This is a genomic window from Marininema halotolerans (genome assembly GCF_900116235.1).
GTDB classification, from domain to species: Bacteria; Bacillota; Bacilli; order Thermoactinomycetales; family DSM-45169; genus Marininema; species Marininema halotolerans.
This window is the reverse complement of sequence record NZ_FPAA01000003.1, coordinates 57672-288357: the sequence shown is the minus strand read 5'-3', so window position 1 is coordinate 288357 and position 230686 is coordinate 57672. Positions and strand designations below refer to the sequence as shown.

Genomic DNA, 230686 nt, shown 5'->3' with positions numbered 1-230686 from the left:
GGTTCTCCTCTGTTTTTTCATGATGGGAACTTTCGGTTGGGGATTGCTCTATCCTGGAGCGTTACTCCTCTTAGGCTGGATAGCCGTTCGTATGAAGAAAAACCGAATGACGAGGGAAGAAAAAGAGGTACCTGAATCACCTTCAACAACATTGTAGTTTGAATAAGTTGTTTGACCGCAAAAACGAAGGAGGAGGGTAGGGGATATCCCCTACCCTCCTCCTTCGTTTGTTTAATAAGGGGTATCAGACCCTACAGCCTCTCCATTCTTATCCCCACCATAAGTGACCGTCCTTCGATGGTACGCTCATTTTGTGATTTCTTGTTTGATGATCTTTTCTATTTCTCCGACATCTTTCCCAGAAATCGTGTTTGTATAGTCCGTTGGAAATCCCTCCATTGAAACGTTAAACCTTTTTCCGTCGCGTTCGAATTGATGCTTTTGGATTCCCCTTTTAGGAAGGATCAATTTCACTCGACTGTCGGAATTTACTTCGATTCGACTCGGCGTAAAGGCGGATGTATAGTAGTGTGTGTATTGATCCGGTGGATTTAAAAACAGAATATAGTTCTTGCCCATTTTTGGTTTAACCCACAGCGGATCTTGGATTCGAACCTTTTTTGCGGAGGTTAAGTGTTCCAGCTCCATTGAATATTCATAACCAACCTCGATGGCTTCTTTAGCAACGTCCCCCTTGAGCTCATCGTCTACTTGGAACTGATAAATTTTCACTTCATTATAAATGTCTGATGCAGGTTTGGATGGGTTCTTCGGGTTACGCGCCCCGTTTTCACTCGAATCAAGTTTCACAAATGATCCCTCAACTATAATCGGTGCTTTTTTTGACATCTCTGAAAGGTTGTTTGCAAGAACAACATCTCCACTAACTTCCATATTTATCGGCTGATTACTTTGCTCATAAACTAAATAAACAATTCCGAAAACGACACACACAATGCCGATACTCCACCATTTCATCGATATCACCCATCCCCTTAATATAAATGATTTACCCCTTACCCCAATGATATCATCCGTCTTCGGTGTCAGGCGTGTTAACTATCCAAAAGTTGGAACGAAAAGGACGTAGGGAATATTTCACTTGGAATAAATCACCTTTACCCCATCCCTTATTTTCAGGATAGCACTTGGTTCCAGCGGACAATGTATGAGGGAAGGTTACGAACAAGTTGAGGTGATAGCAATTGCAATTATTCAAGTGGGTAATGTCTCCGCTTTGTACCATTCTCCTTTTGGGGAGTTGCCTTGGATGTAATACAACGGCGAATTCCAATGATACCCCCCAATCCAATAGCAAAGCGACACCAGCAGTTAACCAAAGCGACCTGATGATGGCAACCCTTTGGCAACAAAAAGCCGGCGAGGCCCTCGCATTACAATACCAAGCCTATAACCTTGCCAAAGAACGCTTAACTACCCTGAAAAAAACTACCAAAAAACCCGCCGTTATCCTCGATATTGATGAAACCGTGTTGGACAACAGCCCTTACCAAGCCTACGCCATCAAGAAAAAAGCATCCTATCCCACCGGTTGGGATGAGTGGGTCAATCAAGCCAAAGCGAAAACCATCGCAGGGGCTAAAGAGTTTTTAGACTACGCCAATCAACAAAAGGTCGATATCTACTATCTAACCAACCGAAGTGAACAGTCACGAAACGCGACATTAAGCAATTTAAAGAAAGAGCACCTACCCCAAGCAGAATCATCCCACCTGTTATTACAAGGGGATACCTCAGATAAACAGCCTCGTCGCGACACCGTCGCTAAAAATCATTCCATCGCACTATTAATTGGTGATAACCTTGGCGATTTCTCGGATATTTACTATAAGGCGCCACTGGCAAAACGGAATGAACAAGTAGCAAAAGACAAAGCGAAGTATGGTAAAGAATTTATCATTCTACCCAACCCCATGTATGGTGATTGGGAAGGAGCGATCTATCAATACAACTATGACTTATCCACCAAGGAAAAGGAAAAAACAAAAATCGACGCACTCGAATCCTTTAAGTAAGACTAACAATTATCGGTTAACATTCACTGTGTCCGTGATGGCTGAGTTGAAATTAAGCCTTATTAATCAAAAAAAGTACCTCTGTAATCGGAGGTACTTTTTTTATACTTTACTTTATTTTTTCGGCTTTGGAACAATCGCCATGGTGCAACGCGAAACACAAATTAACTGTTCCTGCTCATCGCGAATTTTGATATCCCATACCATCGTTTTCTTCCCTTTATGTAAAGGGGTTGCTTCAGCGGTAACGATGCCTTCACGCTTGGAGCGAAGGTGATTGGCGTTAATCTCCAATCCGACTGTTAACTCGTTTTCTTGATCACAATTGATCCATGCTCCAATACTTGCGGCAGTCTCAGCCAACGCGACCGATGCACCTCCGTGCAATAAGCCAAAGGGCTGATGTGTCCGATGATCAACAGGCATGCTCATTACTACACGGTCTTTTTCGACTTCAATTGCTTCAATTCCTAAGGTTTCCATTAGCGTATTTACCATCGGAAGTCCATCACTCATTGCTTTTCACTCCTCTTTGATGTGTGGGAAGAACTCCCGCACTGCTTCTACAAAATAATCAGGTTCCTCCATAAACGGCCAATGGCCTGAACGCTCAAAAATTACTTGATCCTGAGTGGGTAGGTAAGGAAACAACGTCTCGGTTAAATCATCAGGAGTAATCAGATCCATCCTTCCCTGGATGATCCGTAAAGGAATTCCCTTTAATCGCTGTAATTGCTCCCGAAGATCATAATGGGCGAGAATATCTGCACACATTCTCTCATTTACGTTCATATTAATCGTTGTCTCAGTAACGTGAGTAAGGTTGTCCGGATTAAATACATAATAGGGAAAAATAATTGACTTCATCTGTTCATCAAAGGCATTTAACCCCATTGATTCTTTCTCGGATTCAAGACGGGTGACACTTTGTTGCTCCTCATTGCTCATACGATCCATAAGATTCTCTGCAAAACGTTGGAGATCTTTTCCCTGAACCCCCACTGCTGAGACCAGCAATAGCCTCTTTACTCGATCAGGATAGTGACAGGCATAAAGTAAGCCTAACATCGTTCCCCAGGATTGGCCGAGTAAATTCATCTTATCCCAGCCTTTTTCCCTCCGCAAGGCTTCTAAGGTTTCTACCTCTCGTATCATCGTATAGTGAGATGGATCGGTTGCTTTTTCGGATTGCCCACACCCGCGCTGATCGTAAAAGAAAAGTTCATGGGTTTCTGCCAACGGAAGGACATGGGGAAGAAAATAGCGATGCTCGTCCCCAGGACCTCCATGCAGAAACACAATCCGCTCTCCCGCCCCATAGGATTCCGTATGGATGGATAAATCAAGTAACTGAATGTTTTCCGTCGTATGCTTTAACATGTGATTCATCAAAGACTCCTTTTTCATTCAGTGAATTTTCACCTCAAGCCCACCCAGAGAATAGGTTAAATATAATCTGGATGGGAGGAGGATCACGATGCAAATCGTAACCGTAAATAAAGGGGATACCATCTGGGAAATTGCCAATCGCTTCGGAGCTCGGTCATCCGATGTCATTAAACTAAACGGTCTTTCTGAGAAAGCCGAGCTTGTCATTGGCCAGTCCTTGGTGATGCCCACACCAAGCGGTGTCCATGTCGTACAATCAGGAGACAGTCTCTGGTCCATAGCGCAACAGTATCATGTATCCCTTGAAGCATTGCAAAAGTTAAACCAACCCATCAACCCTGAAAAACTGTATCCCGGTACCCGCATCTATATTCCTCAGCGATTAAAACGAACGATTGAGGCAAATGGTTACCTTCAACCCGATACCGCTGAGCGTGATCAACAAATTGTACGGGAGACGGCAAACGACCTCACCTATTTCACATTATTCAGCTACCAAGTTCAGCCCAATGGTCATCTAAAACCGTTAAAGGATTCTTCTGCACTAAAAGCCATTCATCCAACCAAATCCCTACCGATGGTCTCGATTACCAACTTCACAGAAGGAAACTTCTCCCCAGAAGTCGCCCACAATATCTTTACCAAACGGCAGGTACGCGAGCGATTGATTGCCAATGTGATTAACTTAATGCGGATTAAATCATATAAGGCGCTTAATATTGACTTTGAAAACCTGCGTGAGGATGACCGAGATGCTTATACTGAATTCCTACAACTTATTACCCGTCGAGTCAAACGAGCCCGAAGAACCTATCTTGTCTCAACTGCACTGGCACCTAAGACAAGCGCTGAACAAAAAGGAGCCTGGTATACTGCCCACGATTATGGTGCCCATGGTAAAATCGTCGATTTTGTCATCCTCATGACCTATGAGTGGGGCTGGTCTGGCGGTCCTCCTATGGCTGTTTCACCCATTCCTAAAATGAGGGACGTACTCGATTATGCGACGGATGTCATCCCACCCAATAAAATATTGATGGGAGCATCCATTTACGGATATGATTGGACCCTTCCCTATCAAGAAGGGGGACCCTTCGCCAAGACACTGAGCCCTTTAGGATCGGTCAATCTCGCACGGGCAAAAGGAGCGAACATTCGCTACGACAAAACCGCACAAGCCCCTTATTTCCATTATTACGATGAGAACAAGAAAGAGCATGTGGTTTGGTTTGAAGATCCACGAAGTATCCAGGCAAAATTTGACCTGGTTCGAGAATATCGCCTTCGAGGAATTAGCTATTGGCTCCTAGGTAGAGAATTCCCCCAAAATTGGGCACTTCTCCGCGATAACTTTAACATCCGAAAACTGCGCTAAAAAACGATCCCCCCACCGGAAAATGCCGCTCCGGAAATGGGAGGATCTTTGATCTTAACGGACAACCCCGTTTTCTTTCCAAGACACGACTTGTGATTCGGAGGCATCTAACCATTCAGAAAGTACCGACACGGAGTCCTGACCCAGCCCTTCAGGTGCATCGACTTCCTCATGGTGTTGAGGAATACCCGGGTGCATCTTCCACTCTCCGACTTCCAGTACAGGGGTAAGGCAACAATCCGTCTCTAACCCAAATTGTGTCCATTCCTCCCGAGTGCGCAGGCAAAACATCTCCTTCAACTCGCGATAAATCGCATTGTCTACAACAGGAGGTGTATACTGCGCCCCCATCCAGTGAGGTTTCCCCAGTGCTTCACAAAAATTGTGCCAAAACTTTGGCTCTAAGGCAGCTAACGCCATCCATTTTTGATCGCTGGTTTCAAAGAGACCATACGAGAGAATGCCTCCACCGAGGAGTTCAATCCCCTGTTGCCCTCCTGTTTCACGCCAGATCGTGTCATGGGTATGCATCAACTCGGTTACCGCACCGGTTAACGTCAACGGAAGGTGCGTCCCTACCCCTTTGTTACTTCGCTGAAAGAGGGCGGCTAAAATCGATTCAGATGCAGATAACCCACCGATGAGATCCCCAAGCAGAATCGTGGGATGAGTCGGCTTTCCCTGTGCTTTGAACTGAGAGAGCATCCCGCTGAGGGCTAGGTAGTTTAAATCATGACTCCCCAGGCGACTCACCTCTCCGGCTATCCCATAACCCGTTAATGATGCGTAGACCACCCTCGGGTTCCTCCGAGCGACGGCCTGATAACCTAGCCCCAATCGCTCCATCACACCCGGGCGAAACCCCTCAAGGATCACGTCTGCCTGTGCCGCAAGGCTTTGGGCAATTTCCCTCCCAGTATCCCGTTTCAAATCCAGACACAGACTTCTTTTCCGACGATTATTGGCAAGAAATACGAGCCCTGTTTCCCCTCTCTTCTCACCTGCAAAGCGAGCTGGATCACCACTGGGAGGTTCCACTTTGACTACCTCAGCACCTCGTTGGGCGAGTCGCATACTCGCAAAGGGACCCGGAAGGTTTTGCGTAAAATCAAGGACACGAACGCCCTCCAGCATCACCACTCCCCCTTATAGCCGTTCAATAATCGCAGCGGTTGACATCCCATGGCCAATGCAGATCGTTAAAAGACCATATCGCCCTTCGATCCGTTCCAATTCATGAAGCAGGGTCGTCATTAGTTTGGCACCTGTAGCGCCTAATGGATGCCCCAAGGCGATTGCCCCCCCATTGACATTGACGCGAGAAAGATCTGCACCGAGTTCTTTTTGCCAGGCAAGAACCACAGGGGCAAAGGCTTCATTAATTTCTACCCGATCCATCTGATCCAGGGTCAATCCTGCCTTTTGCAGAACTTTTCGTGTCGCGGGAATGACCCCATCCAGCATCATTGTTGGATCAGAGCCTACGACTACCTGTTGCAAAATCCGCGCTCTAGGACGAATCCCCATGGATTCTGCACGACCCCGCTCCATCATCAAGACCGCTGCAGCACCATCGCTTACTTGACTCGCATTCCCCGCAGTAATCAACCCATCTTCTTTAAAGACTGGCTTGAGAGATGCCAGTTTTTCCATGGAGGTATCTGCACGAGGACCTTCATCCTTTGCGATCGTAGTAGGCTTACCCTCTGCATCCTCACCCATCACAGGCATGACTTCTCGTTCAAAACGACCCTCTTTAATCGCCGCCAATGCCCGTTGATGACTTTCATAGGAATAGGCATCCACCTCTTCCCGCGTCATCCCATATTTTTCAGCGATTCGTTCTGCGGATACCCCTTGATGAATGAATTCATACTGCTCTGCTAACGTAGCAGGGATCGTATGCTCATTCCCATCACTACCAATGGGCACCATCGTCATATTCTCAACGCCCGCTCCAATCGTGATATCCATGTCCCCTGAGCGAATTTCCTGGGCGGCAAAATGGATCGCCTGTTGCCCTGAACCGCACATCCGGTTGATTTGAACCGCAGGGACTTCCACGGGAAACCCGGCACGGAGGGTGGCTAATCGGCCAATATTGTAGCCTTGTTCATTCAAGGGCGAGACGCACCCCATAACAATATCTTCGACATCTCCTTTTTCCACACCCGCCCGCTTTGTCACTTCGGCTAACGCTTGTGCTCCCAATTCAACGGGGTGCACATTACGAAAGCCCCCTTTTCTTCTTCCTACTGCCGTTCGCACTGCGCCCACGATGACGACTTCTCTCATGATGTGATACCCCTTTCTCAGTGATAACTCGGTTTATTTTTTAACGGATACAGTCTCCCGCTCCTTCGTGTAATCATAAAATCCCTTGCCGCTCTTTCTGCCCAGATGCCCTGCTTCTACTAATTTCCGTAGTGTTTGTGGAACACGAAAACGATCTCCGTACGCTTCAACCATCCCTTCACTGGCAAATAACATCGTATCCAAGCCCACATAATCTGCTAATTCAAAGGGACCCATTGGGTAATTTAAGCCCAGCCGGATCGCTTTATCGATATCCTCTGCTGAAGCCACACCCTCTTCTAAAATTTTCATACACTCCATCATATGAGCTGAGATGGCACGGGAGGTAACAAACCCTTGCACATCTTTTACCACAACGGTCTCTTTCCCCGCTCGTTCGGAAACTTTTTTAATTACCTCAATGGCTTCCTCTGATGTATCAACTCCGCGAACGATTTCTACCAGTCGCATCACTGGAGGTGGATTGAACCAGTGCATCCCCACCACGCTCCTTGGGCGTTTGGTAGCGGAAGCAATCGCGGTAACCGACAGTTCAGAGGTATTGGTGGCAAGGATCACTTCCGGCTTTGTAAAGCGGTCCAAATCGTAAAAAATCCGTTTTTTCAATTCCATATTTTCAGGTACTGCTTCGACGACGAGGTCCACATCACTGACGGCCTTTTCTAACTCCGTAAACCCAGTAATCCGGCTTCGTGCATCCTCGGCATCCTGTTCAGACAAATGCTTCGCTTTAATAAAACGAGCCAGGCTTTTTTCAATGCCTGCAAATCCCTTATTTAATGCCTCCTCTGACACATCACATAGATGAACCTGATAACCTGGAGTGGCTAGAGCCTGGGCAATACCGCTCCCCATAAGTCCTGCACCAATGACCGCAATCCGTTGAATACGCATCTGCCTCGCTCCTTTTATGAGTGAATACTCATTCAAAAGTTAACGTGCCTTTATGAATACCCTTCGCGATAATTCCCTTCATTACTTCCGTGGTACCTGCGTAGATGGTGGTCACAGCAATATCCCGATAACGGCGAGCAATCGGATACTCTTCCATATATCCATAGCCACCATGAAGTTGCATGCATTTTGAAGCGATTTCCTTTGCTTTTTCACTCACCCACCACTTTGCCATCGACACTTTTTGTTCCATGGACTTCCCTTCCATATGCTCCCTAATCAAGGAGTCTACAAAGGTACGTCCCAACTGAATGTCCGTCGCCATTTCCGCAAGGAGAAATTGGGTGTGCTGAAAATCTCCAACCGGACGACCAAATACCTTGCGACTGCTCACATAATTCGCGGTCATGCGAAACATCTCTTCCGACGCGACTTGGGCAGAAATGGCTACGATGAGTCGCTCTTGTTGCAATTGTTGCATTAAATAGCGAAAACCCTTCCCCTCTTGCCCCAATAAATTCCTAACGGGTACACGGCAATCCTCGAAAATTAATTCAGCAGTATCTTGACTATGAAGCCCTACCTTATCTAGTTTCCTCCCCCGCGAAAAGCCCGGAGTATCTTTTTCTACGACGAGTAGACTGACACCTTGGTAGGCAGGCACTGCGTTGGGATCAGTTTTACAGGCCACAATCACAAGATCTGCATGAATTCCATTGGAGATAAATGTCTTTTGACCATTGAGAACATAGTGGTCTCCCTGTCGTTCAGCAGTCGTTGAAATGGCTGCCAGATCGGAGCCTGTTCCAGGCTCCGTCATGGCAACTGCTGTGATTGTCTCGCCAGTCAAGCAACCAGGAAGCCATCGTTCCTTTTGTTCTTCTGCTGCAAACCGTTGCAGATAGGGAACAACGATATCACTATGAAGTCCCACCCCCAACAGACCCGAGGCTACCTTTTCCATCTCCTCGTGAATCACTACTGAAAAGGCAAAATCAGCATTCATCCCACCAAATTTTTCTTCAACAGAGGGACAAAGGTACCCTTCAGCGCCTAGCTTTAACCAAAATTCCCTTGGAATGAAGCGGTTTGCCTCCCACTCATCGATGTAGGGAACCGCTTCTCGTTCTAAAAAACGGCGGAATGATTGCCGGAGAATTTGATGCTCTTGGGTGAATATCCCCCGCTCCATGATAAACCTCCTTTTTCGTTACGGGTCACATGGCCTGTTCATCCGAAAGCGTTTTCAACTCATGGTTAGTGAACGCGTCGTGTGTGACCTTCCCAGTGCTTTTCACGTAAATTTCTTTTTAACACTTTACCTGCTCCCGACTTTGGCAAATCCGTCGTAAACTCTACCGATTTAGGAACCTTAAATCCAGCTAAGAATTGGCGACAAAATTGAATTAACTCTTCTTGATCGAGGGAAGAATCTTCCCGTTTGACGATGATCGCTAAGACCTGCTCCCCCCATGAATCATCGGGGATCCCGACCACCGCAGCTTCAAGAACATCCGGATGGGAATAGAGTACATTTTCTACTTCAACACAATAGATATTTTCTCCACCTGATATAATGATATCTTTTTTTCGATCGACAATATAGTAATAATTTTCATCGTCTCGTTTTGCCATATCGCCCGTATAGTACCAACCCTCTTGTAAGACACGATCCGTCTCTTCGGGCATGTTCCAATATCCCTTCATGATATTGGGACCACGGGCAGCAATCTCTCCTACCTCACCCACAGGAACTTCCTTTCGATTCTCATCAACGATCTTTAGCTCAACACCCATAATGGCTTTTCCACATGAAGCAAGTAACCTTTCCCGTTCGGTACCCAGCACTTGGTGATCCTCCGAACTTAATGTAGAGAGGACTGGGGATGCTTCGGACATGCCATAGGCTTGACTGAATTCGACTTCTGGAAAAGCCTGAAATGCTTTCTTTAACACTTCGACCGGCATGGGTGAAGCACCATAAAGAATGCGTTTTAATGATGAGTAGTCAAATTGGGATCGATCAGGGTAGTGTATAAGGGCGTGAATCATCGTCGGAACCAATAGCACACTATTAGGGCGGTCTCGTTCAACGGTTTGCAAAAATTCTAAGGGACGAAAGGCTCTTAGGTGGGAATGAGTTCCTCCAAGCATCGTCACGGCAAAAGTAGAGGCGCCATCTGCTAGATGGAACATGGGTCCAGCGTGTAGATAATGGATCGTACTATCATAATTGGAGGCAAGCAAAATATGCCATGCATTGGAAACTAAGTTCCGGTGAGAGAGCATGACACCCTTGGGACGACCCGTTGTCCCACCGGTGTAAAAAAGCCCCGCAGTATCTCTTTCTTCCACACCCTCATAGGTAAGGGGTTCCCTCCGGTGAGATTGAATCAAATCTTCGTATGGAACAACATTTCCTGTCTCATCCTCCCGTGTTTCTGCGAGCACTACACGGCGAATAGAGGGGATTTTACTTTGTAATATCGGTGCCACGGGTAAAAATTCTTTCGTAATAAAAATCATTTTAGGTTCCGCATCCTGTAGGATCATCGTCCATTCGGGTACAGAAAGACGCACATTCAATGGAACAACCATCGCCCCGAGGGCGGTTACTGCATAGAAGATTTCTAAATAGCGAAAATCATTCAACATCAAGAGGGCCACACGATCTCCTTTACCAATATCATAGTCTCGTAGCGCCCCTTTTAACTGACTCACCCGATCATGTAGCTCTTGGTAGCTGAGAGTAAACTCTCCATCAATAATGGCTGTCTGTTTGGATCGGTTCTGCGCGGAAGTAAGCAAACCTTTAGTGAGGATCAATGATTTCCACCCGCCTTCTCCAATCAATGATTAAACATCCACTGCTACTGACCTTTCACGGTACATATTCCGCCTTCATTCATAATTTCCTGCCTTTAGTGTGGTTTTTCCATTGATTAGACTTCAATGAACCATACAATTGTATATAATGAAGAAACGATCCTGATTAGACAAGGTAGTGAGTTTCTTCTATGGAGATCCAATTTAGCCCATTCTTTGCCCTACCCATTCTTATTCTCTATCTCATAATTGCCTTGTTGACCCCTTGGGGAAAACGCCATTCCATCGAGCGGCATTTCTTACACATGGCCTTTATTCTCTATCTCATGGCTGTGATCGCCCTTACCTTCTTCCCCATTCCCCTTGATCGATCCGGTTCTTCTTACAATATCAGTCGCAATTCCTGGATCCCTTTTCAAAGCACGTGGATTCTTCTTCGCTATGCAAAGCCGATGGTTGCTTTTACTCAGATTATCGGGAATTTGTCGCTCTTTTTGCCTTTTGGGTTGATGCTTCCCCTTCTCCATCCAAAGTGGAATCGATTGCTTCGGATCTTTCTTTTATCCTTTGGCGTCGCCTTCAGCATTGAGCTGCTTCAATTCGCTGTCACTCTTTTCGCACAAACGAATTATCGAAGCTTTGATGTCGATGATATTGGGATGAATGTCATCGGTGCACTAATTGGGGCCCTACTCTATCGCGGTATCCGAAAACGTGTTATATAAGCAAGATTATTAAAGCGTGAGCCATGAGAAATACCCCCTTAAGTAGACACACCAACCACGTGTGTCAATCATGCGAAGGGGGTTCTCTTGATTAGCGAATGAATTTCGTTATAACGATGCAATTTGCCTTACACTTATCATTTACAACCAAAAGAACAACATGAATGAAAAACCTCCATCTGTGTATAAGCGGAGGTTTTTCATAATGAACTAGTGCATTCAGCTACTATGGGTCACAGGAATGATGGACATGGGAGATTTCGACAGGGTTAGTGGGTTAATTCGCGCAGGGTTACATCTAAATCCGTATATTTAAACCGAAATCCCTCATCTAAAAACCGCTTTGGAATACAATTCCGTCCCGTCAAGGCAAGCCCTGGATCCGCTCGCATAAATAAGACGGCACCCAAACGGACAAAGGGAGAGGGGGCTGGGGGAGACCATCCTTTACCAAGAGCATCTCGTAAGGTCTTCATAAAGGTGCGATTGGTTACAGGGGAAGGACCTGTCGCATTATAGACTCCTTCTTTGTCGTTTGCTAAGCATTCAAGAATCATGGCGTTTAAGTCTTCAATATGTAGCCAGCTAATATATTGTTCTCCTGACCCTATCGTTCCTCCCAGTCCATATTTCGCTAATTTTTGCAGGGGCTCAAGAGCTCCACCATCTTTGCCCAATACAAATCCAATTCGCAAAGCAATTTGGCGAGTTTGGGGAAGATCTTCCGCAAAAAAGGCTTCCTCCCACCGTTCACAAACCTCAACCGAAAAATTATCGCCATGGGGGGCATTCTCATCACATACCTCACGGGTATCCCCGAAAATCGCCAAGGAACTTGCTTGGATAAACACCTCAGGGGGCTGATGACATTGGTTGATTGCTTGATGAAGAACCTGAACAGAGTCGATTCGTGAAGAAAGAATTTCTTTGCGATTGGCTTTGGTATACAGACAGTTCACACTTCGACCGGTAAAATTGATCACCCCGTCTGCCCCCTCGATCACATCTGCCCAGTCCCCCAATGTCTCCCCATCCCAAGAAAGATAAGAGATACCTCCTTCTGTCCGATTGCTTCCTCGTGTCAATACAATCACTTCATCGCCTCTTGCTAACAACTCCTTTGCTAATTCTTGCCCCAAGAAACCGGTGCCACCCGGCAAAATATATTTTCGCCCCATGGGATCACCCCGTTCATTTATTTTTTCATAGGTATATGTTTCCACATTACCCTATTGCACAAACGATTTACTCACCTTATAGAAATTCAATGACTTGCCATCACAAGTAAGCACACACAACCCTGCCCATAAAAAAAGCCCCTCGTAAGGGCTTTTCATGAATGGTGGGTAACATAGCATCTCTATCCAACCCATCCTTTTGCGTTATAAACGATTACTTTTCTAATTGCTCAAACATCGCACTAAATTCTTCAGGAATCGGGGCAGCTTTTCGTTTGATGGCATCAATAAATACACAGGTAATCTCCGCTTCACAGACAAGATTCCCTGCCCCGTCATACATGCGTTGGGTGAGTACGGAACTTTTACCACCTAAACGCGTGGGCTCTGAAAAAATTCGCACTGTCTCATCCATTTTTACTTCTTTACGATAATGAATGCTCACATGGACAACCACAGCCATTAATTTGCGTCGTTGCATCTCTTCAATTGTAAAGCCAATTTGCTTCATCCAATCAAATCGTGCCCACTCAAAGTACTCTAAGTATTTCGCATGGTTCACGTGTCCAATCATATCCACATCGGTTGAACGAACCGTTACTTCAAATTGATGTTTCAAAGCCCTTCCCCCCTCTTTTATGCCAGTATAGCATAAAATGAATGAATAACCATTCATTTTTAATATCTTATCCCTTGCATAAATTCACTTTTAGGATGCCACTATTTAAATAAGGAATACACCACAAAGGCGGAATGACAATGACTTGGGTCCTTCTTATCCTGTTATGCCTTTTTATCCTATGGGGAATTGCTCGTATACGACCAAGACAACATGAAACCGATCTCAGTCGACTGGATGCTGTCACGGACCAACGCCCTATTATTTGGCTGATGGTTGACTCCATCATGACGCCATCGATTGAGAAGGGACTTGATCGTAATACATTACCTGCACTTTCTTTTCTCATTGAACATGGGCAATTTCATCGTGAACTCGTCAGCCCCTTCCCTACCATGTCAGTCACAATTGATAGCACCCTGGTAACCGGTACCTACCCCCATCACCATCATATCCCAGGTCTTATCTGGTATCATCCTACTGAAAAAAGAATTGTTAACTACGGAACAGCCTTTGGTGAAGCTGTGCAAAATGGGCCCAATCAAGCCCTTGAGGACGCAGTGATTCATCTTAACAACGACCATTTAAACCCTCGTTTAGAAACCCTATTTGATACCCTACATCAAGAAGGATTTCAAGCAGGAGCGATAAATGCCATGCTCTATCGTGGTCCATTTCCCCATACCCTTACCTTTCCTCCCTTGTTATCCGGCCCAACCTCACTGCCTGAGCGCCTTCACGTATCAGGGCCTGATTTTTTTACGTTTGGCATGTTCTCCAACCCTCTTTCCGATCAGATTCAACTTCCTGATGGAATTACGGAGGATCTTGGTTTCAGCGATGCTTATCCCGTCGCTGTCATACGATGGTTGATTCAAGAAAATCGCCTGCCTGATTTTTTGCTTGCTTACCTCTCCGATCTTGATAGCTCCTTGCATAAAAAGGGACCTTCAGAAATGGAGGGCCTTGAACAATTTGACAAGGAGCTAGGTGCGATGATGGATGCCTTTGGTTCATGGGAGGAAGCAATTAGCCGAGCCATTTGGATCGTGTGTGGAGATAGCGGCCACACTGGCGTTCATTCGAAGGAGCAGCATCCTATTGTGCCATTACACCACATCCTCAAAGATTACCAGATGCTTTCTCCAGGAAACCACGCAACTTCTGAGACCGAAATCGTTCTGTGCGTCAATGAACGATCCGCCTTCGTCTATCTCCTACAAGATCATCTTTCTATGGACTCGATTGCAAACCAACTTCGACAAGATACTCGGATTGATCTATTGGCCTGGTTAGACGATGAGGAGTGGATCCATGTCATTCATACCGATTGGAAAACCGAATGTTGGTTTCGCATCGGCGAGGAATGGACGGACACCTACCAGCAACAATGGCAGTTTAAAGGAGACTTTGCGGCGTTAGATATTACAGCCGATCCACAGGAGAAAACCCTGCAATTTGGTGCCTATCCAGATGCCCTTGCGCGTCTTCATGCTTCTCTCTACTCCCATGAGGCCCGCATAATGATTGTCAATGCGAAACCCGGCTATGAATTATCCGCCGAACACTCTCCCCATCATACAGGAGGCGGGGCACACGGATCCCTTCATCACGTAGATTCGCATTTCCCCCTCATCATCACCGGTACTCAGGCATCCCCTAGACACCTCCGTATGGTTGACTTAAACGGGTTCATTCTCGACTTATTAAAACAAGAACGGAAGAAACAATCCACATCCTCTTCATCGCGATGACCGAGCTTTAAATGGTCATCTTTTTCATGTTTGTCGGCTTGACAATCCCTTCTTATTGCTGTTCAATATGAATATAAAAATAAATTATTCATATGTTCATAAAGGAGGTTGTCCTCGTGCGTGGATTTTCCACAACCGAAAAGGATGCGATCCGTCAAAAGCTGTTCAGGGAAGGTAGGGAACGATTTAGCCAATGGGGCCTCAAGAAGACCAGTATCGGTGAACTGACGCGTGCGGTTGGGATCTCCCAAGGCGCCTTTTATCTCTTCTTCTCCTCCAAAGAAGAGCTTTACTTTGATCTTCTCGAGCAAGAGCAGGCCTTCATTCAACAAGAGTTACTACGTCAGGTTGAAGAGACCGAAAAAATATCCCCTCGGTCTGCATTAAAACAGTTTCTTGTGCGCGGATTAACGTTATCAGCGGCCAGTCCCCTTCTTCATCGCCTGCGACAGGGAGAGGATCTTCCCCAATTGCTACGTAAACTTCCATCTGATCGCCTGGCTAGCCATCAGGCTCAGGATGACACCTTACTGTCGCCGCTATTGCAACAATGGGGGCTTACTAATGAAATTGACCCTGATGTTGCCTGTGGGCTCATCCGAGGTTTTTTTACGATGATGCTTCATCGCCAAGAGATCGGTGAAGAAGTGTACGAACAAACCGTGGAATTGATGGCAGAATCGATTGCCTGTCGCCTCATTCCCACGAAGGAAGAGTCATGATGATCCATCTACGCGATCTCACCTATGCTTATCCAGGCAGTCAAGTCAATACCCTCCATGGACTGAATCTCACCATACCTACCGGAGAAATTTTCGGCTTCTTAGGTCCATCTGGTGCTGGTAAGAGTACCACGGTCAATATTTTGATCGGAATATTAAAGCATTATCAAGGAGCCGTCCAAGTACTTGGTAGGGACCTTACAAAAATCACTCCCGAATTTTTTAACCGCTTGGGTGTAGCCTTTGAAACCCCACGTTTTTATCAACGGTTCACCGCCCGGGAAAACCTCTCTTTTTTTGGTTCCTTGTACAGCCAAGAGAAGGAACCAATCGATCAGTCTCTTGCTGCCTTCGATTTAATCCATGCCGCAGATGAACGGGTTTCCTCTTTTTCGAAGGGAATGAAAACCCGTTTAAACGTCTGCCGTGCCTTTCTTCATCAACCCGAGTTAGTATTTCTTGATGAACCGAGTTCAGGTCTCGACCCTGTCAACCGCGAACGGTTAATCGAGCTGCTTCGTCAAAAACGGGAGCAAGGAGCCACTTTATTCCTCACCACCCACGACATGCAATTGGCAGGGGACCTTTGCGATCGGGTCGCGTTTGTTGTTGAAGGAAAAATTCATCTCATCGATTCTCCACGCCATTTACAGCTACAATACGGACGAAAGCAGGTGGTTGTAGAGAGAGTATCCGCCGGTCCTGATCTTTTAAAAGAGGCGTTCAACTTAGAAGGCATCGGACAAAACCCTGCTTTTCTTCGTGCATTAACGGATCCCTCTATTGAAACCATCCATACCCAAGAAGCCCGCTTGGAGGACATTTTCATCCAAGTGACAGGGAGAAAACCATGATGAATCGATGGGCACTTTTACGGATGGATATTCAATTTCAATATCGCCATGGCTTTTATTGGGTTTATTTATTGGTTTCCATTCTTTATGCATGGCTCCTTCACACCTTACCTGAAGCCTATCAAGCGAAGGGAAGTGTGTTCATCCTCTTTACCGACCCTGCTTTTCTTGGCGCTTTTTTTATTGGTGCGATCCTATTACTTGAACGTGAACAGGATATCCTACGCAACCTAAGCGTAACGCCACTTACCCTTTCGCAGTACCTAACATCCAAGGTTCTTTCGTTAGCCCTGTTAGCCTTAGCATCCAGCTTCGCGATTCTTCTCCCTATTTATCACCTGCAATTCAACGTTCTTCCTTTACTTGCTGGCGTGGGGCTCACCTCCATTCTCTCGACATTACTGGGGTTAATTCTGGCAGTGCGCTCTCGTCACTTGGTCAGCTATCTTTTTAGCTCACCGATTTTTGCCATTCCCATGTACCTCCCTGTCATCTTTTTCTTCTGGAAATCCCCTTCGGCTTGGTGGATCAATTTATTACCTGGGACAGCTTCTCTCACACTCATTCAAGGGGGATTTCAATCCCTACATCCTACCCAACTATTTTTCTCCATCTTGATTCTTATCGGTTGGATCCTCCCTTTTTGGTATTGGGCAGCCCATGCTTTTCGCGCGCACATCCTCCTTCGATTTGGAGGGAAATTACCATGACCCCGTATTTATGGCAAATACTACAGGATGGAAAAAACAGTTGGCGAGACCCGACAACTGGAATTGCTTTGCTGGGGCCACCTTTATTAACCCTCGCTTTTCGATGGGGTATTCCTTGGGTCGATACTTGGCTACGCTCCTCCTATTCCTTCGATCTGACTCCCTATCACCTCTGGATACTCGGACTCTATTTATTACTGATCCCAATGATGATCGGGATGGTAGCAGGATTCTTACTGTTAGATGAACGGGATGAAGGGATCCTCCTTTACTATCGGGTGACTCCTCTCTCAGAAACTGGGCACTTACTGCGTCGCCTCGGCTTCCCAATGATTCTCTCTTTTTTGTTTACCATTGGGGGAGCCACCTTTATCCACTTCACCTCCGTCTCTTTTATCAAGTTACTCTTGTGTACATTTCTTGCATCACTTACCGCACCTTTTCTTGCGCTCCTGCTCGCTGCCTTTGCGGATAACAAAGTGGAAGGCATCGCTCTTTCTAAAATTGCTTCATCCATTTTCATCCTCCCTATCGCTGTCACGTTTCTTGCCCCGCAGTGGCGCTGGCTCTCTGCGATTCTCCCCCCCTATTGGGCTGTAGAAACCTTGATGATTCACCATGCGTTCCCCTTTGCCATTTTCTTTCTCATGGGATTGATGGATCATCTCCTCGTCATCTACTGGCTAACAAGACGATTAGAGAAACGAGTTTCTTAACCCCATCAAAAAGCACCCTTCATGGAGGGTGCTCTTTGATGGACAGAACTTTAAAACCATGATGCTATAATCACTTTACGAAATTAGAAAACTTATATTGATACAATTACTATGCTAAAATGACAAAAACAACATTAACCAATGAATAGGAGTCTACTTATTTGAATTCTCAACCCGCAACACTATGGAATAAAAATTTTATCTTATTATGGTTAGGAAGTGCACAAACAAGGATGGGTACGGCGCTTTATATCGTCGCACTCTCCTATCTCGTCCTCGAGTTAACAGGAAGTCCTAAATATACAGCCTATGCCATCGCTGTGACAGCGATCCCCTATCTATTTAGCCCCCTCGCAGGTGCCCTCGTGGATCGGGTGGATACAAAAAAGTATTTAGTGATGGGTGACCTCCTTCGCGGTCTAGGTATGGTGTCACTTAGCCTTTTAGGGTGGAGTCATCTTCTCTCCATATCCGCTATCCTATGGATTTCCTTTTTCCTCGGCCTCATCGGTGTGATCTATATGCCGGCATTTGGTTCGCTTCTCCCACGGCTTGTCCCATCATCCGAGGTGGGTCGAGCCAATGCCCTTAATAATATGAACGCTGAAATTGCAACGCTGCTTGGCTTTACAATCGGTGGCATCTTGGTGAACGGGTTAGGGACATTAACGAGTATCCTCATCAATGGAATCACTTTTTTTATCATGGCGATCTGTATGGGGAGCATCCGCTTCCCACATCGCCCCCGCAATCGACAAAAAAGCACAAGCATCTGGGAGGATATCCGGCAAGGACTGATCTATTTATTCTCTTCTAAAATGTTATTGATGGTGCCCATCATTTTTGGATTATCGATGATCGCCTATAGCCCATTAGAAGCCTTAATGCCTATCAAAATGAAATCCCTTCACGCAGGTTCCAAAGAATTTGGTATCTACTTCGCTTGTATCACGTTAGGCTCCCTCGTAATCAGTAGCTATATCTCGAAATTTGGAAAAAGCCTTGATCCAAGGCGATATACATCGATTGGACTTTTTATCATGGGCATCTCTATCGTGGCTACCACGATGGCACCCCATCTTAGCATGGTATATATCAGTGCAATGAGCTTTGGCATGGGCTCATCCCTCGTAGGGATTAGCAATATGTCCTACGTTCAAACCAAGGTCAACGACGAATACCGAGGGAGAGTTTTTGGAGCCTTCGGGTTGATTGAACGGCTAGGAATGCCGCTGTCCCTCGCATTGATTGGCTTTCTTATCGATCATGTTAGCATGTCAGAAATTTTCTATGGGCTTGCGATGGTATTATTCATCACACTCATCCTATGGAGAATCGTCAGCCATCCGACTCGTCATGATCCAGCCGATGAGCTACCCAATCGCTTGTAGATCACTATGAACCTGACCGATCACAAAGCCCCTCTGTCAATTAAGAGGGGCTTTAGTGATGATGGATCATCCATCTGTTTTATGAGGGTGGTGATGATGCTTCGCTGATTTCTTCTTCTTATATTTCATCCGTCGCATAGTAATGTCTTCATGAATATTTTTAGTGCCACTATAGAGTCCTGTTGCGGATAATCCCATCGCCAGTCCAACCACAACACCCTGTACCCAATGATCTGGCGCTACAATAAATACCCCTGCCACCAATCCCATCACAACAGCCAATAGTGCGGCCCATTTAACCGGCAATCCCCACAGTTTAGCCATCTCTACCAAACCCATAATTAGAGGCACTAGTGCAACTCCGAACACCTGCTCATTCACCGGAGCACACCTCCTTATGTTTGTGAATAACTTACCGACAGGGAGAGCCTTTCTTCCTTATAATTAGAATATTACAATAATTACAAGTTGGTGTCTATACCATCGCCTTTTTGTGCCTCTTGACCGTACAGGAAATCCACCAACAAAAACATGTCATTTCGTTGTGGGGTGAATAACGATCAATCGCTCATTATGCAATCAATTTGCCAACATTTTTGGTGGTCAAAGCATGATCGTTAACGACACATGCCAAGTGGTCATGTACCGTCAAATCCCTTTGAAAATTCAAGGTCGGATAGCGGATTTTATTTTATCCTTTGAAGCCGTATTCAGTTTTGGTAAACTCGACCAGCATGGGCGAGCCCTGAATATTGGGGCAGTAGGTTTATTACCCAAGGAGGTAGATCCTTTTTTATCCTCGCTAAAAAGAAACCAAATTACGGTCTCCGTTCTTTCGGAGCAATGGCTTTTTTCTCGCCCTTCTGTCCATACTACTTATTTTCAATCCGTTGAAAACCCCTTCGTGTTTGCTCGGAAAGTAAAAGAAGCCCTTCAAACATTGACAGTAAAGCGTCTTCGCGTTCCTAAAGTAGACGGGAACTCACCGTTATGCAATTCCTTTGGAAAGATTATTGGCGGTCCATCCACGATCATTAATCAAACGTGCTCTGTAAGACTATACCGGAACCTTCCAGCAAGAATCCAAGGAAGAAAGGCACAATTTCCATTCATGTTCCCCGCAGTTTTTTTTAGCAAAGAAGATCCAAAGGAAGGATTCATCAACATCGGACTTATAGGCGTCCTTCAATCCGAAGTCAACCCGTTTGTTTCATCGCTACGACACAATGGGATCCTCGTGGGTGTCCTCACTAATCATTGGTTATTTAACCGACCCAAAATCCACTATATCCGTATTCAATCGACTCAACCCCCATTGCTATTCGCTCAGGGGGTAAGGAAAGCACTTCATACATTGAAATTTCAACAGTTCATTAGCTTCTAAAATCCCATCACCATGGGGGTATTTTAAATCGAATGGACATCAGACATCCACCACCATCACTTTTTCTTACGAGGAAAAACCAGATAAGAGAGCGAAATGACGGTATCGATCACCAAAATAACCGTCCAAACATCCAATATCCCTGAGATCACTTGATTCGCCTGTGAAGGAATTGCCTGTAAGTACGTCAGGAAAAGGAAAATGATTTGTGCAATTAAAAATAGAATGACATGTTTAAGCCATGTCTTGACCTCCCTTTTTGCATAATCCATATCAGGTTTTCCAATTTCTTCAGGCGGCGTTATCGAGGTGAGCGCTTCGGTCTTCTCACCCCGCCATTGCTTTATTTTCCGCTCAATAAAAGCATCTAACTTTCTAAAATCCTTTTTCCCGGAGGTAAGTGCATAGATAAGGAGAATTAAAATGATTACTTGATAGTTTGTCACCTTCCCTGTATTGATATAATCAAGAACCCCTAATGTAAAGATTGCAACTTCATTCCCAATAAAAATAGCAAAACTAACCCTGCTTATTTTTTTTAATTGAAACCAATAACGCGTAATAAAAAAACCCATTAATGAAAGCCAAAATGTCACTTCCATGCCGATAAGCAAAAACCATCGATATTCATTGATAACATCCACTTGGACTATCACTCCCCTTTTGCTCCAACATTCCATTTAGTTAATAATTACGCCCCCTAATAGTATGGAAAAATATTCAACACGTTGCAATATCAATTTTCACCTAATCTTTCCACAGGAGATCCCCCCTCCTTCTGTCGAATCCTTTTCCTATCATTCTATGGATAGAAGGGGAACCTTTCTAGATGGCGACACTATTAATTGCTGACCGAGACAACAACGAACGAATTGGCCTAGAATGGCTAGCGCGTTCCCACCCCCTTCCCTTTGAGACCATCCTAACAGTAGAAAATCTACCACAGTTACTGCTGACCCTGGAGCAACAGACTCCCGATGTCCTTTGTCTGGAACTTGATTCGATTTCACCTGAACACTGGGATGGGGTAAGACAAGCAGTCAAAGGATTTGCCAAAGCCATTGTCGCTATGACAGCGGAGGCAACCTTCGAACGAGCAGAGCAAGCGATTATGCTTGGAGCGGCGGATTTATGGATTAAGCCCCTGGATCCTGCTCGCATCCCGCGTGTATTAAGTCGGCTCTGTCGTGAACTTTCGGAACAAACACCCACGACCCCCACGGCTTCCACGTCAGGGAAAAGCGGGTATCCTGCTTTATTTTTAGACTCTGAAACCCTCGATGAAGAGCATCTCCTATACCTTATTCAACCAGAGACGATCGAACGGCTTCCCGCGCTGGTCCCACTATTAGAACAGCACCCTTTCTATCAGACACCACATATCTTACCATTAGATGATGCCATTGCTTGCTTAATTCCTACTCGAGCCAATTCCACGGAATCACTGCTCCGTCAGCAAGGATACCGTTTATTGGATTCCTGGGCAGCGTCCACAGGGGATGGTCTGACCGTCGTCATTCACCTCCCTGCCCCTACCGTAACCCTTCGCCAACAATATCTAACAGCCCGCCAAGCACTGCAGTGGCGGTTTTATCGGGGGACACGGCAGGTCATCTCCGTAACGGCTCCTGTTCGTTGGCAACCCCTCGACCCTTTTCTCACCCCGAAAGAACAGCAGGGTTGGATTGAAATGCTTGAGCAAAGGGATCGCGTTGCACTGGGACAATGGATGCACCAGGAGTTTCTTCGGCTTGACCCCCCATTCCCCGATCCTGGGTTGCTTCGTACACGCTTGACCAGCCTTCTTGCTCAAGTTCGGCGGTACATGCAGGCAGGTAACTTAGATAAGCACCCCGTCTTTGAGGAGCGTTATCATCACATTTTCGACTCCATCTTACACGGTCCTGTGCTTTACCGCATCGTACAAGATCTGATTCTTTTTGTTGAAGCACTTTTTGACGCAGTCGCAGAGGAACAACAAACGACGATGGACCCTGCTAAACAAGCTCTCCAATATATGCTTGCTCATTATCAAGATCCCTGGTTAAGTCTCGAGAAGGTTGCTACCCATGTGCAACGCAATGCATCCTATCTTAGTCACCTCCTTTCTCGTACACAAGGGAAACCCTTTCGTGAGCTTCTTGCTGATATTCGCCTCACGCAAGCGAAACGGTTATTAGAAACCACCCCCTTGTCTATTTCTGAGATCGCAAACCAAACAGGATTTAGCAATGCCAATTACTTTAGTCGCTTATTTAAAAAACAAACCGGCTGCTCCCCTCGTACCTATCGCGACCAAAAATAAAGGAAGAAAAACAAAATAAAGACACTTTCAATATAAGAAAGTGTCCTATTTTTATGGACATTTCCAAAGACCGTGCAAATCCCTCATCAGTGTCTTCTAGGATAGTGGAGGCTACTTTCCTATACTTAAAGGGAGAATTTATGTTGAGGAGGATGAACGTGACGGATAAACCGGCAACCAAGCGAATCATTCGCGCTAATCGTGGTACAGATCGACAAGCCAAGGGCTGGGTACAGGAAGCGGCTCTAAGAATGTTAATGAATAACTTAGACCCTGAGGTAGCAGAACGTCCCGAAGACCTTGTCGTCTATGGAGGGATCGGCAAGGCCGCTCGTAACTGGGAGTCCTTTGATGCCATTGTTGATACCCTTACGCATCTTGAAGATGATGAAACCATGCTCGTTCAATCAGGAAAACCTGTCGCGGTTTTTAAAACCCATCATGATGCACCCCGAGTCTTACTTGCCAACTCCAACCTGGTTCCTGCCTGGGCCAATTGGGATCACTTTCATGAGTTAGACCAAAAGGGCTTGATGATGTATGGCCAAATGACTGCTGGAAGCTGGATCTATATTGGGAGCCAAGGAATTGTCCAAGGTACCTATGAAACCTTCGCAGAATGTGCCCGTCAACATTTTGATGGTAGCTTAAAGGGTACCCTTACCGTTACCGCTGGGCTTGGCGGAATGGGTGGTGCTCAACCTCTTGCTGTTACGTTGAATGGTGGAGTTGTCATCGCTGTGGATGTGGATCCTGTCAGCATACAACGCCGCCTTGATACCCGTTACCTTGACCGAAAAGTGGATAGTCTTGAGGAAGCCATCACTCTCGCTGAAGAAGCGAAGCAAAAAGGAAAAGCGCTCTCCATCGGTCTCCTTGGTAATGCGGCGGAGATCCTTCCGCAAATGGTCGCCCAAGGATTTATCCCGGATATTGTCACCGATCAAACCTCAGCCCACGATCCCCTCAACGGATACTTGCCAGTGGGAATGACCCTTGCTGAAGCCGCATCCCTCCGCCAAAGTGATGCAGCGACACTGGTTGCTAAAGCAAAACAATCCATGGCGATCCATGTGCAGGCAATTCTGGATATGAAAGAAAAGGGTGCCATCGCCTTCGACTATGGCAACAACATCCGTCAAGTGGCTAAGGATGAAGGTATTGAAAATGCCTTTGACTTCCCTGGTTTTGTCCCTGCCTATATTCGTCCACAATTTTGTGAAGGAAAAGGCCCCTTCCGCTGGGTAGCTCTTTCTGGCGATCCAGAAGATATTTATAAGACGGATGAAGTCATTCTGCGAGAATTTGCAGACAACAAAGCGCTCTGCCACTGGATTCGCATGGCACGGGAGAAAATCGCTTTCCAGGGCCTTCCTTCCCGAATTTGTTGGCTTGGTTATGGGGAACGGGCACGCTTTGGTCAAATCATCAATGACATGGTCGCAAAGGGTGAGCTAAAAGCACCCATTGTGATTGGACGGGATCATCTTGACTCTGGCTCCGTCGCTTCCCCAAACCGGGAAACGGAAGGAATGAAGGATGGTAGTGACGCGGTAGCAGACTGGCCCATCCTAAATGCTCTCGTCAATGCTGTCGGTGGAGCAAGTTGGGTCTCCGTTCATCATGGCGGTGGGGTCGGAATGGGATATTCCCTTCACGCAGGGATGGTCATTGTCGCTGATGGCACAGAAGCTGCTGCCAAACGCCTTGAGCGCGTTCTTACGAGTGATCCAGGGATGGGCGTCGCCCGTCACGTCGACGCAGGGTATGAAAAAGCAGTCGAAACTGCTGAGGAACGCGGGGTTCACATCCCCATGTTGAAAAATAAAGCGACCGAGTAAAAAAAGAATTCCAGGCACTTATTTAGAACATCCATTTGGAGGAGATCCCATGAACATCCCTACAACACACACCCCTCTTTTTCTCCGCCACGCATCACAGCTTGTCACATTAAAAGGAAGTTCGAATGCTCCTTTGACGGGAGCGGAGATGGAGCAATTGCACATCATTGAGGATGGAAGCGTTTGGATCGAGGGTGGTCGAATTCAGCATGTTGGCACCGATGAAGAACTGGCTGCCCTCTATAAGGAACGCATGGCAGAGGCAGAGGTGATCGATGCATCTGGCTCCCTGGTAACACCAGGTCTTGTCGACCCCCATACTCACCTCGTCCATGCAGGTAGCCGCGAGAATGAATTTGAAAAACGTCTACAAGGTGCCACGTACATGGAAATCATGGCAGCCGGGGGAGGGATCCATTCCACCACCCGCGCCACTCGAGAGGCAAGCCACGACCAACTCCTCAAGGAAAGTCGCCGCCGTCTTGATGCTTTTCTGCTTCAGGGTGTAACCACAGTGGAAGCCAAAAGTGGTTATGGACTCGAGTGGGAACATGAAAAGAAGCAGTTAGAAGTCGCTCAGGAATTACATCGCACCCATATGATCGACATCGTCTCCACCTTTATGGGGGCTCATGCCGTCCCCGCGGACTACAAGGAACGCCCGGATGAATTTGTCGATCTCGTTATGAATGAGATGATCCCAGAAGTCGCCCGCCTTGGATTGGCGGAGTTTAACGATGTTTTTTGTGAGCGAGGCGTCTTTACCCCCGAGCAGTCCCGTCGCATCTTAGAAGCAGGGAAGAAGCATGGGCTTGCACCCAAAATTCACGCCGATGAAATTGAGCCCTATGCCGGAGCCGAATTGGCTGCAGAGGTGGGTGCGGTCTCGGCAGATCACTTGCTCCGCGCCTCGGAAGAAGGGATCAAAGCGATGGCGAATGCAGGAACCGTCGCCGTCCTTCTCCCTGGTACCGCCTTCTTCTTGATGGCTGATTCCGCTGACGCCCGGGCAATGATCGATGCGGGTGTACCCGTTGCCCTCTCTACTGACTGTAACCCAGGCTCTTCCCCCACAGTCTCTCTGCCTTTGATCATGAACTTAGGCTGTCTGAAAATGGGGATGACGCCTGCGGAAGCACTAACGGCCACGACGATCAACGCAGCTCACGCCATTCGGCGGGGCCATGAGGTGGGTAGCTTAGAAAAAGGCAAGAAAGCCGACTTGGTCCTATATGATGTCTCGGACTATCGGAGCCTACAATATGCCTATGGCGTCAATCACGCACGCACCGTGATTAAAGCAGGACACGTCATTGTACGCGATGGTGTACGCGTCGGATAACGTCCTATGTGCCTTTGACTCTCCCTATCAAAAAACCATTGAGGAGATGGAAACCCGAAACGCGTTTCCATCTCCTCTGATGTACCATCTCCATCGATCGAGGAGGTTTCTATGAAAATATTCCCCTACCCTATGCTTACACCACCGCCCTTCCGCTGGCACCGTGATGAAGCAATAGCTGAACCCAAGGTCCATGAATGGATTCGTCCCCTTCACTTAGATGGGTCCTCCCCCTTTGAAAATAAGGGGATTGACATCGCCATTCTTGGAGCCCCCTTGTCACGCTCTTCCATCAGTGCCTCGGCAGCAAGTGAGACTCCTGATGCTTTTAGACGTGCATGGCGCTCCTTTACCCCCTATAACTTGGAAGAAGACGTTGATCTGACTCCCCTTCGAGTCGCTGATTTAGGCGATGTCCGTCAACATGTTACAGACATCGCCCAGTGCCATACCCATATACGTAACGCAATGACCGCCCTCCGACATCACCTTCCCCAAACACTACCAATCACTATCGGGGGCGATCATTCCATTACCGCCATGCTGATCAAGGGGTGGAAGGAAGCACACCCGACCGAACAAGTCGGTCTCCTACAACTGGATACCCACTATGATCTGCGCCCCTTAGAGGAATTTGGGGCTGCCAACGGTACCCCTGTTCGTAATCTGATCGAAAGTGGCACGTTGAAAGGATCCAACGTATGGAACATTGGGCTTCACGGATACTTTAATTCTCGCTCACTCAAGCACTATGCGGATCAAGTCGGGGTGAACGGGATCACCTTGAAAGAAACACGCAAAAAAGGAATCGCCGCAACCATCCGTCACGCCCTTTCCCATTTAGATAAGGAAGTCGACACCATCTATCTCACCCTCGATATGGATGTCCTCGACCTATCCAATGGCCCAGGTACTCCAGCCGGTATGCCTGGCGGATTGCGAACCGATGAACTCTTAGAAGCGATGTTGATTGCAGGCGCTCATCCAAAGGTAAAAGCAATGGATATCGTTTGCCTGGATCCACGAAAGGATATTGGATCGATTACCGTGTTTACTGCGGTAAATGCGATGTTGAACTTTATGGTTGGCGTAATCAAACGAGGAGAAGCTTAAGCTTCTCCTCGTTTTTACAACGATTATACTGGACTAATCTTAGCAGCGATCCGGTCCAAGGCTTCTTGTACCGTTGTCGGATCAGGATCTGTCCAATCTGCCGGATCATCCGGTGTATACGCGACTCCAAAAGCATCATTGACTCGAACCAAGGATGTACGGCTCCCTACAATACTCACGCGAGAGCGAATCGGAATAGAATCATCGGTTATTCGAACCCTAGTAAAAATATCATCCACACCATTCACATTTAAAGCTCCTGAGTTAGGAAAAGGATTAAAGATATTCTCCGTGATAGCAAAGCTCGTGATATTTAAAGGATCAATCGGAATATGACCGGATTGAACATTGATATTGATATTTCCATTGATGCCGCCACCGACTAAATTTACTTGAGCATCCGTATCGCTCTGTGAATTAATGGTGATATTCCCGCTAGAAACAAAGGATGAAAACATGACCATATTAATTCCATTTTGTGTGTAGCCGCTGAATAACATGGAGTCACGAATATTGACCTGATTGACTGAAGTAGTTAATGCTGTAAACACCATCGTTGGCGAGACGTTCACACTAACAAAGAAAAGTTTCCCGCTAAAACTACTAATCGTTCGAAAATTAAAATCAAGGGGTGCAGTTAACAATGACAGATCTGCAAATCCGGATCGATTATCATTTTGAAATCCCGTTTCAGTCCAGGATGGATCATCTATATCGAAGGAAATCGACAACCGAGTTAATAAGGTACTGGCTCCAATCAATTGAACGTTTGCTTTTAGATGAATCGTATCGGTTTCCGTATAATTACCAGGGCCAATGAAAATAGCATAACGTTTCGTGGGTGTCGCATCTGTGATCGATGCCATTGCAGCCGAGACTGTCAAGAATGGATTACATTCCGAGCCATCTCCAGTCGTATCATTACCTGCTTTATTTACATTCACAATTTGGGTCGCTACTGGTAAAGGTTCTGTGCAAAATGGTGTTGCAGTATTGATCTCACCAGGTAGAGCTCTTTGGAAGTCGACAACATTCCCTTGCGGATCGATGGTGAAAACGGTGGCCGTTATATTGTTTCCTCCTCCTGGATCCGGAGAGGTTGTCAATCGAACGCCAAACACCTTAACCTGAAGTGGGAGTCTTACGGGTAGCTCAAAAACCGGACCACTATCGGATGTCGTCGATGAACCAAAGGCTAGAAGCCCTACTTCATTTTGCGCATAGATGATCTGCTGTGCGTATCCTTTTGCATTGGGTTGTGTAACTTGATACACCTCAATGCGTACATTCGCCGGCTCTTCATCCCCGATATTTTCTACCCGAACAAACAATCGCTTACCAATGCGGCCGCCTGCATCCGTATTGACGACTGGACCCGTATCATAGACTGCCAATATTCTCCCCCCACAACTCTTGGCTTAGAATTCATGAATAACATTTACAACCGTTATTCTTCGATCACTTATTATTCAGTAAACGTTTCCAATCATTCGATTTATATGTCGCACCCATTTACAGAAGAAGTATGACCGATATACATTATTTCGTTGTTTGACATACTCGCTCTTTTATACAGATTATGTCGGTACTACTTTATTCAATTCACCAGGTAGAACTCGTTGAAAAGAGATAACATTTCCTTGTGGATCGACGGTGAAGGCGGTGGCCGTTATATTGTTTCCTCCTCCTGGATCCGGAGAGGTTGTTAATCGAACACCAAACACCTTAACCTGAAGTGGGAGCCTTACGGGTAGCTCAAAAACCGGGCCACTATCGGATGTCGTCGATGAACCAAAAGCGAGAAGCCCCACTTCATTTTGAGCATAGATGATCTGCTGTGCGTATCCTTTCGCATTGGGTTGTGTAACTTGATACACCTCAATGCACACATTGGCTGGCTCTTCATCTCCGATATTTTCTACCCGAACAAACAATCGTTTACCAATGCGACCACCTGCATCACGATTGACGATTGGACCCGTATCATAAACCGCCAACATTCTCCCTCCCACACCTTTTGGTTTAGCATTCATGAATAATATGTATTCACATTTTTCCCACCATGTTCTGATATCGTAGATAAACCAAGGATCGCGATGTTGAACGTTATGGTTGAATGATTGAGCGGCTCAACTATCTCATTGGCATTCGATTCATAACTTGAGAGAGCTTCGCTCTATATTTCGGTATGTATTTATTCCTATTCACGAAATATAAAGTTCTAGCGTGTTTGATCATCTTCTATCGATCTTGCTACATTTAAAAGGTCTTCCATTTTTGCACATCGGATGATTATTCAAAGAATCAGGGAAAATTCGCGGTAAGGTGCTTCTCCTCTTTGACAACGTACTCACATAGAAAATCGGCGACCTGACTCAACATCACAAAAGAGGGGGGTTCTATGCACAATCCAGGAGCATTCAATTTTAATCGCGTTCGGTGGACGATTTTCACCTTGTTAACGCTATCCTTTATTCTAGGATTCTTTCACCGTTTTGCACCCGCTGCCTTTGCCGAAGCGGTACGGGGAGAGTTTCATATCTCTGCCGCTGCGTTGGGCACCCTGGCTTCCATGCACTTTTATACCTATACTGCTATGCAAATTCCTTCTGGCATCCTCATCGACCGCTTTGGGGCTCGGTTGAATGTCAGTATTGGAGCGATCATTGCCGGCTTAGGTTCCATCCTATTTGGACTCGCTCCTTCCTTTGCCATCGCGAGTTTAGGACCCTTTATTGTTGGACTAGGGGTATCCACGATTTTTGTTGGCATTATGAAAAGCAACAGTTTATGGTTCCGTGAAAATCAATACGGATGGATTAGCGGAATAACCATGTTACTGGGCAATCTAGGATCTGTCCTAGCTGCTCAGCCCTTAGCAATGCTTCTTGAGTGGTTTTCCTGGCGGAGTATCTTTGTCACTGCGGGGGCTTTATCTGTTGTTCTCTCCCTCCTTACCTATTTGTTTGTACGGAATTCACCACAAGAAGCAGGGTTCCAGCCAGGGAGTCAATATATCCAATCACAGCGGGATCTGCCAAAGAAGCCCTGGATCCACGATTTACAAAGGGTGATTCACAACAAAAACATCTGGTTTACCTTAGGTGCAGGTATTGGGACCAACTCGACCTTTTATGCCTTTGCCGGATTATGGGGGATTCCATTGTTGCGGGATGGGTTCCATCTTTCCAACAATCACGCATCCTTCTATACAACGTTAGCCCTTGCTACCTATGGACTGGCGTCCCTTGGTATCGGATGGTTTTCTGATAAACTGGGCGTTCGAAAGCCTATGATTATTCTAGGGAATTTACTCTCATTTGTCGGCTGGATTGGACTTGCACTTCTACCTTGGACACCGGGTTGGAGTGGACTCTTCCTTTATCTACTCGTCGGTGCCTCTGCTTCACAAATTGTCATTACCTTTGCTGTCGTTAAAGAAGTCGTTTCACCCTCGATTAGCGGGATGTCCCTGGCCTTTCTAAATGCCGGAATATTTTTGGGGGTGGCTTTACTGCAATCGGTTTTTGGTTGGATCATGGACATCAGTAATGCGGGGAATGTCATTCATGGGGCGACACAATACGTCCTCCATGACTATATCGGTGGACTCTTATTGTTTGCCGCAATTAGCTTCGTGGGCATCCTTTCCAGCCTAACCGTTACCGAAACCCACTGCCAAAGCCTAACCGAGGAAAAAGTTTTGTAAATCGGTGCTAATTCCCCCCTTTCACACCAAGGACGCCCTTTTCTGTACTTCCCATAGAAAAGGGCGTCCGCTTACGCTTGCCTACGTTCTTTTCATTAACCCGCTTTTTGAGGCATCACATGGGTGCTCGGTTCCCTTCGTAGCCAACCACTTAATCCCAGAACGGCGATTGCAGCGAATGTCATCAGAACCGCCAACATCATATAGGCGTAACTGGCTCCCCTAACGACCACTACTTGGGTAAAACTACCCAATATCAGCATACGAAGAAGATAGCCTATCCCATTTAAAAAGCTATGGACTCTCCCAATCATCGCATTGGGTACCCACTCCATGATCAGTGTATTTCGAGCAATACGGGTACCTGCATTCCCCAAACCTTGAAAGAGCTCCATCGCAAGAAATACGAAGGTGATTGGGAACCATGCGATCCCCCATGTAGCAATCGCAAATATGACAACCATCCAGCGAATGATCCGCCTGGTCGTCATGCGCCGGATGAAAAATGGTAGAGAAAAACCAGCCAATACTGCTCCTACAGCATAAACCATCTCTCCTCCCGCTAGGGTTGATGCACCATCACCTAATGTATGTTGAACAAAGATGGGATTCAGATAGTTGCCCGCCATCACACCGAGGAATGGAAATAAAGCGAAGAGGAGAAAAAAGGTCAGTTTCGGTTGATGACGTAGCCATTGAAAGCCCTCTTTCATATCCTTAAGCCAGGTAATCCGCTTCCCTTCCCCGCTATTCGCCTCTTTAAAGCTGATGAGTAAAATCATTAAAAAGCTAATCCCAAAGGTCATCGCATCAACGAATAAAATGGTAGAGAGTTCCCAAATTTCAATGAGCCATACACTTAATCCTCCACTGATCATGGCACCTGCTTGCCCTTGCACTTCCAACACACTATTGACCGATGTATATTGCTTAGGACTGACAAGCAATTGGACAAAAGCAAATTGCGTGGGATAGTGAATCGTATAGTAAAGAAAACTTCCCGCACTGATTATTATGAAATGCCAGGCCCCGTATTCTCCCCCCAGCATTCCCCATATCGCAAAGGGAAGAGTTAATCCTATCCCAAGTAACTGATTGACCATTAAAATATTCCGCCTCCGGAAGCGATCGACTATCACGCCTACCCACGGAGCAAGTAGAAATGAAACCCCCGTCATCCCCAACATAAACCAACCATAAATCTCCTTGCCACCCTCTTGCGCAATCAACATCCATGGTACAGCTACCCCTGTAATCCCTGATCCAATTGCAGAAGTCATATTTGCAACAATTAACTTCCACAGGTTAGGGGGATAGTGAAGCCCTCTCATAAAAACGTTCTCCTCTCTCTATCCCATAAACTATCTAAAGCTTATCATCCACGATTGCAAACCGCATCAGATCATTGAAGGAATGCCCTTCTCCTCCGATCGACCCTTCCTTTCTCAGTCAAATGTCCGATGGAGATTCTCAAGGGTCCCCTTGCAAACAGATAAAAATGCGCATCGGTTCAATAGCACATTTGTTAAAGAAAGATAGATGAACCGCCGTGCCTGCAAATCTCTTCCTTCATACTATTGAATATAGAATGACACTGAAAGCGAGGAAGAAGACTTGGCGAGTAAAAACCACCCCATACAACTTTCTGGGGGAAACGCATCGGGCTTTTTTGTACGTACCCAATTTAACTTCTCCGCCACACCAAGGACGTATGCTTGCTTTTTAAGCGGCCTAGCTGATCGAAACGTAAGTATTACTGGGATTCTTGAGACAGTCATTGGTAGACGTCGACGTGTTCGCGTTGTTGTCTCTCAACCAAATGTTGAAAGAAGGAGAGACTTGGTTAAAACTCGGAACGTCTTAAAGAACCTGGGCATTCCTTTTCGTGAAACGAAAGTGATTCAAGCCAGAGTGATTAACATTCCCACGGGAGTCCCTGGGGTCATTCGTTCTTTTAATAATGCGCTTTATTGTAAAATGCGAATCAGCAACACCTATATTGGTGAAAACAGCTATATTTATATTGACGTAGCCAATCGAAATATTCCGCAAGCCCTCCGTATTCTACGTATGATGAGCCCTCCTCAATGCCCCACGAATTGCCCATAATTGACATGCCCATTGATAATCCAACTCCTTAGAGAGGGGGGTGAACATGATTCATAGAAAGCGCCCCATTCAGATCTCCGGAGGGAGTGGTCCACGGTTTTTTATACGTACCCAATTTAACTTCTCCGCCACACCAAGGACGTATGCTTGCTTTTTAAGTGGCCTAGCTGACCGAAACGTAAGTATTACTGGAATTCTTGAGACAGCCATTGGTAGACGTCGACGTGTTCGCGTTGTTGTCTCTCAACCCAATGTTGAAAGAAGGAGAGACTTGGTTAAAACTCGGAACGTCTTAAAGAACCTGGGCATTCCTTTTCGTGAAAAGAAAGTGATTCAAGCGAGGGGTGACTTCTCTGGTATCCCTGGCGTCATTCGCACGTTTAATAATGCGCTTTATTGTAAAATGCGAATTAGCAATGAATATATCGGTGAAAATACCTATATTTATTTTGATGTCGCCAATCGAAATATTTCGAGAGCTTTGCGTATCCTGCGCATGACGCCTATTCCCCAGTGCCCCACCCGTTGCCCTTGATTTTTGGAAATTGGTCTACCTCCTGTCAAATCATCAGCGACGAAAAAGCCCACTTTGTTAGTGGACTTTTTCGCTGTGCTTCTCTATATCCTCTATCTTTACAAAGCGGTATCCTTTCTTACGCAGTAAGGGTACCGCATCACGTATCCCCTCTGCGGTTTCTCCCTCAGGGTGATTCATATGACCGATCACAATCGATCCTGGACGTGCATGAAATAGTGCTTCTTTCACCTGTAACCGATTATAGGTCGCCCCTGCATCCCCTAGGATATTGAAATTAACCACCTCAATCCCTAACTCCTTGGCGGCAGCCACTGTGACATCATCATAATAGGCCGTCCCAGATCGAAAGTATCGCGGCATTTTCCCTGTGATGGAAGCAATTTTACGCTGGTTGGTTACGATTTCATCAAGGGCATCCTTTAAACTTTTCGTTCCTTTTATGCCATAGATGGATCGTCCATTGACTGATAAAGGACGATGTTCGGTACCATGATTGGCTATTTCAAATAGTGGATTCTTAGCCAACTGACGAAATCGTTTCGGATTCGCATCGATCCACCGGCTATTAATAAATAGGGTAGCAGGGATTTTTTCACTCGCCAAGTATCGAAGAAGACCTTCATCCACTTGACTTCCCTTTGCACCTCCGCACGCGTCAAAGGTAAGGGCCATTACCCGTTCCTTAGTAGGTAAACGTAGCCTGACACCCGGCACTTTTTCTCCCCAATAAGTCGGCGTACGATCCTCATACTTTTTGAGTACGTGATTTACTCTCTCTTGTGAAAGATGCATAGAAGGAGAAGAAGGCATCTCTTTGTCTTTGACTTTGTTTTGCTTTTGTTGAGAAGTCATTCGGCTGGATTTTGGTTGTGGATCAGGTATGGGAGAATACGGAATCAACCCATATACGATGCCTCCGATCATTAGCAATGTCACGATCACCAACATCCCTATCCATTTTACACGCTTACGCAACGGTTCACCTTCTTCGCTTCATTCCATCGATCGATTAATGTTTACAAAAAGTCGCCCTCCCCTACGGAACGAGCGATTTTTGATCCTACTGAAACTCTATTTATTATGGCATGATTGACGACGGTAGTTGCGTGCAGTCATCGAATCGTTTACCTGTTTCTTCCGTAACGTGTTGATAGCAAATACCATGGGCTCACTTCTTGTTACTTTCGATGCAAAATCCTTGCCATTTCTGTGACTTCTTTCTCTAAAGCAATGACTTTTCCTTCGAGGAGACTTGGATCCTGTTGCTCTGTCAAAGCACCAAGAAGTCCACGAAACCAACGTGTTCCTTCAAGTTGTGCTTGTTCTTTCATGTTTACCAGGGCATTCCGCCACGCTTCTTGATAATGAAGGTACATCTTCTCATTCGCCCACTCCGCATACCCTTGCACAGCCGACTCCAATATTTCCTTCATCTCTTCGCGAATTCGTGCCTTATCATCCTTGGCAAAAAAGGATTTACTCCCTTTAAAGGAGTTTGTGATCTTCTTAAAGGAGTCGAGTGACAATGTTGGAAATGGCGTCTCCCACTCAAGAATGGCCACCGACAAGGTAGGTTCCTCGGAAAGGAGCAACTCGGAATTAATTTGTTGACTCGCTAAAGCGAATTGATGGGCTTGCTCAGTCAGACGATGACGCTCCCACCCTTCTATGCGAAGGGAGGTTGCCCGAAGTTCTTGTGTCAAATCATGGCGTAGAAAATCGATCAATTCCAAGATGCATGAACGAAAAATCTCCTTTATATCACCACGATCCTCCCGCAACACCCCCGGACTAAAGATTTCTCCAAAGACATCTTTATAGCGCAGAAACATTCGCTGACGAACATAGTAAAGAAGTTCCTCAATTTCACGGCGGAGTGCATATTCCTCCGCTCCGCCATCCACCTTTTCCACCAGGTTCTGAAAAGCGTTGAGTTGGGATTGAAGTTGCTCTCGTTGCCGCTCTTTTTCATCATTTCCTTGCCGAGCTGCTTCGTGCAAACTTCGCATCATCCCCAGGGCTCTTTTCACACCCTCTTGAAGACTATGCAGGGAAACCGTTTGTAAATCGCTACTTAAGAAGCGGTAAAAAGCGTCTTCAAAGGAAGCCATTCCTGAAGGTTGTTCAAGGTGCTGACCGTTCTTTTCCTGTAAGGCGAGTAAACTTGAAACCGGATAGAGACGTGGATTCCGTATCCCGTAGGAAAGAAGCTGGTCTTGGATATATCGGAGGACCCCTTGCTTCTCTTCCTCAGAAGCCGCTAAATCCGCAGCGTTCATCAGGAAAAACATCTTATCCATCGAGAAGGCATCCTTCACCCGACCAAGTTGAATGAGGAATTCTCGGTCGGCCCGAGAAAAGGCATGATTGTAGTAGGTAACAAAGAGGATAGCGTCCGCTTCTTTAATATAACGAAAAGCAACATCCGTATGCCGTGCATGGATCGAATCCGCCCCTGGAGTATCCACGAGCGTAACTCCTTGCTGGGTTAGCGGACAATCATAGTAGAGATCCGCAACCTCCACAAAACACGCTTTATCTTCCTGTGCCACCCAAGATGACCACTCATCAAGAGGAAGAGTCACCGTATGGCCGAGTCGTTCGGCGAAACGTTCATATCCTTCACCAACAGCTTGCAAGAAGGGAAGGGCGGTTTTTTGACGAGGGTGAGTAATTGGCTTGTTGAGCAATGCGGAAATGCCTTGCAAACCTTCCGCTAATGTTTCAATTTGCAGATGGAACAACCGATAAATTTGCTTTAAATCCTCCAATAGTGTTTCAGCGGTTTTAAAGGTGATCACGGCTTCCCCGTGGGGGTGATCCTCTGTGGGGGGCCCGATTCGGTTAATTGCTGCGGTTGTCGGATTGGGCGAGACCGGTAAAATGGCTTCCCCCATCAAGGCGTTAGCAAAGGAAGATTTGCCTGCGCTAAAGGCGCCAAAAAGGGCCACCGTAAATTTCCGTTCTGTCGCTCGCTTTCGTTTATTTGCCAATTCTTTGCGATAAACGGATAAACTCTCAATCGTTACGCCTTTTAAAATCGCTTCGACCCTTTGCACACTCGCAAGGACAAGTTGTTCAGGTTCATCCGTTACTAACGGCTCCTTCTCTTCTTGGTCTCTTGGCACTTCTTTCATCGAGGAGACTGGTTCACTTTCTGCAACAGAGGGGATTTCTGATGAAATCAAATCGGCAAGGGAAGCCGTTATCGTATCCCCCGACTCGTTCTCAACGTCATCAAAACCCAATGCATTTCGCTCTTCTTCTGTCAGCTTTTTTTCGCTAGGCACATCCGAGAAGAGCACTTCCATTAATTGCGTATGATAGGAAGTAAGCTCTTCTTGTTGCTGGGCAATCTTACGTTGAGCCACTAGACGTTCTTCCATTTCGTATAGGCGCCCATTTACTTCATCAAATCGGCTCCTTAACTGCCCCTCAATTTCCTCAAGGAAATGTTCTAACCAAACCCTTGCTTCTCGTTGGCTTGCCCCTTGAATCGCTGCAGCTAAATCCGAAGTATATTTCAGTACATAATCACCAGTTAAGCTAGCACCTGCCTTTACCATTCTCTCCAGCATCTCTGGTTGAAAGGAGCGATCCGCCCCATAAATTGCTTGACCTCTCTCATCTTGATACGCACCGTTCTCCTTCAAAAAACGAACAGTCGCCTCGCGCACATGTCGATCCAGTTGATTATCTACTGCTTCACATAACGCTTCATAAAAGACCCTCCGTCGACGCTCTCGCTCCTGCTCAGTTTTCCCCTTTGCAAATAGAATACCGACTTTAAAGTCGGTTAACTTCGTCTCTAAATACGCCTTAGCCCTCTCCCGCATTTCAAAGGGGAACAGATACGCATTGTTCACAATCTCGTCGATGGTACGGAGAAAACTTGATTTTTTTTGATTTAATTCTTGCTGTATTCCTTCGCTTTCTTGCTTTAATATATCAACAGTTCGTTCCAGGTTAGACAGAGCTTGGGTAGATTGGTCTGTCCCAGCATCCCTTACAAGTCGATGCTCCTGATCCGAAATATGCTCTTCTATCAGATACGTTGCTTCTTGGCGGATGCTCCGTGCTACCCACTCACCGGGTTCTTTCATCATATGGGAAAATGTCGCCTTTAGCCGTTCCCATTCATTATGGGGATGGTCTTTCTCTCGTAAAGACGTATAAAAATACCCATCCACATGAATATCCCAATCGGAAAAAGACTTTTCCACGCTTCGCTGATAGTCAGCAAAAGAAAGCTCTTCGTCACGGTGTTTATCAATCTGATTAATCACCAAATACACTCGTTTTCCCCGTTGCTTTAATTCTTTAACAAACTGTAGGTTCACTTCGGACTGGACATGGTTGTAATCCATTGCGTAGAAGAGGACATCCGCAAGATGAAGAGCCGACTCAGTTGCCACTCGGTGCGCATCATCGGTTGAGTCGATACCTGGCGTATCAAGAAGCACCGTTTTATCTGGCAAATTCCCTGTGGATCGCCAAACATCAACCGCAACGACCTCATCCCCGTTCTTTGCCAGTGCCTTTAACTCACCTTCAGTATAGGCACCTTTGTACAACAACCGCTCTCCAGTCCGTAGTGTCAGGACAACCCGGTCCTTCCCTTTTCGGACGGCAACCACATTGGCACTGGTCGGGATTGGACTGGTCGGGAGTAACTCTTCACCGTATAACGCGTTTAACATGGTTGATTTCCCAGCCGAAAAATGCCCACATAAGGCCAACACAAACTCCTGGGAACGGGCTTTTTTCGCAAGATCTAACATCTTCTCCCCACGCTGTGAATCTCCGTGCGCTTTCAATTTCTGCGTGAGATATAAATAACGATGAATTTCCTGTAAATCAGTGGTATCCAGCATGGGTAGATCCCCTTCTTCTAAAATAATCAGATGCATCCACTCAAAGTCATCCGCTTCCTTCGTGTGGTGAAGCGATCCATTGAAATCATCAAGATAATTAATCATTCAAGACACGTTTCCAGTTAGGACGAGGCGAAACCCGTTCCCATACACCAATATCCCTATGTTAATACAGGAGCCATTCAGAGTAAACGTTATTCCTAGCTTTCCTGATAAGATGAAAATCACTACAACACAAAATCAATCTCCCAATAAAATACTGCTTCATTTTCAATCGATCATCTGATACAACGAGTTCCTTTTTTTGTAGAACCCGATCAACACCCCATGAGATAGAAACCTTACAATGTCTTCTTACACTTGAAAAGTAAAAGTACTCTTTTGGAGAAAATGATAGAAAAAGACAGCGATTAAAAGGCTGCCTTTTTCGATGGATATCCCTATTGATTTGATTTTTGAAGAGCGATTTTACATCCCTTCCACCTGAGTCGATTTTGCCAAGAAGGAATCCCCTCTATTATTTTCATTTTTATCAACTTCCGAATGGAGAGAATCAACCCGCTTGTTTGCCTTCACTATTTTTAAGGTGGCCACGATTAGAAAGCTGACAATGACTAACAAGAGCCATGAACTTACCTTTCCTAGATGAACAAGACTCCATCCCTCTCTTTGATTAGGGTATTGCCAAGCGCCAAAGAAGGTCGCAATATTTTCGGCGATCCAAATAAAAAATCCGATCAGCACAAAGGATAGTGCTAGAGGCATTTGGTAACGAACACCATTGAGTAAATACGTAACGCGTGAGTGCCAAAAGACAATGATGATCAGTCCAGATAACCACCAGCGCATATCCACCCAATAGTGGTGGGTAAAAAAATTTAAATAGATGGCCACTGCAAGCGATGTAGCCATCCAAAATGGTGGCCACTTTACTAACTGAACCTCTAACCTTCTCCAGGCCTGGCATAGATAACTTGCAACACTCGCATACATAAATCCACTATACAAAGGTACCCCAAAAAATTTAGAATAACCTTCCTCTGGATATGCCCAAGAACCCATGTGCACTTTGTAAAGCTCAAGTCCTAACCCAAATAAATGGAACAATGTGATTACTTTTAATTCATCCAGCGTTTCCATACCCGAGCGTACCATCCACCATTGCATCAAGAGAAAGATGAGAAGCAGCCAATCATACCGGGGTAGAAAGGGCAGGGGTATGATTTGTGTAACGGCCAGGGAGACAAAAATAACAACAGGAAACAAACAAGATAGCGCTTGTTCCCAACCGAAGCGCGCAAGCTGATTTAACATTCTCACTGGAGTACCTCCAACCGTCTTCTACGAAGTTCAATCATCTTCCTCATCTTGGTATTCTAAAATATCTCCCGGCTGGCATTCCAATGCATTACAAATGGCCTCTAAGGTTGAAAATCGCACAGCCTTTGCCTTGCCCGTTTTCAATTTAGACAGATTGGCCATGGTGATTCCCACTTTCTCCGATAGCGTTGTCACGCTCATTTTCCTTTTAGCCAACATCACATCAATATTAATAATAATTGCCATGATATTCACCTCAAACTGTTAAATCATTTTCTAATTTTATATCGATGGCACTTTGTAAGATCTTTTGAAGCACAGCGGTAAATACGGCAATGACTAGGGAGGCAAAAATAAAGATCAATCCCATTAGGATCACACCAGGAGCATCCTCTTTTACCCCAATAAAATATAAAAATGGCATGAGGATGGTATAGATGAGACTAATTGTGATTGCGCAAAATTTTATCTTCCTTAACGATTTCACTGAACATACTGAGAAAGCTTGATTCTTGTCAATGAAGTTTAACAGCCGGAATACCTGAAACAAGGCCATATAAAAGGGAACTGCTGCAGCATACATCCCGATTAGAGCTGGATAAAACCACAAAGCCTCCTCCATATGCTCTCGTGATATATTCAGCGCTATCTTCGGCAACCCAAGTACACACAATAAAAGTATCGCAAATCCAATCAGAAAAACCGTAACCCGTAACATAATGGTGGAGCCTCGATGCATGGAGAAACACCTCACCTGGTTTAATTAACATTGATTATAAATCAATATTTATCGTTTTTCAATAAAAAATTATCTTTATATTTTAGTCAGGTCAAAATGAAAAACCTCCTTGCACAAGCAATCGCTCCATCAAACATATCCGCACAAAGGAAGTCGCATTTTTCGACTGGAAAACGAACATGGACCTCCGCAAAAAGTACTAAAAAGCCGCTCCCCATGGTCCAGGGGGAAACGACTTTTCTTCGCATTTGACAGAGTGAACCATTTAACAACAGCAATACTGAGACAAAATCCTTAAGGCTAAACCAGACTACAAAGAGCGGGTAATTAATCGTTTAGCAATGCGAAGAGGAACAACCGCCCATTCTGGGGTTAACGGATTATTTAACGCACGAACAATGTCCGTTCTCGCTTCTAGAATAGGTGGAAGCGCCCATAAAGGAATCGAAGATGCCGTTTTAATATTTGCAAGTGACCGACCAATAGCCACTTGATCCGCGATAATTGAAGCAGAACTTCGAAGTTCTTGAATGAGTAGTTGGTTGGCTTTTGATATTCCACTATATATTGTTCCTGGGAGGGCTCGATTACTTTCAGGCTGTGCTTTTAATTGTTGATTCTGTTGAAGTACTTCAGCCGTATTACTTTTAGCTTGTATAATTGCTTCGGCGAGTGCGGGAGAAAAGGGCAAGCGGACACGCCCCACACCTTGAGTTTTCAAAATAAACCCCTCCTTATCGATCGATTAAATTGGTTAACACTGTATACGCTCGGTTTAAGTGAAACAACGCCCATTTGGGTGTTAACGGATCTTGTATTGCGGCCCCAGTAGCTTGTCTAGCTTCTCTAATCGGAAGCGAGGCCCACCTTGGCAGCGTAGAAGCTTTACGAATCTGATTTCTATTTTTCCCCAAGGCAAATTGCCGAGCAAGGATAGTACTTGAAGTAAACAGCTGTTGTACGATTAAATTATAGGCAACGGAAAGTTGACTTCCTCCACGTAAAGTGAGGGACATTTGTGGCTTTGGAATTGACCGTTGGGATTGGGACACAAATAAAACTGCCGCAATTTCTCCCTTCGCCCCCGCCAGTTGCCGTTGTAGGCTTTGAGAAAAGGGGACTCTTCTTGGTATAAATGGCATAATAATTTCCTCCTCAATTATTTTTAGAACAATCACATTATTCCATCCGAGTCAATCCCACGGGTAATAACGAATTTACTTAAATTGACCCTTTTATTTTTCAAAATATCAGTTCTTGGACTAGATTATGCTGAAGGATCGACGGGGTGCGGGCGTTAAACCTATGTAAACACCCCATGTCTAAGGTAGAAGGAATCCAGCATGGTGTATTGACAATAAGGACGCTACCCAAATGTCAATCGATATATGATTTACTGAGTATGGACGCCACACATACACCAGCCTCTTAGAATCGCCAAAAAGAACAAAAGTCTGTAACCCGCCCATGAGGGTTACAGACTTTATCTAACTAAAAACCGGTGATTCCCTTATGTCCAGATCTAATCCTTCCGTTTCATCCTAGGCAGTTTTAAACGATAATGGTTTGCTATATTTGGCACCCATCTATCCTGCTATCCTCGCTCACCATACGGATCCTTTATGCTTCATTGATCTTCTCCTGGGGCTCGTGTGTCAGATACTGATCCAACCATGCAATCACATCTTGATAAACCTCCGCTTTGTTCATCTCATTGAGCATCTCATGACGCCCTTCCTCATATATCTTTACATTCACCTGCATATTGCCTGCCAGTCGCAAAAGGTGAGCCACTTTCTTCACTCCTTTGCCCTCTGCTCCTACCGGATCCTTCTCTCCTGAAAATAGATAGATAGGAAGGTGATTAGGAATTTTTCGGAGCTGTTCCACTCGGTCCAATTCCTTTACGCCTGCAATCATGTCGCAAAAAAACTGAGTGGTAGCAATCTGTCCACACATGGGATCTTCAATGTATTTATCGACTTCCTTTTCATCCCGAGAAAGCCAATCAAATGAGGTGCGAATCGGTTGAAAGGATTGATTAAACTTACCAAATGAGAGGCGATCCAATAATTTACTGCGTGCTCGTTTTCCTTTCACCCTTCGTTGTAATTTTGCCAAAGTAAGCCCTAAGAAGCTTAAGAATCCTTGATCCGTCCCTGTACCCGATAAAATAAGGCCCTGCACTTCTTCGCCATATAACTGCACATACCGACGGGCGAGAAAAGATCCCATACTATGACCAAACAAAACGATCGGCTCATCTGGAAATTCTCTTTTGATTTCCTTGGTCAGTTCGTACATATCCGTAATCGTCCGCATCCAACCATCTTCATCTGCGAAATGACCCAATCGTTCTTGTGTGCTGGCTGTTTGCCCATGTCCCCTATGATCATTGGCAAATACACGATACCCTGCCTGCGTTAACGCTTCTGCAAAGGGTTGGTAGCGTGCAGCATGCTCCGCCATACCATGGGCAATCTGCACCGTTCCCTTTACCTCACCTTCGGGAAGCCATTTGTGCACAAAGATGTTCTCACCATCGTGTGTAGTAAAGGTAAATGATTCGACTTTCATCATGACAACCTTCTTTCTGCCAAGAGATGATTCATTCAACAACCCGTTCATTCGTACCCATCCAGGAGTTCGCTTAACTCTTGCAATCATGCTTTCTTCAACGTACAGCGTTATCGAAGGGAAGTTTCCTATCCGTATTTTATCAACTTCCTACCCATTCGACATCCCACAATCGCAAAAACAGTGCGCACTAAGGCTCACATGCCACCCCGCATGCTTATAACTCAACACCCTCGTTATTGTAACGATTGAAACGTTACCTACGAATCTTTCATATATAAAAAAGAAGATGGCTTGATATCCACTTTTTTGCAAAGCAAAGAGCACTGGCATATGCCATGCCAGTGCTCTACCAAGACCCCCTTGAGTGGGAAGAAATGCTTCCTACTCTATTATTCGCAACAGGGTATTGTTTTGTGTCCAAAAAGCCATGATTTTTTAATTTTATTTTTGTGTGATTTTTTGCTTGCGGTACTGACGGCAAGTTTCCAGCCATCGTTGGACCATCGAACCATTTGATGCAAAGTGAAGATGGGTATAGCCAGCAAGTAGATTACCCGCAACATAACCTTCAAAGGTAGCCCCACGGCGACCTATACTTTCGTAGGCTATTTTATCTCCAATCTTTGACTCCTCTAGCGTTGAATAACGGAATTCATGTCCCTTTGCACTCTCCCCTTTTTTTAGGAGAATCGTATCCTGGTTCGCCCTTACTTCTCGATACCCAAGGGCAGCTAATCGATCGGTCATCGTTACCGTTGCAGGAATTAAACCGACCATTGGAAAATTTCGACCATCTAAGGTGCGGATCCTTTCACAGAGAACCATAAACCCACCACACTCTGCAAATGTGGGCATCCCTGATTTCACCCGCTCTCGAATGGATGCCTTTACCTTTTCTTGACTGGCTAATTGTTCAACATATTCCTCAGGAAACCCTCCGCCAATCATGAGCCCATCTGCTTCGACCGGGACTTTTTCTCCCTCGAGTGGTGAAAAATAGCATAGGGTTGCACCATACCATTCCAAGAGTTCGAGATTCTCAGGGTAATAAAAATTAAATGCTGCATCACGGGCTACCGCGATGACAGGAGGATCTTCTTGAATTGAATTTTTTTGTGGAATAAACAACGTAGGCACCGGCTCGCTTTGCGTTGGAGCCGTTGTCGCCAGTTTTTCAAGCTGATCTAAATCAACGGTCTTTTCCATTGCATGGGCTAAAGTATCAAACAACGGGTCCAAATCCCCACGTTCCACAGCAGGGATTAATCCCAAATGCCGTTCCGGGATGGCAATTCCTTCTTCTCTTCCAAGCCAACCGACAACAGGAATCTGGCATTCTTTCTCAATGGCTGCTTTGCATAGTTGATAGTGCCCCTCGCTTCCGGCTCGATTGAGAAAAACACCAGCAATCTTTGCACGGGGATTTAAACTCTGAAACCCACGTACGATGGCTGCTGCACTCCGCGCCATACTACCAATATCCATGACGAGAATGATCGGACTTTCCAAATGAATCGCAACATCCGCAGTACTGCCGTGATCACTCATTGGATCTTTTCCATCATACATCCCCATAACACCCTCGATAATGGAAAGATCCGCCTCTTTACCGCCACGGATAAATACTTCAAGCATTTGTTCAGGGGACATCATCCATGTGTCAAGGTTGCGCGAAGGACGTTTGGTTACCGCTGTATGATAGCTTGGATCCAAGTAGTCGGGACCAATCTTAAAGCCTTGCACTCGCTTTCCCCTTCGAGTAAAAGCCGCCATTAGCCCAAGGGTCACCGTTGTTTTCCCGGCCCCACTTCCAGTTCCGGCAATCACCAATCGCGGTCGGGTTGAATGACTCATGAACTCACCTCTGATCGATACAATTGAGTAAGATGATCGACAAGTGCAATGGACAGCGTGACATTCCCTGATTTTTTCTTCTCGAGTAACCAGTTCTGTGCCCCGGCTGATAGTAGCGCAGCGGGCTCGCATACTCCATAGGCCCCTGTAAATCGATAGACGGTCTCTGACGGATTGGATAACTTAATCTGGTTCAATTGTTCGGGTGTGAACACTTCAATACCCCATCCATATTTTTCCGCCAGCGCAATTAATCCGGACTCATCCTGCTTAATATCAATGGTAGCGATGTTTCTAACACTTGTTATCGAAAGCCTCTGTTCCGCCAACGTATCAAGTACCACTTGCTCCAATTCCTCGAGAGAGGTTCCTCGATTACACCCCATCCCCAACACAATTACTTTCGGTCGATATAACACTCCATTACGTAAGAAGGTATCTTCTTCGTCATTCGATAATAGACGATGGGTGACAACTAATGCCGCCTGGAAGCTAGTCGACTGTGCTTCCTCCGTGGAGGAAAAGAGATGAAGGTGACTCGGAAGCGGTTTATCATATTTCCACCAATCTCGCTCACCTGATTCCTGGATCAACGCCACCGTCTCTTCATTAACTACTGCAGCACTTACAGGGGTGGCACGATCGAAACTTTCTATCTCCCAGCCAAACTCCCGTCCAAATAAATCCACGGGGATGGTTTTTTGCACATCGGATGCCGTGGTAATGATAGGGCTTGCACCCAGCTGGTTTGCTACCTGGCGAGTTAATTCATTGGCTCCACCCAAGTGTCCGGATAACACACTGATCACATTCTCGCCCCGGTCATCCATCACGACGATAGCTGGATCGGTTTTTTTATCCTGAAGCAGAGGCGCGATCATGCGGATGACTGCTCCGAGAGAAATGATGAGAATAATTCCTTCGTACTCCTTAAAGAGCTCAGGAAGAACCTTGCGCACGGAACCCGAGAAGAGCTGGATTCCAAGCGCTTCTTCATCCCCTTGACGAAATTTATCCATATACCAAAGATCATAACTCTCCATCTGTTTGATGAGCCTTCTTCCCATTTGTGCCCCATGCTTTGTAATCGCTACGATTACAATGCGTCTCATTGGTTCATGACTCCTTTTCGATATCCGTGGGTAAAGCGTTTGTCATACAGTTTCGACTGATGATGCTCCGCCTTCTCGATTAATTTCTCATCCAAGGCCCACCCCGCTAAGATCATCGCATGACTACGAATTCCCGCATGGCGCATATCCTCATCCAAGGTTTTTAACTGGGAGCGAAGAATCTTCTGATCGGGCCAGGTTGCCCGTTGTACCACAGCCACTGGGGTATCCTCTGACCATCCCGCCTCCAGAAGTTCTCTGACTACTTTTTTTGTTAATGTGGCACTCAAAAAGAGCGCTAATGTCGTATGATGCGCTGCCAGATCGCGTAGCTTTTCCTTTTCCGGCACGGGTGTTCGTCCTTCGACGCGGGTGAGGATGAGGGTTTGGGTGAGTTCTGGAATGGTTAGTTCTGCTCCGAGTACACTGGCTGAGGCGAATACCGAACTTACGCCTGGGATAATTTCATAGGGGATAGCCGCTTCTTTTAACTTTGCCATTTGTTCAAAAATCGCACCATATACAGCGGGATCCCCGGTATGGATCCGTGCTACACTTTTTCCTTCCCTTACATAACGCACCATTTCATCAACAATCTCTTCTAATGCCATCCCCGCACTCTTTCGAATGATGGCATCCGAACGGGAGCGAGCGATTAATTTCTCACTAACAAGAGAGTCTGTGTAGAGCACCACATCTGCGGTAGACAGGATGTGGTTCCCTTTAACGGTAATCAAATCAGGATCCCCTGGACCTGCCCCAATGATATACACCTTTGCTTCCAAGGCTTTCATTTTTTCACCACCAATAGGGTCAGATAACCCGGATGAACCCCTTTTAGCTCTCTTACATTCCGCCAGAGCGTCTCTTCAGAAGAGGTAACCTTGGTAGCAGCCATCGCTCGATCTACCAACGATAACTCCTCCAGAAGGTCTATTAGGCTATCGATAACTTTAGCTACCTTTAAAAAAACTACGGAATCATGATCCTGAAGGATTTTCTTCATCGCTTCGCGATCCTCTGTCGCGGGGACAATTGCTATCTTTTCATCCCCATCCGCTAAGGGTAGATCTAAGCGTGAGGCTGCACCATTGACGGAAGACACACCAGGAACTGAGGCAATCTCAACCTCTGGATGCACTTCTTTCATCCGCCGGCTCATGTGGATAAACGTACTATACAACATGGGATCCCCTTCGGTAACAAAGGCCACATCGTGTCCCTGAACCAGTCGTTCCCACACCTTGTTCACCGTACGGTCCCATTCCTTTTCTAGCACCTGACGATCCTTTGTCATAGGAAAGATCAAACCTAGCATCTCTTTCTCCCTTGGATGGATATACGTTTCAGCGATGGTCAGGGCATAGCTCTTTTCACCCATCCGCTTTTTCGGATAAGCAATCACAGAGGACTCCTTCATCACACGGAACGCTTTTACAGTGATCAGCTCTGGGTCTCCTGGGCCAATTCCCACCCCATATAATCGACCGATCGCGTGCTTTTTTTCTACCCATTCGCTCATTGATGATCCTCCTTTCGGCTACCACAGATGACATACACGGGGTTTAAGCCCTCCATCCTCGTCATTGAGAGAATGGGTTTACTGCGTGCCACCTGCAACATGGTCATTCGCGTCGCAAATTCCTCTGCTTGAAAAAGATGCAGGGTTTGCGTAAGCGTTTCTATTGTCACAGCATTCACAACGATCCGCCCGCCTGGTAGTAATCGTCGACAACAGTGGCGGAGCAATTCGTCGAGTTCGCCACCGCTTCCGCCAATAAAGACCGCATGTGGGGACGGCCACGCCTCTAATCCAGCAGGCGCTTTTCCATGAACAATAGTAAAATCCGTCCGAAACTTCACACGATTGGCTGTCACGTTTTCTAAGTCCGCCTCATTTTTCTCGATCGCATGCACCTCGCCCAGGGGAGCCAGTTTACTCGCTTCCACCGAAACAGAACCTGAGCCCGCACCGATGTCCCAAACTACACTGTCATGTTTCAGGTTCATCTCCGCTAGACTTAACACTCGTACTTCTTTTTTGGTGATGAGTCCTTTCTCGGGTCTCCGTTGATAAAAGTGATGATCATCGATCCCCATTCCCCAGTGAGGAATTACAACCTCCGGTTTACGCTTTAAAATCACGACATTTAGAGGAGAGCAATCTGTTTCTGCCAACCTCTCTAAGTCGTACCATTTACACTGCTCAGAAGGGCTTCCTAGGTTTTCTGCAACAAAAGCCTCATACTCGCTCATCCCAAACTGTAGCAAATAAGCGGCCAATTTCCTTGGAGTATTGTGATCATCTGTAAGAATTGCGATCTTCTCTTTTCCATTCACTCGCTGCGCAAGTCCATTCATTCCGCGTCCATGGATACTTTCAACATGAGCCTGTTGCCAACTCTCTCCCATCCGCGCGAATGCGAGTTGTACTGAGCTAAGGTGAGGATGAACTTCTACCTTGTCAGCTCCAACACTACGGATGACTAAGGAAGCAATGCCATATAAGAAAGGATCCCCCGAAGCGAGCACAACGACCTGTCGGGTAGTAGCAGCCTCCTTCACCCGCAATAAAGCTGGGCGAATACCTCCCTGAAAAGAGATTTTCTCCCCTGAATGATTTGGAAAAAAAGAGAGATGTCGTTCCCCTCCTGCGATAACCTCTCCTTCTTCAATCCATTGTCGATAGTGAGGAGGCAATCCATCTCCCCCATCATCTCCGATGCCAATCACTTTCACTTTGTTCATCACTCCATACCGCCCTTCCCAACCATTCACCCTTCATTTTTACGAGAATGGTCTCAATCTCGAGTCCCCCATCGATATGCTTGGCTCCTTGTTGACAAACTTTTTCACTGAGGGAAGTGAAAAATGATAGGAACCCTGCCTCTTCCATGATTTGACCGGCATGGGTGGCTGTATTGGCCTTTCTAACTGCCTCAACCTGTTCAGGTTGAGCCCCTACCTCGGTGGCTACTTCGGCTAAAAAATTAAAATCGACGGGTGCACTTTTGGAATGAACCATCATGACACCCTGAGCCACCTTGGAGAATTTCCCCATCATTCCGACAAGGGTAACTCTCTTTGCCCCTAATCGTTTCGCATGCTTTAATGCAAAGCCAACAAAATCCCCCATTTGGATAAAGGCTTCTTCAGGAAGCGTAGGAAAGAGCTTCATCCCATGTTTTTCGCTACTTCCTCCTGTGGTAAGAACCAAATGGTTACAACCGTTTGATCGCGCCACTGAGATCGCTTGTACGACGCTCGCACGATAGGCTGACGTGGAGAAGGGAACCACCGTCCCTCTTGTGCCGAGAATCGAAATCCCCCCCACAATGCCCAATCGACCATTTAACGTCTTTTTTGCAATCTCTTCACCTTCAGGGACGGCAATCTCCACACTCACACCCCGGTCATCTCCCCATTCAGCCATGACTTCCCCCACCACTTGGTGGATCATCTTACGAGGAACTGGATTAATCGCCGCTTCACCCACTGGTACGGGAAGCCCTGGTTTTGTAACCCGCCCCACTCCCTTGCCTCCATCCAGGTGAATTCCTTTTTCTGAGGTCCATCGAACGGTTGAGAGGATTTCAGCGCCATGTGTTGCATCTGGGTCATCACCCGCATCCTTGATCACACTACACGTCGCATGATTGGCGTCTAAATCCTTACATTGGGTAAGGAAGGAAACCCACTCCCCAATTGGAAGAAGAATCTTGGTTTTTTCGATAGGTGATCCGGTAAGTAGGGAGAGGAGTGCTCCTTTTGTTGCCGCTGTAGCGCAAGCACCGGTGGTATACCCATGACGCATCTCCTTAGGATCCTTTGCTTCCGCCTTTGGTTTCATGTCAGTGCTCTCCTCTCCCTTACCGATTCCATCAGAGCGTAACAGCTAATGCAGAAAGGGCATTAATCGCTGCTACCGCTGTGGGGCTTCCCCCTTTTCGACCACGATTCGTAATGTATGGGACCTCTACTTTTTCCAATTCTTCCTTGGACTCGGCAGCGGAAACAAATCCGACCGGAACGCCTATAATCAAGTCAGGCTTTGCTTCCCCTTTCTTCACAAGACGAATCAATTCCAGTAACGCCGTGGGAGCATTTCCGATAACATAGATCCCTCCCTTTACATCGCGGACCGCTTTACGCATCGAGATAATCGCACGTGTGGTTTCCAATTTCTTTGCTTCTTGCATCACATCCTTATCCGAGATGTACACCCGAACATCACCACCAAATTGGCTAAGGCGTGGTTTGCTGATCCCTACCTGAACCATCTGTACATCCGCAATGACGGCACACCCCTTTCGAATCGCCTCTACCCCTGCCTTCACCGCCTTGGGATGAAAAACAAAACTTCGACCCAGATCAAAGTCGGCAGAAGCGTGAATGACTCGCTGTACTACGCGAAATTCCTCTGGGGAGTAGGAATGGGCACCTAATTCCTCGGTGATCATGCGAAAGCTAAGATCTTCAATCTCCTGGGGCCGTGTGGTCACGGGATTAAATTCCTGAGTGGACATCCCCAACACCCTTTCCTTTGTTTAAATGTTCCATGACATCGTCCATCTGGGTATATACACATCCATAATCAAGACGCGGACGTGCGATAAGAATGACGTTGAGCCCCATATCTAAAGCAGGACCTACTTTTTCATCGACGGAACCTACCTTGCCACTCTCCTTCGTAATCACAGTGGTTACAGCAAAATGCTCATACAAGGCACGATTTAATTCCTCTTTAAAAGGCCCCTGCATCGCAACAATATCTCGCTGGGGAATCCCCAGCGCTTCACATTTCGTCAGATTGTCTTCCCGGGGTAACATCCTTGCAATCATACGGATTCCCGGCTGATTTAATAGTTGGTTCGTAAAAATTTCGAGTGTCTTACTCCCTGTGGTCAATAAGATAACACCCGGGGATTTCTTTGCTTCCACCGCAGCCTCTTCATAGGATTGAACCACTCTTAGTGATGGATGAGTTCCATACTCTCCTGCCGGCCGCTCATATCGAATATAAAATCCCTCAGTCTTCTTCGCTACTTCCATTGCCGTAAGGGATGCCTCTTCTGCGAAGGGATGACTCGCATCCACAATGCCCGTACATTGTCGCTCACAGATCAGTTCCGCCATTTGTTGTTCATTCAGCCTCCCTGATCGCACCGGAATCCCCACTGCTTGTAAACTTTCTGCCGCCGATTCCGTAACCACTGATGCTAAAAGTGGATACCCTGCTGACTGCACCCGTAGCGCTAACTCCCGGCTATCACTTGTCCCTGCCAAAAAGAGAAGCAATCTATTTGCCTCCCTGATGACGCACCGATGAGGTGATCACTTGTGGAGAATCGGAACCGCTGAAATCGATGGAAGGATGACTGTGGCCATGGTCTCGATGATCATGGGTGTGGTCGTGGTCGTGGTGATGATGGGGATGATGTCCATCGGCCTGCGCTTTTGCAACAAGCGCCTCCCAATCCTCCCCTCCCCCCTGCGCAACTTCCTGCACCCGATCCAGCAACACATGCACCAAATCCTCATCCAGCCCTAAATAGGTGCTCATCTTCACAGGAAGTCCTCCGCCTGTTGCAGAAAATTTTCGTAACAAATCATCCATGCGTTTAATTAGGACACCTGTAAACAAAAAGTAAGGAACCACAATACAACGGGAAGCCCCCATTTGTTCACATCGCTTTAACCCCTCTTCAAACCGCGGATGGGTCACCCCAATAAAGGCGCTCTCCACCCATTTCACAGGCATTTTTTCCCAGAGTAAACGGGCAATTTTATATAAATCACTGTTTGCATCGCCATCACTCGATCCCCGCCCAACCAGTAAAATCGCCAGATCCTCACGATTATCAAGTGTTTTATCCGCTAACATGGCATGTTCGTGGATTCGTCGTTTTAAAATGGGCAGAATCTCCTTCTCCACTCCAAAGGGACGACCATAGCTAAATTCCACATTAGGGACTTTCTCTTTCGCTTCGTGAATGGCAAAGGGAATGTGGACTTTCGAGTGACCGGCTGCAAAAAGCATGATGGGGATCACCCGAATATGCGTCGCCCCCTGTTCTACACAACGAGCAACTCCATGGGGGATATCAGGCTGTGTCAATTCCAAAAAGCAAGTCTCAATAATGGGCTCCTGTAGATATTGAGCCACCTTTTCCGTAAAGGCGAGTAGCTCCTGATTCCCTTCCTCATCTCGGCTTCCATGTCCAACAAATAAAATAGCCTCCATCGTTACCTTTCCCCCTTGATATATTTGAAGATGTACTCGTCCTGTTCATCATTGCTCACCACAGGCGAGCTCTGGAATTTTGGGTTGCGGAGCCTCTGATGAGCGAAACCCAGCCACTTCGGGAACTCGTTTGAAAAACTTGTTAAATCGTTCATTGGCATTGGCCTTTTCTTTGTACTCCATGACGATTTTCTCTACTGCATCCAGCATCGCTTCTGGCTCCATCCCTTCAGCAACTCGTTCTGCAGAGTGGGCATTGCGACCGATATTCTTTCCCCCTAGAAATAGATCACAGGTTCCGCGGCGAAAAACGATCCCAATCTCCTCCGTTGCGGCTCCATAACATGCCATGGCACACCCATTAAAGCCAACCTTCAATTCCTTGGGAACAGCGAGTCCACCAATACGGCGATGAAGCTCCTCGACATAAGGAATCGATTCGCCTTTATCCCCATGACAAAAATCACATGCTTTTACCTGAACGGTGTTTCCCACGGGTTCCACTAAAAATCCGTCTCTCTCCAACTGGGCTACGATTGCATCCGGCTGGTCTGTTGGGATGCGAAGCATGAGGCGATGATGCTGACTGTATTCGATGACGCCCTCATCACCTGCAATCTCAGCAACGGTTTTCATTTGACCCGGTGTCCACCGTTTCTCTGCCAAACCCGTCGATACTGCCACTTCAAAAATCGAAACAACACGCTCTACCCCTACGGATTCTTTTTCCAACGCCGTTGTCATGATCATGCCTTTTCTCTGTAAGAGGGATAGGGCTTCCGTTGCAAGAGCTTGTGGTGCAACAGCACTTGAAATGGAATATGCCGTCGACCTGGCATGGGCAGAGGATTGCCCTTCTCCGGTCGATGAAGGATTTTCATCGACCCGCTCTTCCTTTCTGTTCTCCTTTTGATCTTCACTGATGCTTTGACTTGCTGCTAGCGACCACGGTTCTGCCTCTGGTTTCAAGCGTTGATGAGGCTTTAACTTTTGTTCCATCCCATCTAACGTATACTTTCGTTGATAACCACGTGGTGTCACCATCAATCCATCATAGACAAAGGTCGTAGAGTTGCCGATGATTACCGTTGTCAGCATCCCAATGTCGTGTTCCAACATCCTGTCCAATTGGGTCAAGATGACATGTTCCCGCTTACGATACGCACTTTTAACCAATCCCACGGGGGTATCCGGTGAACGATGTTCCAACAATATTCGTTGGGTCTCGATAATTTGGCGCGTACGCCGACCACTGCGTGGGTTATAAAGCGCGATCACAAAATCGGCAGAGGCTGCCGCTTCAATACGGCGAGCAATGGTATTCCATGGAGTGAGGTGATCACTTAGGCTGATCGTACAAGCGTCATGCATAATGGGGGACCCAAGTAGCGATGCACAGGAGTTGATCGCAGAAACACCAGGGATCACTTCCACTTCAACCCCACTCTCCACTTGCCAGCCCTGTTCAATCAACACTTCATACACTAAACCTGCCATGCCATATACACCCGCATCCCCACTGGAGATAACCGCTACTTTCAAACCCAATTCCGCTTGTCGTACAGCTTCTTGGGCGCGACTTACTTCCTCGGTCATTCCTGTACGAACAACTTTTTGTGTGGAGATTTGCTCGCGGATCAAATCCACATAGGTGTTGTATCCGATAATCACATCGCTTTCGGCTATGGCTTGGCGTGCTCGCTCCGTCATATGATCAAAGTGTCCGGGACCAAACCCAATGATTAATAACTTCCCTTTGTTATTTGCCATCTTCCCACCTCCACAAGATCAGCAAGCGTTATATTTCACGTACAACGCCTCATTTTTGGCGAAATACGTCACCACTACGTACATACAAATCATCCTCACGATTTTCACGTGCGTTGGCTACCCGGCCAAGGACAAAAAACAAGTCCGAAATTCGATTGAGATAGCGTAAGGCTTCGTCATTGATTTCCTCTACTAGGGAGAGGGTGACTGCCCGGCGTTCCGCCCGCCTGACCACCGTGCGACAAATATGTAGCGCAGCAGCGATCGATGTCCCCCCTGGGAGAATAAACTTTTTCACTGCAGGGGTTTGCTCCAAATAGATGTCAATCTTATTTTCCAAGCGTGTGACATAGTCCGCAGACACTTTATAGGGGCGTTTCCCCTTCACCACAGCTAAGTCACCACCCACATCAAACAACTCTTGTTGCACCTCGACAAGTTCCTGAATCACATCTGCAAAATCGACAGGCGCACGCTCCCTCATGGAGGCAATCGCATCGCCTACAAAACTATTAGCTTCATCCACTGTCCCATAGGCTTCCACTCGAATATGATCCTTTGCTACCCTCGCACCAATCACAGAAGTCTTGCCAGCGTCCCCACGCCGCGTATAAATTCGCATTCAACACTCTCCCCTCATCCAATCTCTATCGGATGATTTTTCATGCTCCTATGCTCTTTTTCTCCACTTCTCATCGATCATTCGCAATTAGACCTTCTCCCATCTTCACGTTGGGATCTTTCATGTTCCTCATGGCTTGCATTCCAGCAATCATCCCCTCGACCGTATGGGGGTCTGGGAATACGCGCGTACACAGTTGCCGCTCCTTTGCAGCAGTAGCTGTCTTCGGCCCAATACATGCTACTGGAATGTCACGACAAACACTCATCCAATCGGACCATGCCTCATCCATCCTGTCACAAAAATGATTTACCATAGACGCATCCGTAAAAGCGATCCAATCGACAGCACCTTCCTTCAGTTGCTGTAACCCCCCTTTGAACTGACCTGCAATTTTTCGCGACGTATACGCCTGGATGTCGGATACGCGGTAACCGATTCGCCTGAGTTCCTCCATATCACCCTTCGGAAAGAAGGGATCCCGAATAACAAGCAAGTCCATTTCTTTCTCTACACTCGATTCCATCAGTTGGACAAAGGATGACATCGAATCCACTATCACATCCGCTTGCACGCCTCTTTCCCTCATCGCTTGAGCGGTTTGTTCTCCCCATGCAATAAAACCGCAAACTGCCCATTGACGAATATCGCCACCTATCTTACCAATTGTGCTGAAAAAAGCTTCAACTCCCTGTCGGTGGGAAAATAATACCCACCTGGGGATAGGAACATGGCGGAGTTGTGATTCCAAACTTATTGTAGGCATCCATTGCGCTACAGGGACTTCAATTGCCTCCCCTCCCTTCTCATGGATTTGCTGAACAAGGTTATTTTCTTGACTCTGTGTGTGTGGCACCAAGATCCGCTGTCCAAAGAGCGGTTTATTTTCTATCCAGGCCAGTCGTTTTCGTTCCTTAACCACTTCTCCGACTACAATGACTGCTGGTGAACGAAAAGCAGCTTCCTCTACCCGCTCCACAATATCCGCAAGGGTCCCCGTCAAAGTGGCTTGATTGGACCGTGTACCCCAGCGAATTAAGGCAATCGGTGTAGAAGGTGAACGACCGTATTGCAGCAAACGCTCGCAGATGATGGAAAGATTTTTTACTCCCATTAAAATAACGAGTGTTTCTGGCCCCTTCGCTAAATGCTCCCACCGAACAGCGGTTTCGTCCTTATCCGGGTCCTCGTGTCCTGCTACGACAGCAAAAGACGCATTGTATTCCCGATGGGTTACAGGGATCCCTGCATAGGCAGGCACAGCGAGTGCGGAACTAATGCCCGGCACAATCTCAAACATAATTCCTGCCTCTCTTAGAAAAGCCGCTTCTTCCCCCCCTCTACCAAACACAAAGGGATCTCCTCCCTTTAATCGCACCACACACTTTCCAGCCTCAGCTTGCTGAACAAGGGCGCGATTAATGTCTCCCTGCTCCCATCGTTCACTTTGGGGACGCTTTCCTACATCAATTAATTCGCAATGTTCAGGAACAAATTCCAATAGACGCGCATCCGCCAATCGATCATATAAAACAACGTCTGCCTCCATTAGACGTTGGCGTCCATGAACCGTTATTAATCCAGGATCACCAGGGCCAGCACCTACCAGATACACAACGCCCTTCTCCACAAAGCCACTCCTCTCCATGTATCCAACCAAGCAAAAAAACGCATCTCCCTTGAGGAGTGCGTTTTATGTACACGAAAGTTAAGCATACGTCGACAATTTTGTCGCTCTATGCGCATCGCGTCACCTCCCTATCCTCGTAGGTTTTGAATGGTGAGGATAGATAGGCAGGTCTCCTGGCTCATGATCATCGCTTCCTGCGTCTTCCCATTCCTTCTGGAACAGTGACATGAAGCAGGTCGCTCTCATTTACAGTGGCGGGACCGCGTCGGATTTACACCGAACTTCCCTTTTAACCGACTACCCATAGGATAGTCGGCACCTATCTATTCATCGATAAAGTTGTCATCTCTTCACCCAAAATCAATATTCCTCGATGAAGAAAAGCGATCTTGCCCAATTTGTTGCGTACTTTTATCGTACCGCTTTCCATGAGTCTTGTCTATCCTCTTTTACTTGTATTTAAAAATCAATGAATCTTCTTACACTTCCTACAAAAAAAACCGCCTCTCGGCGGCCATTCCTTGGTTCTTGGATCTTACGGCAAATTAGTTTCTCCCATGACATAGCGATCACACTCACGAGCTGCTTCACGACCTTCATGAATTGCCCATACGATCAAGCTTTGCCCACGTCGCACATCTCCTGCAGCAAATACGCCATCCAGATTGGTGGTATATTCCCCATACTCTGCAGAAATGCGTTGTCGCTTATGGTGAAGACCTGAATTTTCTAGTAGAGCATCCTCTGTGCCTTCAAAACCGGTCGCGACAAAGACAAGCTGAGCTGGCCAAACTTTTTCACTGCCTGGTATTTCACGGAAGGTGTAACTTCCATCTTCCGCTACCATTTTATCAGCTTCTACCGTATGCAGTTCCTTCAGATGACCGTTCTCATCACTGACAAGCTTTTTCGTGATCACAGAATAGCGACGAGGGTCTGCGCCAAAACGAGCCTTGGCCTCACTGTAGGCATAATCCATGGTAAAAACATGGGGCATCTGGGGCCATGGATTACTTTCCTCCCGCTCCTCTGACAAGCGTGGATGACGACCAAATTGGACAACACTCTTGCATTTCTGACGCAACGCGGTAGCCACACAATCGGCACCCGTATCTCCGCCACCGATTACAATGACATCCTTCCCTTCTGCATCAATCTTGGCTTCATATTGGGAATCCAACAACGCCTTCGTCGATTGCGTCAAATACTTCATTGCCGGATACACTCCCGTTAAGTCCTGCCCCGGTAGACCAAGTTCCCGATGCTTCTGAGCACCTGCACACAGGATGATAGCATCCGCATCTTCCCGCAGATCTGCGAGGGAGCGATCTTTTCCAATTTCGACACCGGTGACAAAACGGACACCTTCCGCTTTGAGTAGCTCAATGCGCCGAGTGACAAGGGATTTCTCTAGTTTCATATTCGGAATCCCATACATCAACAATCCACCGATGCGATCATCCCGTTCATATACCGTTACGGAATGACCCACTTTATTTAGCTGATCCGCAGCAGCGAGGCCGGCCGGGCCAGAGCCTACAATTGCAATCTCTTTGCCTGTACGAGACGTTGGGGGGGTGGGAACGATCCAGCCTTCCGCAAACCCACGGTCGATAATTTCTCGCTCAATGCTCTTAATGGCCACCGCTGGATCATGAATCGCCACCGTGCAACCTCCTTCACAAGGAGCGGGACAGACACGACCTGTGAATTCCGGAAAGTTATTGGTTTTTAAGAGACGTTCTAAGGCTTCTTTCCAACGTCCACGATAGACAAGATCATTCCATTCGGGAATTAGATTATACAAGGGGCAACCCGAATCCGTCCCGTTAATTGGAATTCCTGTATGGCAGAAGGGAGTCGCGCAGTCCATACAGCGGGCGCCCTGTTTTTTTAGTTCTTGTTCAGGAAGAGGCAAGGTGTACTCTTTCCAATCCTCTTGGCGGGATAATGGATCTCTCTCTGCTGCTGTCTTCCGATCATATTCCATAAAACCTGTGGCTTTTCCCATGTGACTCCCCTCCTTATCCTGTGAGTACCGGTTCTCCTTCACCCTTTTTTGCAATCATAACCGGTTGATTCGTCTGTTTCCGTTTAAAGGCTTCAGTCCTTGCCTCACTTTGACTCATCCCTGCGTCCATCAACTCCGCGATGGATTCCAATACTTCTTTATAATCATGGGGAATCACTTTCACAAACTTCGGCAAGGATCTCTCCCAATTTTCCAAGATCCGACGGGCATGCTCACTCCCAGTATGATGAACATGCTTTTCAATCATCTCTTTCACTTCCGTGATATCTTCATCCTCATCGAGTGTCTCTAGGTCGACGAGTTCCTGATTACAGGAAGCGGTGAAACCATCCAAATCCTCCGCCAGCACATAGGCGACGCCACCAGACATCCCAGCCGCAAAGTTTTTCCCTACAGGACCCAGGATGACAACACGACCACCCGTCATGTACTCACAACCATGGTCACCCACACCTTCTACAACCGCATGAACCCCGCTGTTGCGTACGCAGAAGCGTTCACCAGCGATCCCGCGAATGTAGGCTTCACCAGCCGTCGCACCATAGAAGGAAACGTTCCCGATCAGCGTCTCTTCCTCTGGCACAAAGGTGGATACTGGCGAAGGAAATACCGCAATTTTCCCACCAGATAACCCTTTTCCTACGTAATCATTGGCGTCCCCTTCGACGGTCAAGGTGATCCCCTTCGGAACAAAGGCACCAAAACTTTGACCCGCAGAACCTTGGAAATGAAGGCGAATGGTGTCTTCAGGAAGACCCTTTAGACCGTACTTTTTCGTCACTTCACTTCCTAGGATCGTTCCTGTCACGCGATCAACATTGCGAATTGGGAAAGTTGCTTCGACGGGTTCTCCCATTTCTAACGCGCTTTGACATGCCGGAATCAACTCGCGTCGGTCAAGACTCGCATCCAAGCGATGATCTTGTGGACGGGAAAAATAACGAGTGGCACTAGCAGGCACATCGGGTTGATACAAGAGCGGCGTTAGGTCAAGGGTTTTCGCCTTCCAATGCCCTTTTGCACTTGCTGCCATCTCAAGCACATCATTTCGTCCCACAAGTTCTTCCACCGACCGGAAACCTAACTCCGCCATCATCTCCCGGGTTTCCCGAGCAACAAACATCATGTAGTTCACTACATGATCAGGATCACCCGTAAACTTACGGCGAAGGTCCGGATTTTGGGTAGCCACCCCAACTGGACATGTATCCAGATGGCATGCGCGCATCATGATACATCCCATGACAACAAGCGGGGCCGTCGCAAAACCAAACTCCTCAGCACCAAGTAGCGCAGCAATGACAACATCTCGACCCGTCATCATTTTCCCATCGGTCTCAAGGGCTACACGATCCCGAAGGTCATTTAGAAGGAGTGTCTGATGAGCCTCAGCAATACCCAGTTCCCAGGGGAGTCCAGTATGCTTAATACTCGTACGCGGCGATGCCCCGGTTCCTCCTTCATAGCCACTAATGACAATCACATCAGCTAAACCTTTAGCCACTCCAGCAGCAATGGTTCCCACACCGGGTTTCGATACCAATTTCACACTGATTCTTGCTGCTGGGTTGCTATTTTTTAAGTCATGGATCAGCTGAGCCAAATCCTCGATGGAATAAATATCGTGGTGAGGTGGTGGTGAGATCAAACCAACGCCTGGAGTAGAACCCCGTACGTCGGCAATCTTAGGATAAACTTTATTCCCAGGAAGTTGGCCCCCTTCACCAGGCTTTGCTCCTTGCGCCATCTTAATCTGAATTTCATCTGCATTCACAAGGTAGTGACTGGATACTCCAAAACGTCCCGACGCCACCTGCTTAATCGCACTACGCCGCGCGTCTCCATTCGCATCGGGTGTAAAGCGAGCAGGGTCTTCTCCCCCTTCTCCACTATTACTCTTCGCGCCGATACGGTTCATCGCGATCGCGAGCACTTCATGGGCTTCTTCTGACAATGCCCCATAGGACATCGCCCCTGTCTTAAAACGACGAACAATCGATTCTTCGGACTCCACTTCCTCAAGTGGGATCGGTTTGCGATCTTCTTTAAAATCGAGAAGACTTCTTAAAAAGGCCATCTGCTCTTCATTGGCGCGCTTGGAGTACTCCTTAAACCGATCATAGCTTCCTAGACGGCACGCTTGTTGCAACGTATGAATGGTCATCGGATTGAAGGCATGATACTCTCCATTGCGTCGCCATTGCAATTCACTTCCCGGATCTAAACTACGTTCGCCATCATCGCGTACTGGATAGGCTTCTTGATGACGCATTACCGTTTCCCGAGCAATGACATCCAAACCAATACCCGAAAGCGAAGAGGTCGTCCGTGTAAAATATTCCTCGATCACAGACTGACCAATGCCAATCGCTTCAAAGATTTGAGCCCCACGGTAACTTTGGATGGTTGAGATGCCCATTTTGGACATCACTTTAACGACCCCATCCGTTGCCGTCGCAAGGTACTTCCCTACCGCTTCTTCGGATGTCACTTCTTCAATCAATCCGTCCTCCACCATATGGGTTAAGGTAGCAATCCCAAGGTATGGATTGATCGCATCCGCCCCATATCCAAGTAACATTGAAAAGTGATGCACATCCCGAGCTTCTCCCGTTTCCACTAAAAGGCTTACTTTGGTCCTTGTTCCCTGGCGAACCAAGTGATGGTGCAAACCACTTAATGCGAGCAATGTAGGCATCGCCGCAAGCTCTTGATTCACCCCACGGTCAGACAGAATGAGGAGAGTCACACCCTTTTCTATCGCACGATCTGCCTTTGTAAAGAGATCCGTAAGAATATCAGCTAACTTTGGATCCTCGGTCTTTGTAGAAAAGAGGAGAGAAAGGGTTTCTGACTGGAACTCTGGAAAAGAGTTTCCCCGTAATTTAGCCATTGTTTCGTTGGATATCATGGGTGTTTCCAAACGAATACGGTGACAATGACTCGGTTCAGGTCGTAAGAGATTCCCTTCAGCTCCTAAGTTGGTACGTGTTGAGGTGACACATTCTTCCCGTATCGCATCGATTGGGGGGTTCGTCACCTGAGCAAATGACTGTTTAAAGTAGTTATATAGGAGTTGAGGTCGATCTGACAGAACAGCTAAGGGCGTATCATTCCCCATGGAGCCGATGGGATCTTTTCCTTCGGTCACCATAGGCGCTAAATTTTTCGATAGTTCTTCATAGGTATACCCAAAAGCTTTATGCAGCCGGAATAATGTCTCCTCATCGAAGTCTTCCATGATCGGTACATCGGGTAACTTCGCTAACGGAAGTACATGTTCATCCAACCATTCTTGATAGGGATGCTCGGTTGCGATTCGAGTTTTTAACTCCTCATCCGAGACAACCCGACCCTCATCCAGATCGACCAATAACATCCGACCAGGTTGCAGACGACCCTTTTCTACAATGGTCTCCTCAGGGACATCTACCACACCCACTTCAGAGGAAAAAATAATCATATCCTCCGAAGTGACATAGTATCGTGCTGGACGAAGCCCGTTCCGATCAAGAACCGCTCCGATCTGGTGACCATCACAGAAAGAGATCGCCGTCGGCCCATCCCATGGCTCCATTAAGCAACTATGGTACTCATAAAACGCGTGCTTCTCCTTATCCATCGGCGTTTTATCCCATGGCTCAGGAATCATCATCATCGCAACATGGGGGAGCGACCGTCCAGATAACGCTAAGAATTCAAAGCAGTTATCTAAAATCGCAGAATCACTACCCTCCATATCCATGATTGGATGCACTTTATCCAAATCATCACCAAATACATCCGTTTCAAACATTTTTTCACGGGCATACATCCAGTTGACATTCCCCCGCAGGGTATTAATCTCCCCATTATGCAGGATATATCGATTCGGGTGAGCCCGGTGCCAACTTGGGAAGGTGTTGGTACTAAAGCGATTATGAATGAGTGAGAAGGCAGAGGTATACGCTTCATTGCGAAGATCCATATAGTATCCTCCGACTTGCTCAGGCGTTAACAGTCCTTTATAAACCAGCGTCTGGCTCGAAAGGCTGACCACATAAAGCTCCTCACGCGCTTCTTGTTCCAGACGTTTTCTAATCACATATAACTTTCTTTCAAAGGGGAGCCCTGTTTGTTGATCCTTCCCCAGCGCTATAAATACCTGACGAATCGTCGGCTGACTCTCTAACGAAGATTCGCCTAGACAACTTGGATCGACAGGGACATCCCGCCAACCCAATACATGCTGTCCTTCTTCCTCCGTGATTTCACCCAAGCGTTTTTCCCAGAGGGTTCGCCGGGAATCCTCTTTTGGTAAAAAAAACATTCCTACGCCATAATGACCCGGCTCAGGCAACTGAATGTCCAATATGTTTTGAAAATAGTTATGGGAGATTTGCACCATGATGCCCGCTCCGTCACCCGCATCGGCATCCTTCTGTCCACCCCGATGCTCCAATCTGCGGAGGATCTCCAGTCCTTGTTCCACAATCTCATGGGTCGCCTCTTTTCGTAAGCTGGCGACGAAGCCGATCCCGCACGCGTCGTGTTCATAGGCTGGATCATAAAGACCCTGTTTTTGCGGTAATCCTTTGCTGATCATGGTTATCACCCCTCGCACATCGATGTGTAGTGTCTCGACTGTCTTAGTCCAGACCTCAAGGTATTCCTACCGTTAGAGACGTCGTTGTCTCTACAAATGTCACACTATCTTGCCGATAGTGGTTGTTCTTGTTATTTTATATGTACGAATTAATATTAACAATATATATTTCCGATCAGATCAATCTCATTTCGAGATCAATTAACTTCTGCGAGGCGATTCGATTTGGATTTTAAGCAGATTCAATACTTTATCGAGGTGGCCAGACGAGAGCATGTCACCGAAGCTGCCCATGCTCTACATGTAGCGCAATCGGCGATTAGTCGTCAAATTGCCAACTTAGAAACCGAACTAGGGGTACAGCTGTTTCTGCGCGAAGGACGAAACGTTCGTCTTACTCCGCTTGGTAAAATTTTTCAAGATCACGCCGAGAAAGCGATGCGAGAAATGGAGATCGCCCGCCGGGAAATTGACGAGTTCCTCGATCCAGAAAAAGGAACGATCCGTGTAGGATTTCCGAGTAGCCTAGCCTCCCATATCCTCCCCTCGGTCATCTCTGCCTTCCGCGCCCGTTACCCCCACGTGGGATTTCAGTTGCGCCAAGGTTCCTTTCGCCATCTCATTGACTCCGTTATCCGCGGAGAAGCCGATATTGCCTTCGTCGCTCCCGTACCAAAGGAAGAAAAAGATGTCGAAGGCCATATCTTCTTCTCTGAGAAACTCGTTGCCTTGCTTCCTGCAAATCATGAATTAGCCGATCAACCTGCAATTCGGCTGGATCAGATTCAAGAGGATCCCTTTGTACTCTTCCCAAATGGCTTTATCCTTCATCAAATTGTTTTGGATGCCTGTCATCAGATGGGCTTTCACCCCCAAGTGTCCTTTGAAGGAGAGGATATTGACGCCATCAAAGGGCTCGTTGCCGCCGGGCTGGGGGTCACTCTCTTACCTGAAGTCACCTTAATAGAAAGCATCCCCCGTGCGACAGTGAAGGTTCCCGTGAGTGAACCCGAGCTAATCCGAACCGTAGGTGCCGTCATCCCCAGCAACCGCGACCTCCCCCCGTCAGAGAAATTGTTTTTCGAGTTTTTAAAGGAGTTCTTTAATAATTTGCAGCGGTTTCGATTGTGAGGAGTTGAGAAAAAAGGTGAACGGCTCGTTTAGACGAGCCGTTCACCTTTTATGATCCTTGTATTACATTCAATTGCTTCTATACTCGCCTCTTATTTTCTCTTACAATAGCACAACCTCGATTTAATAGATAACTAACCTATTGAAAACGACATATCATGTACCCTGCTGCCATTTAAACCTTATTCCCCTCCTGTAACCAAGACAATCGCCAAGCCACATACCCCTTACTACCCACCGTCTGGATTGCCGTAGCACTTACTCTTAGTTCAGCAGCCACCCTCTCATAGAATTGTTGAACACCGAGTACACTCGGATCACTGCTATTGCTATCCGTTACTTCCCCGTTACGAATAACATTATCTACGATTATTTGCGTACCAGAGCGAGAGAGTTGCAATGCCCATTGAAAATAATGCGGGTTATTTGGCTTATCCGCATCATCGACACTCCCCATGCCTGAAGGCAGGGATTCTTGAAAGCTCCCATCACCTGACAGGATCCACCCCAAGCTTAGACGGCCTGCCCAACCGCCTATTCCTCTATTAATATAGACTCCTATTCATTATTCATGTTAAAAACATCAAAAAAAGCAAGCGTATTTACCTACGCTTGCTTCAGATTATTTCAACCGGTTTACGATATGTTCCAGCTTTAAGCTCCTGGAAGCTTTAAAGTATAATACTGCCCCAGGGGGAACATGACGGTTAAGGAAGCTTGCGACCACATTGGGTTGGTTTGGAAAGGTATGCACTTTATTTCTGGGGAAACCTGCAGAGATGGCTCCTTGTGCAATTTTTTTGCCTTCATTCCCTACTGTTACAAGTAATCGGGGACGAGTGGCAGCCACTCTTTGCCCTACTTGAAGGTGCCCCTTTGTAGAATGACTTCCCAATTCGTTCATGCTGCCCAATACGGCAACGCTGAAACTAGGTCCTGACACTTTTCTTAGAACGTCAAGTCCTGCAATCATCGCCGAGGGGTTGGCATTGTAGGCATCATTGATTAAAAGACGTCTGTTTTTACCAGGGACTCGTTGTAATCGCATTTTAGGAACTGGAAATTTACGGAGAGCATCTTTAATAATTGGATCTGGCACTTTAAGTTGCTTGGCAATGGCGATTGCCGCTAATGCATTATAGACATTGTGTTCGCCCCATATTGGAATATGGTATTGGGTTTTTCCAAGATTAAATTCCATCCCTTGTTTTGTATAACGAATGTGAGTTGCCTGATACGTGGCTCCGGGTCGTGTGCCGAAGGTAAGAACGCGATGTTTTTTAGGATTCACTCTTAACTTACGGACTCCTGGATCATCTGCATTGATGATAAGAATTCCGCCAGGCTTCACACCGTCGACTAGCTCTTGTTTTGCACGTACTACATTTTGAAGTGAATTACCTAAGTGCCCCACATGTGCTTCTTTTACACAGGTGACAACACCGATAGTGGGTCTTGCCACAACACACTGCTGACGAATGTCGCCGAGTGTCTTCATGCCCATTTCAAGTACGGCAACTTGGTAACGACTATCCAAACGTAGATGATGATAATGCATTAATGATGCGATATTCATATTTTCCTGTGATTTTAATGTACGGTATCGCCTCATTAATATCGCTGTTGCCATCTCTTTGGTGGTTGTTTTTCCTGAGCTTCCAGTAATGCCAATAAAGGTGGCTTTCGAATGGTTTCGTTGCCATGCACATACCTTCCATAAGGATCGTTTTAAGCTGGCAACAGTGATCAGCATGAGATGCTTTGGAATATGATTTTTAAGCGAAGGGACAGTCACTACTACACCACTGCGCTGCTGACGAAGGTAACTTAATTGTCGTTCCATACTTTTAGCGGGATGGATGAGTTTGATGGATTGAGGATTAAGTCTTTCCTGTAGGCTAAATACGACTTTATTCACAATGCTTTGCGGGTTCCCACGGACGACACTCCCACCGGCTAATGACGCAAACTGGCCCAAACGCATAGGAAACACGTTGGCTCACCTCTTCCCTATCATCAACATAAATTATGTCTGTCCGTTGATGACAGTGTGAGGCATATGGACAGTATTCACCGAAATGGGCTCTGCTCCAAGGCCCAAATAAAATCGTGGCCCATCAATCATCAACATGATTGATGGGCCATTTTTATACTTATTCACGAAGCTTATTCCGTTTATTTAAGGCTTTTTCTCGAGTTTCATTTCTGCGATCTAGTTCGTGATTTCGGACTTCATTTCGTAATTCAATCCCTGTATTTCGCGCATAATTACGGAGGTCAATCCCCCTTAGCGAATTGATCGATCGTATGTCAATGGTTACTCTATCATCCCAACCTTTACTTTCCATATACTCGGTATATCCCCTGATACGCCTCTCCTCTAATTCTGCAAGATCTACCATTTTCTTTTCATTAGACTCTAAAGCATTTATTTTTTCTGACTCTGTCTGATAAGAGTCTTCCACATTCCTACTTTCCCACTTCTCCCATTCTGAAATAAGCCGTGCCTTTTCCCCTTCAAAATATTCATTTAAGGCTTCCTTTGAATTTACTTTAGAGTATTTACCTCCGCCAGCATCTGCCACTTTTTTCAATGCGCGTTGTCCTGCATTATCAACATCAAATCCAACAATGTTAATGATGGTATCTGTATTAGATCCATTCAATTTTCTTGCTTCTGCCACTGGGTCTCCTCCGCAAGTTTCCTCACCATCACTGACTACATATATGATATTTTCTACATTATCTCCATTCTCTTCTTCCAAATCCTTTGCAGCGGCACGTATAGAGTCTGCTAAAGGTGTCCAACCTGCGGGATGAAATTTATTTAACGACTGTTGAAACTTTTTGTCTTGATAAGGGCCAAAAGAATACACTACATCTGTACTCTTGCAAGAAATCTCCTTTTGACTTTTACTATTGCTCCCTTTATGCCCGTAGACTCGCAGTGCTACGTTGACATCGCTAGGCAATTGACTAGAAAACTTTTCAACCGCTTGTTTAGCAAGATCCATCTTGACTCCACCTTCAACCTTTCCTGCCATACTACCACTTGAATCGAACAACACCTCCACATTCACTTTTTTTCCTTGGGGTAATTTTGCAGACCGTATTCCACCTGGCTCTTGGTCATTCTGTCTCGCTAATGTATTAAAATCGTTATTAAGCTTTATATATGGGCGGTAATCTTCCCCTATCAAAGCAAGGAATTTAACTAAATACTGTTCAGCTGTTAAGTTTTTGGGGAAGTGGTCCACCTCTTTTTTCACTTGATTTACATCATAGGTATCCCCATTGTATTTTCCTGGACCTGCTAAAACATTTAAACCTATCAACTCATCAGGTACTTCTACTTTAAGGAGAGCGGGTTGTTTTTTTGATGATTTTTTAACATGTTGATCTCTATCATTCTGAGCTGCATTTTTGGGGCTGCTATCCATCAACATCGAACAACCACTAACCATTAATAAACTTATCATTATTGCAAAACAAACTAATCGTTGCATCATAAATTACCTCCATTAGAAATGTATACATCCTATTTATTCTATTATATTATAAATAAATAACTAATGCTATTCATTACGGAGATGTTTTTTTAAATTGGTTATCCGAAGTCTTACACAATAAATAAAATAATATGATAAATAGTTTCGATTCTGTCAATCTAATTACAACAAAAAACCTCCTAATAATGGAGGATTAGCTATAACCGTATGATATTAAAAGCAATCTACGGAGTTTCTTCGTTCATTACCCATAAATACTTCCTATTAGCTGTGCCCGACTCCGATACGGACCAACTGGAATTTGAATGAAACATGTCTGATCGCAAGTCGATAGGTTGTAAAGAGAGTCACATAAGGATGAGTTAAATCCAAGAAGGGGATGCCCTGCCCATCCCAATGCTGTAGCCGTCAACAGTAAACGCTGTACAATGATTCCCGCTTTCATCTGATTCATGCGATACCCTCGTTCTCCCAATCGATCATGCCCAAAGTCTTTCATCCCTGCAATATGGAAACAAAGAGGCACCTGAGTCAGATTGACATTATGTAGTGTCATCCCTTGTTGTAACCACAGGCGCTGATCTCCGGTTCGAAGTTGCTTTAACCCATGGTGATCGCCATCGTAAAAGTAAGCCCCGTTTGGAATGCCCTTCACTCCATATAAACTGATATAAAGGAAAAGGGGTTGATCGACATCTTCCCAAAGTTTCCTCCCACCCTCCCCATTATGATCCCCTAACAATGGAGCTACTTCCTTACACAACTGCCCCAGATGTTCTGGCTCCACTTTATCTAGCACAAAATCCATCCCTGGCGAGAAGCGCTGTCGACAAACTTTAACAAAATCGTAGATGAGTGGTTTTTTTTCAGAAAAAAGGATCCTTGAACTTTTTTCCTCCCCACCCTCCCCACCGTTCCTGGTTCTTTTCCCGTTTTTTTCTTGCTCTGGTCTAGGAAAATCACGTGAAGAATCCAACATAGCGGCTTTGTTCATGGCAATTAACATGGGATATTCACCGAACTTTTTTTCTGGACTGCTCGTTTTTAGAGACAGTTCAGGGATCTGTTGGCACAATTGGTCCGACGTAGCGCTCGGATCGTCCTTAATCCTACCCTCTTCTTTCAAGGTTGATTGATATAAAGGGAGAAGCGCATATGCACTCTCTTCCTCTTCATGGATACCGAATAATCGATTAACCCCACGATCTAAAAAACAATAGTATACCGCTGTTGAATATGAAAGCCTCTCTGCTACTTCATTCAATTGGCCAATGACGACCCCCGCATCTAATCCCTGTAATCGGTAAGAAAAGTTATGGTACTTAAAGAAATTTTTCCAAAACATGGTCGACACCAGGATAACCCCACTGCACTCTTTCACATTACAACGCCCGCCAAGCATTTGCATCAACAGTGCGTCGTAATTCCCTTTACGCAATAAGACTAAGCGATGATGAGCAACATTATAGTGATAAATCCCTTCTTCCAATCCCTCTATTTTTAAATACGTGTACAATTCCGTTGGATACAACGCCCCACCCGAAGGAACATACCTTCGCAAAACAGGCGAACCTCCCATAAAATCAGGGGTTTCGATACAATGATTTAAGCCATAGACATACCACAAGAAATAGCTGAACCGTTGTAACTCAGTCAGAGAATGAGTAGGCGCCTCCTCCAAGGTTAACGGCACATTCCCAGGTAGATCTACCTCTGGCTGTTCATGATATAACTTATACGGTCGCGGGGCATTCGCCCAATCGATCTCCCAGTCTGAAGGAAGTACTTTCTCCACATCATAATGAAGATCGTGTATAAATTGACGAAGATGCACCAGAGTACCTCCTCTCCCTTAAGGAAATGGATGGGGATGGGGATTCAACTGATTCATCGTTAATGATTGTGAGACATAACCCAGCTCCTTCGGAACATGGAGTACACGTTCAAGCCCTTCCAGTCGCACCAAATGATGCCCAAAGGTCATCGGGAGCATCCCAGGTATGAGTACTTTGACACAGTGTAAACCAAGTTGAGCAACTTCAGGAGAGGTTTGATTAACCACAATCACTTCAAGATTTCGCTTTTGAAACGGATGCAGAATCCTGGTTAAATCCTCAGTAATATCCATGGAGACAGGAATCTTTGGAAATGCCTCATCCAAACGCTGAACCGGTTGCTCTCCTTCAAGTAAAAAATGAAGTCGTGTCTCTGTCTCAGGCAAGCAATATAGTAGAGAATGATCCTTCATTTCGCGAACTTTCGTGGCATCCGTCACCATCTCACGTGCTCGATCATATTCCTTTGTTAACCCCTCATCCAGCATTGGAATAATCCCTACTAACTCATGAATTGAACTTTTCACCGCTCGCAACGGGTCAAGATGAGCCCCAGCAGCACAAATTAGATGGGCACCCTCCGACCGAATATTTTTAGCAATCGCCCAGACCGCTGGAATGCCATGTTCCATGGTTGCATTAAATAAATGGAGTTCATACCCTGCTACCTCTCGCATGCGGTGGATCATCCACTGAAGCTCTCGATCCTGTGTTGTGGAGGGATCGATTCGTGGAAGTGGCAACTGTGCGTACCACGTAAGGAGAAAGGCATCCCGCTCGACAATTTCCATGATTCCATGAAAGATCGCCTCTTCTAGGCTTCCCCCCATAGCACAGCCATTCGATGTTTCGTAAACAAATCCCCCTCCACAACCAAAGCTATAATACGCCAGTAATTGCGGAACCAAGATGGCACGATTCTGAGTAAAAGACCAGCCCCATACCCAGTCCATCGGTTGTTCCGGATCAAAAGGCTGAAAGGGGAAATCTTCCTTTTCATATTGCGCTCGTTGGTGGACTCCCACCTTGGGTGGGTAGAGAGCTTCTCCTTCACGATTGAAATAGCAATCACGAATGACGGGTCGCACACCTTGAGGACTGTACCCACAATGCCTTTCTAACCCTTCTAAAATGGCCGTTATTTCACTCTCCTCATAGGAGTGAGTGCGCCCTGCCGTCGCTTCATCGCCGATAAAAAGCGGGAGGTTCACCGTCACATCCGCAAAGGGACTATCAAAATCCGGCACGCTACCATTCATTAACCCCGTTCGACTGTCAAGATAAGTACGGGGGAGTACCTTCTTTAATTCCTCCATGGATCGTGTCCGAAAGCTGGTAGGAGAAAGTTTGGAAGATGGCTTTAATGTGATGCGTGCCCGCAAAGACGAATCATCCGGTAGTGCGCTGCATAGAGGACACTTTCCATCGGGAAGTACATAATGGGAGGACGTCGCCAATGTTTTCATATGGATGTAGTAAAGGTGATCCTGGGATAACCCTTGATCTCCCGTTAATACTTGCCTTACTTCCTTCGTCAAGAAGGACGCCATAAACCCCAAACCGTTTTCTGATGACCAAATATCTTCACCGTTGAGACCGTGATGAGCAACAAGACTTTGTCGTAATACCCACATGTCCTTCCGATCATTCCCTGCGATGAGGGTACGAAGATCTGCACATTGGGTGCAACCCCTGCGATTCGGTTGAACGAATGGTCCGATAATCCCCTGGCCAAAGGCAATAAAGCCTCGTAACCAGGGAATCCCTCGATCACGAAAAACCTTTTCTGCTTGAAGGTGGACAGCAGGTTTCCAGGTATCATGAAGGACTAACGCCAATCGTAATGACTCTGACACCTCTGAGTGGACATCTGCCTTTTTGATCACCTGATAATCATTGGACAAGTCTTCTTCAACCCGTTCCGCCAGTATACCATCGCCGAAAATGCCAACTACATCCGTCACTCAATCTCCCTCCTCAACCAACGATACTCCAAAGACACCAGCCAATCCTTGCTTGATAAAAGGCTCTACGGTCCAATCGACAACCTTGAGATGTTGTTGATTTTGTTGCAATATCTCACGTGCAGCTGGGAGGTAATCCACTTCCCTCATCCCCATTGACACTTCCAGCTGTTGCGGTGAACCTTCACGAAGGTTCACCTTTGAAACCCGTACACCTTCTTCAGTAAAATTGGCGTCTGGATGTTGCTGAGCCCCGAGTGCAAATCGTAACGCTCGTTTTAAAGCAAAGGATTTATGAAGTCCTACGCTGCCATACCATGTGTCATGATCCCCCACCCAGATGACAGGAAAGCCACAAACCTCCTCACCCAGACCGAATCGAGGAAGCTCTCCTCTGCTTGACCATGCTTCTAAATAAAACCGACACTCTCGATCCTCCATCGCACCCAAACGTAGCAATGAAATCGTAGGAAGTTGCTTCTCTAAGCTACTTTTCCACCTGTTCACCAGGCATTTTTGCAAACCACGGCACACACCCTCTGACAACGTGCGACCCGCACCCAATCCGGTAACCTGTTTCTCGTGATTTCTCGCTTTCATCCATTGAGAAACATAGGCTTCGATCCCGTATAAGCCCGCTTCCTTTCGTGCTTCTCGATGAGTAATCCCCACACTGATGCTCTCAGGTAACGGATCCGCCGGACCTTCAGACAGTGGATTCATGACTTGAATCTTACATTGAGCGAGAGGAAGTTGACGAAGTGCTCCCTCTTCCCAGGATCGAAAAATACCTGTGACGGGTAAGGACCAATCGGCAAAGGCAAGAAACATCGCCTCTTCATTCCGATCCTCTTCACTTCTTTCCGCTATCCACCACGCCTTAGTCACTTTTTTAACGGGTTCACTCCCTACTACTTCTGGGTGAAGGAAAGTAGGGTACCAATTGCTCTCCATCGATTCCCCTCGATGGAGAAAGATTGCGTTGTGGGGTTTTAGTTCATTGGATTGTGTGATCTCTTTAAAGCAGGTAAATGCCATCACATGTCCGAGGACGCCTCTGATCGTGGAGGTATCTGTGCAGGAAATTCCTTCTTCCCACTCTTGACGGTGAATACGCCGCCAAGCTGACTCCCAGCACCCTATCGCTACACCATCCATCCAGGGACCCACCCAAACAAGGTTATTGGAGCAAATGCCTGGTAACAATGCGATATGCTCTTTTTTACATATGGATTGTAAATGGCGTAATTGATCCAAGCCATTTTCTCGTGCCACATAGAGAACGACATCAAATGACTTGATAAGTTCTTCCCAGCTTGACTGATCCTTTCTGTCAAGGGAGAGCTCCGTGTGTGTAATCGATGGATCCATGAGTAAAGCCTGGGATTTCAGTTCCGCCATTCTCTCTTCATCCAACGGATCTTCATGGGTCACACAGGTATGGACATGAGGGAGACCCGATTGCCACAACGCATCAATCACCGCCGTCATCAACGAACTTTCACCCATAAGCAATACCTTTGTTTGGCGGTAACTTTCAAAACGAGAGGCCCCAGAGTCTCCCACAGCAGCATCTAAAAAAGCCAGTTGTGAAGCAAAGGCATTCATGACTTTCTCAGATAACTGGTGGGGTGTTTCTTGACTTACATCCCTTGCCATACCCTGGTTGTATAACATGTTTGCGATCTGATACACGCGTTCCTGATGAGCCTTAGGCAATCCTGCGGTTATCTCGCCCAATGGTTCCTTGCCATTAAAAACCGGAATTAATTTTTCAATCCATTGCGCGATCATCCCACCATCTAACCGAAAAGAACAGCGATTATTTCGAATATAGACTCCGCCCTGGGCATCTGGAAGAACAAACGTATCTTTATTCATCTTGAGACGTGTGGAAGATTGCAAGCTCGCCATTCCCATTCCTCCTTGCTATCATTCAAAATCCGAATCGATCCTCTCCCGTCCATTTTATGTATCTTCTACCGTCCACTTGCTTACCACGAGAAAAAAGCACTTCATTACCAAGAAAGATTGGCAATGAAATGCTCAGCTCAGTATCCACCCGTTTCGTTTTAAGGCACCAAGTAAGGATAAGGATACGGTGGGTACGCAGGCAATGGAACCGGGACAGGTAACGGCACAGCGCAACCGCCGCATCCGCCACAGCCGCCGCCGCAACCAGCACAGCCCACACAGCCCACACAACCCACACAGCCCGCACAGCGGACACCACAGGCCCCCGCACAGCGAACACCGCATGCACCAGCACAACGACCTCCACATGGGCCAGCACAGGGAGCGCACCGTCCTCCGCCGCATCCGCCACATCGGGCACCACAACCACCCGCACACCGAGCACCGCAACCCCCTGCACACCGAGCACAGCCACCACATCGTTGCGCGACCTCAGGATGATTCGGATCGTCATAATCCCATGGAATTGCATCACTTTGCGAAAATTCATTAATACTTAGCTCTTGTAGATCTTTTTTAAAGTCATCCATTTCTATCCCCCCAAAAAAAGCTGATCGTCAGCTCTACTCTTCAACCTCCTCGCCGTCACTTCACCCCCCCAATTATCTAGATAATTGATACTTATGAGCCGGGATAGCTATTTTTCCAGGGGCAAGCTATATTTAAAGATCCTATTCTGCATGGGAAGATTCGAAACAAAATACAAAAAATACGTATGGAATCAGCGAGTGGGTTCATTCACCAACGTTCTCGCCTCTCTCATACGCATCCTGATTGCAATACCAACACTCCATCGATCCCTAGTTTTTACCTTCGTCGCTTTTCCGTTCACCCGTCCTCGGATCTTCGTCATTTAACATGCTAGAGGTCGCTGATTTAAATTCCCGTAAAGTTTTCCCTACAGAGCGTCCGAGCTCAGGTAACTTTTTGGGTCCAAAAAGAAGAAGAGCAACCAGCGAAATCAAAATAATCCCTTGAATAGTAGGTAGATGCATCACAACATCCTCCTTTTTCAACGCTATTCCAATCCTATCATGAATCCAAGACCATCGTCATTGATGTTGATTTTTATCTCGACCTCGTAATCCTTTTTCAATCCCTCTTCTTAGGTTAAACTATGAGTATTCACTAGGGATAAGGTGGGAGGAATTTTATGAATCCATTAGATATTCATGAAATTGGTGAAATCATTCGTAAGGTACGTAAAGAACGTGGCTTACGTCTTGAAGATCTAGCCGATGAAAATATATCGCCAGCTACCATTAGTAATATTGAGCGTGGTGTTACCCATGTGAGTATGAAAAAAGCCCACTACTTGTTAAGTAAATTAAACATTGATATACATAACCTTCCTGACCTTATCCTGAAAGAACAAAAAGAACATCAGGACCTCAGCTTTCAATTGTTATCCATCGAATCCATGTGCGCAACGCAACATTCTGATAAAGCACTGCAATCCTTGGAACAACTTACCATCGATGACACCCATCCTTATGCGAGCACCGTGTATTATCTCATTGGGAAATGCCATATCCAAAAAAAGAACTGGAAGCGAGCTGAACGCATTCTCTTTAAAGCCATTCAGTTAACAAATCAAGGCGACCCCGCCCACAATATCGAAGCCGCCTCCTTGGCTGAATTAGGACTTTGTAGCTATTATCAAAATGATTTGGATAGTGCTTTAAAGTATACGGAAAACGGCATCAATTCCTTTGATCCCCAGGGTCAACGTCCCTATGTTCAATTTGTATTAAAGCAAAATAAAGCCGTCTATTTAGAGAGGCTCGGTCGAATTGGCGAAAGCATGCGTGTCGTCGAATCGGTGTGGGACCATCTTCATCAGATGGATGAGTCCAATATGGTACTTACCTTCTATTGGTTACGTTCTGAATTACTACGTCGCTCTAAAGTCTACGAGGACGCAATCTATTATGCTACCGAGGGATTAGAAAAAGCGCGGCGAAATACCAATTACAACTTGATGTATGATTTATGGACCGTCCTGGGTAGTGTTCATATGGATGGCGAAGATTGGGATGCAGCAAAGACCTGCTTTAGTCGTGCCATTGAATTAGAAGACTTTTTATCCAGTAAACATAAATTTATTATCACCTATGCTCGTCTCGGTGTTTTATATATTCAATTAAATGCGTGGGAAGAAGCCCATATCGTTATTGAAAAGGCGGTACAAATTGGGAAGGAATACAATGATATTCCGCGTCTAACTTACGCCTTACATACCTTGGGAGATTATTACCGCCTCCAAGGAGAAATTAATGAAGCAATTCCCCACTATCAATACTGCTATGAACTCTGCAACCAACATCACCTTAAAGAAAAGGAATACCAAGCATTGTTACGGCTCGCTCAATGTTGGGAAGAAATCGATGAAGTGGAATTTCAAAAACATATACGTAATATGTATGAAGTACAACTACAACTGAATACGTTAGGAGGACGCTTTTGAGGAAGAAAATCCAACTCCTCTTTGGTATTTTGACTCTTTTATTCTCTATCGGTAGTTATCCATTCATCACCACTCACGTCCCCACCTTGACCATCCTGACCGACTTTTCCGATAGTGACCCAACAGGTACGTAAGAGACTGCTGATGACAAAAAAATACGGGCAGAAAATCAAATGTCCAGAAAGATAAAAACAAGCCATGTCGCCATGGCTTGTTTTTATCTTCTTATTCATCGACTTTTTCAGTCTTTTCATGCTCACGATTACTTTTAAATAGCGGTTGAACGTATTTTTTGAGTACCCATGAAGCAAGTAATGCCACGACAAGGGCTTTTAAAATAAATACTCCTAAATCTGCTCCGAGTGGGATGATCAATTGGTTTACCCAATCAATCTCCGGTTGTTGTGCGCCTGGAATAATAATCACTCCTTAGTTAGTACGTCACATGCCGAGTGGCATCTGTTATTTAATTTTTAACACAAACTACCTCCTTTTAAAAGCATTTTTACAAGTTTCCCTGGCGACACATTTGTAAACTACCATCTATTAATTGGGTTTTTTTGACTAATTAATTTGAGTTTCAATTTTTTTCGACAAAATCACTGGTAAACAGACAAAACCCGAACAATTTTTGGTATAATAAGATGGCTTCACCTTTATTCTAAGAAAGAGGGATCTTCCCATCGATTAACTGATCTTTGTTTGGTTTTTTGTACGCAGATGCTCTATTATTCTTTGAATGGGAATGGTTTGTAGACTAGTATAGTCCTTTGATACTTACTCACCATTCAGCAACGAAATCATTTATAGATATTAATAAAACGATCTGCTGCATGCTGTATCGATATATCCCACAAAGTTCAGTAAATATGTGAGGAGAAAAACTCAAAAATTTTATATGAGGCAGGGTTCATCATGGATAATAACATTCAATTAAAGCAACAATTAACACCCGATCAGTTGCAAATGCTACACGGCGAACTAGAAATGCGGAAAAAAAGCAAAGTGGTCATGTATCTACTATGGATCTTTATGTCTACTTTTGGGGCACATCGCTTCTACCTTGGTGATACAGGCTATGCCGTAGCGATGCTCTTTTTTGGCTGGCTGACTCTTTTTCTTTGGCCCCTAATTGATGTCTTTTTTATTGGCAAACGAATTGATGAAAAGAACACCCAGTTGGAACTTGAAATCATTTCACAAATTCGAGCAAACCAACAGCCACAATCTGCATGATAAAGAAGAGACCTTCCATGGAAGGTCTCTTCTTTATCTCACCTACGCTTTAGTACGCCCGCCCAAACCAGACGGTATATTTGGATTCCTTAGCACAAACGATGCATTTCTTCTTTTCCATAGGTGCATCAAAGGGAATATTACGGGAAGTAAATTTTGTTTCATCCTTCACCTGTGATTCACACTCTTCTTCTCCACACCAACCTGCTAATACCCAACCTGCTATCTCACCTACATTTTCCTGATGAACAATATGGGCTTTTAAATCATCCAGGGTATCCACTGTAAAATGGGAGTGCTTATCTCTGAAGGCAACTGCTCTTTGAACCATGGTTTTCTGAATATGAACCAACAGTTCCTCAACATGCTCAACTACACGATCCAGTCCGACGGTTATTTTTTCTCCAGTATCGCGCCGCACCAGAATCACCTGATTGTTATCCACATCCCGCGGCCCGATTTCAAGTCGAAGAGGTACCCCCCGTAGCTCCCACTCATTAAACTTCCAGCCCGGCGTCTCATCTCGCAAATCCGCTCGAACACGTATACCACCCGCCTTCAGTTGGTCATAAAGTGGATCAAATTTCTCCATCACCTTCTCACGTAATTTCCCTGGCCCTACAGGAATCATTACCAGTTGAGTTGGTGCCATACGCGGTGGTATTACTAACCCTTGATCATCGCCGTGAACCATAATCATCGCACCAATTAGGCGTGTAGATGTTCCCCACGAAGTGGTATGTACATACTTTTGTTGGTTATCTCGATCAAGGAATTGAATCTCAAAGCTCCTTGCAAAATTCTCCCCTAAATAATGAGAGGTACCCGCCTGTACCGCCTTTCCATCCTTCATCATCGCCTCGATGGAATACGTATCAATCGCCCCTGCAAACCGTTCACTCGGCGTCTTTTGTCCCATCCAGACGGGTATGGCGAGTTCTTGTTCCACCACTTCCTGATAAATTTGTAGCATCTGCATCGTCTCTTCCCGCGCTTCTTGCTCGGTAGCATGGGCGGTATGACCTTCTTGCCACAAGAACTCCGATGTACGCAAAAATGGCAAGGTTCTTTTTTCCCAACGAAAAACATTGGCCCATTGATTAATTAAGACAGGTAAATCCCGATAGCTTTGAATCCATTGGCTATATAAATGACCAATCATCGTTTCAGAAGTAGGGCGAAGCGCTAGGCGTTCCTCCAGCTTTTCACTCCCTGCTTCCGTTACCCAGGGTAACTCGGGATTAAAGCCTTCTACGTGCTCCTTCTCTTTCTGAAAAAAAGACTCGGGTATCAGCATCGGGAAATAAGCATTTCGATGCCCCGTCTCTTTAAATCGTTGATCCATTTTAGACTGAATGCGTTCCCATAACTCAAACCCATCCGGTTTAAAGGCGATGCAACCACGCACGGGTGTATAATCCATTAAATCCGCTTTACGGATGGCATCAATATACCAACGTGAAAAGTTTTCTGATTGTGGGGTAATGCCTTTTTCATTCTTTTTTTGATCGCTCATCACTGTTCACTCCTAACAAAGATCGGTTATTTTCATCGATACAACCCAACGTCCCTTTTTTCCTGCACAAAAAAATCCCCTGTCCCATAGGGACGGGAATTTCCCGCGGTACCACCCTGATTAACCATACCCATGGGGTATGATTCACTCCACACCCTCGATAACGGGAGGATATCCGAAATGGCTCATCACCATCAGCTCTGGGGTGGGAAGTAGCTCCTTAGCGTATCAACCTTCCAGACTCGGGTTGACTCTCTTAAACGCGTCATGAGGCTACCATCCCCTTCATTGCCTCTGTGTAAATAATTAGCAAAATCGTAGCACGATCATTTACCCAAGTCAAGAATTCCAAACCATATACCTTTTTTTGCAGGATGAACCCTCCATCTGTCGAACCCCTTTGGGATGAAAAAAAACGCATCAACACCTAAGGAGGAATCATGGTGAACAGTATGGATCTAATCCTTCACGAATGTAACAATGCTTCCCAGGCCAACGATTGGTTTATCTCCTTAAAACAAGCACTCGCCGGATTAACTGCGGAACAAGCCTCATGGAAACCTGAAGGAGAAAACATCAGTTCTATTTGGGAACTCACTTCCCACATGCTTTATTACAAAGAACGACTATTTCTTCGCTTGCAAGGGAAGGAGACCGACTACTCCTTAAGTAATGAGGAAACGTTTCATCCCTCGGGCCACAGCCAAGCGGACTGGGATCAACTCGTTAATCGCATGTTAACCCTCAATGACAACCTTCTTAATCAACTTCAGACCATGAGAGAAACGGATTTTAGCAACGATACATCCGATTCTCCATTATGGCAGCACATTAGCAACATCATTCATCACGATGTTTATCACACTGGACAAATGGTCACCCTGCGAAAATTGCAAAAAGCATGGCATCCTGAACCTCAAAATGCCTAGTAAATCATCACTAGAATCAAGCTCAGTGCCCCCCCTATGGGAGGCACTTATATTTAACTCCCTGTTACAATCATGAGCATAGTTCCTATACTTAAAAAACCTGTACCGATTAAAACCGTACCAATTACTACATCCGAAACAAAATGAATCACCTTGTCCATTGTATCTTTCTGACGCCACTCGCCATCATCGTTCCCCTTCACAAAAATACGAACCCATAACCAAATCGACAGGACTAACAACACCATCGCCAATGCCCATACGATCGCTAAATTTCCATTAATAATATAGGGAATTATGTCCACCTCCACTATCGAACTCTATTATTTTTTTAGTATACACGATCATCCATCCCGTTCTTATAACCCATTCAAAAAAACGTAGGCTGCCCCCCCACGTTTTTTGAATGGGTTATTGTGCCACCCTTTAGGATAACACGATCGATCCTTTCTTCTCTTTTGCCTCTGTAAAGTAGCTCATCTTTTCAATGGACGCCACACAACTTTGCGTGGCATCACTGGATTGCAGATAGATGGTGCCTTCCCCTGTACGTAATACAATGCCCGACTTCAAAACCAATCCATTCTTAAACGTGACATCGATTGGCATATTGATCAACGTATTAAACTGCTCCCGAAAGGGTCTCTCTTTACACAAGCATTCCCCTTTACTTGCTTGCGGTTGTGCTAATGCCATCATAGGACCTGTATTAAATAATACGGCAACCACATCACAGATGCTGACAACATGCGTTAACGACTCATTTACCATGGAGACCAGGTAGTTATCTACCGTTTGGATCGTTGCTGTCTGAAAAAGAAGCTCTCGATTCGGTTGGTCCGCCTCTGTCACTAACGTAACTTGTTGACCAACGATTTGACTTAATGCCTTTTGCATGGGTGCAATGCAACATGTGCAAATGGATGAGGGATGCACTTTTTTCAAACCACTCGCCTTTTGGATCCCTTTGCTCCCTTTTGCTACCGGTTTCCGCCGTGTCCCTTTTTTTACGTTTCGGCTCACCCAAATCACCCCTAACCATGGTCACATGTTCCATTTATATGAAAAACCCATGATTCTTGTGCTTGCAAGTCAATGGGAAATGATTTGATTCTCGATCCGATGAAATCGGGTTCTCTTCTCTAGCAATTGTTCTTGCAAGTGCAGCTTCAAAAAAGCACTCACTTGTTTGATTGCAGTCATTTAGGCAACTTCGTTCGGTTCAGATTGACGAACCGTCTAAATGGCGGAAGAACAGCCAATCGCATCATGGACTCTTGAAGCCACAGGGTTAAGTGGTTTTCCGGGACAAACCATTTCGCAAGCTTTTGGGCGGATTGTTGGATGTTGGCAATCGGAGGGCGCATCAATTCCTCATAGTTTTGCAATGCTGCGAAAAGATTCGGTTCTTTTTCGATTTCACGAGAGAGAACCCAAGCACCAGCCATCGCCATGGAAGCCCCTTGTCCTGCGATCAATGAAACCGCTTGACAGGCATCTCCAATCAGTACCACGCGTCCCTTCGTCCATTTAGGCAACCGTACCTGGGAAACCTCATCAAAGTACAGATCCGACGCTGTCTCCACCATGGATAACAGCTCTGGGACCATCCACTCTAGATCCCCATAATGGTGCCGCAGTTCCCGAGCAGTGACTTCTCGAGTGATTGGCTCCTCCAACCGAGGGGATCGATACACGAAGAAAGTGGCCAGTCTCCCCTCATCGATAGGGTAAACTGAAATCTGTCGATTTGGACGCGGCAACATGTAGAAGGATTTCCGATACTTTTCATCCATCCCTTGCTTATCCAAAATGAATGCAGCCGTATAGTAACCTAGAAAATGAAGAGAGGATGGATCTTCTCCAAAGGTTAATGACCTTGTTCTGGATTGAATGCCGTCCGCACCCACCAACAAATCACAGGGTAGAGAATGACCATTAGAAAGGGTTACATTGACGTGATCAGCATCTTGCTCAAAGGATTGAATTGTGGTTCCAAAGAGAAAGTCGACGTGCCCTTTTACACGATCATATAAAAGGCGCTCTAGGTTTCCCCGCATGAAGTTGTAATGCTTCCCCTGAAACATCCTACGTATCGACGACTGATACGAAAGGGAAAACTTCTCTTCCCCCTCAGGGCTCAGAAACTTTAACGATTCGATCGGATAATGAATCTTCTCCAGGTCATTTTGTAAGCCCATTTCTTCAGCTACCTCATAACCCGGCCCAAAAAAATCGATCATAAAGCCTTCTGTACGGAGTTTAGCTGACTTTTCGACAATGGTCACAGAATGTCCCATTCGATGCAAACCATCCGCTAGGGTAAGTCCTGCAATCCCGCCACCCACGATGAGAACCTTGATATGGAGCCCTCCTTGCAATTAGACATGGATTTTACTTATCGAGATGCTCACAAAGGGATCAGGTAGAAAGGGGGTATGACTCTTTTAACAGAGCAAGATCTTCTATTAATTCTTCACCATAGGAAACCGTTTCGTTTCGGGCATCAAATAAATGAGCCACGCGTTCGGCTTCATGAGTAAACCAATCAACTAACTCTGGCACCGGATATTGATTTTGTTCATCACAGGCAACTGGAAAGTCTGTCGCTAACCGTAGTTTCACAGTCCGATGACCCTGGTCCATCAGCTTCATGAACAATAATCGTGCACCTCGAAAAAACATGTGCCGATTACGCTCCTCACGAGAGGTTATTGCAAAGGCAACCATTTTTTCAAAGATACGTAAAGCACGGGACAGCTGGTCCGTCAATGCTAAAAACTGAAGATGTTTTCCTGCTGAATGTATCCGATCCCCATTATGACTCGCATACCCTTCCGATTTACGCTGCATCTGATCCGCTTCATCCATTCGGCCCGCTTTTAATAACGCCAACATGAGGTTGCTTTGGGTCCTTCCTGGTACACTATGACACGATTGCTCTCCCTCTAACAGTGGACGAGCGATTAGCAATGCTTGCTCCAAGTTCTTTTCACGAAATAGGTAGTGATTAACGACAAAGTTTGTTTCACACGCAAGACAATCCTGAGATCCATCCTTCGGTAATGTTTCCCAGCGACTAAAATGCTTTTGTACGTTCTCCTCCTCAGCAAACTCACAAGCAACTTTGTAACGAATGTTTTCCACCGCACGTAAACTTAACCCTTGTTTACGGTAACGGCGATCCATATCCTCAACAATGGCAAGAATTTGCGCTTTTGAAATATGGCTAAATCCAAGTAAACTATCAGCAATCCATTTATATACCCACAACAGATGATCCATTTCAAACTCATCTTCATACTCAGGATTCTTATCGATTTGAGCGAGAATCCAGCTAAAGGCAACTAACGCTTTATCCCCATGGCCACTATAGGTAGCTGACTGCACTAACGCCTCTCTTGCATAAAAGCTCCATTCAACATCTTGATGAACATCAGCCATCCGAACAACTTCCTCCAAAACAGCTACTGCACGATCACTATATTCACCCACCACGCTATCGTACATTTCTTCGAGTTGCTGACGATAATCACTACTCATCATTCACACCTCATTATTAGGATCTTCTTTTTTTTCTACAACCGACTCGATCATTCCCAATAACCCTTGATTGAGCAAGGCCATTTCCTTATCAGAAAGGGGGTGATGGCCCATTAGGAGTGCTTGAACATACAACATTTCAATCGCTTGTTTAAGAACGGAGGTTTCCTCGACTTTTGTCAAACGCTTGATTAATGGATTCTTTAAATTAAAGCAAAGCCCCGCATATTGACTGTTCGTAAATTCATTTTCAAAACTATTTAGAATGCCTCCCCACGTATCGTCTACGATGTCCTTCGTCAGCCGGGTCTGCCTTGCAAAATTAGCCTGTTCATTGGATGTATAAATGGTTGGCAGACTTGCGGGTTCAAATTTTTTGATATCCGATGCAACACGGTAGGGATGTAACGTAAGGTCTGCAGTACGGAGGAGTAAAAAGGCCCCTTCCCGCTCATCCAATGTTAAGTCCTCCAAATGATTGGTCAGACTCGCCGCATCCAATTTATCTACCTGTACATCCGGGTCGACTTGCTTTAGCATCGAAAGAAGTTCTTGATTATAAACATAGCCCGCATTGAGAATACAAAGCCCTTGTGATGCGGCAATTTGTGCAATTTGCCGGAATTCATCCACAGTTGAAACATATCGCAAAATGCCATTTCGTTGCCGGCATTCCCCGAGTGTCAGGCGACCCAACGTGGTTTCAAAATAAATAAAGTCACCAAACACTCGGAAGCATTCTTTATCTTCAGAAGCCAACGAGCAGATCGCCATATGATGCAGATTAATGATTTCCTGTAAGCGTTGGGGTGCTTGATCCGCTAACCCTTTTAAATAGTTACGTAACGTTTCTCCTAATACAGTTCGAGTCGCCTCTAACTCTTCATTCTCATAAAATCCTTCTCGGGATGCCACCGGTCTGAGTTGTTCCGCATTCACCACGCAACGAACAAATACTGCCCAGTCGGGTAGTAAATTTTCCACTTGATCGGATAACAACATGCCTTTCAAATGCACCCGATGACGGCTTTTCATTTTAGGTCGGGTCGCTTGGGATAACACATAGGCAACTCCTGTGATCCCGCCGGTTTCTGTACGAAGGGGGATATAATCTATAAACTGCTGATCAAACAGTTCACGACCATACTCCAAATAAGAGCGTCGTTCCTCATCTGAAGAATAATAGACTCCCTCCCAAGGTGGGCGACGGTCATTGATCTGTTTCCTCCGATCCCCTTCAGAAAGATCGATCGGTATCGGCAAAAGGTTTCCGAAATGATGCACTAATTTACCCACTTGCTCAATATCAAAATAGTTCTCCATTCCTTGACTGGCGCGCAGATACACCCTCGTTCCCGGAGAGACATGGGTCTCTAGCAAGCGTACTTCATAGGTTCCATCGGATTTACCACGCCACTCCACGGCAGGATGATCTCCCTGTCGCGCGGATTTGGTAATCATTAAGATTTCATCAGCAATCATGAAGCAAGATAATAAGCCAATACCAAATTGGCCAATAAAATCATTGCGTTGTTTGGCGAGGTCCGCACGTTTTGAGCTTTCGCCAATCGTTGCAAGAAAGCGATGAACTTCCTCTTCTGTTAACCCAATTCCGTTATCTTCAAATACGAGGGACGGTTGTTGATTCCCTGTTGCCTTCACCACTTGAATATCCAAGCGCCCTTGATGCTCTTCATCAATTAACTTTCGCCCTTGTATCGCATCAACCCCATTTTGCATGAGTTCACGGATAAACACCTGGGGTCCGCTATACAGATGATGACTTAATAGATCGATAATTCCACCTAAATGAATTTGGAATTGATACTTTTGCAACGTTATATCCCTCCATTATGTATCTTGGTCATCGCTTCAATCACCACTCAAAATTGAAAAAGTAGCCATGTTGCCAATAAAGTATTAGCTTACCTGTGAGGAAACCTCTTCATCAGGTTTCATCCTGATTTTCTCCCCTTCATTTTACCAGATGAGAATATCAATAATCATAGAAATGAAAATAAATCACTTTAACACACCATTTTTTTAGAAGAAATCATGCATTTAAAAGTCATTACAGAGGATTCATCGATGTTTAATTGATCTACACTTTCCATTAACTATTACTTTTGTTCCATTACACACAACATTTAACCTGTTATATCCCAAGAGTAGCCACTAACACCCATGGTCGTTGGCTTAAAAGCACGGTATGCATGATAGGATCTTACATGAGAACCCCCTTCTAAATAATCAACCCATCAAAAAAAAATCCCCGTAAATTTGGGGATTTATTTTTAGATAAGTGAACATCATCCTAAGTGACTACCTCTCATTTATTGATAAGAGGTTTCCGCTAATCTATTTCCATCGATTTATCTTGCACGTTGATTCCAACCTACTTACCTTCAGGAAAACATGGGTGATGCTCTTTTTCTATTTCGAATAAGGGAATTCCAAATGAGTAGCCTTCGGTAAAGAGGCAGCAAGCTTTTTAATGGCTTTAGCTGAAACATTCCCACTGATCCAAATGAGAAAGCCTTCCTCACGATAATAAAGAATCGGATTCTTTTTTGTTCCCGTAAATAGATAATGCTTACCCTCATTGAGAATCGGATCGCGTTTAGGATCTTTCGGAGAAAAACTCTCTAAGGGGAATAGAAATTGTGGCTTCCCATTCAGTTTTTCTGGATCAAGAGGAGGAATCTCATACTTTCCAATCGTGATGACGTACTTCTCATTAGCAAACACCCAAACCTTGTCTTTATCGTCATCGTCAATTAAAAACTCTCCATCAACAAAATTTTCAAAGGGCAAGGCAAGCCCCTTTGCATCGGTTTCCATCTCACCAATGCTAAAATCATATACACCATTGATTGCCCAATAACGTCTTTTTTCATGATCCTTTTTGGGAAACTGTGAAAAAAGAAAATAGTTAGTATCGGTAGCGGGTACTTTGACCACTGTAATCCCTTGATTACCATAGGTAACATTATATAAAACATGCTGCTTCTTGGCTTGCACCACTTTTTTATTGGATAATTTCCATTTAACCTGATGGATCACGGCTTCTTCTGGTGTTTTCCTCTCTTTAATAGGAGCTTCACTGGCTTCGACCTCTTTCACATAAAGTTTACGATGTGGCTTCTCTCGCTTCTCATGTGCTTTTTCTGGCTTTTGATGTGCCTTTTCTGGCTTCTTGTGATCTAAAGATTTTGCTTGGTAACACCCACTAATCAACACAAGAATCAATACAGTGTATACATATTTAATTATTGATTTCATTTTCATCCACCTATTTATTTTTTTCTTTCAAAGTGGGTAATTATTCAGGATTTACGGGAAAGAGGAGGAAGTAGTACCTTTATAAATATTTCGCACGATTTAGATCTCTGATTCAGTGATTTTCCCACTGATCGATCTGGTAACTCGATCACAAAACTCGGGTGTACCATGAATTCTAAAGGTAATCTCACCCCCATCTTCAATGGTCAACATCCAATCTTTGTTCACACCAAGTAAACCGGTACAACCTGCCTCCCCACCATTTACAATATCTTCATTTAAATGCTGATATAAAGGGGATAAGGGGAATGAACCGCATCTTTTCAAGCTATAATGTCCAACCGTGTCCGTCATACTGCCAAATCCATCATGGACAATTACTTTAAAAAAATGACATCCTTCAATTAGTTCTAAATCAATACAAGCTTGACGTATAGCGTCATTTAACTCTTTTGATGAAAATGGAGCCGGATGATGATTATGAATAATGGCTTCCATTGGATTGTAAAACGTATTAAAATTCAACTGATATAAAACCTTGTTCGTTTGAAAGTATTGATCTTCTAACGAATCTTCCGGAAAAATATGCCGCTTTAACCACACCTTAATTTCTTCTTTTTTCTCATTAGAAATGTTATGGATTTTTTCATAGTAATCCCGATCCATTTAATGCATTCCTCCATTCACTAATCTCGTCGGCATCCGACGGGAACCTTAAGCACCAAAATTCACAAATAAGATATTACCATATAGTAATTACATGCTAACGATCCATACAATTTGAAATTGCATCGATTGAAAATTAGATATGTAATTATCCGATATCCCTTTACATAGGTTAGCCATTCTTTATCAAAAAGCAAAGGAAAAAATAATTGGCTAAAGCAGTTCATTATAAAAGTGGGGGTCTGGCATTTGAAATACATTGAGTTCGGCATTGGAAACAAATGGTGGTTGCGAACGGAGACAGAAGGAAGTGATGGTATTGAATATGAGGAAAAAGGAGTTCAACAGCCCATTATCATTCAATCTCTCTATCTAAGGGTTTGGGTAGGAAAGACCGTTTTCATCCTAGATTCCAGGGATGGATTTAAAAGAACCCAAAAAAACCGAAACAAATTTAAATTTATCTTGGGAGTCACGAGTCGATGAGAGGATTAGAGTGGATAGAAGAAAAGGGGTTTCGAGTATTAAATACACGAATCCCCTTTTTACATTTTTATGGACTGATTTAACATGCCTCGCGCACTAAGCACGATGGATAAGATCTCTTCTGACGATTGATTGCCACGTACCCTTTCCCAAGCCAACTATCCTTCGGAAACTGGTGGAACTGCAGGGATCGATGCGGGAGCAAAAAGGTCTAACACCTCTGCTGTTGTTGGAATGGATGTAGGCAATGGGCTTGTAGATGCACAGATTGCACCGTCTTTATTATCGGTAGTACACGTATTGCATAAATAGACATTCGCTGTCAAAGCAGATAACAAACCGACCGAATCATCTTCAATATCAAAGGTCGGATTATCTTGTGCGGTATTTCGTATGAAAACATTATTAAAGGAGTCGGATTGAACAAAAATACCGAATTGGGTGTTATTCGAGGAAGTATTCCCTTGGACTAAAGATTCCGTGGTCGTAGCCAATGCGAGTCCCGCATCGTTATTCGAGAGAGTATTAAATTGGACGCATACCGGTGCCGTTGCTACCACTTGAAACAATAGGATTCCTGTAGAAATAAAATTAGCCCCTGTATAAATGTTGGCGGTAACTGTATTTCCCTGTACAAAGGCTGTTGCACTACGAGATATCTGAATCCCATTTTGGGCAATCGTAGGGGTTGCTCCTACTCCCGTCACCGTATTATTTAATACGGCGCTACAGGTTCCCGATCCATTAATTCGAATGCCTGTTTTTTGATAGGAAGTAATGGTATTGCCAACGACGATGGCGGATCCCACATCGACATTGATCCCTGTTCCCTGCTGAAGGCCTGATAAAGGATTATCTCTGATGTCAGTGATGACATTATTATCAATGATCGCCGATCCTCCACCTGTGACATAAATCCCGATTCTTAAATTTCCTTGCACTACGGAAGGTCCCGTTACTGTAAAGCCACTGATTCGAGTACATTGTGCATTGGTTGTGACTAGGGCAAAATTCCCCACAACTCCCCCAGCCGGAGTCGTGATAATAGCTGCTTGTGGCGTTTGTGATACTAACAATAAATTATCCTTTCCAACAGGGATCGTCACCTGTTCTGCATACGTATCCGGAAATACTAAGATTTCGTCTCCACTACTTGCAGCAGTTACAGCTGCTTGGATGGTTGCAAACATCTGTCCAGGTCCAACTGTTAATGTGTCACCCGTCGGTGGAGAACAAGGGAAAATCCCACCACAGGATGTATCCACAGTGCAGGCTCTATAATCACAAGTTGCACTGGGGCCTGTTGGCCCCCGTGGTCCCCGCGGACCACGAGGACCTTGAAATCCCCGTGGGCCACGGGCGCCTCGACATTTACACGTCCCGCCTATTTTTCTCACGTCCCTTCTTCCAAACGTCATTCATCGTATTCAAAGGCCACGAACATGAAAGCAGTACATCCCTATTTCCACTTGAATATGCAACCTGATGAGATTCTGACCCCGCTTTTGACCATAGTCTCTCTGGAATCAGTCTGAGGACCATCATCTTTTTAATTGACACCTCAGGAAAAATAACAATTACCGAAGATTGTAATGTTGAACCAGATAAGACACCAGCCAGATAGGTGAATTTCAAGAAATATATAAGGCCACGGTTATACAGCATCAAGCTGTCCATAAACTATAAAATTGACATATAAGAAAAAAATACTATTTTTTGATGTTATTGAACAAAAAACAACATTTGTCTACGATAATAGAATGATGGGATTTTTATTAACATTCAGAATGGAGACGTGCAATGAAAAAGTTTTTGATGATTGCTGGATCGGTTTTCGTAGGGTTTTGTCTTTTTGGAGTTGCATGTATCGCCTTGGTTGGTGGTGCTGCTGTCGATGAAGCTGATAAAGCCATAAAGAAGGATTTAGAAACTCCTGCTGGCAAAGGCGCCTCTGCTAAATCGAGTGATGGGAAAATTGCAACTTACAAAGAGTATCAAAAAGTCAAACCAGGTATGACGTATGAGGAAGTAAAAAAAATCATTGGTCAAGACGGGGAAGAAACCAGTAATAGTGAAGTGGGCGGAATCAAGACCACCATTTATGATTGGATGAATAACGATGGCAGCAATACATCGATCATCTTCCAAGAAGATCAAGTTGACTCGAAGAGTCAATTTGGTTTAAAGGAGTAAAAAAACCGAGTAGAGTTCAACCTGCTCAGTTTTTTATCCCTTCCCTTTAAAAATCACTACAAGTAGACTCCCTTATGTTAACGTTTAGGGGTAAGGATATGATTTATGTCCAATCCATATAGAAATGGGGATGTACCATTGTCAGAGATCTCTTCCTTTCGTATCCCTTATGGAAATCATCCATCCCAATATGGTGATCTCCGCTTGCCAACTTCCCTTGGACGAAGCCCCATCGTCGTATCCATTCATGGTGGCTTCTGGCAATCCAAATATGGGCTGGAATTAAATGATCCCATTGTTGAGGATTTAACTCGCCGTGGTTATGCAACTTGGAACATTGAGTACCGCCGAGTCGGGGAAAATGGAGGAGGTTGGACTGGGACCTTTGACGATGTGATCGATGCCATCAATCAGTTAACTCAGCTTGAAAAGAGCTATCCATTAGACCTTTCTCGTATTGTGATCCTTGGACACTCCGCTGGCGGTCACTTAGCTCTATGGTTGGCTTCCCGTAACCACACACAAAATGATGCCTTCGAAAAAACACTACGTATCCCTATCAAGCATGTAATCAGCTTGGCAGGAATTACCGACTTAAAAAGAACATGGGAGATTCATCTGGAAAGTGGGCTGGATGGTAGTCTCGTATCCTCCTTTCTTGATGGAACGCCTCATGAAGTACCTGATCGGTATCGGTTGGCATCACCCATTGAACAACTGCCCATCCCTGCCACTCAACTGTTAATTCATGGTGAACTGGATCGCCACGTTCCCGTTGAGTTAAGTATTGCATATCACCAGAAGGCAGTGGAACAGGGTGCCCACGTTCGCTTACTGACACTTCCAGAAGCGGAACACTTTCAGCTAATTGATCCGGCGTCATCCGCTTGGAAGTCAGTAATTGATTCACTGGAAACGTTATTTTCTGAGTAAAGAGAGCAAACCCATACCGATGAATGTATGTACATATGAGTCATGGACACTTCCACAAAGCCTTACTCGTCCATGGCTCTTTCGCTATGATTTGTCCAATGACACCCATTTTTCACTGAGACATACATTGGGAAAGATGAAGTAGGAAGCGTTTTCTTTCTGGCTTTGCCCCTTATTTTATCCTGGTGCTCCTATCGGATGTTTTCCTGGCTGTTCAGTAAAATCCATTGAATTAAAGGGGATGAAACGAACATGGTTTGTCCTGCATATACCACACAAACCACCTTTGATGTAGGAGGTAATCCAATTGGAATCACCACCGGTGATTTTAATAGCGATGGGAACCTCGATTTGGCGGTGGTCAACGTTAGTAGCGCTACCGTCTCCGTATTATTGGGGGATGGGACCGGTTCATTTGCCACCCAGGCCACCTTTACCGTTGGAAATACTCCCATTCAAATAACAACTGGGGATTTTAATAACGATGGGGATCTCGATTTGGCGGTTACTAATTATTCCACTACTACCATCTCGCTGTTATTGGGTAATGGAGATGGCTCCTTTGCTACCCAAACCACCTTTACCGTCGAAGCTAATCCCTATGGAATCACTGCCGGCGATTTTAATAATGACGGAAACCTTGATTTGGCGGTGGCTAATAATGGTTTTAATGGTGGCACTACCGTCTCCGTGTTATTGGGCAATGGAGCCGGTTCCTTTGGGACCCAAACCACTTTTACTGTGGAAACTGGACCCGAAGGAATCACCACGGGGGATTTTAATAATGATGGGAACCTCGATTTGGCGGTGACCAATTTTAGTTCTGGAACCGTCTCCGTGTTATTGGGCAATGGAGCGGGCTCCTTTGGGACTCAATCCACCTTTGACGTAGGAGATGCACCCGAGGGAATTACCGTGGGGGATTTTAATAATGATGGAAACCTCGATTTAGCGGTTATTAATAACAATAATAATACGGTATCGATTTTATTGGGCAATGGAGACGGCTCCTTTGCTACTCAATCCACCTTTGACGTTGGGATTGAACCCACTCGAATCACGACGGGCGATTTTAATTGCGATGGAAACCTCGATTTGGCGGTTACCAATCTTGGGGTTGAAAATTCTGGCACGACCATATCGGTATTGTTAGGCAATGGAGATGGCTCCTTTGCCACCCAAACCACCTTTACTGTGGGAACTGGACCCGACGGAATCACAACCGGGGATTTTAATAACGACGGAAGTCTCGATTTGGCGATTTCCGATAGTGGCGATGCTACTGTCTCTATCTTACTCAATAGCTGCGTCAATCCCCTCACCTGCTCTGATCTTACGCTGGAAAACGATCCTGGGACCTGTGAAGCGACCGTCCCCGATCCAACGACCGCACAATGTCCTAATGTGATTACGGTTTGTAATCCCGATACCGTCCAAGTCGACTCCCCAACTTCGGTCACGTGTACTGCCACCAGTAATGTCAATCCAACAAATACCGAAGCATGTACTTTTACCGTCACCGTTATCGATACCGAACCACCGGTTCTCTCAGGTCTCAATGATATTGAAATCGAAGCCAATAATAATATAGGTACAATCGTGACATACGTCGATCCCACTGCCACGGACAATTGCCCAGGAACGATTACCATCACCTGTTCGCCCCTCTCTGGTTCCTTCTTTCCTGTAGGTTCCACTACCGTTACCTGTACTGCTTCAGATTCTAACGGAAATGCTAGTACCGGTTCGTTTATTGTTACAGTCATCCCTTTCCAAGAAGAATAGGCGAGTGGGATACAACGACTAAAATGGTTAGGAGCTAAATCAAGGGCCTTTGTCTGCAGGCTCTATGCTACTAAAAATCTCTACAAGAATAGTTGAATATTTTTTAGTTATAGGCTGAATAAATGTAAAAAAGTAGTTGAGTTAATAAATATATAACATATGAACGAGTGATTAAGTGATAACATCCCATCACTTAGAACAAAGCATCTTAACAAAAAAAGGAACCCGTCTTAAGGGAATTCTTTTTGTAATGTTATTCAAAAGCAAGGATGGAATTTGCGCATTGAATTGCTTCACTACTTTTCTCATATCGATCACCCGATATATTTTATTGTGGATAGGTCAAATATATTTCTTGCTAAGAATCCAAAAACATTGAAAAATATGTGTATGACCGCTGTATTTGCTACATGGAAATTGGTATGTACATTGTCTTTTATCAAATCTTCCATAACCCTGTATAATTGCACTCGGGCTACTTGTTACATCCATAAGCTGTATAATTTTAATACTAAGGAGATGATATAGGAATCAATGATTATCGACGAAACATATTCATCTTATAATGGTTAATATACTTTAAACATATTAATTTTTAAAGGAGTGAGTTTAATGTTAAATTTTATTGGATATGGAAGTGCATTCAATACTAATTTAGGGAACAATAGTGCATATATTAAAGAGGACAATAAGTTATTTTTAATCGATTGTGGGAGTAATACCTTCGACCGACTTAAAAGAAGTGGTTTGCTGAATGATGTAGAAAGGATTTATGTACTGCTTACACATACTCATCCAGACCATGTTGGCTCACTCGGAGATTTGATTTTTTATGGCTATTATTTAATAGGCCAATTGGCAGTACCAAATGTAACCGTACTTGCCCCATATGATATAGAAATTAAACAGCTGTTAAAGATGATGGGAGTAGGAGAAAACACATATACGCTTGTACAATTCAATAAAAGTTCAGACATTCCTGATGAATCCTTACATATCAAAGTTAATAGTATTGAAGTAGAACATGTTAAAGAGTTGAAATGCTTTGGTTACGAAATTGAATACACTGGTAAATTGATTTATTATAGCGGTGATTCAAATATGATACCAAAGGATATTTTAAATAGATTGAACAATAGAGAGTTTGATATTTTCTATCAGGATACATGCCAAGCTGACTACGAAGGAAACGTACATTTATCGTTAAGAAGGTTAGATGAGCTAGTAAACCATAATGTGAGGGATATCGTTTATTGCATGCATCTTGATAATGGATTTGACAAAAAAGAGGCACAAAATCTAGGCTTCAATGTTGTTGAGTAAATAATCTCATTCCTATAATTAATAGCACTATATAAATGCGGTCAAGTCGAAGTCGACGGTACTCGATAAATCCACCCCGTCAATGGCGTACTTTGGTTGCAAGGATGCTATTAAAGGCTTCTGCATTGTTGATCTGCTCGAAGGTGAATCCCTAAGGTTATCCAAGTTCAACTCCATACAAAACAACTTTACCCATCCTTACACTCTACCACCCCCTTTGAGTAAGCTATTTACAAACAGCTTACTCAAAGGGGGTAACCTTGGATTTTAATAATCCATATAAAAAGCATCCAAGAAAGGATGCTTTAAAGGAAACGTATGAGGGATGAGCAAATCAATCAAACTCTATGGGAGAGTCAGGAGATTGAAGCTCCTTTGCTAGACGAATAATTTCCGATTCAGAGATATTCCCACTTATCCAAATCATATTTTCCGAATCGAAATAGTAAAGAAGGGATTCATTAGTAGAGATTTTTCCAACAAAAAATTTATATCCCTTAACAGTTATTGATTTTATACCCGGAGGTTGTATAAATGGTTTTTCGGGGGATTTCCCAATAACAACCACTCTTTTTTTATCTCCATAGGCCCAGAGCATTTGCTTATCTTTGGAATCAATTAATAAGGGATCGCCAAAAGAGTTGATTTCCAGGAGATTGTTATCTACCGGGCATTCATTTATCCCATTGATAACCCATTTCCCTTTTTCATTTTCTAAATTGAGAATGTTGTATAGGACAGGTTTTGTCTTAGGAACTTTAACAGCTACCACACCCTGATCTCCAAAAGTCACACTCCATAAGATATCCTTATTTAATGGAACCACTTTCGAATGATCAGATAAAACCCATTCCATCTGATGTAATACAGCCTGAACGGGGGTTTTACTTTTAATCAGTGGAGCTTCTCGAAGAAACAATTTTTTAACAGAAATCCCTTTATTAGAAATTTCTTTTCCTGATGAGTTCTTTGCCTGCTCTGGATTTCTATCTTGTATAGTAGAACATCCAGTCATAATAGCTAATACAAGGAGCAGTATCATAGGTAATCTCAATATAATCAACGGAATTTCTTTTCCCTTAATAAGATTACATCACCTTTAGGACTATATACGGTCACATTGTGACTGTTCGATTGATTACAATCTCGATCTACATAGACGTATGGTCCAGACCATTTTGTTCTCTGGGTACCATATTGATTCCAACCTTTATAATTAGGGCGTATTGTAATAGTGGTATCTTCGCTTTTCGTCCAGGTTACACTTGCATTAGCTGAAATCCCTGCTTTCCATTGTACTGGTCCCCAACCACCTGATAGTTCTCCATTCACTACTGTCCCAAGAGTGGTATCTTTACCTATACTAGATTTGAGAGTAGCATTTTTAGAAGTGTAATTGTATACTACCGTACCTGTAACAATATTATAAAAACTAGTTTTTTCTTTCTTACCTCTGTATACCCATCCCGCCTTGCAACTACCTATAGGTCTTTTGTCAGGTTGATCATCTCTTGCTATTACATCAGAATTGTCATCTTCCCCGCTTAGTTCTAACTGACCTAGAGTAGTTTCCTCCATACTCCCATCTTCATTCACTATATAAACACCTTGAATTTCACCATCCAAGAGATCTTTTTCAGATGGAGTAGAAGATTCCGAATTATTATCAGTACTAACCGATTCTGGTCCATTATCAGCATATGCAATAGAGCTAACCATGGAAAATGATACCAATAAGCACAAAATTGCTACGGACAATTTTTTCATGGAGTTCAGTGCCTCTTCTCGAATGATTTGTAAGAAATTTCTTTTTTGCAAAAAAAAATCTTACCATAATAAATATTGTATAGTCAATTATTTTTTCATAAATCTATTTCATTATAGTATAAAATTATTATATTCCAAATTATATATATATTAAAATTATTTATTATATTGACTTATCAAGCTTAGTTACCAATAATTTAAATGTATATTCCTAATAAAGAATATAATTTGTATTATAGTAGTAGATAATACGGCAAAAAGTACAACTACTGCCCCAAGTTATTTTATCTGCAAGGGTTACTCCAATCCGGACAGGAGTGTGGGATAATTGTAAAGGAGAAATAATATTTTATATAAATAATCTGTAATTTGAGGAGATTGTTATTATGAGAAAGGCAATCTTATGGATCTTATTCTCAGTAGTGATACTATCTGTTGTAGGATTTTCTTTTTATGCAAATGCCCCTACAGACAATCACAAGAAGGATAGCTATACAGAAATAAAAAAATAGCTAGTGTAATAACAGGCTGATTATTATATCAACCTGTTATTTTTCACCAAACTATCTACTTGCCTGATCCCTTATGGTGACCGTAGCATATACCTCTACTCACTCCAGCCTCTTCATCAAGAGTATCCAACTTAATAATCCCATTCTTCTAAATTTTGTTTGATCACTTTTGAAAGTGCTTTTTTTATTTCAGGAGTGTATAAACCGTCTTTCATGGAAATTCTCTTTGCATCAGCAAGTGTATCTCTTGGTTCAGACTCTGCCACCATTCGCCCCACTTTAACTACCGTTCCACTCACCATCGGCACCATTGTTCTAACATCGGTTATCCTCACTCCGAGTATTCGGACAGCCCCTTGATATACCATGCGACGACCTCGCCATTGGAAGGCATTAGCCCCCATTTGCCAAGAAGAGAGGTGATCTGTATCGTTTCGTCATCCACTTTCATCACCACCCCCATATTAATTTCGTCCCCACCGATCTGGATACTTCCGCTCCAATCGCCATGTCACTACTGGCTTTTTCAACATAGAAAAAACACCCCGCTTGGAGGCGCTTAAATAGTGTTTCTATCAATCTTTTCATTTAGCAAATTATAATATATTATCAGTATAATATTTCTTCAAGTTACCCGATACGAGACCATATAAAATTCATTCCAAATATAGTAATAATCGTTATAAAAAGTATAACAATTACTATGATTAATATTATCTTCAGTGCTGTTTTCATCTAGTTTCCTCAATTCAATGTGTTAAAATTTTTCAAAAGTACTCATGTGTGTATCCTTTTTGCGAAAAATCTTAAACAATCCTGTTTTAGAAGTCCAGGGTATTTTAATGCCGTCATTACGAAAGTAGCGTTTGCCTCAGCCCAATCAGTCTTTGTTATATACCTACTTCCTAAAGTGAATGTAACAGGATAAATGTATTTTTAGTTACATAATGCTCCATGGTCTTTTTCAGTAAGTTTAACATCGTTTACTAGTACTTCTTCCACATCACTTGGTGATTGCAACTCAACGAGAGTACTTTTAGGTACATTTCTATTAATTGTTAGTTCCATCTCATCAGACATTTCAGTTGTATCGCCATCATCTAACATTTTCTTCACTACTAAACACTCCTGAATATTTTGTTTTTTTATTTTTTAATTCTGGTAAATCGAATTGTATTATTTAAATAGTTTCATTTATACTTCCCTCTCTTGAATTTTTCCTTAAAATAGGCTAGATAATTATATGATCAAAATGCATACCAAGTCAAATAATGAGTTTATTATTGCAAATTGTAATTTTCGCTTAAAGTAGTCAAGTGGATCTTTTGTAGGTAAATTTGTTTGTAATCCCCGCCTCACTTGGAAAATTGTACTGCGTAAAAACGACAGGCTCATGCCGGTCCCCTAGTCCCCTCCGCCTTAATTTTAGGGGTAGGTACCTCACCAAAAATCTTCTTATTTCTTCATCTCTACCCAGCATCAGGATTGATTGTTCGCCGCCTATGTTCATCTCCGTCCTGACCAAAACCATGTCCATATCATACTTATACCTGAACATCATTGGTTCATCAGTCTCCTCATCACGACAGAACATGTTAACGATGATTAACCCACCTCTTTATACAGGTTGATCTCATCATAGTTATGGAGCGATATATTCTTCGCTGATAAAAAGAAGTATCCCCTTCTCGGCCAGCATTCTCCCCACTCGTTTCTTTACTTCTTCCATAGTGCTCCACCTCATTCATCCATCGGCTTATTCCCTTCGATCTTGATTACTCTCGCTCGTCTCTTCTCCTTCTTCGTCTCATCCTTCTTCCGGTTCGCCCTCTCCGGATGCTCCTGGTTGTGACACGTCGGGCATATGGATTCTAAGTTATCCTCATCTAGCGCAAGGTCAGGCGCTTTCGCTAACGGCTTGATATGGTGCACGGTGTTCGCAGTGGTCAGCTTCTTCTTTCTAAGACACGGCTGACACAGGTAATGGTCTCTCGTCAGAATAGCTGCACGGCATTTCTTCCAGGCGGTGGACTTATAGAAGGGGTTAACTCTCTTCTTCATTAGTTACTTGAACTTATAGTAAGTTTGATACCATCCTGTATAACTATTGACTTCGTAGTCGTCGCCTTCTTGGTAGATACAATATGAAATGGGCCAGCCACCCCAGCACTGAACCGCTCCGCCGCTTCCAATGCTATGGTTATCCTCTGGTTCGGGTCTTCAATATCCTTCGTCGCATACATCGCACCGCATGCAATCTCTCCTCCGCATCCCACACTGCAGTATCCATCGGCTAATGATCCCACTTGATAATCCATGTCGACGCGGAACAAGCGATCTTGATAACCGACTAGGAATACTCCGCCAGTCTCCTCGCCATTTTGGACACGCGCCCATCCACCATCTTTCAAACAAGACCGAACTCCATCGATAAACTTAGTAGCCATAAACTTGTCTATATCTTCTCCTTCAGTAGGTTCAGGTGGCTGGAAAGAGTAGCGCAATAACTGACCCATTCTGAACGAAGAGGTAAAGCCCATTATGTAAGGCCCATTCTGAAATACTTTTTCATCAGCTCGAATGGTCTGATTAAACCAGCTATTTACCCCGGCACTATCTCCCCCAAGAAAGACGCGTCCATCATGCACCAATCCAACTATGCAAGTCACTTATCCATCCCCCGTTTCTCTTTGCGCCACTTCACTATGGTCTTAACTGCCCCTATAAAATGATCAACCGCCCAGATGAACAAAATCACATCAGCTAATTTCTCCATCACCGGTTCCTTAGTAACCAGATAGACATTAAACTCATCTGGGTAAAAAGAAGCATAGTAGATGTATCCAACGATGCACCACCTGCTTGGCTTTCTAAGTTAAACTGAATCAAATAAATTACGAAACCTACTAACATCAACAGATGCCCAACCTTCAATACTTTATCCATTCACGTCACCCCCATATTAATTGCGACCCTGCCGATCTGGATACTTTTGCTCCAATCGCCATGCCGCTGCTCGCGTTTTCTGCATAGAAAAAAGCACCTTAGAAAAAAGGTGCTTAAAAAAGGTTAATAAATTTGATCAATTTCAACACTTTCCCATATATCCTTCAAAGTCATTCTATCTATTCTTATGCTTCTTAATAGCTCGGAGTATGTAGGATAGTCTTGGGAGTCTTCCTCTTTAGCACAAAATGAAAATCCATCTTGTGTATTAGTTATGGAATACCCTTTACCCTTATAGGTAAATTCAATTTCTCTACCGGAATCCAGGTGTTCAACAAGTTCTTCGTACTTCAAAGATCCCCCTCCTTAATAACCTTTCCCACGTTCAGACTTGCCATTTTTCCATTTCCAATTATGTCTATGCGGTACCTTTGGATGCTTCTTTGGATTCCCATGATTATTATAATCTATATCTAAATCTGCTCTCCCATCTCCATCAAAATATCTTCTTGTTACGACTTTGCCTGATTTCTTATTTTCAATATCTCTTGAAGAATAGGGCTTTCCTGTGGTTTTAGTACTTGTATTCCTAGTATTCGTATCTGCCTTTTTTCCTTTTTTCTTCGCTTCTTCATAGGCTTCTTTTATGAGCTCAATAATAATAGGAATTACTATTTTATCTGGACCTTTTTCTCCAGTAGAGATCCTCACTACTGAATCATCTGCATCTGCTAGTACATCTTGTTCTATCCATGGAATATTTGTTTCTTCAACCATCCAAGAGCTATCATCAATTACTTGAGCATTATTAGTATCCTCTTGAACTTCATTAGTATCCTCGGCTTTTACTATACTTGGTAAAGAACCTACTCCAACTAAAAAGGTTAAAACAAATGCCAATGTAAGAGATAATAATCTTTTCAAAAAACCCCAACTCCTTTTTAAAAACCATCTATAAACCAGATAGTAAAACATTTTTTTAAAAAAATCAATAATAATTTTTAATAATTTTCTATTCTTTATTTTCAATTTATTCTATATATCCAAATATTATTACTGAATATGATTTAACATCGTTTATCACCCCTCTCATTATTTCTTCTAGATCGACAATCAAGCACTCTCTTAGTCAAATTTCTTTTGCAGTAGAAACTTGAATCTCTGATGCCCCCCCGACTAGGTTTCCCGTTCTGCAGTTCCAAACCAAAGGTTCAACATAGCCGAAATGATCCATCGACCGCTTTAACTTCTCATATTCGTCATCCCCTGGCCGAAGATCCTTCCGAGGATTGTATGGTGCTGGGTTGATTTTCTCTATTTCTATCTCTCTGATGTCTATATCTCATCACTCCATGTTTTACAGCATAGAAAAAAAGCAACCCTGGTGGAGGGATGTTTTAAAAATTACTCATTTGAAGGTGGTGGTGTAATAATCGGTTCGTAATGAAGTGCCTCCTCAACAATCTCCTCAGGGGTAACATCTTCATTCTCAGGATAAAAAATTAAACCACTACCTTTAGGATTAGGAACAATCTCTTCAAAAAGGTCAATCATTTGATCGATTTCCTCTTCTGTTCCATCTACATCAATTATTCTTCTCACTAATTCAACGAGCTCTTCACGATTTAAGCGTTTCACTTGACCCCTCACTACTTTCACACTGGTCAGTTATCACTCACATGTGGTGCTTTTAAAAATTGTTGTCAGTTCAAGTTAAGATGCTTTTGCAAAACCTCTTTATCGCTCTCTCGCGTGGGTACAAGACCTAAATTTTCATACTGCCAAACAATCATTCTATCATGATGACTTGTATTAGATAAATCTTTATATCCAAAGTTGACTTTTAGCTTACCATTGCTATCAACACTCATATTAAAAGTTGTCCAAGGTTCATTGTCGTTTTGTTTAAACTCATTCCATAATGAAAATAGTTTATCATCAAGTTGCTCATGAATTTGATCTATAAAATCATTATCAACTTCAAAGAGATCAGGTATATCAAATATTTGAATGTATTTTCCACTTTCGTTTTCAGGGCAATAGAAGAAATATGAGCTTTGCACATCATCCTGTAATTCCCCGTAAATAAATAACTTTGACCATTCCTCTGGAATAGCACTAATTATAAGTCCAGCAATTGATTGATACATACTATCAAGCTTCTCATGATTCATTGATTATCCTCCCTGAACATTCCTGTACCGTTCTGTTTCCCATATTCCATCATCAATCTTATATCTTACCAGAATCTCATCAGGACGATTTGATTCACCACCATATTTAGGCGTTATCTTTACTTTTACTTTCGATCCATCATGGAGAGCGCTTGACCATGTATTCTCCATTGCTTTCCATCTTCCTCTATTCAAATTACTGTTCATGGGTACTAAATTATCGATGTTTCCTGATCCACCAAATATACTTGCAATTAAGTGACCACCATCATCATCTGAAAGTCTGTCTTCCCCGCCAACCTTCCTCTGTGCGTAACCATTCCTTTTCGCTGTCTCAAGATCTAATTCTCCTTCAGCACTTGAAATACGTCCTTTACTATCAGTCCCATAAGTATATCCCTTATTATCGGTGTATTTAACGTTTGATTTTAATACCTTTTTCCTATTTATTCTTGTATATTGTTCACCATACTTGACCTCAGTCTGCTTTCCAGCCGTTGTCCCCGCGCTTTTTACAGCATCATCCGTACTTCCGCCCAGCGCACTAGCAACTGAACTCTCGCACCCTTTGGGGCCAGATCCCGCCGCCATATATATGGTAGCAAACTGTGAAGGCATGGGCTTCTCAGCAAAGACACAAATCGCCTGAGCGATTCCATCTCGTGCTTTTCCAGCATATTTCCCAGCGACATCGCCAACAGGGCCATGCATAACGCTGGTAAGAAGAACCCCCGCGGCGGCTCCTGCGGCTGTTCGCTTCCAACTAAATTTCTTTCCTCGAAGCGCATCATCAGACGCAACACCTAAGCCGCCACCAACTGCATCTCCGACAAAAATTCCTGCTAAACGCCTTCCTACTGCACTACCAACCGTTCTTATCGCCCCGGCAGCTCCGCCACCTATCGCCCCGGCGGTGCCCCCTATTGCCATATCTTCCGCGATGGTCTTCAGATCGTTTCCTGATGCATAAGAAATTCCACCACTTAGGCCTGCACCGATGAGCATGCCAATTCCTATTCCCTGTCCACCAGGCACAAAGAGGAGGACTACTCCCGTAGCAACGACAGCAGCAGCAGCTATCTCCTCTTTATGTTCCTTCGTCCATTCCCAAGCATCCGATGCATATTCCTTCGTCTTGTTCCATGCATGCTCAGCGCCTTTTTTAGTTTCATCCCATGCATGCTGAACGCCTTGTTTTGCCTTCTCATATCCATTGGAAACGGTATCTTTCAGTTTACTAAACCAACCTCCGCCACCATCGCCCTCTTCAGTTGGATTAGTGTTCTTCTCTTTATGATGATTTTTTTGCGAGACATCGGCGGCTAATTCCCCACACTCTGATTTATCCCCGCTATATTCCATTGGGAGAGATTGTTCAATGACTTGTTTCATCTTACATTGAACAGGCTCACTCTTCACAGCGGATACCAGCGCACCACCCAAAGCAACCGCAAGACACATAATGATGACGTACTCAACCGTTTCTGCCGCTTTCTTATTTCGAAACACTATCCATAGTGACTTTAAAAACCTCAAATAACCACCTCTATCCACATAAAGTGTTAGTCAATGGTTAGTGTATCGCTTCTTAATATAATAGAGTTATAGTGCAAAAGCCCTATTTATTTTCCAATGAAAAACAACTCATCAAATACATTTTTCAACTGTTTCGAACCTTTTCTATTATTGAAATTACATTCCAAACCGATTTAACAAAAAAAGCAATACCCAAAATCAAAAAAATATGCTCAATGGTAATTACTAAATAAAAATCTGCAATAGATGGTCTTAAAATTATTATTACAGATATTATTATAACCATTATTTGAAATGAAATACTAATATAAATTGCATTGAAATAATTGTCAAGATAACCTCCTTTATTCAATTTATTTATCCGTTCTTTATCAATCATTCCAGCCATAATACCCATACTTGTATATAAAAACCCTGCGAATACTGAACTTACTTTCAATAGATCTGATTGAAATTCCAAATTACTACTACTAAATTTAAAAAGTGATGCATCAGTTAACACTTCAAGCGTCATGATTACTAACACTATACTAACAAACCAAGCAATGTTCCATTTATTCCTTCTAAAATGTTTTTTTCTTGTCTGCTTCACGAAGACCACCTCTCTCTAACTAGTTAGTCTTCTCCATTCGTTTCCTTACTTACAAACTTCAAAATTTCTTTCTTGTTCGATTTATAGGTATTAATTAATTGTTGTCTAATCTCGTCTTGCAAACTAACAGCATTTAAGTTGAAATCAAAATCAACTCTTTTAGTAAAAGGATTATCTACAAGATGATAAGTTTGCATACGTTCCCCCTCATCCTTCGCCTTTACTTTTATATTTTTCGCTTTTAAATCAGTCCATCTTTTAAAAATTTTTCCAACAAAACTTCTATCTCTAATACTGTCTTTATGCCTTTCCGCTATGTGTGTTACATTTATTCGAACAGTTTTTTGATTGGATAAATGCTCAAAATCACTTTCGCCAAGACCTATTTCATCTATATTTAATTCACCAGAAGGAACTTCTATAGTATATTCCATAGAACCAATAATCTCTTTGTTTTTTAACAAAGGAATAGCATCTTCTATTATAATACTCGATATTTCCGCGCATAAATTCCTCTCCACACAATTGTTATTTATCAAGTTTGAAAGCATCTGTATACTTGGCGCAGATTGCTCCCGCAAATAAGACACTAGATAATTATCCCGATCAATCAACAAATATGTGAATATCTCCAATTCCTGATTATCCTCTTTGGAAATGGGCGAGGGCTTTAAAGTACCCATGTCCCTGAGATGTACCGATACATCATTTTTATATCTTCCCATCCTTGCAAAAATATACTCATCACTAAACCAAAGAAGTTCAAAAACATCAGCATTTTCATTTCTTCCCAACCGAATACATTTATATTGGTTTTTTATATCTTTATCATCGGTATTTACATCATCTATTTCCAATAGAGAAAAAACAATTTCATCTAATTGTTTAGTTTCTTTGTAATCCTTTCTATACGAATCGGCACTATCACCATTCTTCATAATGCTTGCCTTATACATTCTCATTTTATGAAAATATACATTTTTATATGTCATACTTATTCCCCCTCTGCCTTTATAGTTATTCGACAGAGGTAAAAGCTTTCCTTTTGAGGAGAGTTCTTTATCTATTATATAAGAACAAATGTTCTTATTCAAGTTTTTTTTGTTTCACTTATCATCGATCCTCAAATTCCAACGTGGCAATAACAAAAAAAACACCCGAAGGTGGCACATTGATGATATAAGGGCACAGGAGAGATCGACCCGTGGGCGAGGGTAAAGATTCCCTCACTATATAGTGGCATAGCGTGTACAAAAATCCTCTTACTGAGGTGCATTACTTTGTTACTCCAAACTGTAACGTGAGGGGAGATACTCATTATAGATGTTTCAATCCTCTTACTGAGGTGCATTACGTTGTTACATAAAGATATGGAGCCTGCGAACGACACTATTGAGATAGTTTCAATCCTCTTATTGAGGTGCATTACTTTGTTACAAAATGCTCCAAAGATGGAGATAACTCCTCTTATGCCGCCCCTCACGTTTCAATCCTCTTACTGAGGTGCATTACGTTGTTACGCACTAATCCCAGCCCGTACCTGTGCATCTTGTTGGGTTTCAATCCTCTTACTGAGGTGCATTACGTTGTTACCCCGAATCGTTTTAAAATCGGATGATGCCTCATTGTTTCAATCCTCTTACTGAGGTGCATTACGTTGTTACAAACGGAGAAGGGGTGCGCCCAAAGGAAACCAAAACGGTTTCAATCCTCTTACTGAGGTGCATTACGTTGTTACCACTCAGGAGAGCACCGCCTCCCAGGTGGGAGAGGTGTTTCAATCCTCTTACTGAGGTGCATTACGTTGTTACACTCCATGTAGATCCGTTCCAGTATGCCGTTTTAATCGTGTTTCAATCCTCTTACTGAGGTGCATTACGTTGTTACACAATTGACGAATATATAAAAGCAGTTTCCCACACGTTTCAATCCTCTTACTGAGGTGCATTACGTTGTTACCGACGGATCAAGGGATTGGTAAATGCCTAGTTCATCAGTTTCAATCCTCTTACTGAGGTGCATTACGTTGTTACTGCCTAGAAGCACTTTTGCTTCCTGGGCGGACAAACGTTTCAATCCTCTTACTGAGGTGCATTACGTTGTTACTTTGAGAATTTCTAAGACTGGAACAGGAACTAATTCGTTTCAATCCTCTTACTGAGGTGCATTACGTTGTTACAAACTACCACGGTCACGAACTTAGCGAAACGGGTAGCGTTTCAATCCTCTTACTGAGGTGCATTACGTTGTTACCGAAAAAAACGGGAAGAGCTTGGGTAGCCCACAACGCGTTTCAATCCTCTTACTGAGGTGCATTACGTTGTTACAGCGGAATGAATGGATGATTGTAACATGTCGTCCATGGTTTCAATCCTCTTACTGAGGTGCATTACGTTGTTACCCCCTCCGGATTTTGACAACCGCTAAACAGTAAACTAGTGTTTCAATCCTCTTACTGAGGTGCATTACGTTGTTACCTCATCATGGATCTTGCAAGATCGAGTAGACTCAAAAGTTTCAATCCTCTTACTGAGGTGCATTACGTTGTTACAGTGATAACAATCGAGGAGGGTACAAGTGAGAAAGAAGTTTCAATCCTCTTACTGAGGTGCATTACGTTGTTACTTATAGAACGCCAAAATAAAATAAATTTGATCATTCGTTTCAATCCTCTTACTGAGGTGCATTACGTTGTTACCGCGCGGGCAAGAAACATCAACAGCAGACGGCACCGGTTTCAATCCTCTTACTGAGGTGCATTACGTTGTTACAGCGGCATGGAAGGAGATCGCTCCTGGCGTTCAAGCTGTTTCAATCCTCTTACTGAGGTGCATTACGTTGTTACTCAACAACGGGGATGACCTGGACAGCGAGACAGCCAAGTAGTTTCAATCCTCTTACTGAGGTGCATTACGTTGTTACAGCGGCTTAAAGATGCGGGTGTAGAAGCCGAGGTCAGTTTCAATCCTCTTACTGAGGTGCATTACGTTGTTACTCTTTGTAATTAACCACCTAACCGACCTCCTTTCATCGTTTCAATCCTCTTACTGAGGTGCATTACGTTGTTACGGTAGCGCTAGGAATACCGGTAGTTTTACCAAACATGTTTCAATCCTCTTACTGAGGTGCATTACGTTGTTACCACTCAGGAGAGCACCGCCTCCCAGGTGGGAGAGGTGTTTCAATCCTCTTACTGAGGTGCATTACGTTGTTACTTTACCCCATTGTATCACCAAAAGAGATCACAAGTAGTTTCAATCCTCTTACTGAGGTGCATTACGTTGTTACTGATGCGGTCACCAAGTTGGGCACAGGGTCAATAAGTTTCAATCCTCTTACTGAGGTGCATTACGTTGTTACGATGTTCAAATCCCTTCCGCTTGTTTCATTTAAGAAATGTTTCAATCCTCTTACTGAGGTGCATTACGTTGTTACTGTAAAAGAATTGGTGAAAGAAGGGTTTATCACCCGTAGTTTCAATCCTCTTACTGAGGTGCATTACGTTGTTACATACTAAAGAGGCATTTCTTAAAGTGCCTAAGAAATCGTTTCAATCCTCTTACTGAGGTGCATTACGTTGTTACGATAAACTATGAATATCAATAAAGTGGCTGGAAATTGCGTTTCAATCCTCTTACTGAGGTGCATTACGTTGTTACTTTTCAGCCCAGTTGGTGTATGTGACTTCTGTATCAGAGGTTTCAATCCTCTTACTGAGGTGCATTACGTTGTTACAAAACTGCACGACCCTACACTACATCAAGTAAAAGGTTTCAATCCTCTTACTGAGGTGCATTACGTTGTTACGTCTCCATTTTTATCACTTCCCTTTTGAGATTAGCTTGTTTCAATCCTCTTACTGAGGTGCATTACGTTGTTACCCCTGATGAGTTTGAGAATGCGCGGTTGGATAACGTTTCAATCCTCTTACTGAGGTGCATTACGTTGTTACACCGATTAGCAGCCAAAACCCTAAAATCCGTAATTGGTTTCAATCCTCTTACTGAGGTGCATTACGTTGTTACAGATGCGGCAGTGACTAGCCGTAAATACCGTGTAGCAGTTTCAATCCTCTTACTGAGGTGCATTACGTTGTTACGGCGTGCGCTGTATCCTTCTCCATATATACTATTCTTCATCATTTTGCGAACACCTCCTCCAAAACTCCACTTTTCATTACTTTTTCTCCGCTAAGAGATATCTGACAATGGCTCTATCCCTTATTCCATCACGTATACAGCGTTTGCGAACACCCCTTGGGTCTATTCCGACGCTAGGGGTGTTCGCAGAATACGTCAAAACTCCTATTCTTTATGAATACGCTCCTATGCACTTATAACCCTTCACCATTGACAAGAAACAGGTTACTTTCCTTAGCGCCTCTGATCTTCTCCTCTCCACGCTGAATCATTTTACGAACAGCCCTCTCGCTTATCGCTAACATTTCTCCAATCTCCACAGAGGTAAAACCCTCTCCTCGGCTTAATTCATACACCTCTCTCTCCCTAACGGTCATCGAACTGAGGGCTTTATCGATTCGAAAGCGAACCGGCTCCTACAACTCTCTTGACGCAGGCAGCTTCAAAGGATGACCTAACTTCTCCTGATCAAACCACTGTGGATCGGCAGGCACCTCTTTCTGATAATCCGCCGACCGCTCAACCCCTTGGTATCTCCCCGTTTGCCGGCCAGTAGTGAGCCATTTTAAGACAAATGGCAGATCCCTCTCCATACTGGAAAGAAGACCAAAGTCAAGTTCTTGCTGACCGTCTCTTTCATACTCAGCGAAATAGCCCTTGTTTGCTTCACGAGTCTTTTTGAGGGAACTTTGATATTCCTCGATCAGATCCTTCAAAGAAGGGTTAAACCACCGATCCCTTTAACCGACACTTATCATCATTCATTCACTCACCTTACTCCCACCACTTCCGATCCAGTGTTCGGTATTGAATGGCTTCCGCCACGTGGGGAACTTCAATTGTTTTGGCTCCCTCTAGATCGGCGATGGTCCGAGCCAGTTTAAGAATCCGATCATGGGCACGGGCAGAAAGGCCTAGCGCATCAAAGGATTGTTGCAGTAAATTGCGGGATTCTTGATCGATGTTGCAGTGTTTTTTGATGAGAGAGGGTGACATGGTGGCGTTATTTCGTACCCCCTTTCCTTGAAAGCGTTCCTTCTGCACATCATGTGCCTGGTTAACTCGTTTACGAACAATCGCCGAGCTCTCTTCCTTTTCATTGCTTGTAAGGGTCTGAAAATCGATTCGTGGGACTTCGACATGGATATCGATTCGATCTAATAACGGGCCAGATAATTTGGAGCGATAGCGTTGTACTTGATAAGGGGTACAAGTACATCCGCGATCCTCCTCATATCCAAAATAACCACACGGACAAGGATTCATTGAGCCCACCAACATGAATTGAGCTGGGAAGGTGAACACCGCCTTCGCACGGCTAATGGTCACCTCGCGATCTTCCAAAGGTTGGCGGAGCACTTCTAGGGTACTCTTTGCAAACTCTGGCATCTCGTCAAGAAAAAGCACCCCGCGGTGAGCTAAGCTAACTTCACCGGGTTTGGGCACGGCTCCCCCTCCTGTGAGCCCCACCTGGGAGATCGTGTGATGAGGCGAGCGAAAGGGTCGCCGGGTGACAAGTCGGCCCCTCTCTGTCATGTGACCAGCAATGCTAACTACTTTGGTTACCTCTAAGGATTCATCGATGGACATATCTGGCAAGATGGAGGGTAACCTTTTGGCTAACATGGTCTTCCCAGACCCTGGTGGGCCAATAAAAAGAAGATTATGCATGCCAGCTGCAGCAACTTCCATCGCTCGTTTGACGTGGACTTGTCCTTGTACATCGGAAAAATCATCAAGGGGAAGCTCTACCTCAGCATCCCTTGCGAAGGACTCTAGGGAGTCCTCTTCTCTTATTTCTCCCTTTAACCGATCTACGGCTTCGGTTAGCGAATGGAGAGGAATTACTTCAAGGCCTTCAACAAGGCTAGCCTCCCCTCGATTGGCATGGGGGAGCCAGACGCGTTGAAAGCCTGCATCTCTGCCTGCAATGACCATGGGGAGAATCCCGCTTAATGGCCGTAACGTTCCATCTAATGCGAGCTCTCCTAGCCAAAGGTCTTTCTTAAAGTCGGTCACTGGCAATTGACCACTCGCTCCCAGTACCCCTATGGCGATCGCTAAATCAAATCCAGCGCCCTCCTTTTTTAGATCTGCCGGTGCTAGATTCGTCGTAATGCGCTGTAATGGGAATGGATACCCTGAATTTTTCACGGCAGATCGGACGCGGTCCCTGGACTCACGCACTGCAGTATCGGGTAGACCAACTACATCAAATACAGGCAAGCCATTACTTATATCGACTTCTACTTCAACCGTTGTGCCATCGACCCCTAAGACCGTACATGCATGCAGCTTGGCGTACATATCATCCTCCTGTGTTTCTCTATCGGACTGGATCCCTCGACTCTTATTGAAGGGACTCTTCTTGCAGCTTCACAGCAGCGGATGGTTGAGCTTTTTTCGCCGAGGTATAACGGTTGGTGATCCAGACTCCCACAAGCACCATTCCCGATCCAAGTAGCTGCTCCCAAGTAATCTTTTCCTGATAAAACAAAGTACCGAGCAAGAGAGCCACCATCGGGGTGAAAAAGGAGTAGAGAGAGACACGGACGGCCCCCCATTCCTTTAGTAAATACGTAAATACAGTAAAGCCGACGATGGATCCAATTACAACCAGGTACAACCAACTCCACACAAATGCCTGATCCATGTATCCAAAGGAAACAATTTCCCGCCACTCCATCACCGGCGCTACCATCATCAAGACAGCGCCACCCATCAAGTTTTCCAGCCCGGAGATAAGAATGGAGGAATACTGATTCAGTGTGTCTTTACTGATAACCGCCCCCCAACAATAGGCCAAGGTCCCTAAAATAATGGACAACATGCCGAGGATCGCCATCCCATTATCCGGAGACTTAATCTGCGGCATAAAGATCACCAACACTCCAAATAGTCCAAGAAAAATTCCCCCGACGAGCGGTCCATTTAAGGTGCTATGGCGATAAAGCCAACTAAAGAGGAGCATGAAAATGGGGATTAACCCTTGTACCAAGACCGCCGTCAGCCCTGATGAGACCCACTGCTCTCCCCAGTAGATCAAGCCAAAGGTTACTGCAATCACCAAAAATCCTAAGATCACAATATGACGGATCGCCTTTTTCTCTATGTGAAACGAACCATGTTTCCAACGGTACCATCCCATAAGTAACAGTCCCGCCAAAAAGAATCGGGTACCGGCTGACCAAAGAGGAGGGGCATGATTCACTCCAATTTTGATGGCGAGCCAAGTGGATCCCCATACTAAACAGAGAACCACAAAGAGAAAACGAAATTTCAATCAGATCCCTCCTGTGTAGCGAGTGGTTTACGGGCCACCAGCACATTGGTGTTGCCAAAGGCTTGTGTATGCTCATTAAACACCTCAACAACGGAAAATTGCGCTTGATTTAACTCTTGGGTTAACTCATCTACGGATGATTCCTTATAGGGCAATAACTCGAGGGGGATCATCTTGCTCCCCTCCTTCGTACGAATTTTTCTCTCAATGACTCTCCCAGGCACGATTGGACCTACACTAGTATAGTCCGGCACAGAGAAAAATCCCTCCAACCACTTTTCCCGACAATGGGCCAAAAGAAAATAGCCCCCTGGCTTCATAATTTCATAAACTCGCTTTAGGTGCTTAAGCCTTTGATCCTCCTCTGTAAGCATATGTAGACACCCCATATTAATCGCAAAATCAAAGGTTTCCGCTGGAATGTTCCGTAGATAGATAACATCTCGCTCCAAAAAGGTACAAAATAAACTGGCTGCCCGTGTCCGCTCCCTTGCTCTTTCCAGAGCGGAGCGAGCAACATCCACACCCGTCACATCCACACCACGTTGAGCCAAAAATATACTGTCACGCCCTTCACCACATCCGAGATCAATCACACGCTTCCCCTTTAATCCATAATGCTCAGCAAACCATACTAAGGCCTGATTCGCACCTTCCTCCTCCCATAAAGTGCCCCCTTCTTCATACACTCTTTTATATCGAGCATCATACCCGTAATAATAATCCGGTAGATCCGTTTCAGGGCCATCCATTGGAGCATTCACGTGGGAACGGAAGGTGAAATCACAAACATCCGATAAGCTCAGCTCAATAATATAGGCAGGATCGCTCTCATCGGGTGAGTATAAGCGGAAGATGATATTCGGATAAATAACGATGGTCTCACCAACCCCAATGCGTTCCCGCTTCGTTATATGATAATCCTCATTACTCCATACAAATTCCTCGTACACCATGCGACTGTGTAAGATGCCAATTATTTTTTTTGCATGAGGATATTGACGTGGCTTTGAATCCTCTTTTCTCTCTACTTTGAGACACTCACAACGTCGATCTGCATTCTCCATCAAAATTGTCGATTGAGGTCCTCTATTTTGTTGCTCTGGAATTTCGTGCAAGTAGAAGGAATGCTGGCACATAAACTTTTCAATCTCTTCCTTCGTCACGGTATCATCCTTTAAAAGGGTCGTTAAATGAAGGAGACTCATCGGGGTACCACCTCCCCTAATTTCATCTCTTTTAACCGTTGACGCTGTTCCTCGGGCCACCATGCCCCACAATCTTTACTGACGATACAAGACATGCAACGTTCCAAATCATATACCTTCATGCCTGAGATTGGAGGTGAATACACATGAAGCGTGATTAGCGCAGATTCGCTACAATTTTCCATATCATGAACCATTGTCCGCGGAGCAAAAAAACTCGTTCCTTCTGCACTGATTCCCGTGTGCTTTGGAATCGGGACCTCCTTTTCAAGTGAATAAACGGTTTGTGTCGATTCTCCCTTTACCACATGAACCCAGCCATGGGAGTCTCCATGATCATGGGGAGCACATTTAAATTGCTTCGCCCAGTTCATCAGCAACACTTCGACGTGCTCTGATTGATATAACAACTTTCTTCCATAGGGAAATAAGCCTGGCTCCTCCAAAAATTGACGCAATTCCTCTTCTTCAACCTGCAAATGATCCAATACGTCCTTTAGCTCCCGGGCTGTCGGGTCATTCAAACAATCGAAGGCATGTTGAAGTTTAGATAAAAAGCTCAATTGACTCACTCCTTAGGAATGAAAATTAAATCGCATAATTAAGAAATCCAATCGGAATAGGGTAGTTATATTTTTTCTTTCTTTCTAAACTCTTTGTCATTTCGACACTCATTCGGTATCATCCTTTATCCAAAAAAAATATTTATTTATACAACATGCCTTCTAACACTTCCATCGTCTAACTAAAAAAAAGCCACTCAATCGCGTTATCAGACGAATTTCACCCATCATAAATAAATTTCAAGTGCAAAAAATCTCGAAAAACGTATTATTCGGGGAAAAAGAGACTTATTCGCAAGCTAATCCCCCCTGATCAACCATATTCATCCATCAGTTAGGCAATCCATGAAAATTACTATTTGAAAAAAGAATCATCCTTTGGTAAGTTTGAAATTACCGTTATATTCTAGTTACGGTAAATGGAAGCTGTTTCCCAAAGATGGACTTGAATTGGATGGTTAAAAAACATCTTCTACAAAATTCCACCTGCTGTTTTGTAGCCTCGTACAATAGAATATTATTTTTATTAAATTGCGAAAATAGTATTTATGCTTTATTTGACGACAAGAAGTGGTTGCAAATGAAGGTTCATAACACAAAAGAAAAGCCCTCAGTTCGCCGCTGAGAGCTCTTCTACAGACATTTTATAACTGTTCGTAGGTAATTACTGTTCGTAGGTAAAACGACCCCGACCTGTCTTTTTAATTGCAGGACAGATTTTCATAATGCTTTTCATTAGAATGGTTGGGTTGCTTCCCAAGCTACCCCCGCGTTTTTCAACTTCTTCTTTCAGATGGGACAAACGGAGGGAGCCATGATCACGTAGAATCTCAGCCACCAATTCAGCAGCAAGAATCGTCTTTTTATGAATCCCTTTAGTCAATGCAGGATCAACTAATGGTGTTTTATCCTTTGCTTCCTCATCTGCATCGGCGCCGCCAATTGGTGCACGCAATTCCTCAGGAATTTCATCAAATCCATGTTCCTTCAAGTATTGGAATAAAGCATGGTCAAGCCCGTTTCGCAATGTCGAAAGAATCAGGGCTTGTTCATCACGGACTACTCTACGAATTTTTTCCTCCATCGTCTCATCTACCTCTTGGGTGGTTCCCCATTCTTGCTCTTGCATTTCCATAGAATATTCTCCTTTGTCTTATGTATTTGCACTTCTATCACCCTAAAAAAACAAGCCCGACCGTTTTTGTCAGAAGTTCGGAACGTATGAAGCAACAGAAGGTTTCATTCCATTGCCTATTCGTTTCCACATCAGGGGATCTGTTTCCTTCATGAAACGGTTGATTAGCTACGAAGGATGATAAACTTGCTTATAAAAACATGGTAATCGATTTTCTTATTAAAATCATTGACAATAAATACACAAACTAAAATCCCCTAGGCAGGAAATTTAGGGAAAATCACCAACTTTTTTTTGATAACCCTTCCCCAATCCCCTTTTTCCCCTGTTACCGCTTCATTTAACAACAATTATAGCATCAAAAACATTAACTGGTTCCGTTATGTACACGGTCCCGGCCACCACCCCCCCAATCGAATCACTATTCATTCATAAAATTGCTTCAATACTCTTCCACATGATTCATCGATTTATCCAGATATAAGGATATTTCTTTGAAGAAATCTATCCATTTTTCTTAGACAATCACTGGAAATTTTCCGAATCATATATCCTAGTCCCACAATCCTATTTTTACCTGATAACAATTTTCATTTTTCGTGATAATAGACTATACTACGATCTCTTTTATGTCAATAATTTATTCTATAGCAGGAAGTACCGTTAATGGGTTAATTGGCAAACCATTCTCCGATAGTCTGACTTCAAAGTGTAAATTCGGAAATTTCGCCTTTACCTTTTCCGTTTTACCCATAATTCCGATAATACTACCTTTTACAACCTTTTCCCTAGGCTTCCCATGGATTTTACTAAAATGAGCATATACTGTGGTACTAGCCATATAAGAATTTTATTAGAATAGTTAATCTATTCAGATAATATTTAAGCCCTTTCTTTTGTATCAAAGGAACCACCTCCATGTTCTTCCCTACTAGTCTATGAAAATCGAGGTGAACCCCTTCGATACAGAAGAAGGGCAATCCTACTAATTCTATACATATTTTGATATGCAAGTGCATACCGTTAGGTAACTCAATCGTTCTTGAAAGGGGACAAGCTTATGAAAATCACAATCATTTTGGGACCACGTGCTGAGGAAGTCAGACGTAGAGGCACTACTTATCTAAAACGCCTTCAGCGATGGGTTAAAGAGAATCGTTGGGTTTAACACTCTTCCTGCCCCGTGAAAAATCAGGGGGCATTTTTACGATACTGAAATGGAATCACTTTCTTTGGATGAAGTTCTCGATCCTCTTTCATCTTTTACAAATGGAAGTTTTAAGATGTTCTCAAAAATATAAGATACCTGTTTATTCGTTACTACATGTTGGTTCTTCTCTTCATAGAAGATATCAAGCACCTCTTTGCGCTCTTCCTCAAATGTATCCATTCCATTTACCACATCAGTTAATGCACTCATAAACGAAGAAAAATCTTCGATTTTAGGTCCAGGTGTTACATCATAATAGTCATGATACATTTCATTTGATTTTTCCAGGTACTCTTCCAAATCATAGCTATAAAATAACACAGGACGATTGAGTAATAGGAAGTCCGTATAACAACTAGAGAAATCCGTCACCAATATATCCGTATATTTTAATAGCATCTGCGGATCAATATTTTCCTTACTGATGTCGATGATATTTTTCAGCCGGGTAGGGACTTGCCCATTACTGTACATATGCCTCTTAACAATAAACTTGTATCCATGCGCCTCACAGAAGGCATCCAATTGTTTTAAATCCAACACTCGATTAATATTTTTGTCCAATTTACCAAAATTACGATGCGTCGGCATATACGTGATAATTCGACTTTCCCTAATATAGGAAGGAATTTCTTCATCTTGTTCAGTATCATGGAAAAATATATCATTTCGAGCTTGACCCAATTGCAAAACATTTTCTTTCTTCACTAAGAAAGTTTCAGGATAGTAAGAGGAGACTCGGTCACTGGTAGAAATCACATAACTTGTTCCCGCATTTTGTGTACGAACGACAAAGGAATGTAGCCATCGTTTGAAGCGATTTTTTTCGTGTAGCGATTTATAGGTGTAGGTTTTTTTGTTAGCCCCCCACACTTTCTTCAATCCTACTCCATGCCAAGTGTTGATGGAGGTCGCTCCACCCAAAAGAAAACGATTAAAGTCATCATGTATTGAGTGAGAGTGTATAAATGTTTTTGCCCGCAATTGAAAATAAATTCCTTTTAAAGAATGAACAGAATAACATTCCATACCTTCATCATTCATACGCTTGATGGCAGCTTGATTCTTCAGCACCCAAATGCATCGAATTCGATGATCCTGTTTTGCTTCTAAATACAGGTACTTGGGGTTTCCACGAAAACCCTGTCCAGCTTCCGCTCCAAAGACAACCACCTTCGGATCCCGAGGAAAAAGTCTTGCAAATTGATAGATAAAAACACCAATAAAACGACGCAAAAAAACCTTTGTTTTCTTCAATACTTTAACAATCACCGAGCGATATACACCTATTAAGATAATAAACAAAAGAAAAAACTGCAAGATTTGCATTTTATCAATAAGTTGCCATTCCATCACTGCAAATACTTCCTCTCTCATCGATAGTGAACTGGAAATTCCCCGCCTTCAGCGGGGAATTTCGAGCTGTTTTTATCTGACGATCAATAACCTCTCAGTTCACTCCTATGCCGTAACAGACTCATTTTGTTCTTTAGTTTCTAATTCTACTTGATTTTGATAAAACTTTGGCTGTTGACGAATAACCATATTTTGTCCATCTAGACAAAGACCCGGATTCGAAAGTAAGCTATCCACAACTTCTGCAACATCTTCCGGTTGCATAATTTTTGATTGATCCTCGTCAGGAGCTAATGTTCGACGCAAATCGGTAGCACATCGACCCGGGGATACACAATATACCTTGATTCCGTACTCAGCTAATTCGTCAGACAACGTATGGGACATGCTAATTAGTGCAGCCTTAGAAGAAGCATAGGCGAGCCAGCCTGGACGAGCACTCATGCCTGCTGTAGAAGCAACATTCAATATCTTCCCACCTGATTTTTTCATCCATTTTACGACTTCACGGGTAATTAAAAATACGGATTGTACATTCACTTGATACGTCGTTTCCCAGTTTTCTACCGTTGTTTCTAAGAGCGATTTTGGTTCAGCATATCCTGCTACATTGAGCAAAAGGTGAACCCCGCCATAGCGATCTCCGGTATCTTTGACAATTTCCTCAATTTGCTTTCCTTCAGTAAGATCCAAGGAATAAAGCACGATATTCTTATCCGGATTCATCAATCTCTTTGTCTCATTGAGTTCGATTTCATCTCGCGCCAGCAACACGAGATTCTGAATATCGTCTCTTTCGCTGAGTTGGATAGCGATCGCTCGTCCAATTCCGCGGCTCGCACCACTAATTATGCATGTTTTCATCTTTATTCTCCCCCTAAGATGTACTCCTTGTAAATGATCTCTCCGATTTTTTGATCAATCGGTTTTGTAATTTTAATGTTAAACTCTGTCCCTTCTAACACTGCCACTTTTTCTTTTTGATAATGAAAAAACAGGCTAGCATCTTCGGTAAAGTCACGTTTCTCTTGATCTGCTCTTTGGTGTGCTTCCATTAGTAGAGCCGTATCGAACTTTTGCGGCAACTGTATATTAATTAAGCGATCACGGTCTAATGTTCTTTCAATCCAGCCCTCTCCTTCGAGCACTGTGAAAGGGATATCTGTCCCATAGGTTGCATTCGTCGTCTCACACGAAATAAGTTCTTCGAATTCCTCCTTTTGTACAATGGGTCGTACTGCTTCATGGATGAGTACATTAGGGTGACTCACCCTCTCTAGCCCCTTCATCACCGATTCTTGACGAGTAGAACCTCCAGGAATCACGTTTATCTTTTTAGAGAACTGATGTGCTTGTATAAGTTCTTTTGTTTGTTCAATGTATTTTTGAGGTGATGGTATAATAATTTCGTCAACCGCAATAATTTGGTCGATTTTCTCTAATACATGGACAATCATTGGCTTGCCACCAATAGGTAGAAACTGTTTCGGAACCGTTGTTTTCATTCGTGTACCGATTCCACCAGATAACAAAATCATACTTATACTCTTCATTTTATCCCTGCCCATTCCTTTAATTTGAAGAATTATTTTTGTTAGTGATCCACTTGCAATTATACTCTACATACTGTTATTCGCAAGAGGATTTGATTTTGTGTTCACTTCCCATGGTTTTTTTCTTTTTTTCAATAGTAAATTTTTTGCCGGCAGTAAGTACATACCAAAGAAACCCATTCAATCAGAACGGGCTTCATGCGAGTCTCTTATCCCTTTTGAATACCTGGTCGACCATATTCCACAACGAAGGATTCTCTTGTCACAATGGGCGCACCGGGTTTGCTAACGTAAGGTAAAATCCGATAATCTGTTTGCCAATACTCAGGCGTAATTTGGCATCGTACATACCCTCGCTGACCATTAAAAAAATGAACATGATCATTATTCGCTAATAACTTTAAGTAATATGGTTTCATATCGAATCCATCCCCTTCAGAGGTAATGGAGGTTCCCACAAATTCACTTCCAACCACCGGAGAGCGCGAATAATTGTAATCGGTTTTTAAATCACACGCCCAATTGGAATGAACATCCCCGGTTAAAATAATAGGATTCACATTTTTCAACTCGCTAAAACGTTGAATTAACCGATGTTGGGAAGCAACATAACCATCCCAAGCATCCATGTTTCGATAGTGATCTCCCCCCCTTCTTTTATCTAAACGAGAGAAAAAAACTTGTTGCGCCAATACATTCCACCTTGCCTTTGATTGAAAGAGGCCTTTCATTAACCAATTTTCCTGTACTTCACCCAACATTGTCCGCTGAGGATTTAACGACTCCTCCTCCATCTGACTCCATTTACTGCTCCCCACTTGATTATCCCGATATTGACGAGTATCCAGCATATTAAACTCTACAAGGTCACCAAAAGTAAATCGACGATAGATTTTCATTTGCGGACCTTGAGGCAAGGTTGAAAGCCTCATCGGCATATGTTCATAATACGCTTGGTAAGCGGCAGCTCTTCGTCGCAAAAACGCAGTGGGAGATTGATCATGTTCTGGATGGGAACCTGCATAATTATTATCCACTTCATGATCATCCCAGACAACTATCCATGGAAAGGCCGCGTGAGCCGCCTGTAAATCTGGATCCATACGATACTGAGCATATCGATTTCGGTAGTCCCCTAAACTTTTCACTTCGGGACTATTATGCCGTCGAACATTACCACTCGATGCCAAATATTTTTCGGGTCCATATTCATAGATATAATCACCTAGGTGAAGGACTACATCAAGGTCTTCACGGGACATGTGCTGATAAGCTGTGTAGTAACCATGTTCGTATTGTTGACACGAAGCATAAGCAAGATTAATCCTACGAGTGGGGTCTCCTTTGTGAGGCGCAGTCTTTGTTCTACCAACGGCGCTAATATCTGACCCCGATTTAAAGCGATAGAAATATTCTCTTCCTGGCCTTAACCCACGCACATCCACGTGCACAGAATGCCCCAATGTTGCCCGAGCCGTTGTCTCCCCCTTACGAATCACTCGTTGAAATTGATCATCTTCAGCCACTTCCCAGCGAACCGGTATATCATAGGTAGACATCCCTCCTCCCTTCAACGGAACAGGGGCTAAACGCGTCCACAAAATACACCCATCGGGAAGGGGATCCCCTGATGCAACACCCAGACGAAAGGGGTAGGAGAGATATCTCGGCATTGCAAACACCTTCGTTCCTGGTAGGGGTTGCGTAATCGTCCATATAAGAGCAAGGAATGCACCTTTTCCTATTGACTTCAAAAAATCACGCCGATCCATATGTACCGAGGGAATCAGCCTTTCTAATCTAGCAAACAATTGATCACGTTCATGATCCACAAAAGGCCACCCCTTTTCTCATCAACTGTTATTGGTAAATAAGTCCACCCTAACAGTTTGAACGCGACACCCCCTTGCCATACATCAAAGTCATCATCACGAACAAAACCGCCATCAGCGGATTTGTTCGTGATGATGTATCTATCTTCTGGTCAAGGGGGAAACCTGACCTCTCCTGAAAGTCGACCTTAGTTCCATTGCTTCTAACATCACAAATTGAAGAGTCAGCCCCTGTAATTTGAATGGCCCCTGCAATCGATTAAAAATGTAAGGTGCCAATAATTCTAGGCTGGGTTGAAAGGGCAGACGTTGAATCGGTTGCCCACTCGTTCCACTAGGAATAGGAGCGCCTCGTATAATTAATGTTTTGCAATTGAGCTGGTTTCCTACCAAACGATTAAATAGCTTTACAAAACTAGGTGTTAAGACGGATCCCGTTTGTGGTTGAATCGGGCCCTGTACCCCCACTTCGACAAGCGTTAAGTCTGATGCAACATTTCCTCCTAATACCCGGCTTGAACTAAATCGAAAGCTTGGTGTAAGTCTTCCTTGCCTCGCTCTACTCACTTGAATTATAATCATCCCCTCCATCGCAGGATCATGAAATATACTCTATTATATGGTTAATAGAATGAAGTGATTGGGAACTTACCTTGATGCATATCCATCAAACCACTATCCGCAAGTGAGACTCCCTTTTCTAGTTGTTTTAAATCTATTCTGTTATGATTCACGACCTATCCTGTATGGTTCTCCTACGGTGAGCCATACTGATCCCCCACGATCAAAAATACGGTTCATGAAAGGGTAACTTTAAAAATTTGATTGAACAAAACACCCACCCTTTTAACTAAATTTGTGGAAAATGCCACGATAAGACTCCCTTTTGCCCCCTTTACTTTCTTGATGAAATTTTTCATCCTTTCTTTTAAGAAAATACTTTATAAGAATGATCTTGGTTCGCTCCCCTCAGTCAAGTATAATAGGAGCAAGAAGGTCGCTAAGGGGGACGTTGTATATGTTCTCATGGATGAAGCGCTTCTTCGACACGGCGACGGAGCCTTCTCATATGGAAGAACCGGATCGATTGCATAAAGAAATTGATCGCTTAAAGAGAGAAAATAACGAACTGCGGTTGCAGCAAAAGCTGAAAAAGAGCAAGAAGACAGTTGATGTGCCCTCCCGCAAAATACATATTGAGTTTTTCCTCTATGACGCCGGTCATCAAGAAGAAAGCGTATATTCTGAGTCTGACATCCATCGCTATCCAATGATGGGCTTTACCATTCACTTTTTAGAAGATGGAGACAGACCTGATTGGCTCTCTTATCTCTTAAAAGGATTGGAAGAGAGTTTAAAGGCGATGAAGGTAGGTTCTCATCGCGTGGAGAAACCGAATCTGTATAGTCAATTTGTTGACTTAAAACTGTATCCTCATATTGAAGTGAAAAAGAGTATTTATCTCGTCTTTCAACAGTTGCATCAGTGGCAAATCAATGGGAAAGATCTCGTTTCTTTCCGTGTTCATATTGGCGGAGAGGATCTCTACCAAGAACTGTTGAACACCCATTTAGAAGCCGTTTAAACAATAAAACACCCCTTTTTAGGGGTGTTTTATTGTTGGCTCGCGATTCCCTCCGATATATAAAAATTCAATTCCCTTAATTAAAAATGATATGACTTTAAAAGGCACCTTCTATATGATCCATTTTAAGAACTTCTTCTTTCCTATCTAATAAAATTGAAATGACGTCGATTCGCACGGGATGATGTTCAAGTTGGTGTTGACGAAGATATTGGGTGACAAGCCGACGAACCTGCTGTTGTTTTTTTCGATCAACGGATTGAAAACCATATCCGAATGAGTTTCCCCGAGTCGTTCGCACCTCAACAAAGAGAATCCAGCCCTTCTTTTCAGCAACAATATCCAATTCACCGATACGGGTACGCCAATTGGTTTCACGAATCAACCACCCCTTAGCCTCCAAGTGACGTCGTGCCAATTGTTCACCATAAGTACCCGTTGCTCTCCGCCGATCCTTCTCCACTTGCCCACCACCTAGCATGAAGAATCCAGTTTTATAACCGGTTGGTAACCGGCCCAAAGCTTCTACGATGAATGTCACATGGACCTAACTCGTCCAATGCTCCTAAATGCTCTGCTGTCCCATATCCCATATGGCGATCAAATCCATACCCCGGAAAATTTTCTGCTGCCTTCATCATCCATTCGTCACGAACCGTCTTTGCAATAATGGACGCAGCCGCTATGGAATGACTCAAAGCATCTCCTTTAATAATCCCTTTTTGCGGTATGGACGGTTCAGGCAATTCAATGGCATCAATCAGCAAGAAATTCGGTTGAACAGCTAAGGACTGTAATGCTTGTCGCATAGCAAGATAGGTCGCTTGGAGGATATTAATCTCATCGATGGTGCTAGCGTCCACCATACCCACTCCAACAGCGATTGCTTCTTGCTCAATACGGTGACGAAGCCTTTGACGTGCTTCAGCACTTAATTTTTTAGAGTCATCCAATCCTGATACATCAAAATTTTCAGGCAATATCACCGCCGCAGCCGTAACCGGTCCTGCGAGAGGTCCCCGACCTGCTTCATCGAGGCCTGCGATCATGGGGTATCCATTTTGCCAATATGTACGTTCAAATTTCCAAAGGTTATTCATCCGCTCTTGTTCTTTTCTCAAACGTTCTAAACGTCTTAGATATGCCTTTGCTCGACTTTGGACCCCCACACGAGGGTCCAAAAGTAATTCCTTTACCCAATTGGGATCGACCTCTTCATTTTGTAAACGGCACTCAATCTGGCGGATGGTCTCCGTCGCCTTCATCCATTTCACCCTCCCAATCAGATGGACGCTCTAAGGAAATTCTACCCAATCGTCCTGAGCGGAGATCTTTTACGACAATATCTGCCGCCTTATCATAATCAATTTCGCCGCCTTTCCGCATACAGCCCCGACGACGGCCCACCTCTTCCAATAGCTGAAGCCCTTCCATCGATTGCGGATCCTCTATCTTATAGCGCTCACTCAAAAGCCTTGGATACCACTCCCCAAGATAGCTCAGTAAATAAAGCCCCACCTCATCGATGGGGAGAATATCTTCACGAATGGCCCCACTTGCTGCCAAACGGAATCCTACAATCTGATCTTCGAACTTTGGCCAGAGAATCCCCGGTGTATCGAGAAGCTCCATACCATCACCGACCTTGATCCACTGTTGCATCCGAGTAATTCCTGGTCGATCGCCAGTCTTTGCAACACTTCTTCCTGCTAGCCGATTAATGAGAGCCGATTTTCCTACATTAGGAACCCCTACCACCATCGCTCGAATCCGCTCACTTCTGATTCCTTTACGTTCCCGATTCGCTAATTTTTCCTTCATTAATTCTCTACTGATCAATGGGATCTTCTTGATTCCCTCACCAGAAAGGGTATCAATTGGAAGCACCTTGATATGGCTGGCACGAAAGTGTTCACTCCATTCCTTTGTCACTTCCGCATCGGCTAAATCGCTTTTTGTCAAGATAATGACCCGTAATTTTTCACCAAGGACTTCATCAATCATTGGATTACGGCTAGCCATGGGCAGCCTAGCATCTAACAATTCAAATACCAAGTCAACCTGCTTAATTTTTTCCTCAACTTCACGACGGGCTTTCGCCATATGACCGGGAAACCATTGAATGGTACTCATCTTATCACCCTTTTCACCACAAAAACGCAAAGTGTTCAGTTGGCCAAAAAATAACATCCGCCCTTCCAATCACCTTATCCATCGAGATTGGCCCGAGAACGCGACTATCTTTTGAATTACTGCGATTATCCCCCATTGCGAAGATATGATTGGCAGGCACTTTCACCGGCCCAAAATCTTCGGTTCGATTACCTTCATCGATATAGGGCTCATCTATACTTTTCCCATTTACTCGGACAACATTATTTTGCGCAGAGACCACCTCACCTGGTAATGCAATTACCCGTTTGATGTAGTCTTTTTTTTCAGGTGCTTCGAACACAATGACATCATCGTGCTTTATATCACCAATTCGATAAATTAATTTATTTACAATGACTTTATCATGATCATGTACCGTGGACATCATCGAGGGGCCCGATACACTAAACGGTGAAAAAACTAACTCGCGAATGATCAAAGCGAACACCACAGCGATGGCAAGTGCTTGAAGCCATTCCCATGCTTCATCACTTCCCCGCTGTTGTCTTCCATGTTTCACTGAACGGGGGACAAACTCACTCATGATGCTCCTCCTGACTATCGCACAACGTAACCATTTAGCCAAAAATCACCCTCGGCTGAATGGTACGGAGCGAGTATTGACCTCATCCTCCCGTAAGATGAGGTCAATACTCCCTCATTTGTCAGATTACTCTGTACTAACTCATAAAAGGGCTTGAGGATTCAAGCCCTTTTAAACAATTAATGGATTTCTTTAATACGTGCCGCTTTACCACGACGCTCACGTAGGTAGTACAATTTCGCACGACGGACTTTACCACGACGGGCAACTTCCAGTTTGTCGATTCGAGGAGAATGAAGCGGGAAAGTCCGCTCAACACCCACCCCGTAGGAAATTTTCCGAACCGTAAAGGTTTCAGAAATACCACCGCCACGGCGCTGAATCACAACTCCTTCGAAGAGCTGGATCCGTTCACGGCTACCTTCGACAACTTTCACGTGTACTTTTACGGTATCACCAGCGCGAAAGAGAGGAATATCCTTACGCAACTGTTGTTCACCCAATTCACGTACAACCGGATTCATATCAGTTTCCCTCCTTCCAAAAGTTTTTTCAAAAAGATCCGTTGGCTTGTAAAGCACAAAACTCATTTTACCATAGGATTGTGTCCAAAAACAATCAGAGAACTGGCTTCCAGGATCCCTCGTTAAGAAGGTTCTTCATCCAACAATGTCACGAGAAAAGCACGGTCTTTCTCCGTCAAGTTTGCTGAGTCCAATAAATCTGGACGTCGCTTCCATGTACGTCGCAATGATTCTTGCCGGCGCCATTCATCAATTTGACGGTGATGACCTGAAAGTAGCACATCCGGTATCTTCCAACCACGAAATTCAGCAGGACGAGTATACTGGGGATATTCCAACAGCCCGGTCGAAAAAGAATCCTCATCTGCTGATGATTCGTTCCCAAGCACCCCTGGTAACAATCGGCTGATGCTATCAACCACCACCATGGCAGGTAGCTCGCCTCCTGTGAGAACGTAGTCCCCAATGGAGATTTCTTCATCAACCAAATGCTCTCTCACTCGCTCATCAAAGCCTTCATAATGCCCACAGAGCAAGATCAAATGGGAAACTGTGGATAGCTCTTCTGCTTTTTTTTGTGTGAAGGGCTGGCCTTGGGGGCTCATCATCAACACGCGAGGTGCCTCTGTCTTCTCCCGCCTTAGGTCCTCCACTGCCCGGAATAAAGGTTCCGGTTTCAGCACCATCCCGCTACCACCACCATAGGGCGTATCATCAACGGTTCGGTGTTTATCCGTCGTATAATCACGAAAGTTGACAGCGGATGCTGTAACCAATCCCTTTTCAATCGCTCGCTTCATGATGCTGGAAGAGAAAAATCCTGTAAACATTTCTGGAAAAAGCGTGAGTACGTCAAAACGCAACTACCTTCACCTCGATCAATCGAGCCCCTCCATCCATTGGATCGTCACACGCTTGGCGGCGACATCCACTTCCTTCACCACATCTTCGATGAAAGGAATGAGAAGCTCCTTTCCTTTTGGCCTGCGAACGACCCAGACGTCGTTTGCCCCAGGTTGTAGGATGTTTGTGATTGTACCGAGGCTCTCTCCCTCCGTCGTCACCACTTCACAACCCATGATCTCATAGAGGTAAAAACCATCTTCCTCTCCCTCCACGCCTTCAGAACGGTTAACCAACAGGGTCCCCCCTTTATAGGGTTCCGCTGTAGTTAGATCCGGCCATTCACGAAAACGGATCAAATACCCTTTCTGATGCGAACGGACACTTTCCACAGTCAAGGAAAGGTTCTCCTTCAATCGAGGGTGTTCAAGTATCAGCCTTGCATCGGGGACAAAACGGAGTTCGGGGTAGTCCGTACGGGAGACCACGCGGACCTCACCACGGACCCCATGGGTGCCGGCGATATGACCGACAGTCAACCAGTCCGGTTTAGACATCAACCGGCCTCCTTTCTGGGTATCACCGCAGTCCGTCCCGCGTTAAACAATCTCCACGATGACGCGCTTCTTTGCTTTGACCGCAGCTGCTCCGACAACCGTTCGTAAAGCCTTGGCAATCCGACCCTGCTTACCGATCACCTTCCCCATATCCTCAGGAGCGACCGAGAGGATATAGACCATGCGGTCTTCTTCTTCTCGTTCCTGTATACGAATTTGGTCTGGATGATCCACCAACGCTTTGGCGATCGTTTCGATCAGTTTTTGCAAAGGGATTCCCCCTCACGTCCTGCTATTAGGACAAAGGAACTTTACTTCTGGTTTTTTGCTTCATGGATGGTTTTCAAAATGCCTTCTTTACGGAACAAGTTTTTCACCGTATCAGATGGCTGTGCACCATCAGAAAGCCATTGAATCGCTTTCTCTGCATTAATTTTCACTTGGGCCGGTTGAGTCAACGGGTTGTAGTACCCAATCTCTTCAATAAAACGACCATCGCGAGGAGCACGAGAATCTGCCACCACGACACGATAGAAAGGAGCTTTTTTCGCACCCATACGTTTCAAGCGGATTTTTACTGCCATTTGAACTTCACCTCCTCTACAGGGTAAACCGATGATGAATCACAGGTTATTGCATAAATGGGAACTTAAATCGCCCCATTCCTTTTTTCTTCTTGCCTTTGGTCATGGAAGTGAACTGCTTCATCATCTTCTTCATGTCCATAAATTGCTTGATCAAACGGTTAACATCTTGGACCGTCGTACCACTCCCCGCCGCCAGTCGCTTCCGACGACTCGCATTGATAATCTCGGGATTCTGTTTCTCGTCCCGAGTCATCGAGCGAATGATCGCTTCCACTTTACCCAATTGTTTTTCATCCACTTGCATGTTCTTGAGCCCTTTCATCTGACCCATTCCTGGCATCATGCCGAGAAGTTCATCCAAGGGACCCATATTTTTCACCTGTTCCAACTGGGTAAGGAAATCATCGAAGGTAAACTGTTGGCTGCGCATCTTCCGCTCCAGCTCACGCGCTTTCTCTTGATCCACATTGGCTTGTGCCTTTTCGATCAGGGTGAGTACATCCCCCATCCCGAGAATTCGCGAAGCCATCCGTTCTGGATGAAAAGGCTCAAGCGCATCCACCTTTTCACCCATTCCGGCAAATTTCACCGGACACTGGGTAACCGACTTTACAGATAGAGCCGCCCCACCCCGTGTGTCTCCATCCAGTTTGGTAAGGACGACACCCGTTAAACTCATCTCTTTATTAAAGTTCTCTGCCACATTGACTGCATCTTGCCCGGTCATTGCATCAACCACAAGGAGAACTTCATCCGGCTTCACCCGTTCACGGATCTTCTTAAGCTCATCCATCATCGCTTCATCGACATGCAAGCGGCCCGCCGTATCCACAATCACAACATCGTGACCTTCTTCTTTGGCTTTGGCGACACCTTGTTCTGCAATTTTGACCGGGTCCTCTTTATCCCCGAGAGAAAAAACGGGGATCTCAATGCTCTCACCCAATACTTCTAGCTGACGAATAGCGGCAGGACGATAGACATCCCCTGCAACCAGTAAGGGCCGTTTATTTTGCTTTTGTAAGTGAAGTGCCAACTTCCCACTTGTTGTCGTTTTCCCCGCACCCTGCAAACCCACCATCATAATTACCGATGGCTTGGAATTGAGGGCCAGTTTGGCTTGCGAACCCCCCATTAGTTGGGTAAGCTCTTCATTAACGACTTTAATGACCTGTTGGCCAGGGGTCAGACTTTTTAGCACTTCTTGACCGACGGCGCGCTCGCTCACACGGGAAACGAACTCCTTCACCACTTTGAAGTTAACATCCGCTTCAAGGAGAGCAAGGCGAACCTCGCGCATAACAGCCTTGACGTCAGCTTCGTTCACTTTCCCTTTCCCACGCAACTTTTGTAGCGCAGATTGCAGGCGTTCGGACAATCCTTCAAATGCCATCGTGCCGCCTCCCAGATCTTCAGGTTCATCCACTTTATCAAAACATCAGTCCAGATCCAACAATTCCTGAACCATGCTCTTCACACGTTCACTTTGAGGAGAATTCTGCATCTCAGAAATAATCCGATCAGCGATCTCCCGTCGTTTAAGATGACGTTGGAGAAGGCGCAATGCCTCTTCCCACTCTTCCAATGCTCCCTGTGCACGCTTCAACCCTTCGAAGACGGCTTGCCTAGAAATTCCTAGATGATCGGCAATTTCTCCCATTGACCAGTCTTCATGAAAATAAAATTCTAGGATTTGTTGTTGTTTCTTGGTGAGAAGTGGGGAATAGAAATCATACAGTAGGTTGACGCGGGTCGTTTTTTCTAACACCGTATAAGTACACCTCGCATCCCTCTGTCAGGGTATCACCCTTTACACGCTAAATATCTTATCAAGTGGACAAGTCCATGTCAAGGTGTTTTACTTGATACCCATGTTGGGATTGGAAACTGATTTTTATTTCCGTTATACTTTACCAAGCTTCGCTGCCCACTTTTTAGTAAAGACTAATCGATGGATAGGCGTGGCATTACAAATGGAAAAGGGGGATTACGATGAAAAAAGTTGAAGTCCGGGACCTAACCAAGATTTTCGGTAGATCCCCCTCGAAGGCTCTAAAGCTGTCAAACGAGGGGAAGAGTAAAGAGGACATTTTACGGGAAACCGGGATGACCGTCGGCGTTAACCACGCAAACTTCCACGTCGAAAACGGTGAGATTTTTGTGATTATGGGTCTTTCCGGTAGCGGAAAGTCTACCTTGGTTCGACTGCTTAACCGGTTGATTAACCCAACAAGCGGCTCCATCCTCATTGATGAGGAAGATGTTGCTAAAATGAACGCTGACGAATTACGCCGATTGCGTAGGAGAAAAATGGGGATGGTGTTTCAAAAGTTTGCCTTATTTCCTCATCGCACGGTGCGAGAAAATGTGGAATATGGGTTGGAAATTCAAGGCATTTCCCGTCAGGAACGTGAACAGAAAGCCTTGGAATCATTAAAGTTGGTTGGACTAAACGATTACGCAGATAGTCTGCCCGACCAATTATCAGGAGGGATGCAACAACGCGTCGGCCTCGCTAGGGCCTTGGCAAATGATCCTGACATCCTATTGATGGACGAAGCCTTCAGTGCGTTGGATCCTTTGATTCGTAAAGATATGCAGGATGAATTGTTAGATCTTCAATCCAGCATGCACAAAACGATTATCTTCATTACCCACGACTTGGACGAAGCGCTTCGCATCGGCGACCGTATCGCATTGATGAAAGACGGCTCCATTGTGCAAGTGGGTACACCCGAAGAAATTTTAACCAATCCAGCTAACGCCTATGTGGAACGATTCGTCGAAGACGTGAACCTGACGAAGGTATTAACTGCTGGCACCATAATGAAACGATCCGAAGTTCTTGTGTTAGGTAAAGAAGGTCCACGTGTCGCATTAAAACGGATGCGCGAAAATGGAACCTCCACCGTGATGGTAGTCAATCGCGACCGGAAATTCCTCGGAATTCTAACTGCTGAAGAAGCCAAAAAAGTGTTAGAGGAAAAAGAGGAAGAAAAAGCGTTAGAAAAAGTGCTTATCACGGATGTCGTTACTGCAACCGAAGATACTCCGGTCAGCGAACTATTGCAACAAATGGCTGAAAATCAATTTGCTCAACCAGCTGTTGTTGTGGATGAAAAAGGAAAATTACGCGGAGTTGTGGTAAGAGGATCGATCTTTGCCGCCCTCGCTGGAAATGGGGTCATTAGCAATGAATCTACCTAAAATCCCACTCGATAAATGGATTAATGCAGTTGTTCATTGGTTACAGGATAACTTTAAACCGTTGTTTGCGTTTATAATGGGAATCGTCGAACCTACCGTTAACTTTTTCCAAACGGTCCTGACTGCCCCTCCTACATGGGTGGCAATCCTTGCACTCAGCTTGATCGTTTGGCTCATTACTCGTCTACGACTGGGTGTTTACACCTTGATCGGATTGTTACTTATTGATTCCCTTGGATACTGGAATCAAAGTGTCGAAACCATCGCTCTGGTTTTGACTGCAACGGTGATCTCCATTATATTAGGTCTTCCTCTCGGTATTCTCGCGTCACGGAGTGCACGAGCACAAAATATCATCATGCCGATTCTTGACCTGATGCAGACGATGCCTGCCTTTGTATACCTGATCCCTGCTGTCTTTTTCTTCTCTCTAGGGGCCGTTCCGGGTATTTTTGCATCGGTTATTTTCGCCATGCCTCCAACCATTCGTTTAACTAACCTGGGAATTCGTCAGGTGGACAGCCAATTAATTGAAGCAGCCGATGCCTTTGGCTCCACACCTCGTCAAAAACTGATTAAAATCCAACTTCCTCTTGCAAAGTCCACCATTATGGCAGGGATTAACCAAACCATCATGCTTTCGCTATCCATGGTGGTTATCGCTTCTATGATCGGTGCTGGCGGGCTTGGTTCCGTTGTGTTACGGGCGATTACCCAATTGAAAGTAGGAATTGGTTTTGAAGGCGGTCTATGTATCGTCATTATTGCGATCCTATTGGATCGGATTACCCAAAATCTCGCCTCTGAAACCAAGAAAGAAAAAACCTCCACGGCAAGTTGGTTTGGTAAACATTGGCGTGGCGCAGTAGCAACTATCCTTGCATTATCCCTCATTTCCTTCCCGGCTGTATCACAATCCGCAAGTAGCAAACCAACAGTCACCCTCACCTATGTGAACTGGGATTCTGAGGTTGCAAGTAGTAATGTATTGAAAGCAGCGCTTGAAAAAGCAGGATTTCATGTCAAATTGCTTGAAGTCGATCTTGGACCGATGTTTGCAGGTGTAGCCAGCGGATCAGCTGATGGTACTACGGCTGCGTGGTTGCCTGTTCAACATGAGGCTTATGTGAAAAAATACAAGGATCAAATTAAAGACTTGGGTCCGAATCTCGAAGGAACTGCTCTTGGCCTCGTTGTTCCCTCCTATGTAAAGGCAAACTCTGTTGCTGATTTACGACGGGATGCCAAGGAATATGATAATGAAATTATCGGGATCGAAGCCGGCTCAGACATGATGGTGCAAACGGATAAATTGATCAAGGACTACAAACTACCCATGAAGCTTGTTGAAAGCTCCAGTGCAGCAATGGCAGCCTCTCTCGAAAAGGCTTATAAAGAGAAAAAGCCGGTTGTTGTCGTTGGCTGGAAGCCTCACTGGATGTTTGCAAAAATGAAATTGAAGTTCTTAGATGATCCAAAGCATGAATTTGGTCAAGAAGAAAAAATTCACACCATCGTTAACAAAGACTTGAAATCTAAAAATCCAAAGGCTTATAAGATCATGGATCAGTTCTATTGGTCGCCAAAAGATATGGAAAAAGTAATGTTGGACATCAGTAATGGTGCCTCTCCATCAAAAGCTGCCAAGGACTGGATTGAAGCCCACCCTGATAAAGTCGATAAGTGGCTTAAATAAGAAGTACCATTAAAAAGCTCGGGTGAAATCACCCGAGCTTTTTTGTTTGGTTTGGATTCCCCATCTTCTGATGCATGGATTCTTGCTTGAAACTCATACTGAAGAAAGGGAAACATCCGACTGTCGGAGGGATCGAGATGGAGAGCCTCTCGTTACGTAAATTTAGCGTCATCCATAAGGGACTCAATTACTTTCCTTTTTCCATTAATACAACATGGGAAGCCAATAGTGCCGTTGCTTTATATGGACCATCTGGAACAGGCCGTACTAGCTGGTTGCTTTCTATTGGAGGCCTGATGTCCCCTTCCACCGGTGAAGTATTTATTGAAGGAAGGGGAGGACAACGTCCATTAAAACCGCGCGATATTGGAGTAGGACCGATCCGCGATTTAATCCCCTTATTTCCAACCCTAACGATTGAAGAACACATCAAGATGCATATTCGTCTTTTTCGAGCGGGATCGATTAAACAGCGCACTCATCAATTATTACAGAATTGGCGCTTGGAAACGGTAAAAGATCAGCGGGTCATGGATGTGAATCGACATCTACGAATGCGAGCAGGTATTGCAGTTGCTTTGGCTCACCAGCCTCACCTTCTCCTACTTGATGATCCCGAAGAAGGCATGACCGGAAGTGAATGGCAACATTTATGGGCAGATCTATCGGAGACCATCGCACAATATTCCATGATATTAATCACAACCACGATGCGCGAAGAGACCGTCAAACTTTGCTCCCATCATCTTGATTTTTCGCAAACAACGGAGGCACACCCATGAATATCTGGACCGTAACTCGCACAGAATGGCTCCGTATCTTTCGTGATAAGATTACTCGACTTAGTCTAATTGCTGTGATCTTTGTTCCCCTCTTGTACAGTGGTCTCTATCTTTATGCCTTTTGGGATCCCTATGGTTCTTTAGAGCATCTCCCTGTCGCCCTCGTCAATGAAGATGCAGGCGGAAGCAAAGACGGAAAAACCGTCCAGTATGGCAAGGATTTTGTCAAAAGCATGAAGGAAGACATTCAACTCGACTGGCATGAGACCGACAACAACACCGCGATGCAGGGTGTAAAGGGGGACACCTATTACTTAGTCGTGCGTGTACCTAAGGATTTCACGGAAGATATCTTATCTGTTGAAGGCGATCACCCTCGATCAGCACAATTGAACTTTACGCTAAATGAAGGAAAAAACTATATTACAACGCAAATTTCAAAACGACTGGAGGGACAAATTCGAGAAAAAGTTAGCAACGAATTTACCAAAGAATACGTTCAAAATTTACTCGATATCGTCGGTCAATCCAAGGGCGGAATCAATGAAGCAGCCAGCGCTGCCAACCAGCTAGCGGATGGGGTAGAGGAGCTAAATGATGGCATTCAAAAATTAAAAAAGGGAACGGATGAAGCTTCCGCAGCAACAAAGCAATTCACCAAAGGAACCTCCCAACTGAAAACAGGGCTAGATAAATTAGCTGACGGATTGACGAAGTTGGATAAGGAAGTATCCAAACTAATGGGTGCCGCAAAAAACACCCAATCGCAAATTCAAGGATCCAAAAAGATCAAGCAGTTTCAAACCCAATTGGCTACTGCTCAAAAAACCTTTGATCAACTTCAAAGGATCGAAGGGAATATTCGGCGCGACCTGGAATCACTTCCCGAGAACTACCCCAAATTATCCTCGGATTCTTCCTATCAAGAGGTGATGGATCAAACGAAAGAATGGGAAGATACCTCCGAAAATCTAAAAACTCCCCTCGATCAAATGGAGAATCGTTTGCCAACATTGCTTTCAACTGCAGCGACCTCTGGGCTTTCACAGGTCAACCAATTAACTTCCTCCATACACAAACTTGCACAAGGGGCTAACAAGTTGGAAAAGGGTGCCGATGAATTGGATACTGGCGCTAAAAAGCTGGACAAGGGGATGCAAAAACTTTCAGCAGGCATCAATGACCTTGCGAAGGGATCAAAGAAGCTGGCTGCTGGGAATCGTCAATTAGGAAAAAAACTATCTCAAGCGGTCGCTAATTCGAAGTCGCCCTCGGATAAATTGGCTCCGGTCTTTGCTGAACCTGTCAAAACCAAAGAAATACGACTTTTTCCCGTTAGCCAATACGGAACAGGACTCGCACCTTATTTCTTACCTCTCTCCCTATGGGTTGGGAGTGTCATGACTTTTTTTGTGGTTCCCATTTACGACGCTCGTTGGAAATTAGCACCTCACCCTCCTTCAATCACCGCTTTGGGAAAATATCTTGCGCTTTTGCCCATTGGTCTATTGCAAGCACTGATCACGGGTCTTGTTATTCATCAAGGCTTGGGCCTTCCCTTGAAATCCACTCTAGCCTTTTATGGCTTTCTAATGATCATTGCTTGGATGTCTATCTCCATCATCGGTTTTTTAATCATTGCTTGTGGGAATGGTCTCGGTCGATTATTATCGATTGTCGTGTTACTATTGCAATTGATTTCGAGTGGCGGAACCTTCCCTGTGGAGCTGCTCCCCAGCTCGGTTCAGGCTATCCATCCCTTTTTACCAATGACCTACGCTGTAAATGGATTGCGCGATGTCATTGCCTTGGACAACCCAGCGGGAATAAGAAATTCCTCCCTCGCTTTACTTGCCTTTTGGCTCTTCACCCTGTGCGGGTGGTTATTTTTCCAGCGTAGGCAATTTAGACCCCAGGATATTAATAATCCCACTTGATTAATGTTAAATTTATATAACAAAGGTTCCATTCATCATCGAATGGAACCTTTGTTATTATTTTTCACTGCACCTTTTCTTCCTGTGCAATCGCGTTGGCAAAGAGGGCGTGAACAAATTGATCCGTTATAAAGGGCTGTAAATCATCCATCTGCTCACCCAGCCCGATCCATTTGACTGGAGTGGCTAATTCACGACGAATGGCAATAGCGATGCCACCTTTTGCCGTCCCATCCATCTTCGTCAAGACAATTCCGCTTAAGCCCGTTGCGTCATTAAAGATTTTTGCTTGTTGTAACGCATTTTGACCCGTGGTTGCATCCAAAACGAGCAAGGTTTCATGGGGTGCACCTGGGATTTCACGTTGAATCACCCGATGAACCTTGGTTAATTCCTGCATCAGGTTCACCTTATTTTGCAAGCGGCCTGCTGTATCACAGAGGAGAATATCGGCTCCTCGAGCTTTTGCTGCTTGGATGCCATCATAGATCACTGCTGCTGGATCAGATCCCGCTTGATGACGAATCACATCCACTTCCACACGCTCTCCCCATACCTGGAGCTGTTCAATCGCTCCGGCACGAAAGGTATCACCTGCAGCGAGGACCACTTTCTTCCCTTGCTGCTTGTAATAGTGCGCTAATTTCCCGATGGTTGTTGTTTTCCCTACACCATTGACTCCCACCATTAAGACAATGGTCAACTCTCCATCCTGTATGTTCATGGAGGGTGAATGAGCTGCCTCTCCCTTTAAGATGTCCGCAAGAATCTCAGACATCAAGGGTTGTAATTCAGCCGGCTCTTTTATCCGGCGCTCTTTTACCTCCTTCCGCAGGCGATCCACAATTTCAAGCGTCGTATTGACGCCAACATCCGCACTGATCAACACGTCCTCGAGCTCTTCATACATCTCTTCATCAATATGACTACGCATAAAGACAGCATCCATCGCACCGGCTAGAGAGGCACTTGTTTTCGATAACCCCGATTTGAATTTGTTTGTGACGGATTCTGTCGTTTTGGAGACACTTTCCTTTAACCGTTTAAAAAAACTCATCCGATTTCTCCTCCTTCTTCCATCGCAGCGGCAACTTGTTGTTCCCCATCAAATTCTTCTAATTTAACGGAGACAATTTTGGACACTCCAGCTTCTTCCATTGTTACCCCGTACATGACATCAGCACCCTCCATGGTCCGCTTTCGGTGGGTAATGATGATAAACTGCGTGTTCTGGGAAAATTCCCGTAAGTACTTCGTAAAACGAGAAAGATTTGCTTCATCCAGCGCCGCATCCACTTCGTCCAATACACAAAAGGGAACCGGCTTGTAGCGGAGAACCGCAAATAATAGGGCAATCGCAGCTAACGCCCTTTCTCCACCTGATAAAAGCGCCAGATTTTGCGGTTTTTTCCCTGGGGGTTGTGCTGTAATTTCGATTCCGGTTTCCAATAGATTATCGGGTTCCGTCAGACGTAAATCAGCTTTCCCACCCCCAAACATTTTAGCAAAAACATCCGTAAATTCGACCCGGATTGCTTCAAAGGTTTGTGAAAATCGCAATGACATTTCCTTTTCAATCTCCCGAATCACTTCATGAAGGGTATCTTTCGCCTGGAGAAGATCATCCCGTTGGCCACTGAGGAAATTAAGCCGCGTGGAGATACGTCCATGCTCTTCAATGGCTCCCAAATTCACCTCACCTAAGGCAGCAATTTTTCCTTTTAACGATCGCACTTCACGTTCTGCTTGTTTGGGATCTTCAGGGCGTTCATATCGGGTTTTCGCTAACTCATAGCTCACTTCATACTCTTCTGCTAGTTTCTCCAATAAATGGTTCAACTCTACATCGAGACGATTCGCGCGTACTTCCTGCTGATGTAATCCTTCCTCATGCTTACGAAGTCCTTGTTGCATCACTTTCAACTCAGCTTCACGCTCACCTCGATCACTATGTGCAGCATCCCGTTCCTCTTTAGAAAGGGTGAGTTTTGAGTATACCGCTTCCTTTTGTGTACGAAGTTCTGTCACTTTTTCAAGGAGAATCTTCGCTTCTTCTTCACGATTTTCTTCACTCGTTTCCTGCCGATCTAATCGTGTTTTTGTCTCATGGATCGACTCTTCGATTTTTGCTGTTTCCTCAGCCAAGCGATCACAGTCAAGGGCAAGGTATTCCCGTTCTTGGTTGAGGCGAGCCACTCCAATCTTCCAATCGGTAATCTCGTTATTAGCAGCATCCATTTCAGAGGCATGTTGATCTACTTCTTCTTGGGAGGAACGAATTGCATCTTTGAGTTTATCCTCTTCTGTTTCCGAAGCCCCGATCTGCTCTTGCAAGCTCTTCTGCTGTTCTTTGATTCGGGTCACTTCGTTGTTCAGCCGCTCTTTTTCAATCTGTGTGGTTTCCTGTTGCGAAAGAAAAGTGCGATTCTCCACTTGCCATTCTCGTTCCGTGCCCTTCAATTCTTGCTGGGATTGTCGGAGAGCATCCATCTCTTCACGTAGATCCTCTACGTTTTCATCAAGGTCTCGCTGTTGACCGAGGAGTTCATCGTGATCTTCAAGCGCTTCTTCCCATGAAGATTGCGCGAGCGATACTTCTTTTTCAAGCTCTTCAACCTGACGTGACCGACCCAATAGATTGTTTTGTGTTTTTTGCCGACTCCCCCCAGACATGGACCCACCTGGGTTAACGACATCACCTTCTAAAGTAACAATTCGATAACGGTAACTTAATCGACGAGCGATCATATTCGCCTGTTCTAAGGATCGAGCGACAATGACTTGTCCCAAAAGATTGAGGATCACTTTACGGTATTGTTGGTCACACTTCACTAAATCCGCCGCAATCCCAACAAACCCATCCATCCCTTCCAGTTCCGCTTTTTCCTGTGCAGGGAAAAAACGCCCCTTTATTACATCGAGGGGAAGAAATGTGGCACGTCCCGCGCGCTGTTCTTTCAGAAAACGGATTCCCGCTCGGGCAGTCGCTTCATTTTCCGTTACCAAATGTTGCATCGCTCCACCCAGCGCTGTTTCAATCGCCACCTCAACTTCTGCTGGAACCTGAATCAACTGGGCAATCGCACCATACACACCGGATAGCCCGTGCATACCACGGTCTCGTGCTTTTAGGACTTCTTTCACCCCTTGAAAGAAACCAGCATGTGCTGCCTCCATCTCTTTCACAATTTCTCTCCGTGAACGGAGGCTGTCCAATTTTTGCTCAGCTTGTCGTAATTGTGTTGCTGCTTCTCGAAAACTCTTTTCAAGTTCTCCTCGTTCCTCTACCAATTCTTCCATCTGTGAACGACAAGCGCTAAGCGCATTTTCCACATCAGCTTGCTCATGATCCAGCCAATTTTTGCGTCCCTTCAGTTCCCCTGCCTTATCTTCATCTGTTTTTTCTTTTATTAATATGGCTTCCAAAGCGGTATTCAACTGATGAACTTGTTCCTGGATATGGCGTAATTCACTGTCTAAGCGTGTTCGTTCATTTAATAACGTAGAAAGTCGATGTTTTAAATCCTCTAAATTAGCGGCACCACTATCACCCGATGCGGCAAAGCGTTCGAGGGCCTCTTCTAGCTTTTTCTTAGCATTGGCTAACTCGATCTCTTTGGCTTGTAACTTCTCTTGTTGCCGAGTCCACTCTTCTTCCCGTTCTCTTTTTGTCAGGGTGAGGGCTTGAAGGCGTTCCTTTAATTCCGAAATCACCGCTACACGATTTCGCGAACGCTCCATGAGAACTTCCCGTTGCCCCTCCGTCTTCTCCAGTGCCTCACTGCTTCGTAGGAGTTCTTGTTGCAAAGCTTCAACCTGCTGTTCTTTCTCACCAATGCTCCAGCGTACCTTCTCCAGCTCCGCTTCATGCGTTGAAACGTCTGCAGCCAACTGTGCTTGCTTTTCACGGAGATGCTGAAGCCCTTCATCGGCTTCCTGCCAATTTTGATGAAGCGTTTCTATCTTATGTACATACAACCCGATCTCGGCATGCGTCAGCTCGACTTTTAATTCTTTATACTTTTTCGCCTTCTCTGCTTGATCAGCAAGGGGGGCCACCTGATCCTCTAACTCACTCACTAAATCCTGAATTCGGGAGAGATTTTGATCCGTCGAATCGAGCTTTTTTTCCGCTTCCCGTTTCCGCGATTTATATTTGACAATCCCAGCCGCCTCTTCAAAGATGGCTCGGCGATCTTCAGACTTGGTTGAAAGAATCTCATCAATTCTCCCCTGGCCAATCATGGAGTAAGCCTCTTTACCAATGCCCGTGTCCATAAACAGTTCGGTAATATCCCGTAGTCGGCACGTTTGTTTATTAATGGAATACTCACTCTCACCTGAGCGATATACCCGACGGGCGACTGTCACTTCTGCATAGTCAAGCCCCAACTTCTGATCCGTATTATCAAAAGTAATCGCTACTTCACAATATCCAACGGGCTTACGGGAATCACTCCCAGCAAAAATGACATCCTGCATCGAAGCTCCACGTAAGCTTTTGGCACTTTGCTCCCCAAGTACCCACCGCATGCCATCGGTTACATTGGATTTACCACTTCCATTAGGGCCCACTACCGCCGTCACGCCCGGTACAAATTCCAATTCTGTCCGATTAGCAAAGGATTTAAATCCCACCATATCTAACCGTTTGAGGTGCACTCAGCTCCCCTCCTTTCAAAAAAACTCCTTTTCATCTCTCAGTCATGCAACTCCCTGCTAGCAGGAATGGAGCGAGTCTTATCTCGCTCCGTTATTACAGTTTACCACGAAAAACCTTATCGATGGACTTTGTGTTAACCATCGCCAACTCTCTACAAAATGGTCAAAAAAACAAACGGCAATCTCCCGATAAGTGCCCTGTCCAAATCATTCTAGGTACGTATGAATATAAGAACTAGATTTTTCATGCACATGTATATCCCTATCCACCTCTCTATAGGAGGAATGTTTGTGAGCACTTATCTACGCTGGTCCAAGTTACCCTATGCTGGAGAAAAGACGCCTCCAAAAAACCCAGTTGAACCTTTAGCAGGTTCCTGGCCCACTTATTATCTCAAACGAAGCAGGGATGGAAGTTTTCAAACGCCTGCTGGTCAGCGAATATCATTAGCCATTCGAAACCCCAACACAATTAACTGGTATCGACAATTAAAATTTGTACAATATACCTTGAACAATATTACTCCCCAGCAAATTAAAATTGCGAAATACTGGGGAGATGGACCACCCACTAAACAATGGACACCCATAATGGACCGGTTAATTGACACTTATGGTGTTTCAGCCCCAAGAGCAGCAAGAATACTCGCTGCAACGCAAACGGCAATCAATGACATTTTCGTAGTGGTCTGGTACTTAAAATACAAATGGGATGTCGCCCGTCCCGATCAATTGGATCAAAAACTAGCCACCATTGTATGTACCCCTCGTTTTCCCACGTACCCTTCGGGTCATGCTGCCGTCTCAGGAACTGCCGCTGAAGTTTTGACCCATTTCTTTCCCCCCGAAGCAAAGCGCTTGGCGCAATTAGCACAAGAGGATGCAAAGTCAAGATTATATGCAGGGGTTCACTTTAACATAGACGACAATCAGGGGCTTCGCTTGGGTCGACAAATTGGGCGCATCATCGTTAATGTATTAAAAAATCAGCGGAATGCCGCCGGGCAACCCATTGACCCCACCCATATGCCCAACAAACATGCGGTTATGATGCCTCCCCCTTATCGGCAAGTGATGCCCTATCCTTATCCCTATCCCCATCATTGCCAGTCCTTACTACGACCCACAAAGGTGAGGTAATATTTTAAATCGACATAAAGCTCCTCAGCAGTTAGAAGGGAGGTGATATACCCTTCATAACAAAAGCAAAGGAGCTTTTTACATAGTTAAATATATATTTAACAATAGTTATTTAATAAATCAAAACTTAACGACATCAATCTCGTATTATTTTTTATAGTTATCTATAATAAATATTAAATTATCAATAAAAACTGTATAATTCGGTTTGTCGGAATCTAATTAATTAAACAAAGCAAACTGAACGCCTATCCTATGTACACTTTCAAGACGGTATTGCTTACCACACGCGAGTCCCAACAGGTACTTCATGGTCTGGCTTTAATAACGATACAGATCCATCTTCTAGCACAGTCCCTAGTACCAACACCTCGGAGATAAAGTTTGCGATTTGCCGTGGAGGAAAGTTGGTTACCGCAACAACCTGTCTACCCTCTAAATCCGCCAAGGTGTATCGGTCGGTAATTTGTGCACTGGATTGCTTGATCCCGATCTCACCACCAAAGTCAATCCATAGTTTATACGCGGGCTTTCTAGCCTTTGGAAATGGTTCGGTACGCACAACATTGCCTGCCCGAATTTCGATTTGGGCAAAATCATCAAAGGTTACGTTCGGCATGATTGACACTCCTTTTTCCCTACACATTGATTCTTTCATACCTTCATCTTCTTTTTAAATTACCCGTGAGTATACTAATCATTTTGTCCAACTGCAAGGCTTATTCCATTATAATCGTTTCCTTATCGCCCTTCTCTCTTCTCTACCCTTCATTCATTTTGATTGGTTGATTGAGTATGGTCTCTGTTTTGATCGAGAGCTTGAGGAAGTTGCTGGGCCAATTGCTCCATCGATTGAGCAATCTTCTCATGAGCTTGCAGTATGCGCCAGGCGACAATGACTGCAAACAGCGCTAAGAGTAATGGGATCACCATGAAAATAAGAGTTAGGAGTGAGCTAGCTATTTGAAAATGATGCATGTTCATCTCTCCTTTACTACTAAATAGAATAAAATCACTTTTATTCTATTTAAATTCATAAATTACTTATTAAAACCCTCCTTTCTAAATAAAAAAATCACCGGTTCACAACTCCCGGTGATTACTGCTTAATTTTTCTTCTGAAATTGTGTTAGCGCTTCGGCTGCCGCTTTTTGTTCCGCTTCCTTCTTCGAACGACCTGTTCCCGTACCGAGCTTTTTGCCCGCCAACCAGACTTCAGCAACAAACTGACGATCATGGGCTGGACCTTGCACATCGACGATCTGATATTCTAAGGAACCGAGTCGATCCTGCTGAACTGCTTCTTGTAGTTGGCTTTTTGCGTCGGTCGCCTGTGTAAGAAAACAGTCATCAATCAAAGGGAAAATCGTTGACTGGAGAAAATCCTTTACCCCATGAAGACCCTTTTCTAGATATAATGCACCGATGAAGGCCTCAAAGACATCCGCCAACAGCGAAGGACGATTCCGTCCTCCGGTCATCTCTTCACCCTTGCCCAATCGAACATGATTGCCAAAGTCCAATCCCCGGGCAAAAACAGCGAGGGAGGGTTCACATACAATGCGTGCTCGCATTCGTGTAAGATCTCCCTCGTGTAAATTTGGAAACCTACGATAAAGATGCTCGGATACTGTTAGTTCCAACACTGCGTCACCAAGAAATTCCAACCGTTCATTATCGGGTTGGCCTTTCTCCCCCTTCCGCTCATGGGCGTAGGATGTATGGGTGAACGCTTGGAGAAACAGTTCTTCATCCTGAAGAGTCAGGCCGATCGACTGCCCCAATTCGGCCAGATTCATCTGCTGATCACCCCTTATCCATTACAACTCTTCATACGATTTCAGTACGATTGTCGCGTTATGTCCACCAAAACCAAGAGAGTTGGATAATGCTGCACGTACCTGCACTTTACGCGCCTCATTGGGTACATAATCCAAATCACATTCCGGATCTGGGTGTTCGTAGTTGATTGTTGGAGGTAAAATTCCTTCTTTCAATGCGAGTGCAGTGATAATTGCCTCCACACCACCCGCGGCTCCTAACATATGGCCATGCATCGATTTCGTTGAACTCACCGCCAATTTGTAGGCATGTTCACCAAAAGTCGTTTTAATCGCCATGGTTTCAAACTTATCATTGGGGCCTGTCGATGTCCCGTGGGCATTAATGTATCCGATATCCTCAGGTGCCAACCCGGCACTCATTAATGCTCGTTTCATCGACCGGGCTGCTCCTTCACCTTCAGGAGCAGGTGAAGTAAGGTGATGAGCATCTCCTGTCATTCCATAGCCAACAACTTCAGCATAGATGGTCGCTCCACGGGCGAGTGCATGATCCAGATTTTCCAGGATAAGAACCCCTGCCCCTTCACCCATAACAAAACCATCTCGCTCCTTGTCAAAGGGGCGACTTGCTTTTTGTGGCTCTTCATTATGAGTGCTCATCGCCTTTGCTGAACAAAAGCCTGCAAAAGCCATTGGCGTAATCGTCGCTTCAGTCCCTCCTGCAATCATGACGTCCGCTTCGCCCCGCTCCACTATTTTCGCAGCATCACCAATGGCGTTGGTACCCGTAGCACATGCAGAGATTGCTGCACTATTTGGCCCCTTAGCACCTAAAGAAATGGACACTTGTCCAGCAGCCATGTTAGGAATCATCATGGGAATGAAGAAGGGGCTTACTCGACGGGGACCCTTTTCCATCAATTTACGATGCTCCTCTTCCAAGGTAGACAAGCCACCAATCCCTGATCCAATATATACACCCACGCGATCTCGGTCCATTGTTGTCAAATCGAGATCCGCATGTTTTAAAGCATCTTTAGCCGCACCGACTGCAAATTGAACAAATCGATCCATACGACGCACATCTTTTTTATCCATATAAACCTCTGGATCGAAATCATTCACTTCACCAGCGATTTTCGTCGGATACTCACTGACATCAAAACGGGTAACCGTTTGTATGCCTGATTGACCTGTGATTACATTGTTCCAGAAGGATGAAAGATCATTACCAATTGGCGAGATCACACCCATACCGGTAATGACAACCCGTTTCGTCATGTTTCTTCACCGCCTTTAATCAAAAACGTGAGAGAGAATATCGTAAAAAGAGGGAGAAAGTCCCGTTCACGAACGGGACTTTTCATCCTCTTAAGAGTGGGAATTAATATAAGAGACGATGTCCCCTACCGTTTTGATCTTTTCAGCATCTGCATCAGAAATTTCAATGGAGAACTCATCTTCTAATTCGAGAATGAGATCCATACTATCCAAAGAATCTCCACCCAAATCCTCTGTGATGGAAGCTTCAAGAGTCACTTCAGCTGCATCCACACCCAAACGATCGACGATAATGCGTTGTACACGGCTTAGCGTATCTGCCATTTCCTTCACCTCCCTTTCGTAGTATACGAAAAGCTTGCTTGAAAATCGAGTAGCAATAGAAAATGATTGCTTTTTTTTTACGTGACCATACCGCCATCTACATTAATCGTTTGCCCTGTAATGTATGATGCGTGATCGGAAGCGAGGAAAACCACTGTTTGAGCAACATCCTCTGGTTTACCCAAGCGAGCCAGAGGGATTTGTTCCAGCATGCTTTTTTGCATTTCATCACTAATTGCCTCGGTCATATCCGTTTCAATAAACCCTGGCGCGATCGCATTCACCGTAATATTTCGCGACGCTAGTTCGCGGGCAACGCTCTTTGTCAGCCCAATTACCCCCGCTTTAGCAGCGGTGTAGTTGGCTTGACCCGCATTCCCTTTCAAACCGACAACGGAACTCATGTTGATGATGCGTCCAAAGCGTTGTTTCATCATCGGACGGGTAACCGCCTTTGTAAAGAGGAAAACCCCTTTTAGATTGGTATCGACTACTTGGTCCCAATCCTCTTCCTTAATACGAAGCAACAAATTATCTCGGGCGATCCCTGCATTATTCACCAGGATATCCACTCGCCCCCATGTACTGACGGTCTCCTTCACTGCACGGTCAACATCCGCCGCTTTAGAGACATCTGCTTGAATAATTAGTGCCTGCCGCCCTAAATCACGAACAGCTGTAGCGGTATCCTCTGCAGCATCTTGATTCCCCGCATATACAATGGCTACATGGGCTCCTGCTTTGGCTAAGGCAAGGGAAGTCGCTCGACCAATCCCTCGAGAGCCACCCGTTACAAGCGCAACCTTCTCCTCCAGCATCGGAAATCCTCCTTCAGTCATGACAGTCTATCCAATACGTTGGTAAACGAATCCTGATCCTGTACAGATAAAGCGACCACCTTGCGATCCACTTTACGCACCAGTCCTGATAACACATTTCCAGGGCCAATTTCAACAAAGGTTTCCACACCATCTGCAATCATTCGCCGAATTCCATCCTCCCACAGCACAGGAGACGCGACCTGTTCTACCAATGAGTGTCGAATCTCTTTTGCTTGCTGTTGGGGGCGGGCCGACACATTTGAGAGAATCGGCACCTTAGCATCTTGTATATCACATGCTTGAAGAACCTTTTCCATCTCAAGAGCAGCAGATTTCATTAAACGTGAATGGAAGGGCCCACTCACAGAAAGAGGCATCACTCGGCGGGCACCCGCGTTTTTACAACCTTCACCTGCTGTAGCAACTGCCTTGGCTTCACCAGAGATAACAATTTGTCCAGGACAGTTATAATTTGCTGGCTCTACCACGCCGCCAGCCTCCTGTACTTCCAGACAAACCTTCTCTACCGCTTCCCGGTCCAAACCAATAATGGCTGACATCGCTCCCTCACCTGCGGGAACTGCCTCTTCCATCAATAGACCGCGCTTTCTCACGGTTTTTACAGCATCAGAAAACTGCAACGCTCCTGCTGCAACCAAAGCAGAGTATTCACCTAAACTATGACCTGCCACATAATCAGGCACAATCCCTTTCTCTTCAAAAAACGGTAAAAGTGCCACGCTGGTTGTCAACAATGCCGGTTGAGCATTCGCTGTTAAACGTAGTTCATCCTCTGGACCTCTAAAACAAAGATCTGAAAGGGAATACCCCAAAATCTCATCTGCTTCTTCAAACCGTGCTTTCACACGAATGTCTTTCTCTGCTGCAGAGAGTCCCATCCCGACACTCTGAGATCCCTGTCCTGGAAATAAAAAGGCGAGTTTACCCAACTGATATCCTCCTCGCGTTGTCTAACTTATTGAGTGATCTTCTTAGGAGGGTAAGGACCATTTCACAACAGTAGCTCCCCAGGTCATCCCACCACCAAATCCAACAAGGACAACCGTATCACCTCGATGTATCCGGCCTTCTTGTACCGCTTGATCCAGCGCAACGGGTACGGAAGCCGATGACATGTTTCCACACCGGTCCAAATTGACAACCACTCGTTCTTTTGAGATGCCCAATCGATCAACGGCTGCATCAATAATACGCATATTGGCCTGATGTGGAATAAGATGATCAATATCTTCTTTGCCAAGCCCTGCTTTACCAAGAGCTGCTTCTGAGGATGCACCGATGACACGAACAGCAAATTTAAATACTTCACGTCCGTTCATAGAAATCGTGTGCATATTGTTTGCAACGGTCTCTTCACTTGCAGGTGTCCGGGATCCTCCACCTTCTTGCTTCAGAAGATGCCCTCCAGCACCATCGCCGCCTAATTCAAAGGAGAGAAAGCCTTCCCCATCCTCCACTGGCCCTAGAACCGTAGCACCTGCACCATCCCCAAACAGAACACAAGTATTACGGTCTGTATAATTGGTAATACGTGATAAACAATCGACTCCAATGACCAGGGCATGTTCATATACCCCCGTCTTGATAAATTGAGCGGCAACACTCACTCCATAAATAAAACCGGTGCACGCAGCAGAGACATCAAATGTTGCTGCTTTCTTCGCACCTAATCGGTCTTGCACCAAACAGGCTGTCGCCGGAAAAGTCATATCAGGTGTAACCGTTCCAACCACAATTAAGTCCAGTTGTTCTGCAGTAATACCGGCAGCATCCAACGCTCTCTGAGCCGCCTCAACCGCTAGATCAGAGGACGCCTGATCTTCCGAAGCGATACGACGCTCCCGAATGCCAGTACGAGAGACGATCCACTCATCGCTGGTATCCACCATCTTTTCCAAATCAGCGTTTGTCAGTACTCGATCAGGTAGATAGGATCCAGTTCCAATAATGCCAACTGATCGCATCATCCCTCACTCCTCTCTAGATCATCTGAAATCCGTTGGATCACACCTCGCTCCACAAACATACGAGTTTGACGAATCGCGTTATAAACCGCTCGATCATCGGAGGAACCATGTGCCTTGATAATCGCTCCCCCTACCCCAAGCAAAGGGGCTCCGCCATGCTCTTTGTAATCCATACTGGAGGCAAAGCGCTTCAATCCCGGTTTTAAAATCGCAGCTGCTAACTTACTTAATGGATTACGCGTAAATTCTTCCCTTAATTTACTAAAAATCGCTTTTGATACACCTTCTGTATTTTTAAGTAGAATATTGCCAGTAAAGCCATCGCAGACTAGCACATCACAAACGCCTTCCAGCACATCCCGTGCTTCTACATTGCCAATAAAGTTAATCGGTAACGCTTGAATTTGGCGATACGCCTCTTTCATCAAGGTCGTACCTTTCCCCTCTTCTGTACCGATATTTAAAAGGCCTACACGAGGACGGGGGATTTCCCACCCGTTTTCAACATACACGCTTCCCATTAAGGCATACTGTCGTAGGTGTTCAGGACGAGCCTCTGGATTGGCACCCACATCGAGAACCAACACCTTTCCCCCTGTCACCGTTGGAAAGCTAGGCGCTAACGCGGGTCGGTCAATTCCAGATATTCGTCCAGTTGCGAAGAGGCCAGCCGCCATTAATGCACCTGTATTTCCAGCACTGATAAATGCATCAGCTGCCCTATCTTTTACCATCTCACATCCGACGACCATCGAGGAATCTTTCTTGCGTCGAACCGCTCGAACAGGCTCATCCTCTGGTGTAATTACCTCAGTAACGATCCGTACAGAAAGGTGATCCATCGAAGCCTGTTCCAACACAGGCGTAACCACTTCATCGGTTCCTACAAGGACAAACTCGGTATCTCGCCAGGTTTTAGCCGCTTGCAACACACCATTGATCATGGCAGAAGGAGCATGATCTCCCCCCATTGCGTCAAAGGCAATTCGCATTATTCGTCCTCCTTTGCGCGGTACACATCAAAAACGGCTTGAAAGACAAGTTCATTTCCGACCAAGGTGTTTACATCCACCTGCGTACGGCTTGATTTTTGTGTAACCCGAGCTTTCGCTATACATTTTTCTCCCAGTTGTACGGGTCGTACAAAGCGGAGGCTAGCAGTAGCAGTCAATGCCGTCTCAGCATCCACTACCGCAATCGCTAACGAATTGGCCTGAGCAAAGAGATGATGCCCTCGTGCAATGCCATTCCGCGCAAATACATGCTCATCACGAATCTCTAAGAAGGATGTAGCACCAACATCAAGTGTCAATTCTGTCACTTCCCCGATTACTTCTTCGGGGTAAAGCGATCGAACATGGTCAAAATTTTTCTCAGCCATATCCTTAATCCGGCCACGTAGCTCAGGGATACCTAGCTCCATCCGGTCAAGTCTGATCGTTTGGATGCTGACATGATACCGACGGGCCATTTCCTCATCCGTCAAAAAAGGCTCTATTTCCACTGCCTTCAATAATTGTTGTTGTCTTTCTTTTTTTGACAGACGCACGTTGAGAAAACACCACCTTGTTTGGTACCACCTATTAATACCTAGTACTAAATTAGTATAGCTGAACCCTTTTCTCATGACAAGTAAGGAATCACAAACATGAAATAATTACCATGTAAACCCAAAAGAAAAAGGACTTCTCATGGTGAAAGTCCTTTTTCTTTGAAAATCATTAGTTGTTGACTACTTCTTTCCCGTTGTAATGCCCGCACTCTTTGCAGACACGGTGGGACAGTTTCTGCTCGCCACACTGGGGGCACTTCACCATCCCGGGCACGCTCAGCTTGAAATGAGTACGACGCTTGCGCTTACGGGTTTTTGATGTCCGTCGAAAAGGTACCGCCATGTTTTCACCCCCTTGAAAGCTACATATCCGATGATACGGGATTAATCCTCCCGTTTCAAGAGTTCTTCCAGCTTGGCCATCCGCGGATCAACACGTTGGTTATCACACTGGCAGGACTCATGGTTCCAGTTGGTTCCACATTGAGGACACAGCCCCTTACAATGCTCGTCACAAACCGGTGCGAAGGGCAAATGAAGCAACAGTGCCTGCACGATCACTGGTGTGAGATCAGTAGGTTGATGGATGTCGACGAGGAGTAGCTCTTCTCCTTCCTCATCTTCCCCTTCATCCTCAGGGTTTACACGATTCACATCTGCAAAGGTTTCATCCCATTCCATCTCTAGGGATTTTTCAAAGGATGTGAGGCATCTAGAACAACGTAATACGACATTCGTTGTTTGTTTCCCCTGTACAGGATAGATCTCCTGTTCCTTCCAAGCCGTCACACGTACTTTCACGGGATCTAATTGAAGAAGATCAGGTGTTTCTTTTTCCAGACCCTCCAGTTTAACGGTTCCCTCAAGTTCAATCGGCTTGGGTTGAAAATCCAACTCTCGGAAGGTTATTCGCATGATACCGACTCCCTTACCAAACAGATAAATTATATTGGATTTTGATGTACTCTGTCAATGTTTCTCGGGTTCACGCCGCTTTTTTTCCTTTTTTCTCCCCTGGAAGGTTTTTAAGATAAGAAAGGGCTTCCCCAAGCGTATGTACTGGAACCAGTTTCATTTTGGATCCAATTTCTTGAACCGTTTTCCTTGCTATTTTTTGGTTCGTATCTTCTACTTCTTGGTCGGCTGGCACAAAGAAAATTTCTGCACCTTCATCATCCGCAGCTACAATTTTGTGCTGAATCCCCCCAATTTGACCCACTTTCCCATCAGGAGTAATCGTCCCTGTCCCTGCCACTTGGTATCCCTGTGTTAAATCGGTTTGCTCTAGTTGATTGGCTATTTCTAATGAAAACATTAATCCTGCAGAAGGTCCCCCGATATCCCCCGCTTCGATTTTCACAACAGGGTTGGTTTTCACTTCTCGTTTGGTAACGGGTTGGATGCCTAAACCGGGGCGATGAACTCCATTTGTCCCAGGCAAGCTTCCTAATACCACTTGGTCATTCATCGGTTTTCCTTCACGTGTATAAGCCAGTGATACTTTATCTCCGATTTTTTTCCCTGATAAGTAGGCGACTAGCTCCTCAGCGCGCTGGACTGGCTTCCCATCCACTTCTTTGATGAGATCTCCTTTATGTAATACTTTTTCAGCTGGCATATTTTTAATCAAAGATAAGACCTTTACCCCGAGAAATTTCTCTTTCACTGGTCGAGAAGTCGCATGAAAAGCTGCTAATACAGCATCTTGTTGCGACTCCTTCATAATCTCCTTTTGCCTCCGATCATAATCCTCTGAGTTTCCACCTGTACCCAAGACCTCTTTCTCTGGAATCAACTCATAGGTCGAATCGACCTTAGCCGCTAACCAGCCAAAGATATTTCCTTTTCGCATGGCCACCGTTGTTAAATAAAAGTGCCCTTTTTCTGACCCTGAAGGTTTCGGGTGAACAGTAACCATGGGATGAACGTCTAACGCTGACCCTGGCAACATGAGGTAATAGGGGACTGGAATCAAAAATAAGACGGCCCAAATCACCACCACAGCGATCAGTGGAATCACCCAAGAATTGCGATATCTGCGTCGATTATTTGTCATCATGTCTTTCCTCCCAATCACTGATCAACCTTTTAATTCGTTCAATTTGAATGACTGCCGCTTCCTCTCCACGCTGGATGCATTCCCTTACACGGGTAAATGCAGTTGGACTAATGTCTGCTAAATCAGGATGAATGAGTATGTCTGCATCCAATAATTTTTGATTGAGTATCTCTCTTTCCATCACACTTAAAGTCTGAGCGATCACGTCAAATACGGTACGAATTTGTACAGAGGAGCGTTTTGGTACAACATCAACTGCAATGACAATATCAGCTCCCATCTCCTTTACAACGGTAATGGGTATCCGATCAATCACCCCCCCATCTACCAAGGTCCGCCCATTAACCGTTACCGGTTCAAAGATACCCGGTATCGATATACTTGCTCGTACAGCTACATCAATTGGACCCGAGCGGAATACAACGCGTTCCCCTTTAACAAGATCGGTTGCAACAACTGCCGTGGGAAGGGGTAACTCTTCCATATGTTTCCCCTTTGTCAGCAGACGAATCAACTCTTTTACCTTTTTTCCTGTCAAAAAGCCCAGACGAGGTATCGTAAGATCCAACCAATACTTTCGTTTTAGATGAATCGCCAACTTCTCCATCATTTCCAGATCTAATCCCTCTGCAAACATCACTCCCACTAAACTGCCGATGCTACTCCCCGCCACATAGTCTACAGGAATGCCTGCCTGTTGAAGAACTTTTAATACCCCGATATGAGCCAGCCCTCGAGCGCCACCCGATCCTAATGCCAACCCGATTTTTGCTTTAACCATCACCCTGGCCACCCTTCTCCATCGTGAGGGTCGAATCGATTTCCGAATCAAAACAGACAAGTAGTCTATTTTTAATTTGTGCGCGTAGACATGTTATTAAAATTCCCTAGAGAACGGAGGATCTCGATGCGTCCGATCAGCCCTGTCCTCCGCAGTCAACTATACTCCATCACTTATGGAGCCATCGCTCTCTTTTTAGTGTGTTCCCTCGTCCTCTATCCTGAACAAGCATTCCAATCCTCATTAAAGGGTCTACGTATCTGGTGGGATGTTGTCTTTCCAGCTCTCCTCCCTTTTTTCATTGCATCAGAGATCTTAATGGGTTTTGGAGTTGTTCATTTTCTAGGGGTATTGCTCGAACCACTTATGCGTCCTCTATTCCGTGTGCCTGGAGTGGGGGCTTTCGTAATGGCGATGGGCCTTGCTTCAGGATACCCTATTGGCGCAAAATTGACCGCTCGTCTTCGCGAAGAAGGGTTAATCTCACGCACCGAAGGAGAGCGGCTCGTATCTTTCACGAATACCGCTGATCCATTATTTATGTTTGGTGCTGTCGCCGTTGGCTTTTTCCATGATGTCAGTTTAGGAATTACCCTTGCACTTGCCCATTACCTTGCTAGTATCCTTTTGGGAATCATCATGCGTTTTCATGAACCCCATGGCCCCTCAACTCCACCACCACCTGCCGACTCTTCTTTCTTTCTCCTTCGGGGACTTAGAGCCATGCATCGTGCTCGATTAGCAGATGGACGTGGTTTAGGGCAACTCATGGGCGATGCGATCAGTACCTCAATCAAAACCCTGCTTGTCATTGGTGGCTTTATCATGATGTTTTCAGTGGTAATCGAAGTTCTAGGGAAGATAGGGGTCACTAACCTTCTAGGAGTCGCTATCTCCCCACTTCTAGCCACCATCGGTATTCCTATTGAACTTTCCTCATCGGTGATCGCTGGAATGTTTGAGATCACCCTTGGTTCTCAAGTCGCTTCCCAAGCACCGGCTCATGTTGATATCACATACAAAATGGCAATTGTTAGCGCAGTTATTGCTTGGAGTGGTTTTTCTGTTCATGCCCAGGTAGCCAATATTCTCAGTAAAACGGATATTCGATATGGTCCGTATTGCTTTGCACGTCTAATTCATGGTGTTCTCGCAGGATCGATTACGTTAATCGCATGGAATCCCATACAACAATATCTGGTTTCCTCTAAGAGTTCCTTACCTGTGTTCGTCAGGGAAATTCCTTCATCCGAATGGGTTCATTGGTCCAATCGGATTCATTTATTCGGATGGCAGCTCCTCTTTATCCTCGGGCTTCTTCTCCTCACGATAATCCTGTGGAAACAAGTGAAAAGTTGGTATTCAAAGGGAGCCCTGTGAATGCATTCTATTCACTGTAATCCTTTTTGCCCACCCTTTTATCATCACCTCCAGAATCGCCTGTTTCACTTAACGAAGTGGATCGCTTTCATTGATTATACAAGTTCGCAAAAAAAAGGAGGTGACTTAGGAATGCTTAACGCCTTCCTAAGTCACCTCTTCATAAATATACGCTTTCCTATGTTTTGCACACCATCACTTCCCTATTATAGGCGGTTCTACAATCGATGCGACTTCATTCAGGGTTACTGAAATCCTAGAAAAATAGATTTTTGTTAATCCCTCAAACCCTGAGTCGGTTCCAACGAAGAGCCACAAATCTCCATCAGCGTCCGATTGCGCAAAGAAGGGTTGTCCATTGTTTGTATAGTTTTTCAGTTGATAGGTGGATTTCTGATCCCCGATTTTCGCTAAATTCCCCATTACAATGGCATGTGATCCCTCTATCTTTTGATTCCCTTTGTCCACATTAAAGCGATAGTAATCCCCATCAATAATCGGCTTAGGTTCATACGCTACGGCACCGGCTTTCACATAGACACTCTCCCCAGGTGCACCACCGATTCCCATTTTCCCAGGCGCTGCATTGGTTGCAATATCAAAATTAAAGTCAATGTAATAGCGGGTATTCGGTTTTACTTTTATCTGCTTTTTTACATACATAAACAAATCATCACTACGATTCATCCCCGTAAGAGAAAGCCCTTGCTGAGATGGATCCAATTCTGCCGGCATATTTTCAAGGGAAAACTTGGTCTGATATAGATCCGGGTTTTCCACTGTGTGTGGAAGATCGGCAAATTCTCCAGACCATCCTTGGGTCCCTAGATTAAAAGTATCTTCAAATTCGATGGTTGAAGGATAGTCTACCGGGGGTATCTCATCAACTGCTGCCTCAGCATGCACTCTCCCCCCTAGCATTCCAATGACACCCATTATCGATAGTAATGCAATAAAACCCCATTTTTTCATCCCCATCTTCTCCTTCACTCCTTTTTTTATTTCTACCACCACAATACCTCGTAGAAATGTTTCTAAACGACATTTTGATCCAAATTACGTTAATTAGTTCAATTAATATATTGTTATTTGCATGAATAATCCTTCGTAACAAAACTAGGATCATTATAATCCTTTAAAATATACATATCAACCCAATTATTATTCAAATCATTGAATAAATAATTTTTATACGTTTTTTATTCAACTGTTAGACAATTTAACCTATTCTATATTATAAAATTATCCACCGACCCCATACGAGTACTTTCATCGCTTTCGTCCATATCAAACCATTCTCCCTAAAAATGGGTAATTGTTCATTTATATTTTTTTTTATTCATCCGAGATTATCTCTCTAATTACTACCCAAGCATCAAAAAGAAATACAAAAACCCCTTCCCAACCAAGGAAAGAGGTTTTAAGATAAATGCCCATTTTTATATTATAATATATAATATAAGGGTGTATGAAAGAATTAATTGGTGTATTTTTTCTTCAATGCTTCTTCTACAACAGGGGGAACTAAATCCCCGATATCGCCACCATACTGAGCAACTTCTTTTACGATTCCTGAACTTAAAAAAGAATATTGATTATTCGTCATCATAAACAAGGTTTCAATATTGGAATCCAGCTTTTTCATCATGGAAGCAAACTGAAGCTCATATTCAAAATCCGTGATGGCACGCAAACCACGAATGACATTGGTTGCTTTACGGTCATGGATATAATCAACCAGTAAGCCTTCAAAGTGGTCCACCTCCACATTGCCGATGTCCATCGTCACTTCACGGATCAATTGCACCCGTTCTTGAACCGTAAACAACGGCCTTTTTTGGGAATTATGTAAAACAGAAACGACTACTTGATCAAAAACTCGTGCACCACGTTGGATGATATCAAGATGCCCCAAGGTAATCGGATCAAAACTACCTGGGTACACAGCAACTTTTTTCAAAATGAAGGACCTCCTTCCTATGATTCTTTTGTATATAGATCAATTTGAATGTCTCCATAAGTAAGGGTACGTTCGATGTACAACTTTCCGATCTCCTGTGGCAAGGCTTCGCCCTTATCATGCTCAGCAATCAACCAGCCATCCTCTTCTAAAAGTTCCCCTTCATCGATCGATTGTATCACTTCTGGTAATACCCCATCCTTGTATGGTGGATCAAGAAATATTAATTGAAAGGAGATCCCTCTTCCTTTTAATGTTCGCAGAGCTGCACGAGCATCCCGTTGATAGATTTCTACATGCTTGTCCAATCGAGTCGCTTTAGCATTCCGTCGTACTGCTTCAATGCTCCCGCGAGCTTGATCGATAAAGATACCACGTTCTGCCCCTCGGCTTAATGCCTCCAGCCCCAATGATCCTGATCCTGCAAAAAGGTCTAAGACAAATCCCCCAGAAAAAAACGGACCAATCACTTGAAACAAGGATTCCTTTACGCGATCCGTCGTAGGGCGAACGGAAAGCCCTTGCACGGAATGCAATCGTGTCCCCTTGGCACAACCGGCGATAATACGCATGTGCCCACCCTCTTTCGCCGAATTAACAGTATCCATCCTACCACAAAGTTTCCTAGGTTGAAAACGAATTCAATTCTACCCACGAATTTATAATCTGCGAGGTATAGAAAAACTTTTGTTCGGAAAAGATAGGAAAGACAGCGTCAGGCGATGCTGTCGAACCGCGGAGAAGACTTACGTTTCCCCATAAGCTCTTCCTCCGGTTTCTCCTCTCCCATTCAGTATCTGGGTCATCCCAGATACCATGAGTCCTCCACATTGGGGGGCTATTTTTTTTCGCAAAAAAATAGCCTGCGGAATTCCGCAGGAGGGGTATTTGAACGATTTACCGTCGTCTACGCCCTTGACTATCGCGACGACGAACCTTCGCCTTATTTTTTCCGGAAGGTGTTCGATTGGAAATGGGTGGAGGTGTATCCTCAGATTCATCAAACATCTCAGGAAGTTCTTCCCAATCATATTTTTTTGAAGTCGTTCCCCCTAACCTTCTTGAATCGTTGGATCTTTGGGTCTCATTTTCATTTTCTAAGCGCATGGGATCTCCAAGATGTCGATTCGGGGGCAATATTGAACCGCGTGGGGGCTTTGGTTCTTGTGTTTGATTTTGACTCTGACTCTGACTCTCCTGTTCCCAATTCGGGTTTGGTGGTTGCATTCTCTCTGGCGAAGGAGGTGGGGGTCCATCCCATCCCCACATATTACCCCATTCTGGTTGTTGATGGACCTCATTACCCTCTGTTTTCCCATCCTTTTCACGAGGAGGTTGAGGAGGGGGTCCATCCATTCCTAGAAAACCAAATGCATTTTGTTCAGCCCACTCATAATCCCGATTGGATCGAGGTGGTTCAGAAGAATAACCTCGAGGGGGATTTTGAGGTAGATCCATTAACTCCATTTGCTCTTCATTACCCAAGGGTCGATTTTCCACCATTTTCTCCATCTTGTTCTTCAACCATTCCCAGCGGGATGCATCCTTTTGTGAAGAACGGCGTGACGGTTGGTTTTTCACGGAGTGGATCCTCCTTTCCATAGGCGAATCTGCCTAGGTTGCAGTTTACACTAATACCATATGACCAGTGACCTTTGCCTGTCCCCGGCATCCGCCTAACCCACCACCCAAAATATCGGGAAAATGCCCCCTGCATTTTTTTATGAGAGCATTCTTCGTAACATCAACGATTCTGTAAACGTAATAACTTCTTCCTTAATGAGATGATCTAGAACCCGACTTGTCAATTCCTTTCTACGAGGGTGCGCTTTTAATATTTCTATCTCCTCTGGCGTAAATACATGATCTGCCAATTGATTCATGTACGTTATAAGCGCAAAGACCCCTCGTGTCTGTCGAACGAATCGCGCCTCTTCTACCGTTTTCGTAAGCATCTGTACAGAGATCGCCTTACGTCCTAGCGCCAGATTTACTGTTTGGGTAAGATCCTGATATAGCGCTTTTTTCACAGTGTTCATCAGATAAACTCCCCTCCTACTTCACTCTCCTCTTATACCTATGCATAGGTCAGGTGATCCGATCCGTTCGATTTTTTGATCGGACAACGAAGAATTTTGGAAGGCAGGCTTCTATTTTTTGAAAAATCAAACCTCATTGAAAAAATATTTTTTCTATGTATTTACAACATTACACTTATTTGGTATATTAGAATTAGGCCAATTCCCCAGTTTTTTACCTCTTTGTCCTTTTTCAACTAGAGAACAACACTCTCCTTCTTTCTTGCGTCAGTGTTTAAACAACCCTGATGGAGTTGGCTACATGATCCTCGACCGTCGGACCATGTTCGAAAGGAGGGTACGAACGTGGAGAGATGGATCCTACTCTTCTCTGCGGTCGTCAGAATGGTCGAGACTTTGACGCAGCTATCACAACGCTACGGGCAGAGAACCAAGCGAAAGAGCCGAAAAAAAAGCCCTTACCTTTAGGCAGGGCCAATCTCTCTTCACCCTGACCCGGAGGATCTTCCCTCCGGGTTTTTGGGTCACAATCTCAATATATGAAGGGGTAAAAAAATTACTACCGATTAATCGAAATTTGCTTGGTTCTTTTCAAATCGATCCAGATATCCCCTGAGCCATGTGTACGCCGGTGCTTCATAAAAAGCCTCCTGGTTAAGTAAACGAGTCGCATCAGCACGGGCCACTTCTAGTACTTTGAAATCCGTGATCAAATCCGCGATTTTAAAATCAGGTATGCCACTTTGTTTCACTCCAAAATAATCACCAGGGCCTCGTAATTCCAAATCACGACGAGCAATCTCAAATCCATCCGTCGTCTCAGTCATCACTCTCATTCGTTCCACACCGGTTTCTGAACGAGGATCTGCCACAAGAATACAGGTAGCTGCCCCTCCTCCTCTACCCACACGCCCACGCAATTGATGAAGTTGCGCTAAGCCAAAGCGATCCGCATCGTAAATCACCATAACACTGGCATTGGGTACATTTACCCCAACTTCTACCACTGTTGTGGAAATTAGCACTTGTACCTCGTTGGCCTCAAAACTTTTCATCACTTCATCTTTTTCACCTGAAGGCATCTTTCCATGTAGAAGACCCACACGAATCGGGGCAAGCTCCTGCGTGATGGATTCAAAAACAGAGTAAGCATTTGCTAGATCCATCTTCTCCGATTCTTCAATTAAGGGGCAAATGACATAGGCTTGTCTCCCGGACACACATTGCTTACGAATAAACTCAACCACTCTTTCCCATACCCCTGATTTCACCCAATAAGTCTCCACGGGTAACCGTCCAGCTGGCAGTTCATCGATGGTCGAGACGTCCATATCGCCATAGGCTGATATCGCCAGTGTTCGTGGGATGGGAGTGGCTGTCATATACAACACATCAGGGGCCTCACCTTTTTCCCTGAGAAGAGAACGTTGCTTCACGCCAAAACGGTGCTGTTCATCTGTAATCACAAACCCGAGGGAACGAAATTCAACCCCATCCTGGATTAATGCATGGGTCCCTACCACGACATCGGCTAACCCCATTTGGGCTTGACCAAGGGCTTCCCGCTTTTCTTTAGCGGTCATTCGCCCTGTAAGCGAAATCAATCGTACACCCACGGCTCCTAGTAATGGTTCAAGGGAACGGAAGTGTTGCTCCGCAAGAATTTCTGTGGGTACCATCATCGCTCCTTGAAATCCTGCCAAATAATTTGCATAGAGGCAGATCGCAGCTACCACTGTTTTTCCGGAACCCACATCTCCCTGAAGCAGACGATTCATTCGCTCATGGCTAGAAAAATCCGTTAAAATTTCCTGTACCACTCGCTCCTGTGCAATGGTTAATGGAAAGGGCAATTGATCGATAAATGATTGAAGCTTTTCTCGATCAAAGGAGCGAACAATCCCCTGTTCTTCCTGCTTTTGTCGACGGCGATGCCATAACAATTTTAATTCGTACAAGAACAGTTCTTCATAGACCATCCGTCGCCTTGCCTGCCTACCTTCTTCCTTACCCTTTGGAAAATGGAGTAAGTACATCGCTTTGCTTCTTGGCATTAAGCGATACTCCTTCAATAATTCATGAGGAAGAATTTCCTCAATTGCTTTTCCAAATTGAACAAAGGCACGGTAGATTGTTTTTCGTAGCCATGAAACCGATAATCCTTCCGTTACAGAGTATACCGGTTCTAATCGGCCAACTTGTTGTTCTTGTTCGTCAGGGCTGATCATTGTACGATCCGCTGTCAATTGTAGACGGTGAGCATCCCACTTTCCAGAAACCACAATCGGTTTTCCAGGGATTAATTTTGTTTTGAGAAAGGCCTGATTAAACCAAATCACCTGGATAAACACACCCTCTACTTCCAAGCGACCGGTTAGACGCGATTTATTTTTTCCATACCAGCGATTGCTCACTTCACCATAGAGTACACCACGAAACGTCGCTTTTTCTTCATGAACAGCTTCGGCAGGCTTTGACAACCGATAGTCATCATACCGATAGGGATAATGGGCAAGAAGATCACCGATCGAGTGGATTCCTAAGCGAGCCAACTCTTCTGCTCGCTTCGCCCCTACTCCCTCGATATCGTTTACCTTTCGTTGAAGGTCCCCCATTATTCAAGCATCTCTCCCAAAAATCCGCTTTTCAAGGCGCTTCCCAGTCGGTGTCGCTGCCAGTCCACCTAATGCTGTTTCCTTTAGACTTGTAGGCATATCCCTGCCAATTCGAAACATGGCTCCCACAACTTCATCTGGGGGAATAACACTTTCAATACCTGCCATCGCCATGTCTGCAGCAACCATTGCAATGGCTCCACCCATCGCATTTCGTTTTACACAAGGGGCTTCTACCAATCCAGCTACAGGATCACAAACCAACCCCAACATATTTTTCAGGGCAATAGCAAGGGCTTGTGCTGATTGAGCTGGGGTCCCTCCCGCCATCTCTACCACTGCTGCTGCAGTCATTGCTGTTGCAGAACCAACCTCTGCTTGGCAGCCTCCTGCTGCACCCGAGATAAATGAATTATTCGCGATACAATATCCCATCGCACCACTTACAAAGAGTGCACGCACCATCGCCTCCCGATCCGCTTGTAATCGTTCTGCAGCTGTAAATACACACCCCGGTAAAATCCCGCAGGCACCTGCAGTCGGTGTCGCAATGATGGTTCCCATGGACGCATTTACTTCTGATACACTCATCGATCGCGAAACAGTATCCAGTACATCGGCACCTGAAAGGAGTGTCCCACCTTTTTTAATGTGGGCACGAATCTTTTGTGCATCTCCACCCGAGAGACCACTTGGTGATTTTAAGCCCTCCTCATTTAAGCCCCGCTCAATCGCTTTTTCCATCACATCAAGGTGACCTGCCATCTGGTTAACGACTTCTTCACGGGAACGATCAAAGGCGATCATTTCCTTCTGAATCATCACTTCGGAAATTGGTAATTCCTTTGTTTCAGCCAGTTCGACCAATTCCGCAATGGTACGAAACTCCATCTGGACCGGCTCCTTTTTTATAGGATATGGATCTATTTAATTGCTCCAATTCAAAGACACTTTCCATTGGGCAATATTCGCTCTCACTCGAAAATGGACCGTGTAGCATCATTGTAACATAGGCCACGCAACAAAAAACCGCCTAACCGGCCAAACAATGGCCGGAGGCGGTTTTATACATTATCACAAGTCTCTCGTCAGGAGAGGACTGTTAAACTCGTAATGTCCTCCAGTTTCTCAATCTCCCCTTGGACCTTTTTATCAACGGACTGATCCGTTTCAATGATCATAAGCGCTTGATGTGTACCACGCTCTTTGCGGGAGACTTGCATATATCCGACGTTAATCTTGTTTTCTGCTAATACCGTCGCCACCTTGGCAATCGCACCATATCGGTCATGATGCATAATGAGAAGCGCAGGCGCTGCTCCTGAAAGACGCAACTCAAATCCGTTTAACTCCACAATCTCCATCTTACCACCCCCGATAGAGATCCCTACAACCTCTGCCGTCCCTAACTCATCCTCTAATAGAAGGCGAGCCGTATTGGGGTGATCTGGGGTTTCATCGGATTCAATAAAGGTGACTTCCACACCTTCGTCATGGGCAATTCTCAGGGATTGCACAATTCGTTCATCAAAGGTATCAAATCCAAGCAGCCCACCCACAATCGCAATATCCGTCCCATGCCCCCGATAGGTTTTAGCAAAGGAACCATAGAGGGTGATCGTCACACGTTGTGGTTTGCGTCCAAAAAGAGAACGAGCTGCACTCCCAATGCGTGCCGCTCCTGCCGTATGGGAACTAGAGGGGCCAATCATAACGGGACCTATGATATCAAAAACTGAACGATACTTCACAAAAATCCCTCCCTTATTCATCACAAAAGCAGGACAACGGACGTCGAGAGAAAGCTTTTACTTTCGGAGGACGGGTTGGAGAGCCACTGCAAGCGTTCCGGGTCCAACATGCGAGCCTACCACAGGACCAATCTCTGCACGAATAATTTCATGGATGTTAAATTGATCCTTGAGCTTTACAACCCATTGATCTCCCTCACCCTCATTATTTGTACAAAGAATAGCTGCTTGTACCGGTTGATCTCCGAATTTTTCACGAAGAAGTTCCTGGATCTTTGCCATTGCTTTATTTTTTCCCCGAACTTTATCCAGGGGGTACACAACCCCCTCTTCATTCAGTGAGAGGATCGGCTTAATATTCAAAAGCGATCCAAGTACAGCGGAAGCTTTACCAATGCGTCCACCTTTTTGTAAATACTCCAGGGAATCGACAAGAAAGTAGACTTCTTGTTCTTGAATCAGCTGATGGGCTAATTCCACGCATTCGTCAATGCTTTTCCCTGCTTTTGCTGCTCGAGCTACTTCGACAACCACTAAGCCAATGGCAAAAGAAGCTTTTTTAGAATCGATGACCGTTACCTTCAATTCATCTTCCACCATGGACTGAGCCAATACGGCAGCCTGATAGGTTCCACTAAAAGAGGAAGATAAATGAATCGACAAGATATCTTTATCTTCCTCCCTGACCGCCTCTCGAAAAGCTTCTACAAAGTCAATCGGAGATGGCTGTGAAGTGGTTGGCAAATCATCTAACTCTTGCAGACGTTTATAAAATTCTTGGGGATAAATATTTACACGATCCAGGAAGGATTGATTGCCAAGATGTACTTTCAATGGGACCATCCCGATGTCTAACTCTTCACGAAGAGAATCGGGTATATCCGCTGTACTATCGGTAATTACATGCACGTTAGCCATTCTCGACACCCCTGGTTTCTACTCGACAGCGAACAAGAAGTAATAGAGTGGCTGCCCTCCGTAATGTGCTTCACATTCGATGTCGGGATGATGCTCCTCCAGAAAATCGGTTAGTTCTTTCACCTGTTCAGTCGAAGCATCTTTTCCGTATAATATCGTGACGACATCTGCCTCGTCCCCAACCATCGAATCTAATAGTTCGCGAGAGGTCTTCAGTAGATCATTACCGACATGATGGATCTTTCCTTCTTGAATCCCAAGAAAATCACCCTCATGGATTTCGCCACCATCATACTGTGAATCGCGCACAGCAAAAGTTACCTCACCTGATCGAACGGAACGCACACTCTCCATCATGCGCTCAAAATTCTCCTCTGCCTTCTCCTCTGGATTGAAGGCTAGAAGAGCTGCCAATCCTTGTGGGATCGTTCGTGTAGGCAACACTGAAATCGGAGTTTCGACCAATTCCACAACCTGCTCAGCAGTCAAAATAATATTTTTATTATTAGGGAGGATGAAAATATGCTCCGCATGCAACCCTTCAATCATCTTCAAAATCTCTTGGGTGCTAGGATTCATGGTTTGTCCACCCTGAATGACAGCATCCACACCAAGGCTCTTAAATATTTCAGCGATGCCATCTCCAGCAGCTACCGCAACAAAGCCATACGGTTTTTTCTCTTTCGGAACTTCAGGTACGGGAGCTTGTTGATGATGACCCCCTCCTTGTTCCAAAATTGTCGAATGCTGTTCACGCATATTTTCAATCTTGATGCGCGTTAAATCACCAAATTTTTGTGCATAGGAAAGTGTATCGCCTGGGTGCTCCGCATGGACGTGAACCTTCACTAGATCATCATCAGCCACTACCAACAATGAGTCACCGAATTTCTCCATATCTGCACGAAAACTTTCTTCATTAAACCCAGCAATCTTGCTCTTCTCTGCGTCCAATCGAACAATAAATTCCGTACAATACCCATGTTCAATCTCTGATGTATCAAAATGAGATTGAGCACTTTGATGGGCAATGTCGCTCAAGGTTTCGACTGCTTGGGGTGAGGCTACTTCTGACAGTGAAGGGGGGAGACTTTCTCCCTTGAGCGTACCAAGAAATCCTTCATAAATCGTCACAAGACCTTGTCCACCTGCATCCACTACACCCGCTTGAGCAAGGACTGGTAACAGTTTTGGCGTCTTATTTAAAGAAATTATTGCCTCTTCTAGAACGGCTTCCATCACTTCAATCACATCATCTGTCTTACGCGCTTTCGCTATTCCTTTTTCCGCAGCTTCCCGGGCAACGGTTAACACCGTACCTTCTACTGGTTTAATAACCGCCTTATAGGCGGTTTCAACCCCTTTTTTCAACCCTTCAGCAAAGTCTCGTGCCGTTAAGATCTCTTTATTTTCGACACCTTTGCCAAACCCACGGAATAACTGAGAGAGGATTACACCGGAATTTCCCCGGGCACCCATCAGGAGTCCTTTGGAAAGCGCTTCAGCCAACTCTCCCACATGGGAGGTGGAGGCGGATTTGCGTACGATTTCTTGCGCTCCAGAAGTTAACGTAAGATTCATGTTTGTCCCCGTATCACCATCCGGAACCGGAAACACGTTAAGCGCGTTTACCATATCGACATGCCCGTTCAGCCGCTCCGCTCCAGCCCGAACCATGTTTGTGAATAGAGTTGCATCAATCTGCTGTACCAACAGAGATCCCCCTTACTCTTCGCTAACCAACCGGACCCCTTGCACATAAATATTGACCCGGTTTACGGTAATTCCAACCATCTGGCCGAGGGTGTACTTCACCTTCGACTGCACATTATGAGCGACTTCTGAAATTTTTGTTCCGTAGCCAACAATAATGTGCATATCAATTTCCATTTCTTCATTTTCACTTCGAACTTCGATGCCTTTACTCCAGTTTTCTCTTCCCAACAGTTCAGCAATGCCGTCTTTTAACTGTTTACGGGAAGCCATCCCAACCAGCCCGTAGCAATCCATCGCTGCCACTCCAGCAATTGTGGCTATTACATCATTGGATACTTCGATCTGGCCATAGTTGGTAGAAACATCCAAAGTCATCAATCGTTCCTCCCCGGAATGGAATCCTTACACATATAAACCCATTGTACAATAACGGATAAAGGAAAAAAAGTGCCACAACCATCATACTCAAGCCTCTCCGTTCTTGCAAGGGATCTGTGCGTATGCTAAAATGGGTGAGTATTTTGCGCCAAGGGCCGTTCTTGGCAAGAGAAACCGACCGGTACATAAGAACCGGTTTGGATTAGCACGGGAGAGCGGGCGGGATCGCCCTCGGATCGCATCCTCCCAACCGATGTTAGGAGGTGGGGAATATGTCACGTCGTTGCTTCGTCACCGGCAAAGTTGGCAAAACCGGCAACAAGGTCAGCCACTCCAACCGGAAAAACCGCCGCAAGTGGGGCGTCAACGTACAAAAAGTACGCATTCTCGTTGATGGTAAACCGAAACGTGTATACGTGAGTACAAAAGCCCTGAAATCAGGCAAAGTGACCCGCGTTTAACCGGAGAAGCACCGCTAGGTGCTTTTTGCCGTTTCATTATAGGGTACGCCAAAACCCGGCCTCTTACTAGGCCGGGTTTTTATTCCATTCGCCGGGTTGAATGGAGAAGGGGATCGCCAACTCTATTGACGATCAAGTATGATCAAGAATGATCAGTCCGTTTCCCGACCGAAGGATTCGGCGGATGGGGGTCATTTTGGTTTATTAAATACGCCCAGTAGGGCCTTGACCATCCCACCGAGTAACTTTGGGAGTTTGATGGTGTAGAATTTCACCCCTATCCCTCCTTCATCTTGGTCGAAGCGCGCTCTCCCCGCCACACTTATTTATATTCTATAAGTGGGAGCGTGTACCTAGAACCTCAAAGGATCCCAGCCCAATTCGACTCTCTCCATTTAACCCCCCTCTATATCAACCACACAAAGAGACGGTTCATTCGTAAATTAACCGTCTCTACTTTCAATAATTAGCAATTTACCGGATTGAATCCGGATAGACGCTTTTTCTTCTCGTTGTTCGTTACTAATACCCACGGAATCCATCCGGGTAAGCTTTGCATTGGATAATGGGAAAGCAAAGCCTCTAATCGTTACACCATCGACTTGATCCGTCAATGCAAGCAGTGAGATATAGCGATAACGTCGGTCTTTATGAAGAATGATCTCTCCTTTTTCAGCGGTTAACAACCGGATTTTATTATCTCGATTGCTAACGACCCCTTCCACCCCTGCTGCTTCAATTTTCTCTAATAGCACCAGATTAGCGAAGGCGTGATCCATTCGCGCACCACCTAATGCACCGAGCAAAATGATCTCATTTGGATTTCTCTCGAGGGCTTGCTCAACTGCATAATAGGTATCCGTTACATCTTTTGCTGCTGGCAGCCGTTTGACGGGAACCCCTTTTTCATACAAGTGTTGTACAACATGTTGCCCCGCTGTATCGAAATCCCCTACTGCAAGATGGATAGGCATTTTGGTCTCTAATAAAGGAAGAACCCCAGCATCTACCCCAATCACCCAATCTTCATGCTGAATTTTTGCCAGGTCTCCAGGGTCAAGCTTTCCACCAACGACAATCACAACCCGCTTATTCATCAGCGACTTGCCACCAATTGAGGCGCTTTCTTTAATAAGTATGACATCAAGATGATGGTTACCAGAACGTCAATCACCAAATAGGACGCATTATAACATAACGAATAAAGTACAACAGGCCAACCCTCTGGAGCATAGCTACCAAACCAGACCACGCCAGAGATAAAGTGGGGGATAAGACGGGCCAAACCGGCTATCGTCACGCCGAGTCCCATTCGCTTGATGCTGATAGCCCCTTTTTCATCCACTGGGCGGAACCAACCAGCCAGTCCGAGTAATGCATAAGGTAGAGGATAATCTAATACTACTTGGATAGGATGCGTGATATAAGGACTTATCATCAAATTAATTAATCCGACAAGTAAACCACAGACCACGCCAGCCACCCAGCCCCGCCTGAAAGCAAGTATGACAATGGGAACCATGGCGAGACTCGCTGACCCCCCTTGAGGCCATAAACGCAACGCGACATAGTAACTCAGTACGCCTCCAATCCCAGCCATAATGGCAATCTCCATCATTGTAATCAACCGATCCCTCTTCATCTGCAACCTCCATAAACAAACAAGATTCTCGAATCTAAAAAAGAATATTACAATCGCAGTCCTTCGATCCGCTTTACTACTCGCTCGATACGCTACCTGGGTCAAGTGAACGTTTGCTGATCAAAAAAACAGCAATCATCGATTCATCTCATCATCTTTCAAGGTACCTAACAACCCTTCATAGGAGCGTGCTTGCCCCTCTTTCAGCGCTTTCACGAATGGCTGCAATCGCTTTGTAACGATCCCTTTTACCAAAAACAGCAGAGCCTGCTACCAAATTGGTCGCTCCAGCTGCAGTACACTGTTCTGCCGTTGTCGAATCGACGCCACCATCCACTTGAATTTCCACACCATGAAGCCCACGGCCCTTGAGCATCCGATTGACGGTTTCGATCTTTTCCACAACACTTGGAATAAAGGCTTGTCCGCCAAAGCCTGGGTTTACGGTCATCAATAGGATATAATCCAGCTCCGCTAGAATCGGTTCGATTAAATTTGCTGAAGTAGCCGGGTTGAGTACCACTCCTGCCTTTACCCCTGATTCCTTGATTAAGGAGATGGTTCGATGCAAATGCGGACAGGCCTCTATATGAACGGATATATAATCCGCACCTGCTTTTGCAAAGGACGGAATATATCGATCAGGGTCTTCAATCATTAAATGAACATCCAGAGGAAGCTTTGTGTGGGGGCGAATGGCATTCACAATTAATGGCCCGATGGTAATGTTGGGAACAAATTTCCCATCCATCACATCCACATGAAGCCAATCCGCCCCAGCCTCTTCAACCTCCTTGATTTCTTCTCCAAGACGGGCAAAATCTGCCGATAGAATAGAAGGTGCAATGTGAACCATCCGTTAATACCTCCGATTATCATGAATTTCTTCAAGGAACTGAAGATATCGCTGGTGTCGTCCCTTATCAATTTCTCCATTCTCACATGCTTCTAAAACTGCACAACCGGGTTCGTTCCTATGCAAACACCCGCGAAATTTACACCGGGGGGCTCTGAGTGCCATTTCAGGGAAACACGCAGAAAGCTCCGTTTCTTCCATCTCCATAAAACTCAGTTGGCTAAACCCTGGGGTATCCGCTACTTGTCCGCCACCAGGGAGGTCCAGCAGTTCGACTTGTCGAGTGGTATGACGACCACGTCCCAGCTTTCTACTCACTTCTCCAGTGGCTAACGCTAGATGTGGGAGCACTGCATTTAATAACGACGATTTACCGACGCCTGACTGACCTGCAAACACAGAAAGTTTACCGGCCAACTCCCGCTTTAATTCTTCGATTCCTGTATTTTTTTCAATACTGGTTGTAATAATCGGATACCCTGTTGGGTCATAAATGGCCCGCACTTGATCAATCAGTTTTTCATCTTCTACAAGATCCTCTTTCGTAAGGCAAATTAAAATATCGAGGCCTTCCCGTTCAGCATGAACCAAAAAGCGATCGAGTAAGTCCAGGGTTAGTTCCGGTTGTTTTAGTGATCCCACCACGATCGCCTGCTCCACATTGGCAATCGGAGGACGCATTAATTCGGTCTTGCGAGGATGAATATCCGTCACCCATCCTTCACCATTCTCCGTTCGTTCGAAAGTAACTATATCGCCAACGAGGGGAGACCACTTTCGCTTTTTAAATACTCCGCGTGCACGACAGCGAATATCCATATCAGGCATTCGAACATAATAGAATCCGCTAATCGCCTTTACAATACGCCCTTCAGGCATACCATCCCTCCTCGATGAAATATCAAATAACGAAAGGAAACGAGGCTCCCGCCTCGTTCACATGATGGTCTATAAATCATGAAGACATTCCTTGTCCCCTGATTAATGTTTAGGTGGGGGTTCGGCATCTCTGCCTTTTTTCGTATCCGCAATCCAAACTTTTACAACTCCATCTTGTTTAACAAGTTCACCCGGAGCTGGATCGGTAGCAAATACTTTACCACGTGACATGCCAGGTTTCGGCCAGAAGATCAATTTGGTTCGTAGGCCACTGCCTCCTAAACTACTTTGATATTCCCCAATCCAGTCAGGAACCTTTACTGTCCCATTTTTATCATTCACATACAAGGTAACCTCTTCATCCGTTTTTACTGAGTCACCTTTATCTGGGCTTTGCTTATATATTTCGCCCTCTCCGTACTTGGAGTCATACCCTTCTTTAGCGATTTTGATGTTGCTAAAGCCCATCTCTCGAAGTTTCCGTTTCGCAGCAGGGGCCTTTAACCCCAAGGTACCAATCATCTTTCCTTTTTCTGAGCCGGAACTGACGAAGAGGTCCACCTCGGACCCCTTCTCCATCTGTTTGCCCGCATCAATGCTTTGACCAACAACTGTATTCTTCGGTGCTGAACTAAACACGGATTGAACCTTTGCTGCCTTTAAATCCTTATCCTCTAATGCCACTTTTGCTTGTGCAACGGTTTTTCCTTTTAAATTAGGCACCTCTACCTCGGCACCCTGGTTAAAAATACCCCAAACAGCATTAAAGCCAAATACAGTCAAACAAATGATCACAACGAAAGTAAAAAGAGCAAAGAGGACCTTTTGCCACCAGGGCATATTCGTTTGAACATTTTCCAACCACACTACCGTTCGTTCCAATACCGTTTTATCTTTATCCGCAGGAACGTTACGGAGTCGTTCCAAGTTGGCCATGGTATCCTGCCCCACCTGAGAACGCTGCGTTGCTGCGTCGGGTTTTGAAGCAGCACCCATCCCATTATTTACTGCATGAATCGGTTTCGTCGGCATATCCTCTTCATCCCCGGTTCGCAACCGTGGTTCATTGATCATGCTTCCTGTGTGAAGAACCGAGTCGATATCTTGCTTCATGGCACGTACGGTAGGGTATCGATCATCTGGATTCTTCGCCAATGCTTTCAGAATGATATCCCGAATTTGAGTAGGGATGTTGGGATTTAATTGGGATGGGTCGATGGCGGGTTCCTGTAAATGCTTCATTGCAATAGAGATGGCAGAATCACCATCAAAAGGTAACTCACCCGTCACCATTTCATAAAGAACAACGCCAAGGGAATAAATATCGGATTTTGCACTAATCATACTCCCACGTGCTTGTTCTGGAGAAAAATAATGAACGGATCCCATTACGGAACCGGCTTGCGTAATCGTTGAAGAACTCGTTGCCCGAGCGATCCCAAAATCCGTTACTTTTGCTCGGCCGTTATAGCCTAAGAGAATATTATGCGGTTTTACATCCCGATGCACAATCTCATTTTCATGGGCGTGGGCTAACGCATCACAGATTTGAGAGGCAATTGAGACAATCTCTTCTGTGGTGAGTGGGCTATACTGCTGGATATATTCTTTCAAAGTAGGACCTTCAATGTATTCCATGACGATATAGTGGGTATGATTTTCTTGTCCGACATCATAAACACCCACTACATTGGGATGTGACAAACTAGCCGCCGCTTGGGCCTCACGACTAAACCTTCGCACAAATTCTGAATCATTAGAGAGACTCTCATTCAGCACTTTAATGGCAACATAGCGGTTCAATAACACATCGCGTGCCTTATATACCACGGCCATACCGCCGCCACCTACACGGCTAAGGATCTCATACCGGCCGCCTAACTTTCTGCCTTCCACGGATATTTCACCTCACCCTCCCGTTCAGTTTTAGTTGCTCGAATGAATAGATCCGTCGTGTTTAATTAGGATGATCGAAATATTATCAGTTCCTCCAGCGTCTAATGCCCGTTCTAGCAAGAGATCTGCCTGCTTCGATAGAGGAAGATTAGCGGTCAGCACAGTCCCCATTTCATCGACTTCTACCATATTGGAGAGGCCATCGGAGCAAATCATTAATATATCCCCCTTATACCAAGGGGTGATAATCATATCGGTCTCTACCTCTTCATTGGTACCGACTGCACGGACAATCACATTCCGCTGGGGGTGAACCTTTGCTTCTTCTTCTGTAATCTCACCGTGTTTTTTTAATACATTCACTAGGGAATGATCCTCTGTTAGTTGATAGAGACCATCATCATGCAGAAGATAAGCGCGGCTGTCTCCAATATGTGCGAGCACAATCTCATCATCGCCTAATACTGCAGTAATTGTAGTGGTCCCCATCCCCTTCAATTGGTTGTTTTTAGAGGACATCTCATAAACTTCGCGGTTGGCTTTCGCAACCGCCTTCTTGGTTAATTTGCTACGTTTATCAGTATCCATCTCTCGTTTAAGGGTACGAAGTTCCTCCTTGATCACACGAACAACCGATTGACTCGCGATATCACCGGCTTGGTGACCGCCCATACCATCAGCGATTACAGCAACAGGAACACCATCCTCCGATTGAAACAAACCCACACTATCCTCATTATGATCACGCACACGTCCATTATGAGTATGCCATGCTTTTTCCATTCCGGTGACTCCTTTCCCTACCTATACGGTGGAACCGCTACTTACGAAGAGAGGAAGTAGTCTTACTTGCCCTTTAAATTTTGGAGAACAGAGTCATTCTCTTCCCATGTTCTCCTTTACGAATCAGTTGGTACGTTTTTCTCTTCCTCATCCATATGCTTCGCGCGAAGCTGACCACAGGCGGCATCAATATCACTACCATGCTCGCGACGGATCGTTGCATTCACCTTGTAGGATTCAACGATCTTCTGAAACCGGAAGATCTGGTTACGAGATGTTCGCGTGTAGTTTCGCTCGGGTACAAAGTTAACCGGAATTAAATTAACAAGAGCCCCACTACCTACTAACAGTTGACCCAATTCATGGGCATGCTCATCTTGATCGTTTTTACCACCGATCAAAGCATATTCGTAAGTAAGTCTTCTCCCTGTTTTTTCCGAGTAGGTTTGACAGGCCTCCAACAGCTCCTCCAGTGGATAACGCCGACTGACAGGCATTAACTTTCTGCGAAGCTCTTGATTGGGAGCGTGCAAGGAGATAGCTAATACGACCTGCAGTCCTTCATCCGCAAACTTATAAATTGAAGGAACAATCCCACTCGTTGAAACCGTAATATGTCGTTGACCAATATTTAAACCGTGGGTGTCATTAATTACGCGAATAAAAGAAAGGGTTGCATCGTAATTTTCAAAGGGTTCACCGATCCCCATGATAACAACCGAGTTTACCCGACTACCACCCTTGCGGTCTAAATATTTTTGTGCTGCCAAAACCTGAGCTACCACCTCACCCGTAGTCAGATCCCTTTTTAGACCACCCAAAGTAGAGGCGCAAAAAGTACAACCCACTCGACAACCGACTTGCGTTGTTACACAAACGCTATTCCCGTAATTATGTTGCATAATCACTGTTTCAATCGCATGATGATCATGCAATTGAAATAAGAATTTTACTGTCCCATCACGGGATTCCTGAACAGTAAGAGTTTCTAGGGGATCTAAGCGAAATGCCTCATGCAGACTCTCCCGCACTCGCTTGGAAAGGTTACTCATTTCATCGAAGGAGTCCACTCTTTTTTTATAGAGCCAATCCATCACTTGGTCAGCTCGAAAAGCAGGCTCTCCCATTTCTTTCATCCACGTTACCCATTCCTCATGAGTACGGTCGTATACAGAAGGCTTCATAACAAGAAAACTCCCAGCATAAATAAAATACAATCATTCCTCAAAACTTTACTCATTATATCAGTCCGTGTCCGGAATGAAAAGGGCTCTATACAGGGCGTTTTCCCCTTTTCATCACGTATCCATCAACATCATCCTATTCCTGCACATTTTACTGATATCTCATGCCTGTCCTCTCTCAATCTATGCTTTTCCCATGAATTTTATACGACGCGACAAAAAAGGTAACCTTAAGGTTACCTTTTTTGTCATACATGTTCACTTTATCCCGATTTCATCCCTGAACGAAGAATAATTACTTTATAATCAATTGATATCTCTGATTTTGCAAAGTCATCGCCCCAATTCATGTTTTTCCACCAAGAAGGATGAAAAGCCCGTACTTGATTCCCTAATCGATAACTGTCGGAACGAAAAACCCCTTGCACTTTTTTCAGTGTTTGTCTCGCACCTTCTTCATACTTGCTTGCAATGCGATGGGACAATTCCTCCAAGGTCTTTTTGTTATCAACATTTACATCACATGTTTTTTCAATAATGGCTCCCTTTACCGTCAAGGTAATGTGAAAGACAACATGACCTTTTCGTTTATCAATCCGAACCTTACGCTTCACCTCGCGGGGGCGAAAAGAAATCATCCCTGGCTTTTCAATACATTCTGTATCGATATCTTCTCCTCGCTCCCTACCACGGATTTGTAGAACGGATCGGCTTTCTGCTCGATTAAGGATGCCTTTCATTTGAGTCTGCTTAAAAACAGCAATCCCTGACCATTTTACATCTTTCCCCTTCACACTCATATAATTTAGCACCGGTTGATTCCCTGGGTTAGTCAGATCAATATAAAAATCATTTAACCCTTCTTGAATATATAATCCATCACGAATCCCATTTTGAAGCATCGTCAATACATACTCAGTAGGGACTTGTTCAAGATCTGGTTTTGCTTTTATAAAATCAGCAGCTCTTCCCTTCGCAACAACAATAAACTCTCGCCGGCGAAATTCTGGATTTCGTCCTAAAGCATCTAATACGCCTGATAATCCTCTCTTAGCCAATGATTCTCCAATAATCAGCAGGCGATTATTACCGAAGAACACACGTTGATTTGCTTTATAGTGAATGTCATCAATGGCATCCGAAATCGTCATCCCTTGACCTGTAAAGGTTTGCACAGGTTTGCCACCCCCACCACCCTGACTCCCTGATCCGGCTACGTTTTTAGGGATGGGTACTTGTACGTTAAGAACAATCTCTTTATCCTTTTCGTCAATCGCTGTTGCTATGACCGATACGCGGTCTTCAATCTCCCGCGAATCCCAACAGCCTCCCAAGGTTAAGCAGATCAATATGATTGGCAGCATCCTAAGAAGGTGACGTCGTCGCATTGTCTTCCCCCTTCTTTCTCTCCCGCACCGCCCAGACAATAAAAAATATCGCCACAAAAAGCAACGTGATAATAATCTCGGCTATTCCAGCCCACTGGGACCACAGCGCTAACTCCTGAAGGTTCGAGGGATATTGCGCAAGGATATAAAAAATCGGTGCTAAAAGGAAGGTGACCCACCCTCGTCTCTTTTCTTTAAAGGGTACATAACTCATTACGACTTCAACCGTGCTACCGAAAAACAGGATAATGGTTGTAAATACCGCCAACATCCAAATGGCAATAAATAAGGATTCTAAACGATCGAGCACTTGACCTGGAAAGGATGTTACTTTAACCAGTTCTAATGGCGGATAGAGGAGGTGAAAGATCTCCGCCGATCCAAAGGCACCGATGGAAGTGACAATGGCAAACCAAAAAAATAGAGTACACACCATGATTGTGATGGTATGGGTACGCATCGACTTTTCTGGTTGTTGATAAAAAGCCATATAGATAAACAAGATGCTAAACCCTGAGTAGGAGAGCAATGAACTAAAGACACCGTTTGCGACTTCTTTCCAATCGGCCTGAAACAACGGTAATAAGTTGAGTGCGCTTCCTTCTTGCAACAACCCAGCCACCAACAACGGCAACGTGATATAAATAAAGGGGAGTAAGAATTCAGTCATCCGAACGATGATCACTAATGGGTTGCTCACCACGATGGCAGCCACAAATATTATTGAAAACATCAAGACACCAATCGGGGTTTGTGGTAGCACAAAGGAAACCAGCACTTCACCAAAGGATCGGGTAACAATCGACGCCATCCACAACCACAACCCTGCCAAGGCAAGTGCAAAGGGTAGAGTGAGGATCCTTGCCATGATCCGTTGATTCTTTTTCCCCACCATACTTTGGGCAAATTGAATAATATTTTGCCGGGGGAACTTCTTCATCAAAGCACCAATTAACCATACAAATAGCAAGACGATAAACCCACTGATAAAGATGACCCACTCACTATCGGTCCGGCTTGCAATCACAATATTTCGCGGCATCATCAGCACACTGACTCCGACCAAAGCGGAGAAGAGTAAGGTATGCACTTGATAATTCGAAATGGTACCCTCGGTGCCAGGATCATTGTTGTTGTTGCCCATCGGATTTCACATCCTCTTCACGCTGTATGTTAGAGGTTCGAAAGATAGCAGGACGTTGGTTCATATAGGGCCAAGGAACACGAATTAAACTATCCTTAAGATCCGACAAACGAAGCGGGGTATAGGGTGCCAAATATGGAACATCAAAGGATCGCAATTTAATTAAATGGAGGAGGATCAGTAAATAAAGCATCACCACCCCGTATAAACCAAAAATCCCTGCAACAATCATCATTGGAAAACGTAACAACCGAACCGAAATGGCCGCACTATAGCTGGGAGTTGCATAGGAACTAATCGTGGTTAAACCCACAACGATCACCATAAGAGGAGAGACCAACCCCGCACTGACAGCCGCATCCCCGATGACTAACGCACCAACGATCCCAATGGTTGGCCCGATGGGACCGGGCAAACGGATACTGGCTTCCCTTAAGATCTCCACACTTAACTCCATTAACAGCGCTTCGACGATTGATGGAAAAGGTACTGTCGCTCGTCCAGCAGCTGCTGCTAAAGATAGCTTAGGTGGAATCATTTCTGGGTGAAAGGAAATAAATGCAATGTAAAGTGCGGGTAACGATAACGAAATCAAAAAGCTAATTAAGCGAATAAAGCGCATGAATGTAGCGATCAAATAACGGTCGTAATAATCATCTGGGCTATAGTAAAATTGAGTAAAGACCGCAGGAGCAATCAAAGCATTCGGGGTCCCCTCCACAATAATGGCTACTTTTCCCTCCAATAGGTGAGCCACCACCGAATCCGGACGCTCTGTGTTTTGGATAACAGGAAAAACCGACCATTTATTATCTTGAATCATTTCCTCGATATAACCACTTTCTAAAATCCCATCAATCTTAATCGCTTGAATCCGTTTCTCTACTTCTAGCACAAGATTCGGGTCGGCAACCCCCTCAATATAAGCCAGAGTGGCAGGGGTTTTGGTTCGCTTTCCCACTGTCAACCCTACCATCCGTAGATCAGGATCCCGTAGTCGCCAACGAACCAAAGCCGTATTGATACGCATCGCCTCGACAAACCCTTCACGCGAACCACGTACGACTGCCTCTGCGCGTGGTTCACCAACCCCTCTACGTAATGCACCTTTCAATCCAACAACAATGCCTTCTGGATATCCATCCACAAATACGAGAACATCCCCTGACAATAGCGAGTCAACCAATTTCTCCATGTTATCCGTCGGTTTTACTTCACCATGTTGCAGGAGGCTATTCATCACCGATTCCATCAAATCTTTCTTTACATCCAAGGTCCTTCCCATCAACATCAAAGGTTCTAATAAGAACTCATCAATTCCAGGACAAAAACTTAACCCATCCATATAAATCAGCCCTGCTTTACGCTCCGTCGTATATTGAATGGTAAAACGACGCACGTTTAAATCACTACTTCTTTCCTTACCTAACAAGGTTTCAAAATAGACCAAATTGGGTTCAATATCAGAGGATATGGAAGCCCCTTTGGCATGTGCTTTTTGTTTTTGTTCTGCATTTTTTTGGAGGATGTTTTGTTTACGGCTTTCTCGCCGTCTACGTATCCGTTTTCTCACGATTCATCACCACAATCTTACACTCCCCTGATTGACAAGAAAGCATACTGTCTCCCTTCTTTTTTCCTAAAAAATGAACAACAAAAAAGCCACCCTCTTCTGGGTGACCGTACCATGATCATGAACCCTACATTCACTTAGGAGAAATGAAAATGATGGGGATAAATTCATCAGCACATGCCCATGTTGATCGATTAGGTGGAGAAAGACTCCTTTGATGGAAAAGCAAAGGTGGGTTTATATTGTAGCTCTCTGGCGAGCAATGGAGAAACGACACTCGCAAATGCATTGAGGATTTCTTTCTCCCCCTCTGTATAGGATCGTTCTTCATCACCCGTTACACTAAGGACTCCAAGGACCTTCTCTCCTAATTTGATCGGAACACAAATCAAGGAATTATACATGGTTTGCGCCTTTGGATGAACCCGAAAACGACTACCAGGAGTATGGATTTGCCCAGAGAAAAAAATCTCTCCCGTATGATATGTATAACCCGCTGCAGAGTCTGCAATTGAAAGCCGAAGTTTTCTCATACCACTTGGGCTATGCGTTGCCGCCTCATGCACACGTAAGTTGCCTTCTCCTGCATCAATAAATATACATACTTTGGGATTATTCGCTTTTTTACCTGCCATTACGGCAACCACACACGATAGAAGGAAGGTATAAATATGTCGCCGTTGATTTTCTAAGTGTGTGGAATCGATCTTTTGATCGTATAGCGCGATTAACTCTCCAATCTCAGCAGCAAGAGTCGTCAGGGATTGTATCACATAGGATTTTTGTTTACTTTCTTCTCGCATGTGTGTATAGCGATTTTCTAATTGATTGCGTCCTTTATCCGATTGAAGATGCAGACCAAGAAAGGAAAGAGAGTCACCGTTTTTGGCTCGCCATAAAATAATAAGGGATAAAAGCATGCAAAACCCTAGGAGTGTATAGGCTAACCACGGCTTATCAATAATGATTTTGAATATAAATGCCGCATCCATAATCACTTATCACCATCTTCAATTGAAGTTGTATCATTTTTCCTTCCGTACCATCCGAGTAATGAAAAACCCGTCACTATGAAAATGATGGGGAAGAATTTGTAACCGTCCCTTTTGGATCAGCGCTTGATTCTTCACAGGTGTAGATAGTCTCTCTTCGATGTGATCATCCAATTGAAAGCTCTCATTCCGTGCCAAAAAAGCACGAACTTGTTCTTCATTTTCTCTTGGCTCGATGGTGCAGGTACTATATACGAGCACCCCATTCGGGGCAACCAAATTTGCAGCTGCATCCAATAACTCCGCCTGCAATTGAATTAAACCCTCTATCTCTGACACTTCCTTGGACCATTTAATATCGGGTTTTCTTCGAATGACTCCCAAGCCTGAACAGGGTGCATCCAGTAATACAAAATCAAAGGGGTGCTCCACCTTATCTGGCAACTCACGAAGATCCATTTCTTTTGTCTCAACCATCGTTAGTCCAAGTCGATCGAGGTTCTCACGAATCAACGCAACCTTATGCCCATGAATATCACAAGAAAGTATTGCCCCTTCATTTTTCATCCGTTCAGCAAGGTGGGTTGTTTTACCTCCAGGCGCAGCACAGCCATCCAAACCTCGTTCTCCAGGCTGAGGATCAACGACTTCCGATACGATCATCGAGCTCTCATCCTGAATCGAATACCAACCCTCACGATAACGAGAATGTAAGGCAGGGTTTCCTCCCCCACGGAAAATAACCCCCTGGGAAGCGATGGTTGATGGAGTAACCTCAGCTTCCGGATATTCTTCTTGCAAGAAATGAATTAACGATTGACGGTCGGTCTTCAGAGGATTGAAACGTAACGAAATGGTAGGTGGCTCATTGTTTGCGGCTAATAGGGCGGTGGTAGTCTCTACACCGTATACCTCTACCCAACGACGAACCATCCACTCTGGATGAGAATAGAGAAGTGCTAGTTGCCGAATGTCTTGTGTCGAAGAAGGGAGATCCCACTCCCTCTCCCGACGCAAATAGCCCCTCATAACGCCATTGACCAGTCCAGCAATGCCCTTATGGCCTCTACTTTTGGCTTGGTCTACTGTCTCATGAACTGCTGCTCGTGAGGGGATACGATCGAGATAACGAAGTTGATAGATCCCCATCCGTAACAACTGACGAACCCATGGCTCTATGGAAGAAACCCCTTTTTTCACGAGGGTGTTTAAAACCCAGTCAAGGGTATTACGGCGCTGAATGGTACCATACACCAACTCGGTTACCAATCCACGATCACGGGTATCCGTTAATTTGCTTTTTTTTAAGCGATCATTTAAAAGCAGATTGCTATATGCGCCACGCTCTTCTGTATCAATGAGGATATCTAAGGCAACCTCTCTAGCTGTTTTTTGTTGACGACCCATCATCCATCCCCCAAACGTGTGCCTCGTTCAATTGAACGTCCTCTTAACAATTGTTCTGCTGTCATCGCTTTTTTGCCTGCTGGCTGCAATTCCGTGATGACCAGAACCCCTTTACCTGTTGCGACTGCAATCCCATTAGGACCCGAACGGAGGACGGTGCCAGGAGATTCTGTGCAGGACTCATCTAATACATGGGCACGCCAGATCTTTAACGGCTTCGCATCCCACAGGGTATATGCCACCGGCCATGGTCGTAACCCACGCACTTGATCCGCAATTTGTTTCGCACTTTTCTCCCACTGTATCGCCTCATCCTCTCGACGAATATTCGGCGAATAAGTGACTTCCTGTGGATCTTGAGGCCGTGCCTTAATTTCATTAGAGAGAAGCTGAGGAATCGTCTTGAGTAACAGAGTTGCTCCCACGTGAGATAACTTATCGTGGAGTGTACCCACATCATCCGATTCATCAATGACCATGCGTTCTTGACTAAGAATATCCCCTGCATCCAATGCTTCTACCATATACATAATGGTAATGCCAGTTTCCTTCTCTCCATTAATTAACGCATGGTGAATCGGTGCTCCTCCCCGATATTTCGGTAACAACGAAGCATGTACATTGATGCACCCTAAGCGCGGTACATCTAATAACGCTTTTGGCAAGAGTTGACCATAAGCGGCTGTCACAATCAAATCAGGCTTATATGCAAGTAATTCAGCTAAGGCATCCGGTTCCCTTAACTTTTCCGGTTGTAACACAGGAAGATTCCATTGCTCCGCCGCACGTTTCACTGGAGAAGGTGTAAGCTCTCTTTTTCGTCCACGAGGACGATCGGGCTGAGTAACTACAGCCACCACATTCCCCCCTGCCTTCATCAGTCCCTCGAGGGAAGGAACAGCAAAGTCAGGTGTGCCCATGAACACGATTCGTATCTGATCCATTGGAATCACTCCCCTTCATCCCGTGGATCAAACACTCGATCAGCAATATCAGTAAACAGAACACCCTCTAAATGATCCACTTCGTGTTGAAAGATTCGGGCAAGGTAACCATCCACTTCCTTTTCAAACGGTTTCCCATGTCGATCTTGCGCCTTGACCCGCACTCGCTCAGCACGACGGACTGTTCCCAACAAATTGGGGATACTTAGGCATCCTTCCGGCGGCTCAATTTGCTCGCCTGTCTGATTGGACAACACGGGATTAATCGCTTCAATCAGTCCTTCTCCATCATCAAGCACGATTACACGTTTTGAAATACCCACTTGCGGTGCTGCAAGACCTACCCCAGGTGCATCATACATTGTTTCGGCCATATCATCTAACAATTTGTGAAGTCGCGCGTTAAATTTAGTCACTTCGCTTGCTTTTTCTTTTAGAATTGGGTCTGGTACTTTTACGATTTTTCGGATCGCCATTCGTATCCCCTCCTGCAATGTTCTAACAACAACCTTTTATCTATAAATCGCTTTAAAAACCTTCACGATCCACACCGATTCGCAAATGGTTATCCGCATACGCCGTACGCAAATTTCGTAATGTTTGCATCCACTTGCTTTTCCCATCAATTTGCCCAGTTACTTTGATTAACATTTGAACCCGATAACGGTCCTTTATCCGGGGGATCGGTGCAGGTACTGGCCCCAAAAGTTCAGCTTTCTCTGGTAGCAACGGTCGAATATCCCTCACCACTTGATGGGCCAACTCCATCAATGATGCGCGATCAGGATGACTCATTCGAATTTGAAAAACTTCACAAAATGGAGGGTAGCGATGCTGCTTTCGCAAAAGGCATTCTTGCCGATAAAAGGGTTCACCTTCATACCGTGAAGCCATTTTAATACTATAATGCTCGGGTGTATAGGTTTGTACAACCACTCTCCCTGGCGCATCGTGTCGCCCTGCCCGACCACTTACCTGGGTCAATAGTTGAAACGTACGCTCCGCCGATCGATAGTCCGGTAGATGCAACATCGTATCTGCCGCAATCACACCAACCAATGTGACCTTGGGAAAATCAAGTCCCTTTGCAATCATCTGTGTACCTAGTAAAACATCCGCCTTCCCTTCTCCAAAGGCATGAAGAAGTCGTTCATGAGCTCCTTTTCGGCTAACTGTATCCACGTCCATTCGAATGGTCCGCATCCCTGGTAACACCCGGGCTAACTCCTCTTCCACCCGTTGTGTTCCAGTACCAAAATATCGAATGTGCGTGCTGGTACATGAAGGACATTCCTTAGGTACGTGCTCGGTATAACCACAATAATGACAACGCAACGTTCCATTCGTTCGATGATAGGTCAAGGAAATATCACAATGAGGGCAGTCTACGGTCTTTCCGCATTCCCGACATAGCACAAACGTTGAGTGACCTCGACGGTTTAGAAACAGAACAGCCTGTTCTCCACGATCAACACACTGAACGAGAGCCTCTTTAAGGGGATGACTAAAAATAGAGCGATTCCCCCCTCTAAGCTCCTGTCGCATATCGACCACATCCATTGGCGGAAAGGGACGACCCTGAACACGTTCATTCATGGTGATCCACTCGTATTTTCCAGTACGCGCTCCATAGTAGGTTTCCACAGAAGGGGTCGCTGTACCCATGACTAATACAGCCTGGTGAGTATGACACCGATAGTTTGCCACTTCTCGGGCATGATAGCGTGGTGTCTCCTCCTGCTTATAGGAAGTTTCATGTTCCTCATCAATAATAATGAGCCCAATATTCACAAAGGGAGCAAAGATTGCCGACCGTGCTCCAATCGCAACTTCAACTTCTCCTGCACGAATTCTGCGCCACTCATCAAACCGTTCTCCCTGGGATAATCCACTATGCAATACAGCAACCCGATCGCCAAAACGCCCTTTAAATCGTTCGACCATTTGCGGGGTAAGGGAGATCTCTGGTACAAGAACAATCGCCTGTCTCCCCATGTTGAGGGTTTCAGTAATGGCTTGTAGGTAGATCTCAGTCTTCCCACTTCCGGTGACTCCATGGAGTAAGATCGAATGATATCGTTTCGCTTTCATAGGGGTTACGATCGCGTCAAAGGCACACTGTTGTTCATCGGTAAGTTTCCAAGGGGTGGATGGCGCAAAGGAGCGATGAGCGTAAGGATCACGATACTCTTCACGTTCCTCTCGCTTTAATAATTCCTTCTCCACTAATCGATCAATTGCTGAGCGGGAAACTTGTAGCTGCGACAAAAGGGTCTGCAAAGGGATTCCTTCTGGATGGGTTTGTATAAACGTCAAAACATCCTTCTGCCGCGATGCTTGAGGAGGAAGCGTTTCTACCGCAGCCATTAATGCATCCTCTGCGACTAACGGTATCACCCATGTCCGTGTTTTCCTTGTAATCCGGTCTCCAATTCGAATATCCGATTGGATTCGCCCCTCTTCAATCAACATCCGCAGTAAAGTGCGCGTAACGCCAGGAATGGTCAATGCTTCTTCTTCTGTAATCTCAACCTTCTCTTGTAAGTAAGCATATAAACGCTCTTCACCTTCATCAACAAGCTCTTTCACCTGTTTTGATGCACCATTAGGTAGAAAAATCATACGCCGGTAACGTCCCTTTAATACCGCCGGCACCATTCCATGTAACACACTGATCACTGGACACAGCCATGTCTGCGCAATCCATTCAGCTAACCCCACTAGTTCTGGGGTTAATGGAGGCGTTAAATCCATCACGTGAAGAATGGATTTTAATCGCTTCGCATTCGTTATCGTAGGGAAACCCGCGACATACCCTAATAATTTACGGGGACCAAAGGGAACCTGTACACGGCTCCCGATCGCTACTTCCTCAATCATTTCTTCGGGTATAAGGTAGTCGAATACACGATCAGTCCCTTGAGCGGCTACATCAACATAGACAGCTGCGATCCTTCTAGTTTCTTTCATCCTGACTCCATCGTTTCGCAATTAAAGCGATGAGTTGCTTGGCTACCTCTTTTTTTGAGACAAGGGGAAGCTGAAGCACTTCACCGTAACGATCAAATACTTTTACCGCATTCGTATCGCCATCAAAACCGGCACCCCGTTGCGATACATCATTGGCAACGATCAAATCCATTCCTTTACGTGCTAGCTTACTCTGTGCGTGTTCTTCTACATTCTCTGTTTCTGCAGCAAAGCCAACAAAAAATTGTCCCTTCTTTCGTCGACCCACCTCCATCGCAATGTCAGGGGTCTTTACCAAGTGAAGGGTCATCTCATCGCCACTTTTTTTTATTTTTTGCTTCGCTATATTTATAGGCTGATAATCAGCCACCGCGGCCGACTTCACAATGATATCCGCATCTTCTAAATCCGCCATCACCGCATCGTACATTTCCTTTGCACTTGTTACATTAATCCGTTCGACCCCTGAAGGAGCATCGAGGAAGGTGGGGCCACTGATCAGTTTAACAGATGCCCCTGCCTCCATTGCAGCTTCCGCGACTGCATATCCCATCTTTCCAGATGAGCGATTGCTGATATAGCGCACGGGATCGATTGCTTCACGGGTCGGCCCTGCTGTCACAAGAACCCTTTTCCCTGCTAGCACTCTTTGCTGATCCTGTGCTGCAAAGAAGTCCGCGACGACTTGTACAATTGTTTCAGGTTCTTCCAATCGCCCACGCCCCACATAACCACAAGCTAATTGCCCAGATCCTGGTTCGATAAAATGCCACCCAAAGCGATCCAATTTACACATATTCTCTTGTACAATGGGGTTTTCATACATATGAACATTCATCGCTGGCGCGACCATAATGGGTGCTTGTGTCGCCAATAAGGTTGTCGTTAACATATCATCACCGATACCATGGGCCGCCTTGGCTAACACATTGGCAGTCGCCGGGGCAATTAAAAAAAGATCAGCATGATCAGCTAAATCGATATGGGTAACCTTCTCGGGATCTTGTTCATCAAAGGTGTCCATGGATACCTGATGACGAGATAACGTTTGGAAGGTAAGTGGAGTCACAAAGCGACTGGCCGACTCCGTTAAAATGACTCGTACTTCTGCCCCAGCCTGAGTCAGTTTACTAACCAACCCTGCTGCCTTAAAGACAGCAATCCCACCACTCACTCCCACTACAATTCGCTTCCCCTTCATATGGCTCTTCTCCTCTCCGAAAAAAATAACAACCCCTTCAGGTTGTTATCTTTTTCGCGTTGGACTCTGGTGGTACCAAGATTTCTGCCACGATCTCTTCCAATGCGACACCTACATTTTTACTGGAATGCAGATCAGGTAGATTACTTTCCGCGCCTTCTAGTAAATCACGGGCTCGCTTTGCAGCGAGGATAACTAAGGTGTATTTACTATCGGCTTTGTCCATTAACTTGTCAATCGATGGATATAGCATTTTACATTCCCTCCAACCAATCAGGTTGATCATTGATAAAACGATCCCGCCGACAATGCTCAGCAGTTAATATCGAGCGTACGCGATCACAGGCGTCCTCAACACGATCATTAACTACCACATAATCGTAATATTCCACTTCTCCTAGTTCTTGCTCGGCAGCCGACATCCGGTGGCGAACGACTTCCTCCGTCTCCGTACCTCGCCCTCGAATTCGAGAAGCCAATTCCTTTAAAGAAGGGGGGAGGAGGAAAATAAAGACTCCCTCCGGAAAACGTTTTTTCACTTGTTTTGCTCCCTGCACCTCAATCTCTAGCAGGACATCTTTTCCTTGCTCCAGTTGCTCCTCCACAAATTCCCGGGGAGTGCCATAGTAATTGTTTACGTACTGAGCCCACTCCAAAAGCTGGTCTTCTTCAATCATCCCCTCAAACTCTTGCCGAGATTTGAAAAAATAATTGACCCCATCCACTTCTCCTTCTCTCGGTTTGCGGGTGGTTGCCGACACGGAGTAGACCAACTCTGGAGCAAAAGTGCGAAGGGCACTACAAACGGTGCCCTTTCCTGCACCCGAAGGCCCAGAAAGTACAATCAATAATCCTTTTCTCTTTGAATGAATGCCCATCATGCTCCCCTTCTAGTCTACCATTTCCTCTGCATGATCTTTGCTTGCAAGTCGATGTGCCACCGTCTCCGGTTGCACAGCAGAAAGGATAACGTGATCGGAGTCTGTGATAATCACTGCGCGCGTGCGCCGTCCATAGGTGGCATCGATTAAAACGCCTCGGTCTCTCGCCTCTGTAATAATCCGCTTGATTGGTGCAGAATCAGGACTCACAATGGATATAATCCGATTTGCAGACACAATGTTACCAAAACCAATATTAATCAGCTTAATACTCAACCGGGAGTACCCCCTCGTTGCATGGGTGCTAGTAAGAGATGTCTATCTTTTAATGAATATGCTCCTTGACCTGTATTTCGGGTAGAAGAACCATATTCATCTCATTATAACCTCTTTACTCGATATTTTGCACTTGTTCTCGCATTTTTTCCATTTCGCTCTTACATTCAACGACAAAAGCCCCTATTTGAGCGTCATTTGCCTTGGAACCAATTGTGTTAACCTCACGGTTCATTTCTTGCAATAAAAAGTCAAGTCGTCTTCCTACTGGTTCCTTTGAGTCGATTAAAGCACGATACACTTGATCAAGATGTGAGTGAAGGCGTGTAAGTTCCTCTTCAATATCGACTTTATCGGCAAAAAGAACGGCTTCTCCTCGAATTCGGTCCATCCAACCTTCATGATCTAGCCATTCACTCATTCGCTTTTCCAATCGATTTTGATAAGCTAGAACCACTTTGGGGACATGTTCTTGGATTGCTTCACAATACTGTTGAAGTAACTTAGAACGCTCAAGCAAATCATGATAGAGCGCCTCCCCTTCTCGTCTGCGCATCATGGAAAGTTGCTCACAAGCTGACTGTACCGCCTCCAACAAAGGCGCTTGTAAGGATTGTACTTCGAACCGTGCCTCCTCAACCTTTAACACCTCAGGTAGCTGAAGTAATTCCGTCGCCGATAAAGTCGTTGCGATCCCATACCGTTGGTTTAATTCGGTAGTGGACTGGACAATCGAATCAACAAGCCCCCAGTCTATCGAAAAGGTTCGAGGAAGTTGTTCCATGCCCTCCACATGCACAAAGATATCCCCACGGCCACGACGAACTACCGGTTGAACCACTTTTTTCACAGCATCCTCTAAACTAAGCCAACCCGGCGGCATACGAAGAACCAGCTCTTGAAACCGGTGGTTACCCGTTTTAATTTCCACAACAATACGAACCCCTTGTTGAGTTACCTCTCCACGTCCATAACCTGTCATGCTTCGGATAGTAGTTGTTGTCATGCACCCATTTTAAATGAAACAGCTCAGGCTAACAAGTTGGGGAATAAAGCGACGTCAGATGAATCCCTTCCGAATTCCTTTCTTCTCTTTTCCAGGAAGGAAGCAATCCTTTTAATACTTCGAAGTCAGCGGTTGTTTTTCAGCAGCGAGGGATGCGATCAGTCGAAAAAGACGGTAGATGATATAGCTAATCAGCAATGAAAACATCCACCCCCATCCTTTCATGACGAGTAAAATTTGATTAAATCCATCAACACCAAAGTGGTCGATCATCCAAGCCTTCACAAGAGAGGAACTCCCTTGTTTTATACCATAAAGGAGCGTCAATAATTGCAACAACGAAAATGCTCTTTTATGATGAAGCATTTCCTTGATCCATTCTCGTTGATATCCGAAATAAGCAGAAATATCCAACATGAAATAATAGCCAACCGGCTTTCCTATCAGAATGGACCCTAAGAGTAACCCCGCTAAAATCAATCCATACCAAACATCATTCCACATCATTTGCAAGGCACTTCCTGACAAAAGGTCAATCACTGATCCTACGATCATCAGGATCATCAATGCCATACCGGTCACATTAAATTGACGCGTAACAAGGAAACGAATCGTAGTATAGATGATCCCAGGAACCGTAGTCAGCAACATACTCACATAGTCGCCTACCCATTCTCTTCCCATATACCAAATGATTAGCGGAAATAGGACGTAAAAGAGTATATCCATGCCTATCCAGGAGCGTTGCATTTAAACCCTCTCTCCTCTTTATCTCCATCCCAATTGGAGTCACATCCCCATTTTAAAAGAAATCACATGAAAAGTCTTTTGCTCGTTCTAGAAAGATTTGAATCAACATAATGAGTGCCTTTCATACAAAAAGACTGCCGAATGTCTCGACAGCCTCCTATTTTTAATCACTTAATCTTGATTGAGTGTACTATTTCGTCTGGAGTAGGTGAAATAAATGATGAGGCCGATCACCAGCCAAATTAAGAACGCCGCCCAGGTAATGGCTTTCAGTCTGCTCATCAAGAAGACGCAGAAGGCAATGGCTCCAAGGGGCACCACCGGTACAAAGGGGGTACGGAAAGGACGCTTTAAATTAGGTTGTGTTTTCCGTAAGATGAGCACCCCGATGGAAACGAGGGTAAAGGCTGCCAAAGTCCCGATATTTACTAACTCAGCCAATTTATCGAGGGGAACCAATCCACCAATTAACGCACCAATGGTTCCCAGGAACCAGGTTGCACCAAAGGGGGTTTGATATTTTGGATGCACGGAGGAAAAGCGACGAGGCAATAATCCATCACGTGACATGGTAAAGAAGATACGGGTTTGACCATACAGCATCACAAGCATCACCGTGGTCATCCCAAGAATCGCTCCTAAATCAACAACCCCTGCCATCCAGTCTTGTCCGGCCACTTGGAGGGCCAAGGATACCGGATGATTAACTCCTTTGAAGTCCATAAAGGGAACAATGCCAGTCATAATCCCCGTCACAATAATGTACAGAAGAGTACAGATACCGAGGGAGAGAATGAGACCTCTTGGTAAATCTTTCGCTGGGTTCCTGGTTTCTTCAGCCGCAGCCGCTACTGCATCAAAGCCGATATAGGCAAAGAAAACCATCGCTGCAGCATTCATTACACCGGAGGCACCAAAAGGCAAAAAGGGCTGCCAATGTTCCGGCTTCACATAATTGATCCCTACAAATATGAAGAGAAGCACAACACTTACTTTGATTACAACCATCACGTTATTGGTTCGTTTGGAAGCTGAAATACCCCGTGAAAGTAAGAATGTGATAATCATCAGAATTAAAAAAGCGGGGAGATTAAAGAGTGCACCCTCTGTTTCTCCTCCTGGGGCAGCCGTCAGTGCTACTGGCAGTTTCCAACCTAATAACCCTTCAAGCAAATTTTGAAAATATCCGGACCAGCCTACGGATACGGTACTGGCCGCTAACAAGTATTCAAGGACCAAGTCCCAACCAATAATCCAGGCAATAAACTCGCCTAATGTTGCGTAACTATACGTGTATGCGGATCCTGAGATCGGAACCAGAGCAGCAAATTCGGCATATGCCAAAGCAGAAAGCCCACAGGCAATCGCAGAGATAACAAAGGAAAGAATTAGACCAGGGCCTGCCGTTACAGCACCTTCTCCTGTCAAAACAAAGATCCCTGTACCAATGATCGCTCCAATCCCCAACAGGGTGAGATCCCAAGTTCCTAAATCACGTTTTAAATGATTTCCTTTTTGGCTATGTTGTAATAGCTCATTAATACTACGTTTTCTAAATAAATCCATTCAGGAACTTCTCCTCTCTCCATTGAAAAAGAATAATCAATCAATTCCAAACAGATATCACTGCTTGAATAAATTGTAGACTTTCTATATTGTAGCTAGATGGAAAACCTCTGTCAAAAGATATTTTTCCATCCTCACCCATATATTACCCATACATCTTAAAAAAAACACAGACCCTTGGGGTCTGTGTTTTTTTTAAGGATCAACCCTCATTTTATTTAGCCTGGGGATGGGTATGTGCCATTTCTTCTTCCATCTCACGTCGGTATTTTTCGATGGTTTCACCATCCCATTCTTGCATTTGACCCATCCAAGCCAAGACTGAAGGGAACATTTTTTCGGCATGCTTTCGATTAAAGTAAAGATTCCCAGTGCGGCGGATCAAATAATCGGCTGGAGTGACTGCCATCTCTTCTTCTATCGCATAAGAAACCTGTGCTTCTTCTAGATTATCAGGTTGTTCTTTCGCACGCTGCCATACTTCATCGACATGACGTCCGTACAGATAGATTAATTCCTCCGCTTTTTTACGATCCATCCCTTTATCCATTAAGCGTTGAATCCATTCGATTTTAAAACGCTCAAACCCTTTGGGCCCCATCTCACCACCACCGCTTATTGGAAGGCGATCCGTCTTACAATGAACAAAGGAGGTCACACCTGCCCGCTCCAATCGCTTATAGACGAGATCAACGACCCGTTCAGCCATTTTACGGAATCCAGTTAACTTCCCGCCAGCAATGGTGATTAGCCCAGATTTCGATTCGAAAATCTCATCTTTTCGCGATAGTTCGGAAGGGTCTTTTCCTTCTTCGTGAATCAAGGGACGCACCCCGGCCCAACCCGATTCCACATCTTCAGCCGTCAGTTTTGCTTCAGGGAAGACAGCATTAACCCCTTCTAATAGATAGTCGCGATCCTCTGTTGTCATCGTAGGTGTCCCAATTGGACCATGATAATTGGTATCGGTTGTACCAATGTAAGTGATATCGGCTCGTGGAATCGCAAAAATCATTCGTCCATCTGGCACATCAAAATAAATCGGCTGTTTTAAGGGGAGTCGCTCCTGCGGAACAACAATATGGACCCCTTTGGTAAGGTGTAGTCGTTTACCAGATAAGGAGGCATCTTTTTCACGTAATTGATCAACCCACGGACCTGCCGCATTGACAATTTCCTTCGCTTTTACGCTATAGCCTTCGCCGCTAATCAAGTCTTTAATATGCGCTCCTACGGCACGACCATCCTCATAGATAAAGGACTCCGCCTCCGCATAATTTACTGCCTTTGCACCGAGGGTAACTGCGGTCTTCATTACCTCCAATGTTAAGCGTGCATCATCCGTACGGTACTCCACATAAAGACCAGAGCCCTTAAGACCCTCCTCTTTAAGAAGGGGTTCATGTTGTAATGTCTCATCCTTTGATAGCATTCGACGGCGCTCTTCCTTAATTACACCAGCCAATCGATCATATACTGCTAATCCAAAGGAGGAAGAAAGTTTACCGTATGTTCCTCCATTATAAATCGGTAGCATCATCGGTTGTGGAATGACGAGGTGAGGCGCCCTTTCAAATAATAGGGCACGTTCTTGCCCCACTTCCCGAACCAAATTAATCTCAAATTGTTTGAGATAACGTAAACCACCATGGATGAGCTTCGTCGAACGACTGGATGTCCCACCTGCATAATCCTGTTTTTCAACTAAGCCTACTTTGAGACCCCGAGAAGCAGCATCCCAAGCAATACCTGCCCCGGTAATCCCACCACCAATAACCAAGAGATCTAACTGATCATCTTCTTCCATCTCTTTTAAAAACCGAGCACGGTTTTTTGCAGAAAATTGCATTATGAGTCCCTTCCCTTCATCATATATTCAATCGCCCTTTACTGATAGGACCATAATTCTCTTCGACTGACTGACACAGCATCGGCTCCATTTTTTAGAGCCAACTCGACATCCCTTTTTTTCCTCAATAACCCCCCTGCAACAATGGGGATTTCATTCTTTTTGCGTAGATCATCAAAAACCCAGGATGGAATCACACCCGGCATTACTTCGGTTGCATCCGCCTTGGATTGTTTAAGCAGATGTTGTCCAGTTTCCACTGACATGCCATCCGGAATAAAGAGGCGCTGAATGGCAAACAACCCTTCCTCCCGCGCAAATCGTACCAGGTTTGTCCGTGTGGAAAGAATTCCATCAGGATGGATCTCCCTTTTCAAATACTTCAAGGCCGCACGGTCATTGCCAAGCCCTTGTGCAAGATCCAAGTGTACATAGACTAGCTTTCCCATTTTTTTCACTTGATCCACGGCTTGCTTTAATGTATTGATCTCCCCTGATAGTAGAAAACAAACGGTTGGCGGCGCATCTTTCAAAAACGTTAAATCCTCTTCATTTCTTACAGCAGCAATCACTGGACATTGTTGAATCGCCTGCTTAAAACCACCCATATTATGTGACCCCTTCCTAAAAAATACAAAAAGAGTCCCCACCTATGGTAGTTATCCACCCGGGTGAGGGACTCTCTTATTATCTCCAGTCCCATGCTTTTCATCCAATTTTCATGTAAAACCTATCGTTATTGTACACCTTTTTCTGGGGAAATGAAACCCCTTAACGAGACATGGTACGGGAGACCGCATCTTTCCAACCTTTATAGAGGGATTCACGCTTTTCTTCTTCCATTTCAGGCTTATACTTTGCATCAATCGCCCAGTTTTCACGGATCTCATCTTTCGTGTTCCAATATCCGACTGCAAGACCTGCAAGGTAAGCTGCGCCAAGAGCTGTGGTTTCTGTCACTTTTGGACGTTCTACATTAACATGTAGAATATCCGACTGGAATTGCATCAGGAAGCCATTGAGTGCTGCACCACCATCCACATTCAGTTGAGTCAGGTGAATCGTAGAATCTTGCTCCATTGCCGTTAAAACATCCCGGGTTTGATAAGCCAGGGATTCTAATGCTGCGCGTGCCAAGTGATCACGTGTTGTCCCACGCGTCAACCCGAACATCGCCCCTCTCGCCTCTTGATCCCAATAAGGGGCACCTAAACCAACAAAGGCAGGCACAAGATAAACCCCTTCATTGGAAGAAAGGTTACGAGCCATTTCTTCAGAATCCGCTGCATTCTCTAGAATTTCTAACCCATCCCGAAGCCATTGAATTGCAGCACCTGCGATAAAAATACTTCCTTCTAAAGCATATTCCACCTTACCATCAACACCCCAAGCAATGGTTGTCAGCAAACCATTTGAAGAGGGAACTGCCCGTTCGCCCGTATTCATGAGCATAAAGCATCCCGTACCATAGGTGTTTTTCGCCATTCCTTCATCAAAACAGGCTTGACCAAAGAGCGCTGCTTGCTGATCCCCAGCTGCACCTGCAATTGGAACTTCCAAGTTAAAGAAGATTTCTTTCGTCGTATGACCATACACCTGACTTGATGGTGCCACTTCAGGGAGCATCGCACGAGGAACGTCCAAGTGCTTTAACAACTCATCATCCCAGTCAAGATCATGGATGTTATACATTAAGGTACGTGAAGCATTCGTGTAGTCCGTTACATGAACAGCGCCACCTGTCAACTTCCAGATCAACCAGGTATCGATGGTCCCAAAGAGTAAATCACCCTTTGCTGCTTTTTCTCGTGCCCCTTCCACATGATCCAATATCCATTTCACTTTAGTGCCCGAGAAATAAGCATCGACGACCAATCCGGTTTTTTCGCGAAAGGTAGGTTCTAACCCTTTTTCTTTCAATTCTTCACATATACCAGCAGTTTGGCGACTTTGCCATACAATTGCATTATGAATGGGTTTCCCCGTATTTTTATCCCATACAACCGTGGTTTCCCGCTGATTCGTAATTCCAATCCCTTCGATTTGTTCGGGTTGAAATTCCTCTTTTTCAAATACCCCGTTAAGGACGTCTAACGTACTTTGCCAAATTTCTTCTGCATCATGCTCAACCCAACCTGGCTCCGGGAACAACTGGGTAAATTCTTGTTGACTAACCCCTTGTACATCTCCTTTGCGGTTGAACAGCATGGCTCGCGTGCTGGTTGTCCCTTGGTCAATGGCCAACATCAATTTATCCTTACTCATTTCCCTTCCCCCTTTTCCGATCTAAGATGGTTTCTTACGCCCATACCACCGAATTTCATTCTTCCTATTTTCCGTAACCCTTTTCATTTAATACAAGGATTTTCTCATAAATAGGAAGGGATATTCCTCATTACCCAATTTCCATATCCAGTTTATGTTAGCACATTTTCTTATAAACTGCGCATGGTTTTTGTTACTTTTTCACCTGACCCACAGGTGTTTCACTTTGAGCAAGATAACGCCGTACCATTAAATCATAGATGAGCGCCCCTGCCAACGCGCCTAGAATCGGTGCAATAATCGGCACCCAAAAATAGCCACCGGGACCTGGTAATCCGACTGAATCCCAACCAGCCATCCAAGCAAATAGCTTGGGACCAAAGTCACGTGCTGGGTTGAGAGCAAAGCCCGTCAAGTTACCAAAAGAGCCCCCAATAATGGCTACCGTCAGACCAATCAAGATTGGACCAATATTCTTCAATTGCTCAAAGAGTGGATTCCGGTCATCCGTTACACCAAGAATAACGACGAGTAAGAATGCTGTAATACAAAACTCTACGATAAATGCATCCCAGTTGTTTAAAAATGCAGCTGGATAGGTAGAGAAGATGCCCGCTGTTTTTACACTTTCTGCAGCACCTCGAACCATGTGATGAACATCTTCGAACTGGAGAAACGCTTTGCGATAGATTCCATAAACAACAGCCGCTCCTGCAAAAGCCCCTGCTACTTGCGATACAATGTAAGGGATTACATTTTTAGCAGGGAAATTACGAAAAACTGCATTAGCAATGGTTACTGCCGGATTAATATGAGTCCCAGAAATGGCGCCTGTTACATAAATCGCCATCGAAACTGCCAATCCCCAGATTAATGAAATCTCCCATTGTCCAAGTTGAACTTTGTTGAGGACTAAACCAGCCACTGTGCCACAACCAATAAAGATCAGCATAAAGGTCCCAAGGAATTCCGATAGCATTTCACCGCGTAGCTTCCTATCCAATCATCGCACTCCCTTTCATATCCAACTTTTAAAATAACTACCAGTCACCGTAGCAAAAAAGCCGCACTGCTCCAAGGTGATCACATTTAAGGGACCCATTGGGCAGTACGACCTCTCCTCGTCTCCGGTCGACTGACAGCGTTTTCAATATGCATCTTCAATTATAGGAGAACAAGACAAAACGAGCAAGCTTTTTTCTATTCCAATAAATCCCTAATCTAAAGGATCATAACAAAAACCCTTCACCATTCGTATAACAGGGTATCTCATAAAATACCGAAATCATACGAGCAATGAAGGGCAACAATGGATCCCACTACAAGATTTAACTTAATTGCGCTGAGAATACTCCCATCTTCTATAAGTGGAGGATGTATCGGCGCGTCAGACGAGGGAAGGTGTTTTTCCCTCACGTAAGTCTGACATGGTTTTGATAGAAAGAACCATGATCGCTCTTTGAAAACTGGAGATATAGTGTTGTTGCAGGGAATGGTCTGCAACGTAAAATCTTCAACCACCCAGCTCACCGAAGTTGCGAAAACCAAGCTAAAGTAGGGAGCATAACAGAGCATCTTACGTTTTCACCGCAGGGACTGCGGGTAGAGCCTGCTAAGATAACGAGTCAGTAGACTGGTGTTTCGCAGGAATCTACTACCTCTACAGGTGGTAGTCGTTCAATGCTGGGGTTGGAAAAGCTTCATGAGTACGAGAGTAACCGCCCCCATCGGTCCTCCATTTCTACCAAGTCCAGCAGGAACAATCGTCACATCAGCAACAGGTGTTGCGAGAGCTCTTTGCTCGACCGTTTCCTGTAACGAATGTAAAACATACGGGACTTCAGAAATTAGATCGCCACATAAGATAATCCGTCGAGGATTAAACAGATTAACAATATTGGCTAGCCCGATCCCTAAGTATCGTCCCGTATCCACTAATACGGCACGTGCAAATTCATCTCCCTCACGTGCGGCTTCAAAAAGCACCCTCTCCGATAGCGGTCCTTCATGGTGGTTCAAGGAAGAAATAACCCCCTGATCTAATCCTTCTTGGGCACGTCTAACCATCGCAACACTTGAACCAAAAACCTCGAGACATCCTCGATTCCCACACCCACACAATGGTCCTTCAATATCCACAGTGGTATGACCTAACTCCCCTGCGGTAAAAGAGGGACTATAGACCAGGCTATGTTCCTTTACAAAGGCTGCGTTCACTTCATTTCCAATGTGCACACAGATAAAGTCAGCAATTTCTCTACCTTCACCAAACCAACTTTCCCCCATCGCCAAGGTTCTAACTCCGTTTTCTACCTCGACTGGGACGGAAAATTCTCGCTCTAAAAGATCACGAAGAGGAATATTCCGTAAATTCAAACTAGGACACGAAAGCGAAATTCCTTGTTCGTGATCGACCCAACCACTCATCCCTACCCCAATTCCAAGAAGAGGCCGACCACTATGATGGATCGGTGCCGCCAATTGGTGAATAGTATCAATAATGGATCGGATGTAAAACGATCGATCCGGGTTTGGAGGTATTGGCACCTCAGCTTCTCCCTCTAAATTACCATCAAGGTCAGCGGACATCGCCCGGATTTTATCCACTCCCGCATAAACACCAATTACACTAAAAGCCGATGCATTAATCCGTAATAAGATCGGTTTTCTACCACCGGTAGATTCTCCTAAGTCACTTTCTACCACGATCCCAGCATCGAGTAATTCCCCTACGATATTGGTCACTGTAGGCGGGGTTAATTGCGTCACCTTTGCGATTTCAGCTCGAGGAATTGGCCCCTTTTCCCGAATCACGTTAAGAATAATCGATTTATTGATGGATTTCATCCATCGAAAACTACCCGTTTGCATGGTACGGGGCATTGGAGTCACATCCTTTTCCCCCTTATAGAGGCTGGATTCACTTTTTTCGTATACGTCAAGCAGATCTAAAATCCTGCTCCGTCAACGAATTTCTCATTTGTTTCTCATTAAATGCCGAGTGCCTTTCATTTCGTTCATATTCAATAAATAAACTGGCATTATTCTACGGAAGAATCGAACGAAAAACCAATCAGGTGAGGTGAACACCTATGAATGAACACTATCTTCGCTGGAGTAATCATCCCGGATTAGAGCCAGCGCTTTTGCAGGAACTGCACTTGCTATCCGATGAGGCGAAAGAAGACGCCTTTTACAAACATTTGGAATTTGGTACAGCAGGCATGCGCGGTCTCATTGGCCCTGGAATTAATCGTATGAATCGTTATACGGTTCGTCGTGTAACCACAGGGCTTGCTCGTACCTTATCCAAGCAAGATCGCCTACGCGGAGTCGCCATTGCCTATGATTCCCGACATCAATCCCCTGAATTTGCCGCAGAAGCTGCTGGAACCCTGGCTACTCATGGGATTAACGTTTACCTGTATCCTTCCCTACGTCCTACTCCAATGCTCTCTTACGCGGTTCGTCATTTAAAGGCAGCTGCAGGGATCATGATTACCGCCAGTCACAATCCAGCCAATTATAATGGCTATAAGGTATATGGACGCGATGGTGCTCAGATGCCACCCCATCGTGTAAATGATATCCTCTATCAACTTCAATACTTGGATAACGAGCTCACGCTTCCCTCGATGTCACTCGAAGATGGCATTGCTTCTGGCTATGTCCATTTTATCGATAGCGAAATCGATGATTATTATTATCAGCGTGTACGCTCACTCACTCACACTCATGCTTCAATGAACCAGCAATTAATCGTCGTTTTCACCCCCCTTCATGGTGCAGGCAATCAACCCATACGCAAGGTTTTAGAGAGTATTGGATTTAGCCAAGTTCATACTGTACGTGCTCAAGAAAATCCCGATCCAGACTTTCCTACCGTCTCTGCTCCCAATCCAGAGGAACCGGATGTCTATGCCTTGGCTGTGATGGAAGCTAAAAAACGGAGGGCAGATTTAATCATTGCAACCGACCCAGACGCTGATCGTCTCGGACTATATGCTCGTACTGCTACTGGGGAGTACTCCGCCTTAAATGGCAATCAAATTGGTGCACTCCTCCTTCATTATATACTCAAACGAAAATTTGATCGTGGCGAATTATTTTCCAATGGTGTCGTCCTTAAATCCATTGTGACCTCAGAGATCAGTCGATCCATCGCCAATTCCTTTGGGATAAGCACCGAAGAAACCCTCACTGGCTTTAAATATATCGCAGAACGAATTGCGGCTTATGAAGCACAGGGGATTCCCTTTTTATTTGGATACGAAGAAAGTTATGGGTACCTACTCGGCTCTTTTGTGCGAGATAAAGATGCGATACAGGCGGCTGTCATGTGCTGTGAAATGGCTGCGTACTACAAAGAAAAAAATCAGACTCTGAACGATGTACTCACATCCATCTTTCAAGAGCACGGCGCTTACAGTGAATCCCTCTTTTCATATACTTTTGAAGGAAAAGCTGGGCATGAAAAAATGAATCAACTGATGGATCGCCTGCGGCATCACCCTCTGCAGCAAATTGCTGGGATTCCCATCACAGAGGTAAAGGATTATCACTTAGGAATTGATCATCTTCCCAAAGCAAACGTTCTTAAATATTGTTGTACGGATCAAAGTTGGGTAGCCATTCGTCCCTCTGGCACAGAACCTAAAATTAAATTTTATTTCAGTGCAGTTGCTGACCGAATAGACTTGGCTCAAGAAAAAAGAGAACGCATGGTCACCTACCTACAAGAATTGCTGGAACGTCCTCTCTCATCATGATTCCACGAATGAAAATGGCAATCCTACTAGAGGATTGCCATTTTCATTGTTACTCATCGATGCGATGGGATAGCTTTTTTTGCTCCTCTTCAAAACCGGGTTTTCCTAATAACGCAAACATATTGGTTTTATAGGCCTCAACACCTGGTTGATCAAATGGGTTCACCCCTAGTAAGTATCCCGATATCGCACAAGCTTTTTCGAAAAAGTAAACCATCATCCCAAAGGAATGAGCACTTAAATCGGGAATCGTCAATAAAAAGTTAGGTACACCGCCATCCGTATGGGCGAGTAGGGTACCTTGGCGTGCTTTTTCGTTGACATGATCAAGCCTCCTACCCGCTAGGTAATTAAGGCCATCCACATTCTCCTCATCCAACTCAATGGTCAAGGATGATTTTGGTTCCTTGACTCGAATAACCGTTTCAAAGAGATCGCGTCGTCCCTCTTGAATATATTGCCCCATCGAGTGAAGGTCCGTAGTAAAGTTTACTGAGGCTGGAAAAATTCCTTTCTGATCCTTGCCTTCTGATTCACCAAATAATTGCTTCCACCATTCCGAAAAAACTTGCAGGGAGGGTTCGTAATTGACCAGCAGCTCTGTGGTCTTTCCTTTCTGATAAAGGATACTCCGTAGCGCCGCATACTGATATGCTTCATTTTCTTTTAGCAATGGATTCGCATAGCGGATACGAGCTTCTGCCGCTCCTTTGATCATCTGTTCAATATTTATTCCAGCAACAGCAATCGGTAATAATCCGACAGCGGTTAATACCGAATAACGGCCCCCAATATTATCGGGAATCACAAACGTTTCATATCCTTCCCGATCCGCAAATTGCTTAAGTGCCCCTTTTTTCTGATCCGTTGTAGCATAAATTCGTTTTTTTGCTTCTTTTTTACCGACTTGCTCTTCTAACCAATTTTTCAAGACGCGAAAAGCGATTGCAGGCTCCGTCGTTGTTCCTGATTTTGAAATCACATTGAGGCTTACTCGTTTCCCTTCGAGTACGTCAAGCAGCTGGTTAAGCGCAGTGGAACTCAAATGGTTCCCCGCAAAATAGATCGCTGGCCCATCTCTTTTATCCCGCGGTAACTCGTTATAATGCCGATGAGAAATCATTTCCAATGCTGCACGTGCGCCTAAATAGGATCCTCCGATACCAATGACGACAAGGACATCCGAAGTGGAACGAATTTTTTCTGCCGCTTGTTGGATACGAGCAAATTCCTCCTTATCATAATCTACGGGATGATCCACCCACCCAAGAAATTGATTGCCTGCACCCGTTCCTTCGTGTAGTTGATTATGGGCAGCACGAACAGAAGGTTCCATTTGTGATAATTCGTTGTCACTGATAAAAGCAAGAGCCGGTTGATAATCAAATTGTAGACCTTTAGCCATCATTTCCCTCCGTTCAACATGGTCACTGTATACTATTTATCTTCCTCAATCACCAAAGCTTTACTCCTCTTTTCTCTTTACACCATCTCCTAAGCTACCTCGAACTTTTATTCATACCTTCCAAAAATAAAATTATTTATTATTTATATTTAATGATCTTACTTACGGATCATACATACATCAAATTAAAATTAGATCATCACCATAAAATGTATTTTTTACCCCATAAACCTTTCTTTCCTCCTTAAACATTCTCATAAAAAATTCAAAGCCTCCTTATGGATCACCTCTCATTTCGCGTTATAATGAATGGTGTTAATTAAGACATACTGACAGAGATCGATGACACCTGGGTGAACAAGCACTAAGGCCTTCACCCGTTCACTATTGAAGGAGGCCTTCCTATGAAATCCATCCCATGCGTGGTTATTGCTGCTATGCATGAAGAACTCGCTCCACTGAAACAACGACTACACGTCGAAAAAGAAGAACGTGTGGGGGGTATTCATCTCACTCATGCTCAAATTGATGGGGAATCCATTATTTTAGCGGTGTGTGGCATTGGCAAAGCTAATGCTGGAGCAACCATTCAGTATCTGGCTACGGTTTACTCACCTGAAGAAATCATTAACATCGGTTCTGCTGGCGCATTAACGGATCGCTTCTCAATTGGCGCAACGGTTCTTGTTACAGAATCGATTTATCACGATGTGGACTGTACCGGTGTGGGAGAAGATCCCTATACGCTTCCCCGTGTTCCGAGTATCATTCCCTCTGATTTAGCTCTGATTGCTCGATTACGGGAAGCTGCAAACCAAAGCGGCATACCCGTCGCGGAAGGAAGAGTTGCAACAGGCGATAGCTTTATTTCAGATGGTGAACTTCGTTCGCAAATCCATGAAGGAACAAAAGCGGATTGCGCCGAAATGGAAACCGCTGCATTCGCTCAAATCGCACAACTAAATGAGGTTCCCTTCGCATCCATTCGATCAATTTCTGATCGGGCAGACGGTACGGCTGATATCTCCTTCGATACGTTTTTACGTAAGATATCCGAACGAAATGCTGATCTGTTAGAGCACTATCTCAGTACACGGGTGGCGACTCGTATCGTCTCCTAATTTGTTTAATGAAAGGGGTCAAACCTAATGGAATCCAAGGAACGTTTTAATGTAGAATCCTTTAATTTGGACCACACCCTCGTTGCTGCTCCCTATATTCGAACCGCTGATGTGAAAGAATTAGGGCAAGAACGGATTGTCAAATTTGATGTTCGTTTTACTCAGCCCAATGAAAAATTTATTCCAACGGATGCGCTTCATTCCCTGGAGCATCTCCTTGCCGAAAATATCCGTAATCATACGGACCAAGTCATCGACCTTTCCCCAATGGGATGTCGTACCGGCTTTTACTTGATTATGAAGGGACATGTAACGACGGAGGAAGCGGCTCGGAGTATTCTGCTCGCTCTTCAGGACGTACTGGAAGCCACAGAAGTCCCAGGATGCTCCCCCATCCATTGCGGAAATTATCGTGATCATGACTTAGAGGGCGCTCAATTGTGGGCACGTCGCTTTCTCTCAGTCCCTCATGCACAGTTAATTAAAGTATTCCGCGAAGAATTATCACCAGAAGAATTGGAGCACGTCCCCGCTTGGACAGGCTTTGTAAAATAATTGGACAAAAAAAGGTAGCCATATGGCTACCTTTTTTTGTCCAATTATGAAGTTGTCTCTGATTTTCGTAAGGATTCTTCTTTGATAAAATTCCAATCCTGTATGGAACAACCTCCATCGGAGGGACAACTGTTACACCCACCAGCAGCACAACCACTATCGGAGCTTTTTAGCCGTCGGAGGAAACCGATCAACTGCCAAGCTGCCAATCCTAAAACACCTGCGATTACAAGATAGATCATTGATGGTTTCTCCTTTCTCTCCAGTATTAGAGCACCCAACTCGCAATCACATACACAATCCAAGCAACAATCCAAGCCAATACAAAACTATATACGATTGAGAAAGTCATCCATTTCCATGATCCTGTCTCTTTTTTTAATACCATGACAGTCGACACACATGGTGTATAAAGGAGAACAAAGAATAGGAATGAAATCGCAGCAGCAGGGGTAAAGGTGTTAGGTAGGAGTGAAGCCAATGTACCAACAGAGGTACCCGCTCCATAAGCCACACCCATCGTTGCTACAACCACTTCCTTCGCAAGGAAGCCTGTAATAAGAGCAACCCCCGATTGCCATGTATCAAAACCCATGGGCGCAAAGACCGGGGCGACCCACCCGCCAATGGATGCGAGGAAACTATCCTCCATCGGCACAGCACCCTGCCATGAATACTGTCCAAGGAACCATAGGAGTACGGACATCCCGAAAATGATCGTCCCTGCTTTTTTTACAAACCCCTTTGATTTATCCCAGGTATGTAATAACAAACTCACAACCATGGGGGTGCGGTATGGGGGTAATTCCATCACAAAAAGCTCATCCTCTGTATCAATAAAACGATTTAGAATAAATGCAGTAAGAATTGCCATTAGGATACCAAAAACATAGAGTAAAAAGACGATTTCCGCTTGCCATGCTGAGAAAAAGGCGGAAACAAAGAGAGCATAAACCGACAATCTCGCAGAGCAAGACATAAAGGGAGAGATAAGAGCAGTTAATAAACGACTCTTTTCATCCTCAAGCGTCCGTGTTGCCATAATCGCTGGAACATTGCAGCCAAAACCGAGCACCAAAGGAATAAATGCCTTACCGTTCAATCCAATTCCCCGCAGGAATCGATCCATCAAAACTGCAGCGCGGGACATATATCCCGAATCCTCTAAGAAGGATAAACAGAGGAATAAGATCGCAATCTGAGGAACAAAAACGAGTACAGCACCCATCCCTGCTACAACGCCTTCAATCATTAGCCGCGTAAACCAAGCAGGACTGTCCATGACGACTAACGCTTTTTGTATCCCTTCAGAAATCGGGCCAGACAACCAACCGTCTAATAAGTCTGAACCCGCCATCCCCACCCAACTAAAGGTGATCTGGAAGATTAAATACATGAACATAAAGAATAACGGTAATCCCAATAGAGGGTGCAAAAGCACACTATCGACGCGATCACTCCAGGTTTTACTTTCCTCACGCTCTTTACTGACCGATTCGCTAAGAATCCTTTCCACCCATTCATATCGCGCTTGCCGAATCTGATTATCGGCAGATGGAATCGCCTTGCGAATCTCATTCATTTTTTCTAGAATTGTCCGTTCCGTTTTCTCATTTACCATCGTGGAAACACTTTCATTACCTTCCAGCCACATCAGGGCAAGCCAACGTGTATCGATGGTTGAGGTCCAGCCCGCTTCGTTGAGCAAGGGTAATAAGGAGGCCAACCCTTGTTCAATATTATCTGGGTAAGATATTTTTAAGGAGGCACGACGTGCACCATTATCAAAGCGCTTTAGTAGCGTTGATTTTCCTTTTCCTTTGCGAGCCACCATGGGCACAACTGGAACCCCAAGTGCCTTTTCTAAGTAATCCTTGTCAATTGTTAACCCGCGACCTTCTGCTACATCAATCATATTGAGTGAAACGATGGCAGGAAGTCCTGTTTCGAGCAACTGAACGGTAAAGTATAAGTTCCGCTCTAAATTAGAAGCATCAATAATATTTAATAGGACATCTGGTTCATCACCAAGGATAAATGATAGCGCGATCTTTTCTTCAAGGGTCTGGGCGGACAGGCTATAAATTCCTGGCAAATCGACCATTTTCCATTTTTTATCGCCCTTAACCCAACCTTCTTTTCGTTCTACCGTAACCCCTGCCCAGTTACCCACGTATTGTCTGGTGCCTGTTAAAATATTGAACAAGGAGGTCTTGCCCGCATTCGGATTCCCTACTAAAGCAATGGTTTGTGTCATGACTGTTTATCCCTCACCCTTAGCTATGAATCAATTACCCGTTTCAATTTGGATTCCCTTTACATCACTACGACGGAAACCCATTTGATATCCTCTAAAACGAATGACAATCGGATCGCCCAATAAGGCTTTACGTACAACCTCAATCTCTGTCCCCGGTGTTAAACCAAGATCCAGCACCCGATTGCGATACGATGCTTTCATTTGCATATCCGTTACACGGCCTTTTGTCCCTACTCTACATTCGCTCAATAACAAAGGGGCTCACCTCAATCTACAATGAGAATCATTATCATACATAGATCATACCTTATCCTTCACCATTCGTCTATGGTTTTTTCATGAGAAATTGATCACCTAACCCCACCTCAACTGAGTCCCTTACCTTCACTCTCTTTGATTTGACAAAGCGTCTCTTTCAATAACGAAACCATCTAGTAGCAATCGTTTACATAACCTCCATCTACTCGGATCAGAGGTAGCGGTATTCTCCACGCAAATAAGGTAAAATAACAAGCATGATTCCTTATCTAAGGAGAACGTCACGTGAATGAAAACGAACTTTTAGGCGATGCACAAACCTTTATACTTGAATGTTATCAGGAGCTCGGTAAATCACCAGCGGAAGCTGCCCATCGGATCGCACAGATTAAAGGAGAAATTCAATCCACCGGAGGCTACCAACATACCTTCGAGGAATTATCCCAGGGTGCAAAAATGGCCTGGCGCAACAGCAACCGATGCATCGGGCGTCTTTTTTGGGATTCACTCCATGTATTTGATGCTAGGGATCACCATACGGAAGAGGAGGTTTATAAGGCCCTTTGCGACCATCTTGCCTTTGCCACAAATGAAGGGAGAATTCAGCCTACCATTACTATTTTTCATCCGATTGAAAATGATTGTACGCAAGTGCGAATCTGGAATCATCAGTTACTTCGTTATGCAGGTTACGAAAAGGAGAAAGGGGTCATAGGCGACCCAGCATCGGTTGCCTTTACCCAGGTTTGTGAGGAGTTGGGATGGCAGGGAGCAGGCACCCCTTATGACCTGCTCCCTCTAGTCATCCAAATCAAGAATCAACCACCCAAGTGGTTTGATGTCCCTCGTGGACTCGCTCTGGAAGTTCCGATCCATCATCCAGAATACCCCGCCATTACTGATCTACGGATCCAATGGTATGCTGTGCCGATTATCTCAGATATGAAACTGGTCATTGGTGGAATTACTTATCCGGCCGCCCCCTTTAATGGTTGGTACATGGGGACGGAAATTGGAGCACGCAACTTAGCAGATACCGAGCGGTATAATTTACTCCCTCAGGTTGCCTCGTGCATTGGACTCCCCACCCAAATCAACTCGACTTTATGGAAAGACCGGGCCCTCGTTGAACTCAACATCGCTGTTCTTCACTCATTTAAAGAAGCTGGCGTAAGTATCGTCGATCATCATACAGCCGCCCAACAGTTCGCTCACTTTGAAAAGAAGGAACAGAAGAGCAAGCGAAGCGTGACAGGGGATTGGAGCTGGTTGATCCCACCTCTCTCTCCTGCAACGACTGCCATTTGGCATACCGCTTATCCCAACGACGAGCAAACACCCAACTATTTTTATCAGCGACCTCCTTATTCATAAAGGAAAACAAAAGACCCCAGGTGATCACCTGGGGTCTTTTGTCAAATGAGTAATTGAAACAGCGTCGGATCTTTATTAATCTCCATAAAGGGGTACCCTTTCTGTTTCATGCGTGAAAGAAGGGGCAGGTAATCTTCTTTTCGTTGGAGTTCAATGCCTAATAAGACGGGTCCATGTTCTTTGCTGTTTTGTTTGGTGTATTCAAAACGGGCAATATCATCGTCGGGGCCTAGTACATCCGTTATAAATTCACGCAGGGCTCCTGAGCGTTGTGGGAATTGAATCGTAAAATAATGTTTTAGTCCTTCATATATTAAAGATCGCTCCTTAATCTCAGGCATCCGCTCAATGTCATTGTTTCCACCTGATAAGATACAGGCCACATTTTTTCCACGGATCCGTTCCGCCAATTGATCAAGGGCTGCGATTGGCAAAACCCCTGCGGGCTCTGCCACAATCGCATTTTCATTATAGAGTTCCAAAATGGTTGTACAAACCTTCCCTTCGGGAACAAGAAGAAATTCATCAACCATATCCCGACAAATTTGAAAATTCAGCTCACCAACTCGTTGCACACTTGCACCATCCACAAATTTATCCATGGAATCAAGGGAGATCACCTTTCCGGCTTCTACGGAGCGAGACATCGAAGGCGCTCCTGCTGGTTCGACACCAATAATTGTGGTTGAGGGGCTTAGGGCTTTTACATAAGAAGCAACCCCTGCTGCCAGCCCCCCTCCTCCTATCCCGACGAGTAGATAATCCAAAGGGTCAGGGACATCATTTAATATTTCCAATCCAACGGTCCCTTGTCCAGCGATCGTTGCTGGATTTTCAAAGGGGTGAATAAATTCCATCCCCTTGGCTTCACTATAGGCGAGTGCTTCCGTAAGCGCATCATCAAAGGTATCCCCTACCAAAACGACCTCCACCGCAGCGCCACCAAATCGCTTAACTTGTTTTATTTTTTGATTTGGAGTGGGATTTGGCATATAAATACGCCCATGAATCCCCAGCTTCCGGCAGGTATAGGCGACCCCCTGTGCATGATTTCCTGCACTGGCACAAACGACTCCCTGCTCTAATTTCTCAGGTGCGAGTTGGTGAATAACGTGATAAGCACCGCGAATCTTAAAGGAACGAACTACTTGTAAATCTTCTCGCTTTACATAGAGTTCACACCCATAACGCTCAGAAAGCCATGTTTCCTTCTGTAGAGGGGTATGTGTGACAACATCCTTTAGCACATGGTTGGCCTTCATGACATCCTCTACGGCAACGGGAGAGTAACCTGGCCCTCGCTTTCCGTTGTCAACCTTTATTGCTCCGCTCACAGAACATACCCCCGATTGTTTTTCCGACCATCATACACCGAGTGAGCTTTCCTTGACAACCTTTCATCCTCTGGTTAACCCAACCAAACCCCATCAAAAACAAAGGTGGCTGCTCCAGTCATATGAACACACCCATCCGTTTCTTTCCAGTCGATAATTAACTCACCTCCGCGCAAATGGACCTTTACTCGCCGATCGGTCCGCCCACGAATATAGCTAGCGACCAGACTGGCACATGCGCCCGTCCCACAGGCAAGGGTCTCCCCTACACCTCTCTCCCACACACGCATCTCCAATTCATCCTCTGAACGAATCGAAATAAACTCGATATTGGCTTTTCGAGGGAAGATGGGATGATTTTCAAGTAGTGGGCCCCACTTCGCTACGGGAAACTGCTCTACATTTTTTACTTCGATGACAGCATGAGGATTCCCCATGGAGACACCTGTAAAGCTAAAATGTTGTTGTTCTTCACCTTCGGTCCCTACCCATACCGAATGATCCACCACCCTTTCCGCATCGATGCGAGTGGGAATTGCTAAACCTGCTAAAATTGGCGGACCCATATTGACGCGTACTTGGCGGTCTTCCGTATCTCCTTCAATCCACACCCGTTGGATACCCGCTTTCGTCTCCACTGTCAGTTCTCGCTTTTCAGATGAGATGCGTTCAAAGTAATACCGTGCAACGCATCGTACTGCATTCCCACACTGTTCAGGCTCACTTCCATCTGCATTAAAAATTCGCATCGAAAAATCTGCCTGATCCGATGGTAATAAATAAACAAGTCCATCGGCGCCGATGCCAAAATTCCGATCACATATGCGATTGGCAAGGATCGATACTTGATCAGGAAGAGCTTGTTCCTTCGCAACAACGATAAAATCATTGCCTAGTCCGTGCATTTTAGTAAATTTCATCATCATTGGGGGGCCTGCCATCGCGACCCCTTCCTCCCTTTCTAATGGGGGAAAACCCCTAACGTTTCTACTGAGAATACATTAGGTTCTCATCCCATGCAACACCCTCTACTCTGCTAACATACGCAAAGAAAAAACGAACTGATGGATGTCAGTTCGTTTTTTCGCCATCAAATGCCGTTACCTCTCTGTACGTGTCACCATTCGCCGTAGTGGAAGGACCATATCGAGTGCACCCGCCGCCATGGTTGGCAAAGCAGCTGCCACGATCACAAGCGCCCATTCACGAATCGCTAGCGCTGTTGTATGAAAGACCGGCTGTAACGGAGGATAATACATGACCCCGATCATCAAGACAGCCGAGGAAACAACGGCTAAAACCAATAAGGGATTGCTCAACGGATTGCGATGAAAAACGGTTCGAGAGCTACGGCAATCAAACACATAGATAAGTTGTGCCATCACCAAGGTGGAAAAGGCAATGGTTTGAGCACGAACAAGATCATCAGGTGACTCGCTATAGGCGACCCAAAAAGCCCCTAACGTACAGAGTCCAATCAATAACCCTCGAGTAAGGATCTTCCACCCTACCCCTGCAGCAAAAATATTTTCACGACTGTTTCGAGGGTCGCGATCCATCGTATCTTCTTCTGCAGGATCGACTCCCAGTGCCATGGCTGGTAATCCATCGGTCACCAAGTTTACCCATAGGATTTGGATCGGCACTAAAGGAAGAGGAAGACCTGCTAACATCGCTAAAAACATCACTAAAATCTCACCGACATTGGATGCGAGCAGATAACTGATAAATTTGCGAATATTATCATAGATGTTCCGCCCCTCCTCAATTGCCGCAACGATGGTTGCAAAATTATCATCGGCGAGAACAAGTGAGGAGGCTTCCTTTGAAACATCCGTTCCCGTCACACCCATTGCAATGCCGATATCGGCAGCCTTAATTGCAGGCGCGTCGTTTACCCCATCCCCTGTCATGGCAACTACGTGCCCTTCCTCCTGTAACGCCTTTACAATCCTTAGTTTATGTTCAGGGGAAACACGAGCATATACATGGATATCTTTTGCCTTTCTACTAAATTCCTCATCACTCATTTGCTGAATCTCGCTACCGTTGATCGTCTCTCCCCCCTGCAAGATTCCCAATTGCTGAGCGATGGCGACGGCGGTGGTTTGATGATCCCCTGTAATCATCACTGTCCGAATTCCTGCACGACGACAGGTGCGAATGGCGTCCTTCACTTCTTCCCTTGGTGGATCAATCATGCCAGCTAAACCCACAAAAACAAGATTACGTTCCGCCGAGCGGTCATGATTTGGACTTGCTCCTTGCCAATCTCGATAAGCAAAGGCCAAATTACGAAGAGCCATTTTAGCCAACGCTTCATTGGTTTGAATCACTTCGGCACGTAGGGATTCCGTGAGGGGAACCGTTCGACCATTTTGCAAGATATGGGTACACCGTTCAAGGAGAACATCAGGACCCCCTTTTGTAAAGAGGACACGCTTCCCGCTTCGATGTTCCATTAAAACTGACATCATCTTCCGTTCTGAATCAAAGGGAAACTCTTGTATACGCTGCCAAGATTGTAGGAACCCATTATCTCCTAAGCCACCCTTGGCTCCAGCAACAAGCAATGCGCCTTCCGTGGGATCACCATCAATCCGCCATTTTTCTTGCTTCCGCCGAAGCAGCCCCTCTCGAGCGGACTCCCCAATTAAGCGAGCATTGTTACAAAGCACAGCCACCTCAAGCAGTCGCTTAAGGGATGCCTCCTTTTCCAAGTGAACTTCTCGACCGTTGGAAAGAAAATTCCCTTCGGGTTGATACCCTGACCCAGATAATTCGATCCGGTGACGATCCACCCAAAGATGGGTCACCGTCATTTTGTTTTGTGTAAGTGTCCCCGTCTTATCTGAGCAAATAATGGATGCACAGCCCAACGTTTCAACGGAGGGGAGCTTTCGTACAATGGCCTGTCTTTTAATCATCCGTTGAACGCCCAAGGCCAAAGCAATCGTTACAATCGCAGGTAACCCCTCTGGAATGGCTGCAACTGCCAAACTCACACCCGCTAAAAACATTTTATATGCATCATGGCCATGAATGATCCCCGTCACAACCACCACGGCAGTTAAGAGCAACGCAACGATAATCAATACCTTACCCAATTGCTCGAGGCGACGCTGCAAAGGGGTTTGCATGGTTTCTGTTGTTTGAATTAAATGGGCTATACGTCCCATCTCTGTCTCCATCCCTGTGTGTACAACAATACCCAGTCCGGTCCCACGAACCACCATGGTGCCAAGAAAAGCCATATTTTTTTGATCCCCTAAAGGAACATCATCCTTGTTGATTGTTGCAGGGGTTTTGTTCGTAGGCACAGATTCACCAGTGAGTGCAGACTCTTCAATATACATGTTTGATGTTTGAATTAAACGTAGATCCGCTGGAATGCGATCGCCGCTTTCCAACGACACAATGTCCCCGGGGACGAGATGAGCCGCTTGAATTCGAACCCATTCACCGTTGCGCATCACTCTAGCAGTTGGTGCGGATAACTCCCGAAGCGCGCTAAGGCTTTTTTCTGCCCGAACTTCTTGGACAAAACCCAAGACAGCATTTAGGATGACAATTGCAATAATCGCAATTGCATCGGTATATTCACCAAGTAATCCTGAAATCAATGTGGCCGCCAACAATACGAGCACCATAAAATCTTTAAACTGGTTTAATAACAGTACAACCGGGGATATACGTTCCGCCTCGGCCAACTGGTTAGGACCTGTTTGCTCCAATCGGCGACTCGCTTCTGCATCATCTAATCCTTCAGCAGGTTCCACTTTAAAGTGACTAGCAACTCGTTCCACGTCCCAGTCGACGTAACGGTATCCTTCTGACACACTCCCTCCCCCTTTGTCCAACAAACTCTCATGCTAACTTTATTCAGACAGGCCTTTAAACATGCTACCTGACTGGAAGAGGTTCATTTCCCTTGTAATCACCTGGTGATCCGATATACTGATATTTGAACTCTCCACGAGCGGCTAAAGACTAGAGACAGGGGGAACTGACCACTATGTCCTTCGACGGAGTTGTCACCCGAGCAGTCGTCAACGAACTTCATGAACAACTGACCGGGGGACGTATTGCAAAAATATATCAACCAACCGAATCCGAACTGATTCTCCATGTACGACATCAAGGAAGAAATCAACGCCTTCTTCTCTCTGCACATCCTGCATTCCCGCGTCTTCATCTCACGGAGACTCAGGCAGAAAACCCACTCACGCCTCCCATGTTCTGCATGCTTCTTCGAAAGCATTGTGAGGGGGGAGTCATCACCAACATTCGCCAGGTTGAAATGGAAAGGGTCATCCTCTTCGATATTCGGGGAAGGGATGAACTTGGCTTTGAGGTGATTCGCCAATTGGTCATCGAAATTATGGGACGGCACAGTAATATCCTATTAGTCGACCCTACAACAGGAAAGATCATGGATGCCATTCGTCGCGTTAGTCTTGCAATGAGCCGGCACCGGCAAGTACTTCCTGGAATTCCATACCTAGCTCCCCCTGATCAGGGAAAGAAAAATCCCCTTACCATCGATCGTGCTGGTTTCTTACAGAGGATTCAGTGGAACCAAGGTCGCCTCGACAAACAAATTCTTCAAAACTTTTCAGGTCTCGGCCCCCAAACAGCGGCTGAGATTGTTCACCGAGCAGAACTAGGTAATCGAGATTCCTTGTGGGATGCCTTTGAAAACATCATGTCGAATATACAAGCCAATCGATTCTCTCCTATGATTATTGATGATAAGAAGTCCATTTTCTCTGCTATTGGACTGACCCATCTGGCTGGTCATATTCGAAAATTTGACCACATGAGTCAATGCCTTGATGCCTTCTATCGCGGGAAAGCTGAACGAGATCGTAATCGACAACAACATCACGACCTCATCCGTATCCTAAAAAACCTCATCGATAAACACGAGAAGAAGATTAAAAAACTCGAACAAGAATTACAGGATACTCAAAAAGCTGATACCTATCGGATTTGGGGAGAACTCGTAACCGCCGCTATGCATCAAATTCAGCGCGGTGACCAGGAAGTCACAACGATCAACTATTATGATCCAGAGGCACAAACCATCACGATTGCCCTCGATCCACGCAAATCCCCCTCCGATAACGCACAACGCTACTTCAAGCTGTATCATAAAGCAAAATCTGCGCGCAAATGGAATCAGGAGCAGATTGAAAAAGCGACACAAGATAATGCTTACTTAGGATCAGTGCTGGTGCAGCTTGAAGACGCAACTGCAAGGGAAGCGGAAGAGATTAAAGAGGAATTGGTTGAAGAGGGTTGGTTAAAAGCAAAAACCCAAAAAAGGCGAAAACCATCAAAAAAATCCGAGCGCCCCACCCCTTCCTCTTACCAATCTTCTGAGGGGATTACCATTCTTGTCGGACGGAACAACAAACAAAATGATTATTTAACTCATCGACTTGCTTCCGCTACCGATACATGGCTTCATACCAAAGAAATTCCCGGTTCTCATGTCGTCATCCGAGAAAAGAATTTTAATGATGAAACACTCCACGAAGCCGCACTCCTTGCTGCATGGCATTCCAAAGGTCGTGAATCGAGTCAAGTTCCTGTGGACTACACCTTAATCAAACATGTGCATAAACCCTCTGGTGGTCCTCCTGGATTTGTCACCTATGATGAGCAAAAAACCATCTATATTACCCCCGATGAGGCTTCCATTCGAAAACTGGAGCAGAATCCATCCTAACCGTCACATCAACCCATCGCAATTCATACAATAGGGACGTATGATCCCCCTAAAGTAGTTGCAAACGAGGCTTTGCTCTTACCAAACAAACCGACAGCCTTCCTTAACCTCCTCCCCACCTTTTCGGGGAGGAATTTTTGCATCCATTCCATTGAAGTTGGAGAGAATGAATAGGAAGATTCCATCTCTTTACAATCATGAAAAGTCGACTTTACATCCCCTCAATATATTCACATCGATCCTGTGTTACCATAAACGCAAAGAAGGATGAAAGGTGGGAGCATCCTTGAGCCTATTCGAAATTCTAATCTGTAGTTTTGTAACATGTAATGTGCTTTTCTTTACGATTCTATTTATTAAAGAGCAACTGGAACTCCCTCAGTATCGCCCAGATAACGATTACCCTGCTGATGAGCAACCACGGTTATCCTAATGGTGGTCTGGTTGAACGTTCATGACGGTTCATTTTATATCGACCCATAACCTTGTCCGGAAGCTTTCAGTAATACCTATAAAAATAGAGGTCCTAACCCATATAAAAAGACACCCCTTCTTGTTGAAGAGGGCGTCTTTTTTACATTCAATCGATCATCTCTTTCATGTCATAAAAGTAAACCTCTTCTCCAACCGACAAAAACAAACGAGAATCTCGTGTCCACCATCGTTCAAACTTGATCTCTTCGCCTTCTTTATTGACGGGCATCACTCTCTCTAACGCTCTACGAATGAGTGAACCACGATACAAATGACGTCGTGGTGTACCAAAAAGCAGCCGTCTTTTCCATAAAGCAAATCCACCTGCCTGCACCAGTGGGGAGCGCCAACTGAGTACAGGTCCTCCCTTCCAAAATTGTCGTACACGAAAATCCTCGACTCGTGCCAAAATATGATCAGTAAAATAATAAATCCACGTCTCACCATTTGCAGATGCATTTAATCCATAACAATCCCGGACTTCTGGTAACCCTTGTTTTATCGCAGTCGCTAAATAACTAAACAACAGCTTTCCTTTTGTATTAAAACAAACAACCCCTTCACGGCTGAGAGGATTATCCCCTTCAACACCCTCCTCCATATAACCGATCCAAAAGTGATCGCCTACAGCTTGAACGTCTTCAATGGCATCCCCAACATGAAAGGAAGAAAGAAGCCGTCCGCGATGGTTATAAATAAAAGCATTCTTCTCCTGCTCCTCTGAAAAAGCGGAAACCAACAAGTAACGGTCCCCGGTTAACGCTTGCACAAAATGGATTTCCATACCAGGATCCTCCAACCGAATCCCACTGGTTATCCCACCACTCAACGAATAATCGGAAAGGAGTACCCCATCCCCTTGGGAGAGTACTAACAATCGATCACCCGACACTCCTACTCGAGCTAACGGATGTGTTTCAACAGCCAATTCTGGTACTTGTATCGGAGAATTCATCACGATCTTGTCCATTTACTGCTTCCTCCCGTGAAAAAGCGCCGCAGGAATCACGGCTTACCCTATGGAATTCATAGACATTCGTTCTTTAATCCATGACAAGCTGATCTAGCTTCACTCAACCGACCCCTTGAATCATCCACAAACATGGTTCTTCCCACTACCGCATCGTTTTCTTGGCAAAGTGGGTCAATTTCATCTCTTACATTTATGATACTCTGATTATATCTTTTTTGCGCAAGGATAAATGTCCTTTTCATCATACACCTAACCTACTCTAATTAAATAAACGTGAGCAGGAGGGATTTTATGGGTAAAACGAAACATTCAGGTCCAACCCCTCTACCCAAAACACCACAACCTAACCTCTGGGTAAGTCCCATTCCCTTTGGGATAGGAAAAATTAAACCTCACCATATTTGGGAGACCACTCGTGTAGCATGGGAAAATCGAGATAACCTTCGCTATGCTACCCGTATCCTTACCCAGGGAGTATGTGATGGTTGTGCACTGGGTGTTGCTGGATTAACGGATCAAACCTTGACTGGTCCCCATCTATGTACCACCCGTCTCAATCTCCTCCGACTAAATACCATGGCAGCCATTCCCCCGGAAATTCTTCATGATGATATCGACCAATTGCGGAGAATGAATAATACACAGTTACGTAAACTGGGGCGTATTCCTTATCCGCTACTTAGAGAAGCGGGAGAATGTAAGTTTCGCCGCATCTCATGGGAAGAAGCACTCCAACGGATCGCGCAAAAAATGAAACACACCGCTCCCCATCAATACGCCTTTTACCTCACTTCTCGTGGCATTACAAACGAATCCTATTATGCCGCTGGGAAAGTCGCACGCTTCCTAGGAACCAATCATATTGATAATGCCTCCCGCATCTGTCACTCCCCCTCTAAAACAGCCTTAAAACGTTCACTAGGGATTGGGGCTTCCAGTTGTAGTTACAACGATTGGATCGGAACTGATGTCCTTGTTTTTTGGGGATCCGTTGCCGCTACGAATCAACCCGTCTCGACGAAATACATGTATGCCGCCAAGCGCAAAGGAACAAAAATCATCGTGGTCAACCCTTACCACGAACCCTCAATGGATCACTATTGGATTCCCTCCATCCCTGAATCTGCTCTCTTTGGTACAAAATTGGCAGATGATTTCTACTCCGTCAATATCGGTGGTGATATCGCCTTTATGAACGGGGTGATGAAGCATTGGTTTGCCATGGAAGAAAAACATTCAGGTTCTGCCATTAATCACTCGTTTGTTAGCAACCATACCCATGGCAGCACGGAACTCCAAAAACATGTTTGCCAATATGAATGGACGGATCTAGAAAAATCTTCAGGCTTAACGCGAGAACAGATGATTTCCTTTGCGGAATGCCTAGCCCAAGCCAAATCCGCTGTCTTTGTTTGGTCCATGGGATTAACACAACATCGCTTCGGCACAGATAACATCTCCCAAGTCGCTAACCTCGCCATGCTCCGCGGCTTTATTGGCCGAAAACACTGTGGAGTCATGCCCATTCGAGGACATTCTGGCGTCCAAGGAGCGGGTGAAATGGGTGCGGATCCCTTTAGCCTTCCAGGGGGGGGATTTGAAGATCAAAACCTTGCTCGTTTAGAAACGCTCTGGAATTTCCCTATCCCACGTTGGCAAGGAGATACCGTTGGGGTCACGCTAGAAAATGCACTCCTACCCAAGGATCACAATCAGCGTATCAAACTATACTACCTCTCTGGCGGAAACTTTTTAGAAACGATGCCCGATCCTACCTTTGTACAGGATAGTCTACAAAACTTAGAGGTTCGTGTTCACCAAGATATTATCCTGAATACATCCACCCTCCTTGATGCCCAAGAAGCGGTGATTGTCCTCCCTGCCATGACCCGCTATGAGCAAAATGGAGGAGGAACCTCCACTTCCACCGAACGGATGGTCTACTTTTCCCCGGAAATACCGGGACCACGTATTGAAGAAGCTCGTCCTGAATGGGAAATCTATCGTGAACTTGCCAAGCATATATTACCGAATCAAATCGACAGGCTCGGATTAGAATCGGCAAAAGCCATACGAGAAGAAATTGCTCAGGCAGCCCCTGAATACAACGGCATCCAGCACCTCAATCAAAAGGGAGATCTTTTCCAATGGGGTGGCGCTTGGCTATGTGAAGACGGAATCTGTCCCACCCCGGATGGTCGCGGACATCTTCTTGCCATTGACCTTCCCGAACGTCGAAAGGGTGAGGATGAATTCACCCTCACCACTCGACGCGGGAAACAATTTAACTCCATGATTTATAGCGAAGTGGATCCCTTTAATCAGGCAGAGCGGGAGGATATCCTCATCCATAAAAGTGACGCAAAGCGTCTTCATATTAAGGATGGAGATGCTATCGTCCTTCATAACAACCATGGACGTTTTCATGGAAAAGCCCGCTTAGCCCCCATTCGGGCTGGAAACCTAGCGGTTCACTGGCCTGAGGGAAACACGCTGTTCCCGAAGGGTCTCTATGAAAAATATGCTCAAATTCCTGAATACAATGGGAACGTCATCCTTGAAAAAGCTGAAATTTTTTATGGACGTAAAGAAAAAAGAGAACGTGAAAAAAATAAAAGTAAAGGTTAGCCTTTAGTCTTTCCCATTCGACTATGTCATCCCTTGCAAGACTTAATCCCTATTGTTGAACCTCCCCTACCTACGTTAACGCGAAGAGGTGGGGGATTTTTAGGAACCCCCGTCACCAGACAGGAAGATTCCAAGCTTACACCGTCTTTCCAATGGCAATAATCTTAAGTTCACCTCTACAACTTACCTCCCTTTGATGCTCGCCCAATCAACGTACCTCATTGGATGTGTATTTTATAGAATGCTCTTCTAATGCCCTTCCCCCTACCCTGAAAAAGCATATAGTATAGGGTCAACAGGAACAACATTTAAATGGGGGATATCCATTGGGAAAGCCAAAAATATATAGAAATTTCACAACCGTTGAGTTCTACGATAGCTATTTGGGCAATTCCACAGAGGATATACCTTTTTGGTTAGAAGTGACCAAGAATGATCAAGAGATACTGGATATCGGATGTGGAACCGGGCGCGTTGCTATTCCCCTAGGCATTCAAGGAAAAACAGTGTATGGCATTGATAACTCGATGGCAATGTTACAAGCCTTCAGAGAAAAAATCAATAATCAATATCCACAGTTAAAAAATCAAATCCACATTCACCAACAGGACATGAGAAGTTTTCATATAGACAAAAAATTCCACACCATGATCATCCCTGATATTTCATTTAATCATTTAGCAACCAATCAAGATGTGAATGACACCCTTCAATCCATTAATCAACATCTGTTCCCTGGAGGAAAGCTTATCCTCGAAGTAATTAATCCAATCAGAGTTGTAACCAATCAAACAAAGACTATTCACAAACATGTGCAAACAGGAAAATACTTCTTAACATGGACCCTTGGTAAATACATTCATGACAAGCAGATCTATGAGACAGCAAACTACTATCAATACTGTGATGCTCAAGGCAAACCTGAAAATGATAAAATTACCCAAGTAAATATTTATTATCGCTTTTACTATCCTCAGGAAATGGATTATATTCTCGAAGCGAATGGATTTAGGATTATAAATAAATACGGTGGCTATGACCAGTCCCCCTTTACAGGAAAGGAAGACCTTCAAATTTATATTGTTCGTAAAAATAAGTAGCCACGCCTTAATCGTAAGAGACTTAGGTAAATCGGAACGTTTTAAAAATTTTACAGACAACAACAAACAACCCTTTTGCAAATCGATTCATAAACATCAACCAACCTTTTTAAGTAAATTTCTATACGAACCCAGCTTCTTAAGAGTATTATAGATATGGTTTGTGACATGAAAATGAGCAGGTAATCCTGCTCATTTCAACTTGAAATCATATAATATTAAATCACTCACTTGAATAGGTATATATAAGATAACATTACAATTCCCTTTTTTCGCTTTCCTATTGCATAACATTTCTTTACTTTTCTAGTGATACTCATGAATTAATTCTTTACTCCACAGCATTTACATATCCATGCGAACCATTACTTAATAATCAGGAGGATCTCTATATGGACGTTGTTGCACCCCTTCAGAATTGGATTATGCAAAAGATTCCGGACTTAAAGATCAGAGAATGGAAGATGGTCGAGTCTGGTTGGGACAACCTCATCATCGTCATTAATCATGAATGGATCGTTCGGTTTCCTCGTACGAAAAGGATACAAAAAAACCTTTTGAGTGAAAAACAGTTATTGGACCAGATAAAAAAACCTCTACAGAAACGATCAATCGAAGTTCCATCCTATCAATTAATCTATGATGCATCGGATCATTTCCCGACATGTTGCTACTATCCCTTGATTCAAGGTTCCCCACTCCATCCCGACCTGTATAAAAACATACTTACCACTTCATCCAATCGCAAACAAATTGCCCGTACCCTCGGGGATTTCCTTGCAGTCATTCACTCTTTTAATAATCAAAACCTTCAAGGGTTCTCCCTTGAAAAACCGCATACGAAGGCCTACTGGCAAGCACACTGGAGAGAAATACAAACGAAAATATATCCGCTTCTTCCCTATGGGGAACAACAGAAAGTAACCCATCTATTTAAAAACTTTTTGGTAAATTGGGATATTGATGCATTGCCAGCAGTACTGATCCATGGCGATTTAAGCTATCACCACATCTTGTTTTCTAAAGAAAAACAAAAGATTACGGGCATAATCGATTTCGGTGATTCCCAAATAGGCGACCCTGCCTATGATTTTTCAGGAATATACTGGGATTATGGAGAAGCATTCTTCAATGATGCTTTTCAACGATACTGTCAACATTCATTCTCATATTCCACTAACGATCTTTATCATCGAGTTGTCTCTTTTTATGGGAAACGACCCATCTTTCATGAAATACTCTACGCACTTGAAAATCAATCCACAAATAAATGGAAGCAAAAACTACACGAACTCAGGAAGTCTTTATTATAAGGAAAGGGGTAGTTGATTATAATCAGCGGTGTTCTTCTTCTAGGCTGATGCCAATCAATTGCATCCGAACGCATCAACTGACCATTATCATCATCTGATCGAATTTCCAACCAGTTATTCTCTTGAAACGGCAGTACCAATGAACTGGCTTTATAGAAGATGGGAGTATTCTCGGCGCAATTAAGATAAATTCATTATTTATTAATTACCCTTTTAATATCATTTACATCCTTACCGGTTATATTGTCTACGTAATCTTCTGGAAAATTCTCTTGGATGATGGTTACATCGTGACCATCGTTGTTTAGAGTCTGTTTTTTCAACATTTGATCAGGTAATTTTAGTTCAACTTTTTATTGGAGTCTACTTTTATCATAAACGGAAGAAAAGGTAGACTGTAATGTTGTTTATTTGCGCTCTTTCTTAAAAATAAGATATTATTTTTCCAATTTCCGGTTTTATGTGATTTGGATGTTTAACTTGTAATTGTTTATTTTTACCTTCTTTATCCTTGAAATTAATTTGGTAGGAATATATGTTCATCTTTTGATAGGTTCCCTCCACGATTATGGGAGCTTTCTCACTCATCTCTTCTAGATTGTGTGCATTGTTATTACAAAAAAATATAATTAAAAAATTATATAAAAAAACATTGACAAAAAATAGACTTTTTGTTACTATTTATATGTAGTAAAAATAAGAATATAGGAGGAGTTTATTATGCAATTTAGTTTGAAAACGAAGAGTATCTTTAAAAAAATAGCCATATCGTCAATGTGTTTAGTAGCAGTGGTGGCGTTTAATCCGAGCTCAACTTTTGCCTCAGGTTGGAGCTATCATTTAAAAGGTGTTGAGCACTGGGGTAGTTCATCCTGTCAAACGAAATACCCTAAAATTAATTTTACGGTTAAGCAATCTAAGGGTAGCACGGTCACTCATATCGAAAAGTTATCAAACGGTGAATGGAAATGGATAGGGGATTCCCGTAAATTAGCAGGGAAGGGTACTATTAAACTAACAGTTAAACGTTCTAGTTCAAAAACAAAATACAGGGTTATGATTTATAATAAATTTTTAACGTCAATAGGAACAGTAAAGTGTAGTGGTAGTAAGTAATTAAGTAAATAGAGCTTTTTTATACACATCCTCCAATTGCGGGGATGTGTTTTTTTATTTTTTTGATTTTAATCCATTTATTTTGATATAATATTATTAATTACTTCAGGACTGTCGATTGACCAAAGTTTTGAATAGGAAGTCGTTTTAAATGAACTAAATAGAAGCCGCTACCCAGTACTGTATACAATCATACGAACTAAATTTCCGAGCCACTTCCCGGTATTCAAACGACCGCGTCAACTCCCGATGCTACTCCTGACGAAGTAGTGCTTGCAAAACATCGAAAATTAGGATATCTTTCTTCATGAGAATGCTCCTTTGTGCGTTGTTTTGGGATTGGCGTTTCAAAACAATTGTACATAAAGGAGCTTCTTTTTACTTTTTTATCCTAAAATTAGGTTAATAGGCAGCCCTGGAGAGATACAATTGCCTAAGCTTGTCTATTAACCTAACTATAGGAGTAGAAAGGAGGTGTGTGAGGGCAATGCTTCCATACGTTCTCCTACTCCCAAACTTTGGTTAATCGGCAGTCCCGACAATAATAGTCATCCATGCTTTTAGCTATGATTTACCCGTAATAGAGATTGAAAATTTATTTATCCAAAAAACCCCCTCTAAACTGAGAAGTTCACGGTGACGCACGATCTCTACTTAGAGGGGGATCCATTGATATCGAGATTAAGCTTTTACAGTCTGCCGGCTTCCCGGCTTTTCTACAGGAATTCCTTCTTTACACAGGGGACAATCCTCTTTGTTATAACTCTCAATCGTATGAGCTAAAAGTGCTTTATATGGGTGGCGGAAGTTTGTATTCCCACCGCTTCGATCAATGATGGAACCAATTCCAACAACATTGGCTCCTAAGCCTTCTACCAGGTCGACCGCTTCTTGAACAGAGCCACCCGTGGTGACAACATCTTCAATTGCCAACACCTTCTCTCCTGGTGAGACTGCAAAACCGCGGCGCAGGCTCATCACGCCTTCCTTACGTTCTGCAAAGAGACAGCGAACCCCTAGCGCACGTGCGGTTTCGTGAGCAATGATCACGCCCCCTAACGCAGGCCCTACTACTACATCCACTTCACTATCGTGAAAGAGATCTGCAAGTGCTCTCCCTGCTTCCTCTGCTTCATGCGGATATTGTAGGAGCTGGGCGCATTGCATATATTGTTCACTGTGTCGCCCAGAGGAGAGGACAAAGTGCCCTTCTTTTAGCACACCGGTTCGCATGAGCGTTTCCATCCCATTCCACGCTTGACTCATTCTCTATTCCCCCTTGCTTGTTCCACACGCTGAAGAATATGCTTGTACACTTTTAGCGGCTCGTTTGCTCTCGTAATTGGACGGCCGACCACAAGAATATCGGCTCCTTCACTAATCGCCGCCTCCGGTGTCATCACCCGCTTTTGGTCCTCTGAGTCCCTTCCTTCCAAGCGAATCCCTGGAGTCACAATGAAAAGAGAAGGGACTCGTTCCTTCATAACCCTTGCTTCTTCTCCCGAACAAACAATACCATCCATCCCCGATTGCTGAGCCAATTCAGCCAAATGAAGCGCCGCATCGCTGACGGTTCCGGGAATACCAATATCTTGATTTAACGTGCGTTGATCCGTACTTGTTAGCTGGGTGACCGCCAATAATCGAGGACGAGTCCCTTCTGCTTCTTCTGCAGCTTTCTTTGCCGCCTCCATCATCTCACGTCCACCGGATGCATGAAGGGTGATCCATTTTACTCCCAAACCAGTAAGGGAGCGGACAGCACTCCCTACGGTGTTGGGGATATCATGGAGCTTCACATCCAGGAAAACATTGTACCCTGCGGTGGTTAATGATTGGACAAAGGATGGGCCAGCAGCATAAAAGAGCTGCATCCCTACTTTAATAAAGGGCTTTTCACAGCCTTGCCAATGCTTTAAAAAAGCTTCCGCCGCTTGCTGATGAGGAACATCCAATGCCACCGCCACTTGTTCATCCGTGGATAAGGATCGGTTCTGTACAGCCTCCATCAAACCGTAACCTCCACTTTTTGCACCGGGGCTTCTTTGGGTTGCCCAATCGCTTCCGCCGTTAGATAAATGGAGGCCAGCGTGGTTAATAAAGCTTCTACTGTATCAAGAGAAGTCAGGCAGGCGATCCCATGCTCTACTGCCTCGCGGCGAATCCGGAATCCATCGCGTTCCGGTGTTTTCCCTCGTGTCCAAGTGTTCACCACAAGATCTGCCTTCCCTTCTCGAATCCAATCGAGAATGTGAGGGGATCCATCCTTTAATTTATTAACTTGAGTAACAGGCAATCCTTCTGCCGTTAGCATTTCTGCGGTTCCACTGGTGGCTACGATTTGATATCCCAGTTGGTGGAAGCGATGCATCAAGAGCATAGCTTCTTCTTTATCCTTATCACTAATGGTCGCGATAATGGTGCCAAAGCGGGGAAGGGATACCCCTCCAGCAAGAAGTCCTTTATAGACCGCACGCGCATAGTCTCGATCCCGTCCCATTACTTCTCCCGTCGATTTCATCTCGGGACCCAAGGTGACATCGACACGGCGCAGTTTGGCAAAGGAGAAGACCGGAACTTTAACTGCTACATCGTCTCCCTCCGGCCACAGCCCACCTGTATAGCCCTGAGACAATAAGTTTTCTCCCAAGATGATGCGAGTGGCTACTCGTGCCATCGGAACACCCGTTACTTTACTGAGAAAAGGAACGGTTCTTGAAGCACGGGGATTCACCTCAAGCACATAGATCTCATCCTCATGAAGCACGAACTGAATGTTAATGAGTCCTTTCGTTTTTAACGCTCGTGCGAGTTGAGTCGTCATTTCGACTAACCGCTCTTTTTGTTGTGAGGTAAGCGAGCGAGGGGGATAAACCGCAATGGAATCCCCTGAATGAACCCCTGCTCGTTCAATATGTTCCATGATGCCAGGTACCATGACCCGATCACCATCCGAGATTGCATCCACTTCAATTTCTTTTCCCTGCAGGTAGCGATCAATGAGCACCGGATGATTAGGGTTCACCTTTACAGCAGCTGCCATATAGTTGAGCAATTCCTTTTCACTATAGACAATCTCCATTGCTCTTCCACCAATGACATAGGACGGGCGAACAAGGACAGGGAAACCAAGTTTTCGAACAACCTCCAACGCTTCATCAATCGAGGTAACCCCTTTACCTGGTGGTTGAGGGATACCCACTTCGCCTAGGAGACGCTCAAATTTTTCTCTGTCCTCGGCACGATCAATTTCATCCAGGGAAGTCCCCAATATTGGAATTCCGGCATCCCGTAGATCTCGTGCCAGGTTTAATGCTGTCTGGCCACCAAATTGAACAATGACTCCCACTGGTTGTTCTTTCTCAATGATATGAAGGACATCTTCGATGTAAAGGGGATCAAAGTAGAGACGATCCGAGATATTAAAGTCGGTCGAGACAGTCTCTGGATTGTTATTAATGATAACCGCTTCAAGCCCTGCATCCCGAATCGCTTGAATGGCATGCACCGTCGCATAGTCAAACTCAACCCCTTGTCCGATCCGTATGGGACCCGACCCAAGGACCACGACTGTATCTTTGCCGGATTTTACGACCTCATCCTCCCACTCGTAGGTGGAATAATAATAAGGGGTTGCCGCTTCAAATTCTGCAGCGCAGGTATCTACCACCTTATAGACGGGCCGTAATCCCTTTTCTTGGCGGTATAAACGGATATCCTCTTCGCTTTTTTTACTAAAGCGAGCAATACTGCGATCGGTAAATCCGAGCCGCTTTGCGCGAGAAAGTAGGTCAAAGGACCACTCTTCCTCTGCAAGTTCCTTCTCCAATGCTACAATCTTCTCGATTTTGCCAAGATAAAAGCGATCAATACGGGTGATTTGATGAACTTCTTCTAGGCTCTCGCCACGGCGGAACCACTCACCGAGCAGGTACAGCCTTTCATCATCTGGGGTTGCTAACCGTCGCATAAGGGATTCACGATCCAACTGATTTGCCTCGGGGAGCTGAATATGATCGAGATCAATCTCAAGGGATCGTATCGCTTTAAGGAGAGACTCCTCAAGGGTACGACCGATGGACATCACCTCTCCTGTCGCTTTCATCTGGGTTCCCAATTTGCGATTCGCATCTATAAATTTATCAAAGGGCCAGCGAGGAATTTTAGAGACCACATAGTCGAGGGATGGCTCAAAGCAGGCTGTCGTTTCTCCTGTCACCGGATTTATAATTTCATCCAAATGATAGCCAATCGCAATTTTTGCTGCAATGCGAGCGATGGGATAACCGGTGGCCTTAGAGGCAAGGGCACTGGAACGACTGACTCGGGGGTTTACCTCGATCACATAATATTGAAAGCTGTGTGGGTCAAGGGCTAACTGTACATTACATCCGCCACGGATATCTAATGCCCGTATGATCTTCAACGAGGCACTTCTTAGCATCTGATGCTCACGATCCGAAAGGGTCTGGGTTGGTGCAAAAACGATGGAATCCCCAGTATGAACCCCCACTGGATCAAAGTTTTCCATGTTACATACCACAATGGCATTATCCGCAGCATCCCTCATCACTTCATATTCAACTTCTTTAAATCCAGCAATGCTCTGTTCAACGAGACACTGACCAATGGGACTATTGCGAATGCCATTTTCAACGGTTTCCCGTAGTTCTTCTTCTGTATGAGCAATGCCCCCACCGGATCCACCCAATGTATAAGCTGGGCGAACAATGACGGGATAACCGATCCCTTCAGCAAAGGTGACCGCTTCCTCCACAGTATGAACAATATCACTATCAGGCACTGGCTCATTCAGTTCCCTCATCAAATTACGGAACAAATCACGATCTTCTGCGCAAGTGATGGCGTGGAGTTCCGTGCCGAGAAGACGTACCCCTTCCCGTTCTAAGACACCACTTTCCGCCAGTTTTACAGCTAAATTCAGACCCGTTTGCCCACCCAATGTGGGCAGTAGTCCATCTGGGCGTTCCTTACGAATGATTTGAGTCACAAACTCAGGGGTCATCGGTTCAATATAAACTTTATCGGCGATATCGGTATCCGTCATGATCGTCGCCGGATTGCTGTTGATCAGGATTACTTCGATCCCCTCTTCACGGAGGGATTGACAAGCTTGGGTGCCTGCATAGTCAAACTCCGCCGCTTGTCCAATTACTATCGGGCCGGAGCCGATCACTAGAATTTTTTTCAAGGTCGTATCTTTAGGCATGAACGGCATCCTCCTTTTTGGTCAGCATTTCGACAAATTGATCAAAAAGATAGCTTGAATCATGAGGACCAGGTGCTGCTTCTGGATGATACTGCACGGAAAAAGCAGCGTACTCTTTGTGAGCCAACCCTTCGCAGGTACCATCATTCAATGCAACATGTGTGAGTTCAAGAGGAGTGTTGGTTAAGGAATCGATCCGAACGGTATATCCATGGTTTTGGGAAGTGATCGCGGTCCGTCCCGTTGCAAGTTCCTTCACCGGCTGGTTCGATCCCCGATGACCAAACTTCATTTTCTCGGTGTCTGCCCCGCAAGCAAGGGCAAATAGTTGATGACCCAAGCAAATCCCAAACAGCGGGTAATGGCCTAATAATCTTTCCACTGTTTGTATCGCCGTTGGAATGTCCTTTGGATCCCCGGGGCCATTGGACAAGAACACGCCATCTGGGCGTAAGCGGTGCACCTCTTCAGCGGAAGTGTTCCAAGGAACCACCACCACATCGCATCCACGCTTGGTAAGTTCGCGTTGTTGTCCATACTTTGCGCCAAAGTCCATTAACACCACTCGTGGACCATAGTTAGGGGATACATGAATATTTTTTGTGCTCACTCGTGCCACCTGATCATGCATTAATTCGGCAGCACCAAGCCGTTCCGCTAGCGCTTCCCATGGCTCATTGGCTGTAGATAGAAGCCCTTTCATCGTGCCATGGATACGCAGTTTTTTTGTCAGCATCCGTGTGTCAATACCGCTGATTCCTAAAATTCCATATTCCTTCAGCCAATGACTAATGCTCTGTTCACTGCGCCAATGGCTCGGTACCTGCGCTTCTTCACGTGTGATAAAACCATGGACAAAGGGGCTCCGTGATTCTAAATCATGTCGATTTAAGCCGTAGTTACCAATTAAGGGATAAGTCATTGTAACAATTTGCCCGCAGTAGGAAGGATCCGTCAATACTTCTTGATAACCCGTCATTCCCGTATTAAAAACCACTTCCCCGACCTGTTCACCCTCCGCCCCATAGGAGTCCCCTTCAAATGTAGTTCCATCTTCTAACAATAGTTTGGCTCGCATGCTGCTCCCCCCAATTATCCCGTCCTAATTTCTTCTTCCATTTAGCTTCTCTCTTCCACCAATCAACCATGCGGCTTTACAAATGAATCCCAGGTTCCTGCCAAACAATATTTCCTTCTACTAGGGTCATCGTCGGCCAGCCTTTTAGCTTCCAGCCACCAAAGGGTGTGTTTCTTCCCTTTGAAGCAAAGTTTTCCGGATCCACTACACGCTCACTGTTCAGATCGATAATTGCCAAATCAGCGATTGCTCCCTCCGCTAACCGCCCCCAGGGCAGTTGAAAGCAGGCTGCAGGGTTTTGAGTCATCTTGTCCACCAGTTCTTTTAAAGTGAGTTTTCCCGTTGCAACAAGGTGAGTGTAAAGGAGAGGAAAAGCCGTTTCTAAACCAACAATGCCAAAGGGGGATTTCACCATTCCTTGTGCTTTCTCCTCTGTAGTATGAGGGGCATGATCCGTAGCGATAAAATCAATCGTTCCATCCTTTAATGCTTCCAGTAAAACTTCTTGATCCTTCCTCCGTCGCAACGGGGGATTCATTTTAAACCGTGTATCCATACCCGGTATATCTTCTTCGCATAAAAGAAGGTGGTGTGGAGTCACTTCTCCCGTCACCCATTGTCCGCGGGATTTTGCTTCTCGAAGCAAGCGTACCGATGCTTCGGCACTCATATGACAGATATGATAATGAACGCCGGTATCCTCTGCTAATAAGATGTCCCGTCCAACATGGATCGCTTCGGACTCCCCGGGAATACCAGGCAGATTGTGTTCCTTTGCAAATTGTCCCTCATGAACACATGCACCCTCGACGAGTAAATCTTCCTCTTCACAATGGGCAATAACTGCAACGTACACTTCCGCTGCCTGACGCATTGCTGCTTTCATCATGCGTGGACTTTGCACCCCCACACCATCATCGGATACTGCGAAGGCTCCCGCTTCTTTCAGTGCTGCCATATCCGTCAACTCGTTACCATTTGACGCTTTTGTAATCGCCGCGATGGGAAGGACCCGAACGCCACAGCCTTCTTGATCATTGGTATCCAAGATGCGACGTACACCTTCCACACAATCTGTGATCGGATTCGTGTTGGGCATACATGCTACCGTTGTATACCCTCCCTTCGCTGCGGATCGTGTCCCTGTGGCAATCGTTTCTTTTGCCTCAAACCCTGGTTCCCGCAGATGGATATGCAAATCAATCAGCCCTGGAATGATTAACTTCTCCTCCACAACGATCACGGTTTCTCCTGCTTCCGCTAGTTGTTTGCCAATTTCTACAACCTTTCCCTGATGGATACGTATATCCGCAGGGATTAACTCCCCGTCTTCTCCAATGATCTGCCCCTTTGTTAATAGTAAGTTTTCCATCATCATCATCCTCTCCCCAAAAGTGCTCGTTCCAAGACAGCCATCCGAATCCAAACCCCATTCTCCATCTGTTTAAAAATCTTTGAGCGGGGATGTTCGACCAACTCACTCGCAATCTCTACATCCCGATTAACCGGAGCTGGATGCATGATGATTCCATGGGTAGGCATCTGTTCCATGCGTTCCCGCGTCAATCCATAAGCTGTGCGGTAAGCATCGGCTGAGGTAAATAAATTCTCTTCATGCCGCTCCAACTGTACCCGCAGCATCATAACGGCATCCGCTTGTTTTATTGCCTCATCAAAGGGAAGATAAATTGCGTTCTCTTCCATGGATAAATCCCTCATCGACTCTGGTCCGCTTAAAATGACCCGAGCACCAAAGGTGCGTAGTGCCCACAGATTGGAACGGGCCACACGACTGTGGCGGAGATCTCCGGCAATCACAACGGTAAGCCCAGCTAAGCGACCAAAATGTTGTTGCAGGGTGTAAAGATCAAGTAATGCTTGCGTTGGGTGACCTCCATGCCCTTCACCTGCGTTAATCAACGAAACACCTGTATCAATCTCCGCCATCGATGCCAATCGTCCAACGCCCTGGTGTCGAACCACGACCACCTCAACTCCGATAGCAGCTAAGGTTTTTAACGTATCCTCCATTGTTTCCCCTTTTACCGTACTGGAGCGTTCACCATCTAAATGTAGGGTTTCCATTCCTAATTTTTTCTCTGCCACTTCAAAGGAAATTCGTGTACGCGTGCTTGGTTCAAAGAAGAGATTTGCTACAAATCGCCCCGGAAACGCTCGTTGCCATCTCTCAGGATGTGTCCGCCAAAACTCAGCGCGTTCAAAAAGTTCCTCCATCTCCTGTTTGGACAATTGGTCTGTATCGATCAAATGACTACGTTCCGTCAAGGTTGAAATCATTTGCTTCGCTCCTCTCTTCTGCTTTAAAAACTCCTCCCGTGTGATGGAAGGAGTTTTGTTTGGACAACCTCCCATTGACATCGATGACAAAGTCACAGGGATGATTGCTCCGCACCTTCCTCAGCCTCACAGGACTCGATTTAAAGGTTGCTTTCTAGCATGTATTAAGCCACATGGGAAATGGATGGTTGCCGATTTTTCGAATGGTTGGGAAGCACAAGGTTCAGTAAGATCCCCACGACGGTGGCCAATGCCATTCCTTCTAATTCAAGGTGAACATCGGATAATTTCAATACGGCCCCCCCAATTCCAATCACTAAAATCACGGATGCGATCACCAAGTTCCGTTTATTATTGAAGTCGATGCGGTGATCCACTAACATCCGCAGGCCCGCCGTTGCAATGATGCCAAAGAGAAGGATGGAAACTCCCCCCATCACAGGCGCTGGGATGGTCCCAATGAGAGCCGAGAGTTTACCGACGAAGGAAAAGGCGATGGCCAAGAAGGCCGCACCCCCGACTACCCAGACACTAAAGATCCGTGAGATTGCCATGACCCCAATGTTCTCCCCATAGGTCGTTGTAGGAGGACCTCCAAGAAGGGAGGAGATCATTACAGCCACTCCATCTCCCAACAGCGATCGATGTAGTCCAGGATCCTTCACTAAATCTCGATTCATCATGGTACTGGTCACCATCAAATGACCAATATGTTCAGCTAATACCACCAGCGTAACGGGTACGATCATCCAAGCAGCAGACCAGGAGATTTTTGGTGAGGTGAAATTGGGAACGGTCAACCAAGCAGCCTCCTTTACCGGTGTAAGATCGACCATTCCCAATGTGAGTGCGATAACATAACCCCCTATAATACCTAATAAGATGGGGATAAGCTGGAGAAAGCCCCTAAGAAATAGGCTTGCGATGATCGCAATCGCTAATGTAGCGAGAGCCACTCCAAAGGTTTTCATCGAATACACCTTGACTGTTACCGTCCCTTGATCCGGATCGATTTGATCGACTTTGCCCGGCAACGCTTGAAATTCCTTCACCGTATTTGGCATGGGTAAGGTTACCTGTTTTTTACTGGCCATATCCACAGCCGTTCCTGCTAAAGCAAGTCCGATGACAATAATGACCGAACCGATCACAATCGGTGGCAATAGTTTATCCAACCAGCCTGAGCCCATCCGACTCACCATCAGTGCTACAACTCCATATACCAAACCGACGAGAAAGCATCCAAACAACGCTTCCTCTTTCCCTTGCGTCTGTGAAACCGTGATAATCGGTACAATAAAAGCGAAAGAGGAACCAAGGTAGGCGGGTACCTTCCCCTGTGTAATAATGAGATAGGCAATGGTTCCTACCCCACTACTCATCAAGGTGACCGCTGGAGAAAGTCCCGTCAAAATTGGCACAAGGATCGTTGCACCGAACATGGCAAACAAATGTTGCAAGCTAAGCGCGAGCCATTTTCCAATCGGTGGTTTCTCATGAACATCCAACACCATTTTTTCTTTCAATGCTAGAAACCTCCTCGTATAAAAAAATCTCTCTGCCCTAATCGGCAGAGAGATGCACTTTCCCACGGTACACCAAAAGAACCATGGACAAGCATAGCATCCTCCCTTGCCGACCTCACGGGATCGTCCTTAAAGGGGGAATCGTATCCAATTATTTACGGATCATTACTTGATCCTGGAGGTCAATTTCCGCGACCGTGACTGTCACCACTTCACTTTGCGAGGTAGGAACATTCTTCCCGATATAATCAGGTCGAATGGGTAGCTCCCGATGACCACGGTCGACTAGAACTGCTAATTGAATCATTTTGGGACGACCTTGATCAATGAGTGCATCCATCGCTGCCCGTACCGTCCGTCCTGTAAATAGCACATCATCCACCAGAACGACGGTTTTTCCATGAATGGAGACAGGAAGATCTGAATCTCTTACCTCCGGTTGTTCGGTCTTCTCTGTTAAATCATCACGGTAGAGGGTGATATCCAGCTCGCCAACAGGTACTTGCTGCCCTTCAATCTGATGAATTCGTTCAGCCAAACGCTTTGCAAGATAAATGCCTCGGGTTCGAATTCCCACAAGCACCGTTTCCGATACTCCCTTATTTCGCTCAATAATCTCATGTGCAATACGCGTTAATGCCCGTCGAATGGCCGCTTCGTCCAAAATCGTCTTCATCTCCAGCTTCATCACTCCTCCCCATCAAAAAAATGCGCTTTTTTGCCCATGGTTGACAAAAAAAGCGCATAGCTATCCGTTCTTTCGCACCTTTGTCAGTCTCACGGGACTGAATTAAAAGGACCTATTCAGTTAGTGCTAGTATGACAAATCCCTTAATGAATGTCAATCATGGATTAACGAAGTCGAGCAAGGCATGCTTCGATATCCTTGGGTGTCTTCGAAACAAAGCGCATCTTCTCCCCTGTACGTGGATGAAAAAAGCCTAGCACCTTCGCATGAAGCGCCTGCCCTTCGATGGGCCATTTTTTTACCTGGGTGCTATACACAGGATCACCTACGACAGGGTGACCGATGTACTTCATATGTACACGAATTTGATGAGTGCGTCCTGTCTCTAAGCGACAGCGTACCCATGTTGCTGTCCCGAATCGTTCGATCACTTCAAAATGCGTAACCGCTGATTTCCCCTTTTTCGGATCCACCGCCATCCGTTGGCGATGCTTAGGATCACGTCCAATGGCTGCATCGACGGTTCCATGATCATGAGGGACGTTCCCATTGACCAATGTTTCGTATACCCGCTCAACCGTATGTTCCTTTAACTGTTCAGCCAGAGACCAATGGGCAGCATCATTCTTGGCTGCCATAATTAAGCCGGAGGTATCTTTATCAATGCGATGTACGATGCCAGGACGAATAACTCCGCCTATACCTGATAAATCCTTACAATGATAGAGCAGAGCGTTCACCATGGTCCCGGAATAATTCCCGGGTGCTGGATGAACCACCATTCCCCTTTGCTTATTGACTACGATGACATCTTCATCTTCATAAACGATATCCAGCGGGATTGCCTCTGGCTCAATATGATGTTCTTCTACTGGAGGAACCGCTACCTCAACATGGTCCCCCGCTGCCAACCGGTAGTTGCTTTTAACAGGATTCCCATTCACTTGGACACGTTGTTCTTTTATCCAGGATTGAACCGACATCCTGGACCAATCATCTTCCCGGTGAGCCAAGAATTTATCAATCCGTTCGCCTGCTTCTAATTCATTTACTTGAAAAGCATGATGAGTTTCTGTATCATTCACTGACAATCCCCCGCTTTTCGGAGGAATTATTGTCTGACTCGTCCGTTTCGGTTTGACGCAAGGTCACGATCACCATCAGTCCAACACCAATACAGATCGCCGCATCGGCGATATTAAAGATTGCAAAATTAATATAGCGGAAATCGAGGAAGTCCACCACTTCACTAAAACGAATGCGATCCACAAGGTTACCAATCGCCCCACCAAGAATGCATGCTAAGGACCAAGAGAGCAATGGCTGACTTTTTCCGATCCGCACAAGATAGAAAACGATAGCGGTCAAAACAATGAGGGTAACGACAATAAACAGCCAACGTTGATCTTGTAAAATACCAAAAGCCGCACCACGGTTACGGTGAGAGGTAATGTGAAATACCCCTTGCCATAATGGAATCGACTCATATAAATGCATCTTTTTCATGACCAGCCATTTTGTGGACTGATCCAGTAGCAAGATGGCAATTGCAAATAAATAATAACGCAACAATGCTTCCCCCTGTCTTTCCGATCTAACATCACTTATCTTCACCGTTTTCACGGGTTTCACCATACTTATTCCAGGCTCTCATTGTAGCATAGCCCAGTAAGAGCAACAACTTGAAAAGGAGAGCAAGTATGCTCTCCCGCTAATGAATTCAACGGATGGAAAGAAGGATCACTGATTATTTTGCTCCCACTCTTCTTTACCTTGATCTGTTGCATCATCATTCATACTGACTCCCTCAATGGGTCGACCATCCACTCCCGCTACTGCCAACTTCTCTACTTCTTCGACAAAACCGATTCGCTCCTCATGATCCTCGGTCAATTCGTTGTAATCCTCTCCGTCCCGGAAATAATCCGGTGGGTTTGAAGTACCATAACGTTCCACAGCCTGCCAAGCATCCTCCCCATCAAAACCAGGATCATCTTGCTGATCATGAAATGTTCGTGCAAAGGGACGCTCAAGCACTTTTTCTTCTGCTGGACGTCGGTTGGATATATCCTTATCCCGTTGATGATCAATGCAGTAAGAGGTTTCAGGTACGGCTTCTAAGCGTTCATATGGAATTTCTTTTCCACACACCACACAGGATCCATAATGATGCGCTTCCATACGAAGA

213 protein-coding genes, 1 pseudogene, 1 CRISPR repeat array and 1 riboswitch (2 of these 216 only partly in view) are annotated in these 230686 nt (G+C 45.0%); of the genes and pseudogenes, 47 read left to right on the top strand and 167 right to left on the bottom strand.

Features of this window, described 5'->3' with window-relative positions; all coding sequences use genetic code 11:
• Window positions 1-157, top strand: partial view of an APC family permease gene (locus CHX35_RS05670; RefSeq protein ID WP_176391911.1) — the final stretch only. Its footprint begins 1154 nt before the window's first position; the window shows 157 of its 1311 coding nt (coding positions 1155-1311); its start codon lies off the left edge, out of view; its stop codon occupies window positions 155-157.
• 149 nt (window positions 158-306) lie between these two features.
• On the opposite strand, the gene CHX35_RS05665 is transcribed toward CHX35_RS05670, so the two are convergent.
• Window positions 307-978, bottom strand: a complete 672-nt coding sequence (locus tag CHX35_RS05665; RefSeq protein ID WP_091835210.1) for a hypothetical protein — start codon at window positions 976-978, stop codon at window positions 307-309.
• Window positions 979-1205: 227 nt separating this feature from the next.
• Here CHX35_RS05665 and CHX35_RS05660 point away from each other — a divergent pair, with 227 nt between their 5' ends.
• Window positions 1206-2036, top strand: a complete 831-nt coding sequence (locus CHX35_RS05660; RefSeq protein ID WP_091835206.1) for a 5'-nucleotidase, lipoprotein e(P4) family — start codon at window positions 1206-1208, stop codon at window positions 2034-2036.
• Window positions 2037-2150: 114 nt separating this feature from the next.
• Here the strand turns inward: CHX35_RS05660 and CHX35_RS05655 are convergent, their stop codons facing one another.
• Together CHX35_RS05655 and CHX35_RS05650 are read right to left on the bottom strand one after the other, a co-directional pair.
• On the bottom strand, window positions 2151-2534 hold the full coding sequence (locus tag CHX35_RS05655; RefSeq protein WP_217895868.1) for a hotdog fold thioesterase: 384 nt from the start codon (window positions 2532-2534) through the stop codon (window positions 2151-2153).
• Between the two features lie 24 nt (window positions 2535-2558).
• The gene (locus tag CHX35_RS05650; protein ID WP_176391910.1) at window positions 2559-3425 is read right to left on the bottom strand and encodes an alpha/beta fold hydrolase; all 867 of its coding nucleotides are present in this window, start codon (window positions 3423-3425) and stop codon (window positions 2559-2561) included.
• Window positions 3426-3513: 88 nt separating this feature from the next.
• Between CHX35_RS05650 and CHX35_RS05645 the strand changes: the two genes are divergently transcribed.
• Complete coding sequence (locus CHX35_RS05645; RefSeq protein WP_091835196.1) at window positions 3514-4800, top strand: glycoside hydrolase family 18 protein; 1287 nt, start codon at window positions 3514-3516, stop codon at window positions 4798-4800.
• A gap of 54 nt (window positions 4801-4854) precedes the next feature.
• Here CHX35_RS05645 and CHX35_RS05640 read toward each other — a convergent pair whose 3' ends face one another.
• The 5 genes from CHX35_RS05640 to CHX35_RS05620 all read right to left on the bottom strand — a co-directional run bounded on the left by CHX35_RS05640 (window position 4855) and on the right by CHX35_RS05620 (window position 10836).
• Entirely contained in the window at window positions 4855-5934 is a 1080-nt protein-coding gene (locus tag CHX35_RS05640; RefSeq protein WP_245838658.1) for a CaiB/BaiF CoA transferase family protein, read from the bottom strand.
• 12 nt (window positions 5935-5946) lie between these two features.
• A complete protein-coding gene (locus CHX35_RS05635) occupies window positions 5947-7095 on the bottom strand; it encodes a thiolase family protein (RefSeq protein ID WP_091835190.1) in 1149 nt (382 codons plus the stop codon).
• A gap of 33 nt (window positions 7096-7128) precedes the next feature.
• A complete protein-coding gene (locus CHX35_RS05630) occupies window positions 7129-8010 on the bottom strand; it encodes a 3-hydroxyacyl-CoA dehydrogenase family protein (protein WP_091835187.1) in 882 nt (293 codons plus the stop codon).
• A 28-nt stretch (window positions 8011-8038) separates the two neighbouring features.
• Entirely contained in the window at window positions 8039-9202 is a 1164-nt protein-coding gene (locus CHX35_RS05625) for an acyl-CoA dehydrogenase family protein (protein WP_091835184.1), read from the bottom strand.
• Window positions 9203-9267: 65 nt separating this feature from the next.
• The gene (locus CHX35_RS05620; protein WP_176391909.1) at window positions 9268-10836 is read right to left on the bottom strand and encodes a long-chain-fatty-acid--CoA ligase; all 1569 of its coding nucleotides are present in this window, start codon (window positions 10834-10836) and stop codon (window positions 9268-9270) included.
• Between the two features lie 191 nt (window positions 10837-11027).
• On the opposite strand from CHX35_RS05620, the gene CHX35_RS05615 reads away from it, so the two are divergent.
• On the top strand, window positions 11028-11561 hold the full coding sequence (locus tag CHX35_RS05615; RefSeq protein WP_091835178.1) for a VanZ family protein: 534 nt from the start codon (window positions 11028-11030) through the stop codon (window positions 11559-11561).
• A 269-nt stretch (window positions 11562-11830) separates the two neighbouring features.
• On the opposite strand, the gene CHX35_RS05610 is transcribed toward CHX35_RS05615, so the two are convergent.
• Window positions 11831-12739, bottom strand: a complete 909-nt coding sequence (locus CHX35_RS05610) for a TIGR01777 family oxidoreductase (protein WP_091835390.1) — start codon at window positions 12737-12739, stop codon at window positions 11831-11833.
• 214 nt (window positions 12740-12953) lie between these two features.
• The gene (locus CHX35_RS05605) at window positions 12954-13358 is read right to left on the bottom strand and encodes an acyl-CoA thioesterase (protein WP_091835175.1); all 405 of its coding nucleotides are present in this window, start codon (window positions 13356-13358) and stop codon (window positions 12954-12956) included.
• Window positions 13359-13498: 140 nt separating this feature from the next.
• Here CHX35_RS05605 and CHX35_RS05600 point away from each other — a divergent pair, with 140 nt between their 5' ends.
• The 6 genes from CHX35_RS05600 to CHX35_RS05575 all read left to right on the top strand — a co-directional run bounded on the left by CHX35_RS05600 (window position 13499) and on the right by CHX35_RS05575 (window position 19505).
• The gene (locus CHX35_RS05600) at window positions 13499-15112 is read left to right on the top strand and encodes an alkaline phosphatase family protein (protein ID WP_091835172.1); all 1614 of its coding nucleotides are present in this window, start codon (window positions 13499-13501) and stop codon (window positions 15110-15112) included.
• A 116-nt stretch (window positions 15113-15228) separates the two neighbouring features.
• Complete coding sequence (locus tag CHX35_RS05595) at window positions 15229-15834, top strand: TetR/AcrR family transcriptional regulator (protein ID WP_176391908.1); 606 nt, start codon at window positions 15229-15231, stop codon at window positions 15832-15834.
• Window positions 15834-16688, top strand: coding sequence for an ABC transporter ATP-binding protein (locus CHX35_RS05590; RefSeq protein ID WP_091835168.1), 855 nt, complete (start codon window positions 15834-15836; stop codon window positions 16686-16688). The genes CHX35_RS05595 and CHX35_RS05590 overlap by 1 nt, the downstream gene beginning before the upstream one ends.
• Window positions 16688-17398, top strand: a complete 711-nt coding sequence (locus CHX35_RS05585; protein WP_091835165.1) for a fluoroquinolone export ABC transporter permease subunit — start codon at window positions 16688-16690, stop codon at window positions 17396-17398. Before CHX35_RS05590 ends, CHX35_RS05585 begins: the two co-directional genes overlap by 1 nt.
• Complete coding sequence (locus CHX35_RS05580) at window positions 17395-18114, top strand: ABC transporter permease (protein WP_091835162.1); 720 nt, start codon at window positions 17395-17397, stop codon at window positions 18112-18114. Before CHX35_RS05585 ends, CHX35_RS05580 begins: the two co-directional genes overlap by 4 nt.
• 161 nt (window positions 18115-18275) lie before the next feature.
• Window positions 18276-19505, top strand: a complete 1230-nt coding sequence (locus CHX35_RS05575; protein ID WP_091835159.1) for an MFS transporter — start codon at window positions 18276-18278, stop codon at window positions 19503-19505.
• Between the two features lie 66 nt (window positions 19506-19571).
• Here CHX35_RS05575 and CHX35_RS17430 read toward each other — a convergent pair whose 3' ends face one another.
• Window positions 19572-19886 carry a hypothetical protein gene (locus CHX35_RS17430; protein ID WP_176391907.1) on the bottom strand — a complete coding sequence of 105 codons (315 nt, stop codon included), beginning with the start codon at window positions 19884-19886 and terminating at the stop codon, window positions 19572-19574.
• A gap of 172 nt (window positions 19887-20058) precedes the next feature.
• On the opposite strand from CHX35_RS17430, the gene CHX35_RS05565 reads away from it, so the two are divergent.
• Entirely contained in the window at window positions 20059-20889 is an 831-nt protein-coding gene (locus tag CHX35_RS05565) for a DUF1259 domain-containing protein (protein ID WP_342743102.1), read from the top strand.
• 56 nt (window positions 20890-20945) lie between these two features.
• Here the strand turns inward: CHX35_RS05565 and CHX35_RS05560 are convergent, their stop codons facing one another.
• The gene (locus CHX35_RS05560) at window positions 20946-21545 is read right to left on the bottom strand and encodes a hypothetical protein (protein WP_140413555.1); all 600 of its coding nucleotides are present in this window, start codon (window positions 21543-21545) and stop codon (window positions 20946-20948) included.
• Window positions 21546-21718: 173 nt separating this feature from the next.
• On the opposite strand from CHX35_RS05560, the gene CHX35_RS05555 reads away from it, so the two are divergent.
• The 4 genes from CHX35_RS05555 (at window position 21719) to CHX35_RS05540 (ending at window position 27490) form a co-directional block, all read left to right on the top strand.
• Window positions 21719-23194 (top strand): response regulator transcription factor, encoded by a 1476-nt coding sequence (locus CHX35_RS05555; protein ID WP_091835150.1) that lies wholly within the window; start codon window positions 21719-21721, stop codon window positions 23192-23194.
• A gap of 158 nt (window positions 23195-23352) precedes the next feature.
• On the top strand, window positions 23353-25035 hold the full coding sequence (gene hutU, locus CHX35_RS05550) for a urocanate hydratase (RefSeq protein WP_245838656.1): 1683 nt from the start codon (window positions 23353-23355) through the stop codon (window positions 25033-25035).
• Window positions 25036-25084: 49 nt separating this feature from the next.
• Window positions 25085-26377, top strand: coding sequence for an imidazolonepropionase (gene hutI, locus CHX35_RS05545; protein ID WP_091835145.1), 1293 nt, complete (start codon window positions 25085-25087; stop codon window positions 26375-26377).
• A gap of 111 nt (window positions 26378-26488) precedes the next feature.
• Window positions 26489-27490: an agmatinase family protein gene (locus tag CHX35_RS05540; RefSeq protein WP_091835142.1), complete on the top strand. Its 1002-nt coding sequence runs from the start codon at window positions 26489-26491 to the stop codon at window positions 27488-27490.
• A 23-nt stretch (window positions 27491-27513) separates the two neighbouring features.
• Here the strand turns inward: CHX35_RS05540 and CHX35_RS05535 are convergent, their stop codons facing one another.
• Window positions 27514-28884 carry an exosporium leader peptide gene (locus tag CHX35_RS05535; protein ID WP_245838654.1) on the bottom strand — a complete coding sequence of 457 codons (1371 nt, stop codon included), beginning with the start codon at window positions 28882-28884 and terminating at the stop codon, window positions 27514-27516.
• 183 nt (window positions 28885-29067) lie between these two features.
• Complete coding sequence (locus tag CHX35_RS05530) at window positions 29068-29487, bottom strand: hypothetical protein (RefSeq protein ID WP_091835139.1); 420 nt, start codon at window positions 29485-29487, stop codon at window positions 29068-29070.
• 404 nt (window positions 29488-29891) lie between these two features.
• Between CHX35_RS05530 and CHX35_RS05525 the strand changes: the two genes are divergently transcribed.
• Window positions 29892-31199: an MFS transporter gene (locus CHX35_RS05525; protein ID WP_091835136.1), complete on the top strand. Its 1308-nt coding sequence runs from the start codon at window positions 29892-29894 to the stop codon at window positions 31197-31199.
• 95 nt (window positions 31200-31294) lie between these two features.
• On the opposite strand, the gene CHX35_RS05520 is transcribed toward CHX35_RS05525, so the two are convergent.
• On the bottom strand, window positions 31295-32530 hold the full coding sequence (locus CHX35_RS05520; RefSeq protein ID WP_091835133.1) for an MFS transporter: 1236 nt from the start codon (window positions 32528-32530) through the stop codon (window positions 31295-31297).
• A 283-nt stretch (window positions 32531-32813) separates the two neighbouring features.
• Between CHX35_RS05520 and CHX35_RS05515 the strand changes: the two genes are divergently transcribed.
• Both CHX35_RS05515 and CHX35_RS05510 read left to right on the top strand, forming a co-directional pair.
• Window positions 32814-33308, top strand: a complete 495-nt coding sequence (locus tag CHX35_RS05515; RefSeq protein ID WP_091835130.1) for a hypothetical protein — start codon at window positions 32814-32816, stop codon at window positions 33306-33308.
• A gap of 46 nt (window positions 33309-33354) precedes the next feature.
• Window positions 33355-33843 carry a hypothetical protein gene (locus CHX35_RS05510; RefSeq protein ID WP_091835127.1) on the top strand — a complete coding sequence of 163 codons (489 nt, stop codon included), beginning with the start codon at window positions 33355-33357 and terminating at the stop codon, window positions 33841-33843.
• A 57-nt stretch (window positions 33844-33900) separates the two neighbouring features.
• Here CHX35_RS05510 and CHX35_RS05505 read toward each other — a convergent pair whose 3' ends face one another.
• The 22 genes from CHX35_RS05505 to gltB form a co-directional block, all read right to left on the bottom strand.
• The gene (locus tag CHX35_RS05505) at window positions 33901-34821 is read right to left on the bottom strand and encodes a polysaccharide deacetylase family protein (RefSeq protein ID WP_245838652.1); all 921 of its coding nucleotides are present in this window, start codon (window positions 34819-34821) and stop codon (window positions 33901-33903) included.
• A 203-nt stretch (window positions 34822-35024) separates the two neighbouring features.
• Window positions 35025-38825: a dynamin family protein gene (locus tag CHX35_RS05500; protein WP_091835124.1), complete on the bottom strand. Its 3801-nt coding sequence runs from the start codon at window positions 38823-38825 to the stop codon at window positions 35025-35027.
• 363 nt (window positions 38826-39188) lie between these two features.
• The gene (locus CHX35_RS05495) at window positions 39189-40040 is read right to left on the bottom strand and encodes a DUF817 domain-containing protein (protein ID WP_091835121.1); all 852 of its coding nucleotides are present in this window, start codon (window positions 40038-40040) and stop codon (window positions 39189-39191) included.
• 30 nt (window positions 40041-40070) lie between these two features.
• Window positions 40071-40286, bottom strand: coding sequence for a helix-turn-helix domain-containing protein (locus tag CHX35_RS05490; RefSeq protein ID WP_091835118.1), 216 nt, complete (start codon window positions 40284-40286; stop codon window positions 40071-40073).
• Window positions 40287-40296: 10 nt separating this feature from the next.
• Window positions 40297-40779 carry a DUF2975 domain-containing protein gene (locus CHX35_RS05485; protein ID WP_091835114.1) on the bottom strand — a complete coding sequence of 161 codons (483 nt, stop codon included), beginning with the start codon at window positions 40777-40779 and terminating at the stop codon, window positions 40297-40299.
• Between the two features lie 310 nt (window positions 40780-41089).
• Entirely contained in the window at window positions 41090-41500 is a 411-nt protein-coding gene (locus tag CHX35_RS05480; RefSeq protein WP_091835111.1) for a hypothetical protein, read from the bottom strand.
• A gap of 13 nt (window positions 41501-41513) precedes the next feature.
• Entirely contained in the window at window positions 41514-41921 is a 408-nt protein-coding gene (locus CHX35_RS05475; protein ID WP_091835107.1) for a hypothetical protein, read from the bottom strand.
• Between the two features lie 478 nt (window positions 41922-42399).
• Window positions 42400-43356, bottom strand: a complete 957-nt coding sequence (locus CHX35_RS05470; protein WP_091835104.1) for an alpha/beta hydrolase — start codon at window positions 43354-43356, stop codon at window positions 42400-42402.
• 444 nt (window positions 43357-43800) lie between these two features.
• Window positions 43801-45213, bottom strand: a complete 1413-nt coding sequence (locus tag CHX35_RS05465) for a cobyrinic acid a,c-diamide synthase CobB (RefSeq protein WP_091835100.1) — start codon at window positions 45211-45213, stop codon at window positions 43801-43803.
• The gene (locus CHX35_RS05460; RefSeq protein WP_091835097.1) at window positions 45210-46325 is read right to left on the bottom strand and encodes a cobalt-precorrin 5A hydrolase; all 1116 of its coding nucleotides are present in this window, start codon (window positions 46323-46325) and stop codon (window positions 45210-45212) included. The genes CHX35_RS05465 and CHX35_RS05460 overlap by 4 nt, the downstream gene beginning before the upstream one ends.
• Window positions 46322-47119: a precorrin-4 C(11)-methyltransferase gene (gene cobM, locus CHX35_RS05455; RefSeq protein WP_091835094.1), complete on the bottom strand. Its 798-nt coding sequence runs from the start codon at window positions 47117-47119 to the stop codon at window positions 46322-46324. The genes CHX35_RS05460 and cobM overlap by 4 nt, the downstream gene beginning before the upstream one ends.
• A complete protein-coding gene (gene cobI, locus CHX35_RS05450) occupies window positions 47116-47847 on the bottom strand; it encodes a precorrin-2 C(20)-methyltransferase (RefSeq protein WP_091835091.1) in 732 nt (243 codons plus the stop codon). Before cobI ends, cobM begins: the two co-directional genes overlap by 4 nt.
• Window positions 47844-49076: a precorrin-6y C5,15-methyltransferase (decarboxylating) subunit CbiE gene (gene cbiE / locus CHX35_RS05445; RefSeq protein WP_091835088.1), complete on the bottom strand. Its 1233-nt coding sequence runs from the start codon at window positions 49074-49076 to the stop codon at window positions 47844-47846. Before cbiE ends, cobI begins: the two co-directional genes overlap by 4 nt.
• Window positions 49039-50175 carry a cobalt-precorrin-5B (C(1))-methyltransferase gene (locus CHX35_RS05440; protein ID WP_091835084.1) on the bottom strand — a complete coding sequence of 379 codons (1137 nt, stop codon included), beginning with the start codon at window positions 50173-50175 and terminating at the stop codon, window positions 49039-49041. Before CHX35_RS05440 ends, cbiE begins: the two co-directional genes overlap by 38 nt.
• A 31-nt stretch (window positions 50176-50206) precedes the next feature.
• Window positions 50207-50851, bottom strand: a complete 645-nt coding sequence (locus tag CHX35_RS05435) for a precorrin-8X methylmutase (RefSeq protein ID WP_425435294.1) — start codon at window positions 50849-50851, stop codon at window positions 50207-50209.
• On the bottom strand, window positions 50832-51623 hold the full coding sequence (cobK, locus tag CHX35_RS05430; RefSeq protein ID WP_091835078.1) for a precorrin-6A reductase: 792 nt from the start codon (window positions 51621-51623) through the stop codon (window positions 50832-50834). Before cobK ends, CHX35_RS05435 begins: the two co-directional genes overlap by 20 nt.
• A 1-nt stretch (window position 51624) precedes the next feature.
• A complete protein-coding gene (locus CHX35_RS05425; RefSeq protein WP_091835075.1) occupies window positions 51625-52569 on the bottom strand; it encodes a sirohydrochlorin chelatase in 945 nt (314 codons plus the stop codon).
• 48 nt (window positions 52570-52617) lie between these two features.
• Window positions 52618-54339, bottom strand: a complete 1722-nt coding sequence (gene cobJ / locus CHX35_RS05420) for a precorrin-3B C(17)-methyltransferase (RefSeq protein ID WP_091835072.1) — start codon at window positions 54337-54339, stop codon at window positions 52618-52620.
• A gap of 49 nt (window positions 54340-54388) precedes the next feature.
• The gene (locus CHX35_RS05415) at window positions 54389-54961 is read right to left on the bottom strand and encodes a cob(I)yrinic acid a,c-diamide adenosyltransferase (RefSeq protein ID WP_091835069.1); all 573 of its coding nucleotides are present in this window, start codon (window positions 54959-54961) and stop codon (window positions 54389-54391) included.
• A 70-nt stretch (window positions 54962-55031) separates the two neighbouring features.
• Complete coding sequence (gene cobA / locus CHX35_RS05410) at window positions 55032-56591, bottom strand: uroporphyrinogen-III C-methyltransferase (RefSeq protein WP_176391906.1); 1560 nt, start codon at window positions 56589-56591, stop codon at window positions 55032-55034.
• Window positions 56592-56737: 146 nt separating this feature from the next.
• Window positions 56738-56929: riboswitch (cobalamin riboswitch) on the bottom strand.
• Between the two features lie 197 nt (window positions 56930-57126).
• Window positions 57127-58602: a glutamate synthase subunit beta gene (locus CHX35_RS05405; protein WP_091835063.1), complete on the bottom strand. Its 1476-nt coding sequence runs from the start codon at window positions 58600-58602 to the stop codon at window positions 57127-57129.
• A 13-nt stretch (window positions 58603-58615) separates the two neighbouring features.
• Complete coding sequence (gene gltB, locus CHX35_RS05400; RefSeq protein ID WP_091835060.1) at window positions 58616-63208, bottom strand: glutamate synthase large subunit; 4593 nt, start codon at window positions 63206-63208, stop codon at window positions 58616-58618.
• A 225-nt stretch (window positions 63209-63433) separates the two neighbouring features.
• Between gltB and gltC the strand changes: the two genes are divergently transcribed.
• On the top strand, window positions 63434-64339 hold the full coding sequence (gene gltC, locus CHX35_RS05395; RefSeq protein WP_091835057.1) for a glutamate biosynthesis transcriptional regulator GltC: 906 nt from the start codon (window positions 63434-63436) through the stop codon (window positions 64337-64339).
• A 175-nt stretch (window positions 64340-64514) separates the two neighbouring features.
• Here gltC and CHX35_RS05390 read toward each other — a convergent pair.
• The 8 genes and pseudogenes from CHX35_RS05390 to CHX35_RS05355 form a co-directional block, all read right to left on the bottom strand.
• A pseudogene (locus tag CHX35_RS05390) lies at window positions 64515-64781 on the bottom strand (O-methyltransferase); the annotation flags it as partial.
• 180 nt (window positions 64782-64961) lie between these two features.
• Window positions 64962-66323 (bottom strand): UDP-N-acetylmuramoyl-tripeptide--D-alanyl-D-alanine ligase, encoded by a 1362-nt coding sequence (locus tag CHX35_RS05385; protein ID WP_245838664.1) that lies wholly within the window; start codon window positions 66321-66323, stop codon window positions 64962-64964.
• A gap of 169 nt (window positions 66324-66492) precedes the next feature.
• On the bottom strand, window positions 66493-67845 hold the full coding sequence (locus CHX35_RS05380) for a VWA domain-containing protein (protein WP_176391905.1): 1353 nt from the start codon (window positions 67843-67845) through the stop codon (window positions 66493-66495).
• Window positions 67846-68092: 247 nt separating this feature from the next.
• On the bottom strand, window positions 68093-69682 hold the full coding sequence (locus CHX35_RS05375) for a SagB family peptide dehydrogenase (RefSeq protein ID WP_091835049.1): 1590 nt from the start codon (window positions 69680-69682) through the stop codon (window positions 68093-68095).
• Between the two features lie 18 nt (window positions 69683-69700).
• A complete protein-coding gene (locus tag CHX35_RS05370) occupies window positions 69701-71647 on the bottom strand; it encodes a TOMM precursor leader peptide-binding protein (protein WP_091835046.1) in 1947 nt (648 codons plus the stop codon).
• Window positions 71648-73561 (bottom strand): hypothetical protein, encoded by a 1914-nt coding sequence (locus tag CHX35_RS05365; protein WP_091835044.1) that lies wholly within the window; start codon window positions 73559-73561, stop codon window positions 71648-71650.
• A 158-nt stretch (window positions 73562-73719) separates the two neighbouring features.
• Entirely contained in the window at window positions 73720-74151 is a 432-nt protein-coding gene (locus tag CHX35_RS05360; RefSeq protein ID WP_176391904.1) for a heterocycloanthracin/sonorensin family bacteriocin, read from the bottom strand.
• 270 nt (window positions 74152-74421) lie between these two features.
• Window positions 74422-74616 (bottom strand): twin-arginine translocase TatA/TatE family subunit, encoded by a 195-nt coding sequence (locus tag CHX35_RS05355; protein ID WP_091835040.1) that lies wholly within the window; start codon window positions 74614-74616, stop codon window positions 74422-74424.
• Window positions 74617-74774: 158 nt separating this feature from the next.
• Here CHX35_RS05355 and CHX35_RS05350 point away from each other — a divergent pair, with 158 nt between their 5' ends.
• Both CHX35_RS05350 and CHX35_RS17425 read left to right on the top strand, forming a co-directional pair.
• The gene (locus tag CHX35_RS05350) at window positions 74775-76088 is read left to right on the top strand and encodes a helix-turn-helix domain-containing protein (RefSeq protein WP_091835037.1); all 1314 of its coding nucleotides are present in this window, start codon (window positions 74775-74777) and stop codon (window positions 76086-76088) included.
• Window positions 76085-76222, top strand: a complete 138-nt coding sequence (locus CHX35_RS17425; protein ID WP_176391903.1) for a hypothetical protein — start codon at window positions 76085-76087, stop codon at window positions 76220-76222. Before CHX35_RS05350 ends, CHX35_RS17425 begins: the two co-directional genes overlap by 4 nt.
• Window positions 76223-76313: 91 nt before the next feature.
• Here CHX35_RS17425 and CHX35_RS05345 read toward each other — a convergent pair whose 3' ends face one another.
• Complete coding sequence (locus CHX35_RS05345; protein ID WP_091835034.1) at window positions 76314-76514, bottom strand: hypothetical protein; 201 nt, start codon at window positions 76512-76514, stop codon at window positions 76314-76316.
• Window positions 76515-77003: 489 nt separating this feature from the next.
• Here CHX35_RS05345 and CHX35_RS05340 point away from each other — a divergent pair, with 489 nt between their 5' ends.
• Window positions 77004-77324: a TM2 domain-containing protein gene (locus CHX35_RS05340; RefSeq protein WP_091835031.1), complete on the top strand. Its 321-nt coding sequence runs from the start codon at window positions 77004-77006 to the stop codon at window positions 77322-77324.
• A 49-nt stretch (window positions 77325-77373) separates the two neighbouring features.
• Here CHX35_RS05340 and proS read toward each other — a convergent pair whose 3' ends face one another.
• Window positions 77374-78840, bottom strand: a complete 1467-nt coding sequence (gene proS, locus CHX35_RS05335; RefSeq protein WP_091835028.1) for a proline--tRNA ligase — start codon at window positions 78838-78840, stop codon at window positions 77374-77376.
• Between the two features lie 452 nt (window positions 78841-79292).
• Between proS and CHX35_RS05330 the strand changes: the two genes are divergently transcribed.
• On the top strand, window positions 79293-79769 hold the full coding sequence (locus CHX35_RS05330) for a DinB family protein (protein ID WP_245838663.1): 477 nt from the start codon (window positions 79293-79295) through the stop codon (window positions 79767-79769).
• A 53-nt stretch (window positions 79770-79822) separates the two neighbouring features.
• Here CHX35_RS05330 and CHX35_RS05325 read toward each other — a convergent pair whose 3' ends face one another.
• The 7 genes from CHX35_RS05325 to CHX35_RS05295 form a co-directional block, all read right to left on the bottom strand.
• Window positions 79823-80080 (bottom strand): hypothetical protein, encoded by a 258-nt coding sequence (locus tag CHX35_RS05325; RefSeq protein ID WP_091835022.1) that lies wholly within the window; start codon window positions 80078-80080, stop codon window positions 79823-79825.
• A gap of 115 nt (window positions 80081-80195) precedes the next feature.
• Window positions 80196-80792 (bottom strand): hypothetical protein, encoded by a 597-nt coding sequence (locus CHX35_RS05320; RefSeq protein WP_091835019.1) that lies wholly within the window; start codon window positions 80790-80792, stop codon window positions 80196-80198.
• A 176-nt stretch (window positions 80793-80968) separates the two neighbouring features.
• Window positions 80969-82150 (bottom strand): FAD-dependent monooxygenase, encoded by a 1182-nt coding sequence (locus tag CHX35_RS05315; RefSeq protein WP_091835016.1) that lies wholly within the window; start codon window positions 82148-82150, stop codon window positions 80969-80971.
• Window positions 82151-82190: 40 nt separating this feature from the next.
• Window positions 82191-83312 (bottom strand): hypothetical protein, encoded by a 1122-nt coding sequence (locus CHX35_RS05310; protein WP_140413554.1) that lies wholly within the window; start codon window positions 83310-83312, stop codon window positions 82191-82193.
• 3 nt (window positions 83313-83315) lie between these two features.
• Window positions 83316-85148 (bottom strand): HSP90 family protein, encoded by a 1833-nt coding sequence (locus CHX35_RS05305; protein ID WP_176391900.1) that lies wholly within the window; start codon window positions 85146-85148, stop codon window positions 83316-83318.
• 597 nt (window positions 85149-85745) lie between these two features.
• Window positions 85746-86594: a hypothetical protein gene (locus CHX35_RS05300; RefSeq protein WP_091835007.1), complete on the bottom strand. Its 849-nt coding sequence runs from the start codon at window positions 86592-86594 to the stop codon at window positions 85746-85748.
• Between the two features lie 99 nt (window positions 86595-86693).
• Window positions 86694-87260 carry a hypothetical protein gene (locus CHX35_RS05295; RefSeq protein WP_091835004.1) on the bottom strand — a complete coding sequence of 189 codons (567 nt, stop codon included), beginning with the start codon at window positions 87258-87260 and terminating at the stop codon, window positions 86694-86696.
• Between the two features lie 249 nt (window positions 87261-87509).
• Here CHX35_RS05295 and CHX35_RS05290 point away from each other — a divergent pair, with 249 nt between their 5' ends.
• Complete coding sequence (locus CHX35_RS05290; protein ID WP_091835001.1) at window positions 87510-87746, top strand: DUF3977 family protein; 237 nt, start codon at window positions 87510-87512, stop codon at window positions 87744-87746.
• 158 nt (window positions 87747-87904) lie between these two features.
• Here the strand turns inward: CHX35_RS05290 and CHX35_RS05285 are convergent, their stop codons facing one another.
• Window positions 87905-89143 carry a right-handed parallel beta-helix repeat-containing protein gene (locus tag CHX35_RS05285; RefSeq protein ID WP_176391899.1) on the bottom strand — a complete coding sequence of 413 codons (1239 nt, stop codon included), beginning with the start codon at window positions 89141-89143 and terminating at the stop codon, window positions 87905-87907.
• Between the two features lie 403 nt (window positions 89144-89546).
• Between CHX35_RS05285 and CHX35_RS05280 the strand changes: the two genes are divergently transcribed.
• The 4 genes from CHX35_RS05280 to CHX35_RS05265 all read left to right on the top strand — a co-directional run bounded on the left by CHX35_RS05280 (window position 89547) and on the right by CHX35_RS05265 (window position 93980).
• Window positions 89547-89939 (top strand): DUF3862 domain-containing protein, encoded by a 393-nt coding sequence (locus CHX35_RS05280; protein ID WP_091834995.1) that lies wholly within the window; start codon window positions 89547-89549, stop codon window positions 89937-89939.
• Between the two features lie 105 nt (window positions 89940-90044).
• Complete coding sequence (locus CHX35_RS05275) at window positions 90045-90872, top strand: alpha/beta hydrolase family protein (RefSeq protein ID WP_091834992.1); 828 nt, start codon at window positions 90045-90047, stop codon at window positions 90870-90872.
• 252 nt (window positions 90873-91124) lie between these two features.
• Window positions 91125-92657, top strand: coding sequence for an FG-GAP-like repeat-containing protein (locus CHX35_RS05270; RefSeq protein ID WP_091834989.1), 1533 nt, complete (start codon window positions 91125-91127; stop codon window positions 92655-92657).
• A gap of 612 nt (window positions 92658-93269) precedes the next feature.
• Window positions 93270-93980, top strand: a complete 711-nt coding sequence (locus CHX35_RS05265; RefSeq protein ID WP_091834986.1) for an MBL fold metallo-hydrolase — start codon at window positions 93270-93272, stop codon at window positions 93978-93980.
• Between the two features lie 334 nt (window positions 93981-94314).
• On the opposite strand, the gene CHX35_RS05260 is transcribed toward CHX35_RS05265, so the two are convergent.
• From CHX35_RS05260 to CHX35_RS05125, 27 genes are all read right to left on the bottom strand, one after another.
• The gene (locus tag CHX35_RS05260) at window positions 94315-95043 is read right to left on the bottom strand and encodes a DUF4367 domain-containing protein (RefSeq protein ID WP_091834983.1); all 729 of its coding nucleotides are present in this window, start codon (window positions 95041-95043) and stop codon (window positions 94315-94317) included.
• Window positions 95040-95747, bottom strand: a complete 708-nt coding sequence (locus CHX35_RS05255) for a hypothetical protein (protein WP_091834981.1) — start codon at window positions 95745-95747, stop codon at window positions 95040-95042. The genes CHX35_RS05260 and CHX35_RS05255 overlap by 4 nt, the downstream gene beginning before the upstream one ends.
• 643 nt (window positions 95748-96390) lie before the next feature.
• Window positions 96391-96525 carry a hypothetical protein gene (locus tag CHX35_RS17995; RefSeq protein ID WP_281252055.1) on the bottom strand — a complete coding sequence of 45 codons (135 nt, stop codon included), beginning with the start codon at window positions 96523-96525 and terminating at the stop codon, window positions 96391-96393.
• 670 nt (window positions 96526-97195) lie between these two features.
• Window positions 97196-97375: a hypothetical protein gene (locus CHX35_RS05245; RefSeq protein ID WP_091834975.1), complete on the bottom strand. Its 180-nt coding sequence runs from the start codon at window positions 97373-97375 to the stop codon at window positions 97196-97198.
• 624 nt (window positions 97376-97999) lie between these two features.
• Window positions 98000-98320, bottom strand: coding sequence for an HNH endonuclease (locus CHX35_RS05235; RefSeq protein WP_091834969.1), 321 nt, complete (start codon window positions 98318-98320; stop codon window positions 98000-98002).
• Complete coding sequence (locus CHX35_RS05230; RefSeq protein ID WP_091834966.1) at window positions 98320-98928, bottom strand: hypothetical protein; 609 nt, start codon at window positions 98926-98928, stop codon at window positions 98320-98322. Before CHX35_RS05230 ends, CHX35_RS05235 begins: the two co-directional genes overlap by 1 nt.
• 106 nt (window positions 98929-99034) lie before the next feature.
• Window positions 99035-99205: a hypothetical protein gene (locus CHX35_RS17420; RefSeq protein ID WP_176391898.1), complete on the bottom strand. Its 171-nt coding sequence runs from the start codon at window positions 99203-99205 to the stop codon at window positions 99035-99037.
• A 123-nt stretch (window positions 99206-99328) separates the two neighbouring features.
• Window positions 99329-99559: a hypothetical protein gene (locus CHX35_RS05225; protein ID WP_091834964.1), complete on the bottom strand. Its 231-nt coding sequence runs from the start codon at window positions 99557-99559 to the stop codon at window positions 99329-99331.
• 12 nt (window positions 99560-99571) lie between these two features.
• A complete protein-coding gene (locus CHX35_RS05220; protein ID WP_091834961.1) occupies window positions 99572-100129 on the bottom strand; it encodes a hypothetical protein in 558 nt (185 codons plus the stop codon).
• A 480-nt stretch (window positions 100130-100609) separates the two neighbouring features.
• Window positions 100610-100843, bottom strand: a complete 234-nt coding sequence (locus CHX35_RS05210) for a bacteriocin immunity protein (RefSeq protein ID WP_091834958.1) — start codon at window positions 100841-100843, stop codon at window positions 100610-100612.
• Between the two features lie 65 nt (window positions 100844-100908).
• Window positions 100909-101379, bottom strand: coding sequence for an immunity protein YezG family protein (locus CHX35_RS05205; protein ID WP_091834956.1), 471 nt, complete (start codon window positions 101377-101379; stop codon window positions 100909-100911).
• Window positions 101380-101382: 3 nt separating this feature from the next.
• Window positions 101383-102888, bottom strand: a complete 1506-nt coding sequence (locus tag CHX35_RS17835) for a DNA/RNA non-specific endonuclease (protein ID WP_245838650.1) — start codon at window positions 102886-102888, stop codon at window positions 101383-101385.
• A gap of 151 nt (window positions 102889-103039) precedes the next feature.
• Window positions 103040-103507: a hypothetical protein gene (locus tag CHX35_RS05195; protein ID WP_091834953.1), complete on the bottom strand. Its 468-nt coding sequence runs from the start codon at window positions 103505-103507 to the stop codon at window positions 103040-103042.
• Between the two features lie 23 nt (window positions 103508-103530).
• Window positions 103531-104499 (bottom strand): hypothetical protein, encoded by a 969-nt coding sequence (locus tag CHX35_RS05190; protein WP_091834950.1) that lies wholly within the window; start codon window positions 104497-104499, stop codon window positions 103531-103533.
• A gap of 258 nt (window positions 104500-104757) precedes the next feature.
• A CRISPR array of direct repeats spans window positions 104758-107606; the repeat unit is 37 nt; unit sequence GTTTCAATCCTCTTACTGAGGTGCATTACGTTGTTAC.
• Window positions 107607-107840: 234 nt separating this feature from the next.
• Complete coding sequence (locus CHX35_RS05185) at window positions 107841-108044, bottom strand: sigma factor-like helix-turn-helix DNA-binding protein (protein ID WP_281252058.1); 204 nt, start codon at window positions 108042-108044, stop codon at window positions 107841-107843.
• 18 nt (window positions 108045-108062) lie between these two features.
• Window positions 108063-108362, bottom strand: a complete 300-nt coding sequence (locus tag CHX35_RS05180) for a hypothetical protein (RefSeq protein ID WP_091834945.1) — start codon at window positions 108360-108362, stop codon at window positions 108063-108065.
• 58 nt (window positions 108363-108420) lie between these two features.
• Complete coding sequence (locus CHX35_RS05175; RefSeq protein ID WP_091834942.1) at window positions 108421-109953, bottom strand: YifB family Mg chelatase-like AAA ATPase; 1533 nt, start codon at window positions 109951-109953, stop codon at window positions 108421-108423.
• Between the two features lie 43 nt (window positions 109954-109996).
• On the bottom strand, window positions 109997-110929 hold the full coding sequence (locus tag CHX35_RS05170; RefSeq protein ID WP_091834939.1) for a DMT family transporter: 933 nt from the start codon (window positions 110927-110929) through the stop codon (window positions 109997-109999).
• On the bottom strand, window positions 110926-112137 hold the full coding sequence (locus tag CHX35_RS17735) for a class I SAM-dependent methyltransferase (protein ID WP_217895867.1): 1212 nt from the start codon (window positions 112135-112137) through the stop codon (window positions 110926-110928). Before CHX35_RS17735 ends, CHX35_RS05170 begins: the two co-directional genes overlap by 4 nt.
• Complete coding sequence (locus CHX35_RS05160) at window positions 112134-112700, bottom strand: cysteine dioxygenase (protein WP_091834937.1); 567 nt, start codon at window positions 112698-112700, stop codon at window positions 112134-112136. Before CHX35_RS05160 ends, CHX35_RS17735 begins: the two co-directional genes overlap by 4 nt.
• A gap of 664 nt (window positions 112701-113364) precedes the next feature.
• A complete protein-coding gene (locus CHX35_RS05155; RefSeq protein ID WP_091834934.1) occupies window positions 113365-113835 on the bottom strand; it encodes a Rok-like winged helix domain-containing protein in 471 nt (156 codons plus the stop codon).
• Between the two features lie 640 nt (window positions 113836-114475).
• Window positions 114476-114676: a M23 family metallopeptidase gene (locus CHX35_RS18145; RefSeq protein ID WP_091834932.1), complete on the bottom strand. Its 201-nt coding sequence runs from the start codon at window positions 114674-114676 to the stop codon at window positions 114476-114478.
• A gap of 363 nt (window positions 114677-115039) precedes the next feature.
• Window positions 115040-116398: a CDP-glycerol glycerophosphotransferase family protein gene (locus CHX35_RS05145; protein WP_245838662.1), complete on the bottom strand. Its 1359-nt coding sequence runs from the start codon at window positions 116396-116398 to the stop codon at window positions 115040-115042.
• Between the two features lie 108 nt (window positions 116399-116506).
• A complete protein-coding gene (locus CHX35_RS05140) occupies window positions 116507-117265 on the bottom strand; it encodes an SDR family NAD(P)-dependent oxidoreductase (protein ID WP_091834925.1) in 759 nt (252 codons plus the stop codon).
• Between the two features lie 2 nt (window positions 117266-117267).
• A complete protein-coding gene (locus CHX35_RS05135; RefSeq protein ID WP_245838649.1) occupies window positions 117268-117954 on the bottom strand; it encodes an IspD/TarI family cytidylyltransferase in 687 nt (228 codons plus the stop codon).
• A gap of 209 nt (window positions 117955-118163) precedes the next feature.
• Window positions 118164-119786 carry an alkaline phosphatase D family protein gene (locus CHX35_RS05130; protein ID WP_245838648.1) on the bottom strand — a complete coding sequence of 541 codons (1623 nt, stop codon included), beginning with the start codon at window positions 119784-119786 and terminating at the stop codon, window positions 118164-118166.
• 141 nt (window positions 119787-119927) lie between these two features.
• Window positions 119928-120353 carry a hypothetical protein gene (locus tag CHX35_RS05125; RefSeq protein WP_140413552.1) on the bottom strand — a complete coding sequence of 142 codons (426 nt, stop codon included), beginning with the start codon at window positions 120351-120353 and terminating at the stop codon, window positions 119928-119930.
• 451 nt (window positions 120354-120804) lie between these two features.
• On the opposite strand from CHX35_RS05125, the gene CHX35_RS05120 reads away from it, so the two are divergent.
• A complete protein-coding gene (locus tag CHX35_RS05120; protein ID WP_091834917.1) occupies window positions 120805-121371 on the top strand; it encodes a hypothetical protein in 567 nt (188 codons plus the stop codon).
• Window positions 121372-121468: 97 nt separating this feature from the next.
• Here the strand turns inward: CHX35_RS05120 and CHX35_RS05115 are convergent, their stop codons facing one another.
• The 11 genes from CHX35_RS05115 to ylxM form a co-directional block, all read right to left on the bottom strand.
• A complete protein-coding gene (locus CHX35_RS05115; protein ID WP_176391895.1) occupies window positions 121469-121834 on the bottom strand; it encodes a YraN family protein in 366 nt (121 codons plus the stop codon).
• Between the two features lie 31 nt (window positions 121835-121865).
• A complete protein-coding gene (locus CHX35_RS05110; protein WP_091834911.1) occupies window positions 121866-122636 on the bottom strand; it encodes a ribonuclease HII in 771 nt (256 codons plus the stop codon).
• A complete protein-coding gene (ylqF, locus tag CHX35_RS05105; RefSeq protein ID WP_091835374.1) occupies window positions 122605-123504 on the bottom strand; it encodes a ribosome biogenesis GTPase YlqF in 900 nt (299 codons plus the stop codon). Before ylqF ends, CHX35_RS05110 begins: the two co-directional genes overlap by 32 nt.
• Window positions 123505-123517: 13 nt before the next feature.
• Window positions 123518-124069 (bottom strand): signal peptidase I, encoded by a 552-nt coding sequence (gene lepB, locus CHX35_RS05100; protein WP_091834910.1) that lies wholly within the window; start codon window positions 124067-124069, stop codon window positions 123518-123520.
• Window positions 124070-124248: 179 nt separating this feature from the next.
• Window positions 124249-124593 carry a 50S ribosomal protein L19 gene (gene rplS / locus CHX35_RS05095; RefSeq protein ID WP_091834908.1) on the bottom strand — a complete coding sequence of 115 codons (345 nt, stop codon included), beginning with the start codon at window positions 124591-124593 and terminating at the stop codon, window positions 124249-124251.
• Window positions 124594-124715: 122 nt separating this feature from the next.
• Window positions 124716-125456, bottom strand: coding sequence for a tRNA (guanosine(37)-N1)-methyltransferase TrmD (gene trmD / locus CHX35_RS05090; protein WP_091834905.1), 741 nt, complete (start codon window positions 125454-125456; stop codon window positions 124716-124718).
• Between the two features lie 15 nt (window positions 125457-125471).
• Window positions 125472-125993 carry a ribosome maturation factor RimM gene (gene rimM / locus CHX35_RS05085; protein ID WP_091834902.1) on the bottom strand — a complete coding sequence of 174 codons (522 nt, stop codon included), beginning with the start codon at window positions 125991-125993 and terminating at the stop codon, window positions 125472-125474.
• 42 nt (window positions 125994-126035) lie between these two features.
• Window positions 126036-126263 (bottom strand): KH domain-containing protein, encoded by a 228-nt coding sequence (locus CHX35_RS05080; protein ID WP_091834899.1) that lies wholly within the window; start codon window positions 126261-126263, stop codon window positions 126036-126038.
• Between the two features lie 41 nt (window positions 126264-126304).
• A complete protein-coding gene (rpsP, locus tag CHX35_RS05075; protein WP_091734524.1) occupies window positions 126305-126577 on the bottom strand; it encodes a 30S ribosomal protein S16 in 273 nt (90 codons plus the stop codon).
• 46 nt (window positions 126578-126623) lie between these two features.
• A complete protein-coding gene (ffh, locus tag CHX35_RS05070) occupies window positions 126624-127973 on the bottom strand; it encodes a signal recognition particle protein (protein ID WP_091834896.1) in 1350 nt (449 codons plus the stop codon).
• A gap of 45 nt (window positions 127974-128018) precedes the next feature.
• Window positions 128019-128348 carry a YlxM family DNA-binding protein gene (ylxM, locus tag CHX35_RS05065; RefSeq protein ID WP_091834894.1) on the bottom strand — a complete coding sequence of 110 codons (330 nt, stop codon included), beginning with the start codon at window positions 128346-128348 and terminating at the stop codon, window positions 128019-128021.
• Between the two features lie 224 nt (window positions 128349-128572).
• On the opposite strand from ylxM, the gene CHX35_RS05060 reads away from it, so the two are divergent.
• From CHX35_RS05060 to CHX35_RS05045, 4 genes are all read left to right on the top strand, one after another.
• A complete protein-coding gene (locus tag CHX35_RS05060; RefSeq protein WP_091834891.1) occupies window positions 128573-129787 on the top strand; it encodes a quaternary amine ABC transporter ATP-binding protein in 1215 nt (404 codons plus the stop codon).
• On the top strand, window positions 129774-131483 hold the full coding sequence (locus CHX35_RS17990) for an ABC transporter permease/substrate binding protein (RefSeq protein ID WP_091834888.1): 1710 nt from the start codon (window positions 129774-129776) through the stop codon (window positions 131481-131483). The genes CHX35_RS05060 and CHX35_RS17990 overlap by 14 nt, the downstream gene beginning before the upstream one ends.
• Before the next feature lie 137 nt (window positions 131484-131620).
• Window positions 131621-132265, top strand: coding sequence for an ATP-binding cassette domain-containing protein (locus CHX35_RS05050; protein WP_176391894.1), 645 nt, complete (start codon window positions 131621-131623; stop codon window positions 132263-132265).
• Window positions 132262-134202, top strand: coding sequence for a YhgE/Pip domain-containing protein (locus CHX35_RS05045; protein WP_091834882.1), 1941 nt, complete (start codon window positions 132262-132264; stop codon window positions 134200-134202). The genes CHX35_RS05050 and CHX35_RS05045 overlap by 4 nt, the downstream gene beginning before the upstream one ends.
• 64 nt (window positions 134203-134266) lie before the next feature.
• Here CHX35_RS05045 and ftsY read toward each other — a convergent pair whose 3' ends face one another.
• Window positions 134267-135259, bottom strand: coding sequence for a signal recognition particle-docking protein FtsY (gene ftsY, locus CHX35_RS05040; RefSeq protein ID WP_091834879.1), 993 nt, complete (start codon window positions 135257-135259; stop codon window positions 134267-134269).
• Window positions 135256-138843, bottom strand: a complete 3588-nt coding sequence (gene smc, locus CHX35_RS05035) for a chromosome segregation protein SMC (protein WP_425435300.1) — start codon at window positions 138841-138843, stop codon at window positions 135256-135258. Before smc ends, ftsY begins: the two co-directional genes overlap by 4 nt.
• A 312-nt stretch (window positions 138844-139155) precedes the next feature.
• Here smc and CHX35_RS05030 point away from each other — a divergent pair, with 312 nt between their 5' ends.
• A complete protein-coding gene (locus CHX35_RS05030; protein ID WP_245838647.1) occupies window positions 139156-140004 on the top strand; it encodes a vanadium-dependent haloperoxidase in 849 nt (282 codons plus the stop codon).
• A gap of 280 nt (window positions 140005-140284) precedes the next feature.
• Here the strand turns inward: CHX35_RS05030 and CHX35_RS05025 are convergent, their stop codons facing one another.
• The 14 genes from CHX35_RS05025 to CHX35_RS04960 all read right to left on the bottom strand — a co-directional run bounded on the left by CHX35_RS05025 (window position 140285) and on the right by CHX35_RS04960 (window position 150594).
• The gene (locus CHX35_RS05025; protein WP_091834869.1) at window positions 140285-140623 is read right to left on the bottom strand and encodes a tRNA-binding protein; all 339 of its coding nucleotides are present in this window, start codon (window positions 140621-140623) and stop codon (window positions 140285-140287) included.
• Window positions 140624-140772: 149 nt separating this feature from the next.
• Entirely contained in the window at window positions 140773-140982 is a 210-nt protein-coding gene (locus CHX35_RS05020) for a DUF8066 domain-containing protein (protein WP_091834866.1), read from the bottom strand.
• A gap of 128 nt (window positions 140983-141110) precedes the next feature.
• Entirely contained in the window at window positions 141111-141803 is a 693-nt protein-coding gene (rnc, locus tag CHX35_RS05015) for a ribonuclease III (RefSeq protein ID WP_091834863.1), read from the bottom strand.
• Window positions 141804-141824: 21 nt separating this feature from the next.
• The gene (fabF, locus tag CHX35_RS05010; protein ID WP_091834860.1) at window positions 141825-143069 is read right to left on the bottom strand and encodes a beta-ketoacyl-ACP synthase II; all 1245 of its coding nucleotides are present in this window, start codon (window positions 143067-143069) and stop codon (window positions 141825-141827) included.
• Window positions 143070-143159: 90 nt separating this feature from the next.
• Window positions 143160-143393, bottom strand: a complete 234-nt coding sequence (locus tag CHX35_RS05005) for an acyl carrier protein (RefSeq protein ID WP_091834857.1) — start codon at window positions 143391-143393, stop codon at window positions 143160-143162.
• Between the two features lie 77 nt (window positions 143394-143470).
• Window positions 143471-144211 carry a 3-oxoacyl-[acyl-carrier-protein] reductase gene (fabG, locus tag CHX35_RS05000; protein WP_091834853.1) on the bottom strand — a complete coding sequence of 247 codons (741 nt, stop codon included), beginning with the start codon at window positions 144209-144211 and terminating at the stop codon, window positions 143471-143473.
• A gap of 17 nt (window positions 144212-144228) precedes the next feature.
• Window positions 144229-145164, bottom strand: a complete 936-nt coding sequence (gene fabD, locus CHX35_RS04995; protein ID WP_091834850.1) for an ACP S-malonyltransferase — start codon at window positions 145162-145164, stop codon at window positions 144229-144231.
• A 42-nt stretch (window positions 145165-145206) separates the two neighbouring features.
• On the bottom strand, window positions 145207-146199 hold the full coding sequence (locus CHX35_RS04990; protein ID WP_217895866.1) for a beta-ketoacyl-ACP synthase III: 993 nt from the start codon (window positions 146197-146199) through the stop codon (window positions 145207-145209).
• Complete coding sequence (gene plsX / locus CHX35_RS04985; protein ID WP_091834845.1) at window positions 146199-147194, bottom strand: phosphate acyltransferase PlsX; 996 nt, start codon at window positions 147192-147194, stop codon at window positions 146199-146201. Before plsX ends, CHX35_RS04990 begins: the two co-directional genes overlap by 1 nt.
• Window positions 147194-147745, bottom strand: a complete 552-nt coding sequence (gene fapR, locus CHX35_RS04980; RefSeq protein ID WP_245838660.1) for a transcription factor FapR — start codon at window positions 147743-147745, stop codon at window positions 147194-147196. The genes plsX and fapR overlap by 1 nt, the downstream gene beginning before the upstream one ends.
• A 178-nt stretch (window positions 147746-147923) precedes the next feature.
• Window positions 147924-148097 carry a 50S ribosomal protein L32 gene (gene rpmF, locus CHX35_RS04975; RefSeq protein WP_091834839.1) on the bottom strand — a complete coding sequence of 58 codons (174 nt, stop codon included), beginning with the start codon at window positions 148095-148097 and terminating at the stop codon, window positions 147924-147926.
• Window positions 148098-148138: 41 nt separating this feature from the next.
• Window positions 148139-148669: a YceD family protein gene (locus tag CHX35_RS04970; protein ID WP_091834836.1), complete on the bottom strand. Its 531-nt coding sequence runs from the start codon at window positions 148667-148669 to the stop codon at window positions 148139-148141.
• A gap of 70 nt (window positions 148670-148739) precedes the next feature.
• Complete coding sequence (locus CHX35_RS04965) at window positions 148740-149813, bottom strand: SepM family pheromone-processing serine protease (protein ID WP_091834833.1); 1074 nt, start codon at window positions 149811-149813, stop codon at window positions 148740-148742.
• The gene (locus tag CHX35_RS04960; protein ID WP_091834830.1) at window positions 149800-150594 is read right to left on the bottom strand and encodes a patatin-like phospholipase family protein; all 795 of its coding nucleotides are present in this window, start codon (window positions 150592-150594) and stop codon (window positions 149800-149802) included. Before CHX35_RS04960 ends, CHX35_RS04965 begins: the two co-directional genes overlap by 14 nt.
• A 126-nt stretch (window positions 150595-150720) precedes the next feature.
• Here CHX35_RS04960 and ylbJ point away from each other — a divergent pair, with 126 nt between their 5' ends.
• Window positions 150721-151974, top strand: coding sequence for a sporulation integral membrane protein YlbJ (gene ylbJ / locus CHX35_RS04955; protein ID WP_091834826.1), 1254 nt, complete (start codon window positions 150721-150723; stop codon window positions 151972-151974).
• A gap of 195 nt (window positions 151975-152169) precedes the next feature.
• Here ylbJ and CHX35_RS04950 read toward each other — a convergent pair whose 3' ends face one another.
• The 5 genes from CHX35_RS04950 to CHX35_RS04930 all read right to left on the bottom strand — a co-directional run bounded on the left by CHX35_RS04950 (window position 152170) and on the right by CHX35_RS04930 (window position 155973).
• Window positions 152170-152985, bottom strand: a complete 816-nt coding sequence (locus tag CHX35_RS04950) for a hypothetical protein (RefSeq protein WP_176391893.1) — start codon at window positions 152983-152985, stop codon at window positions 152170-152172.
• A 466-nt stretch (window positions 152986-153451) separates the two neighbouring features.
• Window positions 153452-153934 (bottom strand): pantetheine-phosphate adenylyltransferase, encoded by a 483-nt coding sequence (coaD, locus tag CHX35_RS04945; RefSeq protein WP_091834819.1) that lies wholly within the window; start codon window positions 153932-153934, stop codon window positions 153452-153454.
• A 17-nt stretch (window positions 153935-153951) separates the two neighbouring features.
• A complete protein-coding gene (gene rsmD, locus CHX35_RS04940) occupies window positions 153952-154542 on the bottom strand; it encodes a 16S rRNA (guanine(966)-N(2))-methyltransferase RsmD (protein ID WP_091834817.1) in 591 nt (196 codons plus the stop codon).
• A gap of 289 nt (window positions 154543-154831) precedes the next feature.
• A complete protein-coding gene (locus CHX35_RS04935) occupies window positions 154832-155515 on the bottom strand; it encodes a hypothetical protein (protein WP_091834815.1) in 684 nt (227 codons plus the stop codon).
• Window positions 155516-155655: 140 nt separating this feature from the next.
• A complete protein-coding gene (locus tag CHX35_RS04930; RefSeq protein WP_091834812.1) occupies window positions 155656-155973 on the bottom strand; it encodes a hypothetical protein in 318 nt (105 codons plus the stop codon).
• Between the two features lie 345 nt (window positions 155974-156318).
• On the opposite strand from CHX35_RS04930, the gene CHX35_RS17985 reads away from it, so the two are divergent.
• Window positions 156319-156441, top strand: a complete 123-nt coding sequence (locus CHX35_RS17985; protein ID WP_281252054.1) for a hypothetical protein — start codon at window positions 156319-156321, stop codon at window positions 156439-156441.
• A 98-nt stretch (window positions 156442-156539) separates the two neighbouring features.
• Here CHX35_RS17985 and recG read toward each other — a convergent pair whose 3' ends face one another.
• The 6 genes from recG to CHX35_RS04900 all read right to left on the bottom strand — a co-directional run bounded on the left by recG (window position 156540) and on the right by CHX35_RS04900 (window position 163348).
• Complete coding sequence (gene recG / locus CHX35_RS04925; protein WP_091834809.1) at window positions 156540-158588, bottom strand: ATP-dependent DNA helicase RecG; 2049 nt, start codon at window positions 158586-158588, stop codon at window positions 156540-156542.
• Window positions 158589-158591: 3 nt separating this feature from the next.
• Window positions 158592-159479: an L-serine ammonia-lyase, iron-sulfur-dependent, subunit alpha gene (sdaAA, locus tag CHX35_RS04920; RefSeq protein WP_091834806.1), complete on the bottom strand. Its 888-nt coding sequence runs from the start codon at window positions 159477-159479 to the stop codon at window positions 158592-158594.
• Window positions 159480-159676: 197 nt separating this feature from the next.
• The gene (sdaAB, locus tag CHX35_RS04915; RefSeq protein ID WP_091834802.1) at window positions 159677-160339 is read right to left on the bottom strand and encodes an L-serine ammonia-lyase, iron-sulfur-dependent subunit beta; all 663 of its coding nucleotides are present in this window, start codon (window positions 160337-160339) and stop codon (window positions 159677-159679) included.
• 57 nt (window positions 160340-160396) lie between these two features.
• Window positions 160397-161257, bottom strand: a complete 861-nt coding sequence (locus tag CHX35_RS04910) for a DegV family protein (RefSeq protein WP_091834799.1) — start codon at window positions 161255-161257, stop codon at window positions 160397-160399.
• A gap of 18 nt (window positions 161258-161275) precedes the next feature.
• Window positions 161276-162973 (bottom strand): DAK2 domain-containing protein, encoded by a 1698-nt coding sequence (locus CHX35_RS04905; protein ID WP_425435299.1) that lies wholly within the window; start codon window positions 162971-162973, stop codon window positions 161276-161278.
• A 9-nt stretch (window positions 162974-162982) separates the two neighbouring features.
• On the bottom strand, window positions 162983-163348 hold the full coding sequence (locus tag CHX35_RS04900) for an Asp23/Gls24 family envelope stress response protein (protein ID WP_091834796.1): 366 nt from the start codon (window positions 163346-163348) through the stop codon (window positions 162983-162985).
• A 275-nt stretch (window positions 163349-163623) separates the two neighbouring features.
• Here CHX35_RS04900 and rpmB point away from each other — a divergent pair, with 275 nt between their 5' ends.
• On the top strand, window positions 163624-163812 hold the full coding sequence (gene rpmB / locus CHX35_RS04895; RefSeq protein ID WP_091734595.1) for a 50S ribosomal protein L28: 189 nt from the start codon (window positions 163624-163626) through the stop codon (window positions 163810-163812).
• A 191-nt stretch (window positions 163813-164003) separates the two neighbouring features.
• Here rpmB and spoVM read toward each other — a convergent pair whose 3' ends face one another.
• From spoVM to CHX35_RS04755, 28 genes are all read right to left on the bottom strand, one after another.
• Window positions 164004-164087: a stage V sporulation protein SpoVM gene (spoVM, locus tag CHX35_RS17230; RefSeq protein WP_140413559.1), complete on the bottom strand. Its 84-nt coding sequence runs from the start codon at window positions 164085-164087 to the stop codon at window positions 164004-164006.
• A gap of 168 nt (window positions 164088-164255) precedes the next feature.
• Complete coding sequence (locus tag CHX35_RS04885; protein WP_091834790.1) at window positions 164256-164909, bottom strand: thiamine diphosphokinase; 654 nt, start codon at window positions 164907-164909, stop codon at window positions 164256-164258.
• Window positions 164909-165454, bottom strand: coding sequence for an energy-coupled thiamine transporter ThiT (gene thiT / locus CHX35_RS04880; RefSeq protein WP_091834787.1), 546 nt, complete (start codon window positions 165452-165454; stop codon window positions 164909-164911). Before thiT ends, CHX35_RS04885 begins: the two co-directional genes overlap by 1 nt.
• A 178-nt stretch (window positions 165455-165632) precedes the next feature.
• A complete protein-coding gene (gene rpe, locus CHX35_RS04875; protein WP_091834785.1) occupies window positions 165633-166310 on the bottom strand; it encodes a ribulose-phosphate 3-epimerase in 678 nt (225 codons plus the stop codon).
• A gap of 3 nt (window positions 166311-166313) precedes the next feature.
• The gene (gene rsgA / locus CHX35_RS04870; protein ID WP_091834782.1) at window positions 166314-167189 is read right to left on the bottom strand and encodes a ribosome small subunit-dependent GTPase A; all 876 of its coding nucleotides are present in this window, start codon (window positions 167187-167189) and stop codon (window positions 166314-166316) included.
• Window positions 167190-167291: 102 nt separating this feature from the next.
• Window positions 167292-169085, bottom strand: coding sequence for a Stk1 family PASTA domain-containing Ser/Thr kinase (gene pknB, locus CHX35_RS04865; protein ID WP_176391892.1), 1794 nt, complete (start codon window positions 169083-169085; stop codon window positions 167292-167294).
• Window positions 169086-169115: 30 nt separating this feature from the next.
• A complete protein-coding gene (locus tag CHX35_RS04860; protein ID WP_091834776.1) occupies window positions 169116-169868 on the bottom strand; it encodes a Stp1/IreP family PP2C-type Ser/Thr phosphatase in 753 nt (250 codons plus the stop codon).
• Between the two features lie 116 nt (window positions 169869-169984).
• Complete coding sequence (rlmN, locus tag CHX35_RS04855) at window positions 169985-171052, bottom strand: dual-specificity RNA methyltransferase RlmN (RefSeq protein WP_091834773.1); 1068 nt, start codon at window positions 171050-171052, stop codon at window positions 169985-169987.
• A gap of 263 nt (window positions 171053-171315) precedes the next feature.
• Entirely contained in the window at window positions 171316-172440 is a 1125-nt protein-coding gene (locus tag CHX35_RS04850; RefSeq protein ID WP_091834770.1) for a Ger(x)C family spore germination protein, read from the bottom strand.
• Window positions 172418-173584 (bottom strand): GerAB/ArcD/ProY family transporter, encoded by a 1167-nt coding sequence (locus CHX35_RS04845; RefSeq protein WP_091834766.1) that lies wholly within the window; start codon window positions 173582-173584, stop codon window positions 172418-172420. Before CHX35_RS04845 ends, CHX35_RS04850 begins: the two co-directional genes overlap by 23 nt.
• Window positions 173565-175157, bottom strand: a complete 1593-nt coding sequence (locus tag CHX35_RS04840; protein ID WP_245838645.1) for a spore germination protein — start codon at window positions 175155-175157, stop codon at window positions 173565-173567. The genes CHX35_RS04845 and CHX35_RS04840 overlap by 20 nt, the downstream gene beginning before the upstream one ends.
• Window positions 175158-175351: 194 nt before the next feature.
• Entirely contained in the window at window positions 175352-176149 is a 798-nt protein-coding gene (locus CHX35_RS04835) for a GAF domain-containing protein (protein ID WP_091834763.1), read from the bottom strand.
• A 33-nt stretch (window positions 176150-176182) separates the two neighbouring features.
• The gene (gene rsmB / locus CHX35_RS04830) at window positions 176183-177556 is read right to left on the bottom strand and encodes a 16S rRNA (cytosine(967)-C(5))-methyltransferase RsmB (protein ID WP_217895865.1); all 1374 of its coding nucleotides are present in this window, start codon (window positions 177554-177556) and stop codon (window positions 176183-176185) included.
• Window positions 177556-178500 (bottom strand): methionyl-tRNA formyltransferase, encoded by a 945-nt coding sequence (gene fmt / locus CHX35_RS04825; RefSeq protein WP_091834757.1) that lies wholly within the window; start codon window positions 178498-178500, stop codon window positions 177556-177558. Before fmt ends, rsmB begins: the two co-directional genes overlap by 1 nt.
• 5 nt (window positions 178501-178505) lie before the next feature.
• Window positions 178506-178976: a peptide deformylase gene (gene def, locus CHX35_RS04820; protein ID WP_091834754.1), complete on the bottom strand. Its 471-nt coding sequence runs from the start codon at window positions 178974-178976 to the stop codon at window positions 178506-178508.
• Window positions 178977-179028: 52 nt separating this feature from the next.
• Complete coding sequence (priA, locus tag CHX35_RS04815; protein ID WP_091834748.1) at window positions 179029-181470, bottom strand: primosomal protein N'; 2442 nt, start codon at window positions 181468-181470, stop codon at window positions 179029-179031.
• Window positions 181457-182671: a bifunctional phosphopantothenoylcysteine decarboxylase/phosphopantothenate--cysteine ligase CoaBC gene (gene coaBC / locus CHX35_RS04810; protein WP_091834747.1), complete on the bottom strand. Its 1215-nt coding sequence runs from the start codon at window positions 182669-182671 to the stop codon at window positions 181457-181459. Before coaBC ends, priA begins: the two co-directional genes overlap by 14 nt.
• A gap of 37 nt (window positions 182672-182708) precedes the next feature.
• Window positions 182709-182924 carry a DNA-directed RNA polymerase subunit omega gene (gene rpoZ / locus CHX35_RS04805; RefSeq protein WP_091834746.1) on the bottom strand — a complete coding sequence of 72 codons (216 nt, stop codon included), beginning with the start codon at window positions 182922-182924 and terminating at the stop codon, window positions 182709-182711.
• 1 nt (window position 182925) lies between these two features.
• Complete coding sequence (gene gmk / locus CHX35_RS04800) at window positions 182926-183549, bottom strand: guanylate kinase (RefSeq protein WP_176391891.1); 624 nt, start codon at window positions 183547-183549, stop codon at window positions 182926-182928.
• Between the two features lie 12 nt (window positions 183550-183561).
• Window positions 183562-183828, bottom strand: coding sequence for an extracellular matrix/biofilm regulator RemA (gene remA / locus CHX35_RS04795; protein WP_091834737.1), 267 nt, complete (start codon window positions 183826-183828; stop codon window positions 183562-183564).
• A gap of 115 nt (window positions 183829-183943) precedes the next feature.
• Entirely contained in the window at window positions 183944-184834 is an 891-nt protein-coding gene (locus CHX35_RS04790) for a YicC/YloC family endoribonuclease (protein WP_091834736.1), read from the bottom strand.
• A 111-nt stretch (window positions 184835-184945) separates the two neighbouring features.
• Window positions 184946-185584: a VC0807 family protein gene (locus CHX35_RS04785; protein WP_091834735.1), complete on the bottom strand. Its 639-nt coding sequence runs from the start codon at window positions 185582-185584 to the stop codon at window positions 184946-184948.
• Between the two features lie 171 nt (window positions 185585-185755).
• A complete protein-coding gene (gene bcaP, locus CHX35_RS04780) occupies window positions 185756-187150 on the bottom strand; it encodes a branched-chain amino acid transporter BcaP (RefSeq protein WP_091834734.1) in 1395 nt (464 codons plus the stop codon).
• A gap of 214 nt (window positions 187151-187364) precedes the next feature.
• The gene (locus CHX35_RS04775; protein WP_091834733.1) at window positions 187365-188999 is read right to left on the bottom strand and encodes a glycerol-3-phosphate dehydrogenase/oxidase; all 1635 of its coding nucleotides are present in this window, start codon (window positions 188997-188999) and stop codon (window positions 187365-187367) included.
• Between the two features lie 38 nt (window positions 189000-189037).
• Entirely contained in the window at window positions 189038-189607 is a 570-nt protein-coding gene (locus tag CHX35_RS04770) for a glycerol-3-phosphate responsive antiterminator (protein ID WP_091834732.1), read from the bottom strand.
• A gap of 163 nt (window positions 189608-189770) precedes the next feature.
• Window positions 189771-191264, bottom strand: coding sequence for a glycerol kinase GlpK (glpK, locus tag CHX35_RS04765; RefSeq protein WP_091834731.1), 1494 nt, complete (start codon window positions 191262-191264; stop codon window positions 189771-189773).
• Window positions 191265-191457: 193 nt separating this feature from the next.
• On the bottom strand, window positions 191458-192267 hold the full coding sequence (locus CHX35_RS04760) for an MIP/aquaporin family protein (protein ID WP_176391890.1): 810 nt from the start codon (window positions 192265-192267) through the stop codon (window positions 191458-191460).
• A 674-nt stretch (window positions 192268-192941) separates the two neighbouring features.
• Window positions 192942-194147 carry an ROK family transcriptional regulator gene (locus tag CHX35_RS04755; protein ID WP_091834730.1) on the bottom strand — a complete coding sequence of 402 codons (1206 nt, stop codon included), beginning with the start codon at window positions 194145-194147 and terminating at the stop codon, window positions 192942-192944.
• 209 nt (window positions 194148-194356) lie between these two features.
• On the opposite strand from CHX35_RS04755, the gene CHX35_RS04750 reads away from it, so the two are divergent.
• A complete protein-coding gene (locus CHX35_RS04750; protein ID WP_091834729.1) occupies window positions 194357-196033 on the top strand; it encodes a phospho-sugar mutase in 1677 nt (558 codons plus the stop codon).
• 49 nt (window positions 196034-196082) lie between these two features.
• Here the strand turns inward: CHX35_RS04750 and CHX35_RS04745 are convergent, their stop codons facing one another.
• On the bottom strand, window positions 196083-197438 hold the full coding sequence (locus tag CHX35_RS04745) for a glucose-6-phosphate isomerase (protein ID WP_091834728.1): 1356 nt from the start codon (window positions 197436-197438) through the stop codon (window positions 196083-196085).
• Between the two features lie 404 nt (window positions 197439-197842).
• Between CHX35_RS04745 and CHX35_RS04740 the strand changes: the two genes are divergently transcribed.
• Both CHX35_RS04740 and CHX35_RS04735 read left to right on the top strand, forming a co-directional pair.
• Entirely contained in the window at window positions 197843-198559 is a 717-nt protein-coding gene (locus tag CHX35_RS04740) for a 5'-methylthioadenosine/adenosylhomocysteine nucleosidase (protein WP_091834718.1), read from the top strand.
• 27 nt (window positions 198560-198586) lie between these two features.
• A complete protein-coding gene (locus CHX35_RS04735; RefSeq protein WP_091834715.1) occupies window positions 198587-199114 on the top strand; it encodes an S-ribosylhomocysteine lyase in 528 nt (175 codons plus the stop codon).
• Window positions 199115-199158: 44 nt separating this feature from the next.
• Here CHX35_RS04735 and CHX35_RS04730 read toward each other — a convergent pair whose 3' ends face one another.
• From CHX35_RS04730 to CHX35_RS04720, 3 genes are read right to left on the bottom strand one after another with little or no spacing between them, the layout of a single operon-like run.
• Window positions 199159-199356, bottom strand: a complete 198-nt coding sequence (locus tag CHX35_RS04730; RefSeq protein WP_091834712.1) for a hypothetical protein — start codon at window positions 199354-199356, stop codon at window positions 199159-199161.
• 26 nt (window positions 199357-199382) lie between these two features.
• Window positions 199383-201371: a ferrous iron transport protein B gene (gene feoB / locus CHX35_RS04725; RefSeq protein ID WP_091834709.1), complete on the bottom strand. Its 1989-nt coding sequence runs from the start codon at window positions 201369-201371 to the stop codon at window positions 199383-199385.
• 30 nt (window positions 201372-201401) lie between these two features.
• Window positions 201402-201623 carry a FeoA family protein gene (locus tag CHX35_RS04720; protein ID WP_245838643.1) on the bottom strand — a complete coding sequence of 74 codons (222 nt, stop codon included), beginning with the start codon at window positions 201621-201623 and terminating at the stop codon, window positions 201402-201404.
• 294 nt (window positions 201624-201917) lie between these two features.
• Here CHX35_RS04720 and CHX35_RS04715 point away from each other — a divergent pair, with 294 nt between their 5' ends.
• Window positions 201918-203006 (top strand): nitric oxide synthase oxygenase, encoded by a 1089-nt coding sequence (locus CHX35_RS04715; protein WP_091834703.1) that lies wholly within the window; start codon window positions 201918-201920, stop codon window positions 203004-203006.
• Window positions 203007-203047: 41 nt separating this feature from the next.
• On the opposite strand, the gene ilvA is transcribed toward CHX35_RS04715, so the two are convergent.
• From ilvA to CHX35_RS04700, 3 genes are all read right to left on the bottom strand, one after another.
• Window positions 203048-204340 carry a threonine ammonia-lyase IlvA gene (gene ilvA, locus CHX35_RS04710; protein WP_281252053.1) on the bottom strand — a complete coding sequence of 431 codons (1293 nt, stop codon included), beginning with the start codon at window positions 204338-204340 and terminating at the stop codon, window positions 203048-203050.
• 74 nt (window positions 204341-204414) lie between these two features.
• Complete coding sequence (gene dapF, locus CHX35_RS04705; protein WP_091835360.1) at window positions 204415-205260, bottom strand: diaminopimelate epimerase; 846 nt, start codon at window positions 205258-205260, stop codon at window positions 204415-204417.
• A gap of 180 nt (window positions 205261-205440) precedes the next feature.
• Entirely contained in the window at window positions 205441-208179 is a 2739-nt protein-coding gene (locus CHX35_RS04700; RefSeq protein WP_245838641.1) for a calcium-translocating P-type ATPase, SERCA-type, read from the bottom strand.
• A gap of 176 nt (window positions 208180-208355) precedes the next feature.
• Between CHX35_RS04700 and CHX35_RS04695 the strand changes: the two genes are divergently transcribed.
• A complete protein-coding gene (locus CHX35_RS04695) occupies window positions 208356-210074 on the top strand; it encodes an Rqc2 family fibronectin-binding protein (RefSeq protein WP_091834700.1) in 1719 nt (572 codons plus the stop codon).
• Window positions 210075-210360: 286 nt separating this feature from the next.
• Entirely contained in the window at window positions 210361-210507 is a 147-nt protein-coding gene (locus CHX35_RS17415) for a hypothetical protein (protein WP_176391889.1), read from the top strand.
• Window positions 210508-210654: 147 nt separating this feature from the next.
• Here the strand turns inward: CHX35_RS17415 and CHX35_RS04690 are convergent, their stop codons facing one another.
• On the bottom strand, window positions 210655-211518 hold the full coding sequence (locus CHX35_RS04690) for a hypothetical protein (RefSeq protein ID WP_091834698.1): 864 nt from the start codon (window positions 211516-211518) through the stop codon (window positions 210655-210657).
• A gap of 294 nt (window positions 211519-211812) precedes the next feature.
• On the opposite strand from CHX35_RS04690, the gene CHX35_RS04685 reads away from it, so the two are divergent.
• The 4 genes from CHX35_RS04685 (at window position 211813) to CHX35_RS04670 (ending at window position 217678) form a co-directional block, all read left to right on the top strand.
• Window positions 211813-214149 (top strand): FdhF/YdeP family oxidoreductase, encoded by a 2337-nt coding sequence (locus CHX35_RS04685; RefSeq protein WP_091834696.1) that lies wholly within the window; start codon window positions 211813-211815, stop codon window positions 214147-214149.
• Window positions 214150-214475: 326 nt separating this feature from the next.
• Window positions 214476-215249, top strand: coding sequence for a class I SAM-dependent methyltransferase (locus tag CHX35_RS04680; protein ID WP_091834694.1), 774 nt, complete (start codon window positions 214476-214478; stop codon window positions 215247-215249).
• A gap of 392 nt (window positions 215250-215641) precedes the next feature.
• Complete coding sequence (locus CHX35_RS04675) at window positions 215642-216562, top strand: phosphotransferase family protein (protein WP_091834691.1); 921 nt, start codon at window positions 215642-215644, stop codon at window positions 216560-216562.
• 720 nt (window positions 216563-217282) lie between these two features.
• Window positions 217283-217678, top strand: a complete 396-nt coding sequence (locus CHX35_RS04670) for a hypothetical protein (protein ID WP_091834688.1) — start codon at window positions 217283-217285, stop codon at window positions 217676-217678.
• Window positions 217679-218359: 681 nt separating this feature from the next.
• Here the strand turns inward: CHX35_RS04670 and pyrE are convergent.
• From pyrE to CHX35_RS04615, 11 genes are all read right to left on the bottom strand, one after another.
• Entirely contained in the window at window positions 218360-218944 is a 585-nt protein-coding gene (gene pyrE / locus CHX35_RS04665; RefSeq protein WP_091834686.1) for an orotate phosphoribosyltransferase, read from the bottom strand.
• Entirely contained in the window at window positions 218941-219687 is a 747-nt protein-coding gene (pyrF, locus tag CHX35_RS04660) for an orotidine-5'-phosphate decarboxylase (protein WP_091834684.1), read from the bottom strand. Before pyrF ends, pyrE begins: the two co-directional genes overlap by 4 nt.
• Complete coding sequence (gene carB / locus CHX35_RS04655; protein WP_091834676.1) at window positions 219687-222908, bottom strand: carbamoyl-phosphate synthase large subunit; 3222 nt, start codon at window positions 222906-222908, stop codon at window positions 219687-219689. Before carB ends, pyrF begins: the two co-directional genes overlap by 1 nt.
• A complete protein-coding gene (carA, locus tag CHX35_RS04650) occupies window positions 222901-223986 on the bottom strand; it encodes a glutamine-hydrolyzing carbamoyl-phosphate synthase small subunit (RefSeq protein ID WP_091834673.1) in 1086 nt (361 codons plus the stop codon). Before carA ends, carB begins: the two co-directional genes overlap by 8 nt.
• A 76-nt stretch (window positions 223987-224062) precedes the next feature.
• Window positions 224063-225358: a dihydroorotase gene (locus CHX35_RS04645; RefSeq protein WP_091835354.1), complete on the bottom strand. Its 1296-nt coding sequence runs from the start codon at window positions 225356-225358 to the stop codon at window positions 224063-224065.
• 5 nt (window positions 225359-225363) lie between these two features.
• Window positions 225364-226284, bottom strand: coding sequence for an aspartate carbamoyltransferase catalytic subunit (locus tag CHX35_RS04640; protein ID WP_091835351.1), 921 nt, complete (start codon window positions 226282-226284; stop codon window positions 225364-225366).
• Between the two features lie 164 nt (window positions 226285-226448).
• Window positions 226449-227798 carry a uracil permease gene (uraA, locus tag CHX35_RS04635; RefSeq protein ID WP_091835348.1) on the bottom strand — a complete coding sequence of 450 codons (1350 nt, stop codon included), beginning with the start codon at window positions 227796-227798 and terminating at the stop codon, window positions 226449-226451.
• Window positions 227799-227961: 163 nt separating this feature from the next.
• The gene (gene pyrR / locus CHX35_RS04630) at window positions 227962-228492 is read right to left on the bottom strand and encodes a bifunctional pyr operon transcriptional regulator/uracil phosphoribosyltransferase PyrR (protein ID WP_091835345.1); all 531 of its coding nucleotides are present in this window, start codon (window positions 228490-228492) and stop codon (window positions 227962-227964) included.
• Window positions 228493-228662: 170 nt separating this feature from the next.
• Window positions 228663-229583 carry an RluA family pseudouridine synthase gene (locus tag CHX35_RS04625; RefSeq protein ID WP_176391888.1) on the bottom strand — a complete coding sequence of 307 codons (921 nt, stop codon included), beginning with the start codon at window positions 229581-229583 and terminating at the stop codon, window positions 228663-228665.
• Window positions 229576-230067, bottom strand: a complete 492-nt coding sequence (lspA, locus tag CHX35_RS04620; protein ID WP_091834667.1) for a signal peptidase II — start codon at window positions 230065-230067, stop codon at window positions 229576-229578. The genes CHX35_RS04625 and lspA overlap by 8 nt, the downstream gene beginning before the upstream one ends.
• A gap of 171 nt (window positions 230068-230238) precedes the next feature.
• Window positions 230239-230686, bottom strand: the 3' portion of a protein-coding gene (locus tag CHX35_RS04615; RefSeq protein WP_176391887.1) for a TraR/DksA C4-type zinc finger protein. It continues 245 nt past the right edge of the window; the window shows 448 of its 693 coding nt (coding positions 246-693); its start codon lies beyond the right edge, outside the window; it ends in the stop codon at window positions 230239-230241.

Excerpts from the sequence above, each read along its gene's own strand:
- CHX35_RS04990 (WP_217895866.1), bottom strand. The coding sequence starts at position 146,199 with ATGCGATCAGTTGGCATTATTGGAACTGGATCCTATCTACCTGATCGA.
- CHX35_RS05120 (WP_091834917.1), top strand. The coding sequence starts at position 120,805 with ATGTTCTCATGGATGAAGCGCTTCTTCGACACGGCGACGGAGCCTTCT.
- CHX35_RS04860 (WP_091834776.1), bottom strand. The coding sequence starts at position 169,868 with ATGGAAAAAGCATGGCATACTCATAATGGACGTGTGCGTGATCATAAT.
- CHX35_RS05275 (WP_091834992.1), top strand. The coding sequence starts at position 90,045 with ATGTCCAATCCATATAGAAATGGGGATGTACCATTGTCAGAGATCTCT.
- rsmB (WP_217895865.1), bottom strand. The coding sequence starts at position 177,556 with ATGGGTCGTCAACAAAAAACAGCTAGAGAGGTTGCCTTAGATATCCTC.
- CHX35_RS05005 (WP_091834857.1), bottom strand. The coding sequence starts at position 143,393 with ATGGCAGATACGCTAAGCCGTGTACAACGCATTATCGTCGATCGTTTG.
- carA (WP_091834673.1), bottom strand. The coding sequence starts at position 223,986 with ATGCGAGCCAAACTATTGTTAGAAGATGGAACTACATTTGAAGGGGAC.
- CHX35_RS05625 (WP_091835184.1), bottom strand. The coding sequence starts at position 9,202 with ATGGAGCGGGGGATATTCACCCAAGAGCATCAAATTCTCCGGCAATCA.
- rpoZ (WP_091834746.1), bottom strand. The coding sequence starts at position 182,924 with ATGCTATATCCATCGATTGACAAGTTAATGGACAAAGCCGATAGTAAA.
- CHX35_RS05590 (WP_091835168.1), top strand. The coding sequence starts at position 15,834 with ATGATCCATCTACGCGATCTCACCTATGCTTATCCAGGCAGTCAAGTC.
- coaBC (WP_091834747.1), bottom strand. The coding sequence starts at position 182,671 with ATGAAGGGGAAGCGAATTGTAGTGGGAGTGAGTGGTGGGATTGCTGTC.
- rsgA (WP_091834782.1), bottom strand. The coding sequence starts at position 167,189 with ATGCCTGAAGGGCGTATTGTAAAGGCGATTAGCGGATTCTATTATGTT.
- ftsY (WP_091834879.1), bottom strand. The coding sequence starts at position 135,259 with ATGAGTTTTTTTAAACGGTTAAAGGAAAGTGTCTCCAAAACGACAGAA.
- CHX35_RS05385 (WP_245838664.1), bottom strand. The coding sequence starts at position 66,323 with ATGCGTTTGGGCCAGTTTGCGTCATTAGCCGGTGGGAGTGTCGTCCGT.
- CHX35_RS04645 (WP_091835354.1), bottom strand. The coding sequence starts at position 225,358 with ATGGAAAACTTACTATTAACAAAGGGGCAGATCATTGGAGAAGACGGG.
- CHX35_RS05140 (WP_091834925.1), bottom strand. The coding sequence starts at position 117,265 with ATGAAAACATGCATAATTAGTGGTGCGAGCCGCGGAATTGGACGAGCG.
- dapF (WP_091835360.1), bottom strand. The coding sequence starts at position 205,260 with ATGAAATTTACTAAAATGCACGGACTAGGCAATGATTTTATCGTTGTT.
- CHX35_RS05045 (WP_091834882.1), top strand. The coding sequence starts at position 132,262 with ATGAATATCTGGACCGTAACTCGCACAGAATGGCTCCGTATCTTTCGT.
- cobI (WP_091835091.1), bottom strand. The coding sequence starts at position 47,847 with ATGAGCGAATGGGTAGAAAAAAAGCACGCGATCGGTCGATTATATGGG.
- gltB (WP_091835060.1), bottom strand. The coding sequence starts at position 63,208 with ATGATCAGCAAAGGATTACCGCAAAAACAGGGTCTTTATGATCCAGCC.
- CHX35_RS05350 (WP_091835037.1), top strand. The coding sequence starts at position 74,775 with ATGAATCCATTAGATATTCATGAAATTGGTGAAATCATTCGTAAGGTA.
- CHX35_RS05135 (WP_245838649.1), bottom strand. The coding sequence starts at position 117,954 with ATGAAGAGTATAAGTATGATTTTGTTATCTGGTGGAATCGGTACACGA.
- CHX35_RS05365 (WP_091835044.1), bottom strand. The coding sequence starts at position 73,561 with ATGGCGAGCTTGCAATCTTCCACACGTCTCAAGATGAATAAAGATACG.
- CHX35_RS05340 (WP_091835031.1), top strand. The coding sequence starts at position 77,004 with ATGGATAATAACATTCAATTAAAGCAACAATTAACACCCGATCAGTTG.
- CHX35_RS04790 (WP_091834736.1), bottom strand. The coding sequence starts at position 184,834 with ATGACAACAACTACTATCCGAAGCATGACAGGTTATGGACGTGGAGAG.
- rpmB (WP_091734595.1), top strand. The coding sequence starts at position 163,624 with ATGTCACGTCGTTGCTTCGTCACCGGCAAAGTTGGCAAAACCGGCAAC.
- CHX35_RS05655 (WP_217895868.1), bottom strand. The coding sequence starts at position 2,534 with ATGGTAAATACGCTAATGGAAACCTTAGGAATTGAAGCAATTGAAGTC.
- CHX35_RS04900 (WP_091834796.1), bottom strand. The coding sequence starts at position 163,348 with ATGACTTTGGATGTTTCTACCAACTATGGCCAGATCGAAGTATCCAAT.
- CHX35_RS04670 (WP_091834688.1), top strand. The coding sequence starts at position 217,283 with ATGCAATTTAGTTTGAAAACGAAGAGTATCTTTAAAAAAATAGCCATA.
- CHX35_RS05405 (WP_091835063.1), bottom strand. The coding sequence starts at position 58,602 with ATGGGAAAAGCCACAGGTTTTATGGAATATGATCGGAAGACAGCAGCA.
- CHX35_RS05585 (WP_091835165.1), top strand. The coding sequence starts at position 16,688 with ATGAATCGATGGGCACTTTTACGGATGGATATTCAATTTCAATATCGC.
- CHX35_RS05415 (WP_091835069.1), bottom strand. The coding sequence starts at position 54,961 with ATGCGAATTTATACGCGGCGTGGGGACGCTGGCAAGACTTCTGTGATT.
- CHX35_RS04755 (WP_091834730.1), bottom strand. The coding sequence starts at position 194,147 with ATGCCCCGTACCATGCAAACGGGTAGTTTTCGATGGATGAAATCCATC.
- CHX35_RS05580 (WP_091835162.1), top strand. The coding sequence starts at position 17,395 with ATGACCCCGTATTTATGGCAAATACTACAGGATGGAAAAAACAGTTGG.
- CHX35_RS05665 (WP_091835210.1), bottom strand. The coding sequence starts at position 978 with ATGAAATGGTGGAGTATCGGCATTGTGTGTGTCGTTTTCGGAATTGTT.
- pyrF (WP_091834684.1), bottom strand. The coding sequence starts at position 219,687 with ATGGAGGCTGTACAGAACCGATCCTTATCCACGGATGAACAAGTGGCG.
- CHX35_RS05635 (WP_091835190.1), bottom strand. The coding sequence starts at position 7,095 with ATGAGAGAAGTCGTCATCGTGGGCGCAGTGCGAACGGCAGTAGGAAGA.
- CHX35_RS04835 (WP_091834763.1), bottom strand. The coding sequence starts at position 176,149 with ATGGATGCGGCATTTATATTCAAAATCATTATTGATAAGCCGTGGTTA.
- CHX35_RS05300 (WP_091835007.1), bottom strand. The coding sequence starts at position 86,594 with ATGAAATCAATAATTAAATATGTATACACTGTATTGATTCTTGTGTTG.
- CHX35_RS04965 (WP_091834833.1), bottom strand. The coding sequence starts at position 149,813 with ATGATGACAAATAATCGACGCAGATATCGCAATTCTTGGGTGATTCCA.
- CHX35_RS05600 (WP_091835172.1), top strand. The coding sequence starts at position 13,499 with ATGACTTGGGTCCTTCTTATCCTGTTATGCCTTTTTATCCTATGGGGA.
- hutI (WP_091835145.1), top strand. The coding sequence starts at position 25,085 with ATGAACATCCCTACAACACACACCCCTCTTTTTCTCCGCCACGCATCA.
- CHX35_RS05475 (WP_091835107.1), bottom strand. The coding sequence starts at position 41,921 with ATGCCATTTATACCAAGAAGAGTCCCCTTTTCTCAAAGCCTACAACGG.
- CHX35_RS05050 (WP_176391894.1), top strand. The coding sequence starts at position 131,621 with ATGGAGAGCCTCTCGTTACGTAAATTTAGCGTCATCCATAAGGGACTC.
- rimM (WP_091834902.1), bottom strand. The coding sequence starts at position 125,993 with ATGTCTAAACCGGACTGGTTGACTGTCGGTCATATCGCCGGCACCCAT.
- proS (WP_091835028.1), bottom strand. The coding sequence starts at position 78,840 with ATGAGCGATCAAAAAAAGAATGAAAAAGGCATTACCCCACAATCAGAA.
- uraA (WP_091835348.1), bottom strand. The coding sequence starts at position 227,798 with ATGGTGTTGGATGTTCATGAGAAACCACCGATTGGAAAATGGCTCGCG.
- CHX35_RS05485 (WP_091835114.1), bottom strand. The coding sequence starts at position 40,779 with ATGCATCGAGGCTCCACCATTATGTTACGGGTTACGGTTTTTCTGATT.
- CHX35_RS05255 (WP_091834981.1), bottom strand. The coding sequence starts at position 95,747 with ATGAAAAAATTGTCCGTAGCAATTTTGTGCTTATTGGTATCATTTTCC.
- CHX35_RS05465 (WP_091835100.1), bottom strand. The coding sequence starts at position 45,213 with ATGAGTCATTCAACCCGACCGCGATTGGTGATTGCCGGAACTGGAAGT.
- CHX35_RS04730 (WP_091834712.1), bottom strand. The coding sequence starts at position 199,356 with ATGATCTATCTTGTAATCGCAGGTGTTTTAGGATTGGCAGCTTGGCAG.
- CHX35_RS04845 (WP_091834766.1), bottom strand. The coding sequence starts at position 173,584 with ATGGGCAACAACAACAATGATCCTGGCACCGAGGGTACCATTTCGAAT.
- CHX35_RS05525 (WP_091835136.1), top strand. The coding sequence starts at position 29,892 with ATGCACAATCCAGGAGCATTCAATTTTAATCGCGTTCGGTGGACGATT.
- CHX35_RS04750 (WP_091834729.1), top strand. The coding sequence starts at position 194,357 with ATGAATGAACACTATCTTCGCTGGAGTAATCATCCCGGATTAGAGCCA.
- cobM (WP_091835094.1), bottom strand. The coding sequence starts at position 47,119 with ATGAAAGCCTTGGAAGCAAAGGTGTATATCATTGGGGCAGGTCCAGGG.
- plsX (WP_091834845.1), bottom strand. The coding sequence starts at position 147,194 with ATGCGAATTGCCTTTGACGCAATGGGGGGAGATCATGCTCCTTCTGCC.
- CHX35_RS05555 (WP_091835150.1), top strand. The coding sequence starts at position 21,719 with ATGGCGACACTATTAATTGCTGACCGAGACAACAACGAACGAATTGGC.
- CHX35_RS04970 (WP_091834836.1), bottom strand. The coding sequence starts at position 148,669 with ATGCGAATAACCTTCCGAGAGTTGGATTTTCAACCCAAGCCGATTGAA.
- CHX35_RS05270 (WP_091834989.1), top strand. The coding sequence starts at position 91,125 with ATGGTTTGTCCTGCATATACCACACAAACCACCTTTGATGTAGGAGGT.
- CHX35_RS05460 (WP_091835097.1), bottom strand. The coding sequence starts at position 46,325 with ATGAGACGCATTGTAATCGTAGCGATTACAAAGCATGGGGCACAAATG.
- CHX35_RS04785 (WP_091834735.1), bottom strand. The coding sequence starts at position 185,584 with ATGCAACGCTCCTGGATAGGCATGGATATACTCTTTTACGTCCTATTT.
- ffh (WP_091834896.1), bottom strand. The coding sequence starts at position 127,973 with ATGGCATTTGAAGGATTGTCCGAACGCCTGCAATCTGCGCTACAAAAG.
- ylqF (WP_091835374.1), bottom strand. The coding sequence starts at position 123,504 with ATGAGTACCATTCAATGGTTTCCCGGTCATATGGCGAAAGCCCGTCGT.
- CHX35_RS04850 (WP_091834770.1), bottom strand. The coding sequence starts at position 172,440 with ATGCGACGACGTCACCTTCTTAGGATGCTGCCAATCATATTGATCTGC.
- CHX35_RS05650 (WP_176391910.1), bottom strand. The coding sequence starts at position 3,425 with ATGAATCACATGTTAAAGCATACGACGGAAAACATTCAGTTACTTGAT.
- CHX35_RS04690 (WP_091834698.1), bottom strand. The coding sequence starts at position 211,518 with ATGGACAAGATCGTGATGAATTCTCCGATACAAGTACCAGAATTGGCT.
- fabG (WP_091834853.1), bottom strand. The coding sequence starts at position 144,211 with ATGCTGGAGGAGAAGGTTGCGCTTGTAACGGGTGGCTCTCGAGGGATT.
- rplS (WP_091834908.1), bottom strand. The coding sequence starts at position 124,593 with ATGAATCCGGTTGTACGTGAATTGGGTGAACAACAGTTGCGTAAGGAT.
- CHX35_RS04910 (WP_091834799.1), bottom strand. The coding sequence starts at position 161,257 with ATGGCTAACGTGCATGTAATTACCGATAGTACAGCGGATATACCCGAT.
- CHX35_RS05175 (WP_091834942.1), bottom strand. The coding sequence starts at position 109,953 with ATGTACGCCAAGCTGCATGCATGTACGGTCTTAGGGGTCGATGGCACA.
- CHX35_RS04640 (WP_091835351.1), bottom strand. The coding sequence starts at position 226,284 with ATGATTTCAACCTTGACGGAACGTAGTCATTTGATCGATACAGACCAA.
- CHX35_RS05490 (WP_091835118.1), bottom strand. The coding sequence starts at position 40,286 with ATGGCAATTATTATTAATATTGATGTGATGTTGGCTAAAAGGAAAATG.
- CHX35_RS05610 (WP_091835390.1), bottom strand. The coding sequence starts at position 12,739 with ATGGGGCGAAAATATATTTTGCCGGGTGGCACCGGTTTCTTGGGGCAA.
- CHX35_RS05145 (WP_245838662.1), bottom strand. The coding sequence starts at position 116,398 with ATGGAATGGCAACTTATTGATAAAATGCAAATCTTGCAGTTTTTTCTT.
- CHX35_RS05440 (WP_091835084.1), bottom strand. The coding sequence starts at position 50,175 with ATGAAACCAAAGGCGGAAGCAAAGGATCCTAAGGAGATGCGTCATGGG.
- CHX35_RS05295 (WP_091835004.1), bottom strand. The coding sequence starts at position 87,260 with ATGGATCGGGATTACTATGAAAAAATCCATAACATTTCTAATGAGAAA.
- gmk (WP_176391891.1), bottom strand. The coding sequence starts at position 183,549 with ATGGGCATTCATTCAAAGAGAAAAGGATTATTGATTGTACTTTCTGGG.
- CHX35_RS05615 (WP_091835178.1), top strand. The coding sequence starts at position 11,028 with ATGGAGATCCAATTTAGCCCATTCTTTGCCCTACCCATTCTTATTCTC.
- CHX35_RS04770 (WP_091834732.1), bottom strand. The coding sequence starts at position 189,607 with ATGGGTGGTTTTAAGCAGGCGATTCAACAATGTCCAGTGATTGCTGCT.
- CHX35_RS05020 (WP_091834866.1), bottom strand. The coding sequence starts at position 140,982 with ATGCATCATTTTCAAATAGCTAGCTCACTCCTAACTCTTATTTTCATG.
- fabF (WP_091834860.1), bottom strand. The coding sequence starts at position 143,069 with ATGACGAAACGGGTTGTCATTACCGGTATGGGTGTGATCTCGCCAATT.
- CHX35_RS17735 (WP_217895867.1), bottom strand. The coding sequence starts at position 112,137 with ATGAGTCTCCTTCATTTAACGACCCTTTTAAAGGATGATACCGTGACG.
- CHX35_RS05355 (WP_091835040.1), bottom strand. The coding sequence starts at position 74,616 with ATGCATCTACCTACTATTCAAGGGATTATTTTGATTTCGCTGGTTGCT.
- rsmD (WP_091834817.1), bottom strand. The coding sequence starts at position 154,542 with ATGGATACTGTTAATTCGGCGAAAGAGGGTGGGCACATGCGTATTATC.
- recG (WP_091834809.1), bottom strand. The coding sequence starts at position 158,588 with ATGGGGGACCTTCAACGAAAGGTAAACGATATCGAGGGAGTAGGGGCG.
- CHX35_RS05380 (WP_176391905.1), bottom strand. The coding sequence starts at position 67,845 with ATGCAACGATTAGTTTGTTTTGCAATAATGATAAGTTTATTAATGGTT.
- priA (WP_091834748.1), bottom strand. The coding sequence starts at position 181,470 with ATGAAAGAAACTAGAAGGATCGCAGCTGTCTATGTTGATGTAGCCGCT.
- ylbJ (WP_091834826.1), top strand. The coding sequence starts at position 150,721 with ATGCGTCCGATCAGCCCTGTCCTCCGCAGTCAACTATACTCCATCACT.
- CHX35_RS05310 (WP_140413554.1), bottom strand. The coding sequence starts at position 83,312 with ATGAGTAGTGATTATCGTCAGCAACTCGAAGAAATGTACGATAGCGTG.
- CHX35_RS05470 (WP_091835104.1), bottom strand. The coding sequence starts at position 43,356 with ATGAAAGTCGAATCATTTACCTTTACTACACACGATGGTGAGAACATC.
- CHX35_RS04885 (WP_091834790.1), bottom strand. The coding sequence starts at position 164,909 with ATGAATAAGCGGGTTGTGATTGTCGTTGGTGGAAAGCTTGACCCTGGA.
- CHX35_RS17990 (WP_091834888.1), top strand. The coding sequence starts at position 129,774 with ATGAATCTACCTAAAATCCCACTCGATAAATGGATTAATGCAGTTGTT.
- CHX35_RS04685 (WP_091834696.1), top strand. The coding sequence starts at position 211,813 with ATGGGTAAAACGAAACATTCAGGTCCAACCCCTCTACCCAAAACACCA.
- CHX35_RS04740 (WP_091834718.1), top strand. The coding sequence starts at position 197,843 with ATGAAATCCATCCCATGCGTGGTTATTGCTGCTATGCATGAAGAACTC.
- CHX35_RS05540 (WP_091835142.1), top strand. The coding sequence starts at position 26,489 with ATGAAAATATTCCCCTACCCTATGCTTACACCACCGCCCTTCCGCTGG.
- rpe (WP_091834785.1), bottom strand. The coding sequence starts at position 166,310 with ATGGTTCACATTGCACCTTCTATTCTATCGGCAGATTTTGCCCGTCTT.
- CHX35_RS05205 (WP_091834956.1), bottom strand. The coding sequence starts at position 101,379 with ATGAATCATGAGAAGCTTGATAGTATGTATCAATCAATTGCTGGACTT.
- CHX35_RS05640 (WP_245838658.1), bottom strand. The coding sequence starts at position 5,934 with ATGCTGGAGGGCGTTCGTGTCCTTGATTTTACGCAAAACCTTCCGGGT.
- CHX35_RS05425 (WP_091835075.1), bottom strand. The coding sequence starts at position 52,569 with ATGGAGGCTATTTTATTTGTTGGACATGGAAGCCGAGATGAGGAAGGG.
- CHX35_RS04745 (WP_091834728.1), bottom strand. The coding sequence starts at position 197,438 with ATGGCTAAAGGTCTACAATTTGATTATCAACCGGCTCTTGCTTTTATC.
- rpsP (WP_091734524.1), bottom strand. The coding sequence starts at position 126,577 with ATGGCAGTAAAAATCCGCTTGAAACGTATGGGTGCGAAAAAAGCTCCT.
- CHX35_RS05155 (WP_091834934.1), bottom strand. The coding sequence starts at position 113,835 with ATGGAAATGCAAGAGCAAGAATGGGGAACCACCCAAGAGGTAGATGAG.
- CHX35_RS05645 (WP_091835196.1), top strand. The coding sequence starts at position 3,514 with ATGCAAATCGTAACCGTAAATAAAGGGGATACCATCTGGGAAATTGCC.
- smc (WP_425435300.1), bottom strand. The coding sequence starts at position 138,843 with ATGGTGGGATTTAAATCCTTTGCTAATCGGACAGAATTGGAATTTGTA.
- def (WP_091834754.1), bottom strand. The coding sequence starts at position 178,976 with ATGGCGATCCGAAAAATCGTAAAAGTACCAGACCCAATTCTAAAAGAA.
- feoB (WP_091834709.1), bottom strand. The coding sequence starts at position 201,371 with ATGACACAAACCATTGCTTTAGTAGGGAATCCGAATGCGGGCAAGACC.
- rpmF (WP_091834839.1), bottom strand. The coding sequence starts at position 148,097 with ATGGCGGTACCTTTTCGACGGACATCAAAAACCCGTAAGCGCAAGCGT.
- rlmN (WP_091834773.1), bottom strand. The coding sequence starts at position 171,052 with ATGAAGCCTTCTGTATACGACCGTACTCATGAGGAATGGGTAACGTGG.
- sdaAA (WP_091834806.1), bottom strand. The coding sequence starts at position 159,479 with ATGGAGTTTCGTACCATTGCGGAATTGGTCGAACTGGCTGAAACAAAG.
- CHX35_RS04775 (WP_091834733.1), bottom strand. The coding sequence starts at position 188,999 with ATGCAATTTTCTGCAAAAAACCGTGCTCGGTTTTTAAAAGAGATGGAA.
- CHX35_RS04735 (WP_091834715.1), top strand. The coding sequence starts at position 198,587 with ATGGAATCCAAGGAACGTTTTAATGTAGAATCCTTTAATTTGGACCAC.
- CHX35_RS18145 (WP_091834932.1), bottom strand. The coding sequence starts at position 114,676 with ATGGCTAGTACCACAGTATATGCTCATTTTAGTAAAATCCATGGGAAG.
- CHX35_RS05110 (WP_091834911.1), bottom strand. The coding sequence starts at position 122,636 with ATGAAGGCGACGGAGACCATCCGCCAGATTGAGTGCCGTTTACAAAAT.
- CHX35_RS05280 (WP_091834995.1), top strand. The coding sequence starts at position 89,547 with ATGAAAAAGTTTTTGATGATTGCTGGATCGGTTTTCGTAGGGTTTTGT.
- CHX35_RS05630 (WP_091835187.1), bottom strand. The coding sequence starts at position 8,010 with ATGCGTATTCAACGGATTGCGGTCATTGGTGCAGGACTTATGGGGAGC.
- lepB (WP_091834910.1), bottom strand. The coding sequence starts at position 124,069 with ATGAGTGAGTTTGTCCCCCGTTCAGTGAAACATGGAAGACAACAGCGG.
- CHX35_RS04695 (WP_091834700.1), top strand. The coding sequence starts at position 208,356 with ATGTCCTTCGACGGAGTTGTCACCCGAGCAGTCGTCAACGAACTTCAT.
- fmt (WP_091834757.1), bottom strand. The coding sequence starts at position 178,500 with ATGGATCAGATACGAATCGTGTTCATGGGCACACCTGACTTTGCTGTT.
- CHX35_RS05060 (WP_091834891.1), top strand. The coding sequence starts at position 128,573 with ATGAAAAAAGTTGAAGTCCGGGACCTAACCAAGATTTTCGGTAGATCC.
- CHX35_RS05235 (WP_091834969.1), bottom strand. The coding sequence starts at position 98,320 with ATGAAGAAGAGAGTTAACCCCTTCTATAAGTCCACCGCCTGGAAGAAA.
- CHX35_RS05500 (WP_091835124.1), bottom strand. The coding sequence starts at position 38,825 with ATGATTAATTATCTTGATGATTTCAATGGATCGCTTCACCACACGAAG.
- CHX35_RS17420 (WP_176391898.1), bottom strand. The coding sequence starts at position 99,205 with ATGGATAAAGTATTGAAGGTTGGGCATCTGTTGATGTTAGTAGGTTTC.
- CHX35_RS05190 (WP_091834950.1), bottom strand. The coding sequence starts at position 104,499 with ATGACATATAAAAATGTATATTTTCATAAAATGAGAATGTATAAGGCA.
- CHX35_RS04675 (WP_091834691.1), top strand. The coding sequence starts at position 215,642 with ATGGACGTTGTTGCACCCCTTCAGAATTGGATTATGCAAAAGATTCCG.
- thiT (WP_091834787.1), bottom strand. The coding sequence starts at position 165,454 with ATGAAGAGGGATCGGTTGATTACAATGATGGAGATTGCCATTATGGCT.
- CHX35_RS05025 (WP_091834869.1), bottom strand. The coding sequence starts at position 140,623 with ATGCCGAACGTAACCTTTGATGATTTTGCCCAAATCGAAATTCGGGCA.
- cobJ (WP_091835072.1), bottom strand. The coding sequence starts at position 54,339 with ATGGCAAATAACAAAGGGAAGTTATTAATCATTGGGTTTGGTCCCGGA.
- rnc (WP_091834863.1), bottom strand. The coding sequence starts at position 141,803 with ATGAATCTGGCCGAATTGGGGCAGTCGATCGGCCTGACTCTTCAGGAT.
- pyrE (WP_091834686.1), bottom strand. The coding sequence starts at position 218,944 with ATGAGTCAAGCGTGGAATGGGATGGAAACGCTCATGCGAACCGGTGTG.
- carB (WP_091834676.1), bottom strand. The coding sequence starts at position 222,908 with ATGCCTAAAGATACGACCTTGAAAAAAATTCTAGTGATCGGCTCCGGC.
- CHX35_RS05435 (WP_425435294.1), bottom strand. The coding sequence starts at position 50,851 with ATGTCCACTCAGGAATTTAATCCCGTGACCACACGGCCCCAGGAGATT.
- bcaP (WP_091834734.1), bottom strand. The coding sequence starts at position 187,150 with ATGGATTTATTTAGAAAACGTAGTATTAATGAGCTATTACAACATAGC.
- CHX35_RS04960 (WP_091834830.1), bottom strand. The coding sequence starts at position 150,594 with ATGGTTAAAGCAAAAATCGGGTTGGCATTAGGATCGGGTGGCGCTCGA.
- CHX35_RS05360 (WP_176391904.1), bottom strand. The coding sequence starts at position 74,151 with ATGGATGACTTTAAAAAAGATCTACAAGAGCTAAGTATTAATGAATTT.
- CHX35_RS05265 (WP_091834986.1), top strand. The coding sequence starts at position 93,270 with ATGTTAAATTTTATTGGATATGGAAGTGCATTCAATACTAATTTAGGG.
- glpK (WP_091834731.1), bottom strand. The coding sequence starts at position 191,264 with ATGAGTAAGGATAAATTGATGTTGGCCATTGACCAAGGGACAACCAGC.
- CHX35_RS04930 (WP_091834812.1), bottom strand. The coding sequence starts at position 155,973 with ATGAACACTGTGAAAAAAGCGCTATATCAGGATCTTACCCAAACAGTA.
- CHX35_RS05330 (WP_245838663.1), top strand. The coding sequence starts at position 79,293 with ATGGATCTAATCCTTCACGAATGTAACAATGCTTCCCAGGCCAACGAT.
- CHX35_RS05510 (WP_091835127.1), top strand. The coding sequence starts at position 33,355 with ATGATTCATAGAAAGCGCCCCATTCAGATCTCCGGAGGGAGTGGTCCA.
- CHX35_RS05520 (WP_091835133.1), bottom strand. The coding sequence starts at position 32,530 with ATGAGAGGGCTTCACTATCCCCCTAACCTGTGGAAGTTAATTGTTGCA.